Source organism: Psychroserpens algicola (assembly GCF_014526325.1).
Classification (GTDB): Bacteria; Bacteroidota; Bacteroidia; order Flavobacteriales; family Flavobacteriaceae; genus Psychroserpens; species Psychroserpens algicola.
In genome coordinates this window covers 288,358-519,043 of record NZ_JACNMJ010000002.1, presented here as the reverse complement: position 1 = coordinate 519,043, position 230,686 = coordinate 288,358, and the positions used below count along the sequence as shown (strand labels likewise).

At 33.8% G+C, this 230,686-nt stretch carries 217 protein-coding genes, 1 other RNA gene and 1 pseudogene (2 of these 219 running past the window's edge); 119 read left to right on the top strand and 100 right to left on the bottom strand.

The window, feature by feature from the left end; translation table 11 throughout:
* Together H7350_RS08225 and smpB are read right to left on the bottom strand one after the other, a co-directional pair.
* Positions 1 to 1,130 carry the 5' portion of a DUF5686 and carboxypeptidase regulatory-like domain-containing protein gene (locus H7350_RS08225; RefSeq protein ID WP_204345415.1) on the bottom strand. Its footprint begins 1,336 nt before the window's first position, so the window shows 1,130 of its 2,466 coding nt (coding positions 1-1,130); its start codon is at positions 1,128 to 1,130; its stop codon lies beyond the left edge, outside the window.
* Positions 1,131 to 1,298: 168 nt separating this feature from the next.
* Complete coding sequence (gene smpB, locus H7350_RS08220; RefSeq protein ID WP_204345414.1) at positions 1,299 to 1,757, bottom strand: SsrA-binding protein SmpB; 459 nt, start codon at positions 1,755 to 1,757, stop codon at positions 1,299 to 1,301.
* 128 nt (positions 1,758 to 1,885) lie between these two features.
* On the opposite strand from smpB, the gene H7350_RS08215 reads away from it, so the two are divergent.
* Both H7350_RS08215 and H7350_RS08210 read left to right on the top strand, forming a co-directional pair.
* Positions 1,886 to 2,353, top strand: coding sequence for a DUF1572 domain-containing protein (locus H7350_RS08215; protein WP_204345413.1), 468 nt, complete (start codon positions 1,886 to 1,888; stop codon positions 2,351 to 2,353).
* An 82-nt stretch (positions 2,354 to 2,435) separates the two neighbouring features.
* The gene (locus tag H7350_RS08210) at positions 2,436 to 3,182 is read left to right on the top strand and encodes a DUF6503 family protein (protein ID WP_204345412.1); all 747 of its coding nucleotides are present in this window, start codon (positions 2,436 to 2,438) and stop codon (positions 3,180 to 3,182) included.
* Here the strand turns inward: H7350_RS08210 and H7350_RS08205 are convergent.
* From H7350_RS08205 to clpB, 6 genes are all read right to left on the bottom strand, one after another.
* The gene (locus tag H7350_RS08205; RefSeq protein WP_204345411.1) at positions 3,163 to 3,687 is read right to left on the bottom strand and encodes a SixA phosphatase family protein; all 525 of its coding nucleotides are present in this window, start codon (positions 3,685 to 3,687) and stop codon (positions 3,163 to 3,165) included. The genes H7350_RS08210 and H7350_RS08205 overlap by 20 nt on opposite strands.
* A 71-nt stretch (positions 3,688 to 3,758) precedes the next feature.
* On the bottom strand, positions 3,759 to 4,421 hold the full coding sequence (deoC, locus tag H7350_RS08200; RefSeq protein ID WP_204345410.1) for a deoxyribose-phosphate aldolase: 663 nt from the start codon (positions 4,419 to 4,421) through the stop codon (positions 3,759 to 3,761).
* 221 nt (positions 4,422 to 4,642) lie between these two features.
* On the bottom strand, positions 4,643 to 5,503 hold the full coding sequence (locus H7350_RS08195; RefSeq protein WP_204345409.1) for a TraB/GumN family protein: 861 nt from the start codon (positions 5,501 to 5,503) through the stop codon (positions 4,643 to 4,645).
* 48 nt (positions 5,504 to 5,551) lie between these two features.
* Positions 5,552 to 6,043 carry an acyl-CoA thioesterase gene (locus tag H7350_RS08190; RefSeq protein WP_204345408.1) on the bottom strand — a complete coding sequence of 164 codons (492 nt, stop codon included), beginning with the start codon at positions 6,041 to 6,043 and terminating at the stop codon, positions 5,552 to 5,554.
* A 50-nt stretch (positions 6,044 to 6,093) separates the two neighbouring features.
* On the bottom strand, positions 6,094 to 6,690 hold the full coding sequence (locus H7350_RS08185) for a TetR/AcrR family transcriptional regulator (RefSeq protein ID WP_204345407.1): 597 nt from the start codon (positions 6,688 to 6,690) through the stop codon (positions 6,094 to 6,096).
* Positions 6,691 to 6,875: 185 nt separating this feature from the next.
* On the bottom strand, positions 6,876 to 9,485 hold the full coding sequence (gene clpB / locus H7350_RS08180) for an ATP-dependent chaperone ClpB (RefSeq protein ID WP_204345406.1): 2,610 nt from the start codon (positions 9,483 to 9,485) through the stop codon (positions 6,876 to 6,878).
* A 282-nt stretch (positions 9,486 to 9,767) separates the two neighbouring features.
* Between clpB and ytxJ the strand changes: the two genes are divergently transcribed.
* Entirely contained in the window at positions 9,768 to 10,151 is a 384-nt protein-coding gene (gene ytxJ, locus H7350_RS08175; RefSeq protein ID WP_204345405.1) for a bacillithiol system redox-active protein YtxJ, read from the top strand.
* 73 nt (positions 10,152 to 10,224) lie between these two features.
* Positions 10,225 to 10,680, top strand: coding sequence for a DUF4231 domain-containing protein (locus H7350_RS08170; protein ID WP_204345404.1), 456 nt, complete (start codon positions 10,225 to 10,227; stop codon positions 10,678 to 10,680).
* Positions 10,681 to 10,802: 122 nt separating this feature from the next.
* On the opposite strand, the gene H7350_RS08165 is transcribed toward H7350_RS08170, so the two are convergent.
* The gene (locus tag H7350_RS08165; protein WP_235989297.1) at positions 10,803 to 11,987 is read right to left on the bottom strand and encodes a hypothetical protein; all 1,185 of its coding nucleotides are present in this window, start codon (positions 11,985 to 11,987) and stop codon (positions 10,803 to 10,805) included.
* Positions 11,988 to 12,178: 191 nt separating this feature from the next.
* Complete coding sequence (gene fahA / locus H7350_RS08160; RefSeq protein WP_204345403.1) at positions 12,179 to 13,471, bottom strand: fumarylacetoacetase; 1,293 nt, start codon at positions 13,469 to 13,471, stop codon at positions 12,179 to 12,181.
* Between the two features lie 189 nt (positions 13,472 to 13,660).
* Between fahA and H7350_RS08155 the strand changes: the two genes are divergently transcribed.
* Entirely contained in the window at positions 13,661 to 14,932 is a 1,272-nt protein-coding gene (locus H7350_RS08155; RefSeq protein ID WP_204345402.1) for a serine hydroxymethyltransferase, read from the top strand.
* Between the two features lie 68 nt (positions 14,933 to 15,000).
* Here the strand turns inward: H7350_RS08155 and H7350_RS08150 are convergent, their stop codons facing one another.
* The 5 genes from H7350_RS08150 to H7350_RS08130 form a co-directional block, all read right to left on the bottom strand.
* Positions 15,001 to 16,557, bottom strand: a complete 1,557-nt coding sequence (locus tag H7350_RS08150; RefSeq protein ID WP_204345401.1) for a right-handed parallel beta-helix repeat-containing protein — start codon at positions 16,555 to 16,557, stop codon at positions 15,001 to 15,003.
* 110 nt (positions 16,558 to 16,667) lie between these two features.
* Positions 16,668 to 17,399, bottom strand: a complete 732-nt coding sequence (locus tag H7350_RS08145) for a peptidase associated/transthyretin-like domain-containing protein (RefSeq protein ID WP_204345400.1) — start codon at positions 17,397 to 17,399, stop codon at positions 16,668 to 16,670.
* Between the two features lie 92 nt (positions 17,400 to 17,491).
* Positions 17,492 to 17,881, bottom strand: a complete 390-nt coding sequence (locus tag H7350_RS08140; protein ID WP_204345399.1) for an acyl-CoA thioesterase — start codon at positions 17,879 to 17,881, stop codon at positions 17,492 to 17,494.
* 30 nt (positions 17,882 to 17,911) lie between these two features.
* Positions 17,912 to 18,694, bottom strand: a complete 783-nt coding sequence (locus H7350_RS08135) for a carboxypeptidase-like regulatory domain-containing protein (protein ID WP_235989296.1) — start codon at positions 18,692 to 18,694, stop codon at positions 17,912 to 17,914.
* 73 nt (positions 18,695 to 18,767) lie between these two features.
* A complete protein-coding gene (locus H7350_RS08130) occupies positions 18,768 to 19,799 on the bottom strand; it encodes a glutaminyl-peptide cyclotransferase (RefSeq protein WP_204345398.1) in 1,032 nt (343 codons plus the stop codon).
* An 87-nt stretch (positions 19,800 to 19,886) separates the two neighbouring features.
* On the opposite strand from H7350_RS08130, the gene ffs reads away from it, so the two are divergent.
* The 3 genes from ffs (at position 19,887) to fsa (ending at position 21,623) form a co-directional block, all read left to right on the top strand.
* Positions 19,887 to 19,985, top strand: an RNA gene (gene ffs / locus H7350_RS08125) — signal recognition particle sRNA small type.
* A gap of 60 nt (positions 19,986 to 20,045) precedes the next feature.
* Positions 20,046 to 20,849, top strand: a complete 804-nt coding sequence (locus tag H7350_RS08120; RefSeq protein ID WP_204345397.1) for an SDR family oxidoreductase — start codon at positions 20,046 to 20,048, stop codon at positions 20,847 to 20,849.
* 120 nt (positions 20,850 to 20,969) lie between these two features.
* Positions 20,970 to 21,623 carry a fructose-6-phosphate aldolase gene (gene fsa, locus H7350_RS08115; protein WP_204345396.1) on the top strand — a complete coding sequence of 218 codons (654 nt, stop codon included), beginning with the start codon at positions 20,970 to 20,972 and terminating at the stop codon, positions 21,621 to 21,623.
* A gap of 60 nt (positions 21,624 to 21,683) precedes the next feature.
* On the opposite strand, the gene H7350_RS08110 is transcribed toward fsa, so the two are convergent.
* Complete coding sequence (locus tag H7350_RS08110; protein WP_204345395.1) at positions 21,684 to 23,108, bottom strand: TlpA family protein disulfide reductase; 1,425 nt, start codon at positions 23,106 to 23,108, stop codon at positions 21,684 to 21,686.
* Positions 23,109 to 23,353: 245 nt separating this feature from the next.
* On the opposite strand from H7350_RS08110, the gene H7350_RS08105 reads away from it, so the two are divergent.
* Complete coding sequence (locus H7350_RS08105; protein ID WP_204345394.1) at positions 23,354 to 24,979, top strand: ABC-F family ATP-binding cassette domain-containing protein; 1,626 nt, start codon at positions 23,354 to 23,356, stop codon at positions 24,977 to 24,979.
* A 25-nt stretch (positions 24,980 to 25,004) separates the two neighbouring features.
* Here H7350_RS08105 and H7350_RS08100 read toward each other — a convergent pair whose 3' ends face one another.
* Positions 25,005 to 25,247, bottom strand: coding sequence for a putative signal transducing protein (locus H7350_RS08100; protein ID WP_204345393.1), 243 nt, complete (start codon positions 25,245 to 25,247; stop codon positions 25,005 to 25,007).
* A 266-nt stretch (positions 25,248 to 25,513) separates the two neighbouring features.
* Here H7350_RS08100 and katG point away from each other — a divergent pair, with 266 nt between their 5' ends.
* Together katG and H7350_RS08090 are read left to right on the top strand one after the other, a co-directional pair.
* Positions 25,514 to 27,727 carry a catalase/peroxidase HPI gene (katG, locus tag H7350_RS08095; RefSeq protein ID WP_204345392.1) on the top strand — a complete coding sequence of 738 codons (2,214 nt, stop codon included), beginning with the start codon at positions 25,514 to 25,516 and terminating at the stop codon, positions 27,725 to 27,727.
* 75 nt (positions 27,728 to 27,802) lie between these two features.
* The gene (locus H7350_RS08090; RefSeq protein WP_204345391.1) at positions 27,803 to 28,273 is read left to right on the top strand and encodes an ankyrin repeat domain-containing protein; all 471 of its coding nucleotides are present in this window, start codon (positions 27,803 to 27,805) and stop codon (positions 28,271 to 28,273) included.
* A 51-nt stretch (positions 28,274 to 28,324) separates the two neighbouring features.
* Here H7350_RS08090 and H7350_RS08085 read toward each other — a convergent pair whose 3' ends face one another.
* Both H7350_RS08085 and H7350_RS08080 read right to left on the bottom strand, forming a co-directional pair.
* Complete coding sequence (locus tag H7350_RS08085) at positions 28,325 to 28,963, bottom strand: peroxiredoxin (protein WP_204345390.1); 639 nt, start codon at positions 28,961 to 28,963, stop codon at positions 28,325 to 28,327.
* 106 nt (positions 28,964 to 29,069) lie between these two features.
* On the bottom strand, positions 29,070 to 30,545 hold the full coding sequence (locus H7350_RS08080) for a Na+/H+ antiporter NhaC family protein (RefSeq protein ID WP_204345389.1): 1,476 nt from the start codon (positions 30,543 to 30,545) through the stop codon (positions 29,070 to 29,072).
* A gap of 99 nt (positions 30,546 to 30,644) precedes the next feature.
* Here H7350_RS08080 and H7350_RS08075 point away from each other — a divergent pair, with 99 nt between their 5' ends.
* Positions 30,645 to 31,667 carry a metal-dependent hydrolase gene (locus H7350_RS08075; RefSeq protein WP_204345388.1) on the top strand — a complete coding sequence of 341 codons (1,023 nt, stop codon included), beginning with the start codon at positions 30,645 to 30,647 and terminating at the stop codon, positions 31,665 to 31,667.
* 16 nt (positions 31,668 to 31,683) lie between these two features.
* Here the strand turns inward: H7350_RS08075 and H7350_RS08070 are convergent, their stop codons facing one another.
* On the bottom strand, positions 31,684 to 32,928 hold the full coding sequence (locus H7350_RS08070; RefSeq protein ID WP_204345387.1) for a T9SS type A sorting domain-containing protein: 1,245 nt from the start codon (positions 32,926 to 32,928) through the stop codon (positions 31,684 to 31,686).
* Between the two features lie 108 nt (positions 32,929 to 33,036).
* Entirely contained in the window at positions 33,037 to 34,251 is a 1,215-nt protein-coding gene (locus H7350_RS08065) for an aminotransferase class I/II-fold pyridoxal phosphate-dependent enzyme (RefSeq protein ID WP_204345386.1), read from the bottom strand.
* Between the two features lie 191 nt (positions 34,252 to 34,442).
* On the opposite strand from H7350_RS08065, the gene H7350_RS08060 reads away from it, so the two are divergent.
* The 8 genes from H7350_RS08060 to H7350_RS08025 all read left to right on the top strand — a co-directional run bounded on the left by H7350_RS08060 (position 34,443) and on the right by H7350_RS08025 (position 40,799).
* Positions 34,443 to 34,901: an Lrp/AsnC family transcriptional regulator gene (locus tag H7350_RS08060; RefSeq protein WP_420825364.1), complete on the top strand. Its 459-nt coding sequence runs from the start codon at positions 34,443 to 34,445 to the stop codon at positions 34,899 to 34,901.
* A gap of 22 nt (positions 34,902 to 34,923) precedes the next feature.
* Positions 34,924 to 35,550: a CPBP family intramembrane glutamic endopeptidase gene (locus H7350_RS08055; protein WP_204345384.1), complete on the top strand. Its 627-nt coding sequence runs from the start codon at positions 34,924 to 34,926 to the stop codon at positions 35,548 to 35,550.
* Positions 35,551 to 35,597: 47 nt separating this feature from the next.
* Positions 35,598 to 36,368 (top strand): LuxR C-terminal-related transcriptional regulator, encoded by a 771-nt coding sequence (locus H7350_RS08050; protein ID WP_204345383.1) that lies wholly within the window; start codon positions 35,598 to 35,600, stop codon positions 36,366 to 36,368.
* 224 nt (positions 36,369 to 36,592) lie between these two features.
* Positions 36,593 to 37,993 carry a dihydrolipoyl dehydrogenase gene (lpdA, locus tag H7350_RS08045; RefSeq protein WP_204345382.1) on the top strand — a complete coding sequence of 467 codons (1,401 nt, stop codon included), beginning with the start codon at positions 36,593 to 36,595 and terminating at the stop codon, positions 37,991 to 37,993.
* Between the two features lie 154 nt (positions 37,994 to 38,147).
* Positions 38,148 to 38,897: a DUF6090 family protein gene (locus H7350_RS08040; protein WP_204345381.1), complete on the top strand. Its 750-nt coding sequence runs from the start codon at positions 38,148 to 38,150 to the stop codon at positions 38,895 to 38,897.
* Between the two features lie 44 nt (positions 38,898 to 38,941).
* Positions 38,942 to 39,667 carry a DUF6090 family protein gene (locus H7350_RS08035; protein WP_204345503.1) on the top strand — a complete coding sequence of 242 codons (726 nt, stop codon included), beginning with the start codon at positions 38,942 to 38,944 and terminating at the stop codon, positions 39,665 to 39,667.
* 25 nt (positions 39,668 to 39,692) lie between these two features.
* Positions 39,693 to 40,400 (top strand): DUF6090 family protein, encoded by a 708-nt coding sequence (locus H7350_RS08030; protein WP_204345380.1) that lies wholly within the window; start codon positions 39,693 to 39,695, stop codon positions 40,398 to 40,400.
* Between the two features lie 75 nt (positions 40,401 to 40,475).
* Positions 40,476 to 40,799 (top strand): hypothetical protein, encoded by a 324-nt coding sequence (locus tag H7350_RS08025; RefSeq protein WP_204345379.1) that lies wholly within the window; start codon positions 40,476 to 40,478, stop codon positions 40,797 to 40,799.
* Between the two features lies 1 nt (position 40,800).
* Here H7350_RS08025 and H7350_RS08020 read toward each other — a convergent pair whose 3' ends face one another.
* From H7350_RS08020 to H7350_RS08010, 3 genes are all read right to left on the bottom strand, one after another.
* On the bottom strand, positions 40,801 to 41,391 hold the full coding sequence (locus H7350_RS08020) for a hypothetical protein (RefSeq protein WP_204345378.1): 591 nt from the start codon (positions 41,389 to 41,391) through the stop codon (positions 40,801 to 40,803).
* A 70-nt stretch (positions 41,392 to 41,461) separates the two neighbouring features.
* On the bottom strand, positions 41,462 to 42,178 hold the full coding sequence (locus tag H7350_RS08015; protein WP_204345377.1) for a LytR/AlgR family response regulator transcription factor: 717 nt from the start codon (positions 42,176 to 42,178) through the stop codon (positions 41,462 to 41,464).
* A complete protein-coding gene (locus H7350_RS08010; RefSeq protein WP_204345376.1) occupies positions 42,171 to 43,232 on the bottom strand; it encodes a sensor histidine kinase in 1,062 nt (353 codons plus the stop codon). The genes H7350_RS08015 and H7350_RS08010 overlap by 8 nt, the downstream gene beginning before the upstream one ends.
* A 189-nt stretch (positions 43,233 to 43,421) precedes the next feature.
* Between H7350_RS08010 and H7350_RS08005 the strand changes: the two genes are divergently transcribed.
* Positions 43,422 to 43,844 carry a MotA/TolQ/ExbB proton channel family protein gene (locus H7350_RS08005; protein WP_204345375.1) on the top strand — a complete coding sequence of 141 codons (423 nt, stop codon included), beginning with the start codon at positions 43,422 to 43,424 and terminating at the stop codon, positions 43,842 to 43,844.
* Positions 43,845 to 44,077: 233 nt separating this feature from the next.
* Here H7350_RS08005 and H7350_RS08000 read toward each other — a convergent pair whose 3' ends face one another.
* A complete protein-coding gene (locus H7350_RS08000) occupies positions 44,078 to 44,572 on the bottom strand; it encodes a hypothetical protein (RefSeq protein ID WP_204345374.1) in 495 nt (164 codons plus the stop codon).
* A 279-nt stretch (positions 44,573 to 44,851) separates the two neighbouring features.
* Between H7350_RS08000 and H7350_RS07995 the strand changes: the two genes are divergently transcribed.
* The 3 genes from H7350_RS07995 to H7350_RS07985 are packed head-to-tail and all read left to right on the top strand — an operon-like array spanning position 44,852 to position 46,465.
* Positions 44,852 to 45,427 carry an RNA polymerase sigma factor gene (locus tag H7350_RS07995; RefSeq protein WP_204345373.1) on the top strand — a complete coding sequence of 192 codons (576 nt, stop codon included), beginning with the start codon at positions 44,852 to 44,854 and terminating at the stop codon, positions 45,425 to 45,427.
* The gene (locus H7350_RS07990; protein WP_204345372.1) at positions 45,427 to 45,609 is read left to right on the top strand and encodes a hypothetical protein; all 183 of its coding nucleotides are present in this window, start codon (positions 45,427 to 45,429) and stop codon (positions 45,607 to 45,609) included. Before H7350_RS07995 ends, H7350_RS07990 begins: the two co-directional genes overlap by 1 nt.
* Before the next feature lie 25 nt (positions 45,610 to 45,634).
* Positions 45,635 to 46,465 carry a mechanosensitive ion channel family protein gene (locus H7350_RS07985; protein WP_204345371.1) on the top strand — a complete coding sequence of 277 codons (831 nt, stop codon included), beginning with the start codon at positions 45,635 to 45,637 and terminating at the stop codon, positions 46,463 to 46,465.
* A 269-nt stretch (positions 46,466 to 46,734) separates the two neighbouring features.
* Here the strand turns inward: H7350_RS07985 and H7350_RS07980 are convergent, their stop codons facing one another.
* The gene (locus H7350_RS07980; protein WP_204345370.1) at positions 46,735 to 48,099 is read right to left on the bottom strand and encodes a DEAD/DEAH box helicase; all 1,365 of its coding nucleotides are present in this window, start codon (positions 48,097 to 48,099) and stop codon (positions 46,735 to 46,737) included.
* An 85-nt stretch (positions 48,100 to 48,184) separates the two neighbouring features.
* Between H7350_RS07980 and pabB the strand changes: the two genes are divergently transcribed.
* From pabB to H7350_RS07955, 5 genes are read left to right on the top strand one after another with little or no spacing between them, the layout of a single operon-like run.
* Positions 48,185 to 49,501, top strand: a complete 1,317-nt coding sequence (pabB, locus tag H7350_RS07975) for an aminodeoxychorismate synthase component I (RefSeq protein WP_204345369.1) — start codon at positions 48,185 to 48,187, stop codon at positions 49,499 to 49,501.
* Between the two features lie 49 nt (positions 49,502 to 49,550).
* Positions 49,551 to 49,955, top strand: coding sequence for a DUF3592 domain-containing protein (locus H7350_RS07970; protein ID WP_204345368.1), 405 nt, complete (start codon positions 49,551 to 49,553; stop codon positions 49,953 to 49,955).
* Between the two features lie 12 nt (positions 49,956 to 49,967).
* Entirely contained in the window at positions 49,968 to 51,290 is a 1,323-nt protein-coding gene (gene tilS, locus H7350_RS07965) for a tRNA lysidine(34) synthetase TilS (RefSeq protein WP_204345367.1), read from the top strand.
* A gap of 5 nt (positions 51,291 to 51,295) precedes the next feature.
* Complete coding sequence (gene ade / locus H7350_RS07960; protein ID WP_204345366.1) at positions 51,296 to 52,927, top strand: adenine deaminase; 1,632 nt, start codon at positions 51,296 to 51,298, stop codon at positions 52,925 to 52,927.
* A gap of 24 nt (positions 52,928 to 52,951) precedes the next feature.
* Positions 52,952 to 53,914 (top strand): YheT family hydrolase, encoded by a 963-nt coding sequence (locus H7350_RS07955; RefSeq protein ID WP_204345365.1) that lies wholly within the window; start codon positions 52,952 to 52,954, stop codon positions 53,912 to 53,914.
* On the opposite strand, the gene H7350_RS07950 is transcribed toward H7350_RS07955, so the two are convergent.
* The gene (locus tag H7350_RS07950) at positions 53,911 to 55,383 is read right to left on the bottom strand and encodes an SLC13 family permease (protein WP_204345364.1); all 1,473 of its coding nucleotides are present in this window, start codon (positions 55,381 to 55,383) and stop codon (positions 53,911 to 53,913) included. The two genes, H7350_RS07955 and H7350_RS07950, sit on opposite strands and share 4 nt — an antisense overlap.
* A 184-nt stretch (positions 55,384 to 55,567) precedes the next feature.
* On the opposite strand from H7350_RS07950, the gene H7350_RS07945 reads away from it, so the two are divergent.
* The 3 genes from H7350_RS07945 (at position 55,568) to H7350_RS07935 (ending at position 60,631) form a co-directional block, all read left to right on the top strand.
* Complete coding sequence (locus H7350_RS07945; protein ID WP_204345363.1) at positions 55,568 to 58,150, top strand: hypothetical protein; 2,583 nt, start codon at positions 55,568 to 55,570, stop codon at positions 58,148 to 58,150.
* Between the two features lie 3 nt (positions 58,151 to 58,153).
* Complete coding sequence (locus H7350_RS07940; RefSeq protein WP_204345362.1) at positions 58,154 to 58,981, top strand: hypothetical protein; 828 nt, start codon at positions 58,154 to 58,156, stop codon at positions 58,979 to 58,981.
* 111 nt (positions 58,982 to 59,092) lie between these two features.
* Positions 59,093 to 60,631: a YifB family Mg chelatase-like AAA ATPase gene (locus H7350_RS07935; protein ID WP_204345361.1), complete on the top strand. Its 1,539-nt coding sequence runs from the start codon at positions 59,093 to 59,095 to the stop codon at positions 60,629 to 60,631.
* A 180-nt stretch (positions 60,632 to 60,811) separates the two neighbouring features.
* Here the strand turns inward: H7350_RS07935 and H7350_RS07930 are convergent, their stop codons facing one another.
* From H7350_RS07930 to H7350_RS17130, 10 genes are all read right to left on the bottom strand, one after another.
* Positions 60,812 to 61,174: a DCC1-like thiol-disulfide oxidoreductase family protein gene (locus H7350_RS07930; RefSeq protein ID WP_204345360.1), complete on the bottom strand. Its 363-nt coding sequence runs from the start codon at positions 61,172 to 61,174 to the stop codon at positions 60,812 to 60,814.
* Between the two features lie 55 nt (positions 61,175 to 61,229).
* A complete protein-coding gene (locus H7350_RS07925; RefSeq protein WP_204345359.1) occupies positions 61,230 to 63,587 on the bottom strand; it encodes an outer membrane beta-barrel family protein in 2,358 nt (785 codons plus the stop codon).
* A 2-nt stretch (positions 63,588 to 63,589) separates the two neighbouring features.
* Entirely contained in the window at positions 63,590 to 65,095 is a 1,506-nt protein-coding gene (locus tag H7350_RS07920) for a S41 family peptidase (protein WP_204345358.1), read from the bottom strand.
* The gene (locus tag H7350_RS07915; protein WP_204345357.1) at positions 65,096 to 65,971 is read right to left on the bottom strand and encodes a hypothetical protein; all 876 of its coding nucleotides are present in this window, start codon (positions 65,969 to 65,971) and stop codon (positions 65,096 to 65,098) included. It abuts the gene before it with no gap.
* Between the two features lie 13 nt (positions 65,972 to 65,984).
* Complete coding sequence (locus H7350_RS07910) at positions 65,985 to 66,542, bottom strand: hypothetical protein (protein WP_204345356.1); 558 nt, start codon at positions 66,540 to 66,542, stop codon at positions 65,985 to 65,987.
* 67 nt (positions 66,543 to 66,609) lie between these two features.
* Entirely contained in the window at positions 66,610 to 66,822 is a 213-nt protein-coding gene (locus tag H7350_RS07905; RefSeq protein ID WP_204345355.1) for a hypothetical protein, read from the bottom strand.
* A 427-nt stretch (positions 66,823 to 67,249) separates the two neighbouring features.
* The gene (locus tag H7350_RS07900) at positions 67,250 to 67,906 is read right to left on the bottom strand and encodes a response regulator (protein ID WP_338105769.1); all 657 of its coding nucleotides are present in this window, start codon (positions 67,904 to 67,906) and stop codon (positions 67,250 to 67,252) included.
* Between the two features lie 37 nt (positions 67,907 to 67,943).
* Positions 67,944 to 69,914 (bottom strand): tetratricopeptide repeat-containing sensor histidine kinase, encoded by a 1,971-nt coding sequence (locus H7350_RS07895; protein WP_204345354.1) that lies wholly within the window; start codon positions 69,912 to 69,914, stop codon positions 67,944 to 67,946.
* Between the two features lie 136 nt (positions 69,915 to 70,050).
* A complete protein-coding gene (locus H7350_RS07890) occupies positions 70,051 to 70,200 on the bottom strand; it encodes a hypothetical protein (protein ID WP_204345353.1) in 150 nt (49 codons plus the stop codon).
* A 212-nt stretch (positions 70,201 to 70,412) separates the two neighbouring features.
* Positions 70,413 to 71,135 (bottom strand): LytTR family transcriptional regulator DNA-binding domain-containing protein, encoded by a 723-nt coding sequence (locus H7350_RS17130; protein ID WP_204345352.1) that lies wholly within the window; start codon positions 71,133 to 71,135, stop codon positions 70,413 to 70,415.
* A 184-nt stretch (positions 71,136 to 71,319) separates the two neighbouring features.
* Between H7350_RS17130 and H7350_RS07880 the strand changes: the two are divergent.
* The 8 genes and pseudogenes from H7350_RS07880 to H7350_RS07845 form a co-directional block, all read left to right on the top strand.
* A pseudogene (locus H7350_RS07880) lies at positions 71,320 to 71,432 on the top strand (magnesium chelatase subunit ChlI family protein); the annotation flags it as partial.
* Positions 71,433 to 71,494: 62 nt separating this feature from the next.
* The gene (locus H7350_RS07875; RefSeq protein ID WP_204345351.1) at positions 71,495 to 72,613 is read left to right on the top strand and encodes a DUF2891 domain-containing protein; all 1,119 of its coding nucleotides are present in this window, start codon (positions 71,495 to 71,497) and stop codon (positions 72,611 to 72,613) included.
* Positions 72,606 to 73,832 (top strand): Nramp family divalent metal transporter, encoded by a 1,227-nt coding sequence (locus H7350_RS07870; RefSeq protein ID WP_204345350.1) that lies wholly within the window; start codon positions 72,606 to 72,608, stop codon positions 73,830 to 73,832. The genes H7350_RS07875 and H7350_RS07870 overlap by 8 nt, the downstream gene beginning before the upstream one ends.
* Before the next feature lie 5 nt (positions 73,833 to 73,837).
* A complete protein-coding gene (gene pxpA / locus H7350_RS07865) occupies positions 73,838 to 74,572 on the top strand; it encodes a 5-oxoprolinase subunit PxpA (RefSeq protein ID WP_338105768.1) in 735 nt (244 codons plus the stop codon).
* Between the two features lie 8 nt (positions 74,573 to 74,580).
* On the top strand, positions 74,581 to 75,312 hold the full coding sequence (gene pxpB, locus H7350_RS07860; protein WP_204345349.1) for a 5-oxoprolinase subunit PxpB: 732 nt from the start codon (positions 74,581 to 74,583) through the stop codon (positions 75,310 to 75,312).
* The gene (locus H7350_RS07855) at positions 75,305 to 76,153 is read left to right on the top strand and encodes a 5-oxoprolinase subunit C family protein (RefSeq protein ID WP_204345348.1); all 849 of its coding nucleotides are present in this window, start codon (positions 75,305 to 75,307) and stop codon (positions 76,151 to 76,153) included. The genes pxpB and H7350_RS07855 overlap by 8 nt, the downstream gene beginning before the upstream one ends.
* A 91-nt stretch (positions 76,154 to 76,244) precedes the next feature.
* Positions 76,245 to 76,760 carry a hypothetical protein gene (locus H7350_RS07850; RefSeq protein ID WP_235989293.1) on the top strand — a complete coding sequence of 172 codons (516 nt, stop codon included), beginning with the start codon at positions 76,245 to 76,247 and terminating at the stop codon, positions 76,758 to 76,760.
* Positions 76,761 to 77,431: 671 nt separating this feature from the next.
* Positions 77,432 to 78,247, top strand: coding sequence for a sensor histidine kinase (locus tag H7350_RS07845; protein ID WP_204345347.1), 816 nt, complete (start codon positions 77,432 to 77,434; stop codon positions 78,245 to 78,247).
* Here H7350_RS07845 and H7350_RS07840 read toward each other — a convergent pair.
* From H7350_RS07840 to H7350_RS07820, 5 genes are all read right to left on the bottom strand, one after another.
* The gene (locus tag H7350_RS07840; protein WP_204345346.1) at positions 78,244 to 78,948 is read right to left on the bottom strand and encodes an RluA family pseudouridine synthase; all 705 of its coding nucleotides are present in this window, start codon (positions 78,946 to 78,948) and stop codon (positions 78,244 to 78,246) included. The two genes, H7350_RS07845 and H7350_RS07840, sit on opposite strands and share 4 nt — an antisense overlap.
* A 15-nt stretch (positions 78,949 to 78,963) precedes the next feature.
* Positions 78,964 to 79,782, bottom strand: a complete 819-nt coding sequence (gene panB, locus H7350_RS07835; RefSeq protein WP_204345345.1) for a 3-methyl-2-oxobutanoate hydroxymethyltransferase — start codon at positions 79,780 to 79,782, stop codon at positions 78,964 to 78,966.
* Between the two features lie 228 nt (positions 79,783 to 80,010).
* Entirely contained in the window at positions 80,011 to 80,643 is a 633-nt protein-coding gene (locus tag H7350_RS07830; RefSeq protein ID WP_204345344.1) for a hypothetical protein, read from the bottom strand.
* 137 nt (positions 80,644 to 80,780) lie between these two features.
* The gene (locus H7350_RS07825) at positions 80,781 to 82,205 is read right to left on the bottom strand and encodes an L-serine ammonia-lyase (RefSeq protein ID WP_204345343.1); all 1,425 of its coding nucleotides are present in this window, start codon (positions 82,203 to 82,205) and stop codon (positions 80,781 to 80,783) included.
* A 106-nt stretch (positions 82,206 to 82,311) separates the two neighbouring features.
* The gene (locus H7350_RS07820; RefSeq protein ID WP_204345342.1) at positions 82,312 to 82,893 is read right to left on the bottom strand and encodes a Crp/Fnr family transcriptional regulator; all 582 of its coding nucleotides are present in this window, start codon (positions 82,891 to 82,893) and stop codon (positions 82,312 to 82,314) included.
* Between the two features lie 184 nt (positions 82,894 to 83,077).
* On the opposite strand from H7350_RS07820, the gene dnaK reads away from it, so the two are divergent.
* From dnaK to H7350_RS07785, 7 genes are all read left to right on the top strand, one after another.
* Positions 83,078 to 84,994: a molecular chaperone DnaK gene (dnaK, locus tag H7350_RS07815; protein ID WP_204345341.1), complete on the top strand. Its 1,917-nt coding sequence runs from the start codon at positions 83,078 to 83,080 to the stop codon at positions 84,992 to 84,994.
* A 317-nt stretch (positions 84,995 to 85,311) separates the two neighbouring features.
* Positions 85,312 to 85,830, top strand: coding sequence for a lipocalin family protein (locus H7350_RS07810; protein ID WP_204345340.1), 519 nt, complete (start codon positions 85,312 to 85,314; stop codon positions 85,828 to 85,830).
* Between the two features lie 160 nt (positions 85,831 to 85,990).
* Entirely contained in the window at positions 85,991 to 86,995 is a 1,005-nt protein-coding gene (gene ahr, locus H7350_RS07805) for an NADPH-dependent aldehyde reductase Ahr (protein ID WP_204345339.1), read from the top strand.
* Positions 86,996 to 87,103: 108 nt separating this feature from the next.
* Complete coding sequence (locus H7350_RS07800) at positions 87,104 to 88,333, top strand: class I SAM-dependent rRNA methyltransferase (RefSeq protein WP_204345338.1); 1,230 nt, start codon at positions 87,104 to 87,106, stop codon at positions 88,331 to 88,333.
* Between the two features lie 55 nt (positions 88,334 to 88,388).
* Positions 88,389 to 89,336 (top strand): NAD(P)H-dependent flavin oxidoreductase, encoded by a 948-nt coding sequence (locus tag H7350_RS07795; RefSeq protein ID WP_204345337.1) that lies wholly within the window; start codon positions 88,389 to 88,391, stop codon positions 89,334 to 89,336.
* Between the two features lie 78 nt (positions 89,337 to 89,414).
* Positions 89,415 to 90,689 carry a hypothetical protein gene (locus tag H7350_RS07790; protein WP_235989292.1) on the top strand — a complete coding sequence of 425 codons (1,275 nt, stop codon included), beginning with the start codon at positions 89,415 to 89,417 and terminating at the stop codon, positions 90,687 to 90,689.
* A gap of 126 nt (positions 90,690 to 90,815) precedes the next feature.
* A complete protein-coding gene (locus tag H7350_RS07785) occupies positions 90,816 to 91,136 on the top strand; it encodes a YtxH domain-containing protein (protein ID WP_204345336.1) in 321 nt (106 codons plus the stop codon).
* On the opposite strand, the gene H7350_RS07780 is transcribed toward H7350_RS07785, so the two are convergent.
* Positions 91,133 to 91,699 (bottom strand): GNAT family N-acetyltransferase, encoded by a 567-nt coding sequence (locus tag H7350_RS07780; protein ID WP_204345335.1) that lies wholly within the window; start codon positions 91,697 to 91,699, stop codon positions 91,133 to 91,135. The two genes, H7350_RS07785 and H7350_RS07780, sit on opposite strands and share 4 nt — an antisense overlap.
* A gap of 311 nt (positions 91,700 to 92,010) precedes the next feature.
* On the opposite strand from H7350_RS07780, the gene H7350_RS07775 reads away from it, so the two are divergent.
* Entirely contained in the window at positions 92,011 to 97,095 is a 5,085-nt protein-coding gene (locus H7350_RS07775; RefSeq protein ID WP_204345334.1) for a T9SS type A sorting domain-containing protein, read from the top strand.
* A 65-nt stretch (positions 97,096 to 97,160) separates the two neighbouring features.
* Here the strand turns inward: H7350_RS07775 and H7350_RS07770 are convergent, their stop codons facing one another.
* Positions 97,161 to 97,796, bottom strand: a complete 636-nt coding sequence (locus H7350_RS07770; RefSeq protein WP_204345333.1) for an alpha/beta hydrolase — start codon at positions 97,794 to 97,796, stop codon at positions 97,161 to 97,163.
* A gap of 39 nt (positions 97,797 to 97,835) precedes the next feature.
* Here H7350_RS07770 and H7350_RS07765 point away from each other — a divergent pair, with 39 nt between their 5' ends.
* The 5 genes from H7350_RS07765 (at position 97,836) to H7350_RS07745 (ending at position 102,619) form a co-directional block, all read left to right on the top strand.
* Positions 97,836 to 98,261, top strand: coding sequence for a PaaI family thioesterase (locus tag H7350_RS07765; RefSeq protein WP_204345332.1), 426 nt, complete (start codon positions 97,836 to 97,838; stop codon positions 98,259 to 98,261).
* A 3-nt stretch (positions 98,262 to 98,264) separates the two neighbouring features.
* Positions 98,265 to 99,398, top strand: a complete 1,134-nt coding sequence (locus tag H7350_RS07760) for a chorismate-binding protein (protein WP_204345331.1) — start codon at positions 98,265 to 98,267, stop codon at positions 99,396 to 99,398.
* A gap of 107 nt (positions 99,399 to 99,505) precedes the next feature.
* Positions 99,506 to 101,266 carry a 2-succinyl-5-enolpyruvyl-6-hydroxy-3-cyclohexene-1-carboxylic-acid synthase gene (menD, locus tag H7350_RS07755; RefSeq protein ID WP_204345330.1) on the top strand — a complete coding sequence of 587 codons (1,761 nt, stop codon included), beginning with the start codon at positions 99,506 to 99,508 and terminating at the stop codon, positions 101,264 to 101,266.
* An 89-nt stretch (positions 101,267 to 101,355) separates the two neighbouring features.
* Positions 101,356 to 101,694, top strand: a complete 339-nt coding sequence (locus H7350_RS07750) for a DUF2853 family protein (protein WP_204345329.1) — start codon at positions 101,356 to 101,358, stop codon at positions 101,692 to 101,694.
* Positions 101,695 to 101,785: 91 nt separating this feature from the next.
* Positions 101,786 to 102,619 (top strand): CvfB family protein, encoded by an 834-nt coding sequence (locus H7350_RS07745; protein ID WP_204345328.1) that lies wholly within the window; start codon positions 101,786 to 101,788, stop codon positions 102,617 to 102,619.
* On the opposite strand, the gene H7350_RS07740 is transcribed toward H7350_RS07745, so the two are convergent.
* The 3 genes from H7350_RS07740 to H7350_RS07730 all read right to left on the bottom strand — a co-directional run bounded on the left by H7350_RS07740 (position 102,611) and on the right by H7350_RS07730 (position 104,929).
* Positions 102,611 to 103,030, bottom strand: coding sequence for a hypothetical protein (locus H7350_RS07740; RefSeq protein WP_204345327.1), 420 nt, complete (start codon positions 103,028 to 103,030; stop codon positions 102,611 to 102,613). The two genes, H7350_RS07745 and H7350_RS07740, sit on opposite strands and share 9 nt — an antisense overlap.
* A gap of 194 nt (positions 103,031 to 103,224) precedes the next feature.
* A complete protein-coding gene (locus H7350_RS07735) occupies positions 103,225 to 103,653 on the bottom strand; it encodes a hypothetical protein (RefSeq protein WP_204345326.1) in 429 nt (142 codons plus the stop codon).
* 169 nt (positions 103,654 to 103,822) lie between these two features.
* Entirely contained in the window at positions 103,823 to 104,929 is a 1,107-nt protein-coding gene (locus tag H7350_RS07730) for a C1 family peptidase (RefSeq protein WP_204345325.1), read from the bottom strand.
* A gap of 53 nt (positions 104,930 to 104,982) precedes the next feature.
* Between H7350_RS07730 and H7350_RS07725 the strand changes: the two genes are divergently transcribed.
* From H7350_RS07725 to H7350_RS07715, 3 genes are all read left to right on the top strand, one after another.
* Positions 104,983 to 105,822 (top strand): 1,4-dihydroxy-2-naphthoyl-CoA synthase, encoded by an 840-nt coding sequence (locus tag H7350_RS07725; RefSeq protein WP_204345324.1) that lies wholly within the window; start codon positions 104,983 to 104,985, stop codon positions 105,820 to 105,822.
* 15 nt (positions 105,823 to 105,837) lie between these two features.
* Positions 105,838 to 106,743 carry a 1,4-dihydroxy-2-naphthoate octaprenyltransferase gene (menA, locus tag H7350_RS07720; protein WP_204345323.1) on the top strand — a complete coding sequence of 302 codons (906 nt, stop codon included), beginning with the start codon at positions 105,838 to 105,840 and terminating at the stop codon, positions 106,741 to 106,743.
* Positions 106,744 to 106,938: 195 nt separating this feature from the next.
* Entirely contained in the window at positions 106,939 to 107,616 is a 678-nt protein-coding gene (locus tag H7350_RS07715) for a metal-dependent hydrolase (RefSeq protein ID WP_204345322.1), read from the top strand.
* Between the two features lie 2 nt (positions 107,617 to 107,618).
* On the opposite strand, the gene H7350_RS07710 is transcribed toward H7350_RS07715, so the two are convergent.
* Both H7350_RS07710 and H7350_RS07705 read right to left on the bottom strand, forming a co-directional pair.
* A complete protein-coding gene (locus tag H7350_RS07710) occupies positions 107,619 to 108,410 on the bottom strand; it encodes an SDR family oxidoreductase (protein WP_204345321.1) in 792 nt (263 codons plus the stop codon).
* Positions 108,400 to 109,308 carry a sterol desaturase family protein gene (locus H7350_RS07705; protein WP_204345320.1) on the bottom strand — a complete coding sequence of 303 codons (909 nt, stop codon included), beginning with the start codon at positions 109,306 to 109,308 and terminating at the stop codon, positions 108,400 to 108,402. The genes H7350_RS07710 and H7350_RS07705 overlap by 11 nt, the downstream gene beginning before the upstream one ends.
* A 56-nt stretch (positions 109,309 to 109,364) precedes the next feature.
* On the opposite strand from H7350_RS07705, the gene menC reads away from it, so the two are divergent.
* Entirely contained in the window at positions 109,365 to 110,414 is a 1,050-nt protein-coding gene (menC, locus tag H7350_RS07700; RefSeq protein WP_204345494.1) for an o-succinylbenzoate synthase, read from the top strand.
* 14 nt (positions 110,415 to 110,428) lie between these two features.
* Entirely contained in the window at positions 110,429 to 111,595 is a 1,167-nt protein-coding gene (locus H7350_RS17015; RefSeq protein ID WP_235989291.1) for a CPBP family intramembrane glutamic endopeptidase, read from the top strand.
* A gap of 48 nt (positions 111,596 to 111,643) precedes the next feature.
* On the opposite strand, the gene H7350_RS07690 is transcribed toward H7350_RS17015, so the two are convergent.
* Together H7350_RS07690 and H7350_RS07685 are read right to left on the bottom strand one after the other, a co-directional pair.
* Positions 111,644 to 113,578 carry a DUF3857 domain-containing protein gene (locus H7350_RS07690; RefSeq protein WP_204345319.1) on the bottom strand — a complete coding sequence of 645 codons (1,935 nt, stop codon included), beginning with the start codon at positions 113,576 to 113,578 and terminating at the stop codon, positions 111,644 to 111,646.
* Positions 113,575 to 115,461, bottom strand: a complete 1,887-nt coding sequence (locus H7350_RS07685) for a DUF3857 domain-containing protein (protein WP_204345318.1) — start codon at positions 115,459 to 115,461, stop codon at positions 113,575 to 113,577. Before H7350_RS07685 ends, H7350_RS07690 begins: the two co-directional genes overlap by 4 nt.
* A 100-nt stretch (positions 115,462 to 115,561) precedes the next feature.
* Here H7350_RS07685 and H7350_RS07680 point away from each other — a divergent pair, with 100 nt between their 5' ends.
* On the top strand, positions 115,562 to 116,629 hold the full coding sequence (locus H7350_RS07680) for an AMP-binding protein (RefSeq protein ID WP_204345317.1): 1,068 nt from the start codon (positions 115,562 to 115,564) through the stop codon (positions 116,627 to 116,629).
* Here H7350_RS07680 and H7350_RS07675 read toward each other — a convergent pair.
* Positions 116,619 to 117,884 carry an MFS transporter gene (locus H7350_RS07675; protein WP_204345316.1) on the bottom strand — a complete coding sequence of 422 codons (1,266 nt, stop codon included), beginning with the start codon at positions 117,882 to 117,884 and terminating at the stop codon, positions 116,619 to 116,621. The genes H7350_RS07680 and H7350_RS07675 overlap by 11 nt on opposite strands.
* A 1-nt stretch (position 117,885) precedes the next feature.
* Entirely contained in the window at positions 117,886 to 119,514 is a 1,629-nt protein-coding gene (locus H7350_RS07670; protein WP_204345315.1) for an acyl-CoA carboxylase subunit beta, read from the bottom strand.
* A 143-nt stretch (positions 119,515 to 119,657) separates the two neighbouring features.
* On the opposite strand from H7350_RS07670, the gene H7350_RS07665 reads away from it, so the two are divergent.
* The 8 genes from H7350_RS07665 (at position 119,658) to ettA (ending at position 124,930) form a co-directional block, all read left to right on the top strand.
* On the top strand, positions 119,658 to 120,014 hold the full coding sequence (locus H7350_RS07665) for a DoxX family protein (protein WP_204345314.1): 357 nt from the start codon (positions 119,658 to 119,660) through the stop codon (positions 120,012 to 120,014).
* A 5-nt stretch (positions 120,015 to 120,019) separates the two neighbouring features.
* Complete coding sequence (locus tag H7350_RS07660; protein ID WP_204345313.1) at positions 120,020 to 120,550, top strand: NADPH-dependent FMN reductase; 531 nt, start codon at positions 120,020 to 120,022, stop codon at positions 120,548 to 120,550.
* 2 nt (positions 120,551 to 120,552) lie between these two features.
* Positions 120,553 to 120,834, top strand: a complete 282-nt coding sequence (locus tag H7350_RS07655) for a GNAT family N-acetyltransferase (RefSeq protein WP_204345312.1) — start codon at positions 120,553 to 120,555, stop codon at positions 120,832 to 120,834.
* 13 nt (positions 120,835 to 120,847) lie between these two features.
* Complete coding sequence (locus H7350_RS07650; protein WP_204345311.1) at positions 120,848 to 121,285, top strand: MarR family winged helix-turn-helix transcriptional regulator; 438 nt, start codon at positions 120,848 to 120,850, stop codon at positions 121,283 to 121,285.
* A gap of 57 nt (positions 121,286 to 121,342) precedes the next feature.
* Positions 121,343 to 122,215 carry a pirin family protein gene (locus tag H7350_RS07645; protein ID WP_204345310.1) on the top strand — a complete coding sequence of 291 codons (873 nt, stop codon included), beginning with the start codon at positions 121,343 to 121,345 and terminating at the stop codon, positions 122,213 to 122,215.
* Between the two features lie 11 nt (positions 122,216 to 122,226).
* Positions 122,227 to 122,943 (top strand): pirin family protein, encoded by a 717-nt coding sequence (locus tag H7350_RS07640; protein WP_204345309.1) that lies wholly within the window; start codon positions 122,227 to 122,229, stop codon positions 122,941 to 122,943.
* A 113-nt stretch (positions 122,944 to 123,056) separates the two neighbouring features.
* Positions 123,057 to 123,239 (top strand): CAL67264 family membrane protein, encoded by a 183-nt coding sequence (locus H7350_RS07635; protein ID WP_040249340.1) that lies wholly within the window; start codon positions 123,057 to 123,059, stop codon positions 123,237 to 123,239.
* Entirely contained in the window at positions 123,239 to 124,930 is a 1,692-nt protein-coding gene (gene ettA / locus H7350_RS07630) for an energy-dependent translational throttle protein EttA (protein WP_204345308.1), read from the top strand. Before H7350_RS07635 ends, ettA begins: the two co-directional genes overlap by 1 nt.
* Before the next feature lie 193 nt (positions 124,931 to 125,123).
* On the opposite strand, the gene H7350_RS07625 is transcribed toward ettA, so the two are convergent.
* Together H7350_RS07625 and H7350_RS07620 are read right to left on the bottom strand one after the other, a co-directional pair.
* Positions 125,124 to 125,357, bottom strand: coding sequence for a hypothetical protein (locus H7350_RS07625; RefSeq protein ID WP_204345307.1), 234 nt, complete (start codon positions 125,355 to 125,357; stop codon positions 125,124 to 125,126).
* A gap of 100 nt (positions 125,358 to 125,457) precedes the next feature.
* Positions 125,458 to 126,258 (bottom strand): MBL fold metallo-hydrolase, encoded by an 801-nt coding sequence (locus tag H7350_RS07620; RefSeq protein ID WP_204345306.1) that lies wholly within the window; start codon positions 126,256 to 126,258, stop codon positions 125,458 to 125,460.
* 171 nt (positions 126,259 to 126,429) lie between these two features.
* On the opposite strand from H7350_RS07620, the gene H7350_RS07615 reads away from it, so the two are divergent.
* From H7350_RS07615 to H7350_RS07580, 8 genes are all read left to right on the top strand, one after another.
* Positions 126,430 to 127,773, top strand: coding sequence for a coiled-coil domain-containing protein (locus H7350_RS07615; protein ID WP_204345305.1), 1,344 nt, complete (start codon positions 126,430 to 126,432; stop codon positions 127,771 to 127,773).
* Between the two features lie 126 nt (positions 127,774 to 127,899).
* Positions 127,900 to 128,445 (top strand): hypothetical protein, encoded by a 546-nt coding sequence (locus H7350_RS07610; RefSeq protein WP_204345304.1) that lies wholly within the window; start codon positions 127,900 to 127,902, stop codon positions 128,443 to 128,445.
* A gap of 16 nt (positions 128,446 to 128,461) precedes the next feature.
* On the top strand, positions 128,462 to 129,508 hold the full coding sequence (locus H7350_RS07605) for a hypothetical protein (RefSeq protein WP_204345303.1): 1,047 nt from the start codon (positions 128,462 to 128,464) through the stop codon (positions 129,506 to 129,508).
* Positions 129,509 to 129,576: 68 nt separating this feature from the next.
* Positions 129,577 to 131,538: an AAA family ATPase gene (locus H7350_RS07600; RefSeq protein WP_204345302.1), complete on the top strand. Its 1,962-nt coding sequence runs from the start codon at positions 129,577 to 129,579 to the stop codon at positions 131,536 to 131,538.
* Positions 131,522 to 132,112 carry an NUDIX domain-containing protein gene (locus H7350_RS07595; protein WP_204345301.1) on the top strand — a complete coding sequence of 197 codons (591 nt, stop codon included), beginning with the start codon at positions 131,522 to 131,524 and terminating at the stop codon, positions 132,110 to 132,112. The genes H7350_RS07600 and H7350_RS07595 overlap by 17 nt, the downstream gene beginning before the upstream one ends.
* 1 nt (position 132,113) lies before the next feature.
* The gene (locus H7350_RS07590) at positions 132,114 to 133,349 is read left to right on the top strand and encodes a DUF6638 family protein (RefSeq protein WP_204345300.1); all 1,236 of its coding nucleotides are present in this window, start codon (positions 132,114 to 132,116) and stop codon (positions 133,347 to 133,349) included.
* A 73-nt stretch (positions 133,350 to 133,422) separates the two neighbouring features.
* On the top strand, positions 133,423 to 133,959 hold the full coding sequence (locus H7350_RS07585; RefSeq protein WP_204345299.1) for a hypothetical protein: 537 nt from the start codon (positions 133,423 to 133,425) through the stop codon (positions 133,957 to 133,959).
* A 97-nt stretch (positions 133,960 to 134,056) separates the two neighbouring features.
* The gene (locus tag H7350_RS07580) at positions 134,057 to 135,760 is read left to right on the top strand and encodes an energy-coupling factor transporter transmembrane component T family protein (RefSeq protein ID WP_204345298.1); all 1,704 of its coding nucleotides are present in this window, start codon (positions 134,057 to 134,059) and stop codon (positions 135,758 to 135,760) included.
* Between the two features lie 15 nt (positions 135,761 to 135,775).
* Here H7350_RS07580 and H7350_RS07575 read toward each other — a convergent pair whose 3' ends face one another.
* Positions 135,776 to 137,242, bottom strand: a complete 1,467-nt coding sequence (locus H7350_RS07575) for a hypothetical protein (RefSeq protein ID WP_204345297.1) — start codon at positions 137,240 to 137,242, stop codon at positions 135,776 to 135,778.
* A 128-nt stretch (positions 137,243 to 137,370) separates the two neighbouring features.
* Here H7350_RS07575 and H7350_RS07570 point away from each other — a divergent pair, with 128 nt between their 5' ends.
* Positions 137,371 to 137,865: a hypothetical protein gene (locus tag H7350_RS07570; RefSeq protein WP_204345296.1), complete on the top strand. Its 495-nt coding sequence runs from the start codon at positions 137,371 to 137,373 to the stop codon at positions 137,863 to 137,865.
* On the opposite strand, the gene H7350_RS07565 is transcribed toward H7350_RS07570, so the two are convergent.
* Together H7350_RS07565 and H7350_RS07560 are read right to left on the bottom strand one after the other, a co-directional pair.
* Positions 137,860 to 138,327, bottom strand: a complete 468-nt coding sequence (locus tag H7350_RS07565) for a GNAT family N-acetyltransferase (RefSeq protein ID WP_204345295.1) — start codon at positions 138,325 to 138,327, stop codon at positions 137,860 to 137,862. The genes H7350_RS07570 and H7350_RS07565 overlap by 6 nt on opposite strands.
* A complete protein-coding gene (locus H7350_RS07560) occupies positions 138,314 to 139,336 on the bottom strand; it encodes a formimidoylglutamase (protein WP_204345294.1) in 1,023 nt (340 codons plus the stop codon). Before H7350_RS07560 ends, H7350_RS07565 begins: the two co-directional genes overlap by 14 nt.
* 119 nt (positions 139,337 to 139,455) lie before the next feature.
* Between H7350_RS07560 and H7350_RS07555 the strand changes: the two genes are divergently transcribed.
* A complete protein-coding gene (locus H7350_RS07555; protein ID WP_204345293.1) occupies positions 139,456 to 140,337 on the top strand; it encodes a chromosome partitioning protein ParA in 882 nt (293 codons plus the stop codon).
* A 107-nt stretch (positions 140,338 to 140,444) separates the two neighbouring features.
* Here H7350_RS07555 and hutI read toward each other — a convergent pair whose 3' ends face one another.
* The 3 genes from hutI to fumC all read right to left on the bottom strand — a co-directional run bounded on the left by hutI (position 140,445) and on the right by fumC (position 144,660).
* The gene (hutI, locus tag H7350_RS07550; RefSeq protein ID WP_204345292.1) at positions 140,445 to 141,680 is read right to left on the bottom strand and encodes an imidazolonepropionase; all 1,236 of its coding nucleotides are present in this window, start codon (positions 141,678 to 141,680) and stop codon (positions 140,445 to 140,447) included.
* A 104-nt stretch (positions 141,681 to 141,784) separates the two neighbouring features.
* The gene (locus H7350_RS07545; RefSeq protein WP_204345291.1) at positions 141,785 to 143,185 is read right to left on the bottom strand and encodes a T9SS type A sorting domain-containing protein; all 1,401 of its coding nucleotides are present in this window, start codon (positions 143,183 to 143,185) and stop codon (positions 141,785 to 141,787) included.
* 77 nt (positions 143,186 to 143,262) lie between these two features.
* The gene (gene fumC, locus H7350_RS07540; RefSeq protein ID WP_204345492.1) at positions 143,263 to 144,660 is read right to left on the bottom strand and encodes a class II fumarate hydratase; all 1,398 of its coding nucleotides are present in this window, start codon (positions 144,658 to 144,660) and stop codon (positions 143,263 to 143,265) included.
* Between the two features lie 56 nt (positions 144,661 to 144,716).
* Between fumC and H7350_RS07535 the strand changes: the two genes are divergently transcribed.
* On the top strand, positions 144,717 to 146,216 hold the full coding sequence (locus H7350_RS07535; protein WP_204345290.1) for a metallophosphoesterase: 1,500 nt from the start codon (positions 144,717 to 144,719) through the stop codon (positions 146,214 to 146,216).
* Positions 146,217 to 146,351: 135 nt separating this feature from the next.
* A complete protein-coding gene (locus H7350_RS07530) occupies positions 146,352 to 146,531 on the top strand; it encodes a hypothetical protein (RefSeq protein WP_204345289.1) in 180 nt (59 codons plus the stop codon).
* 81 nt (positions 146,532 to 146,612) lie between these two features.
* On the opposite strand, the gene H7350_RS07525 is transcribed toward H7350_RS07530, so the two are convergent.
* The 5 genes from H7350_RS07525 to H7350_RS07505 form a co-directional block, all read right to left on the bottom strand.
* Complete coding sequence (locus H7350_RS07525; RefSeq protein ID WP_204345288.1) at positions 146,613 to 149,039, bottom strand: TonB-dependent receptor; 2,427 nt, start codon at positions 149,037 to 149,039, stop codon at positions 146,613 to 146,615.
* A gap of 93 nt (positions 149,040 to 149,132) precedes the next feature.
* Positions 149,133 to 149,546 carry a hypothetical protein gene (locus H7350_RS07520; protein WP_204345287.1) on the bottom strand — a complete coding sequence of 138 codons (414 nt, stop codon included), beginning with the start codon at positions 149,544 to 149,546 and terminating at the stop codon, positions 149,133 to 149,135.
* 14 nt (positions 149,547 to 149,560) lie between these two features.
* Entirely contained in the window at positions 149,561 to 149,902 is a 342-nt protein-coding gene (gene arsC / locus H7350_RS07515; RefSeq protein WP_204345286.1) for an arsenate reductase (glutaredoxin), read from the bottom strand.
* Between the two features lie 8 nt (positions 149,903 to 149,910).
* Positions 149,911 to 151,021 (bottom strand): peptide chain release factor 2 gene (prfB, locus tag H7350_RS07510; protein WP_204345285.1). Its coding sequence is split into 2 segments (ribosomal slippage): positions 149,911 to 150,957 and positions 150,959 to 151,021, totalling 1,110 coding nucleotides; the frame shifts between segments, so codons are not numbered across the junction.
* A 71-nt stretch (positions 151,022 to 151,092) separates the two neighbouring features.
* A complete protein-coding gene (locus tag H7350_RS07505) occupies positions 151,093 to 151,725 on the bottom strand; it encodes a GNAT family N-acetyltransferase (RefSeq protein WP_204345284.1) in 633 nt (210 codons plus the stop codon).
* Between the two features lie 163 nt (positions 151,726 to 151,888).
* Between H7350_RS07505 and H7350_RS07500 the strand changes: the two genes are divergently transcribed.
* From H7350_RS07500 to H7350_RS07490, 3 genes are read left to right on the top strand one after another with little or no spacing between them, the layout of a single operon-like run.
* Positions 151,889 to 154,297: a zinc-dependent metalloprotease gene (locus H7350_RS07500; RefSeq protein WP_204345283.1), complete on the top strand. Its 2,409-nt coding sequence runs from the start codon at positions 151,889 to 151,891 to the stop codon at positions 154,295 to 154,297.
* A gap of 1 nt (position 154,298) precedes the next feature.
* Complete coding sequence (locus H7350_RS07495; protein WP_204345282.1) at positions 154,299 to 155,318, top strand: threonine aldolase family protein; 1,020 nt, start codon at positions 154,299 to 154,301, stop codon at positions 155,316 to 155,318.
* Positions 155,319 to 155,358: 40 nt separating this feature from the next.
* A complete protein-coding gene (locus H7350_RS07490; RefSeq protein WP_204345281.1) occupies positions 155,359 to 155,841 on the top strand; it encodes a DUF5004 domain-containing protein in 483 nt (160 codons plus the stop codon).
* A 3-nt stretch (positions 155,842 to 155,844) separates the two neighbouring features.
* Here H7350_RS07490 and H7350_RS07485 read toward each other — a convergent pair whose 3' ends face one another.
* On the bottom strand, positions 155,845 to 156,168 hold the full coding sequence (locus H7350_RS07485; RefSeq protein ID WP_204345280.1) for a YbaB/EbfC family nucleoid-associated protein: 324 nt from the start codon (positions 156,166 to 156,168) through the stop codon (positions 155,845 to 155,847).
* Positions 156,169 to 156,242: 74 nt separating this feature from the next.
* Here H7350_RS07485 and H7350_RS07480 point away from each other — a divergent pair, with 74 nt between their 5' ends.
* The 3 genes from H7350_RS07480 to capB all read left to right on the top strand — a co-directional run bounded on the left by H7350_RS07480 (position 156,243) and on the right by capB (position 160,830).
* Complete coding sequence (locus H7350_RS07480) at positions 156,243 to 158,303, top strand: S9 family peptidase (RefSeq protein ID WP_204345279.1); 2,061 nt, start codon at positions 156,243 to 156,245, stop codon at positions 158,301 to 158,303.
* Between the two features lie 72 nt (positions 158,304 to 158,375).
* On the top strand, positions 158,376 to 159,413 hold the full coding sequence (gene capA, locus H7350_RS07475; RefSeq protein WP_204345278.1) for a cysteate synthase: 1,038 nt from the start codon (positions 158,376 to 158,378) through the stop codon (positions 159,411 to 159,413).
* Between the two features lie 157 nt (positions 159,414 to 159,570).
* Positions 159,571 to 160,830 carry a cysteate-C-fatty acyltransferase gene (capB, locus tag H7350_RS07470; RefSeq protein ID WP_204345277.1) on the top strand — a complete coding sequence of 420 codons (1,260 nt, stop codon included), beginning with the start codon at positions 159,571 to 159,573 and terminating at the stop codon, positions 160,828 to 160,830.
* 57 nt (positions 160,831 to 160,887) lie between these two features.
* On the opposite strand, the gene H7350_RS07465 is transcribed toward capB, so the two are convergent.
* Complete coding sequence (locus tag H7350_RS07465) at positions 160,888 to 162,009, bottom strand: GTP cyclohydrolase (protein WP_204345276.1); 1,122 nt, start codon at positions 162,007 to 162,009, stop codon at positions 160,888 to 160,890.
* 12 nt (positions 162,010 to 162,021) lie between these two features.
* Complete coding sequence (locus H7350_RS07460; protein ID WP_204345275.1) at positions 162,022 to 163,005, bottom strand: transporter; 984 nt, start codon at positions 163,003 to 163,005, stop codon at positions 162,022 to 162,024.
* 103 nt (positions 163,006 to 163,108) lie between these two features.
* Here H7350_RS07460 and H7350_RS07455 point away from each other — a divergent pair, with 103 nt between their 5' ends.
* The 4 genes from H7350_RS07455 to H7350_RS07440 are packed head-to-tail and all read left to right on the top strand — an operon-like array spanning position 163,109 to position 168,667.
* Positions 163,109 to 163,387 (top strand): DUF4834 family protein, encoded by a 279-nt coding sequence (locus H7350_RS07455; RefSeq protein WP_204345274.1) that lies wholly within the window; start codon positions 163,109 to 163,111, stop codon positions 163,385 to 163,387.
* 30 nt (positions 163,388 to 163,417) lie between these two features.
* Entirely contained in the window at positions 163,418 to 165,877 is a 2,460-nt protein-coding gene (locus H7350_RS07450; protein ID WP_204345273.1) for a YfhO family protein, read from the top strand.
* 52 nt (positions 165,878 to 165,929) lie between these two features.
* Positions 165,930 to 167,210 carry a glycosyltransferase family 4 protein gene (locus H7350_RS07445; protein WP_204345272.1) on the top strand — a complete coding sequence of 427 codons (1,281 nt, stop codon included), beginning with the start codon at positions 165,930 to 165,932 and terminating at the stop codon, positions 167,208 to 167,210.
* Complete coding sequence (locus H7350_RS07440; protein WP_204345271.1) at positions 167,210 to 168,667, top strand: oligosaccharide flippase family protein; 1,458 nt, start codon at positions 167,210 to 167,212, stop codon at positions 168,665 to 168,667. The genes H7350_RS07445 and H7350_RS07440 overlap by 1 nt, the downstream gene beginning before the upstream one ends.
* A 142-nt stretch (positions 168,668 to 168,809) precedes the next feature.
* On the opposite strand, the gene H7350_RS07435 is transcribed toward H7350_RS07440, so the two are convergent.
* Positions 168,810 to 170,009 (bottom strand): hypothetical protein, encoded by a 1,200-nt coding sequence (locus tag H7350_RS07435; RefSeq protein ID WP_204345270.1) that lies wholly within the window; start codon positions 170,007 to 170,009, stop codon positions 168,810 to 168,812.
* A 165-nt stretch (positions 170,010 to 170,174) separates the two neighbouring features.
* Here H7350_RS07435 and H7350_RS07430 point away from each other — a divergent pair, with 165 nt between their 5' ends.
* Entirely contained in the window at positions 170,175 to 170,786 is a 612-nt protein-coding gene (locus H7350_RS07430; RefSeq protein WP_204345269.1) for an aspartyl/asparaginyl beta-hydroxylase domain-containing protein, read from the top strand.
* Positions 170,787 to 170,879: 93 nt separating this feature from the next.
* Here the strand turns inward: H7350_RS07430 and H7350_RS07425 are convergent, their stop codons facing one another.
* Positions 170,880 to 171,563 (bottom strand): hypothetical protein, encoded by a 684-nt coding sequence (locus tag H7350_RS07425; protein ID WP_204345268.1) that lies wholly within the window; start codon positions 171,561 to 171,563, stop codon positions 170,880 to 170,882.
* A gap of 225 nt (positions 171,564 to 171,788) precedes the next feature.
* Between H7350_RS07425 and H7350_RS07420 the strand changes: the two genes are divergently transcribed.
* Complete coding sequence (locus H7350_RS07420; protein WP_204345267.1) at positions 171,789 to 172,889, top strand: DUF3667 domain-containing protein; 1,101 nt, start codon at positions 171,789 to 171,791, stop codon at positions 172,887 to 172,889.
* Between the two features lie 19 nt (positions 172,890 to 172,908).
* Here the strand turns inward: H7350_RS07420 and uvrA are convergent, their stop codons facing one another.
* Positions 172,909 to 175,692, bottom strand: a complete 2,784-nt coding sequence (uvrA, locus tag H7350_RS07415) for an excinuclease ABC subunit UvrA (RefSeq protein ID WP_204345266.1) — start codon at positions 175,690 to 175,692, stop codon at positions 172,909 to 172,911.
* Between the two features lie 230 nt (positions 175,693 to 175,922).
* On the opposite strand from uvrA, the gene H7350_RS07410 reads away from it, so the two are divergent.
* Together H7350_RS07410 and H7350_RS07405 are read left to right on the top strand one after the other, a co-directional pair.
* Entirely contained in the window at positions 175,923 to 176,507 is a 585-nt protein-coding gene (locus H7350_RS07410) for an RNA polymerase sigma factor (protein WP_204345265.1), read from the top strand.
* Positions 176,508 to 176,564: 57 nt separating this feature from the next.
* Positions 176,565 to 176,708, top strand: coding sequence for a hypothetical protein (locus H7350_RS07405; protein WP_204345264.1), 144 nt, complete (start codon positions 176,565 to 176,567; stop codon positions 176,706 to 176,708).
* Between the two features lie 58 nt (positions 176,709 to 176,766).
* Here the strand turns inward: H7350_RS07405 and H7350_RS07400 are convergent, their stop codons facing one another.
* On the bottom strand, positions 176,767 to 177,423 hold the full coding sequence (locus H7350_RS07400) for an endonuclease III domain-containing protein (RefSeq protein WP_204345263.1): 657 nt from the start codon (positions 177,421 to 177,423) through the stop codon (positions 176,767 to 176,769).
* A gap of 45 nt (positions 177,424 to 177,468) precedes the next feature.
* Between H7350_RS07400 and bcp the strand changes: the two genes are divergently transcribed.
* Entirely contained in the window at positions 177,469 to 177,924 is a 456-nt protein-coding gene (gene bcp, locus H7350_RS07395) for a thioredoxin-dependent thiol peroxidase (RefSeq protein WP_204345262.1), read from the top strand.
* 147 nt (positions 177,925 to 178,071) lie between these two features.
* On the opposite strand, the gene H7350_RS07390 is transcribed toward bcp, so the two are convergent.
* Positions 178,072 to 179,523, bottom strand: a complete 1,452-nt coding sequence (locus tag H7350_RS07390) for a TonB-dependent receptor (protein WP_204345261.1) — start codon at positions 179,521 to 179,523, stop codon at positions 178,072 to 178,074.
* A 95-nt stretch (positions 179,524 to 179,618) separates the two neighbouring features.
* Between H7350_RS07390 and H7350_RS07385 the strand changes: the two genes are divergently transcribed.
* Complete coding sequence (locus H7350_RS07385) at positions 179,619 to 180,380, top strand: MBL fold metallo-hydrolase (protein ID WP_204345260.1); 762 nt, start codon at positions 179,619 to 179,621, stop codon at positions 180,378 to 180,380.
* Positions 180,381 to 180,391: 11 nt separating this feature from the next.
* Positions 180,392 to 180,895 carry a hydrolase gene (locus H7350_RS07380; RefSeq protein ID WP_204345259.1) on the top strand — a complete coding sequence of 168 codons (504 nt, stop codon included), beginning with the start codon at positions 180,392 to 180,394 and terminating at the stop codon, positions 180,893 to 180,895.
* 1 nt (position 180,896) lies between these two features.
* On the opposite strand, the gene H7350_RS07375 is transcribed toward H7350_RS07380, so the two are convergent.
* The 7 genes from H7350_RS07375 to H7350_RS07345 all read right to left on the bottom strand — a co-directional run bounded on the left by H7350_RS07375 (position 180,897) and on the right by H7350_RS07345 (position 187,232).
* Positions 180,897 to 181,430: a GNAT family N-acetyltransferase gene (locus tag H7350_RS07375; RefSeq protein WP_204345258.1), complete on the bottom strand. Its 534-nt coding sequence runs from the start codon at positions 181,428 to 181,430 to the stop codon at positions 180,897 to 180,899.
* Positions 181,431 to 181,432: 2 nt separating this feature from the next.
* Complete coding sequence (locus tag H7350_RS07370) at positions 181,433 to 181,981, bottom strand: hypothetical protein (protein ID WP_204345257.1); 549 nt, start codon at positions 181,979 to 181,981, stop codon at positions 181,433 to 181,435.
* Positions 181,982 to 181,985: 4 nt separating this feature from the next.
* Positions 181,986 to 182,627 carry an alpha/beta hydrolase gene (locus tag H7350_RS07365; RefSeq protein ID WP_204345256.1) on the bottom strand — a complete coding sequence of 214 codons (642 nt, stop codon included), beginning with the start codon at positions 182,625 to 182,627 and terminating at the stop codon, positions 181,986 to 181,988.
* A 6-nt stretch (positions 182,628 to 182,633) separates the two neighbouring features.
* A complete protein-coding gene (locus H7350_RS07360) occupies positions 182,634 to 182,966 on the bottom strand; it encodes a hypothetical protein (protein ID WP_204345255.1) in 333 nt (110 codons plus the stop codon).
* 3 nt (positions 182,967 to 182,969) lie between these two features.
* Positions 182,970 to 184,223 (bottom strand): dihydroorotase, encoded by a 1,254-nt coding sequence (locus tag H7350_RS07355; protein ID WP_204345254.1) that lies wholly within the window; start codon positions 184,221 to 184,223, stop codon positions 182,970 to 182,972.
* Positions 184,220 to 186,145 carry a BatA domain-containing protein gene (locus tag H7350_RS07350; RefSeq protein ID WP_204345253.1) on the bottom strand — a complete coding sequence of 642 codons (1,926 nt, stop codon included), beginning with the start codon at positions 186,143 to 186,145 and terminating at the stop codon, positions 184,220 to 184,222. Before H7350_RS07350 ends, H7350_RS07355 begins: the two co-directional genes overlap by 4 nt.
* 79 nt (positions 186,146 to 186,224) lie before the next feature.
* Positions 186,225 to 187,232: a glycosyltransferase family 2 protein gene (locus tag H7350_RS07345; RefSeq protein WP_204345252.1), complete on the bottom strand. Its 1,008-nt coding sequence runs from the start codon at positions 187,230 to 187,232 to the stop codon at positions 186,225 to 186,227.
* A gap of 102 nt (positions 187,233 to 187,334) precedes the next feature.
* Between H7350_RS07345 and H7350_RS07340 the strand changes: the two genes are divergently transcribed.
* Positions 187,335 to 189,227 (top strand): M61 family metallopeptidase, encoded by a 1,893-nt coding sequence (locus H7350_RS07340; RefSeq protein WP_204345251.1) that lies wholly within the window; start codon positions 187,335 to 187,337, stop codon positions 189,225 to 189,227.
* Between the two features lie 35 nt (positions 189,228 to 189,262).
* Here H7350_RS07340 and H7350_RS07335 read toward each other — a convergent pair whose 3' ends face one another.
* Positions 189,263 to 190,027, bottom strand: coding sequence for a TIGR02757 family protein (locus tag H7350_RS07335; RefSeq protein ID WP_204345250.1), 765 nt, complete (start codon positions 190,025 to 190,027; stop codon positions 189,263 to 189,265).
* A gap of 92 nt (positions 190,028 to 190,119) precedes the next feature.
* Here H7350_RS07335 and H7350_RS07330 point away from each other — a divergent pair, with 92 nt between their 5' ends.
* Positions 190,120 to 190,569, top strand: coding sequence for a hypothetical protein (locus tag H7350_RS07330; protein WP_204345249.1), 450 nt, complete (start codon positions 190,120 to 190,122; stop codon positions 190,567 to 190,569).
* Between the two features lie 10 nt (positions 190,570 to 190,579).
* Here the strand turns inward: H7350_RS07330 and H7350_RS07325 are convergent, their stop codons facing one another.
* The 3 genes from H7350_RS07325 to H7350_RS07315 are packed head-to-tail and all read right to left on the bottom strand — an operon-like array spanning position 190,580 to position 194,902.
* Complete coding sequence (locus H7350_RS07325; RefSeq protein ID WP_204345248.1) at positions 190,580 to 191,605, bottom strand: hypothetical protein; 1,026 nt, start codon at positions 191,603 to 191,605, stop codon at positions 190,580 to 190,582.
* 60 nt (positions 191,606 to 191,665) lie between these two features.
* On the bottom strand, positions 191,666 to 192,328 hold the full coding sequence (locus H7350_RS07320; protein WP_204345247.1) for an ABC transporter ATP-binding protein: 663 nt from the start codon (positions 192,326 to 192,328) through the stop codon (positions 191,666 to 191,668).
* A 48-nt stretch (positions 192,329 to 192,376) separates the two neighbouring features.
* Positions 192,377 to 194,902: a DUF5916 domain-containing protein gene (locus H7350_RS07315; protein WP_204345246.1), complete on the bottom strand. Its 2,526-nt coding sequence runs from the start codon at positions 194,900 to 194,902 to the stop codon at positions 192,377 to 192,379.
* 213 nt (positions 194,903 to 195,115) lie between these two features.
* Between H7350_RS07315 and folE the strand changes: the two genes are divergently transcribed.
* Both folE and H7350_RS07305 read left to right on the top strand, forming a co-directional pair.
* The gene (gene folE, locus H7350_RS07310) at positions 195,116 to 195,712 is read left to right on the top strand and encodes a GTP cyclohydrolase I FolE (protein ID WP_204345245.1); all 597 of its coding nucleotides are present in this window, start codon (positions 195,116 to 195,118) and stop codon (positions 195,710 to 195,712) included.
* A 50-nt stretch (positions 195,713 to 195,762) separates the two neighbouring features.
* The gene (locus H7350_RS07305) at positions 195,763 to 196,047 is read left to right on the top strand and encodes a hypothetical protein (RefSeq protein WP_204345244.1); all 285 of its coding nucleotides are present in this window, start codon (positions 195,763 to 195,765) and stop codon (positions 196,045 to 196,047) included.
* A gap of 53 nt (positions 196,048 to 196,100) precedes the next feature.
* Here H7350_RS07305 and H7350_RS07300 read toward each other — a convergent pair whose 3' ends face one another.
* The 9 genes from H7350_RS07300 to H7350_RS07260 all read right to left on the bottom strand — a co-directional run bounded on the left by H7350_RS07300 (position 196,101) and on the right by H7350_RS07260 (position 204,638).
* Positions 196,101 to 196,676: a type 1 periplasmic binding fold superfamily protein gene (locus H7350_RS07300; RefSeq protein ID WP_204345243.1), complete on the bottom strand. Its 576-nt coding sequence runs from the start codon at positions 196,674 to 196,676 to the stop codon at positions 196,101 to 196,103.
* A 62-nt stretch (positions 196,677 to 196,738) separates the two neighbouring features.
* Positions 196,739 to 199,147 (bottom strand): TonB-dependent receptor, encoded by a 2,409-nt coding sequence (locus tag H7350_RS07295; protein ID WP_204345242.1) that lies wholly within the window; start codon positions 199,145 to 199,147, stop codon positions 196,739 to 196,741.
* Between the two features lie 40 nt (positions 199,148 to 199,187).
* Entirely contained in the window at positions 199,188 to 199,523 is a 336-nt protein-coding gene (locus tag H7350_RS07290) for a hypothetical protein (RefSeq protein WP_204345241.1), read from the bottom strand.
* Positions 199,523 to 200,020, bottom strand: a complete 498-nt coding sequence (locus H7350_RS07285; RefSeq protein ID WP_204345240.1) for a DUF6787 family protein — start codon at positions 200,018 to 200,020, stop codon at positions 199,523 to 199,525. Before H7350_RS07285 ends, H7350_RS07290 begins: the two co-directional genes overlap by 1 nt.
* Before the next feature lie 27 nt (positions 200,021 to 200,047).
* Positions 200,048 to 200,479 carry a DUF6146 family protein gene (locus H7350_RS07280; protein ID WP_204345239.1) on the bottom strand — a complete coding sequence of 144 codons (432 nt, stop codon included), beginning with the start codon at positions 200,477 to 200,479 and terminating at the stop codon, positions 200,048 to 200,050.
* 196 nt (positions 200,480 to 200,675) lie between these two features.
* Positions 200,676 to 201,314, bottom strand: coding sequence for a DUF937 domain-containing protein (locus tag H7350_RS07275; RefSeq protein WP_204345238.1), 639 nt, complete (start codon positions 201,312 to 201,314; stop codon positions 200,676 to 200,678).
* Positions 201,315 to 201,422: 108 nt separating this feature from the next.
* Complete coding sequence (locus H7350_RS07270; RefSeq protein WP_204345237.1) at positions 201,423 to 202,373, bottom strand: D-2-hydroxyacid dehydrogenase; 951 nt, start codon at positions 202,371 to 202,373, stop codon at positions 201,423 to 201,425.
* 11 nt (positions 202,374 to 202,384) lie between these two features.
* On the bottom strand, positions 202,385 to 203,446 hold the full coding sequence (gene serC, locus H7350_RS07265) for a 3-phosphoserine/phosphohydroxythreonine transaminase (protein WP_204345236.1): 1,062 nt from the start codon (positions 203,444 to 203,446) through the stop codon (positions 202,385 to 202,387).
* 130 nt (positions 203,447 to 203,576) lie between these two features.
* Positions 203,577 to 204,638: an acyl-CoA reductase gene (locus H7350_RS07260; protein WP_204345235.1), complete on the bottom strand. Its 1,062-nt coding sequence runs from the start codon at positions 204,636 to 204,638 to the stop codon at positions 203,577 to 203,579.
* Between the two features lie 76 nt (positions 204,639 to 204,714).
* Between H7350_RS07260 and H7350_RS07255 the strand changes: the two genes are divergently transcribed.
* The 7 genes from H7350_RS07255 (at position 204,715) to H7350_RS07225 (ending at position 212,747) form a co-directional block, all read left to right on the top strand.
* Positions 204,715 to 205,068, top strand: a complete 354-nt coding sequence (locus tag H7350_RS07255; RefSeq protein WP_204345234.1) for a 4Fe-4S dicluster domain-containing protein — start codon at positions 204,715 to 204,717, stop codon at positions 205,066 to 205,068.
* A 108-nt stretch (positions 205,069 to 205,176) separates the two neighbouring features.
* The gene (gene ychF, locus H7350_RS07250) at positions 205,177 to 206,271 is read left to right on the top strand and encodes a redox-regulated ATPase YchF (protein ID WP_204345233.1); all 1,095 of its coding nucleotides are present in this window, start codon (positions 205,177 to 205,179) and stop codon (positions 206,269 to 206,271) included.
* Positions 206,271 to 206,735, top strand: a complete 465-nt coding sequence (locus H7350_RS07245) for an SRPBCC family protein (protein ID WP_204345232.1) — start codon at positions 206,271 to 206,273, stop codon at positions 206,733 to 206,735. Before ychF ends, H7350_RS07245 begins: the two co-directional genes overlap by 1 nt.
* Positions 206,736 to 206,853: 118 nt before the next feature.
* Positions 206,854 to 208,719 carry a DNA topoisomerase IV subunit B gene (locus tag H7350_RS07240; RefSeq protein ID WP_204345231.1) on the top strand — a complete coding sequence of 622 codons (1,866 nt, stop codon included), beginning with the start codon at positions 206,854 to 206,856 and terminating at the stop codon, positions 208,717 to 208,719.
* Entirely contained in the window at positions 208,716 to 209,597 is an 882-nt protein-coding gene (locus H7350_RS07235; RefSeq protein WP_204345230.1) for a hypothetical protein, read from the top strand. The genes H7350_RS07240 and H7350_RS07235 overlap by 4 nt, the downstream gene beginning before the upstream one ends.
* A 2-nt stretch (positions 209,598 to 209,599) precedes the next feature.
* A complete protein-coding gene (locus tag H7350_RS07230; protein ID WP_204345229.1) occupies positions 209,600 to 210,091 on the top strand; it encodes a hypothetical protein in 492 nt (163 codons plus the stop codon).
* On the top strand, positions 210,084 to 212,747 hold the full coding sequence (locus H7350_RS07225) for a DNA gyrase/topoisomerase IV subunit A (protein WP_204345228.1): 2,664 nt from the start codon (positions 210,084 to 210,086) through the stop codon (positions 212,745 to 212,747). The genes H7350_RS07230 and H7350_RS07225 overlap by 8 nt, the downstream gene beginning before the upstream one ends.
* A 20-nt stretch (positions 212,748 to 212,767) precedes the next feature.
* Here H7350_RS07225 and H7350_RS07220 read toward each other — a convergent pair whose 3' ends face one another.
* The 3 genes from H7350_RS07220 to H7350_RS07210 form a co-directional block, all read right to left on the bottom strand.
* Complete coding sequence (locus H7350_RS07220; protein ID WP_204345227.1) at positions 212,768 to 213,562, bottom strand: TerC family protein; 795 nt, start codon at positions 213,560 to 213,562, stop codon at positions 212,768 to 212,770.
* A 1-nt stretch (position 213,563) separates the two neighbouring features.
* Positions 213,564 to 213,950 carry a hypothetical protein gene (locus tag H7350_RS07215; RefSeq protein WP_204345226.1) on the bottom strand — a complete coding sequence of 129 codons (387 nt, stop codon included), beginning with the start codon at positions 213,948 to 213,950 and terminating at the stop codon, positions 213,564 to 213,566.
* A gap of 77 nt (positions 213,951 to 214,027) precedes the next feature.
* The gene (locus H7350_RS07210; RefSeq protein WP_204345225.1) at positions 214,028 to 214,405 is read right to left on the bottom strand and encodes a helix-turn-helix domain-containing protein; all 378 of its coding nucleotides are present in this window, start codon (positions 214,403 to 214,405) and stop codon (positions 214,028 to 214,030) included.
* A gap of 305 nt (positions 214,406 to 214,710) precedes the next feature.
* Between H7350_RS07210 and H7350_RS07205 the strand changes: the two genes are divergently transcribed.
* The 3 genes from H7350_RS07205 to H7350_RS07195 all read left to right on the top strand — a co-directional run bounded on the left by H7350_RS07205 (position 214,711) and on the right by H7350_RS07195 (position 216,994).
* Positions 214,711 to 215,841, top strand: coding sequence for a M14 family zinc carboxypeptidase (locus H7350_RS07205; protein WP_204345224.1), 1,131 nt, complete (start codon positions 214,711 to 214,713; stop codon positions 215,839 to 215,841).
* A gap of 75 nt (positions 215,842 to 215,916) precedes the next feature.
* Positions 215,917 to 216,396, top strand: coding sequence for an Lrp/AsnC family transcriptional regulator (locus H7350_RS07200; protein WP_204345223.1), 480 nt, complete (start codon positions 215,917 to 215,919; stop codon positions 216,394 to 216,396).
* Between the two features lie 82 nt (positions 216,397 to 216,478).
* Positions 216,479 to 216,994 carry a DinB family protein gene (locus tag H7350_RS07195; RefSeq protein ID WP_204345222.1) on the top strand — a complete coding sequence of 172 codons (516 nt, stop codon included), beginning with the start codon at positions 216,479 to 216,481 and terminating at the stop codon, positions 216,992 to 216,994.
* Between the two features lie 56 nt (positions 216,995 to 217,050).
* On the opposite strand, the gene H7350_RS07190 is transcribed toward H7350_RS07195, so the two are convergent.
* Positions 217,051 to 217,533: a hypothetical protein gene (locus H7350_RS07190; protein WP_204345221.1), complete on the bottom strand. Its 483-nt coding sequence runs from the start codon at positions 217,531 to 217,533 to the stop codon at positions 217,051 to 217,053.
* 145 nt (positions 217,534 to 217,678) lie between these two features.
* On the opposite strand from H7350_RS07190, the gene H7350_RS07185 reads away from it, so the two are divergent.
* Entirely contained in the window at positions 217,679 to 220,591 is a 2,913-nt protein-coding gene (locus H7350_RS07185) for an FAD-binding and (Fe-S)-binding domain-containing protein (protein ID WP_204345220.1), read from the top strand.
* On the opposite strand, the gene H7350_RS07180 is transcribed toward H7350_RS07185, so the two are convergent.
* Positions 220,588 to 221,433, bottom strand: a complete 846-nt coding sequence (locus H7350_RS07180) for a UDP-2,3-diacylglucosamine diphosphatase (RefSeq protein WP_204345219.1) — start codon at positions 221,431 to 221,433, stop codon at positions 220,588 to 220,590. The two genes, H7350_RS07185 and H7350_RS07180, sit on opposite strands and share 4 nt — an antisense overlap.
* Before the next feature lie 188 nt (positions 221,434 to 221,621).
* On the opposite strand from H7350_RS07180, the gene aroC reads away from it, so the two are divergent.
* Genes aroC through H7350_RS07140 form a run of 8 tightly spaced genes read left to right on the top strand, consistent with a single transcriptional unit; the run spans position 221,622 to position 228,537 of the window.
* Complete coding sequence (gene aroC, locus H7350_RS07175) at positions 221,622 to 222,683, top strand: chorismate synthase (protein ID WP_204345218.1); 1,062 nt, start codon at positions 221,622 to 221,624, stop codon at positions 222,681 to 222,683.
* Between the two features lie 50 nt (positions 222,684 to 222,733).
* Positions 222,734 to 222,949, top strand: a complete 216-nt coding sequence (locus H7350_RS07170) for a hypothetical protein (RefSeq protein WP_235989290.1) — start codon at positions 222,734 to 222,736, stop codon at positions 222,947 to 222,949.
* 33 nt (positions 222,950 to 222,982) lie between these two features.
* Entirely contained in the window at positions 222,983 to 224,305 is a 1,323-nt protein-coding gene (locus tag H7350_RS07165) for a dicarboxylate/amino acid:cation symporter (RefSeq protein ID WP_204345216.1), read from the top strand.
* Between the two features lie 49 nt (positions 224,306 to 224,354).
* Entirely contained in the window at positions 224,355 to 225,392 is a 1,038-nt protein-coding gene (gene gshB / locus H7350_RS07160; protein WP_204345215.1) for a glutathione synthase, read from the top strand.
* Positions 225,385 to 226,209, top strand: a complete 825-nt coding sequence (locus H7350_RS07155) for a sulfurtransferase (protein WP_204345214.1) — start codon at positions 225,385 to 225,387, stop codon at positions 226,207 to 226,209. The genes gshB and H7350_RS07155 overlap by 8 nt, the downstream gene beginning before the upstream one ends.
* Positions 226,210 to 226,211: 2 nt before the next feature.
* On the top strand, positions 226,212 to 226,541 hold the full coding sequence (locus tag H7350_RS07150; protein ID WP_204345213.1) for a hypothetical protein: 330 nt from the start codon (positions 226,212 to 226,214) through the stop codon (positions 226,539 to 226,541).
* A gap of 5 nt (positions 226,542 to 226,546) precedes the next feature.
* Positions 226,547 to 227,377 carry an N-formylglutamate amidohydrolase gene (locus tag H7350_RS07145; RefSeq protein ID WP_204345212.1) on the top strand — a complete coding sequence of 277 codons (831 nt, stop codon included), beginning with the start codon at positions 226,547 to 226,549 and terminating at the stop codon, positions 227,375 to 227,377.
* Complete coding sequence (locus tag H7350_RS07140; RefSeq protein WP_204345211.1) at positions 227,377 to 228,537, top strand: peptidase MATCAP family protein; 1,161 nt, start codon at positions 227,377 to 227,379, stop codon at positions 228,535 to 228,537. Before H7350_RS07145 ends, H7350_RS07140 begins: the two co-directional genes overlap by 1 nt.
* A 153-nt stretch (positions 228,538 to 228,690) precedes the next feature.
* Here H7350_RS07140 and H7350_RS07135 read toward each other — a convergent pair whose 3' ends face one another.
* Positions 228,691 to 230,686 carry the 3' portion of a mucoidy inhibitor MuiA family protein gene (locus tag H7350_RS07135; RefSeq protein ID WP_204345210.1) on the bottom strand. 122 nt of this gene lie beyond the right edge of the window, so the window shows 1,996 of its 2,118 coding nt (coding positions 123-2,118); its start codon lies off the right edge, out of view — the gene reads right to left on this strand; its stop codon occupies positions 228,691 to 228,693.

The following is a 230,686-nucleotide window of genomic DNA, read 5'->3' as shown; positions in this document are numbered from 1 at the left end:
ATGGAATCCTTCTTATTGGCTTCTTCGGCAAATGAAACAATCTCTCTTGAAAAATCGTTTTGTGTTAAACCAACGTTAAACTCATAATTACTATAAACAGCAGTAAAACGACCATCGCCTTTAATTCCGAAAAGTCCATATTTAAAATCGATATTTTGAGAAATTTTAGCCCAGATGTTGTTGTTTTCAGAGAAAGAAAAACTTTGGGTTATGGTCACTTTGTCAACAGCAGGAAGCTTTGCCTGAACTCCAGTGACGTCAAGCTCAGCAGCGTAGATGGTCCATTGATCTTCGACAATATAAATATAGCCTTCAAAAACAGGATCGTTTTCACGACGTGGTGTCGCTTTAATTTTATTGATAAGATGTCCTTTGTCATCATAAAAGACACCTTCTAAGTTATACCTATAATAACCAAAAGCATTGTTGGCAATTGGTGTGATAATTTGATTGCCTATGGCGACTGTATTGTTGTATAAATCAAAATCAACATCAATGGCATTATTAAAGCTAAAGCCTTTGCTGTCTCCGCTAACTTTTGAAGCTAATATCTTTTCTTTTAGTTTGTTTGGCCTGAGATATTCTAGTTTCGATATGGTTTCTGATAGATAAATAACACCACTTCTCGTAGAGTCTAAGCCACCTCCAAGATCTCCAATTTCGTTACCCATTATTTTTTCTGGAGCATCTTTAATTCTTATGAGTCCGCGAGAATAGAAATCGGACTTATAGCTTTGAATTTTGTTTTGGTTTTCTTTACGCTTAGCAATGGCTTTACGCATGATATTATTTGCAGGATTGTCATCGGTAGAAATAACAACCTCATTGAGAGAGATTTCTTCATCTACTAAAACCGCATCCAAAGTATATGGAAAGGATTGTATCTCTATGGTTTTCTTAACGGTTTTATAGCCTAAAAACTGAAATACTACAGTATAGGTTTTAGCTTCAGTAACGTTGAGTTCATAATTGCCATCTTCATTGCTAGTGGTTCCTTTATAGGTGTTTTCAATATAAATATTTACAAAAGGGAGTGGTTCATTTTTAGTATCTGTTACAGTGCCTTTAACTTGAGAAAAGGATGGAAACATGCATAAAAATGAAAAAATAGCGAGTAATTTTAATTTCATAAGAGTTGATTGATGATCTTTATTGTATAGACGTATGTTTTTATAAAAAGGTTGCCTGACATTTGTCAAACATAGACATTTTTATATTTTAAGTCTGTTAATTAGTCATAATTCTAACGTACTTAAATGTTAAATATTTTGACGAAAATGATGATAAAACAAGAAGTGTTACTTGTAGATTTTTTTGATACGATCCAGGTTACGCTTATTGTCACGATCTTTAATTGTGTCGCGTTTATCGTAGAGTTTTTTACCTTTTCCTAAAGCAATATCTAGTTTGGCTAATCCTTTTTCATTTATAAATAAGCGCAAAGGAATGATGGCATTCCCTTTAATATTAACTTCCTTTTCTAGCTTTTTTAATTCACGCTTGTTTAATAAAAGCTTGCGTTCTGCTTTTGGTTTATGGTTGTAGTAATTACCGAAGACATATTCTTGAATCGTCATATTAATGACAAATAATTCGCCACGATCATTAAACTCGCAAAAGCTTTCTGCTATTGATGCCTTACTGTCTCTTATAGATTTAATTTCGGTTCCGGTTAAAACAATACCAGCCGTATACGTATCGAGAATCTCGTATTCAAACTTAGCTTTTTTATTCTTTATGTTTACCGGTTTCTGCATCGTTGGCAAAGGTATATAATTTAAATTTATATGATGTTCTATACATTATAATATTAATGATTTTAAGTCTATGTTTTTTATGTGATACTAATTACCTTTATACATCTTATTTCTAATTTTTTTTAAGCATGCAAAACACAGAGACATTAGCTAACCGTCTTAAGGAAGTTTTACTAGACGGATTATGGATTGCCAATACTAATTTCAAAGCACAGTTAACAGATTTAGATTGGAGTGTAGCGACGACTCAGAGGGACAATTTGAATACGATTGCTCTTTTAGCACAGCATGTGCATTATTATGTCAATGGCGTAAAAAATGTATTTGAAGGTGGCACATTAGACATAAAGGATAAGTTTAGCTTTGATTTCCCGCCAATTGAATCTCAAACGGCATGGACTACATTTTTGAAACGATTTTGGGAAGATTCTGAAGCACTTGTTGAATTAATTATGAAATTGCCAGAACAGCAGCTTTATCAGCCATTTGTTGATATCAAATATGGATCTTATGAGCGTAATATTGAAGGTTTGATAGAGCATGCTTACTATCACCTTGGCCAAATTAGTTTGCTGAAAAAGATGTTGTTAAAGTAATAGTAGAAACCTTAAACTTTTTTATATCCTTTAGTGTTATTAAATGATTCGTTTTTCGACTTAGACTTGAAATGTACTACATATGAAATATTTGGTTTTAATAGTTTTATCTGTTTTTTTTCTGAATTGTAAACAAGAAAAAACGGAAGAATTATCTGCGCAATCCATCATTGATTCATCCATTGAAGTATCAGGAGGAAAGCAAATTGCGGCTTCTGAAATTGGTTTTACATTTCGTGATATACACTATAAAGCAAAACGTTTAAACGGAGCATATGCTCTCATAAGAAAGCAAAATAAAGGTAAGGACTGGATTATTGATTCGTTAACTAATACAGATTTTAAACGAAGTGTAAATAATACTTCGGTAGAGGTTCCAGATTCTATGGTAACCAGATATTCAGCTTCAGTGAACTCTGTGCATTACTTTTCGGTATTGCCTTATGGATTAAATGATCAAGCAGTTAATAAAAAACGTTTGGAAGATTTTTCAATTAAAGGTAAAAACTATTATGCCATTCAAGTGACATTTGACCCAAATGGTGGTGGTGAAGACTTTGAAGATGTATTTATTTACTGGATTAACAAAGCTACAGAAAAGGTTGATTATTTAGCCTATTCATATAATGAAGATGAAGGTAAAGGTCTTCGGTTTAGAGAAGCTTTTAACGAACGTTATGTGAATGGCATTCGATTTGTAGATTATAACAATTATAAACCTGAAGATGCCACAGTATCATTGGCAATACTGCCTCAATTATTTGAAGGAGGAAAACTACAATTACTCTCTAAAATAGAATTGGAAAACCTTAGTGTTTCACTTCATTAATTGTGAGTACAGTATCAGTAATTTGTCCTTCGGAAATTGTTACGATATAAAGATTACCATTGTTTTTATCGTCAATATCGTCATACTTTTTGTTTTGAAGTACCATGTTCACAAAGGCAGGTGTTGTGTTACTATGTCCAACTACCAAAACAGTTTGTCCTTTAGTGGCTTCAGCAAAAGTATCAGAATATAAAGTTCTTGGATCATAGAATGTGACTTCTAAACCATTTTTTTTAGCTGTAGGTGTTGCTGTTTGTATTGTGCGATTATATTTGGTTGAATACACAGCGTCAAATTTCACATGCTGAAGAATCACACTCCAGTGATTAGCTCTTTTTTTACCTTTTTTTGTTAGCTCAGGATCCCTATTAGTTTTATCACTCCTGTCTTTTTCTGCATGACGTATAAAGTAATACGTCGTCGTTTCAGACGCAACATCTTTGTTTTGCGCTATAGAAGGTAAACTAATTGTAATAATAAGAATTAGAGTGATGAGAGATTTCATTGAATACGTGTTTGAGTGTACTCAAATATAAAAACTCTTTTTATAGAAAATTGGTAAAGTAAGGTTAAAAGTTAATAATCTGCATCAGAAAGTTCTCCATTAGAAATATTAACGCCTTTAGATGTTCCTATACGTTCTACACCAATGTCAATATATTTTCGTGCTGTTTCGTAATCGCCAATTCCTCCAGAAGCTTTTATTTTACAATTGTTTCTAACTGTTTTTCTAATGATTTTAGCAGCTGTTAGTGTCGCGCCACTTTTAGTGAATCCCGTTGAGGTCTTTATAAAGTCTACTTTTGCGTCTAAGCAAATTTCCGAAGCTTTTACAATGCCGTTTTTTGAAAGTTCACTAATTTCAATAATAACTTTTAAAGGGATACGACCAATAGCCGTTTTTACGTCTTTAATGTCTTTAAAAACTTCAACATAATTTTTGCTTTTAAAAACTCCAAGGTTCATAACCATATCTATTTCATGGGCACCATCATTAATAGCTTGTTTGGCTTCAAATATTTTAGCCTCAGTTGAAGTCGCTCCCAAAGGAAACCCAACAACAGTACAAATTTTTACGTTAGAATCCTTAAGTAATTGTTTTGCTAATGGCACATAGCAACTATTGACGCAAACCGAATAAAATTTGTGTTGTTTAGCCTGATTACAATGATCTATGATGTCACGTTCGGTGGCAGATGCACTTAAAAGTGTATGGTCAATATATGAGTTTATGTTCATATTTAAGTAGGTAAATTATTCACTAATTCTTGATTTGAAAAAGAATTAGCTTGCTTTAACTTATGTAAATTTGGGAATTAATAGCAATTCAAAGTTAGCAATTAAATCTAATAATCATAACCTAAAATGATAAAGTTTTATTGTATAAACAAAGAGTTTTAAACAGGTTTTAAACAAATAAACCTCTTTTACAGAGGCTTATTGTCTAATTTATATAATTACTAGTGTACGGCTTTTACGGTATAACCTGCTTCTCTAAGTAGTTTTATAACGCCTTGATCTCCTGCTAGATGTGCAGCGCCTACGCCATAAAATGTTGGTTGTTTTTTAGAAAATTCACTAATCTTAGCTATCCAATTTTTATTTCTATTGTCTAGCATTTTATCACTGTGTTTTGCTGTAGAAAGTTCTTTGTCTTCTTCCATCATTTTAATCATTCCTTCAATATCTTCGTCGCTGTAGTATTTCAGAAGCTTTTCAAAAGAAGCTTTATCCTTCACTAATTTGTCTTTAGCAGAACGTAATAAATCAGCAGCCTGATCTTCATAAGGAATTTCGTCAAATACGAGAAGCTGCTCTTCAACAGTTTCTAAACCTAACACTTCTTCCTCTTGTTTATGAGCAACTTCCATAAGAGATGCTTCAATAGATTTTACAGGACAACCTAGTAATTTAGGATAAAACATCGCGGAAATTAAAAACGGCTTCATATGTCCGATCATTTCAATAGGCATGCCCATTTCAGATTTAACAAATTCTGAAATAGTTTGATAATCGTCTTCTTCAACCAAGTCTTTTAAATGTTTCCCTTCTTTCATGTAAAGTCCTTTCATCATTTTCATTTGCATTGAAGGGTCGTCCATATCTAGTTCCAAAACCAAAAGCGAAGTATCGTCTAAGGCTTTTATGACATCTTCATCTAAAGTTGCATCACAGGTCATGTGAATGGTGCCGTAGAGGTAGGAAGATGCTGTTAATCCGTTACCGGAGATTTCCCAAAGGAGTGATTTTTCAAGTTCTTGAGCATTTACAGTACTAAAGCAAGTAAGACTTATTGCCAAAGTAAATATCAGTTTTTTCATAATTGTAATTTTCATATATGTAGCGTTTAATACTTAAACGTTACAATTTTATAACGTTTTACTTTTTGTAGGTTTAAATGCCAGTAAACGTTCTTCAAAATTTGTAGCATCTACAGGAGTAACGATACTTTTAAACAATCTGACCATATCTTCAGAATGATGTGCTCTTGCTTGTTCTAATAAGTTGAAATGAACAAAACTACACCAGATTAATGCTTTTAAATGTGTTTTATCTTCGTTGTACATGCGCATTTCTACTTTTAATAGTGAACTGTCATGGTAAATTAACTGAGACTCTATAGTGACAACTTCCATTAAGAATGCAGGTTTTAAATAGGCAATTTGATTGCTGCTAGATACCCAGCTAATCCCTTTTGTTTGTGCCATTTTATAAATGTCGATATCATAATGTTTCAATAATTGATCCTCTCGGTGATTCATAAAATAGTCAATATAACTCCCATTGTTTAAATGATTAAAAGGATCACAATGTTGAAATCTGATTTTTGTTTGGCTACTTACAATTTTTGGTAAATTCATTTAGATAGATGTTTAAAATATACCAAATGGTATATTATTAGTTAAAAAAATTATGCTTTAAGGTCGTTATGTATCATTTGGTCAATTTGTTTCATGGTGTCTTTGATGTAAAATTCATCATCCATTGTATAAGTCATAAATACAGCGCCTTGAATCATTGTATCTATTCGTTTAGCATACTGCATGGCATTAATTTCGGTTGAAATTTCACCTGCTTCAATACCGTTTTCAATAATAGTAGCTATTTGATCTTGAATTTTTTCAATAACAATTTTCACATGCTCCAGTAAAAGTGTGTTTTGATTATTGGCATCAACACCTATATTTAAAACTGGACAGCCGCCTAATTGCTTGCTGTAATCATAGTAATTTCTATAAAAATCTGAAATTAAGAAGAGTTTCTGAATAGGTGAATCGCTAAGCTCTAAATGTTTGGCAATACGTTTCAATAAAGCTTTAACAGTAAACTTAAATGCAGCTATGGCAAGGGTTTCTTTATTTTTAAAATTTCCATAGATTGCACCTTTAGTTAAACCAGTGGCTTCAGTAAGGTCACTCATACTTGTTGCGGCGTAACCATTTTTATTAAAAATTGGCGCAACGGTTTCGAGTATAAACTGTTTTGTGAGTTCTGATTTTGTTTGCATAAAACAAATATACACAAAATATACTGATTGGTATATTTTGTTTTTTGAAAATTCGATCAAGATTAATATAAGCATAGGGTTTAAAACGGAAAAGCAACGCTTGTTTTATCTCTAAAACTTACGTTGCTTTTCAACTAACCAACCACTTAAAAGACTGTTATATAATCATTTTGTTACAGTGTATATTAAATTTCTTCTGAAACAAAACTTGCTTCATTTCTAAAAACCAGCTTGTCATCAAAGGCATCGAGTAGGATGATACTATCTGTTGTTACTTTACCAGATAAAATTTCTTTACTCAATTCATTTAATACTTCTTTCTGTATTACTCGTTTTACTGGTCTGGCACCATACTCAGGATTAAATCCTTTTTCAGCTAAATAGGCAATAGACTCAGGCGTAGCATCGAACGTAATACCTTGTTTTGCTAACATTTTCTGAACACCTTTTAATTGTAAACCAACAATATCCTTGATGTTTCCTTTTGTTAAAGGTGTAAACATAATGGTATCGTCTATTCGGTTTAGAAATTCAGGACGTACGCTTTGTTTTAACAATCCTAACACATCCACTTTTGCAGCTTCAATGGCAGAATCTATATCTTTTGTCGCTTCAAAACGCTCTTGAATAATATGACTTCCAATATTAGAGGTCATGATAATAATCGTGTTTTTGAAATCGGCCACACGACCTTTATTGTCTGTTAATCGACCTTCATCAAGAACCTGTAAAAGGATATTAAATGTATCAGGATGTGCTTTTTCGATTTCGTCAAGTAGCACTACCGAATAAGGCTTACGTCTCACAGCTTCGGTTAATTGACCACCTTCATCATAACCAACATATCCTGGAGGTGCACCAACCAAACGGCTTACACTGTGACGCTCTTGATATTCACTCATATCAATCCTTGTCATAGCATTTTCATCGTCAAAGAGATATTCGGCAAGCGCTTTAGCTAACTCGGTTTTACCAACACCTGTAGTTCCTAAAAATAAGAAGGTACCGACAGGTTTTTGCGGATTTTGCAATCCTGCTCTGGAGCGTCTAACCGCATCACTCACTGCAACAATGGCTTCTTCTTGACCGACTACACGCTTGTGTAATTCGTCTTCTAACTTCAAGAGTTTATCGCGTTCGCTTTGTAGCATTTTTGTTACCGGAATACCAGTCCATTTAGCCACGACTTCGGCAATATCATCGTAAGTGACTTCCTCTTTGATAAGGGAACTTCCAGATTGATTTTCCAGTAATTCATTCTGGTATTTTTCAAGAGCTTCTTGAGCTTCTTTTATTTTTCCATAGCGAATTTCAGCTACTTTTCCGTAGTCGCCTTCACGCTCAGCACGTTCGGCTTCGAGTTTATAATTTTCAATATCAGATTTTGTTGTTTGAATATTGTCGACAACTTCTTTTTCGCTTTTCCACTTCGCATTAATCTCATTGCGTTCTTCTTTGAGGTTAGCCAAATCTGATCGTAATGATTTTAATTTCGTTTCATCTTTTTCACGTTTAATAGCCTCAATTTCAATTTCGAGTTGCATAATTTTACGATCTAAAACATCTAACTCTTCAGGTTTAGAATTGATTTCCATACGCAGTTTAGAAGCCGCTTCATCCATTAAGTCAATTGCTTTATCAGGTAGAAAACGGTTGGTGATATAACGTTCTGAAAGTTCCACAGCACCAATAATCGCTTCATCTTTGATACGGACTTTGTGATGTGTTTCATATTTTTCTTTGATACCACGAAGTATGGAAATGGCGCTTTCAGTATCAGGTTCATCAACCATCACTTTTTGAAAACGACGCTCCAGTGCTTTGTCTTTCTCGAAGTATTTTTGATATTCATCTAAAGTTGTTGCTCCAATAGCACGTAATTCGCCACGGGCTAGAGCAGGTTTTAAGATGTTTGCGGCATCCATAGCACCTTGTCCGCCACCAGCACCAACCAGAGTATGGATTTCGTCAATAAATAAAACGATATCACCATCACTCGTGGTCACTTCTTTGATGACTGCTTTGAGGCGTTCTTCAAATTCACCTTTAAATTTGGCTCCAGCAATAAGTGCTCCCATGTCTAAAGCATAAATTTGCTTATCGATTAAGTTTTCTGGGATATCACCATCAATGATACGGTGTGCTAAACCTTCGGCAATGGCAGTTTTACCAGTACCAGGTTCACCAACTAAAATAGGATTGTTTTTAGTACGACGTGATAAAATTTGTAGAATTCGTCTAATTTCTTCATCACGACCAATCACAGGATCTAATTTGCCATCTTTTGCTAACTGGTTTAAGTTTTTAGCATATTTATTGAGCGAATTGTAAGTGTCTTCCTGACTTTGAGACGTCACTCGGTCACCTTTTCGGAGTTCTTCAATAGCAGCGTTTAGACCTTTTTCGGTAACACCTTGATCTTTTAGCATTTGTGCAATTTTACTATTAGATTTAAAAATGGCTAATATTAAGTGTTCTACGGAAACGAAATCATCCTTCATTTTTTTAGCAATAATTGATGCTTCGTTAAGAGCCTTGCTGGCTTCTCTTGAAATGCTTAATTCGCCTCCAGAGACTTTTGGAAAACTTTCTATTTGCTTATCTAAAGCTAATTTTAAGACATCGATATTGACGTTTAACTTTTTAAGAATAAACGGCAATACATTTTCATCAACTTCAAAAATCGCTTTAATGATATGTTCATTTTCGATTTGTTGATGCCCTAAGCTTTGAGCGAGCTGTTGAGCTTGCTGAATCGCTTCTTGAGATTTTATGGTATAATTATTAAAATTCATAGTTATTTATAGTATTTTTAAGTGTATCATTCTAAATGTAATTTTTAGTCTTAACTATATATCTAAGCTTAAATTTATTCAGATTGATAATTCTGTTTTGTGTTATTTACAATCACGATAAGACAATAACCTTACCAATTGCAAAACACTAAAATTAAACGACAAAATGTCTGATTTAGTGTGTGATAACGTGACTTTTAGTCAGTTTGTAAGTTTAGACTTAAGATACGACTTATCGTTAGAAATGAATTTCATTATTACAAATTTTATACAAACTTAACTATGGGGTTTTTAAAAAATATATTCGGTTCGTCTGAACCAAAAGAGGAAAAAGTATTGCCATGGCAAGCATTAACAGACGTATCTCAATTGAGTGAGATTGAAGAACGTTCAAAAACCAAAACACAAATCATTTTTAAACATTCGACGCGTTGTGGTATTAGCAGTATGGTCATGAACCAATTTGTGTCTGCTTATGATCTTGATACTGATTTAGATTTATACTACTTAGACTTATTGAGCTATAGAGATGTCTCTAATGAAGTAGGTTATAAATTTCAGGTCATACACCAATCGCCACAGCTTTTAATCATTAAAAATGGTGTGACAGTTGCTCATGCGTCTCATGGAGCGATTAATGAGATTGATTTAATGACGTTTGTATAAATTACGTAGAACTACGTATTGACTTTTATTACTAAAAGAGCTAATTTTCTTTCTATAATTTAATTCAAAAATTATGGAAGAACAGATTAATTTTCTAGAAAATGCTCTAAAGCAAAACAGAGCTAAATATTCGGTTCAGCGTAGGTATATGTTTCGATTGATTAAATTATATAAATATCCTTTAGTTGTATTATCTGCAATTTCTACCATTGTATTAGGATTGCAATTGGGTGAGAATATAGAATTAATTCAATGGCAAAAAAATATAGCACTTGTCATAACTGCAGCCATTACACTTCTAACGACTTTAATGACATTTTGGAATATTGAAGAATACTGGATACAGAATAAAGTTATAGAACAACAACTTGAAATTCTACAGCAAAAATTTGAATATGAAAAATCAAAAGGTTTTAGTCAGGATATGTTAAAAGCTATATTTTCTGAACTTCAAAACGTTATTGGGCAACATCATACGTATTGGAAAAATGCATTGGGAGAACGAGATAATGACACTAAAACAGAGTAGCTTCGTTTCAGATATGATGGGTTTGAAAGTTATGTCTTTACAGCGTCGTTTTGTTAAAAAAACAAACTCCTACATATTGACAATTTTAATGTAGGAGTTTTATTATTTGAAAGTATGATAGATCAACTTCTTCTCATGCTGTATGAACTAATGATATGTTTCAATTTCAGTTTTAAATCTTCTCCTGTATCATATACCATTTGAGCATCGCTAGGGAAGTGGAGGCTTCTATTTCTGGTTAAATCGTATTCTTGTCTGTTTAGGGCTCTTACATCACCTCTAAATGTTGCATAAAAATGCTCAAATACAAACTCACTGTCTATTGTAAATGCATCCATAGTTTGTTGCGTTCTTAAATTTGTGTACACCACATCAGCAATGACTTGTGTAGATTTAAACTGTTGAACTTCAAACAATCGTGCTTTGACGTTAATAATTTTATCAACTTTGATTTTATTGCCAAGACTATCAAGGACGACATTTCCGTTTCCGTCTCTTTGATATTCCCAACCATCAACAATGTTTTTTTGCCTTAACTTCTGAATTCTGCTGACTTGCTCTGGCGATACATTAATTTGCTTTAATTGTAATTGCATGGCAAAATCATAATCGATATCTGTTACAGTGTTCGTATGATAAACGGTCCAAAATTGATTCAATCCATAGGCGTCGAAATTAAGTAAATCGGCTTCCAGTTGCTGTGGAATGATTTGACGTGTATGATTTTCAATAGATACCATAACATAGTCGGTTCCTTTTTGATGCGCCTCATCCATCAAACTTCTGGTTTCTTCAAAATTTGGATTGATACTTTCTATATAACTGAAAAGTTTATAAGCTTCTCTAGCCTTATATTTATCTTCAGCATCTAACAATGCAATCCCTTGGTCTATAAGATAATCAGACGTCTTATATCTGTAGTCGACGATTTCCGAAGTATAATCGTTAAATTTTAAATTTAAGTTTTTACCGTTGATTTGTAATGGCAACACGCGTTTGATTGCATTTTGCCTTGCTTCCAAATCTAAATAGATTTCATAAATCGTTTTATATTGCTCTGGATTTCCGTCCTTTTTTAAATGTGCAACATCCTGTAAATCTTCCTCCAGAACTTTATAATACGCATCTTCAAGCATTACAATGTAATCTTGCTTACGCTTTTTGTCTTTGTTGTTTTCGAGTTTTCGTAACGCGTCAGTAATCGCCTGGTCATAGTTACCATGACTGATTGCTTTTTCAATTTGTTTTCTTCCGCTACATGATGTTAGTACCAGAAGAAGTACTGTTGTGAGTAGTAATTGCTTCATAATTCTGGATTTTAGTGAAACTCTATTTTGCAAATCTATAATATGATAAAGCAAATTAGATAGTTGAACTAATCCCGAACTCGTTTCGGGATCTCATTTTTTATATAGAATCCAAATATGATGCCAAACAAAAAACTCGAAGCAGAATGTATAGTATCTCACTTCGAGTTTTACTTATAAAGTCTTATGATTTATTTCTTTTTCTTCGGATTAAAAACAGGCAACAATTGGGTTTTTACAGAACCAAATCCAATTCTTGTTCCATCATTTTCACAATAACCTCTCATAATTACAGTATCGTAATCATTAATGAATTTACGCTCAGTGCCATCCTTCATTTTAAGTGGTTTTGTGCCTTTCCAGGATAATTCTAACATCGAACCGTATGAATCTTCGGTTGGACCAGAAATGGTACCACTTCCCATCATGTCTCCAGAGTTTACTGGGCAACCGTTTACGGTGTGATGAGCCAATTGTTGAGCCATGTTCCAGTACATGTATTTAAAGTTTGATTTACAAACGGTTGTTTCCTTAGCTCCTTTTGGTTGAATACCAACTTCTAAATTGATGTCGAAACTCTTTTTCCCTTTGGTTTGTAGGTATTCAAGAGGCTTAGGGTCTTGTTTCGGACTTTCTACTCTAAATGGTTCCAGCGCATCAAGCGTAACAATCCATGGCGACATTGAAGACGCAAAGTTTTTTCCTAGAAATGGTCCTAATGGTACATATTCCCATTTTTGAATATCACGAGCAGACCAATCATTGAATAATACCAATCCGAAGATGTATTCTTCAGCTTCAGCAATAGGAATAGGTTCTCCCAAATCGTTAGCATCTGTTGTGATAAACGCCATTTCTAATTCAAAATCTACTAATTTAGAAGGACCAAATACGGGTGTTTTTGCACCTTCTGGCATGGTTTGCCCTTGCGGACGATGCACAGGGATTCCAGACGGAATAATTGAAGAACTTCGTCCATGATACCCAACAGGCATATGTACCCAGTTTGGTAGCAATGCATTATCAGGATCTCTAAACATCGTGCCTACATTGGTAGCGTGCTCTTTACTGGCGTAAAAATCGGTATAATCACCAACCTGAATTGGTAATTGCATTTCAATTTCATCTAAACGAAATAAAACGATTTCTTTATGCGGATTGTTATTTTTTAAAGTGTCATTGTCTGCATCAAAAATCTGAGCGATACGATTACGAACTAGACGCCATGTTTTTCTACCATCTGCAATGAAATCATTTAAGGTATCTTGAAGGAAAATATCATCAGTTAACGGAATACCATCAAAGTAACCTAGCTGATGCAAAGCTCCAAGGTCAATAGCAGTATCACCAATTCGGGTACCAATAGTAATGATATCATCACGTGTTAGAAATACACCAAAAGGGATGTTTTGAATCGGGAAATCAGAGTTTTTTCCAACATGTAACCATGAAGAACGATCAGGATTATTTGCAGATAAAGGCATATTATAGAGGATTTTGTTGTTTTGTTTTTATAGTCAAACCTACATATTTAATTGCATAAAACCATAAAAATTTAAATGAATTTTACTTGTTAATAACCTGCTCATAAAAGTTAAGGTTTAACTTAATTTTTAAATCCTTTTAATACGAGGATTTCTTATTTTTGATAAAATTTAATTTAAACTTTATATATGCAACGCGATTCACAGATTTTTGAGCTTATAAATGCTGAAAATGACAGACAAATAAACGGTTTAGAACTTATTGCCTCTGAAAACTTTGTTAGTGACCAAGTTATGGAAGCTGCCGGTTCAGTTTTAACTAATAAATATGCTGAAGGTTACCCTGGAAAGCGGTATTATGGAGGCTGTGAAGTCGTTGATGAAGTTGAACAGATTGCCCTCGATAGAGCTAAAACATTGTTTGGTGCTGCTTATGCTAATGTACAACCTCACTCAGGAAGCCAAGCTAATACTGCTGTATTCGCTGCTTGCTTAAAGCCTGGTGATACAATATTAGGTTTTGATTTATCTCATGGTGGACATTTAACTCATGGGTCTCCTGTAAATTTTTCGGGGAAATTATACCGACCAACATTTTATGGTGTAAAGAAAGATACAGGACGTATTGATTATGATATGTTATCTGATGTTGCTGAAAAAGAAAGACCAAAACTAATTATTGCAGGCGCATCAGCTTATTCCAGAGATATGGATTTTGCTAAATTTAGAGAAGTTGCTGATAATGTAGGAGCAATTTTAATGGCTGATATTTCGCATCCTGCAGGATTAATAGCTAAAGGTATTTTAAGTGATCCCTTACCGCATTGTCATATTGTAACGACAACCACTCATAAAACCTTGCGTGGACCACGAGGCGGATTAATTATGATGGGAGAAAATTTTGAGAACCCTTTTGGACTAACACTTAAGAACGGAAATTTAAGAAAAATGTCAGGATTATTAGATTCTGGAGTTTTTCCTGGAAATCAAGGCGGACCATTAGAACATATCATCGCAGCCAAAGCGATTGCTTTTGGAGAAGCCCTTTCTGATGATTTTATGCATTATATGTTACAAGTAAAACATAATGCTGCTGCGATGGCTAAGGCGTTTGTAGATAAAGGATACGATATTATTTCTGGAGGAACAGATAATCATATGATGCTTATCGATTTAAGAAATAAAGACATTACTGGTAAAGATGCAGAAGAAGCCTTAGGGAAAGCAGATATCACAGTGAATAAAAACATGGTGCCTTTCGATGATAAGAGTCCGTTTGTGACTTCAGGTATTAGAGTAGGTACAGCTGCTGTAACCACCAGAGGTTTAAAAGAAAACGATATGGAAACTATTGTCGGTTATATTGATGAAGCGCTTATGAACTCTGGTGATGAGGATAAATTAAGTGCTATTGCAGAACAGGTTAATTCTATGATGAACGGCAAACCATTGTTTGCTTAAGATACAAGTCAAATAAAAAAAGACCTTTCGTTTTGAAAGGTCTTTTTTTATGTTTAGATATATTGGTTTTAATCTTCATCAAAAGTTTCATGTTGATAGGCACCTAAATCTGGAGGTGTTGTTCTAGTAGTTCCTAAGATATCCTGTGGAATTAAAAAAGCAGTACTACCTGCTGCATTAGCTGCAGAGTCATCACCTATCATCAGTTTATTCTCAAATGGTAATTTAAAGTTAGGATCACTATTAAAGATACAACTGTCATATAAGTCCGTATTACTCAAATTGTAATTTTCTCCAGTGAAATTGTTATTAGTATCTTGAAAACGAATCAAACAATTGGTGAATTTAAACCCAAAGGCAGCACTTCCATTGGAAATTTCATCTAGAATAATTTCAGGATTATCGTTTCCGAAGATGATACAATTATTAAAATTAGCTTCGGTTAAGTCGTTTGGAATATCAACATCGTCTTCATTAGTAACGTAATTATTTAATAAAACAGAAGGAAATTGTCTAAAGCTGTTATTCCAGTAATTGGCAATAGTACAGTGTGTGAAATTATAACGTCCTCCAATAGTTCCTGCAAAAGAAGATTGTCCAGAATTATTAATCACCACATTTTGAGCCGTTATTGAACTCGCTCGAGCCCATATCCCGTAATTACTCGAATTATAAATTTGTGAATTGCTGATGTTTAGCTTATCATCATTTTGATTGCCATCTACTAGCAAACCAACAGTTCCGTTTTTAATTGTTGCATGGTTGATATCGATGTCTTGACTGCCATCAAAAAGCCAGATTGTTCCCCATTGACCTGGTACGTCTTCAAATAATGGTTCTAATCTGTCGCCTTCGAAAATTACTTCATTTTCTAATAGTTCGGGATCTGTGCTCAACGCACCATTTACTTGAAGTGAAGCCGAATTGGTCACAAGTAAGCCTGAATTGGCATGAAAATGTACACGAGCACCAGCTTCAATAGTTAAAACATCACCTTGATTGACTGCTGCATAACCGTAAATTACATAAGGCTTTTCGTTAGTAAATGTGAGTTCGTCATCTTCAAGAAATCGTCCTTGTATTGACGTTTCATCTGGTGTTCCGTCGCCATCAATATCAAACGATAATGTTTCTATAATACCAGTGGTTTCATCTCGATCAGGATAAATAAATACGGCATCTTTAATAAGGGTTACCAATTCAACTTTTTGGAGATTGTTACCACTGTCAAATTCGATGGCATCTGTATATAAAAATTCTAAGCTATTTTGGGCAAGTGTTTGGATATCTGCAGTCGTTTCAACAAAAATGAATAGACTGTCTTTAGCTAAAAGTTCAATATTTTCAAACTGTTTACCAGGTAAACCGTCTACATTTAATCTGTAATTAGAAGCTTCCCCTTGACTTAATCTAACTGTTGGAATTGAAATATCTTCGTTACTTCTGTTATATACCTTTAAGTTATAAGTACTCGACCCAATATTGGTAAATACAGTATCTAAATAAATAGTATCCTTAGAAAATGTTAGATTACCTGTGCTTGGTGAAAAATCAAAATCTTTGCGACAAGAACTCCATGCGAGTAATATAAAAATGGCAAGAATAAAGTATAATATGCGTTTCATAATCGTGTTTTAACGGCTTAGCTTTATAGCAAACTACAATATTGCTAAGGCACTAAAATATAACTTTTGAAGTCATTTTTTAGTATATCAACCGATAATTTAATGAGATATTATTTTTTATGTTCCAAGAGTAACTTCTGAAATTCTTCATTGCTAACAATTAACAGATCTAACAATTCCATGTCTCGATTTTCAGTAATAATTTTTTTATCTATGTTTTTTGCGCTACACAATTCAAAGAATAAATGCTGAAGGTCTTTAGGTATTTTTAATTCTGAAACCAAGAATGATTTGTTAAAGAGCTTATGGTCTTTAAACAGCGTTACTAAATCTTCAGTTTTGATATAGTCTATCGCTTCTGCCTTCTCTTTTTTAAATAGCTTTCCTATAAGTTTTCCAATGGCTATAAAATCCATGTTGCCAGAGGCTTGCGGACTGTAGAGGTGAGGTCTGTTTTTAATGTCATTTGCTATTTGATTGTTCGTTTTAACACTCAGAACTATAGAGTCAAAAACTTTTTCATTGACTTTAGTAATTTCAACTTCATCTAATGTATTTGTAATTTTTTTAAGCTCGATAACAAGGTCTTCATTGAAATGATTTTCAGCGATGATTAGGGTTTGTGTAGTGTGAAAATAAGAACTAATTGTAAGTGTGTCATTGACTTTTGCTTCGATTTCAAAATAGCCTTTGTCGTTGGTAAACGTGACAGATTTTTGTGTAGTGTTTAAGAGTTTGGCGCCTTTAATAGTAGCTTCGGCATCGTAAACAAACCCTTTTACACTTTGTGCTCCAGATAAAAAAGGAATGATGATAAACAGAAAAAAAGGAAAAGGCTTCAAAATATCTGAGATGGTTGATATCTCAAATAAAAGCAATTATGTAAATAGTTGTATTGTTGTTAAGATATTTTAACGTGTATTTTAGCTTTACTTTAACTAAATAGTGCTTTGACTTCTGAAGGAATTCTAGCTGGTCGATTGGTGATGAAATCTATAAAACACCAGATAGTTTCTGATGTAGTAAGCAATTTTTGAGTATCTAAATTATAGATCTCAACCATTCGAGTAGATTTTACGCCTTCAGATTTGATTACAAATGTTTTAAGTACTAAGCGATCACCAAGAACGGCTTCGGCTTTATATTGTATATGATGACTAATCATTACCCAGTAGTACTGTTGTCTTATGCTTTCAGAAGATTTTAAAACCCAATGGGCTTCAGCAATGTCTTGAACCCATTTGACATATCTAACATTGTTGACATGATTTCTGGCATCTAAATCGGCTTGTGTTACCTTAAGCTCTTGCTCGTGAATTTGCATACATCTTCAATTGAAGACTAAAAGTAAATATTATTTTTTCCTCCTGAAAATATTAGTGATGTTATAAAGAAATTGTCCGACGTTCGTGCGTTCTATATGACCATTTCTGATGTTTTTTCGGTGTCCATTTCGTTTTTCTTTTTCACAATCTCTGTAATCTTTAGCCGTTGGAAATCCAACAAAAGTACATTCAAGTTGAGTAAAATCTTCTTTCATTCTAATATCGACTGTACTTTTATTCGTTATTACATGCGCTTCAGTAATATTTCCAACATAAGTAAATACTAAGGTGTCACCAACATCAACTTTAATTTTATAGTGACCATCAAAATCGGTTTGTACGCCTTTATTTGTACCTTTAATTCTTATAGAAGCGCCAGGTAAAGGAAGTCCGTCTGCATCACTTACAACAGTGCCCACAATTACTTTCTTTTTTAAAACAGAGATACCAACTTTTCCTCTAATGCTAGACTGTATACTATCAATTTTTACCACTTTGGGTTTGCCTTGTGCTTCTAGCTCTTGAGTGCCAAAACTTAAAAACGCGAATAGGGTAGAAGCTACAAAAGATATATAATTGCGTTTTTCTTTTCGACTTAATACAAGTTCTCTATTGAGTTGAGAAGATTTAAATCGTCCGCAAAGCTTAGGTTCAGATTGAAATGCTTTAACAATAGTTTCGTCGGTAGCATTTGTAAAATCAAATACTGTTTTTTGGCAAGAGTTGCAATGACGTCCTTTATCTTGAGGTGTCATTTGATTCCAGTCTTCCTGACATGGCTTCGGAATGTTGATGTGTAGTGATGTTCTCATGGTTCAAAGAACCAAAAGAACCTCAAATTTTAAAAGTAATAATGAGTAAAGTGGCCGTTTGAATGAGTAAAACCTATTTCTCGAAAACTTCAACCTCAAATAATTTATCCCAGCGTTTCCCTGTCACAAAAATAGTTTTAGTATCAGGATTATAAGCAATGCCATTAATGACGTCTAAGCCTTGATGCTGGGTAACAAGTTTATGGAGTGGTGAGAAATCAATAACACCTTCAATGGCTCCATTATTAGGGTTAATAATAGCGACACCATTTTTTTGGTAACGGTTGGCATAGATTTTTCCATTGATGTATTCCAGCTCATTAAGTCCTATAATTTTACCTTTGTTGGTATAGACTTGCAACTTACTTTCTTCGGCTAGAGTTTCAGGATTTAATAACCAGATTTGTTCGGTGCCATCAGACTTGTATATGTGTTTACCATCATTACAAATTCCCCAGCCTTCTTTACTTTTTCCGTATTTAAAACTACTTGTTTTTTCAAATGTGTTGACATCATAGATAAAACCAATGTTTTCTTGCCACGTGAGTTGATATATACGATCATTAAATACCGTTAGACCTTCAGCAAAATACTGCCTTGATAAATTGATATTTTGTAAAACCTCGCCTGATTTATAATCTACTTTTCTCAGTTTTGATTCGCCATATTGTCCGGTACTTTCATACAACTCACCTTTATAAAACTCTAAACCTTGAGTATACGACGTGATATCATGGGGATAGGTATTTATTATTTTGTATCCGTATATTTTAGGTACTTCATTGTTAAGAATCGTAATCTTTGTTGTAATATCTTCAGAAGACTCACCAAATTTTACAGTTGCTGAAATGTTATGTACCCCTAATTTCTCGTCATCAAGTTGAACTGTGTCATCTATGACTTCTCCATTCATCTTATAAGTTACAGAAGAAATATCTAATCCCTTAGGGTTTTCTATAGAAAGCTTGGCGGTTTCCCCTAGAGCAAACACGTTCGTCTTGGCATTGGTTGTAATAGATAAGTTTGTTTTCTCTTTGTCGTCGTTTCCACAAGACATTATAGTGAAGCCTAAAAGGGTGATTATTAAAGCTTTAATTGTATGCATTATTGATTAAATTTTGATGCAAGTTATTTAATAAAATTCAGTTTAAAAAATCGTTGCAAAAGTATTAAAAGATTGTATCTTTGCAGTCGGCAAGTCCTACACAACCAGCTCCTGCTTAATCCTCCAGGTCGGGAACGAAGCAAAGGTACGCGGTCGTAGCGGTGTGATGTAGGTAGCTTGCCTTTTTTTGTACCCAATACTTTCCTATTTATATCGTATTTTTGAATTGCAATTCGTCACTATATTATGTCTAAAGTTGTCTTAATCACAGGAGGATCCTCAGGAATTGGAAAATCCATTGGAGAATTTTTATCTGAAAAAGGATATGTTGTTTATGGAACCAGTAGGTCACCTAAACGTTATCCGGATTCTAAAATTAAGTTAGTCGCTTTAGATGTTGCAGACGTTAAAAGCATTCAAGATGCTGTAACATTAGTTATAGATGCAGAAGGACGATTAGATGTGCTCATTAATAATGCTGGTGCAGGAATCACTGGACCTATTGAAGAAATTCCTGATGCAGAAATCAAACGAAATTTTGAAACCAATCTTTTCGGACCAATAGCTGTAATTAAAGCTGTTTTACCACATATGCGAAAGCAAAATTCAGGTCTAATAATCAACATTACATCTATTGCTGGATATATGGGTTTACCTTATCGAGGCATATACAGCGCAAGTAAAGGTGCATTAGAATTGATTACCGAAGCGTTCAGAATGGAGCTTAAAGATTTTAATATCAATATGACTAATCTTGCACCTGGTGATTTTGCTACTAATATAGCTGCAGGGCGTTACCATGCTCCTGTTGTTAAAGGGTCGCCTTATGAAGATAAATATGGTTCGGTTTTAAATGCTATAGATGACGATGTAGACAGTGGTGATAATCCAATTATGGTATCGCATATGATCTATAAAATCATCAATACTTCAAGTCCTAAAATACATTATAAGGTTGGTGCGTTTATGCAAAAATTTTCTATAGTTTTAAAGCGCATACTTCCAGATAAAGTATATGAAAAACTCCTATTAAATCATTACAAGTTATAAGGCGATTAGCTCATACATTTTTAGCTTGTTAATATCATTTGATAATATGTTCTTCGGAAGGTCTTATAAAATTGTAAATTCGTGCTCATAATTTAAAAACACAACTATAAATAACTACACATGAAATTTTTTATTGATACAGCCAATCTAGATCAAATTAAAGAGGCTCAAGATCTTGGTATTTTAGATGGAGTAACTACAAATCCATCATTAATGGCTAAAGAAGGCATTACTGGCCATGACAACATTATGAAGCATTACGTCAATATTTGTAATATTGTTGATGGTGATGTATCTGCTGAAGTCATATCTACAGATTTTGATGGTATGGTTAGAGAAGGAGAAGCTCTTGCCGATTTACATGATCAGATTGTGATTAAACTACCTATGATTAAAGATGGTATTAAAGCTTGTAAATATTTTAGTGATAAAGGTATAAAGACCAATGTTACACTTGTATTTTCACCTGGTCAGGCTTTGTTAGCAGCTAAAGCTGGAGCAACTTATGTATCGCCTTTTATTGGTCGTTTGGATGATATTTCTACTGATGGCTTAAATCTTATAGCTGAAATTAGAATGATCTATGATAACTATGGTTTTGATACCGAAATATTAGCAGCTTCAGTTCGTCATACCATGCATGTTATTGATTGCGCTAAATTAGGAGCAGATGTGATGACCGGACCTTTAAGTTCTATTGTAGGATTGTTAAAGCATCCTCTAACTGATATCGGATTAGAGAAGTTTCTTGCCGATTATAAAAAAGGTAACTAAGCCAATTTCAGATATACAATACTTAAAAACTCTTGAATACATATTATTCAGGAGTTTTTTTTATCGCTGATTAGAAGCTAGAGCTGTTTCAATTTGATAGCTGATGTCATTGCTAAATAAATCTGCATTAGACTTTACAATTTTTCCATTTTCGTCAACGATAATCACTTTTTGAGAATAGGCAATAGCAAAAGTTTTTATAGCTTCATTTGGGTTTTTAAACATGTACTCATTTTCAGTAGGATATTTAAGAAAGTTTAAAGTCTCTTTCCAAGAATGTGAGTTCATATCGTTGATATTGATAGCTATAAAATTCATGTCAGGATATCTGGACTTTAAACTTTTCATCATGTAATGACTGTTCCTATAGCTCCTTTTGAAATTAGAAGACCAACAATAAATTACCGTTGGTTTATTGATTACCGAATGTAAATCGACCACATTATTATTAAAATCTACAATTTTTATTCCTGGGATTGTATTGCCAGGAAAAAGATTTATGGTAGCAGAAACCAAATTGGTGAGGTAATCATTATGTTCTTTGTCTGTGCTTTTATCTAAAAAAGCATCCAGCATACTTTTCGATTTTTCAGCATTATCACTATTAAATATAAACTCACGAGTGACGTACATAAGCACATAGTTTTTAATAGTTTTATTCTCGATAATACTATCGATTAAATTTATTTTTTCGAGATTGTAGTCCAGAGCATGTCTGTCAAAGGCATAATGCGATCCGTCTTCATAATATTTTTGAAGTCCGATATTTTGAAAATGCCAAAGCAGGAATCTATTATAAGCATATAAACCACTTAAAGCTTCATCATTAAAATCGACATCAGTTCTGTAGGCATAAAAGTCTTCAGGTAAATCTTTAACATGAATTAATTTATTATTTCCAAAGTATCCAAAAGGATACATTTCCTTATAGGTGTAGTAGCTGTAATTTATTCCTGCTAAAGCTATCTTCTTAAATAAATCGGAAGTCTCATGAACACTATTAAAATGATTTAAACCATCAATCTTTTGCTCTCTCAAAGCTTTGATAACCGTTTCAAACTGATCAGGCTCCAAATGCTGCTTTTTAGAAAATTTCTTGCTTTCAACTTCATCATTGAGATAGGCTTTGATGAAATAATTATTCTTTTTCGAACCTTGACCTGTGTACACTAGTGATTCGTCAAAATCAGTTGTATTAAGTCTAAATAAAATACTATCGTTTGGTTCTATTAGTAAGGTTTGGTATTCACCTCCATGAGTAAAAGAATATAAACCTGTTTTTAGGTTTTCAATTTTATGGATAAAACGATTGTTGTGATCTAAATAAATCGTGTCTCTTTCAGTTTCACTGCAATAGAGCGTCACATAATTATTATTGGGGTTAATAATTTCACCACCAAAATAAGCAACTTCTCCATGTTCAGAACTAGAGTTACAACCCAAAAAGAGTGAGGTGATAAAAAAAGTAACTAAAAAAAATTTCATAGTATAACTATAATGTAGGCTGTTCTATTTGTAACAAAAATAAAGCTTGGAAGTAGGAACTCTTGTTAATACGTTGTTAAATGTTGATTTTACTGTTGTTATGCCATAAAAACACCTGTAAATTTTAAGGTGTTTAGTTGCATACAATCGTTAGATTTTTCTACTTTTGCAATCTGAAACTTTTCGCAATGTTTTTTCTTTGGAAATTAGAATAATTGTAAAGTTGTAACTTAAATAAAAACAGCATGTTAACAGTATCAAATCTTTCAGTTCAATTTGGAAAACGAGTGCTTTTTGATGAAGTAAATACTACCTTTAATAATGGGAATTGCTACGGAATCATTGGAGCCAATGGCGCAGGGAAATCTACATTTTTAAAGATTATTGCTGGGAAACAAGACCCTACTTCAGGCCATGTTCATTTAGAACCTGGAAAACGTATGTCTGTATTAGAACAAGATCATAATTTATATGACGAGCATACCGTTCTTGAAACCATCATCATGGGAAACAAGCCGTTGTTTAAGTTAAAGTCTGAAATTGATGCACTATATGCCGATTACACAGATGAAAACGCTGAAAAAATAGGAGAGTTACAAGTTCAGTTTGAAGAAATGAATGGCTGGAACGCTGATAGCGATGCCGCTGCAATGTTATCAAATCTGGGAATTAAAGAAGAGTTTCATTACACGCTAATGAAAGACCTGGATGGAAAACAGAAAGTTCGTGTCTTACTCGCACAAGCCTTGTTTGGAAATCCAGATGTTTTAATTATGGATGAGCCTACCAATGATTTGGATTATGAAACCATTTCTTGGTTAGAGAATTTCTTAGCAAATTATGATAACTGTGTTATTGTAGTATCACACGACAGACACTTCTTAGACGCAGTTTGTACGCATATTTCTGATATCGACTTCGGAAAAATTAATCATTTTTCTGGAAACTATACCTTTTGGTATGAATCATCTCAGTTAGCAGCAAGACAGCATGCACAGCAAAATAAAAAGGCTGAAGAAAAGAAAAAAGAATTAGAAGAGTTTATCAGACGTTTTTCTGCTAACGTAGCTAAATCTAAACAAGCAACGAGTAGAAAGAAAATGATTGAGAAATTAAATATCGCAGATATTAAACGCTCAAGCCGTCGTTATCCTGCTATCATTTTTGAACGTGATCGCGAAGCTGGAGATCAAATTTTAAATATTGATGGATTAGCAGCTTCCATTGAAGGTGATATCTTATTTAGAAATATTGATATCAATCTTAACAAAGGCGATAAAGTTGTATTGTTTTCTAAAGATTCTAGAGCAACTACCGCTTTTTATCAAATTATTAATGATAAACAAAAAGCAGACTCCGGAAAATTTGCTTGGGGTGTTACAACTACCCAGTCTTATTTACCACTGGATAATAGCGAATATTTTGATAATAACTTAACTCTTGTAGATTGGTTGCGTCAATGGGCAACGACCGAAGAGGAACGTGAAGAAGTACATATTCGTGGGTTCCTTGGCAAGATGATTTTTAGCGGCGAGGAAGCTTTGAAAACAGCAAACGTACTTTCTGGAGGAGAAAAAGTACGTTGTATGCTAAGTCGTATGATGATGGTACGTGCTAATGTATTGATGTTAGACGAACCAACAAATCATTTGGATTTAGAGAGTATCACTGCATTTAATAACTCTCTCAAAAATTTTAAAGGCACAGTTATATTTACAACTCATGATCATGAGTTTGCGCAAACGGTTGCTAATAGAGTTATAGAGCTAACTCCTAACGGAATTATTGATCGTTATACTACGTTTGATGAATATATGAGTGATAAAAAAATAAAAGAATTACGTGAGAAAATGTATGCTGTAACAGCATAACTCATTTCCTTATTGTTTTATGTTTCTATTCTTGAGATTCTAGTTCTTCTTTTACACTGGATATAATGGCTTGTGCCTGTTCTAATTCTTCATCGCTAACAAATAACTCCTGATAGCCTTGAATAGCAGCGCCAAAACCTCCCAAACGACCAGATTCAGATTCGTCTTTAATAATGGCATTAATTCCTGCGCCATTAAGTCTGTCCATCGCCAATTGTACAATAATGAAGTTTCCCGAAAATATTTTTGTATAAGTTGTATCTGACATAAGAATAAATTTTAAGATTAATAATTGGACGTATAACTCTTTTATAAGTTACAAAAAAAGTGCCACATATTTTATTTTTTTGTCAACTATAGCTATCTGTATAAAAAATAATAGAAACACTTACTTAATTTGTTTTAACTATTGACTTTTTTATTTTAATAAATTTTATCAATTATGATATAATTTATAAATATGTTTCAGTTCGGGATTAGCGCTATTTTTTTCTAACTTTATATGCACATTAATTTAAATCATTTAAAAGAATTATGGAAAATAAGAATACAGACACTTTTGAAATTAATGAAAGTGACGCTAGTCAATGTCCTTTTTTAAGCGGTACCAATAAAAAAACTGCAGGAGGAGGCGTCAAGAACAGAGATTGGTGGCCTAATGAACTTAAACTAAATATCTTGCGTCAGCATGCATCAAAATCTAACCCTATGGGAGAAGATTTTGACTACGCAAAAGAATTCAACAGCATCAATTTTTCTGAACTTAAACAAGACCTAATACATTTAATGACCGATTCTCAAGATTGGTGGCCAGCTGATTACGGACACTATGGCGGATTTATGATACGAATGGCGTGGCATAGTGCTGGTACGTACAGAGTTGGAGATGGAAGAGGAGGAGCAGGTACAGGAAACCAGCGTTTTGCACCAATTAATAGTTGGCCTGATAATGGAAACCTAGATAAGGCGCGTTTATTATTGTGGCCAATAAAAAAGAAATACGGAAGAAAAATTTCATGGGCAGATTTAATGATTTTAGCTGGTAATTGTGCTTTAGAGTCTATGGGATTCCCAACGTTTGGTTTTGCTGGAGGTCGTGAAGATATTTGGGAACCAGAGCAAGATGTATATTGGGGAAGTGAAACCGAATGGGGCGCAAATGAAGAACGCTATGAAGATGGCGATTTAGAAGATCCGTTGGCTGCTGTTATGATGGGATGGATTTATGTTAACCCAGAAGGCCCAAATGGAAACCCTGATCCTTTAGGTTCAGCTCATGATGTTAGAGAAACTTTCGGTAGAATGGCAATGAATGATGAAGAGACTGTTGCTTTAGTTGCTGGAGGACATACTTTTGGTAAAGCACATGGCGCTGCTGATCCGAATAAATATGTAGGTGCAGAACCTCATGGTGCTCCTATCGAAGAAATGAGCATGGGATGGAAGAATACCTATAAAAGTGGTGTTTTAGATGATGTCATTACAAGTGGTATTGAAGGTGCCTGGACTCCAAACCCAACAAAGTGGGATGCTGATTATTTTGATGTGCTTTTAAACTACGAATGGGAATTGACTACAAGTCCCGCAGGTGCTCATCAATGGGTTCCTACAGCAGAATCAAATGCAAGAATGGCTCCTAAAGCAGGAGATCTCAATGGTAAACAGGCATTGATGATGACAACTGCTGATATTGCGCTTAAAACAGATCCTAAATATTTAGAGATTTCTAAGCGATTCCACAAAGATCATAAAGCTTTTGAAGATGCATTTGCACGTGCTTGGTATAAATTAACGCATCGTGATATGGGACCCAAAGACCGTTACTTAGGACCTGAAGTTCCTAGCGAAGAATTGTTATGGCAAGACCCGATTCCGAAAGTAGATTATAAACTTAGCGATTCTGATATTGATCAATTAAAAGCTATGATTTCATCATCTGGTCTTAGTGTATCTGAAATGGTGAAAACAGCTTGGGCTTCAGCGTCTACATATCGAGACACAGATAAAAGAGGTGGTGCTAATGGAGCAAGAATTAGATTAGAGCCTCAACGTAGTTGGAAAGTAAATAATCCTCAAGAATTGAATAAAGTATTAAAGGTTCTTGAAGGCATACAAGATAAGTTTAATGGAACAGTTTCTATAGCAGATTTGATTGTCTTAGCTGGAGTCGTAGGTGTAGAAAAAGCTGCTGAAAAAGCTGGACATAATGTGTCTGTTCCTTTTTCTCAAGGGAGAGGCGATGCTACTCAAGAACAAACAGATATTGAACAATTTAATTATTTAAAACCATTAGGAGACGGGTTTAGGAATTATGTTAATGCTAATCTAGATATTGCAGCAGAAGACCTTTTGGTTGATAAAGCGAATTTAATGGGACTTTCAATTCCGGAAATGACTGTTCTAGTTGGTGGTATGCGAGTGTTAGGAGCAAATTATGATAACTCTAATTATGGTGTTTTCACAGACAACGTTGGAAGTTTGACAAATGATTTCTTCAAGAACCTTGTAGATATGACTTATACTTGGAGAGCTACTTCTGAAGATGATACACTTTTTGAAGGACGCGATCGTCGCACTGGAGATGTTAAGTTTAAAGGCACACGAGCAGATTTGATTTTTGGTTCTAATACCGAATTGCGAGCTGTATGTGAAGTATATGGAGCAAATGATGGTGAAGAACGATTCGTTAAAGATTTTGTTGCCGCTTGGACTAAAGTGATGAATTTAGATCGTTTCGATTTAAAATAATCTGAAATTTATAACAGTTTAAAGGAATGGGTGCTATACAACACTCATTCCTTTTTTAATTTAAAAATTCAATTAATGAATACCATAGAACTTTTTTTTGAAGCGATACGAAATAAAGACCAGTCAACAATAGAAACGATGTTAGCTCAACATCCAGATTTGGTAAATGCTAAAGATGGTAGAGGATTTACACCTCTGATTTTTGCTACGTATTTTGATAATGAAGAAGCTGCAAAAACGTTAATTGCACATCATGCCGAACTGGATGCTAAAGATGCTACTGGAAATACGGCATTGATTGGTTTATGTTTTAAAGGCAATGAAAAACTGGCCACATTACTGATAGATAATGGTGCAAATATTAATGCAAAAAACACAATGGGAACAACACCATTGATTTTTGCAACCATGTATAATAAGGAAGCTATCATTAAACTACTTTTGAGTAAAGGCGCTGATAAATCCATTAAGGATAATGAAGGGAAATCTGCTTATGATCATGCTTTAGAAAAACAATTTAATACTCTGTTTGAATTATTGAAATAAAAAAAAGCCACTCAAATCGAGTGGCTTTTTTTATTTTTTCATGAAACTGAATTAGTTCACGTGCTTTTCTAAAAATTCTGCAACACCTTCATGTGTAGCTTCCATTCCAGATTTTCCTTTATTCCAGTTAGCCGGACAAACTTCTCCGTTCTCTTCAACAAACTGTAAGGCATCAACCATACGTAATGCTTCATCTACATTTCTACCTAGTGGTAAATCGTTTACGATTTGATGACGAACAATACCTTCTTTATCAATTAAAAATAAGCCACGGTAAGCAACTAATTCTCCATCAGCTTGTAGCATGTCATTTTCGTCATAAAAATAATCACCTGCTAAAACGTCGTAGTTTTTAGAGATTGTTTTATTAGTATCAGCAACCAATGGATAAGTGATACCTTTAATACCACCTTGATTTTTTTCCATTTGTAACCAACCAAAGTGAGATTGTTCAGTATCTGTAGATACAGCAATAACTTCAGTATTTCTTGATTTAAATTCTTCTAATTTTTCTTGAAATGCGTGTAATTCTGTCGGACAAACAAAAGTGAAATCTTTTGGGTAAAAGAATAACACAACATGTTTCTCTCCTACAAATTGATCCAAAGAAAAATTGTTTACGAATTCACGACCATTTACAACCGCTTGTGCATTAAATTGAGGTGCTTTTTTTCCTACTAATACAGCCATTTTTTAATTTATTTTTTTGAGTTAAAATTTAAATTTGGCTGCAAAGATATGTATTGCTAAACGATTAACAATGAAGAACTATTTTAAATAATTATTTCCTTATAGTCTATGCCAATTTACCTGAAATTTGCTTGATTTTTATTCGGAAAGCAGCAAACAGTAAAGTTGTAAACGGACTTAGCCAATTAAAAATAGCATAGATGAAATATTCGCCTACACCAACACCTAAAACTCCAGATTGGTAAGCACCACAGGTGTTCCATGGAATAAGCACCGATGTTACTGTACCAGAATCTTCAAGTGTTCTACTTAAGTTTTCGGGAGCGAGACCTCTGTCTTCATAGGCTTTCTTAAACATTTTCCCAGGAATAACTATGGCGAGATATTGATCTGAAGCAATGATATTTAAACCTAAGCAACTTGCGACTGTAGCAGCAAATAAACCTAAAATTGATGTGGCAATAGATAGTAATGCTTTAGTAATTCTTGATAGCGCACCAATACCATCCATTATGCCACCAAAAATCATAGCGCAAATAATGAGAAAGATAGTCCAAAGCATACCTTTCATTCCGCCAGAAGAGAACAAGTCATTTAATTTGTCGTTATCTGTAACTATAGATGTATCGGTAAAAATGGCATTAATTAGTGCTCCAGTTTTAGACTCAGATACGGTTGTTAAAATTTCAGATTGAAAAATATATGCAAAAACACCTGCAAGAACGACGCCAACACCTAAAGCTATCAAGGGTTTTGTTTTCATTAAAATAAGAGCAATTACAGCACCTGGAACTAAGAATAACCAGGGAGAAATATTAAAAGTTTCATCTATAGAGCCTAATAAATCACTAATATCAGCATTACCTGAGGTTTCAATTGTCGCACTTAAAATTGCAAAGACAATAATGGTTATAATTATGGTCGGTACAGTAGTTAACGCCATATATCTAATATGCGTAAATAAATCGGTTCCAGCCATAGCAGGCGCAAGGTTGGTTGTGTCGCTTAGAGGCGACATTTTATCTCCAAAATAAGCACCAGAAATTACCGCTCCAGCAATCATTCCAGGATGAACACCAAGGGCTGTTCCAATACCAACAAGTGCAATACCTACCGTTGCTGATGTGGTCCATGAACTGCCTGTTGCAATCGAAATTATGGCGGCAATAATAACAGAAGCTGGTAAAAATATCTCAGGACTTAACACTTGCAACCCATAGTAGACCATTGCAGGAATTACACCACTCACAAGCCATGTGCCAGCTAGTGCTCCAACTAATAGTAAAATCACAATAGGAATAAAAACGCTTTTTAAATTTTCTAGAACTTCAGTTAGCATTCTTCCTAAAGTTACCTTATTGAAAATGCCAACAATAGCCGCAACTAAACCTCCAAGAAGTAAAATGATTTGATTGGTGTAGGTGCCAAACCATTCCTGACCTTCAACAAAAAAGATGTTATAGGCAAGCATACCCATAAGAATTATGACTGGAATCAAGGCTTCTAAGAAGTTAAGTTCCTTATTATCAACTATATTTTGATCTTTAGCTTTAAATTCTGAAATATTGTTGTCGTCGCTCATTTGATTTAATCATAGTTAGTCTTGTAATGTTACAATAATGTTGGCTATTCTGCAAATCATAATTGTTACGTACTTTAGCACTTCAATAGTCAAAATTTAATGGATTCATTAACTCAGATTGTTTTAGGTGCAGCTTGTGGCGAAGCTGTTTTAGGTCGTAAAATTGGCAATAAGGCTCTATTATTCGGTGCTATTGGTGGTACAATTCCAGACCTAGATGTGTTTATAGGACGGCTTTTCTATACCAATGAAATTGATGTCATGCTCTTTCACAGAGGTTTTATGCACTCAATATTGTTTTCGGTTTTAGCCGCTTTTTTATTAGGTTGGCTGGTACACAAATTCTATGATACAGGTAAACGATTAGAATCAACCACCCGAAAAGATTGGATATTACTATTTTTTTTGGCACTATTTACACATCCAATTCTGGATTGCTTTACACCTTACGGCACTCAATTATTTGCGCCATTTTCAAATTATCGCGTTGCATTTAACACCATTGCGGTAGCCGATCCTTTATATACACTTCCTTTTTTAATTTGCATCATTGTTTTGATGTGTTATAAGCGGCAAAGTGATAAGCGTCGCTTTTGGTTAAAATGTGGTATAGGGATAAGTTCGGTTTATATGATGCTGACTGTTTTTAATAAGATTTATGTTGATAATGTGTTTCAACAATCACTAGCTGAAAAGGGAATTTCTTATGACCGTTTTAGTGTTCAACCTTCCATATTGAATAATATTTTGTGGTATGGTATTGCTGAAACAGACGCAAACTATCACATTGCTTTTTATTCACTATTTGATACAGCTGATACATTTTCAGAATGGAAAACACTTCCGAAGGAAAGAGCTTTAACACCCGAAACATATCAGGATATTAAAGACTTAGCATGGTTTAGTAACGGATATTATAGCGTTGAAAAATTAGATAAAAATGACTATATCTATAAAGACTTAAGGTATCCATTAGTTAAAAACAAAGAAGACTATGTGTCGGTTTTCAATTTAAAACTGTTTAAAATCGATAATCGACTTGATATGAGGCCTTTTGAACCTCAAATTGATGATTTTAGCGACACGATGTCAACGCTTTGGGAACGGTTAAAAGGGCTTTAGTTAGCTACAGCTGAAATTAAGACTTTGTAATTCGTTTCGTTGCAGTATGCCCACCGTAAAAAACAACTTTTACCAAATATAATCCAGACCTTAAGTGCGTAAGATCTATAGTATTATTGTTATGATTTCCTGACATATGTTTAATGAGTTTACCATTTATATCAATAAGTTGAATAGTTTCAATATCATTATTGACATCAATAGTGACCACATTTGATGTTGGGTTAGGGTAAAGTTTAAATGTGTTATCTACTGTAAAATCTGTTACACTTAAATTAGTATCTCTAATAATCACCACTTTATTATTTTCAGAATTGAAGGCATAACAGCCATTTCCACAAGTTATCATACTTTTAGATTCTCCTGTAGCTTCGTTGACAACTAAGTCATCTTCGATTAAGAAATTATTCGGATTGTATCTTTGAAAACGGATAGCACTAGAACCGCTAAATGTTGCATAGCAAACTTTATCGAGGAATTCATCATAGGCAACCGGACCGGAAGCACCTGTAAACTGACCAGCGCTAAAAGGTGTGGTAGTCACATCTAGAATTTGTCCGTTTGTCGCATAAACTCTATTGTTATTGTAAATAAAATCTACTCCAAACCCAGATAAGATGTTATTTGTAACCGTGTTTTCTGAGATTCCAGAAGCGTTTACAGATAAGGTTCTGATACCAAATTCTGTTGTTTCGTTATTATATCCTAGCAAACTGTTAGTTCCTGTAAATTCAATTTTATTACTTCCTGTATGGTCTTGTGTGGTGTTAGTTCGCATTATATTGTTGTCATAAATTGCAACACCTTCATGGCGAGGCGTAAACCCAATATTTTTTCTAGATATAGCTATAGTTGTAGGGTTGTTAGGCATGACTTCAATATCTTCAGCAAAAAAACTTCCAGTAGAAGAATCACTTCCTAGCGGAAATTGTATATCGGCAGTGAGGTTAGTAACATCAAAACGTCTAACAGTTGCAGAACCTTCAAATCCGGAATATATATATTGTCCGTTATCAGAGATTGCTAAAACAGAAGGTTCACTTCCTATAAAAACAGTGCTTTCTAATTCGTAAGTATCTAAGTTTATAATACCAATACTATTTCCGTTAGTACCATTAGAACTAGGTATACTTGCATAAATTTTATCAGTAACAGCATCATAAACCAAATCGTTTGTATTTAAGTCAATAATATTAACTTCAAATTGAGCAAAACAATGCAACGTGGAACATAAGGCTAAAAGCAGAGTAAAATTTTTCATAGTATTAGATTTAGGGTTTTAAAATAGTAAAATTTCTATAGTTGCGTACTATTTAGTATTAGAAAAAAATAGATGCTTTTATTTTTTTCTAATATTAATAAAAGTGATTTATGCCATCACACTTTCTAAAATATTAAGTGCTTCCATGCATTCTCGCATCATTTGATACGTACGTTCAATATCGGCATCTAAACCAATTGAAAAACGAATTAAACCATCGCTTAATCCCATTTCAGCTTGTTCGTCTTCAGGAATTTCAGAAGAGGTTGAACTTCCAGGCGCAGAGAATAAGGTTTTATAAAACCCTAGACTAACTGCAAGATAGCCCAAGTTTTTTTCTTGCATCATTTCCATTAATGCATTGGCTTTATCTAATGAACCAACATCAATTGTCAGCATACCTCCAAAACCGTATTTTTCATTCATCATCGATTTGAATAAATCATGAGATGGATGCGATGCCAATCCTGGATACACTGTTTTTAAGCCGTCTTGTTCAAACTTTTCAGCTAAAAAAGCAGCGTTTAAACTGTGTTGCTGCATACGAATATGTAAAGTTCTCAAGTTTTTTAATACAGAAGCCGAACGCAAACTGTCCATAGTTGAACCCAATAACATCGAAGCACCATCATTAACATTTCTTAGATCGTTAATAAATTCTTGTGTTCCGCATACAACACCTCCAACAGTATCACTAGAACCATTGATAAATTTGGTTAAACTGTGAATCACCACATCAGCACCTAATTTTGCAGGCGAAATAGATAAAGGCGAAAAGGTATTATCAACAACTAATTTTAGGTTATGACGTTTAGCGATTTCAGATAAACCTTTGATATCAGCAACTTCTAATAACGGGTTGCTCACCGATTCACAATATAAAACTTTGGTGTTTTTGGTGATGGCAGCTTCAACCACATCCAGTTTTGTAATATCAACAAATGAGGTTTCAATATTAAAGCGCGGCGTGAAGTTTTTTAAGAAAGCATAAGTGCCACCATAAATTGTTCGGCTTGAAACTATATGATCTCCAGCGCCACAAAGCTGCATCAAAACAGGAGTAATAGCTCCCATTCCAGAGGCCGACACATTGGCTGTTTCGGTACCTTCCATGGCAGCTAACGCTTCTCCAAGATATAAGTTTGAAGGGGAGGAGTGACGTGAATATAGGTAGCAGCCATCTGCATTACCTTCAAAGGTGTCAAACATGGTTTTTGCCGAAAGAAACGTATAGGTTGATGAATCAGAAATAGAAGGGTTAACACCTCCAAATTCTCCGAAATATTGTAAATCTTGAATGTTATTAGCTGGTTTAAAAGCCATTAGGTTGTAATTTAAGCGGCTAACTAATTAGTGAGCCTGGTTTTTATCACTTCAAATGTCGCTTTAATTAGATTATATATCAATCATATAGTGTTTATTTAGAAAATAAAACTAATAAAGTTGATTTTTATAGGTATTTTTGTGATATTCATTAGCTTTCAAAAATATAATCTGAAAAATTTTCAATCATGATACAGCTAGACACAATTGATAAAACATTGTTGGGTTTACTTCAAAAGGATAGCAAGCAAACCAATAAAGAATTGTCACATAAACTCAATCTTTCTGTGACTGCAGTTTATGAACGCATTAAAAAATTAGAGCGCGAAGGTGTTATTTCACACTATGTAGCACTTATCGATAAAAAGTCTGTAGATAAAGCATTTGTTACGTTTTGTAGTATTAAGTTATTGCAGCACACTAAGGATTATGTGGTGAAGTTTGAAAAGGAAGTGACCAAACTAGATGAGGTCTTAGAGTGTTATCATATTAGTGGTGATTATGATTATTTGCTTAAAGTTATTGTTGCAGATATGGATGAATTTAGAGAGTTTATGGTAAAAAAGCTCACAACGATAAGCCATATAGGTAGTACGCACAGTGCTTTTATGATTAATGAAGTGAAGCATACAACAGCCATAAGTATTTGATACTAATTAGCTACCTTTAGATATGAAATCTGTATCGTATAAACTTTCCGAATTTTTTATCATTTTTATTTTGGTACCAGTCAGTTTTGCTATTGAGTATCCAGTTGTAATTAAGATGATTATTGGGTTGTTAGGATTTTTTTATGTGGTATTTGTACTATTACGTATTGAAAAAAATAAATTTAAAATCGCTCAAAATCTCAATTGGAAGCAGTTTTTTAAGCAAACCTTAATTCAGCTTTCAGCCATTGCGATACTGACATCGCTTTATATGTGGTTTGTCGATCCACCAAATTTTTATACTGTGGTCGTAAATAAACCGCTATTATGGTTGATGATTTTATTGATTTATAGCATTTTTTCAGTGTATCCACAAGAATTGATTTACAGGACATTCTTTTTTCAGCGGTATCAATCCTTATTTAAAAGCAAAACAGTATTCATTATTTTAAATGCAGCTTTGTTTTCATTGGCACATTTGTTTTTTAGAAATGGGCTGGTCATGGTATTGACTTTTATTGGCGGAATTTTATTCGCACTAACCTTTCAGAAAACTAAATCGACACTTCTTGTATCTATTGAACACGCCATCTATGGTTGTTGGTTGTTTACAGTAGGTATGGGAAGCATGTTAGGTTTTCCTAGTTAGAAAAAATCCATTACATTTATATAATTCTATTAATTAGATGCCTCATAATGAAATACAACCAGATTAAAGACCTGTATAAAACTATATTTAAGTCTTACGATAAGCCTTCACTAAAAGAACATATTAATAAAATTTTAGAGCTTGATAATTTTTTGCCTTACAGTTCTACGTTTTTTTGTGTAACTAATACTCAAGATTTAACCTTTGAGTTTATAAGTAAGAATTTTAATGCTTGTTTGGGTTTAGATCCTATTGAGATGAAAACTAAAGGCATGCGTTATTTTTGGAGTAGAATTCATCCTGATGATATCGAAGGTTGGTTAACAGCACTAAACAAACTTATGGAATTTACATTGGGAGAAATTTCAGAAGATTTGAGGGAACGCGCTAATTATACTTGGAATTTTAGGTTTAAAAATGCCGATGGTGTCTATGTAAATATCATTCAAAATACAACTCCATTAGCTTTTGATACTGATGGGAAGCCTATTATCGGACTAGCACATTACACTATTTTGCATCCAAATATTAATATGGAAATTACAGCTTCAGCAAAATTATTAAATGACCAAAACGAATATGAAACTATCTATTTTAATAACTTTTCTCAAAAACTATTAAGTGAAGGAATTAGTAATAGGGAACGTGATGTTATCAGGTTGTTACTCTTAGACTATTCAAGTAAAATCATTTCAGAAAAATTAAATATTAGTCCGCATACAGTTGATACCCATAGAAGAAATATTCTCAAAAAATTGAAAGTATCTTCTACTGGTGAACTTATTGGGATGTTAAAAAGAAATCAGCACTTCCTGTAAACTTATAAAATTACTCAAATTGAGTATTGTAAAACCCTTCAAAAACATTCAATTTTGAATGTTATTAATTTACATAGGGATAAAACGCTCATTCGACTTAGGTTATATAATCTGAAGGAATGAGCTTTTTTTATAATTACATCTTAAACCCTCAAAATAATAGTAATTAATTAATCAAAATTGTACTTTTGTAGATGTATACAAATTAGATAAAAATATAGTTTATGAAATCATACGATGTAGCAGTAATAGGTTCGGGTCCTGGTGGATATGTAGCAGCAATTCGTTGCGCACAATTAGGCATGAAAACAGCAATAATCGAAAAATATTCTACACTTGGAGGGACTTGTTTAAATGTGGGTTGTATTCCAAGTAAAGCCTTATTGGATTCATCTCACCATTACGAAGATGCTATTAAGCATTTTGAAGAGCATGGTATCGAAATTCCTGGAGAAGTTAAGGTGAATTTAGAGCAAATGATTGCGCGTAAGCAGTCTGTTGTAGATCAAACTACTAGTGGAATTGATTTCTTAATGAAGAAAAATAAAATTGATGTGTATGAAGGTATGGGAAGTTTTAAAGATGCGACTCATATTAAAATTGATGGTAAAGAAACTACTGAAATTGAAGCTAAAAACAGCATCATTGCAACAGGTTCAAAACCGTCTAATCTTCCATTTATAAAGTTAGATAAAGAACGTATTATCACATCTACTGAAGCTTTAAAACTTAAGGAAATTCCGAAGCACTTAATCGTAATTGGTGGAGGTGTTATTGGTTTAGAATTAGGTCAGGTGTACCGTCGTTTAGGTGCCGAAGTTACTGTAGTTGAATTTATGGATCGTATCATTGCTGGTATGGATGCAGGCTTATCTAAAGAACTCAATAAAGTGTTTAAAAAGGCTAAATTTAGCATGAACGTATCCCATAAAGTTACTTCTGTTGAACGCAAAGGTGATGAAGTCATTGTTAAAGCTGAAAATAAAAAAGGGGATATCGTTGAGTTTAAAGGCGATTATTGCCTTGTAGCTGTTGGACGTAAACCTTATACTGAAGGTTTAAATGCTGAAGCTGCTGGTGTCAAATTAAATGATAGAGGACAAATTGAAGTCAACGATCATTTACAAACCACTGCAAAAAATATTTATGCCATTGGAGATGTCGTTAAAGGCGCTATGTTGGCTCATAAAGCTTCAGAAGAAGGTGTTTTGGTAGCCGAACAGTTAGCAGGTCAGAAACCGCATATCAATTATAATCTAATTCCTGGTGTGGTTTATACATGGCCAGAAGTTGCTGCAGTTGGTAAAACTGAAGAAGAATTGAAAGCAGCAGGTGTAGCCTACAAAACAGGACAATTTCCAATGCGTGCTTTAGGTCGAAGTAGAGCGAGTATGGATATCGACGGATTTGTAAAAGTTCTAGCCGATAAAAACACGGATGAAATTTTAGGAGTGCATATGATTGGAGCTCGTGCTGCCGATATGATTGCCGAAGCAGTTGTAGCTATGGAATATAGAGCTTCTGCCGAAGATGTGTCACGTATGTCTCACGCACATCCTACGTTTACCGAAGCAATTAAAGAAGCGGCTTTAGCTGCAACCGATGATATTGCGTTGCATGTTTAAGAGCTTATAATATTTTTATAAATTAAAGCGGACTTATTTGTCCGCTTTTTTTATATAAAGTCATTTAATTTGTAACAATTTAATATCTTTAAACACAAATCGTTATTCAGCCTTAACTATACCATCAACTTAATTTGCTTTCAACCGAAAGTGAATGATTAAATTTTTCCGTCGCATTAGACAATCGCTGTTATCTGAGAATAAGTTTTCGAAGTATCTTATTTACGCGGTTGGTGAAATTATCCTAGTGGTTATTGGGATTCTTATTGCGCTTCAAATCAATAATTGGAATAACGATAAAGCCAATAAAAAGGAAGAAGAATTTATTCTGAAAAACCTAAACTTCGAATTCAGAAAAAACAAAACAGACCTTGAAAGCATTAAGCTAGATTATCAGCAATTCTTAAAATCGACCAAGTCTGTTTTAAATCTTATTGGAGAAACCGAAGATATTATAAAAGCTCAAAATACCGATAGTCTTATATCAGAAAGTATCAATAGTTATGATTATAGGCCAACTCAAAATGTGTTTTCTGATCTTATATCTTCTGGAAACTTGAAATTGATTTCTTCAGATTCGCTTCGCTTGTATTTGTTTCAGTGGTCTAGCTTTCTTAACGAAAAGGAAGAGGCTTGGGATACCTTAGACGATTTTTCACAAAATATGATGTTGCCGTACCTTACCAAAAATGCATCGCTTAAAAATATTGATAGTTACGGATTATTAGACTGGAACCAGAAATCTAAACTGAAACCTGATACGTTCGAAATGTTTCAAGATTTAGAATTTGAAAATAATATAGATAATCATGCATGGAGTATAACCAATTACCTTAGGGCATTGGAAAATCTTGAAATAATAATCAACAAAATCATTGCCGAAACATCAAAAGTAAACAAGTAAAACCAATGATTAAATTTTTCCGTCACATACGTCAAAACCTTATTATGAAAAATCAAACTTCCAAGTACTTTAAATATGCCGTAGGTGAAATTATCCTTGTGGTGATTGGTATTCTCATTGCATTGCAGATTAATAACTGGAATGAAAATAGAAAATTGAATCTACAAGAGCAAACCGCTTTAAACAATATTCATCGCGACTTTTTGAAAAACAAAGCCATTTTAGAAGATATTAAGACGAGTACGGAATTAATAATGAAGCATGGAGTGCAAATCCTTAATCATACCGGAAGCAAAACAAAACCTGACACAGAAGACATATTTAACAGCTGGTTAAATGAGTTGTATAATAGCACTCCTTATTATCCGCAAAATGGCTTTTTGGATGATTTATTGAGTTCAGGAAAACTAAGCATATTTAAAAATGCAGAATTAAGAAACTTGTTATCGTCTTGGAAGCCAGAAGTTGAAATTTTAGAAGAACGATTTAGCACTGTAGATAAGAACGAAGATATCTTAAACACTTACATCATTGAACATGGAAGTTGGTTAAATGCCGATCAGGTATCAGAAAATACAAATGTTACCTTCCCAGTTTCGGGTTTTACAGTTGATAACAGGGATTTATTAAAGGTATTACAATTCGAAAATTTGGTTGAAAATTTGGTCATAGCCGCAGGTAATTACTATTCGACACAAAAGAAGACAGAAAAACTACTCGATGACATAAATACATTGTTAGAAACTGAAATTCAAAACAGCAATGATTAAATTTTTCCGTCATATCCGAAAACACATGATCAATCAAAATCGTACAAAAAAGTATGTGCTCTATGCAATTGGTGAAATCATTCTTGTGGTGATAGGGATTTTGATTGCGCTTCAGATTAATAATGCCAATGAGAAACGAAAAACGAACAACCAACTTCATGGGTATTTAAAAACGATTCGTAAAAATGTTCAATTTGATACCACCGAAATCAATCAGATTAAAAGGCTTAGAATGCGACAAAATCAAGCAGCAAAAGAATACATGACTTGTATGATGATAGATTCTATGCCATTAGAATTAATTGGTAGAATTGTACCTATCGTTGGTGAGCAGTATTTAAATGTGAACCAGGCAGGATTTGATGCGCTAAAAAGTTCGGGCTTTATTACTAATTTACAAGGTTCGGTCATTGAAGATGCCGTCTTTGAGTATTATGCGTTTTATGATGAAATTCACGAAAGTGAAACGAGTTTAAATACTTTTATCGAAAGTATGGAGGTGGGTTTATTTGATGATGATTTCAACAAGATTTCCAGGTTTTTTAAAATGAGATCTCATGCAAATTCCAGGGAAGAGCTAAACAAAACCTTAGAGTTAATTTATAAAAATTCCAGAATACTTGGGATTATGCAACGGGTGGCCGATGAAGAGCATTTTTGGGTGTATGACAGTTTAAGGTCAAAAGGGGATAAGATTGTGAAATTAATTGACAAAGAAATTGAGGACTATTAAATACGTCTGAAGCATGAGCCAAATTAAGAATATTGATTTTCATTTTTGTACATTTATAGTTCTATATTTCTAATTATGTGGGAAGACCAACTCAAATTTTATGACAGTATTGTAGCGCAATGCCAAGATTTTGAACGCAAAGGCAAGAAGATGATTTACACCTCTGCCAATGGTTACATGTTTACCTTATTAAATAAAGATGCCGAAATTGGCATTCGATTATCCAAGGCGTCTCAAAAGGCGTTTAAGGAAAAATATAATGCAATCGAATATCGGTCGTATGGTGCAGTGATGCGTGATTATGTGAAAGTTCCTGAGGCTTTATATAGTGAAACACAACTGTTGGTTGACTATTTTAACGAGAGTTATAATTATGTGATGAGCCTAAAACCTAAGTGATTTATAATTCTTTAATTAAATCATAAATACGCAACCGATTACTGTAATCGTAAGCGTTGACATCGCGTACAAAGCAATACATACTGATATCTTCGTTTTTTACTTTTTCAGAGAGTTCTTCAACTGTAAATGGCCCAAATTCTTCAGATTTTTCGATATAGTAAAATTGATGTTCATAAATTAAGCTGCTGACTTTTTTCTTATACTTTTCTCTTAAAAACACTTTGACATCGTCAATTGTATTTAAGTTATCGTCATAGTTAGACGTGTTGATGAATAAGGCAAATTCTTTCTTATTTTGATGATTTAAAACTAAGATATCATCATCTTTAAAGTAGGCTTTTACTGTTATGATACCGTCTTCTGTTTCTATCTCAAATATATTATTAAAATGAAGTGTCCAGGAGGTTTCAATCACCGACGATTTCCGCGAAATTTCAAGAATATGGTCTTCTTTAAACGTATAAACCGATTTCTTTTTTGAAATGCCATTAACCAAAACCCATTGTTGATTGATGAACAACGAATCGTGATGCAATTCATAATCAAAAGGCTGTAAATTGGGTATAGCGTCGTGTAGATATTCTTTCATTAAGCAGACAATTTTTCGAAATAGTAGTTAATAAGGCAACGTCTAAGATACGTTTTTATTGAATAAAACTTTAAAATTTTTCCAAATGCTTTAAAACCGCCTTCTTATAACTTCGGCTAATTGGTAATGCTTTGTTTTGAATGGTAACATGTTCATTTGTAAACGATTGTATAGATTTAATAGCGATAATATAGGATCTGTGAATTCTAAAAAATTGCTGATTTGGAAGTTTTGCTTCAATAGCGCTTATCGTTTCTCGGGTAACAATAGTATGGTTTTCTAAATGAATTTTTAGATAGTCACTGTAGCTTTCTATATAGATAATGGCATCATAATCTATCTTAATCATTTTGCGCTCAGAACGTACAAACATAAAATCTGAAGTCTCATAAGTTAGCAGTTTGCTGTGTTGCGTATTTCTGTAGATTTCAAAGTAATTTTGAACCGATTTTTGCAAGCTTTCAAATGAAATGGGTTTTAGTAAATAGTCAACAGCTTTTAATTCAAAACCTTCTACTGCATAGTCTCTGTATGCGGTTGTAAAAATAACTTTAATAGCACTGTTAATCGATTTAGCAAATGATATTCCGGAAATCTCAGGCATATTAATATCTAAAAACACCAAGTCAATGGCATGTTTGTTTATATAGCTAAAGGCTTCAATGGCATTACTACAACTTGCAACAATAGTTACGTTTTTTATATGAGAAAGATGGGTTTCAATGATTTCTCTGGCAATTGCCTCGTCATCTACAATTAAACAAGAAATAGAATCTGTACTAGGCATGAGTTGTTATTTTTAGTTGTAATTCCACATCAAAAGTTTTTGCCTTATCGCCTATGGTTAATTGATAGGCATTGGGATATAATAATTCTAACCGTTTTTTAATATTTTCTAATCCAATACCACCTTGAGCATCGCCATTTTCAGAATGGGTGTTTGTTATGCGGAAGTAAATATGCTCCAGACTTGAGGTTAGTTCAATACTTATATGTAAAACACCGTTTTGAATACTACCATGTTTAAAGCTGTTTTCTATAAACGGAATTAATAACATTGGCGCAATAGTGATAGTATCGGAAGTTAGCGAAATGTTCATATCAACATTCAATGTGTTGTGAAAGCGCATCTTTTCAAGCTCGATATAATCTTTAATATGGGCAATTTCTTCTGATAATAATACAAAAGGTTTTTCAGCTTGATACAGTAAATAATCGAGTAAATTAGATAATTTCAAAATCATTTCAGGGGTTTCATCTGCTTTTTTTAAGGCAAATCCGTACATCGTATTAAGCGTATTAAATAGGAAATGTGGGTGAATTTGCATCTTCAAATAATTGAGTTCCTGTTCTTTTAGTTTTAGTTGTGTATCCAGTATTTTGGTTTCTAATGCTTTGGTTTTTGAAACTTGCTCCAAATTGAGTTTAAGCAGTTTAAATGCACTTACGACAAACACAACCAAATACACAGCAGTTATGATAAAGATGATATTTTTTGTAGCTGGATTCATTTCAGCATATTCAAAATTTGAAAGGTAAATCAAACTAAAAAAGATAGAAACCATTAAAAGATAGACCGAAATAATTAAGGTGTACACACCATAAAGCGCAAAACGCCAATAGCGTTTGGTGATGAGGTATTCAGGGATTAATTTATAGGTAGATACATAAGTTGTGGCAATAGTAGTTGGCATTAAAAATAAAGAGAATAGTAGCGTGTCTTTAAAAGGAGTTTGTGAAGTCCCAAAGAAATACGTGAAAAAAAACAGTACAGCAACCCAAAAGAGTAGGTGCAATATACCTTGACCTGTTTTTTTTAAAATAAATGATCTCGTAAACATATACTATTCTATCCTTACAATATTACTATATTTTTTTTCCGAATCACTCCATTTATAGACGAACAACCAAATTAGCAAGGGTTTTGACATTGTGGTTAAATCCGTTACCTAAATGGTCATTGGTCGCATAAATAAAATGTAAGCCTTTCAAATTTTTAAGTTTGAGCATGTTTAACTAAATTTAAAATTATGTATACACTTACTATTGCATTTAAAAACGTATTCAGTCAAGTCATTGCGGCAAACATTTTTATGGAAGGCGGACCATTATTTATGTCCTTAATCTTAATATGTCTTCTGGCATCATTGGCTTTCATTGTTGTAGGATTTATGAGGTCAAAATCAGCAACCTTAAAAGCACGTAAATTTTTAAAACTCGCTGTTGACGCCAGTTTGTTAGGATTAGTTTTAGGCTTTTTAGGTTCGGTAATTGGGTTGATTTCTGCATTTGATTCTGTTGAAGCTATGGGGAATCCTAATCCTGCAATATTTGCAGGCGGACTCAAAGTGTCGTTGTTGACGGCAACTTTCGGGCTTTTTTCTTTTGTCGTTGGAAGAATAGGAATTATGGTATTACGACTTGTATTGCCTTCAGAAGATAGTTTAGAATAAAACGATTAGATAAAAATCTATAGGGTATTGCGAGTAAATACAGAAGAAGTATTAACTATACGCATTGTTGTGAGCAGTTTAGTTCTTATTTGGTTTTGTGAACAATTAAATCAATGCGCTATTTAATTCTTGATGAGAAAAAGATGTGTTTTATTATTTCTATACATTATCTATATTGATGAAGCATTATTAAATTACATTACTTAATATAAATGCGTTTTTATAATTTTCAATTAACTCAGCCAACCATTTTTAGTTGCTTTTTTACTGTAGAGATAGAGAAATCCAGCTATTGTAATAACGACAATTGGTATTATAATAGAAATTACAACTGAAATGTTTTTAACATCGAAATAAAACAGCCAGTAAAACTCTATTAAAAGTAAAGTAATCAATGAAATTGCAAAAAATAAAGTCGCAATTTTTTTCCTCATAAGAAGCATTAAACTGCCTAAAAACTCAGAGAATAATGCCGCAAGAAAAACAACAGCATACCATATTGGTATTGACTGAATAGATCGAAACTCTTCAACTGTTGAGTTTTTTTCAAGAAAATCGAATTCAAATGAACTAAAATATAATTCAAGAATATTCCACACAAGAGAGAAAATTGCCACAGCCCAGAAGGAATTTGGTGGTTTAGTTTTTGTACTCATTTTAGAAATATGATTTACATTTATATAAAGATAGCTAAATTTTGATGCATACTCTAAAATTTTAGTTTTCAATCAATTAGAATTGTGAGATAAGTAGAAATTAGCTCTCAACTAAAAAATAATATTCCAATGATAATATATTTAAACTGTTGCATTTGCTTTGTTTAGTTGCTCACAACATGGTATAAAATACTTTAAAGCGAATTCATTAGAGTTCGCTTTTTTTATTTGTGATTTTATAGGTATTCGAATGTTAAATTTCATAATTTTAACATTTCAGTTTATAAGGCATGTGACTTTATTATAAATGGAGTGTCTTAATATAAACCTTAATAAACCAATCTGACATAATTGGAACCCTCTAATAATATTGACATATTAACAGACGAAGAGCTGGTTAGCGCTATTGTTAAAACGAATGATACACTTCTGTTTGGAGTATTGTATGATCGTTTTTCACATTTAGTGTACAATAAATGTTATGGATTTGCCAAAGACGAAGATGAAGCAAAAGATTTAACACAAGATGTGTTTTTAAAGCTCTTTGTGAAATTAGCCAGTTTTAAAGGAAAATCTAAATTTTCAACCTGGCTGTATGCATTTACATATAACCATTGTGTTAATTATGTAACGAGAAATACAGCTAAAAAATTTGAAAAACAGTCTGTTGATTATGCAGACATCGAAAATATTTCTGAAGATTATGATGAAACTTCAGACTTTAGTGATTTAAGAGTTGATAAACTCAAAAAAGCATTAGAACTTGTATCGCCTGATGAAAAGATGATACTATTACTAAAATACCAGGATAACCTTTCAATAAAGGAAATCGAAAGTGTTTTAGGTGTTGGACAAAGCGCAGTTAAGATGAGAATTAAGCGCGCTAAGGATAAATTGTTAACTGTATATGAAAATAACCTTAAGTGATGGAAAATCCGTTTAAAGACATAGATAAGCCATTGAAGTCAGTTCCTCAGGAATTGAAATCTAAGGTGATGAATGATATAGCCATTGCAAAATTGCTTATGGAATTAGCCGAACTATTCTCTTATAACTTAGGAGATGTCATAGAAACAGTTATGAGTAAAAGGGAAAAAAATAAATCGTAAATAGCTATTTAAATTAATAATAATCATGGATAAACTCGTAGAATATAAAAACAATGCATTTGGATCTTTATCTGATATGTGGCCAGAAATTTCTAGAATAGGAATGAACATTGTTGGCGCTTTAGTTGTACTATTTATTGGTTGGATAATTACAAAAATAGTGGTTAAACTGATCAAGAAGGCTTTAAAACTTGCCAATGCTAACAAATTAGATGATAAGCTTAACGAGATAGAAATAGTAGAAGGCAAGAAGCTCAATTTTAACACGATAAAGATTGTCTCAACATTTGTGAAATGGTTAATTTATATCATGTTGATGATTATCGTTTCTGATATTTTAAATCTTAAAGTGATTTCAGAACAAATCAGTAATTTCTTAGCTTACTTACCACAATTATTTGTTGCACTAGTATTGTTTACAGTGGGATTATTATTTGCAAACTTTGTTAAAAAAGGGCTAAAGTCATTTTTTGAATCTATGGATTTGTCTGGCGCCAAAATGATAAGCCAAATCGTATTTTTCTTACTACTGATCTTTATATCTATTACAGCATTAAATCAAGCTGGTGTAGATACCGAAATCATAACAAGTAACTTCACTATGATTCTTGCGGCTTTCCTGGTTGCATTTGCTTTGGCTTTTGGATTGGGAGCAAAGGAAGTTGTCGGTGATTTACTAAAAACGTTTTATACTAGAAAAACGTTTGAAATTGGAAAGAAAATAGAATTTCAAGATGAAGTTTATGAAATAGATGCTATTAATAATATATCTGTTGTTCTTAAAAACCTAAATGGCAAAAAGGTAATTGTACCTGTTAAAGACATTGTAGAAAGTCATATTAAGGTTGTAGACTAGATTAATCTAGGGTTATAGATTATAATTATGTCAAATTACTAAATCTAGCCTACCGACTTTCTATAGTCCCTTTTCATTAATTTGAAAAGGGATTTTTTAGGAGAATACCTTAATACTTTTAACTAAATAAATTCTAGATATTAATATTCAAAAGTTGTGCCAATCTTAGGCAGTTTTCTTGAATTTATTATCTCATTAATGCTAAATATAAATAGAGGTGTTTTTGAGTTTATAACTCCCTCTATTGATATGAATATTTACCATTTGTTTTATTTGCGTTTATTGCGCTTGTTGTAATTTTTATCGCCTCTGGTTTTTGGCTTTTTATATTTTGCAGCAATTTTGAACTTGTATGATCCGCCTAAATTCTCTTTCTTATTTTTGTCCTTTTTTTCATGATAGGCAGGTCCTGGAGCATCTTCGTCACTTCGCTTAGTTGGGTTGTTACGCTCTCTAATTTGCGGACGCTCTTCTTCAATTAATTGCTTAGAGACCTCAACTTCAGATGGAAAGTCTAACAAAGGAACTTTCATATCCATATAAGACTCAATCGTTTGGATGGCTTCAAACTCTTTCTCTTTTGAAAAAGTAAGTGCATGTCCTTGTTGCTCTGCTCGACCTGTTCGACCAATTCTATGCATATAATTTTCAGGATATTTTGGTGTGTCAAAATTAATGACATGACTAATATTTTCAATGTCCAAACCACGAGCCATCACATCTGTTGCGATTAATATTCTGTTCTCACCTGCTCTAAATTGTTCAATACTTCGCAATCTGTAGTTTTGAGTTTTATTCGAATGAATAACACAAGCTTGCCCGGGAAATCGTTCTTCTAATTGGTCAAATAATAAATCAGCAAGTTTTTTAAAGGCAACAAAAATGAGTACCTTATTATACGTTTCAGTGTCGTTTAACAGGTGCTCTAATAAATTAACTTTGGTATAAAAGTTTGCAACTTCATAACGACTTTGTTCAATATTATGCAAGGGTGTTCCAGAAACTGCAACCGTTATTCGTTGTGGCGTTATGAAAAAATCTGAAATTAAATCATCAACATCTTCTGTCATCGTTGCCGAAAACATAATGTTTTGTCGACGCTCTGGAAGAATATCAAAAATATTTAATAATTGATGTCTAAAACCCAAATCGAGCATGACATCTACTTCATCGATAACTAATTTTTGAATCGATTTTAATTGCAATACATGACTTAGGGCCAAATCAAATAAACGACCTGGAGTCGCAACAATAATATCCTGACCTTCAGCTACAGCTTGTTTTTGAGTATTGATATTAGTGCCACCATAAACCCCTAAAACTCTTACATTGATATAGGCTGCAAGTTTTTCAATTTCCTCTACAACCTGAACCACCAATTCGCGTGTTGGAACTAGAATCAAAACTCTTGGATTGTCTTGTCTCGAATATTTTAAATGTCTTAAAATCGGTAGCATATAGGCAAAGGTTTTTCCTGTACCTGTTTGGGCGATACCTACGACATCTTTTCCAGAGGCAACCACATTAAAAGCTTGTGACTGAATAGGTGTTGGATATTCAAAACCTAGGTCGTCTAGTGCATTGTATAATGGTGTATTTAAATTTAAATCCTGAAAAGTAACTTGTTGCTCCATGCTGCAAAGGTAATTTTTTTACTTCGGAAAAACAGACTTGTTATTGACAGCTTTAATTCGGTACTTTGTTGTTTAGTAAATTACTTTGAGAAAAACGGTTACCCAACATATTTCTAATCCTGAAAAGTTCAAGCAACAACTCTTAAACTGGAGTCAGCAATTTGATGAAGTCGTTTGGTTAGACAGCAACCATTATGACGATAAATTTGCATCTTATGATGCGGTTTTGGCAGTAGAAGCCTTTACTGTATTTCAAACCGATTATTACAATGCATTTCTTCAGCTAAAAGAATACCAGTCTACAACAAACGACTGGATTTTTGGCTATTTATCTTATGATTTAAAAAATGATGTAGAGGCGTTATATTCAGAAAATTTTGATGGTTTGAACTTTCCGGATATCTTCTTTTTCCAGCCTAAAAAACTATTTTTTTTAAAAGGACATGTGCTGGAAACTCAGTACTTGAATTTTGTTTCCGATACTTTGGAAGACGATCTAAAATCAATAACCTTAAACACTGCTTCAGATCTTGTTGGAGAACCTCAAAGTAACGATACAACTGAAGATTCTAAAATCAGAATTAAACTTCGCACACACAAAGACGACTACTTTAAAAAGGTTAATGATATGTTGGCTCATATTCATAGAGGTGATATTTATGAAGCTAATTTTTGTCAAGAATTTTATGCTGAAAACACCACTATTAATCCGTTAGAGACGTATAAGCAACTCAATGCGATTTCAAAACCGCCTTTTGCTACATTTTTAAGAGTGTATGATAAGTATTTGTTGTCTGCTTCTCCAGAACGTTACATCAAAAAAGAAGGCCAGAAAATCACATCTCAACCTATTAAAGGAACGGCGAAGCGCTCTCTTAATGTGGAAGAAGACGAACGACTTAAACAGGAACTTTCCGAAGATATAAAAGAGCGTAGTGAAAATGTGATGATTGTAGATTTAGTGAGAAACGACTTATCTAAAACCGCTACAAAAGGGAGTGTAAAGGTTGAAGAGCTCTGTAAGGTCTACACATTTAATCAGGTGCATCAAATGATTTCCACCGTAACATCACAGGTTGCTAAAGACACCCATCCTGTTGATATTATAAAAACAACATTTCCTATGGGAAGCATGACTGGAGCACCTAAAATTTCGGCTATGCAAATTATTGAAACACTAGAAGATGCAAAGCGTGGCTTGTATTCTGGTGCTGTGGGCTATTTTTCACCTGATAATGATTTCGACTTTAACGTAGTCATCAGAAGTATTCTGTACAACGCTACGAATGCGTATGTGTCGTATTCGGTAGGTGGCGCTATTACAGCTAAAAGTGAACCGTTAAAAGAATATGAAGAATGTCTTATAAAAGCTAAAGCCATGCGAGAGGTTTTAGAAAACTAAAGTTTTACATTAAACTTTCAGTTGGTATATTTGAATATATTATTGTGATATGATTGATTATTTATATGCAGCTTTGGCTATTATTGGTTTTGTGCTTTTGTTTTTTGCGATTAGAAGTTATCAGAACACCAAAGAGTTACTGAATTTTGGTCGTAAAACTAAAGCTGTAGTCATTAAATATATTGAAGTATATGACGATGATGGAACCACTTACAAACCGGTTTTTGAATACTACGATAATAACAAACAAGCCTTTGTGTTTGAAAGTGAAGTAAGCTCTAGTCCTAAACCTTATGAGATCGGACAAAGAGTAGAGGTGATTTACGATAAACACCATGAAAATGTTAAGGTTATTTCATTTTGGGGACTTTACCGATGGTCTGTGATTTTACTCATGATTGCGTCTCCTTTATTAGTATTAGGAACAGCCTATTTTTTATACAAATACAATTAATCTCATATTTAAATGAATTTAGCCTTTGGCTCACATATTAAAAGTAAGTTTGAGTTTTTGCTTAAAAGCAGAATTCTAATCGCTGTTTCTGGTGGTTTAGACAGTGTGGTCTTGACCCATTTATGTCATAATTTAAAACTGGATATTGCATTAGCGCATTGTAATTTTAATTTACGAGGAAACGAAAGCGATGACGATGAACGCTTTGTTACAAACCTGGCTGAAACTCTAGGTTTAGAAGTGTTTGTAGAAAGTTTTGATACCAAACACTACGCCACGCAACATAAGCTGTCGATTCAGATGGCGGCCAGAGAATTGCGTTACCATTGGTTTTATCGATTATCAGAAGATTTAAAGTTTGATTATATATTAACAGCTCATCATGCAGATGATAATTTAGAAACCGTTTTAATCAACTTGACCAGAGGAACAGGCTTAAGTGGTTTAACCGGAATTCCTGAGGTTAATGAAACTATTGTAAGACCCTTGTTGCCATTTTCTCGAGATGACTTAGAAAGTTATGCCAAGGCAAACAGTTATAAATGGCGAGAGGATAGCAGTAATACTTCTGATAAATACCTTCGGAATAAACTCAGGCATCACGTGATTCCTGTATTAAAAGAAGCGAATCCAGAGTTGCTTTCAAATTTCAAAACCACAATAGACAATTTAAATGATACTTCAGAGATGATTAGTGATTGTATTGAAGCATTCACGAAACGAGCTCTTGTGTCTGTAGATGAAACTCAACTTAAATTTAAAATTTCAGAATTTAAAAGCCTTAAAAATCCTAAGTCATATCTGTATGAATTGTTTCATGATTATGGGTTTACGCAATGGGATGATGTTACGAATTTGTTAGATGCGCAATCAGGAAAACAGATATTCTCTAACACCCATCGATTACTAAAAGATAGAGAGCATTTAATTCTTACCGAAGTATCACACTCAAGTTTAAATAAAGTATCATATAACATACAGAAAGAGGACGCTAAGGTTGAAACACCTGCTGGTTTCTTGTTTTTTGACGAAGCAGATGCAATCTTTGGAAAGCGAACCAATGTGGTTTTTGTAGATAAAGACAAGCTCACATTTCCATTAACACTCCGAAAATGGCAAGAAGGCGATTATTTTTATCCTTCAGGAATGACAGGAAAAAAGAAGCTAAGCAAATACTTTAAAGATGAAAAACTATCCTTAGTAGATAAAGAGAATATATGGCTGCTTAGTTCTAACGATGCTATTGTCTGGGTTTTGGGTATGCGAAACGATGATCGTTTTAAGGTCACTCAGAAGACAAAAACGATTTTAAAAATAACACTCAATAAGGTGTAACACTTATGCAAATAAAACAATTACAAGGTCAAATAGTTGACATTAAGAATAAACGAATCTTTAAGGGAGAACTTAGAATTTCCGAAGGAAAAATTATCGCGATAGAAGAGAAGGCGCATCAAGAAGAACAGTATATTCTTCCTGGTTTTGTCGATGCGCACATTCATATTGAAAGTTCTATGTTGGTGCCAAGCGAATTTGCTAGACTGGCTGTTAATCACGGAACAGTCGCTACAGTTTCTGATCCGCACGAAATTGCCAATGTTCTCGGAATTGAAGGTGTGCATTTTATGATTAATAACGGAAAGAAAACACCTTTTAAATTTAATTTTGGAGCACCTTCTTGTGTGCCTGCAACATCATATGAATCGGCTGGAGCTGTTATAGATGCTGAAGGAATTAAACAACTCATGGCAAACCCTGACATCAAGTATTTAGCTGAAATGATGAATTATCCAGGTGTGCTTTTTGATGATGAAGAGGTGCTCAAAAAATTAGCTTGGGCAAAGCATTATCAAAAACCTATTGATGGTCATGCTCCAGGTGTTGTTGGTGATGATATTACAAAATATATCAATGCAGGAATTTCTACAGATCATGAGTGCTTTACCTATGAGGAAGGTTTAGAAAAACTTCAAAAAGGAATGAAAGTACTTATAAGAGAAGGGAGTGCTGCTAAGAATTTTGAAGCTTTAATCGATTTACTTCCTGAGCATTTTGAACACATGATGTTTTGTAGTGATGATAAGCATCCTGATGATTTAATTCTCGACCATATCAATAAATTATGCGCCAGAGCCGTTGCTAAAGGTATTGATGTATTTAAAATTTTACAGGCAGCTTGTATCAATCCTGTAGAACATTATAATCTGGACGTTGGGTTGCTGAGAGTTGGTGATCCTGCCGATTGTATTATTGTCAATGATTTAAAAGATTTTAAAGTACTTCAAACATATATCGATGGTGAATTGGTTAGTGAAGACGGACATTCTAAACTAGAAGCTGTTGCTTTTGAGAATCTCAATAATTTTAATGTTTCAGAAAAAGAAGTTTCAGATTTCAAAGTGGCTTCAGAAGCGACTACGATAAGAGTAATTGAAGCTCTTGAAGGTCAGTTGATAACAAACGAAATAACCGAAGAAGCAACTATAATTGATGGTAATTTGGTTTCAAATACTGAGAAGGATATTCTGAAAATGACGGTTGTTAATCGCTATAACAATGATCAGCCTGCATTAGCATTTATAAAAAACTTCGGATTAAAAGAAGGCGCTATAGCTTCTTCCGTAGGTCACGACTCTCATAATATTATTGCGGTTGGTGTATCTGATGAAATGATTTGTAAAGCTGTTAATCTTATTATAGAAAACAAAGGTGGTATTTGCGCTGTGTCTCCATCTGAAGCGCATGTTGTGCCTCTCCCTGTAGCTGGAATTATGAGTGATCAAGATGGTGAAACGATTGGTAAGCAGTATGCTGTTTTAGATCAAAAAGCAAAAGCCTTAGGAAGCACTTTAAATGCGCCATATATGACCTTGTCTTTTATGGCTCTGTTAGTGATTCCGTCATTAAAGTTAAGTGATAAAGGCTTATTTAATGGTAAAGATTTTAAATTTACATCTCTTGAAATATCCTAACCTTAAACATCTAGCTTAAACCCAATGCCAGTATTAGAATCTACTTATTTACCTCCTTTTCAATTTAGAAATGGGTTTGTTGCAACTGTATATTCTGGACTCTTCAGAAAAGTGAAAGGTTTGATACAAAAACGTGAGCGAATTGAAACCAGAGATGCCGATTTCTTAGATTTAGACTGGAGTTTTGCTAAACGTAAATCGGATGCTGTAATAATATTACTTCACGGACTTGAAGGTCATGCGCAACGTCCTTATATTACTGGAACAGCAAAACTATTTAATGACCATGGTATTGATGCTGTAAGTGTCAATTTTAGAGGTTGTAGTGGCGAAGGAAATCGATTTTTTCATAGTTATCATTCGGGAGCTACTGATGATTTAGACGATGTGATTCAACATTGTATTCAGAAACATAATTATGCAAAGGTTTATATTAAAGGAATCAGCTTAGGTGGAAATATCACACTCAAATATTTGGGAGAAGATAGAATTATTCCTTCAGAAATTAAATCGGCAATCGCCATTTCTGTGCCTGTAGATTTAGCAGGTTCTGCTCGTGAATTACACACATTCAAAAATAAGGCTTTTGCGATTCGTTTTCGTAAACACCTGGTCAATAAACTTAAACTCAAAATATCGCAATTTCCTGATAAAGTGACTATTGAAGATGTGAATTCAATAAAAACGTTAAGAGATTTTGATGAAGTATATACATCTAAAGCTCATGGTTTTAAGGATGCTATGGCGTATTATGAAAAGTCGAGTAGTCTTCAATTTTTAAATACAATTACAGTTCCGACATTAATCATCAACGCCTTAAATGATTCGTTTTTATCACCTGAATGCTTTCCGGTAAAAGAGGCAAAAACTAACGATTGTTTATTTTTAGAAATGCCCAAATATGGAGGGCATGTTGGGTTCATTCAAAACGATAATATCTATTATAACGAAAAGCGAGCTTTAGAATTTGTTAAGCAATTTACTTAGTCTGACCTCAAAGCGTCAGGAAACCCTTCTACGGTTATAGACCAAAGTTCTGGTAATACAAAATAGACAAAGAGGCTTAAAATAATTATGGATATGATGTTCATGACAATACCTTTATTGACCATATCGGGAATTCTCAGATAACCAGATCCAAAAACCACAGCGTTTGGTGGAGTCGCTACAGGAAGCATAAAAGCACAAGAGGCTGCAACAGCAGCACCAACCATTAATACAAATGGATGAATATCAATAGTTATCGCCATTGGCGCTAAAACAGGTAGCAGCATTGCAGTTGTTGCTAAGTTAGAAGTGATTTCAGTTAAGAAATTTACTGCTGCAATTAGTAGCACAATTAAAAGTAAGGTCGTAATGCCTTGTAAGGCTGTCATCTGGTTTCCAATCCATTGTGCAAGTCCGCTAATCTCAAAACCTTTTGCTAATGCCATACCACCTCCAAAAAGTAATATAATTCCCCAAGGCAATTTGACGGCTTCTTCCCAGTTAATGAGACGTTCCTTTTTATGTTTCGCAGGGATTAAAAACAAGACTATGGCAAAGAATACCGCAATAATCGTGTCGTCTAGTTCAGGAAGTAAGTCTTTAAGCAAAAAAGACCTCGTAATCCAGCAAAATGCTGTGAGTCCAAAGATAAACGTTACAATTTTTTCCTCATAACTTATCCTACCTAGTGTGTTTAAGAGGCGTTTTATTTCTCGTTTTCCTCCGGGAAATTCGGTTTGTTTAAATGTGAAAGCAAATCGGGTAAGATATTTCCAGCAAATAAAAAGTAATACTAATGCGATGGGAAACCCAAACATAAACCATTGTAAAAATGTAATTTCATAACCATAAATATCAGATACAACACCAGCTAAAACGAGATTTGGAGGCGTTCCGATTAAAGTTCCTATACCTCCAATTGAAGCACTGTAGGCAATAGCTAGCATAAGGGCCTTTCCGAAGATTAAATTTTCATTTTCTATAGTGTCAGGATTGTCTTTAAGTTGCTTTATAATCGCAATGCCAATAGGTAGCATCATTACAGAGGTTGCTGTATTGGAAATCCACATCGATAAAAACGCTGTAGCAATCATAAAACCCAGAATGATTTTTCTAATATCACTTCCGATAATATTAATGATATGAAGCGCTATGCGCTTATGAAGGTTCCATTTTTCAATGGTGATGGCAATGATAAATCCGCCTAGATATAGAAATACATATTTATGTCCGAAAGCCGCAGTTGTTATAGAGAGGTCTAATCCGCCAGAGAGCGGAAAGAGGACTATTGGAAGTAATGCTGTTATCGCTATGGGAATAGCTTCTGTGATCCACCAAACTGCAATCCATACTGTGCATGCTAATATAGCATTGGCTTGAGGAGATAGACCTTGAGGTTTAAAGAATAAAACAACTAGAGTAAAAAGTAAGGGACCTAAAATTAGTCCCATGCGTTTGGTTAGACTCATAAAATGTGCATTAGCGCAACTAAGATATAAATTTATAGTAGTCTTTTTTTAACAATTAAGATCTTTAAATGTTTAAAATCGCAGTTTACTCATTATTTTTTTGTAGCTTAGAGACATATATCTCCCTATAGATACTTAAAATTAATTCTTGTTGACACTAGAGTACTAATTTTAAATTTGTGTTATGCTATTCAAAAATATAGGGAATTTAGCCCTTCGCTTTCTTAATTTCGTTGATAATATTGTTTCTGCATTTGGGAAATTTGGAAAATCCTCTTATTTAAGTCTTTTGTTTCTCGGAATTATTTTACTTATGGTTCAAGGATTGGACCAGGCAAATACGCTTTTGGTAGATATGATTGAAGACGATAAAATCTCATTGATGTTATGCTTTGTCGTGATTTCAGTTTTTGCTTCAGTCTTATCGCATTACCCAAGGTATATATACTATGCAGAGGATATCAATAAAAGTCGTGATGACCATCAATGGTACGTCTATAAGTGGTTAGGATATCCCATTTTTACATTTTCAAAAATTGACAAGACATACAAACAGGATTTTAAAGCTAAGTTTTTTCGTCATTGTCTAGGCTTAGTAATTTTTATTATTTGGCACTATTATATTTATCAAACATTTTATCCAAAGCTTGTTTTTAGTCATTTAAATGCCGATTTAATTAAAGGCATTACATTATTGTTATCAGTAATTCCTGCATTAGTACTGATAGTCTTGTTAGACAAACTCGATGTTTATCAGGATAAAATTGTAGGTGCTACAGATGAGGTTATCATCAAACAAGTTAAAGCCGAAAAACATAAATTTTATGCTCTAGGAGTTACAGCATTACTTCTGGTTATAGGCTTGGTTTTAATCACTGCAATAATTCTTGTTTCTTCTCTAAAGTTTAGTTTGGTTGGGTATTGGTTACTTCAGATTTTTACCTTCTTATTGGCGCTCATGTATATTCTTTTTAGAGTATTTAGAGTATATGTTAGAAATGTCTACTTTAGTTTAAACTTCGTTAGCGATAGTATTGCTTATTTAAGATATTATTTTGTGTTTGCCATCTTGGTGATTCTGTTTTTAATATACAGTAACGTTGCTGTGCATTACAGCTGGAATCTTTTAAATGCAATGCTGATACTGCTTTGTTATTTCTTTATATTCTATTATAGTATTGCCTGTCTTGTTAAGTATTTCTTCATGCTGACTATATTTAAATCCCAAAAGAAAGACTTAGATAAAAACCCATTGGTTACTAAAAAGAGTTATTTGTATAACTCTGGAGTTCCAGCCGATAAAAGAGACAAGCTTTTGCCTTTGGATGAGCAAAAAAGTTTTGCCGCACGACGACGACTTATAGCTTCGGCAATTACTTTTTTTATTATTGTCCTCGGAATAATATCTTATAACTCTGAAAGTGTTATCCACGAATTAGAGATTTACGAAAATTCTGCTGATGAAGATGTTTTAGATATGGAAGCGTTTAAACTAAAATTAAGAGAGCGTACTAATAAGCCCTTGTTTTTTGTGGCTGCTCATGGAGGAGGTTTAAAGGCTAATATCTGGACCATGAAAGTTTTAAATGAAATTCAGCATAAATCTAACGGAGATTTTTTAAATCAAACCATATCATTTTCAGGAGCTTCAGGTGGAATGATGGGATTGTCTTTATATTCGGTTCTTGGAGGCAAGTACGCTAATGATTTTACTGCTATAGGTAATAAAATTGACGAGGTGGCTTTTGAGAATTTTGCATCCAAAGATCTGTCATTGATGTTTGGCTATGATTTTGTAAGAAAGCTGTATCCGTTTAGCAAAATAGGGAAGTATAGAGATCGGTCTTATTATTCTATGGTGACGTATAGAAACATTCTTGAGAATGAAACGTCTATGACTCTGGATTCTATGTCATTTAATGCCTATTGGAAAAAACATATTTTTGACGAGCGTGATTATTTTCCGTCTTTAATCATTAACACGGCTAAAACGAACGGAAAACGAGGTGTGTTTTATTCTGTAAAATATCCTAATGATTCAACGATATTTCATAATTCAGACAATTTATCTCAGTTATACAATGGTTCTATAGCGTATTATGAATCGGTGTCTTCAACCAATAGGTTTCCAGCGTTGAGTCCAGCAGCAAAAATTAGTAGTCACGGACATTATATTGATGCTGGAGCAATAGATAATAGTGGTTTATTAAGTTCATATGATTTGCATAATTATCTCCTAAAAGATTCTACACTAAATAAAACACCTAAAGTGTTTGTCGAAATTGTCAATGGCAGAAATAATTATATCTGGTACCTTATTCAGAAGTTCAAAAAAGAGCATAAATTTTCACAGTTTGAAATTGATGAAATAGAACAGGATAATATCGTAGCCGATTTAAAAACAGGCTTGAATCTTGATAAAATACCGAATTACTTGAGTGACTTTTTTGTCGATATCAGTAAAGATCCTAAAATTACTTATATCCCGATTTATTTGCCATTTCAAATTGAACTTAAAGAAGTTGAACGTTTCTTAGGAGGCGAATTAACCAACACCAATCAGGTTATTGAACTCGAATATTTTCTAAATCGTGAAAATGCTAAAGTTAAAAAGGAAATCAATGATAATGCTGATATATGGGAAACCTATGAGCCAACATTAGCAAGACATTTAAGCGCAAGTACAATAAAATACTACGATCGTGTTATTCAAAGTCAATTGATAACCGAACAAATAAACGCAATAAACATATTATTGGAAGAATAAATTATGGAGCAAATAAATTCAATTAACGGGATTCCGCTACATTATGCGAGGCTAACGAGTCATCCCTATGGGACACGAGGAATGCAACGTGATTTTTTAGTAGATTCTAATTTTTTAAAGGTCTTAAAAAAAGCGCTTAAAGAAGTCTTTGATCACTGCCCTTTGGGTAAACCTGAAGTTATTACAACTGCAGGTATTTTTGTAAATAAACCGGGTCATCATGGAAGTGGTAAAGCATTTGACTTGGATGCAGTGTTCTGGAAAGACACATCGTTAATCACGTTAAATTTTGTTCATCAAAAGGAATTATATCTGGGCATTGAATCATTTCTTAGAAAGCACTTCGGTATCGTTTTAAACTACTATTATACCAATCATGAAGACCATTGGCATGTTGATACAAGTGTGAATGTAGATTACCATGAATCTTCAAAATCTGAAACGCTATATCTGCAAATGGTACTTAAATTTATCTACGGAAAAGATATTATTGTTGATGGTATTTCTGGACCTCAAACCAGAGCAGTAACACGAGAAGTGTTTGATTTACTTCATATAAATACGCCAATCACAACTAAAGTCAATTATCTAGAATTTCTAGATAAAACGGGTAAAATTGCATTCAAATTAAGTGAAGAAAAAAATTCGCCACTTCAACTCTTTGATAACCTTTCTGATGTTATTGAAGCATTGCCTATTCAGCATAAAACTGATGTCATGCAAGCACTTAATAGTTTCTCCGATCATTCGGCTACCTCACAATGGCTCACAGCTTTTGAAGATAAACACCACGATTTGGGTGCAGTGATTACTGAGGTTTTAAACTCATAATCACGTTTATTTGACGAATTACAATAAAAGCTTTAGTGCTCATTTTAGAATTAGGCATATACTTTTGGTAATCTTACTTTTTAAATTATATTTATAGAAAATATTCTATAAATGTTGAAAAAAGTTTTTGGTAGTGCTGTTTTCGGTGTAGAAGCTACAACGATTACTGTTGAAGTTAATGTTGATAATGGTATTGGTTATCACTTAGTCGGACTTCCCGATAATGCCATTAAAGAAAGTAATTTCCGTATTGCTGCTGCACTTCAAAACAATGGTTATAAAATTCCAGGAAAGAAAATCATTATTAATATGTCTCCAGCCGATTTGCGCAAAGAAGGCTCTGCTTACGATTTAACATTGGCTATCGGAATCCTCGTGGCGACCAATCAAATCAAAGCCGAACATATTGAGCGTTATCTCATTATGGGTGAATTATCTCTCGACGGAAATTTGCAACCTATAAAAGGAGCGCTTCCCATTGCAGTTAAAGCCAGAGAGGAAGGGTTTAAAGGCTTTATTCTTCCGAAGCAAAACGCAAAAGAAGCGGCTATAGTTGATGGACTCGAAGTGTATGGTGTCGATAATATCAAACAAGTCATTCGTTATTTTGATACCAATGAAGCTTTAGAGCCAACTATAATTAATACACGCGAAGAATTTAATAAAAGTCTTAATTTCCCAGAATTTGATTTTTCAGATGTTAAAGGTCAGGAGAGTATCAAGCGCTGTATGGAAATAGCAGCTGCAGGAGGCCATAATATTATTTTAATCGGTCCTCCAGGCTCAGGGAAAACCATGCTGGCTAAACGTTTACCTAGTATTTTGCCACCAATGACTTTGCATGAAGCTTTGGAAACAACTAAGATTCATTCGGTTGTAGGACGGGTTAAAGCGCATACGGGTTTGATGGCGCAACGCCCTTTTCGAAGTCCGCATCATACCATTTCAAATGTCGCCTTAGTTGGAGGTGGAAGTTATCCGCAGCCAGGAGAAATTTCACTGTCACACAATGGTGTATTGTTTTTAGATGAATTACCAGAATTTAAACGTGAAGTTTTAGAAGTCATGCGTCAGCCTCTCGAAGATCGGGAAGTGACAATTTCAAGAGCTAAGTTTACCGTAACCTATCCATCGTCCTTTATGCTGGTGGCGAGTATGAATCCGAGTCCTGGCGGTTATTTTAACGACCCAAACGCACCTGTAACGTCTTCGCCTGCGGAAATGCAACGGTATTTGAGTAAGATTTCGGGACCATTACTAGATCGCATTGATATACATATAGAAGTCACGCCAGTGCCATTTGATAAGTTGTCTGACGAACGTAAAGGCGAATCTTCAGTAGCTATTAGAAACAGAGTAACTACAGCCAGAGCATTGCAAACAGAGCGCTTTAAATCTTCAGATAGTGTACATTATAATGCACAAATGAATACAAAACAAATCCGAAAACATTGTAAGTTAGATGACGCATCGATGGGATTATTAAAGACAGCTATGGAACAATTAAATTTATCTGCAAGGGCTTATGATCGTATTTTGAAAGTATCGAGAACAATTGCCGATTTAGAAGGTACAGAATCAATTAAAGGAAGTCACATTTCCGAAGCCATTCAATACCGCAGTATGGATCGTGAGGGTTGGTTGGGATAACCAAATGAATTAGCTAATGTGTTTTTATACCAAATGGATTTGAATTTGATTAAGCATGAAACTAAAAAAAAACTTTACCTGAATGCGTTTTTTATCTTAGGTGATTTTTTTTTAGAATTAGTTGTCAATAATTATTTTTTTGAAAGTTTATCATAATTTTCAATTCCATAAAAACCTTGATTAGATTTCACAGTGTTCATCGCAGTGTATTGGAATTATCTTTCGTTTTAAAGCTAGCTCATTATATAAAAAATCACCAGCTTTAGTGAATTTCAAAATAAAAAGGATTGGAATGAAAAACCAAAACAAAGGAACTCTTTTAAATATTTCATAAATAGATTTATAGCCATAATAGTACATATCACCATTAATAGTTGAGGCCATCTTTTTCTCTGCTTCTTTTAAATCAATTCCGTCTGAGGGACTTGAACTTCTAAGTTTTTTAAAAACGATTAAGCTTAAAACATCTATTTTATTTATAAACTTCATAAACTTAGTACAATTTGGACACCAGTCATCATAGTAAACTTTGAGTTTTTTCATATTATCTTAGATTTATATCCTGTCTAAAAAAATAGCGTTTCGATTTGAATTTACACTATTGTAATATTCCCTTTTCCTTCACTTGTTTGTCTGTATTTCTAAATCTACTTTTAACACTAAAACGCCAAAAGAGACTTAGAAAAACTCTTCTCTGATTTGGTCTTATAACGCTTCTGTAGTCAAAGTTTTGTCCATCAATATTTTGAATAATTCTTGCAGAATTAAAGGGGTCTAAAACAGATAAAACTAAATTCCCTCTATTTTTTAAAACCCTTCTACTTAAGCCAAGTTTGAAATATTGGTTAGAACTCTGAAACGTTTGAAAATTAATTTTGTTTTTTGGACTGAAGAACCAGCTGAGTTCAAGTTTATAAGATTTCAGCCTCACAATATTTGTAATAGAACTGTTGAGTCTGTAAAAATCATCATCAATTGTCCCTCCAGATATATTGCCATATCTACCATTTAATTTTACAATAGTATTTAGCCATTTTGGTGAATTTAAACTATAAGAGAAATCAATTCCGAAAGTCGTTGATTTTCCTATGTTTTCTGGTCTAGTTACTGTTATATTATTTTCAGTATCAAAAACAGAAACATTTTGAATTATATCTTTTACAAAATTTGTAGAAAAGGTTGTACTGATAGAAGAATTTTCAAATTCATTAAATAATTCTAGTTCTATGGTCTGAGAAGACTGAGGTTTAAGTTCTGAATTACCAACTCTAATTCTTTGTAAATCAACACTAGTATTGAAACTATTTAAATAATTCAGACGTGGTTGACGCAAAAGGCTATAATAATTCAAACTAATTTCATTACTATCTCCATATTCATACTCTAAATTTATTTGAGGTAATAGGTTTGAAAAACTTTTTTTTGAAGATTCATTTGTATCCTCATCAATTAATTTACGTTCAGTATTAACAAATCTAAATCCGATATTATAGTATATTTTTTTATAGACATTAGAATAATCGGCATAAATTGTATTGTCGGTTTGAGTAAAATCAATATTGTTTTCAGCAGATATATTATTTACATCGCTAGAAAAAAACTGCTCTTGATTTAAGGTGCTTAAATCAAATCGATAGCCAAGCGAAAAATATCCTTCATTATTAAGTGTCCAGTCATAGCGTGTTTTAAGTTCAATTTCGTTAGATCTTAATCTATCAAAAGAGTTGGTGTTTAAATCACCATCTGACAAGGAACTTTCTAAAAACATTTCTGAATTTTTTCTTGATTCAAATTCATATTCTAATTCTATTTTCAATTGTTCTTTTTCGGAGTTAAATTGATGTTCAAATTCGGTTTCTGTAGAAATTGAGAAGAGTTTATTTTCAGTATCGTTTAATTGATCTATTTGTTCAAAGTTTTCTGAAAACATATTTCGTTCCCCTTTAATAGACAGCATATTATTTGAATTAAATACGGAAACATTTCCAGCAAGTTCACTCTTATCGTTTGGAACGTACTCATATTGGAGTTCCCCAAATTGATTTGTTGATGATGTATTATTGTCGTTTGTTTCAGTCTCAACGGTTTCAACATTATTGTCTACTGTTCTTATAGACTCCTCTTTTGAACTAGGAATATTATTCTGATTATTAATTCCATACAATCCATAACCGTTAATCTTTTCTTTATTTAAAGCTAAATGAAGACCACCTTTGATAGTTGAAGGTAAACCAATGGCAAAGTTGACACCTCCAATGGTTCCTCTGCGTTTTCGGTCAGTAATAATGTTTATTATCGGTTCTGTTTCTCCTTCTTTTACTGAAGGTCGAGTAATGACTTCAATTCTTTTTATCATATCACTTGGTAGCATTTGGAGCGCTTCAGATTTTGAGAGGTTTGAATTTCTACCATTGATTTGTACTATTGGTTCTTTCCCTCTTAATTGGACAGTACCATCAATATCAACAGAAACTGAAGGTATATAGCTTAACAGATTAGACATTGAACCAGCAACGTCCTTAAGTGTGTTTCCGATATGATAAATCCGTTTATTATTTCGATTTTCTATTCTGAAATCTTTTGAAACTATTACAACTTCATCTAATTCATTAATTTTTATGGGCTCCAGAAATATGTCATTTAAATTAAGTGAATTGTTTTTAAATTTTGAAAAGTCTATTGGCATTAATGTAACTTCATAGTCAACATGACCAATTGAGATATTATAATTTCCTTTATCTAAGGATATTTGAAAATTTCCAGCGCTATCAGATTTGGTTTTATGAACAACCAGGTTCTTCTTTAAATTGATAATAAATATATTAGCTCCTTCAATTGATGTATTGTTATTCACATCGATTACCTTACCAATTATTTCATATTTATTGTCTTGAGAAGACATAATGGTCACACATAAAAAGAACAAAGAGAAAAAAAATATTTTTTTATAATCCATAGTTAATTATGGTTTTGGGGTATCTTAGTTAATAAGGCGTTTAGTTGATGATCGTCATGGCCTAAAATTTGGTCAATTGATCTTGTAATTTTCAAATCGGGCTCTGTGCCAATTCCGTCAAATAAATCACCGTTTTTTTGAAACGATAACATGTGAGAAAATTTTAATTCAAATCCGTTTAATTCATAAGATTGTGCTAAACCACTTGAGCCATCAGTTTTAACTCCTGCTATGGTGATGTTATCTAATCCTTTAAAAGATGAAGCAAATACACTAGCAGCACTAAATGTTTTTTCATTAATGAGAATGTATACAGGCTTATTGTAGAAATAGTAGTTGTCAAAAGCATCATTGTGTTTTAATACCATATAATACAAATCGCTATATCCTAAATCATTTGAATAATCTTTTAATTTTGAGGGTGTTTTCTGTTCTATTGATTTTTGAAGATGAATGTCAAAATGATTGAGTTGATAAAGGCTTCGTTTATTTAAACTTTCTTGAATTATAGGTGTAAGTTCTGGTTTATATGTTGCATAATTAGCAATACTATAGTTATCGGGTTTTATAAAATAATTGGAAAAAAAATTAATTAAATCTCTTTTTCCACCTGAGTTATTTCTAATATCGATTATAAGTCCATTAGAATTTTTGATAGTGTTCATGTACTCTGACAGCCACTTAAAAAAGAGTTTGTTGTTTGACACGTCAAACATTTCTGGAATTTTTATATATGCAATATCGTTATCATAAGTTGTTTGAAGAGAATTGTACGATTCTTTAGTTTTTTCTTGTATAGGAAAATGAATATTTAATTCCCTCCATTTAGTTTTATAATCAATAAGACTAATATATAATATGGTGTCTTTTACTTTGTCTTTATCTGAAAATGTAAGTTTAATGCTGTCTCCCAAGTTAAAATCGTGGTTAATTTGATAAAACTCATTCATTTTTTCGACGCCCAAAGACAATCTAGATGAACTAGGAGCATATTTATTACTTACATCTTGTCTATATATAAATTTGACGATATCTTCTCCTTCAATAGCTGTAAGAAAAGGATAGTTTTTTAAATAAAAGGAATATTTTAATTTTGGAAGTTGTTGTAAAGCAATTACACGATTTTTTTGCAATGGTGCTAAAGCAAACGGCAAATAATAACGTTTCTTATCCTTCGGAGGATTCAGCGTTTTTACCAAAGCATGTCTGTCACCTAATTCTGAAATTATGTGCTCAATGGTATTGAATAATTCAGTTTCAGTATGTGTTTTTTTTGAATCTATTAGTGTGATTACAGAATCTATTTTTCTAACTACACGATCCTTATTCATATCAAAATACGGCGATTTTTCAGAAAGAAGTTTGGTAAGCGCATTGATGGTTGTCAATGCATTTTTAGAGCTATTACCATTTGCTTGAGTTTTTTGTTTAGAATAAATTGTGAAAAGCGTAATAATAATGACAACAATAATGCCTGGAATTAATAATTTATTTATCAAGTTTTTCATCTACAATGAATTATTTAGATAGAAAATTATTTGTTGCCATGGAACCTTAATAAACTGGATAAGGATAAAAGTGATGATATAGAATTTGCGCATCTTTTTTGTGCTTTGCGCTATTCCTAAAATCAATAGAATTGAACTAAATCCTATCACTGGAAAAATAAAATACGTTCCAATACAAAAGGCTAAAAGAGCTATATCTTTTGCGATAGTATTTTTTTTAGAGAAAAGAAAAAGAAAAGCAACAAGTGCTTCAAATACTAAACCAAAAAGTTGAAATGCATATAAAACACGCCCCATAAAAGGTGTTGAAGTTAAGCTTACGAAGCTATTATCATTTGGTAATGTTTTTAAAATTGCTATTGAATTTTGATTATTTGCAAGCACTTCATAGGGTGTGTCAATCATGAAGTGTGTAACAAGCATAAACCGAGAATCAAATAAGAAACGTCCATGCAGAAATCCAGGGGAACCAAACCCATTAATTAATTTTTGAAAGACTGCGAAAAACATCACAAGTCCAATTAAAATTTTTGCGTTTGATTTAAGATAATTAGAATCTTTATCTGTCCATAAATAAAAGGTTATGAGTAGTACCCAGTAAACAAACAGTATTTTATGATTATCTAGAATGTAAAACTGTAAACTGTTAAAGAATAAAAGTAATAATGATATGATAAGCCATAAAACTCTATTTTTACTAAAGCTATCAAAAGCGAGCATCAACGCACAAGTTATCCTCATAAATATGTCCAAACCCCAACCTGTACTGCCATCAAGGACTAACAAAACAAGAGAAAATTTAAAAATTAACTCTTCAGGAAAAGATTCAAAACCTTTATTATTTTTTTCTAAGAAAGCAAGTACTGAATATGCCATATTATTTAAAACTTTAATAATTTATTTCAATTTCTTTGATGAATTTCTTTTTTACAATTAGTTCATTCTCAAAAAAATCGGTTTCGAATACTCTTATCTTTAAGCTCTGAATTTTTATTGCATCCTCAGCATGTGCAGTATCGTCATTCTCATAATATTTTGGCTCATACACTAGTTTATAAAATCTTTCATTTTTATTGATGTGATCTAATGTGTTTTTATCAATATTAGCAGGAATTTCTACTGTCGTAGGTTTTAAATACGAATGTATTATTTGCATTCCTAACTTTCTTAAATTCTCCTTTTTAGGATAATTTTTAGTAGATGTCAAAAAGGTATTTGATATAGGTACATTAAATTTACTGCCTATGACTTTTATAAGTATTGAATCACCGTTACTTTTGTATCCTACAGCAGTAATATTAGTAGTTTTGTTTGTTGAGAACATTCCAAATCCACCACCTTTCCAAGGTGTGAGGGAATCAAATTGGGAATTGTATAATTGTACAACTGCGACTATTACTAAAATATAACAAATCAAATAGTTATCTATGTGTTTTAAAAATTTCATATAAATAAAAAAAGCAAACTGCAAATGCATAAAGAATTTACAGTGTGCTTTTTATCCTTTTAAAAAATTATTGAATGGTTGCAGCTGGTTCATTATATTCACCAATAGCTTCAAGTGCTTCAAGTCCTTCCTCTCTTTTTTCATTTTTTTCATCGTTTAGAGATTGAGATGAAGATACTGTTGCTACTTCAGCAACTTTCTGTGTTTCCATTCCTGTTAATCCAACAGAACCAACGAACGCTAGGGCAAATAACCCGTAAAAAAATGCTTGTTTTTTCATAATTAAATAATTTTTAATACTACCTACTTTCAGTTTTTTAAGTCGCTGTTTCGGCTATTCCGACTGTATGGTCTTAACTATTTTATTGATAGAATCAACTGTAGATTTTTTTTAGCATAACTCACATTCCATACATTTATCTTCACTCAATACATGTATTAATTTTGAATCTTCAATTAGAATTTGTGTTTGATCTAATCTATATTAATCTGGTTGATATGTAATCAGATTATCTTTCTGTTTATTCAATTATTGCATAAGATTGAACATGAAAAAGGTCAAAAGATTTTATGCGCAATTCAATTTTAATTTAATGATAATGAGGTGTTTATGTGATTTTGTTATAGTGCTAAATTAGAGTTTAAATTCTGAGCACATTGATTTTCAATCATAAAAAAAGTAAGGCTAAACCTTACTTTTTTATGTTTTATATAAACCCTTTTTCTTTTGCTTTTAATAAGAGTTCTTTATCATCAGTGCTATGGGTATTAAAAACGGTTTTGAGATGTCGTTTTCTTTTTTCGATTCCAGCAATAGAAAGGGGAATCACATCAGGTAGATCTTTCATTCTTGTACCGATTGATAGTTCATAAAGAATTTGTCTATCGATACTATCTAATAAGAAATCGTTCGCAACTTGTTTACTTAATAATTTGACAATGGTTTTGGTATAATAGGGTGGATCATTGATAACGACATCAATAGCCTCAATGAGCTTTTTGGGAGTGATATCATTTTTAATTAAAAAACCATCTGGATACAAGCTTTTAAAAATACTATGAATTCTATAGTTGTCATTGAACGTAGTAGAAACGATAATTTTTGTACTAGGTAAAAGTTTTTTTATTTTCAATCCTAAATCTTCACCCGATAAAATTTTTCCATCACTGGATGGAGGTAATTGAATATCCAAAAAGACTATATCGGGATATTTCTTTTTTTTATAGAAGTCATTTATCAACTCATATCCACTGTCACAGTCATTAGCAGTATGTACCAAAAATAAAATAGAATCATTTTCTTTACCGTAATACTTAAGAGCTGTTTTATAAGATTCAATAATCAAGGGATGGTCATCGACTATCAGTACTTAATATTTTATATTTTCCATTTTAAATCATTTAAATAGGAATTAGAATTTTGATTGTTGTACCATTTCCATATTCAGAATAAATATTAAATGACCCGTTTAATTTCTTTATTCTAGATTTCATGTTTTTTAAACCAATCCCTTTTTTCTTTTGCTTAATGTTAAAACCTATACCATCATCTTGTATTGTTATTTCTAAGTCTTCATCATCAGAAGTGAAAAATATAACACTTACATGTTTAGCAGATGCATATTTTATGATATTTTGTAGAGCCTCTTGTAAAATCTTATAGAGATTTACTTTAATTTGTTCATTAATTTTTCTCCAATCAATGTTTTCATCAAAACTAAGCTCATATTCAAAACTTCCTATTTTACTGTTATTTATAATAAGTTGATTAACAATTTTTGTAAAGCTAATTTGTGTACTGTCGATATTATCGCTTAATCTATGAGAAACTTCCCGTATTTCTTTTTCTATATCTTGTAGTTCATCTAAAAATAATTGATACTGCTCCTTAATCTCATTATTAGCTTCAATATCTAAAAAACCTAAACCAATTCTGGTCCCGAATAATTTACCTAGAATACCATCATGTAATTCTTCGGCTATTCTATTACGCTCTTTAATTTTTTCTACTTCTAACTTTTCTTGTTGTTTCAGCGCAATCAAATAAATTTGTTCATTGGCTTTTTGTTCATTGTTTTCAAAAAGTAATTTCTCATTCTTTGATTTTTCAACTTTAATAAAATATAATAATGAAAGTATAGAAATTAATCCAAAGCTGCTTAATAATATCCATATTTTTTGCCTAGATAAACGCTTAGTCTCCTGAATATATTCATCGGTCTCGTAGGCAATTCGTGTAAATTTATTTTGAATTTTTCGATCGACAATTTGGATACTATCACTATATCTAATATGATTTTTCAAATACTCTGAAGTGTGTTGAGTATCTAATTTTGCTAATAAATTTAAGCTCTCTAAGTAATCTCTGCTATTTTTAAGTTCTTTAGCAAGAGCATTTGCTGCTTTGGCAGAGTTGATGGCAGCAATCGTATCTCGTTTATATGCAAAAAAATGTGCTAAATGAATTTTACTAATTATAATACCACCTTTGTTATTTAAACTATCTCTTATGTGCAAAGCTTCATGAAGCTCTTTCTCAATATTAAGAGTATCTTTCTTTAAAAGTTTTGCATATGCTTTATTGCTCAAGACTCTAGCATAATGAATTGTATTTGTAGATTTTAAATTTTTAATATTCAAAACATTATTGAAGTGATCTATAGCTTTTGCATAATCCCCTTTTTTTAAATAGGTGTTACCTATGTTATTTTCAATTGCTGCATATTGGGTTTTGTTTTCTTTGTACTCCAAGGCTTTATTGTAATAAAATAAAGATTTGTCATATTCGTATATATCATTTTGCAACGTCCCTAAGTGGTTATAACAAGAAAATAAAGATTTAGGGCTGTTTATTTTTTCAAATTTATCTATGGCTTTGAAAATCAAAACTTCACTCCCAGAATAATCTTTGTAACGTCCTTTGATAAAGGCCATTCCATATTGGGTTTTTGCAGCTTCGAAGATAAATCCGCTTTTATCAAAATAATTATAGGATAAATCAAAATGATAATAAGCGCTATCGTACTCTTGAAGTTTATTGTAGTAACTTGCATAATTCCAATAAATATCTCCTAAAGCATAAGAATCTTTAGCTTTACTAGCAATTAATAAGGCTTCTTGGTTTCTTTTTTTGAATAAAATTGTGTCACCAAGTTTTAAATATTGATATGCTAAAACACTTAAACTTCTTGGTAGTAAGGTGTCAATTTCTGATGATTTAATGTTCTGATAACACTTATTAAGAAGCTCTTTTCTTTTTTCTAAAGAATAACTATCATCTTTTGATTGCTTAAGCCACGTATTTATACTATCATTTTGAATTTTGAATTTAATAAGATCAGCCTCTTTTTCATTTTTAGTGCAGGATTGCAAAATAAAAACTAAGGTTGTTATTATAATTAGTGTTCTTATATAATTGAAGTTCAAAATGATGTCAAATTAAAACAAAGCTATAAAAAAGCCTTTAATAAAAACATTAAAGACTTTTTAATTGTATAATTAAGATTTGCTAATCTTTGCTTCCATCATCAACGGCATCGTCTTCTCCAGTTGCTTGGACGTTTTCTATAGTATCATCTAGTGCTGGTGGTGTGCAAGACAATGCCATTAATGAAATTAGTAATAAAGAAAATAGAAATAAAAGTTTTAATCTTTTCATGTTACAAAATTTTAAAATTAGTTAATGGTTATGTAGGCTGTAAATACAGCTCTGTTTTTTAAAATTGTGCACAGTTATGCGTTAATAATGTTACGCATGTGAATATTCACTAGCTAAAATAGTAAGCTTCTTCTAAGCTAGCTAAGAAACATAAGTAATTATAGTGAATACTACACGTCTGTGAGTGAAATGCCACTTTTTCATAGGGAAAATTAATTGAGTGTAATCATAGTGTTCTTTGATAGCTCACTATTAATCAGATCTACATTATCAATAAATGTTTTGGTAAAAGGTATTTCATGTTCATTGTCAATAATGCAAATGGATTTGCCGTAATGAATTCTTGAAATGCATTTTTTATTTATGATGTAGCTTTTGTGTATTCTTAAAAAGGTTTTTGGTAAAGAGTTTTCAAATACTTTTAAAGTTTTGTATGCTCCGATAAGCCTGCCGTCAGACATATAAAAATCTGTAGTATTATTATCAGCTTTCAAGTATAGTATATCATCAATATTGAGGTATTGATAATCTTTATATGATTTCAAACATATAGTTTCAATTTTACTGTTAGGATGTTTTTTTTGATATTTTAAGAGGCTCTTTCTTGTTGATAGTTCAGTTAGAGGTTTCAATATAAAATCTACACAGTCGTATTTGTAAGAATCAAAAGCTTTAAGTTTTGAATTAGAAATTGCAATAAAGTTTGGTCTGTTTTCACTGTATAAACCGATTTCAAATAGAAATTCTATAAAATTAATATATTTTGTTTCAATATTAATAATGACAAGTTCTGGTTTGTGTTTTAAAATAAAATTTAATGCAGCTTCCTGATCTTCATGTATTTCTGTAAAAGAGATTTCATCGAAGTCATTGCCTACTGTCTTTATGATCTCAACAGTATCAGTATCATTTTCTATTATTACACAATTTGTCACATTACATTTTTAGGCAATGTAATTATATAAAGAGAAATTTGGGTATGGTTTTGTATTACAAAATATAAGGCTAAAACTTACTTTTAAGAATCTAAATGTAGCTGTAAGGTCTTCATCTACGGAAATGTAAGGGTGTTTGAGTAAGATTTCCGTACCATTACTTAATCGCATTGATATATTAAGGTTAAAAGTATACAGAACAATTGCCGATTTTGAAGGTACAGAATCAATCAAAGGAAGTCACATTTCCGAAGCCATTCAATACCTAGTATGAATCGTGAGGATTGGTTAGGTTGAATAATTCTAGAAAAGCAAAATTCTCTTAATCATGTTATGCTTTAAAATCTTAAATTTATAACATGAAAAACTATTACATCCTTTGTATTGCACTTATGATTTTAGCTTGCAATACTTCCGAAGAACAAAAAATTAAAACACCAGAGGTTAAAACAAAAATTGAGCAAGTAAAAATACCGACAATCGATTTAGAGCAAGCTAATCGTTTGGCGCAATTGCCCATTCATTGTATCCAAACCGAATATCCCAATAAGCTTAATCAAATCATAGGGAGTGATACCGATTTGCAGTCGCCTCAGCAGTTGCATCCTGCATTCTATGGGTGTTTTGATTGGCACTCGGCAGTTCATGGGCATTGGAGTTTAGTGCGTTTATTGAAGCAGTATCCTAATCTTCAAAATGCTGAGGATGCCAAAAGAATGCTTCGAGAAAATATGTCAAAAGCCAATATAGAAGCTGAAGTCACTTATTTTTTCGGACAATATAATAAAAGTTATGAGCGCACCTATGGCTGGGCCTGGTTGCTTAAGCTTGCTGAAGAATTACACACTTGGGACGCTCCTATAGCACGCGAGCTGGAAGTTAATTTACAACCGCTTACCGATTTGATTGTTGAAATGTATTTGGAGTTTCTGCCAAAATTGAATTACCCAATTCGGGTAGGAGAACATACAAATACAGCGTTCGGATTATCATTTGCTTATGATTATACAAAAACTGTTGGGAATGAGCAACTTCAATCTTTAATTGAGCAACGTGCTAAAGATTTTTATGCAACTGATGCTAATTGCCCTTTAACATGGGAGCCAGGCGGATTTGATTTTTTGTCGCCTTGTTTTGAAGAAGCTGCATTGATGAAGCGCGTCATGCCTAAAGAAGATTTTAAAATCTGGCTCAATGATTTTCTTCCACAGTTAATTGATGATAGCTTCAATTTAGAACCTGGAAAAGTTAATGATAGAACCGATGGTAAACTTGTGCATTTAGATGGTGTTAATTTTTCAAGAGCATGGAGTTTATATGAAATTGCTCGAGATTTACCAGAATATAACCATCTTAAAACTATTGCAAATCAGCATATTAATTATTCCTTGCCTAATATTGTAGGAGATAGCTACGAAGGAGGTCATTGGCTGGGAAGCTTTGCTATTTATGCATTAAACGCTGTAGAACGTGATTAAAAACTGGTTTAAACATATTGGTCCTGGACCATTAGTGGCTGCGGCATTCATTGGTCCGGGAACTGTTACAGTTTGTACTTTGGCTGGTGTGAATTTTGGATTTTCATTGCTTTGGGCAATGCTGTTATCTATTGTAGCCACTGTTGTTTTACAGGAGATGTCAGCAAGGTTGGGTATAATTTCTCAAAAAGGTTTATCAGAAATAATTACTTCTGAGATCTCTAATCCAATAGTTAAAATGTTAGCTATTATATTGATTCTTTCAGCAATCGTTATTGGTAATGCTGCATACGAAGCAGGAAATATCAGTGGTAGTGTTTTAGGCCTAGAAGCTGTTTTTGGAGAGTCAAAGTTATTGGTTTTTGGTCATTCTGTGAATGTATTTCCATTACTCATTGGTGGAGTTGCCTTTATTTTGTTGTTTATAGGAAATTATAAAATTTTAGAGAAAGCCCTGGTTTCACTAGTGATTCTTATGAGTCTTGCTTTTTTAACTACAGCTATTTTAACCAAACCAAACCTGTCTGAGGTAATTAAAGGATTGTTTGTGCCTAAGTTTTCTAATGATAATATTCTTACTGTTATCGCTTTAGTGGGAACTACTGTTGTACCTTATAATTTGTTTCTGCATGCGTCTTTGGTTAAGGAAAAATGGAAACATAAAGCAGATTTGAAACATGCTAGAAAAGATACTATTATAGCCGTGGTTTTAGGAGGAATTGTCTCTATGTGTATTATTATTTCTGCAGCTGCAATAAAAACCGCTGAAGTTACTAATGCCGCAGATTTAGCAAAAGGCCTAGAGCCACTATTTGGTCATTATTCATCTTACTTTTTGTCTTTAGGTTTGTTTGCAGCCGGAATTACTAGTGCAATTACTGCTCCACTGGCAGCTGCTTATGTGGCATCAGGATGTTTAGGGTGGAGTTCTAGTATGAAAACTAAACGATTTAGAATGGTTTGGATGTTTATTCTGGGATTGGGAGTATTATTTTCCTCTATTGGCTTTAAGTCTATTGAAATAATAAAATTTGCTCAAGTTGCTAATGGACTGCTATTACCTGTAATTGCTGGGTTTTTACTGTGGATTATGAACAAAACATCAATCTTAGGAACATATAAAAACACATTGATTCAAAATATACTTGGATTTGTGATTTTCGGAATCGCTATATTTTTAGGAGTGAAAAGTATTTTAAAAGTATTCAACCTATTGTAAAAAGTGTGATAAAAATAGATATTAATTGTGATTTAGGAGAAGGTGTTGATAATGAGGCGTTATTAATGCCGCTAATCTCGTCTTGTAATATTGCTTGTGGTGGTCATGCTGGAAATGAAACTATCATGCGCGAGGTCGTTGAGTTAGCAAAAAAGCACGATGTTAAAATTGGTGCACATCCGTCGTTTCCAGATCAAAAGAATTTTGGGCGAAAAATCATGAAGATGTCTCCTGAGGACTTACACGACAGTATTTATAAACAAGTACAGCGTTTAAAAATTATTCTTGATCAACAAGATTTACCGTTGCACCACATTAAACCTCATGGCGCTTTGTATAATCTTGCTGCTATAGATGAAGAAACTGCGACTGTCATTGTTGATGTGGTTAAACGATTTGAACCTCTTGTATTATTGTATGCTCCATTTCAATCGGTTGTTTCTCAAATAGCAACTAATGCAGGTTTAAAAGTAAGGCATGAAGCGTTTGCTGATCGAAATTATAATACTGATTTGACCTTGGTGTCTAGAACAAATCCTAAGGCATTAATACAGGATTCTGAACAGATGTTTGAACAGATTTATCACATAATTTCTGAGCAAAAAGTAACAGCTATTGATGGAGTAGAAGTGGAGTTAAAAGCGGATACATTTTGTGTGCATGGTGACGGTAAAAATGTTACCAATAACCTGAAAGATTTAATCTTGAAATTAGAGCAAAACTCTATTGGAATTTTTTAGAAGTATGTATGGGTTATAATCTCACATATCGACACTTTTCAGAACGATCAATTTTGGTAGAATGGCCTTCAGATATCAATGAAAATATACTTCGTGATGTGTTGGGTTTTAAAAATCGATTAGAACATTCTAATATTAAAGATATAGTTCAGATAAATAGTGCATATAGTTCGTTATTAGTAATTTATGTGTCTACTATAGATAATGTCTATGATGAAATAAAGAGGCTTAAAGTAGAATATTCTAGTCGTGATTGCTTAGACAGACTCGTTTTTAAGCTTTGGGAAATTCCTGTATGTTATGACAAAGAGTTTGGAATAGATTTAGAAGAAATTTCCGAAGAAAAAAACTGCTCAATATCTCAAATAATTCAGCTGCATTCGCAACCAATTTATACGGTTTATTTTGTTGGGTTTTTACCTGGTTTTTTATATCTGGGCGGATTGGATAAAGGATTGCATTTTCCGCGTAAAGTAAGTCCGAGATTACAGATAAAAAAAGGAGCTGTTGCAATTGGTGGCGCACAGGCAGGCATTTATCCAAATGCGAGTCCGGGAGGCTGGAATATCATTGGTAATTCACCTTTAGAATTTTTTAATCCAAATCATGATATCCCATGTTTTGCCAAAGCAGGTGATAACATAAAATTTATACCTGTAGATAGAGATGTCTATAATCAGATATTAATGGATGTACAAAATGGTAGGTATCATATAAAAAGTCAAGATGTATATGATTGAAGTGCTAACATCAGGTGTATTCGATACGATTCAGGATAAAGGCCGTTTTGGAGTACAAAACTTTGGTGTTCCCTATTCTGGAGTAATGGATTCATATGCTTCAAACTTAGCAAATTCAATACTTGGTAATGCTCAAGAAGCAGCTTTGATAGAATCAACTTTTACGGGACCTAAACTGAAATTTCATATCAATACCATGATATCTATTACTGGTGCGCAAATGCAACCTGCTTTAAATGGAATAGCCATTAAAAACAACACAGCAATTTCGGTTAATTCGAATGATATATTGAGCTTTGGGAAATTGCAGTATGGTTTACGTATGTATATCGCAGTTTTAGGAGGTTTTCTAACTGAAGAAAAACTTTTCAGCAGAAGCATGTATACTAATATTACATCTAAATTTAGGCTTCAAAGAGGTGATATGTTGCCTATACATTCTTCTGATGCGCGAAGATCGATCACGTTTTCAGCAATTAAAATAGATAGTGATCACTTTCATAATCCGCTAATTGATGTTTTAAAAGGTCCCGAATTTGATAAATTAAGTCCGCTTCAGCAAGAGGCACTTTATGATATCGAGTTAACGGTTTCGAATGAGAGCAATCGTATGGCATATCAGTTTAACGAACGCTTTAAAAATGATTTAGCTCCTATAATTACATCGCTAGTATTACCAGGAACTGTACAACTAACACCTTCGGGTCAATTGATTATTTTGATGAAAGATTGCCAAACTACAGGCGGTTATCCGAGAATTTTTCAATTGACAAGCGCGAGTTTAAACAGACTCTCTCAGAAGATTTTTGGTGATAAGACTCGGTTGAAATGCAAAAAATAGTAAGAAAAAACCTTGATTTTAACAAAATTAATGGTTTTGTATTGAGATTTTCAATACATTACAACGCAATTAATTCAAAACCAAACAAATTATGAAAAAATTAGTACCAATTATTTTAGGATTTATTTTAGGGGCTATAGCCATGTATTTTTATTTTCATAATATAAAAAATGAAGAAGACATGAGTAACACGCCAACACCTAAAGGAATTATTAACCCTTCACAAATTCAAGCTTTGACTGAAGCTTACAATCCAAGATATGATACTATAAGTAATAAATTTTTTGCAGGAGTAAAGGGAGGAGATAACAGATCGTCATGGTATAGCCTTGAAGATTTGAGGAACTTTCTTACCATTGCAGAGGATTCAGCAAAAGCTTCGGGATATACAATGACAGGTGTGAGACTTTATTTAGGAGCACATCCACAAGTTGGTGATGTTCCAGGTTATACAACAATGTTATTTGTACCAACAGGATATGAGCATACAGCTGAAGGCAATATGCTAAATATGTCTTTGCAGCCTACAAATCACGATTTGCCTGGTGCAAATGGTTTAGATATGGGTGGAGAAGGAGATCCTCCTGGTGCTAATTATCCGCAATAATATAAAATTTTGAATGCTTTTCTATACGAACATAGGTCTGTAATTACCAAGTTTTTTGAGGTGCTTTGTGCTGTCTCAGGGACTTGGTATTTAAGAAAAACTAAAAATGAAAAGCTGAAAATTTTCGTTTATTATCTATGGCTTACCGTAATTGTTGAAACACTTGGCGTTTATAAAACGTTTTTACAAGATAACTATGATTATTCATGGTTTATAGCTTGGAAGAATAGCGTATTTTGTCAAAATACGTGGCTCTATAATATCTATTCTTTTTTAGGAGTTGGTCTGTTAGGAATATTTTATTCAGACTTATTACATAGCAAAACTTATAAACTCATCATTAGAAGTATTGTCATTATATATGCAGTATTTTCAATGATTTATTATACATATACGGATGCTTTTTTTGTTATGGGCTTACCTTTTGACAATATTTTGGCATCAGTCATAGTATCGATATACGTGATTTTATATTTTGTTGAGCTGATGAATAGTGATTTTATATTACAATACTACAAGCTCCCGTCGTTTTATATTAGTGTAGCATTATTATTATGGAATTTATGCACCACACCATTATTTATTTACAATAGTTATTTTACGCCGTTCAATACAGAATTTGTAAATTTCAGACTATTACTATTACTGTATATTAACATTTTTACATATTCATGTATTTCATTCGGTTTTTGGTATTCGCTCAAGAAGAGCAAGAAATAATTAAAGAACAAATAGCTTTAATTGGCTATATGGTTTTTGCCGTGCTGCTACTTGCAGTAATGGTCATATTGTTTTTTGTGACTTTTCAGAAAAGAAAAAACAAACTTTTAATAGAACGTGTTGAGCAACAAAAGGCTTTCGATGACGAAATATCTCGTACGCAATCTGAAATACAAGAGCAGACCTTAAAGCATATTGGATGGGAGCTACACGATAATGTAGGACAATTATTAGCCTATGCAAGTATGCAACTTAATATGTTAGAGTCTAGTGTTTCAGAAGATATAAAAGGAAAGCTTACCGAAACATCAGATATAGTAAAGGAAAGTTTAAAAGAAGTTCGTTCCTTATCAAAATCTTTAAATAATGATGTGATTTTAAACATAGGTTTTGAAGAATCTATTACTAATGAGCTCAATCGTTTAAAGCGTATGAAGTTTACTTCTGCTCAATTAGAAATTAGAGGCGATAAACGAGCATTGAATGACAGAAAACATGAAATTATTATTTTTAGAATTTTGCAAGAGTTCTTTTCTAATGCTGTAAAGTATTCGGAAGCTGATAATCTGAAAGTGATTTTAGATTACCAGCCTAAGCAACTTATCATTCAAGCCTCTGATGATGGTATTGGTTTTGATGTCGCTTCCGCAGAAAAAGGGTCGGGACTTATAAATATGAAAAGCCGTGCAGAACTTATCGATGCGAAGTTTACATTAGTATCCAAGCCTGATGAAGGTGTATTGCTAACTATTAGCTATCCGTTTTAATCATCACATGCCTTCCAAATAGGATCATTTGGTAGTGGAGCAGTTACGTTAATGATTTCTTTTGATACGGGATGAATAAATTCAAGTCGCCTAGCATGTAAACTTATACCAGCATCTTTATTACTTCTTTCAAAACCATACTTTAAATCACCTTTAATTGGTGAACCGATACTTGATAACTGACTCCTGATTTGATGGTGTCTGCCAGTTTCTAATTCGACCTCTAACAGAACATAATTATCTAGAGACTTTATTGTTTTGTAGTGCAGTATAGCTTTTTTACTATCCTTAACCTCATTAGTATAAGCAGTTGATTTGTTATTTTTAGGATTTTTTTTCAGCCAATGAATTAATGTGTTTTGAACTGGTTCTGGTGGCTGTTTGACAATAGCCCAATAGGTTTTTTTTGCTTTCTTTTCAGCAAATAGTTTATTCAGTCTTGGTAACGCCTTACTGGTTTTCGAAAACAAAACAATACCTGTAGTTGGTCTGTCTAATCGATGCACAACCCCTAAATAAACATTTCCGGGTTTATTGTATTTATCTTTAATATAACCTTTAACTACATCGCTTAAAGGCTTATCTCCAGTTTTATCGCCTTGTACTATATCACCAGCACGCTTATTTACGATGATGATATGATTGTCTTCGTAAATGACCTGAAGATTATTTTTATGAGATATAATTTTATCTTTTGACAAGTTTATCAACCTTAATTAATACTGCTCATTGTCATTTGGAAAGTCTATCGCTTTGACATCATCAACATATTGACCTATCGCTTTGGTCATGTCTTCGTATAGATTCATGTAACGACGTAAAAATCGCGGATTGAATTCGTGAGTCATTCCAATCATATCGTGTAAAACCAAAACTTGCCCGTCAACACCAGCTCCAGCGCCAATACCAATTACAGGGATGGATACACTTTTTGCAACCTCTTCAGCTAATTTTGCAGGAATTTTTTCTAGTACAATACCAAAACATCCAGCTTTTTCAAGCATAATGGCATCTTCTTTTAATTGTTGTGCCTCTTGCTCTTCTTTAGCACGAACGGTATAAGTTCCAAATTTATAGATAGATTGTGGTGTTAATCCTAAATGTCCCATTACAGGAATTCCTGCATTAAGAATTCGTTTAATTGATTCTTTGACCTCTTTTCCGCCTTCCATTTTAACCGCATGACCACCAGATTCTTTCATGATTCTAATTGCAGAACGCAACGCTTCTTTAGGGTCACTCTGATAACTTCCAAAAGGCAAATCGACTACTACCAAAGCTCTGTCGATAGCTCTAACTACAGAAGAGGCATGATATATCATTTGATCTAAAGTAATTGGTAAAGTCGTTTCATGTCCAGCCATTACATTACTTGCCGAATCTCCAACTAGTATAACATCAACACCTGCTTCATCAACAATTTTAGCCATTGTATAATCATACGCTGTAAGCATTGATATTTTCTCTTTATGTTGTTTCATCTCAATGAGAGACTTTACTGTAATTCTTTTATAATCTTTTTTTGCTACAGACATATTCTAAAAATTAATTATTCGTAAAAATACAGAGATTTGTTATACTTTATTTATTCTAAGACTTAAAAACTAATAATTTTATAGTTTATCATAAGTTTTCTGAAAAGTAACAATATGTTTTAAGCGATCTCTTGTGTAAGATTTATACTAATTTCTTTAAAATAATATGTATGATTAACCTAAAGGAAAACAGTTGTTGTAAATGATGCTGAAGTTGTTACCCGATAATTATGTTTTGATTAATTGATTGCCCAAGCGGCGTTTTTTTTTCTGAAGTCTGTAATTGTTAAAATCATTAAGCGCCTCGATGAGATTATTTTTAGTAGCGCTTTTATCACCTTGGAAATTGGCCTGATAGGTATGTTTAGGATATATGATTGCTGTATGACCTGCTGTAAGTTTGGTATTGATTAGGGTTCCGAACTCTAGGGCATCATTTGAAACAGCAGCAATAAAGGTTGATGGTTGCTTAGGACTTTCACCAACATAAGCAAAAATGGCATCACCATTTGCATTAAGACGCAATTCACCAATTGAAAATCCATAATTTGTTGTTGGTGATGTTTTGATGTTTTTAAACTGAATTTCTGTATTTGATGGAATCGTCTGGTCTCCTGAACTCCAAACGAGATTTCCTTCACCTAAATTAAAATGATTTCCATTCCATTCAGCATCTGTGAAGTAAATTACAGTATGAGGTTGAAGTTGCTTTAAAGTGATAATAGAAAAATAATCATCACCTTTACTGTTATAAGATACAAATGCAATATCTCCACGATGTAACTTATCAGCTTTTTTGTTATAAACAAGTAATGATATTACAATTACTGATAATAGGATTAAAATTTTAAACTCTTTCATCTTTAAATATTTAATGATTAAATATCTAAAAGACGTATAAGCCTAAAATGACTTAAGTTTTAATAAACTGTAAATTTGAATATAGCAACTTTATTATTGCGTTAAGCAGAAGTTAAGGGTGTTAACTGCATATTAAATTAACAATCACTTAAATGCACACCTACAGCTAAACCACCTTCACTGGTTTCTTTGTATTTAGTGTTCATGTCTTTAGCGGTTTCCCACATGGTGTTAACTACTTTGTCTAATGGTACTTTAACGTTGCTAGGATCGGTGTCTAATGCCAACTCACAAGCATTGATGGCTTTTATGGCACCCATGGCATTACGTTCTATACATGGTATTTGAACTAATCCTCCAATAGGATCACAGGTCAACCCTAAATGGTGTTCCATGGCAATTTCGGCAGCAATTAAAACCTGTTCTGGTGTGCCTCCAGACAATTCACATAAGGCACCAGCAGCCATTGCAGAAGACACGCCAATTTCAGCTTGACAACCTCCCATAGCAGCACTTATGGTTGCTCCCTTTTTGAAAATACTTCCTATTTCACCTGCTACCAATAAAAAACGTTTGATGTCTTCAAAATTACCATCATGATTTTCTATCACCAGATAATACATTAAAACTGCAGGAATCACTCCAGCACTACCATTTGTAGGTGCGGTTACAACACGACCTAATGACGCATTAACCTCGTTAACAGCTAATGCAAAACAGCTCACCCATTTAAGGATTTGTCTAAATTTTACTTCAGTATTTCTAATGGCGTACAGCCATTCAACAGGAGTGGTGTAGGTTGCAGAACCTTTTAAGCTTTGGTGCATGTCGTATGCACGTCGCCTTACATTGAGTCCGCCAGGTAAATTACCTTCCGTATGACAGCCTGTGTACATACATTCTAGCATGGTATCCCAAATACGCTGGAGTTCGGCATCTATAGTTTCAATAGGGCGAATGGACTTTTCATTTTCTAAAACGACTCCAGAAATAGGGAGTTTTAAATCTTCACAAAACTTTAAAAGTTCCGTTCCTGTAGATATCGGATATGGGAATGTGCAGTAAAAAATTATTTTATTGGCTTTTGATACTTTTCGTTCTTCTTGAACCACAAATCCACCACCAATGGAGTAGTAGGTCGATCGGTAGCGTCGTCCATTAATATGTGCCGAAAATGTTAATGCATTGGCATGAAATGGTAAGAATTTTCTATTGAATATAATGTCTGTTTTAATATCAAAATTTATAGGGATTTCATTATTAAACAAAAGCGTATTTGTGTTTTTGATAGCTGCTATAATGACATCAATGGTTTCAACAGGAACGTACTCTGGATCAGTACCGCTTAAACCTAAAAGTACGGCATAATCTGTGGCATGACCTTTACCTGTTAACGATAGTGATCCATAAAGATCAACGGTGATTTTCTCAACCTTATCAAATTTCTTCGTGTCTTTGAGTTCTTTAATCCAACGTTCGGCAGCACGCCAAGGTCCTAAGGTATGAGAACTTGAAGGACCAACGCCTATTTTTAGCATGTCAAATACAGAAATACACTCCATTAACTAAAGGTTTTGATGGGTCAAATATATAGTAATTCTATTGAATTTTATATGCTTAATTTGGGTATTAAAGCCGTATTGTTTTACAAAATGTTATCAAATCCTATTAATAGAGTTTTGAGCGTATGCGACTTAACTGTACAGGCGTAATATTGAGGTAAGACGCAATTTGATATTGAGGAATAAGATTCTCAATATTTGGAATACGTTCTTTTAGTTTTAAATACCGTTGTTTCGCATTCATAGATGAAATGGCGATGAAAGCACTTTCGCCTTCAATGAACAAAAACTCCAGATAGCGAGAATAGAATTTAAGGACCTCTGTATTTGTATTGCATAACTCGACAAAAGCTTCATAATTAATTTCATAAATATGACAATCGGTTAAGGTTTCATATGTAAACTCTGAAGGTGTATTTGTAAGCATAGAGGTAAACGATGCAAAAAACTCAATAGGAGTAAATAAGGTTTTAGTGATTTCTTTACCATTTTCCATCATCAGATAGGAGCGAAGTACACCTTTATTAATTAGAAAGAGTTTTTTGCTTACTTCACCTATACTAACCAATTTGGTGCCTGCTTTAATCTCTTTCAATTCAGCTATAGCAAAAAGCTTATCATACACTTTTCTAGACAGAGGATAAAAAGAGCACATTAAATCATAATTAACTTCATAATAGTCAATCATAAGTGCAATGGGTTTTATTATAATTATGTCAATATAAAGATATACAATTAAACTCAATTTGAATATACTGTGACATCATGTCATATTTTTTGTCATGGCATAATCATTGTCATATAGATTACGAATAAAAAATAAACATAACATTTCCGAAGTAAAGGAAATAGATAACACTAAATATAAAATTATGAGTAAGATTATTGGAATCGATTTAGGAACTACAAACTCTTGCGTTTCTGTAATGGAAGGAAATGAGCCAGTAGTAATCCCAAACGCTGAAGGTAAAAGAACAACGCCTTCGGTTATCGCCTTTGTAGAAGGTGGTGAAATTAAAGTTGGAGATCCAGCAAAAAGACAAGCAGTAACAAACCCTACAAAAACAGTTTATTCAATTAAACGTTTTATGGGGAATAAATATTCTGAATCTAAAAAAGAGGCAGAGCGTGTACCATATAAAGTGGTAAAAGGTGACAACGATACACCAAGAGTTGATATCGACGGTCGTTTATATACACCACAAGAATTATCAGCAATGATTCTTCAAAAAATGAAAAAAACTGCTGAAGACTATTTAGGTCAAGATGTAAGTGAAGCTGTAATTACAGTACCAGCTTACTTTAACGATTCACAACGTCAGGCAACTAAAGAAGCAGGTGAAATTGCAGGTTTAAAAGTTCGAAGAATTATCAACGAACCAACTGCAGCTGCTTTAGCTTACGGAATGGATAAAAAAGGAACTGACCAGAAAATCGTCGTTTTCGATTTTGGAGGTGGAACACATGATGTTTCTATCTTAGAGTTAGGTGACGGTGTTTTTGAAGTATTAGCTACAGATGGTGACACACACTTAGGTGGTGATGATGTTGATGAGAAAATCATCAACTGGTTAGCTGACGAGTTTAATTCTGAAGAAGGGATTGATTTACGTAAAGACCCAATGGCGTTACAACGTTTAAAAGAAGCGTCTGAAAAAGCAAAGATTGAATTATCATCTTCTGCACAAACTGAAATCAATTTACCATATGTAACGGCTACAGCTAGTGGACCAAAGCACTTGGTACGTACATTAACACGTTCTAAATTTGAACAGTTAATCGACGACTTAGTAAAGCGTACTATTGAGCCTTGCGAATCTGCTTTAAAAGCTGCAGGTTTATCTAAGAGTGATATTGACGAAGTGATTTTAGTTGGAGGTTCAACACGTATCCCAGCAGTTCAGGCTGCGGTAGAGAAATTCTTCGGAAAAGCGCCTAGTAAAGGGGTGAATCCTGATGAAGTTGTATCTCTAGGAGCAGGAATCCAAGGTGGTGTATTAACTGGTGATGTAAAAGATGTTTTATTATTAGACGTAACACCATTATCTCTTGGTATTGAAACGATGGGGAACGTTATGACTAAATTAATTGAGGCTAATACTACGATTCCTACTAAGAAATCACAAGTATTCTCAACAGCTGCAGATAATCAGCCATCGGTTGAAATCCACGTATTACAAGGAGAGCGTCCTATGGCAGCAGATAATAAAACAATTGGTCGTTTTCACTTAGACGGAATTCCACCAGCACAACGAGGTGTTCCTCAAATTGAAGTCACTTTCGATATTGATGCTAATGGTATAATTAAAGTGTCTGCAACTGATAAAGCTACTGGAAAATCTCAGGATATTCGTATCGAAGCTTCTTCTGGTTTAACTGAAGAAGAAATTGCTAAAATGAAGCAAGAAGCTGAAGCGAATGCTGATGCCGATGCTAAAGCAAAAGAAACAGCTGATAAATTAAATCAGGCAGATGCAATGATTTTCCAAACTGAAAACCAGTTGAAAGAATTTGGTGATAAATTATCTGATGATAAGAAAAAGCCAATTGAAGAAGCGCTTGAAGAATTGAAGAAAGCTTACGAAACTAAAGACATAGCTGTCATTGAGCCTGCTTTAGAAAAAATCAACGAAGCTTGGAAAGTGGCTTCAGAAGAAATGTACAAAGCACAAGCCGATGCTCAAGGCGCTCCTGAAGGAGGACCAACTGATGCTGGAGCTGGTGCTAAAGGACAAGCTGCAGACGAAAGCAGTGATGTTGAAGATGTAGATTTCGAAGAAGTAAAGTAAGTAGTGAACCAAGTTTTGCCTGAGGGCAAAACTTGTGCGAATCACTTATCCCGAACTCGTTTCGGGATCTCACAAAACAAAGCGTCATGCTGAACTTGTTTCAGCATCTCACACAATTGTCATTCCGAGCGAAGTCGAGGAATCACACAAGAATAATTACTTAACCTTTAAAAAGCGCAACTAGAAATGGTTGCGTTTTTTTTGCTTTTAATAAAAAATATATGCAATTGTATCTCTGAAAATATATAATTTATGATTTTTACACGCTAAAATTTAATTATAAGTTTAAGTTTGTAATTACAAAAACTCTATTTATTATGAAAAAATTAAATCTATTATTCATAGCGCTTGCTATGGTACTAACAGCTTGTTCCAGTGATGACACTAATCCTCCAAACACTGAAGGTGATCTTTTAGGAACATGGATTGGACAAGATGTGCAGTACACAGGAACATCTGCTACAGAAGTTCAAGGGCAATCCATTACTGCCGATTTTGTCGGTGACGCTTACGACGTGAATTACACGTTGACATTTACTGAAAACCCAAATGAGGTTGTTGCAGATGGGTCTTACAGTATTGAACTCACAACAACAGCACTTGGTCAATCACAAACTCAAAATGTGGAAGATTTAGAATTCTTAAATAGCGGTACCTGGAGTAGATCAGGCAACCAACTAAGCATTACTGATAATGGGGAAACAACAGTGGGCACTATTGTTGAACTTACAGTTAACACTTTAAAAATTGCAGTTACCGAAACCGAAGATGTAGTAGAGCAAGGCATTAGTGCTTCAAGCAATATAGATATTGAAATGACTTATACAAGAATGTAATATTATCTTATTATAGATTATTAAACGCAATTCGAAAGGGTTGCGTTTTTTTGTCTAGGTCTATTAAAAATATAAATCTTAACAAGCTATTAGTAGCGAATTAAAACTTTGGTTTGTATCTTACAGCTATTAGAAAAAACTATTAAAAAGAAGAAAATATATGAAAGTAAACGCATACGCAGCAAAAGAAGCTAAAGCACAATTAGAACCATTTGAATATGAATTTCCAGAAATTAGTAACGAGCAAGTGGATATTAAAGTGCATTATTGCGGACTTTGTCATAGTGACTTGAGTATGATTAATAATGATTGGGGAAATTCGCAATACCCATTAGTACCTGGTCATGAAATTGTTGGTGAGGTCATTAAATTAGGTAGTGAAGTTAAAGGCTTGAAAGTGGGTGACAAAGTAGGCATGGGCTGGTACTCAGCATCTTGCATGCATTGTAATCAATGTATGGATGGAAAACAACATCTATGCAGTGATGCTGAATCTACAATCGTTGGTCGTCATGGCGGATTTGCAGATCATGTTCGTGGTCATTGGTCCTGGGTGACCAAACTTCCACAAGGAATTGATATGTCTAAAGCCGGACCATTATTTTGTGGTGGCATTACTGTATTTAATCCTATAGTGCTTTCCGGAGTGCAACCTACAGATAAGGTTGGTGTGATTGGTATTGGTGGTTTAGGTCATATGGCACTTAAGTTTTTAAAGGCTTGGGGTTGCGAAGTCACAGCCTTTACCTCTAATAAAGATAAAGCCGACGCGCTTAAAAAAATGGGTGCACACCATGTTGTAGATTCAACAGATTCTGATGCTCTCGAAAGTATTGCCGGAAGCTTAGATTTTATTCTAAATACAACGAATGTAAAATTAGACTGGAATTCCTTTTTAACCACATTAGCACCACAAGGAAAATTGCATACGGTTGGAGCGGTTTTAGAACCAATGGAAATTCCTGCATTTAGTATGATCGCTGGTGAGAAATCGGTTGGAGGTAGCCCATTAGGAAGTATCGCTTTAACCAGAAAAATGCTGGAGTTTTGTGTTCGTCATGATATATACCCAATAGTTGAAGAATTTAAATTGGAAAACGTCAATGAGGCGATTCAACATTTAGAAGACGGAAAAGCACGCTTTAGAGTTGTACTTAAAGCATAAAAAAAGGTATTAACTGAATGTATAGATAATTAAAACGCAACTTTACGGAGTTGCGTTTTTTTATATAAGAGACCTAAGGTTATAGATAATTACTGTTAATTTGCACTTATGAAATTTTCTAAAAGCACTCAGTCATTATATCAACCTAAACGTCTAGCCGTAAAACTCACTGCTAAAGGTGAAAATTATGTGCAGCAAGGCCATCCTTGGGTGTTTTCAGATAGCATTGTGAAAATTAATGATGATGCGAAAACTGGAGATTTGGCTATTATCTTCGGAAAACGAAAAAATGCCATGATAGGTATCGGATTGTACGATGAAAATTCGCCTATACGTATCAAAATGATTTATAATTCTGGTCAGCCTGTACAAATAAACGAAGCTTTTTTTCTTCGGAAAATTAAACAGGCGTATGAAAAGCGTATTCCGTTATTGAAAACAGATACGACAAGTTATCGACTCCTTTTTGGTGAAAATGACGGATTTCCTTCTTTAATTGCCGATGTTTACGCTTCAGTTTTAGTCGTCAAACTCTATTCTGAAATATGGCTGCCTTATCTCAATACCATTTTAGAAAGCGTAATAGAAACATCACATTGTCAAACGGTTGTTATCAGATTAAGTCGTGGTTTACAGCAGTCTAATTCGCATCAGTTAAACGATGGTGATGTCGTTTATGGGATTTTAGATAACGAGGTTGTTGAATTTGTAGAACATGGTGTTCACTTTTCGGCAAATGTGATTAAAGGCCATAAAACAGGTTACTTTTTAGATCATAGAGAAAACAGACGTCAGGTAGGTATTTTAAGTCAGAATAAAACCGTTTTAGATGTGTTTTCTTATGCTGGCGGATTTTCAGTGCATGCCTTAGCTAATGGCGCTAAAGAGGTGACCAGTTTAGATATTAGTGCTCAGGCTCTAGAAATTGCTGTTCAAAATGGAACATTAAATGATTATCCAGGCGTACATAAAACATTGGCAGGTGATGCCTTTGATATTTTAGAACAGCTCATTTCAGAAAAGAAACGTTTTGATGTGGTCGTTATTGATCCGCCAAGCTTTGCAAAGCAACAATCCGAAATTCAATTGGCCAAAAAAAAATATGCACAACTGGCAAGGCTAGGTGAGCAATTAACTGCAAGAGAAGGCTTGTTAGTCTTAGCTTCATGTTCTTCTCGTGTTACAGCAACAGCATTTTATGACATCAACGAACACGTTTTAAAATCTACAAAACGCTCATTTTTAGTGGAACAAAAAACACAACATGATAGTGATCATCCCATAGGTTTTTCTGAAGGTGCCTATCTTAAATGTGGCTATTATAGATTTCTGGATTGACAAACTGTTATGCGTGCATAATATTTATTATATTTGTTCATTCAATACATAATCTATGGACACCAAACTCACACAACTTCTAAATATTACTTATCCTATTATTCAGGCACCAATGTTTTTGGTGTCAAACGTTGCCATGGTAACCGAAGCGATGAATGCTGGAATTGCAGGATGTATTCCTGCTTTGAATTATAGAACTTTAGATGAGCTACGTGCTGCCATACGTCAATTAAAGGCAAATAAAGTGGAAGGTGGATCATTTGGATTTAACTTAATCGTTAATAAATCAAATGTGAAGTACAAAGGGCAGTTAGAAGTGATTTGTGAAGAAGGTTGTGATTTTATTATCACCTCATTGGGAAGTCCGGAAGAAACCATCAATCAAGCTCACGCTGTTGGGATTAAAGTGTTTTGTGATGTGACCGATTTGCGATTTGCAAAAAAGGTAGAAAGCTTAGGTGCTGACGCAGCAATTGCAGTAAATAATGAAGCTGGAGGGCATCGTGGAAATTTATCTCCAGAAGTGTTAATCAAACAACTCAATGACAACTTATCAATTCCTGTGATTTCAGCAGGTGGAGTAGGCTGCAAAGCAGATATTGATAAAATGCTAAGTTATGGCGCAGCTGGTGTTTCGGTTGGTAGTCCGTTTATCGCCTCTGTAGAAGCTGGTGTGACCGACGAATATAAGCAGGCTTGTGTTGATTATGGAGCTGAAGACATTATCATGACCGAACGTATTTCGGGAACACCTTGTACCGTTATTAATACTCCTTACGTTCAAAAAATAGGAACCAAAGCGACCTGGTTAGAAAATCTTCTTAATAAAAATCGTAAACTCAAAAAATGGGTGAAAATGGTTCGTTTTTCTATAGGCATGAAAGCTACAGAAAATGCTGCAAAAAAAGCAACTTATAAAACCGTTTGGGTTGCTGGACCAAGTATAGAACATACTAAGGAAATTCTTCCCGTTAAGACTATTGTTGCTAATTTGGTGCGTTAGGATTAAATAATTTGCCTTTAGAGTTCTCTTTCTTCATTAAATAAGATTAAATTTAATCCTTAACTTTTATCTTTTGATTTGAAAAAACTATTCATAGGGCTTCTCGTTATTATCGTTGTATTTGTGTTGCTGTTGTATTGGTCCTTATCTAGTACAGATAAGCAATTTAAACGAAACGAACTCATTAATATTGACTCTGTAGAATCTATTAATTTCAAGGATTATGATTCTGTCATGGTGGCTGCTAGTACGCTATATGACGCTGATGAGATTAAGCGTTTAATGCAGGGAGAGCACTATAGAAAGGTTTGGGCAGCTCCTGTAAAAGTTCCTGTGGTATTTTTAGATACTTTGTTTGGAGGTGTAACTATTATTGAAGAAGGTGGTGGAAAACAAACACATTCTCTAAAATTAAAAGCTGATAATGGAGTCCTTTATACTTTACGAAGTATTAATAAGGATCCACAACCACTCATTCCAGAATTTGCTAAAACTCTAGGAATAGAGAATATTATTGTCGACGGAATTTCGGCACAGCATCCTTACGGAGCACTGTTGGCGGCTAAACTTTCTGAAGCTATTGATGTGTTGCACACCAATCCTAAAGTCGTATTTCTTCCGAAGCAAGAGCAATTAAAAAGCTTCAACGCCAAATTTGGCAACCGTATATTTTTATTAGAATATGAAACAGAAAGTGATGTAAATTGGACAGATTACACTAACATTATCAAAATTGTTGATTCAGAAGACCTACAACAATTAAAACTCGAACATGGAACTAATTTAAACATCGATAAACAGCTTTTAATACGTGCACGATTATTTGATTTTCTGATAGGTGACTGGGATCGACATTCTAAACAATGGGGCTGGGCAGTGCAACAAAGAGCAGACAAATATTTAGCATTACCAATTGCTGGAGATAGAGATAATGCCTTTTTTGATACCGATGGTATTATCCCATCGATACTTTCTAACAAGAATGTAGTACCTGAGCTAAGACCCTTTGAAGATGATATTGATTTTTTAGAAGGTTTAGTATACCCGTTTGATCGTTACTTTCTTTTAAATAGTCCTGAAGAATTATTTGTAACCGAAGCATTACATCTTCAAATGGTATTAACTGACGACGTTATAGATGAAGCGCTTTCTGTATGGCCAACAAATATTGTAGATTTAAGTGGTAAAGAGATTACAGCTAAAATAAAAAGCAGACGAGATAAACTTTTGGAATACGCTAAGGGTTTTAAACAAGAAATAGATAGACAAGGTCAGCTAGATGATCATTTAAAAGGTTCTGAAGATTTGAATTTACCAGCACATTTAAAACAGTGTTTTGATTGTGAACCATAAATACTAATGAATGTAGTTATGTAAATAATTAGCAGTGTAAGTATTTGATTTGTAGTTTGTTTGTAACAAAACTTTATCTTTTGCTACTTATAAGTAAAACAAGTTTAATTAAAAATAAAATAAGTTATGATTCATAAAGGAGCACTAGTATTAGGCGTATTAATTGGAGCAGCAGCAGGTGTATTATTAGCACCAGAAAAGGGGAGTGTAACGAGAGATCATCTAAAGAAAGAAGGAAAAGACATTAAAAATCAACTATCAAGTGATTTTAATGAAGTTAAAGATGATCTGTCTAAAGCCGCTAAGTCTGGAAAAGAAAAGCTTAGAGAAGAACTAAAAGATCTGGCATCTAAGACAAGTTATGAAACAGAAAAAGCTATTACATTCTTAGAAAAACAACTTGCTATTTTAAAAGAAAAAAATAAAACTCTACAAAAGACAAGTTAAAACCCCTTGAAAATGGTAGTTTTTATGTCAGGCCATTCATTTTTTAGAATGCCATAGCAACAGGTACTACGTCTAAAGCCGTCATTCATAAGTGTATCTTTTCGTAATATACCTTCTAAGGTTGCACCAAGTTTTTCTACAGCTTTTCTAGATTTTTGATTACGTTCATCAATTCTGAATTCTACTTTTTCAAATTCTAAAATTTCAAAAGCATATTGGAGCTTTAAAAATTTCATATGTGTGTTAAGTCCAGTACCTTGAAATGCATGTCCAATCCATGTCCAGCCTATATGAAGGACTTTGTTTTTCCAATGGATTAATCCAAAACGAGTACTACCTGCGTATTGTGCTTTTCGTTTGTCATAAATGATAAAAGGTAGAGTCGTTTTATGGTCGACACCACCTAAAGCAAGTTTTACATAATCTAATAACTTATCAGGGGAAGAAATGTCACTAGGTGAATAGGCTATGAGGTCTTTTTCTTGAGCAATTTCTAATAGATACGTATAATTTTCAAGAGATAAAGGCTCTAGACGTACGTAGTTATTTTCTAATACAATCATCTTAAATTTAAATATTGAATACTAGTCTAAAGTATTCAAAATTTTAATGGGAAATAAATTTTTATAAAAATTAGTACAAGTTTTTTTAGTAAATGCAATTCCTCCTTAAATCTTTGTATTTCAACGAATTAATTGTGCTTCGAAAAATAATTACATCTATATTTATTAAAACTCCCCTAAGTTGTTTATTTATAATTCAAACAACAAATTAATAATAGCATTTGATAAAGGTTGATTAATAGCAACTATGTCAGCCAATCTACGTTACAACTTATCCATAATGTAATGGTATAATTTTAAACCAATACACTATGAAATTCTTTGCTATTAACTTAATTAAGTATTTGTTTTTAAAAAAAAGACTGTTAATTATTGTTCTTTTTCTTGGAACTAATTCATTATTTGCTCAAACAGATACACCTTGTGAAGGTGCTCAGCGTTGGACACAAGGATCAACTTGGCTACCTGACGGTTCAATAGACGATGCACCAAATGCTAGTTTTCCTAATGGTATAATCAGGTGTGGTAGTTCTGCTGAGACACAATCTCAAGTAATGCCTTATAATAATTCAATATATAATTCATCGCAATTTGAGATCGATATTTCTGGAATTCCTTGTGTTGATCCTAGTACTCAAACTGTAGTATATCCTGATAATCCAACCAATGGAGAACCTATGATATGGTTAAATTTTGATGTTAGAGCATTTGCTGGAAGTTTTGAAATTCAAATTAACGATAACTCTGGGGATAATATAGCTTGGGTATTGTATTCGTCAAATGTTCACCAGGCAGGTACAACTTTAGCTTCCAATGGGCAACAACTAAGTGGTGATTGTGGTGATTTAAAACGGATTGCTTGTGGTGTTGAAAGTTCAAGTACTTGGAATACAATTCCTATTGAAGGAGAAGATTTTTTAGAGCCTGCAAATATGTATTTGGCAATTTGGGATCAAGATGCTGATGGAGATTTAGCAGTAAACAATTTTAAAGCAAGGTTCGGATGTGGAGATAGTGATGTAATAATTTGCTCACTAAGCATTGATGAACCTGTGGTATCTTGTGCAATTGATGGAGAATATACTGTAACTCTACCGATTAATGGCGCTAACGGTCAATTTACTGCTAGTGATCCTAATGCTTTAACAATATCTGATGACATATGTCTTGGAAACTTAGGTGGTGGTGCTATTTCAGGTTCTTTCATTTTGACATATAGTCAAGGAACGGATTTCAACATTGATATAAACCCCGTAGATCCTTCGACCAATGGATGTGTTGTGCCTCTAAATCCTTCCCAATGTACAGGAAATGTTTCAGGGTTAAGTCCTCCGCCTGCAACAGATAATATTGAAGATAATGTAACAGTTTGTTTTGGTGCTTCATATTTATGGCCGCAAAATAACACTGTTTATACTGCGTCACAAACACCTGTTACTTTAAATCTTACAGATGAGAATGGTTGTTCCTATACTGCTACTTTAATTATAGACGAATACCCTATTACATCAGATGATACAGCATCAGGAGAGGTTTGTGAAGGCAATACTTATAATTATGAAGGTACTGAATACGCAGTTGGAAGTCATGATATCCCAAGAATTGATGCTAATGGTTGTCCGTACAAAACCGTATTAACAGTTACAGCATATCCAGTAACACCAGATGATGCTGCTTTGGGTGAGGTTTGTGAAGGCAATACTTATAATTATGAAGGCACTGAATACGCAGTTGGAAGTCATGATATCCCAAGAATTGATGCTAATGGCTGTCCGTACAAAACCGTATTAACAGTTACAGCATATCCAGTGACACCAGACGATACAGCTTCAGGTGAAGTTTGTGAAGGCAATACTTATAATTACGAAGGAACAGAATACGCAGTAGGAAGTCATGATATCCCAAGAATTGATGCTAATGGTTGTCCGTACAAAACCGTATTAACAGTTACCGCTTATCCAGTGACACCAGATGATACAGCTTCAGGCGAAGTTTGCGAGGGTAATACCTATAATTACGAAGGAACAGAATACGCTGTAGGATCACATGACATTCCAAGAATTGATGCTAATGGTTGTCCGTATAAAACCGTGTTAACAGTTACGGCATATCCTGTAACACCAGATGATACAGCTTCAGGAGAGGTATGTGAAGGAGACAAATTTACATATGAAGGCACAGAATACGAAGTAGGAAGCTATGATATTCCAAGAATCGATGGTAATGGTTGTCCGTACAAAACCCTATTAACAGTTACAGCTTATCCAGTAACTCCAGATGATGCAGATTCAGGTGAAGTTTGCGAAGGTGATACCTATAATTACGAAGGAACAGAATACGCAGTTGGAAGTCATGACATTCCAAGAATTGATGCTAATGGTTGTCCGTATAAAACCGTATTAACAGTTACAGCATATCCTGTAACTCCAGATGACACAGATTCAGGTGAAGTTTGTGAAGGTAATACTTATAATTATGAAGGCATAGAATACGCAGTAGGAAGTCATGATATCCCAAGAATTGATGCTAATGGTTGTCCGTATAAAACCGTATTAACAGTAACAGCATATCCAGTAACACCAGACGATACAGCTTTAGGTGAAGTTTGCGAAGGTGATACCTATAATTACGAAGGGACTGAATACGCAGTTGGAAGTCATGACATTCCAAGAATTGATGCTAATGGTTGTCCGTACAAAACCGTATTAACAGTTACCGCTTATCCAGTAACACCAGATGATACAGCTTCAGGTGAGGTTTGCGAAGGCGATACCTATAATTACGAAGGAACAGAATACGCAATAGGAAGCCATGATATTTCAAAAACAGATGCTAATGGTTGTCCATACACCACAGTATTAACCGTAACAGCTTATCCTGTAACAGAAGATGTCGTCAACGATGTTACGATTTGTGAAGGTGATTCGTATGAGTGGTCAGTGACAGGTTTAACTTATACAGTGTTAGATTCTCCAGTAGAAGTGAGCTTAACAGATGCTAATGGCTGTCCATACAATGCGACACTAACGATAACAGAAGATGATGCACCAGATGCAGGACTTAATGGAAGCCTAACAGTTTGTGAAGGTGTAATTCCAACCAACGAAGCATTGTTTGAAGCTTTAGAGGGCAATCCAGATGAAGGAGGTGTTTGGAGCGGACCAGAATCGGATGTATATACTTATACATTTGCAGCTTCAGGTTCATGTCCAGAAGTGTCAGCAACAGTAACAGTACTGTATTATGATGTGACACCAGACGATACAGCTTCAGGTGAAGTTTGTGAGGGCAATACCTATAATTACGAAGGAACAGAATACGCAGTTGGATCACATGACATTCCAAGAATCGATGCTAATGGCTGTCCGTATAAAACCGTATTAACAGTAACGGCATATCCAGTGACACCAGATGATACAGCTTCAGGTGAAGTTTGCGAAGGCGCTACTTATAATTATGAAGGAACAGAATACGCAGTTGGAAGCTATGACATTCCAAGAATTGATGGTAATGGTTGTCCGTATAAAACTGTATTAACAGTGACGTCTTATGAGGTGACACCAGACATTGAAGACATTGTCACAATTTGTAAAGAAGATTTTTACACATGGCCTATTACCAATGAATCCTATACAGCTACCGATTCTCCTGTTATTGTTGAGTTGATAGATGATAACGGTTGTACTTATACAGCTACATTAATAATCAATGAAAATGCTGGTTTAGATGCAGGTGAAAACGGTACGCTTACCGTATGTGCGGGAGAAACTCCAACCGAAGAAGAATTATTTGGTGCCTTACAAGGATCACCTGACGAAGGAGGTATTTGGACTGGACCAATAAATGGTCAATACACTTACACTTTTGAGTCAAATGCTGGTTGTATCGGGTCATCTGCAATAGTTAAAGTTTACGAGTACGATAAAACTATAAATGTCAAAGAAGAAGTTTTTGTCTGCCAAGGTTCACCATATGTTTGGGACCTTACAGGTAACAAGTATTCCGCTGATGATTCTCCTATAATATTGGACCTATTGGATGACAATGGTTGTCCTTACAATGCGACCTTGATAATTTATGAGTATCCTCAAACGGAAAACGTTATAGAAACTGTTATGCTTTGTGAAACTCAAACGTATACTTGGGATTTAGATGGAAATACGTATTCGATAGATGAATCTCCTATAACAATAAAAGCATTAGATGACAATGGGTGTTCTTATGCGGCAACCTTAATTTTAGAAGATTTATTAGATGAAACAATTGATTTTAATGCTCCAGACTTTATTTGTGTTGAAGATGGAATAATACATTTAACTGGTGGCGAGCCTGAAGGTGGTGTTTATTCCGGAATTGGAGTCATAGATAATTTGGATGGCACTTATAGCTTAGATACCAATGAATTAGGTGTAGGAAAACATGTCTTATCATATACTATTGGAAGTAAGACGAAATGCGAACAGAGTAAAAAGGTTAAAATAGATATTGTTGAATGTTGTGAGGATGAAAAAGCATATGCATATGCGCCTAGTGCAGGAATTGGTTATGAGTCATGCTTTTTAGAGTCTGAAATGTTAACCGAATTAGATTGGGGTTGGACTAACGGCAACTTAGATTTACAATCTACAAATGAACTGGGATACTATAATGTTTATACGTTTGATTTATATGCTGCTGGTGATGATGGAGCGTGTAATCCATCAGGTCAAGGTACTTCAGCAATTTTAGTAGGCTCGGTAACCTTAGAACGTGAAGGAAATAATGCTTTAGTGACCTACTCAATTAATGACGAAGATTCAGCGTTTGATTATACATTAGGTAATGTAAACGTATATATTGGTTGTAATCCATATCCTTGTCAATCACTTAATGATGATGATGGTAGTTCAAATCGAAGATTGTGTGCCTCAACAATAGATGTTGATGAGTATCCGTATTCAGGGTATTCTGAAGATGGAGATACAGTAACTTTAACGATTCCAATTTCAGATTTAAACAACTTTGTTAATTGCTTAGATAGTTTCTATATGATAGCCTATGCTGAGGTTGAAATATGCGAAGTTTACGAAGAGGACAAAGATGATGACAATCAAGAATCTCTAAGTTTTTCAGATAAAAGAGAGGCTTTAGGTATCGATTTTAAAGCTTATCCTGTACCTTATAAAGATGTAGTGAATCTGGCTTATGAGTTTAATTTTAAAACCAATGTAGCTATTGAAATTATGGATATCAGAGGGACATCAATAATGCGTATTACAAATAATGACTATGTAAAAGGAAGTGAAGGTAAAACAACTATTGATTTGTCTGATGTAAAAGATCAAATTTTATTTGTTCGAATGACAACGAGTCAAGGTAGTGTCATTAAAAAAATTGTGTCCTCCAATAAAAAATGATGTCATTGTAACATCAAAAGTTACATAAATAATAAAAAGTAGTTGTGTTAAAGCAGCTACTTTTTTTATACCAGAGAATGAATCAATTTGACATTAACTTCGTGCACACCTTCAAATGGAATAACATCTAGGCGATTGTCAAATAAAGCTTTTGCTTTAGTGTGTTCTAAAAGCATACGTTTATCATTAAGATACTCATCATTGGTTCCATAAATAAGTTTGGCTTTACCTTTGAAAAAATTAAAATCCTGAGGAGTTAATTCTTCTGGTATTCCACCAGAATGTAACACCAATTGTGAGCATTCAATACGTCGTTTTGCAACATATCGCATAGCAACACTTACGCCTTGAGAATAACCTAGAACAATTAATTGTTTTGCTTCGGAAATTTTCTCGCGTTCAAATATAGCGTCAAAATAAGTCATCACATTTTGGGTGTCTATTTGAGTGTTTTCGCGTGTAAGCCAACCAGCGCCAACATGTGTAAATTTTGGCGTGATATAGTATTTGCTTTGGGCTTGAGGAGCAATAATATAATTGTCTTTAGCTGATAACTCCTTAAAATATTTTAGAAAATAACGGCTCAGATATCCCATGCCGTGACATACAAACCACACATGTTTTGTGTCTGCTGTAAATGTGTTTAAGGTAGAATAACTGTTTGTAATGGTATAAGAAATTTCCTGTTCTGTAGAATTCATTTTGTACTTTTGTTTCGACTTTAAAAATACAGTATTTCTATGCAATTATCTAAAGAAGCCGTATTAGCTAAGGCTAATCAAGTGAGTAAAAACACCTTAATGGAAACCTTAAACATTGAGATGGTTGATTATGGCGAAGGTTTTTTAGTTGCCAGAATGCCAGTGAATTCAAGAGTGTACCAACCTGATGGTGTTTTGCATGGTGGAGCCACAGCTGCTTTAGCAGAAAGCGTAGGTAGTTTTGCTTCGTTTATATTTATGGATTTGGATGACGTATTTGTTCGTGGTTTAGAAATAACAGCTAACCATTTAAAAAGTGTGTCTGAAGGCTATGTATACGCAAAAGCTACATTTTTGCACAAGGGACGAACGACTCAATTGCTAGATATAAGAATAACCGATGATCATGATAATTTGATATCAATTTGTCGTCTTTCTACAATTTCGCTTCCTAAAAAAAAGTAAGATATGCATCAAAAGGATGTCTTAGGGCGTATTGAAAATCAATTCATATCAGGTTTACCTTTTGTAGCTTACAGGAAGCCTAATGCATCAACGATACATGCAATGCTGCAAAAGAATGATGATGTTCACATTGTTGTAGATTTTACGGAAAGCGGATTTGTTTTTTCTCCATTTGATTCAGAACTTGAAACTATTATTTTTCCTGAAAAATTATGCGAAACAATACAATCTGAATTAGATGAAAAGACTGAAAAAAGCACTAATTTATCACCCAATCCAGTTACGCAGATTTCACAAGATAATGATGATTTACGTTATCAGCATATTGAACTTATTCAAAAAGGAATCGATACTATCTCAAATAGCGATTTAAAAAAAATAGTAGTTTCCAGAATTGAAACTGTGCCCATTTCCGAAGATAATCCCATTCGATTATTTAAATCTTTATTAGAGGCTTACCCTACAGCATTTGTTTACATTTGGTATCATCCAAAGGTTGGATTGTGGCTTGGAGCTTCTCCTGAAACTTTATTACACATAGAAGGTTTACGCTTTAAAACAATGGCGCTAGCTGGAACACAGTTATATCAAAACTCTATGGAAGTTGAATGGGATTCAAAAAACATAGAAGAACAACACCTGGTCACACAATATATAGAACACAAATTAATGCCACATGTATCGCAAATAAGTGCCGTACCTGCTCAAACGATTAAGGCTGGGCAATTACTACATTTACAATCTAAAATTTCAGGAATTTTAAAAAGCGAGCATTTAAAGGAGGTGATTTTTAGCTTACATCCAACACCAGCTGTTTGTGGTTTACCTGAACATGAAGCAAAGCAATTCATTTTATCAAATGAAAATTATGATCGTGAGTTTTACACAGGTTTTCTGGGTGAATTAAATCTTACCAGTTTAAAAACCAGAAATAGTAACAGACGAAATGTTGAAAATAATGCTTACGGAACAGTAAAAAAAAGCAGTCATTTATTTGTGAACTTGCGTTGTATGCAAATTAAAAACCAAAAGGCATTAGTTTATGTAGGTGGAGGGATTACTAAAGATTCGAAACCTCAAAACGAGTGGGAAGAGACGGTTAATAAATCGTATACGATGAAAAGTGTTATCTCATAACAAAAGCTTTGTCAATTTGTATTGGTATTTACATGGACTTTCATAATATGCTATTTATAAAAAGGAAGCTTTTTTTTAATTCACATTTTGAATAACTTTGCCATTAGATGATACACCCTAAAATTCCGCTTGCGCAAACTGTTGTTCAGTTGTGTAAACTCAAAAATATAAAGCATATTGTTATTTCTCCAGGAAGTAGAAATGCGCCATTAACATTAGGTTTTACTAATGATGATTTCTTTAATTGCTATAGCATTGTTGATGAGCGTTGTGCTGCTTTTTTTGCCTTAGGAATCGCGCAGCAAATTCATGAGCCAGTAGCAGTGTTATGTACATCAGGAAGTGCATTGCTTAACTATTATCCCGCTGTTTCAGAAGCTTTTTATAGCGATATTCCACTAGTCGTACTATCAGCCGACCGACCTAAACATTTAATTGGTATTGGTGATGGACAGACTATAAATCAGAAAGATGTTTTTGAAAACCACATCATATATTCGGCTAATTTGAAACTAGATTTAAAAGATGAAAACCGTATTCCAGAAAGAGAAGAACTTCCAATATTTAAAAGTATTGAAAACAGATTAGAACGGTTTTTAGGTTTGCAACAAGGTATTCAATCCTATAATGAAGACGAGCTTAATAAAGCCCTAGAACTCTCACGTTTTAAAAAGGGACCTGTTCATGTTAACATTCCGTTTGATGAACCACTTTATGAAACTGTTGATACATTATCTGTAAACCCTAAAGTGCAGACGATCGATTTAAAGCAACAGAAAATTGATCAGGACGAATTAAAAGATTGTATTGACGAATGGTATGTAGCCACTAAGAAAATGATTTTAGTAGGAGTGTTACCTCCAAACCAAATAGAACAGCAATGGTTAGATGAGCTAGCTAACGATGATAGTGTTTTAGTATTCACCGAAACGACATCTAATTTGCATCATCCCAATTTTTTTCCAAGTATTGATAAAATTATAGCGCCTTTAGACAGTGAATCTTTTGAAGCATTACAGCCTGATATACTTGTAACATTAGGAGGTTTGGTCGTCTCTAAAAAAATTAAAGCCTTTTTAAGGACATATAAACCAAAACACCATTGGCATATTGATGCTAAAAAAGCAAATGACACTTTTTTTTGTTTAGACAAACATATCGAAGCAACGCCTAATGATTTTTTCTCTCAGTTCTTGCCTAAAATTTCACACGTCACTAAAAGTAATTATTTTAACATTTGGGATTTAGTTAAGCAACAACGTCATAAAAAGCATTTGGCTTATGTAAAGCAAATTGCATTTAGCGACTTTAAAGCCTTTAGTATTTTGCTTAAGTCATTACCTAATGCAACGATACTACAACTCGGAAATAGTTCTGCTGTTCGATATGCACAATTATTTAATCTCAATCCAACACTAGATGTGTTTTGTAACCGAGGAACAAGTGGAATAGATGGGAGTACTTCAACAGCTATAGGATGTGCCGTTGCAAAGACCAAGCAAACAACATTAATTACTGGTGATTTGAGTTTTTTCTATGATAGTAATGCTTTGTGGAATAATTATATCCCGAAGAATTTCAGAATCATCCTGATAAATAATCAGGGAGGAGGTATTTTCCGCATTTTACCTGGACATAAAAACACTGAAAACTTTGATTATTTCTTTGAGACCAAACATCAGTTGACAGCAAAGCAATTGTGTGAGATGTTTCAGTTTGAATATACAACAGCACATGATGAAGAACAACTGGAAACCTCACTAAAGACCTTCTATAAGAAATCAAAACACCCGAGACTATTAGAAGTGTTTACACCTCGAACTATAAATGACGAGGTTTTATTAGACTACTTCAACGTTATCAAATAGATAAATGTGACATTTCGGCTTTTGATGTGTCTTATAATTGGCTATATTTATAGACCAAATAATTTATTAACCCGTAAAATATAATTAAGATGAGTAAAAGAGATGATTTGATAGCAAAATATGCTTCTGATTTAAAGGACAAATGTGGAGTAAATCCTGATATGGATTTATTAACTAAAGTAACTATTGGTTGTGGGCCATCAATTTATAATGCTGATGCTGCAACAGTTTCAGGATCTGATGATTCAGAATTAGCGACAGTAAAAAACAACTTTTTAATCAAGAAATTAGGATTAAAAGATAGCGCCGATTTAGATAAAGGAATTGCTAAAGTTATGGAAACTTACGGAAAATCTAACAGAAACAAATACAGAGCTGTTGTATATTACTTATTGACAAAACACTTCAAAAAAGAATCAGTATATTAATCTGATATTTTTATATATATTAAGCGTTATAATTCATTAGAATTGTAACGCTTTTTTTAGTTCTCATAACTAATATCTGTATCTTTGACCCATGATAAGAATTGGAGACTTTAATACATTAGAAATCCTTCGGGAAACCGATCAGGGATTATACTTAGCCGACAAAGAGGGAAACGAAGTATTACTACCCAATCGCTACGTTCCTGAATCGTTTAAGGTTTGGGATGAAATTGAGGTGTTTGTTTATTTAGACAACGAAGAGCGTCCTGTAGCTGTAACCGATGAGCCATATATTGTTCGCGATGACTTTGCACTTTTACGTTGCAATCAAGTGACCGAACATGGTGCTTTTTTAGATTGGGGTCTGGTAAAAGAATTGTTTTGTCCGTTTAGAGAGCAGGCGTTTAAAATGAAAGCTGGTGGCTGGTATTTGGTCTATTGTTATCTTGATGAAATCACTGATAGGTTAGTGGCTTCGAGTAAAACAAACCGTTTCTTAGACAATAAAGAACTTACTGTACAGCAATTTGATGAAGTGGATTTAATTGTGTCTCACCCTTCAGAATTAGGGATGAATGTGATTGTTAATAATCAACATTTGGGTTTAATATTTTCAGAAGATATTTTTAAAGATATTAGTGTTGGAGACCGTCTAAAAGGTTATGTTAAAAAAGTTCGTCACGATAATAAATTAGACATTATCTTAGGAAAAATCGGGTATCGCAAAATAGAACCTAATGCTGATTTAATTATGCAACACCTTGAAGATTCTCGTGATGGCTTTCTTTCACTTAATGATAAATCTAATCCTGATGATATCAAGCGAGAACTGCAAATGAGCAAAAAAACGTTTAAAAAAGCCATTGGCACATTGTACAAGCAAAAACTCATTACCATCAAGGACGACGGCATTTATTTAAACTAAAGCAGACGCATCTTTAAAGTGGCTTTCAACCCATTGGATAGCATCATCTAATTCGTTAAAATTTTGTCGATTAAATTTAAAGAAATGATTTTCCATTTCAAATACTTTACTTGCAAAGTTTGAGTAGGTTACTGTTGCATATGCTTTTAAGTTTTTAAAGGTTTCATTAAAAAAAGGCGCATCGGTAATCAAAATTGAATATGATTTTTTTCTGTTAGCGATGAAGCCAAAACTCGTATTACCATAGTATTTCTGAATTGCAGTTTTTGCATCATCAAAATTTTCGTAGGTAATATTAATGCCTTCATTAAACTCTGCAACAAGATAATTTTTGAAAAAGTACAGGTCACCTATGGCAACTGTCTCTTGATGTATCAATTTATCGTAATGTTTAGATTCAATTAATAACATGTCATCTATTTAATTAATTAGGGAGCACAAATATATTGTGACTAAGTATAATTTTCAAGACGATAATGAGATAATAATCATTATTATTCATTCCCACTTTTTAAAGTGTTATAAGTGAATACAATGAATATTTTAGTGAGAATTATTGCATATAAATTCTCAAATGTAAAGTATCAATGAAAGAAATTTAAAGCTTAGTTGATCGAAATACTCATTTTTTTTATGACTTGTTTATAGACAGAATCTAAGCCTTCATATAAATTGTCAAAGCTAATATTTTGAGACGCACAATACTGACTCTCAATTTCAGCATTCATACGTCCTGCATGATTATGACTTACAATGCCGTAAGCAACTAAATTTGGAAATATGGAGCGAACTTCAGCGGTTTCTAGTAAAGCTATTGAGTACGAATTAACTCGATTGGCAACGAGACCAAATGGTTTAATATTTCCGAAGTACTGGATTAAATCGTTTATCATTTTTCGCCCAGAGTGTAAATCGGCATGTACACCTTCATTAAACTCAACAACAGCAATGTGATTAAAGAAATGAAGTGTTCCCGCTTCAGATTGTTCCTGTTTCACAATTTGTGACGCAACATTTGAATTTATAATTGTCATATCCCTTAATATATCTTATAAACTAATTTTTATAGCATGTTATCCTGATGCCTATATTTAGACACAACTATTTTAAATTAGTCACATAAATAATTTATAATGAGAATATTGTACGAATGGAATAAAGCTATGGATCTTTTTTAAGATTTAAATGGGATATAATTAACATTTAATTATTAAATAACTTGGCTTTAATTGCGTCTGGAAGAGCATCTTTATGAATCATAATTGAAATGGTTTTTAGCTTAAAATACGCTTCGCTCATGTAGATATAACCATCATTACCGAGTCCTTTTGTGCCCCAAGAATTTTTTACTTTATAATATGTTGTTCCATTTTGATCCTTAAGCATTCCAGTAATATGCATTAAGTGATCATCTGTAGTATTGAAATTTTCAAACTCCTGCTGTCTGTAATCTGCAGTAATATGTTTTTCTTTACTTACATTTATCAGAGCATTGTTATTGTCTTCTTCAGGGATTATAGCTAGTCCATGTTTTGATGAAAACGTTTTTTCACTTACATCACAATCTAATTCGATACTAAACCCATTTTTTAAAGCATGATTAGCAATGGAAACTAAATCCTCTAGAGTAACGTTATAAAAATCACCATTCGAAAAGTTATCAGGAATATTTAACACAAAACTCGAATAATATGGCTCATGTGTAAACGAAGTGATGGTAACATAGTCTCTAGGATTAATCGTTGTCATTTCTAAAAATGACTGAGGCGAGTATTGTTTATCTTCATATGTAAATGTAGTAATGTCTTTACCTAAATAGTAGTCTAAAGTTTCCTCCACATCAGTTTTCCAGTTTGAAGAATAAGCTTTAGTGTTATCTAAATAAGTGTTTAAAATGATTTTTAAAGAATCGGCCAGTTTAGAATGGTTGTGTCGTGTTTCATCATCAGATAGTCCCGAATATACCACATTTGGTACAACACCATATTCAGAAATACTGTTGATAACATCATGAGCTAAACCTCCTTGGCTAAATTGTGCTTTACCTTGACGCATTACATAATTCCATGCTTTTTTAGAGTAAGTATGTCTTACGTTATACATTTCAGATAAATCAATTTGTTTACCAGTAAGTCGTGTAATTTCGCTTTCAAGAAAAGAGGATGTTGAAAAACTCCAGCAGGTTCCTGTGCTTCCCTGACTTATAACATCGGTAGCCTCCAAATCTATAGTGGTTTCAAATTCATAGGTTTGGGAAAAACTAAAAAAACTGGTAAAAACTAAAAGGATAAGTAAGTTATTATTTTTCATGGGAAGTCTATTCGTTTCTTTAAAATAATTTATTTTTGACTAAAATACTAAAAATGGATAAAGCACACTGGGTAACTGCTAAAGAATATGAAGACATTACCTATAAAAAATGTAATGGGGTTGCAAGAATTGCATTTAATCGACCAAATGTAAGAAATGCATTCCGACCAAAAACAACAAGTGAACTTTACGATGCATTTTATGATGCAGGAGAAGATGTAAATATTGGAGTGGTATTATTGTCAGCCGAAGGCCCTTCAACAAAAGACGGAATTTGGAGTTTCTGCTCTGGAGGCGACCAAAAAGCCAGAGGTCATCAAGGATATGTTGGTGAAGATGGTTATCATCGTTTAAATATTCTTGAAGTTCAGCGTTTAATTCGGTTCATGCCAAAAGCTGTGATTGCAGTCGTTCCTGGATGGGCTGTTGGAGGCGGACATAGTCTTCACGTGGTTTGCGATTTAACTTTAGCGAGTAAAGAACACGCTATTTTTAAGCAAACTGATGCCGATGTAACGAGTTTTGATGGTGGTTATGGTTCGGCTTATCTTGCTAAAATGGTCGGACAAAAGAAAGCGCGTGAAATCTTTTTTCTCGGAAGAAATTATTCGGCACAAGAGGCTTATGAAATGGGAATGGTCAATGCTGTGATTTCTCACGATGATTTAGAAGATACTGCTTATGAATGGGCACAAGAAATACTTGCAAAATCTCCAACATCGATTAAAATGTTGAAGTTCGCAATGAACTTAACCGATGACGGCATGGTTGGACAGCAAGTATTTGCGGGTGAAGCAACCCGACTGGCTTATATGACCGATGAAGCTAAAGAAGGCCGTGATGCATTTTTAGAAAAACGTAAGCCTAACTTCGATAAAAAATGGATTCCGTAAATCTAAAGGACACATATGTTTAAAAAAATAAAGCCTTGGATTTCTGCTTTTAGATTGCGTACGTTGCCTCTGTCTGTTTCGGGTATAATTATTGGTGCTTGTTTTGCTCATTACAACGGACGATATGATAGTACAATCATGACATTTGCTATTTTATTAACTATTGCTTTACAAGTGCTTTCAAATTTGGCAAACGATTATGGTGATGGGGTAAAAGGTACTGATAATGATGCTAGAATAGGACCAGAACGAGCTATTCAGAGTGGCGCCATTACACCTGATGAAATGTTTGAAGGTATTAAAATGAATATTCTGGTGGTTATAATTCTTACCGTAGGTTTAATTTTTGTGTCTTTCGGAAGCAAATACTTCATGTATGCCATGTTATTTTTTTTATTGTCGGGATTATCGGTGTATGCTGCAATTAACTATACTGTAGGAAGTTCACCTTATGGCTACAGAGGGTTAGGCGACGTATTTGTTTTTATTTTTTTCGGATTAATAAGTGTTATAGGAAGTTACTTTTTGTTTACAAAGCAGGTAGATCATCATGTGGTTCTACCAGCAATTTCTTTAGGTCTGTTAAGTATGGGAGTTTTAAACCTCAATAATATGAGAGATATTGATTCTGATGCTGCTTCGGGTAAAATAACATTGGCAGTGAAACTCGGAGCAAAAAAAGCAAAAAGATATCATATGACACTCATCATATTAGCTATTATAATCTCATGTGTGTTTTCAGTTTTATACTATTCTGAGCCGACTATTTTTGTATTCTATATTGCATATATTCCATTGATACTTCACCTTATTAAAGTGAGAAAAATCACAACTCCTAAGGACTATGATCCGCAATTAAAAGTACTTGCATTGAGCACATTTTTGTTTTCAGTACTTTTAGGTGTAAGTTATATTTTATAATAATTTTAACATAAAAGTTTGTAAATCAAATAATTAATACTTATATTTATTCTTGAAATTTTGTAGGTCGGCATTTATTTGCTATTATGTTGGCAATAAAATTTGGGGCTTTAAAACTCAGACAATTTCTTCAAATCTGTCTGAGTTTTTTCGTATTTTAGACCTTCAAACTAATTTGTATAAAACCAACTTCTGATGCAAATCACTTTTTACGGCCATGCGAGTTTAGGAATTAAAATTGCTGACACAACGATTCTTGTTGATCCTTTTATCTCCGGAAATCCAAAAGCTTCAAATATCAACATCGAAACTTTAGAAGCAGATTATATATTAGTAACCCATGCACATCAAGATCATATTCTTGATGTAGAAGCTATTGCTAAACGCACAGGAGCTGTTATTGTATCTAATTTTGAAGTGGCTACACATTTTGATAAGATGGGCTTAGAAAGTCATCCTATGAATCATGGAGGGCAATGGGATTTTGAATTTGGAAACGTTAAATACGTCAATGCTATTCATACATCATCATTTCCTGATGGAAGCTATGGAGGGCAACCTGGAGGCTTTGTCATTGAAGGTGAACACAAAAACATCTATATCGCAGGAGATACTGCCTTAACTATGGATATGAAACTCATTCCTTTATTTACAAAATTAGATTTAGCCATTCTTCCTATAGGAGATAACTTCACAATGGGTATTGATGAAGCTATTCTTGCCAGTGATTTTGTAGAATGTGATAAAGTATTAGGCTACCACTTTGATACTTTTGGATATATTGAAATCGACCATGAAGCTGCTAAGCGTAAATTTTTTGATAAGAATAAAGATTTAATGCTTTTGGATATTGGTGAGAGTATAGAGTTATAACACTATCTTACCTTACTCCGCATAACCAGTTTATGAATGAGACGAGGTGATAACCGTTTGACATACACTCCAAATTTTTCGAATTTCCCGATGTAAGCTTCAAATTTTTCTTTGCGAATGGCTTTAATCATTTTTTGAACAAATACATCGACATCTAATCCGTTTTCGGTCATATCATCTTGATAGCCTTGCTTACTACCATCACCTATTAAAGCATTTCTGGCCACGTTGGTATTTACAAAGCCTGGACAAATCATAGTTACTTTAATCTGGTCTTTATCATGCTCTAACCGTAAGGCATCAAAAAAACCATGTAAGGCGTGTTTGGCACCACAATATGCTGAGCGGTAATGCGAGCTAAATTTTCCCATAAGACTCGATACAACAACATAATGTCCTGATTGCCTAGATACAAAATGTGGGAGTAATGCTTTAGAGAGAGCAACAGTACCTAGATAGTCAACCTCCATAAGTTTGCGATCAACTTCTATAGACGTTTCTAGAATAGGAGACCGCTGACTAATACCACCATTATTTACTAAAATATCAATAGTTCCAAATGCTGAAATGGCTTTTTCTGTTAGTTGAGGTAAACTTTCAGTATCTGCTAAGTCTAGTGCTAAAACATAAACCGATTCGGGATTACGACAAAGCTGTTTCACTTGTTCTAAAGCTTCAGTTCGTCTGGAAGAAATGATGAGCTTGCAATCGTAGTTTGATAAAGCAATAGCCAAACTTTTACCAATACCACTTGAAGCACCAGTAATCCAAATTGTTTTCTTGTCAAATGTCATTGTTTTGAGCTTTTTTTAACCAGTCTTGTCGCAAGTCGTCAGATATTTGTCCGCTACCATCATGCTTCCATCCTGGAGGCTTAATGAGATAAAGGATTCTGTCTTTTAACGATTTCCGACCAGAAAAAGCATCTTTAAACATATGAATCCATTCAATAAATGCAATTTTAACAGGGTTGTAAGTATCGATGTTTTTAACCAGTCCGTAAACCACTTTTTCATTCTCTAATTCGGGCTGAAATGTCCCAAATAATTTATCCCATATAATTAAAATGCCAGCATGATTTCTGTCTAAATATATCGGATTACTACCATGATGAACACGATGGTGAGAGGGTGTATTGAAAATGGCTTCAAACCATTTAGGCATTTTATGAATAGCTTCAGTATGAATCCAAAACTGATAGAGTAAACTGATTGACATTTGCAATAAGATCATTCCTGGATGAAAGCCTAATAAGGGTAACCAAAGCCAAAATACGAAGGAGTAAAAGCCTCCAGACCAGGTTTGACGTAAGGCAGTACTCAAATTATAATGTTTAGAGGAATGATGTACCACATGCGATGCCCAAAATAGCCGACATTCATGCGATATACGATGAAACCAGTAATAGGCAAAGTCATCAGCAAAAAAAATGAATATAAAACTCCACCAGGCTATTGGAATTGTAAATAATCTAAAATTCTCATATATAAAATAGAACGCTAATAACACTATAGCTTTACTAAAAAAACCTAGAAATACATTACCTAATCCCATTGCAATAGAAGAAAAGGCATCTTTAGGTTCGTAGGTTTTGATGCCATGTTTAATGGTTACATATAATTCTAAACCCATGGCCATGATAAAAAATGGAATGGCAAATAAAATAATATTTGGGAAGTTCGGGTCTTGCATTACACCAGATTTATATGCGACAAATTACAAAAAATAATACCTATTTTTGTGCTGAAATGAAAGCAATTTTTAAACATTACACGCTCCAGTTTAAATCACCCAGTGGTACCTCTCGTGGCATCTTAAAAACAAAAGAGACCTGGTTTATTATTCTTAATGATGGTGAAAAATTTGGTATTGGTGAATGTGGTATGTTTAAAGGATTGAGTACTGATGACCGACCAGAATTTGAAGCAAAATTGAAATGGACCTGCGATAATATCCATCTCAGATTAGAAGTGTTATTGCTTGATTTAATGGAGTTTCCAAGCATTCAGTTTGGTGTTGAGATGGCTTTTAAATCTTTTGAAAGTCAAGATAGCTTTAACCTGTTTCCTTCAGAATTTACTCAAAGTAACGCTTCAATTGCCATTAATGGATTGATTTGGATGGGGAGCAAATCGTTTATGAAGCAACAAATTAGAGAAAAAATTGAAGCAGGATTTACCTGTATAAAGATGAAAATCGGAGCTATAGATTTTCAAACAGAATTAGAACTCTTACACGCTATACGACAGGAGTTTTCGGTTAATGATATCGAATTGCGTGTCGATGCAAATGGTGCATTTTTACCCGATGAGGCCTTAGAAAAATTAAAACGACTATCTGACTGTCAGTTGCATTCTATAGAGCAACCCATCAAACAGAAGCAATGGGATGATATGGCAAGATTATGTCATGAAACCCCTTTGCCTATAGCTCTAGACGAAGAACTTATAGGTGTTTTTAGTAGTAATGAAAAACAAGAATTGCTACAGACGATTAATCCGCAATATATCATCTTAAAACCTACTTTAGTTGGAGGTATTAGTGGAAGTGAGTCGTGGATACAAATTGCAGAGGACAAAGGCATCAATTGGTGGATTACGAGTGCCCTTGAAAGTAATATAGGCTTAAACGCTATAGCGCAATGGACTTATACGCTTAACAGTAAAATGCCGCAAGGTTTGGGTACCGGAAGTTTATTTACTAATAATTTTGATTCGCCTTTACTCGTAAAAAATGGTACATTGCGCTACGAAAAAACGGATAATTGGAATTTATCGTACCTTAATTTAAATATTTAAAAAAAAAAGAATATATGTTTATAGCACAAGCATTTAAAGTCAGACATGAGTTTTGGAGATACCTTATTGGCTCTCTTATTATTTTTGTTGCAGCCTTAATCGGACAATTTCCACTACTCGGTGCTGTTATTTTTAAAGCTATTGAAGATGGAACTGGTATTGGAAATATTTCTGAAACAAGCATGTATCAAATGCTGGACCCCAACTTGTTTTTGTTTTTAGCTTTGTTGTCGTTTGCAGTTGGGTTTATAGGACTGTATATCGCTGTAAAAGCGCTTCACGGTCAAAAATTAACGTCTGTTGCAACATCGAGAAAAAAGCTGGACTGGAAACGTATTTGGTTCGCATTTATATTTTGGGGCGTTATTTCATCAGGATTGGTATTAATCGATTATTTTTTCCTATCTCCTGAGAGCTATGAGTATAATTTTGAAATGAAACGCTTTTTAATCCTAGCAGTAATTGCGATTGTATTAATCCCTATTCAAACGAGTTTAGAAGAATATATTTTTAGAGGGTATTTGATGCAAGGTTTTGGTACAGCTACTACTGAGAAAAGCTTCCCATTTGCATTTTTGATTTCAATTATAACAATCCCATTGTTTATCATATTAAATATTAAATATTCTATGGGGTATATGCAAAATGGATTATTATTAGTAATAGTGATTGTTTTGGGTATAATTTTATTTCAAATTATCAAAAAAACTAATGGACTTGAATCTAATAGCTACAAAAAACTTAGAGCTTTGTGTCAGAGAAATTGGACACCTTTATTAATAACCTCTGCAATCTTTGGCTTATTACATATCGCCAATCCTGAAATTGATAAACTAGGTTATAGTTTGCTTATTTACTATATCGGAACTGGTTTATTTCTCGGAATTATGACTTTAATGGATGAAGGGACAGAGCTCGCTTTAGGCTTTCACGCCGCCAATAATTTATTTACTGCTTTATTAGTAACGGCAAATTGGACAGCTTTTCAAACACATTCCATATTAAAAGACGTTGCAGAACCAAAACTGGAATTTATCGATATGGTTTTACCTGTATTTATTATTTTCCCGATTATTCTATTTATTTTTTCAAAAGTCTACAAATGGAATAACTGGAAAGACAAGTTATTTGGTAAGATTCATGAGCCTCCAAAAGAGGATTATAAAATTATAGAAGAATAAAAAAAAAGCGACTGTGAAGTCGCTTTTTTATTTATAAGAAATTCATGTTTATTCAGTTGCTTTAAACAATATAGCAGCTTTATTAAAATCGGATGCAGCATTAATGACACCTCTAAAGTCTTCATATTTACTAACACTAAATTCATGAGTTTTATAAAACTCTTCTATAGTGATGATGATTTTATCGCCTTCTTTTTTATAAGAAGATTCAAACTTAGCAAGTTTTTCGCCAGTTCTGCCAATATAACTTTTATCAATATTTAAAGAGCTAAGACCTTCAACAGAATACCCTTCAGGAATATGTACGATAATCTCATAATTGTAACGATTAGGATAAGTCATTTCAATGGGGTTGATACGTTCCGTTTCTTGATACAACTCACTTTGTGTACCAATAACTAATCCTACCTGAAAGATATAACTGTCACCAGCATCTTCAAGTAAAGATTCAGAAGAAATCGTAGATTTAACCTTAAATGGTAAGTTGTAGCCCACCTGATTGATATCAGCATTGGCTTCACTATAGCTTAGTATTTCTTTGTCTTCAATACCTGCACCAGTTAAATAGTCTTTGTATTCTTTAATATTTTCTTCCGAAGATAAATTTAAAACAGCTCTGCTGGTTTCTGCCCAATGGCCATAGTATTCCTGATCTTCAATGATTGTGACTTTTTCAAAATCATCATCGATAGAAATATCCATATCTCTTTTTATTCTACTAAAATCAGGATCTTCTTCGACAATTTTTGAAAAGTAGTAGTCAAAATCTGATGGAATAAACAATCCGTAATTTCCAAGAATATTAAATGGTGCTTCACCAACTCTGGCTTCAATTCTATCTGGTGCAATGTATTTTTTTTCTGAAGGCAAATAAATTAAGAAGTCTCTTAACATGCCTGGAATAAAAAACTCAGGGTCAAATTTATTTAGAAAACGATTTGCTGTCACGACAATTTCGTAGTCGACATCTAAGGCTTTTAAATATTGTCCGTAAACCTTCATAATTCCAAAATCACTCGATGAGCGATTCTCAAGAATATAGTCTAAATCTGATAGTTCTTCATTATTATTTTTAACAATAGTGAAGTTCGTTTTTACAAAATTATCAATCAGCATCGCTTTTTTGAAATCGCTTAAATCACTCTGACCTTCGATAATTTTATCAACATCAGTTTGGGCTTTTTTTACGACGTTTTCAGCAAAGAAACGATTGCCGACATTATTTGCGACATTGTTCCAAAACATTTGTTGTGTGATATTTTGACCATTTGGAAAACATTGGTACACCACAGCAATTTTATTCGCTTTTGGTGTCGAATACTCTTCATCAATCATGGCAGGAACATCAGTAATAGTCAAGAGTTTCTCATCTTTTCCATTTACCTTAATGTACTCAAAGTTTGATGTCGTTCTATACGCTTTTATATTTGAGTTTAGAGCACCTGCGATAAATAAAAACTGAGATTTTTTAATTTTGTAATCGGTTTGAAGGGTTTCAGATCCATACATGTCAAACTCTTTTTCGACTGTGTATAAGACTTCAATTTCAGAGTTTTTTTCAACGCCTTCAATAGCAAATATTTTAAAATCTCCATACTCATCAACATTTTTAACCTCTTTGATATTATCTTGGTTTAAAAGAGTTATTTTTCCTTTAGAGTTGATGGTTCTGGCTTTGATATCAACAACAGTTTTTACATCATACATAGGAATATAAACCGTATTGTGCTGGGCAATACCTTTATCATCATTGACTCGTGCAATCGTATGTTCGGTCTCAAAACGCCTCGGTATTTGATCTGAATCACCCGATGCATACTCAACAATATGCTTTTTAAGAATACCAATTGAAGATTCGTTAGCGTCTTCAGCTGAAATCTCATGTATTGTTGGGTTTTCTGCCCAATCGTAGGTTTTATAGTATTGTGCGAAACTAGATGTTGTCGTCACTAATAGGCATAAAAATGCAATGTTCTTTATCATTGTTTTTGTTCTAAAATTATACTTTTTTTATAGGCTTTAATTAAGCTTTTTATAAAGCCATTCCATTGGTCAAAGCCTTCATTTTTAATACTTAAGGTGTTGACGTAAATAGTTTTGGTTTGTGTGATAATATCGTCCTTGACTTGATAAGATATATCAAAACCGTATTGTGGATCTTCAAATGAAGCCTCTTTCGGAATATAGCTTGCTGTGTAACCTTCAGGAATTTTGAAAGTTGTGGTAAATGCTTTCTGAAATTTGTAATCTATTTTCTTACTGTATTTTCGGTCCTTAGTATCGATATTGCTTTTTGAAAGTGTGCGGTCAATATTTAAATTGATGTATATCTTATCTCCAATAGATTTGGCATAACTATCGATATCTAAGTCATAGGCTAGTTCTAAAGGTGTATTTTTATTATCAAAATTTGACTTAGTGATATTGTTATATTTCGTTTTATTATTACCAAGAGCTAATGTTGTATTGAGATATTCTTCTTCCGTTTTAGTGTCCTTATTATAGGTGTATTCTGAAATAAATTCAACTTTGTCATAACCTGTCAAGGCTCGTTTTTCAGATACTTTAACACGCCTATCATCCAATTGCATATGAGTAGTTACAGTCGTTAGATTTTTCTCAGGTTCTTGCGCAGGAACTTTAACAACTTTAAAATTGTCATTATCGATACCTAATAAAGCTTCTTTGGTTTGTGTAAAGGCACTAGGCATTCCAAACGGCACATAGCTATCTGTTGCATCGAGAAAAATAGTGTCATTTTCAACAATTGTAGTAGTAATCATATGGTTGTCTACCATAGGCGTCGGAACTTCAAAATAAGAATAGTTTCTATTTCTAGTGCCAATCCATGTTCTGTAGGATGTAATACCAACATGATTTAGCATTTCATAAAGCAAGTTTGCCATGTCTTTACAATCACCATAGCGTTTATCACAAACACTGGCAGCACCACGCGGAACAAAGCCACCGAGACCATCCTCAAATGCGACATACGTTATGTTATTTTGAACCCAATTGAAAATAGCTTCTGCCTTTTCTCTATCGGTTTCTAATGGCGCAACAATGTCGTCAGCTATTTTATAAACGCGATCCAATGCATCGTCATCAATTTGATCAACTAAAGAGGTATACCATTTATAAAGGTCACTAACATCATTGAGAACATTAATGGTTTTGCCATTTTTCTCATAACTTTTAATATAGACAATGATATGCGGTAAATAGTACAATACAGCTTCACTGTCTTCTTCGCCCTGATATCCGTCAATATTATTAACTGTCCATGTATAAGTTGTCTTTTTTCCTTTGGTTTCTTTTTTAAAATCGAGATCGATATGTTGTGTGTTAAAATCGATATGCCCAATAGTAACATTAGAAGGAAACTCAATAGACAATTGCGCACTTTTAGTAGGTACAAACGTTCCAAAGCGGAATAAGCCCAAAAAATGAGGATCTTTAATAATTTCTTTATAATTAAGTTGTGTAACAGCTCCTTTGGTTACCGCTGGAAATGTAAAAATTTTTGATTCCTGATCACTGTAAAAGACACCATTGTCAAACTCGCGTTTGGTTTCAATATAATCGACTTTTATTTTTTTATTAGTCTCAGGAATTAAGGTAAACGCTTCAATATCTTCAATAGATCTAAAACTATCAAAATGCATCGCTTCGTTAGCAAAATATAATTTTCTGGCTGTTAAGTATTCAGCTTGCTCAGACACATTTTTAGTAATGTCAAATTGGTCTTTGTTCAGTTTTATTTCAATGTGCTCATAACGTTTCAGATAAATATAATCTTCATCAGAAAAGTCTTGCGACCAATTCAAAATTGGAACCAGCAACAATAGGATGAATAACTTCTTCATTTAATAATAGGTTAATTTCAAATATAGAATTATTTTAATATTTATATTAACTTTGATTAGTTAAAAATAATATAATAACTCAGCTAATATCATACCAAAAATGACGCCAAAGTTTGATAAAATACATTTACGATTTAAACTCAATGGAATAAACTTTGACCATGAGGATTTAAAAGAGGTCGCTTATAGTTTAGTAAAAGAGGGAGAAGCTTATGAGCAGATTATTGGAAATTTTTTATTAGACTGGTTAGATGATAAAGATTATGTGTTAACTAAAACATCAGGATCTACAGGGCTTCCAAAACTTATCAAAATAAAAAAGCAGCAAATGGTAAATTCTTCGGTTATGACTGGAGATTTCTTTGGTTTAGCACCTGGTGATAAAGCGTTACATTGTTTGCCATGCCAATATATTGCTGGGAAAATGATGCTGGTTAGAGCAATGATTTTAGGCTTAGAATTAGATATGGCTCCACCGACATCTATACCATCTTATGATGATTTAAAGGAATATGATTTTTGCGCCATGATTCCGTTGCAACTGCAAAACTCATTAGACCGAATACAACATATAAAAACAATCATTGTAGGAGGAGCTCGCGTATCTGGTACGTTAATGGCTGCTATACAAAATTGTAAAGCTACTGTTTATGAAACCTACGGAATGACCGAAACCGTAAGTCATATTGCAATAAGGCAACTCAATAATACTTCTGAAACAGCGCCTAATTTTAAAACCCTTCGTGATATTTCAATCTCAAAAGATGATAGAGACTGTTTAATTATTGATGCTCCAGCTCTTGCAGATCATACTATAATTACTAACGATGTGGTAGAGATGTTATCTGATAACCAATTCAAGATTATAGGTCGTTATGATAATATGATCAATTCTGGAGGCGTTAAATTATTTCCCGAAGTCATAGAAGCTAAGCTTCAGGATAAAATTGAAAACCGTTTTTTTATTTCCTCGGAAACGGATAAAGATTTGGGGCAAAAGGTGATTTTGGTAGTAGAAGGAGATTCTAATACTATAGATACTTCGTTATTTGAAGATTTAGATAAATTTGAAGTCCCAAAAGTTGTTTACAATACCAATAAGTTTATCGAAACTCCTAATAGAAAAATCCAAAGGCAAAAGACATTAGATTTGGTCTTTAAGGGGTAGCTTGTTTAGTATGTCTGTAAAATATATAAGATGCAATTAGTCCGACACAACTAAATAGAGCCAATACCATAAAAGCGTTTTGAAGTCCTAGTATTTTATTTTCATTATCTAATAATATTCCAAACATCGGACCCGAAAAAATATCGGGAGTATAGCCTATAATAGAAACAAGTCCGACTGTAGTTCCTGTAAGCGTTAAAGGTATGTTGGCTTCTTCTAAAGTTGCAAAATACAAAACACGGCAAGAATAGACTCCTATAGCTATGGCTATGATATTTATAAAAAACAAGATAGTATCTCCGTCATTAATAATTCCAGAAGCAAAAATTAAGCTCGATAAAATTGCCAGTATAAATCCGATAATAAGCCATAGCGAAGCTTTGGTTCTGTCGGCTAAAAATCCAATAGTTACTCCAATTATTGGTCTGAGGTATAATAATGATGTACCAACTTTTGCTGATGCTATATCATCATAATTCATAACATTTTTGGTATATAATGTAAAAATATCTGTGGCTTTATATCCTGTGTAGGCACATAAAATTATAAGCATTAATAACCAGACAGTCTTATATTTCAATACATTTTTAACATCGGAAATCGTAATGGTGTTTTTTTCTGTCTCTTCATCAGATTGTAGTGAACCCAGAAAAAAGTAGACCGAAACTCCTATAAGCGCCACAAGTCCAGAGGATATTAATATAACATATTTGAATGCATGCTGACGCTCGATTAAGGTGGCTTCTGAAATATCGGTTTCAATAAAAAAAGAAAACACAAACACACCTAGAGAACCAAATAAGGCAGCTACTAATCCGCGTCCTCCATCTAAAAAACCAAATGCGATGCCTTGTTTTTCTTTTCCTCCCCAAATCCTGGTAGCTTTTATCATGGCTGCCCAAAACAGAAAAATGGTCGTAAATCCCCAATATCCATAAAGTACTTTTAAATAAGTATATTCGGGATAAGTTGCATAATACAAACCGCCTAAAGCTGTTAAAATTAAGGCAGCTGCCATTAAGTTTTTAGGCTTGAATCTATCTGCTAAAGGCCCACCGAATAGATATGAAAAAAAGGCTACAAGGCCATAAACGGAAAAGCAATAGCCGATATCTTCATTGTTAATATTGAATACATCTAAAAATGTAGGTCTGAATATACGTTGTAATACAAAAGGTAATATAAACACAGCCTCACCAGCCAATATGAGTAATAAAATTATGTAAGCTGGCGATCTGCGTTTGTGTTGTTTCATATTACACTTGTAAAACACCCATATTGAATGGCTTTTCGATAGGAGCGTGGTTGGCAGCTTCAATACCCATGCTAATCCATGTTCTAGTATCCAACGGATCAATAACAGCATCTGTCCATATGCGAGCAGCTGCATAGTATGGAGACACCTGATTATCGTATCTGTTTTTTATCTTGTCAAACAGTTCCTTTTCTTTGTCTTCGGTAATGTTTTCCCCTTTTTTAAGAAGTGATGCTTTTTCGATTTGTAACAAAACTTTCGCCGCCGAATTTCCACTCATCACTGCTAATTCAGCACTTGGCCACGCCACTATAAGTCTTGGGTCGTAAGCTTTTCCACACATGGCATAATTACCTGCACCATAACTGTTTCCGATAACAATCGTAAATTTTGGAACCACCGAATTACTCACTGCATTTACCATTTTTGCACCATCCTTAATAATGCCGCCATGTTCAGATTTGCTTCCCACCATAAATCCGGTGACATCTTGTAAAAAGACTAACGGAATTTTTTTCTGGTTGCAATTAGCAATAAAACGTGTGGCTTTATCAGCACTGTCATTATAAATAACACCACCAAATTGCATTTCACCCTTTTTCGTTTTTACAAGCTTACGTTGATTAGCTACAATACCAACGGCCCAGCCATCAATTCGTGCATAGGCTGTAATAATGGTTTTTCCGTAGCCTTCTTTGTATTCATCAAATTCAGAATTATCAACAAGACGTTTGATAATCTCTTTCATATCGTATTGATCGGCTCTGGATCTTGGTAAAATTCCGAAAACATCTTGCGGATTTTCTTTTGGTTTTTTTGCAGCAACGCGATTAAAACCAGCGGTGTCATAATCACCAATTTTATCTATTAATCGCTGAATGGTTTCTAGAGCATCTTTGTCATCTTTTGCTTTGTAATCGGTAACACCAGAGATTTCACAATGCGTTGTTGCACCACCTAAGGTTTCATTATCAATGGTTTCTCCAATAGCCGCTTTTACTAAATAGCTTCCAGCTAGAAATATACTTCCGGTTTTATCTACAATTAAAGCCTCATCACTCATAATAGGGAGGTAAGCTCCACCAGCAACACAACTTCCCATAACAGCAGCGATTTGTGTTATGCCCATGCTACTCATTACAGCATTATTTCTAAATATGCGTCCGAAATGTTCTTTGTCAGGAAAAATTTCATCCTGCATTGGCAGATATACACCTGCTGAATCTACCAGATATATTATAGGTAAACGATTTTCGATGGCAATCTCCTGTGCGCGTAAATTCTTTTTTCCAGTAATAGGAAACCATGCTCCAGCTTTTACAGTAGCATCATTAGCAACAACGATACATTGCTTGCCTTTAACATATCCTATCTTAACAACAACGCCACCAGATGGACAACCACCATGGTCTTCATACATATTATCTCCAGCAAAAGCTCCAATTTCTACCGATGGTTTTTTAGAGTCTAAAAGATAATCGATACGCTCTCTAGCGGTCATTTTTCCTTTTGAATGGTGCTTCGCTATTCGTTTTTCGCCGCCACCGAGTTTAACTTGGGCTAAGCGTTTTTTTAAGTCGGAAAGGAGTAATTTATTGTGATCTTCGTTCTTATTGAAGTTTAAATCCATAATCTATTTTATTTCCCACGAATTTACAAAACCCTTAACGGATTAAAAAGCGAATATTTTGTTAAAATATATAACATGGAAATATATTCCTTGGAATATAAATTTTTTTATGCTATATTTGTACCAACAAAAACCATAATTACATGAAACGAGATAAAATTATTTTTTATGTAGCCACAGGATTATTGACTCTATTGATGTTATTTTCAGTGAGCATGTATTTTTTTAAACATGATGACGTATCAGTTATGTTTACAAATTTTGGATATCCAACTTACATTATTTATCCCTATGCAGTTGCTAAACTTTTAGGTTTAGTGGCATTGTGGAATCCAAATTTTAAAGTGATTAAAGAGTGGGCTTATGCAGGATTCTTTTTTGCATTTATATTAGCTTTCTTTGCGCACTATATGATTGGAGACGGAGAACAAACAGGTGCATTATTGGCATTAGTGCTATTAATCGTATCGTATATATTTAACAAAAGAATTAGCAAGTAATACTTATGAAACATATCATCACATTCGCAGGTAGTAATAGTAAAAACTCAATAAATAAAGAATTAGCAGTTTATGCTTCATCTCTGGTTGAAGACGTTGAAGTCACAGTTTTAGATTTGAATGATTTTGAATTGCCTATTTACGGCATCGATCACGAAGTTGCTCATGGTATACCAGAAAACGTTTACAAATTTTTAGAGCATATCAAATCTTCTGATGGAATTATTATTTCATTAGCTGAACACAACGGAGCTTACACCACAGCGTTTAAAAATCTTTTCGATTGGTTGTCCAGAGCAGAACAAAAAACATTTCTTGGGAAACCTATGTTACTAATGGCAACATCTCCTGGAGGTAGAGGAGGACAATCTGTTTTAGACATTGCTGGAGACAGGTTTCCGAGACACGATGCATCAATTGTCGCTAAATTTTCGTTACCTTCATTTGGGACAAATTTTCAAGACGGAAGTATTGTTAATGAAGATTTGAAAGCCCAATTGTTAAACGAAATAGAAGCGTTTAAAACATCTTTATAATTATGGAAATCAAACACGAATCTAACGGACAAAAAGGACGTTTTTATTACGAGGTTGATGGCGTAGAAAAAGCCCTAATGACTTACAGCTATGCTGGATCTGATAAAATTATTATCAATCATACCGAAGTTGACGCGTCTTTAAAAGGGCAAGGTATTGGCTATAAATTAGTAGAGGCATCAGTAGAATATGCCAGAGATAAACACATCAAAATATTACCTTTATGTCCTTTTGCAGCTGCTGTATTTAAGAAAAAACAGGAGTATAACGATACGTTATTTTAAATAAAAACAACTCATGGGAGATCTTTCTAAAGATATAAATTCAAGCTTTCCAAATAGTAAGGTTAAAGCATTATTGAACATCATTTATACGGCTAATTGGATAAATAGTCATCAAAATGCCTTTTTTAAACCTTTTGGAATTTCACCACAGCAATTTAATATTTTAAGGATTTTGCGAGGAGCAGGTGAGCCTATTAAAGTGCAAACCATTAAAGAACGTATGTTAGAACGTGCGCCTAATGCAACACGTTTAATGGATAAACTTTGTGATAAACACTTAATAGAGCGTTTGCCATGCCCAGACGATAGAAGAGTTGTACATATTAATATTACAACTAAGGGACTCGGATTATTAGATGAAATTGATAAAGATTTTAAAGACGATATCTTAAAGAATTTAACTGAAAAGGAAGCTGGTCAATTAAGTGATCTGCTCGATAAAATACGTTAGCGTATTTTTTTAACTAAATAGTTTCCATGGAAAATATTGAAATAAAACTATAATAAAATGAAACTAAATACAATACAAACAATAGGACGAAGTGATTTCGTAAATATGGGACCAATTAGATTGCGTCAACCTTTACCAACTTCAGAAATTGAAATGGTTGATCCATTTATTTTATTGCATCATTACGGACCATATCAAATCAGTGAAAAGAACAATCCGTTTGATTTAGGACCGCATCCACATAGAGGATTTGAACCTGTAACATTTTTAGTTCAAGGTGAGCAATTACATCGCGATTCATTAGGAAACGAAAGCGTGGTGAAAGCAGGTGATGTGAAATGGACAACTGCTGGTCGTGGTATAATTCATGCTGAAGGTCCGAATAAAACATTTGTAAAAAAAGGAGGGACTATTGAAGGCATTCAGTTGTGGCTAAATCTTCCTGCTGAAAAAAAGATGATTCAGCCTAATTATCAGCATGCAAAGCACGAGGAATTCAATGTGCTCATTTCCGAAGATAACAAAGTGGAAACCCGTATTATAGCTGGAGAATTTCAAAATACCTACGGAAAAATAGCAACACAAACGCCTGTAAATGCATTTATGATTACGGCTAAGTCAGGTGGAATTGAACAGATAAGGTTTAGTAATTCGCATAAAGGAATGCTATATCTTATAAAAGGAAAGGTTAGTGTTAACGACACCGAAATCTTAGAATTGAATGAACATCAACTCCTACAATTTCATCAGGATGGAGAAGGGTTTAAAATTGAAGCGCAAACGGATAGTACATTGCTGTTTCTGTCTGGAGAACCGTTTCATGAACCCGTTGCTACTTACGGACCTTATGTAATGAATACACAAACTGAATTGTTGGAAGCAATGCGAGATTACCAAATGGGTAAGATGGGATTTCTACCAGCACATTAATAATAAATGTTATGAAAACAATACTTCACAAATCAGATACCAGAGGGTATGTAAATCATGGATGGCTAAAATCTTACCATTCATTTAGTTTTGCTAGCTATCACAACGAAAAGCGTATGAATTTTGGAGCGCTTCGTGTGTTAAACGACGATGTTGTTCAACCTAAAATGGGATTTGGAACGCATCCTCATCAAAATATGGAAATTATTTCTATTCCGTTAAAAGGTGCTTTATCTCATAAAGATAGTATGGGAAATAAACGAGCGATTGAGGTTGGAGAAATTCAGGCGATGAGTGCTGGCACAGGGATTACACATTCTGAATTTAACGATAGTAAAACGGATGCTGTAAATTTTCTGCAGTTATGGATAATTCCTGAACAGAACAATGTTGCTCCAAACTATGAACAACGTGCATTTGCACCCGAAGGGAAACACAATAAACTGCAAACAGTTGTAGCTCCAAATGACAAGTTAGTGGGTGACGCTTTACCTATTCATCAGCAAGCTTATATGTATAGAAGTTATCTGGAGCAGGATAAAAGTATCGCTGTTAAATTGAAATCTAAAACTAACGGATTGTATATTTTTGTTGTTGAAGGCGCCGTAGAAGTTGGAGCAAACCAATTGGAAGCTAGAGACGCTATGGGTGTTTATGACACGGAGAATGTTGAAATTAAAGCAATTAATAATGCAGAATTAATTATTGTTGAAGTTCCAATGGATTAATATCACCTCAATCGATTAATAGCTAAAAAAAAGCATCTGATATAGGATGCTTTTTTTAGTTTAAAATCACGATATTTGTCTTTAGACTAACTATCTAAAATTAAGAAAAGAATATGGCAATGAATAAAAATACAGTGTTAGCTTGGGCTACCACGATAATGATAATTGTAGGATTAGGTTTAATAGCTCTTGGTGCATTTCGGTATGATGATGTTGCAGGTTGGGGATTTGCAGCAGTAGGTATTGGCTTTTTCGCTATAGCTTGGGTGTTTAATGCATTAAAAGGACGTGTGTGATGAGTGATGATAAAAAAGTAATTTTCTCAATGTCTGGTGTAACAAAGACATTTCAATCGGCTAATACACCAGTACTTAAAAACATTTATTTAAGCTTTTTTTACGGAGCAAAAATCGGAATCTTAGGTCTTAATGGTTCTGGTAAATCGACACTTCTTAAAATCATAGCAGGTGTTGATAAAAATTTTCAGGGTGATGTGGTCTTTTCACAAGATTATTCTGTTGGTTATTTAGAACAAGAGCCTCAATTGGATGATGAAAAAACGGTTATGGAAGTTGTTCGTGAAGGCGCTGCTGAAACTGTAGCTATTTTGGATGAATACAATAGTATCAATGACCAGTTTGGTTTAGAAGAAGTGTACAGCGATCCTGATAAAATGGAAAAGCTTATGAACCGACAAGCCGTACTTCAAGATCAGATTGACGCTGCGAATGCCTGGGAATTAGATACAAAATTAGAAATCGCCATGGATGCTCTGCGCACACCAGATGGCGACAAAAAAATTGGTGTATTATCTGGAGGTGAACGACGTCGTGTGGCACTTTGTCGTTTATTACTACAAGAGCCTGATGTATTACTGTTAGATGAGCCTACCAACCATTTAGATGCCGAATCGGTACATTGGTTAGAACATCATTTAGCCCAATATAAAGGAACAGTCATTGCAGTAACGCACGATAGGTATTTCTTAGATAATGTAGCGGGATGGATATTAGAGCTTGATCGCGGAGAAGGCATCCCTTGGAAAGGAAACTATTCGTCCTGGTTAGATCAAAAATCTAAGCGAATGGCACAAGAAAGCAAAACGGCTTCAAAACGTCAAAAAACTTTAGAACGAGAGTTAGAATGGGTACGTCAAGGTGCAAAAGGCAGACAAACCAAACAAAAAGCACGTTTAAAAAACTATGACAAACTCATGAGTCAGGATCAAAAACAGCTTGACGAAAAACTTGAAATTTATATTCCTAATGGTCCGCGTTTAGGAACCAATGTTATAGAAGCGAAAGGCGTGAGCAAAGGCTATGGCGATAAGTTACTCTATGAAGATTTAAACTTTAATCTTCCTCAAGCTGGAATTGTTGGTGTTATCGGACCAAATGGTGCTGGTAAAACGACCATTTTTAGAATGATTATGGGAGAAGAAACTCCAGATAAAGGTGAGTTTATTGTAGGTGAGACTGCAAAAATTGCCTATGTCGATCAAAAGCACGCCAATATAGATCCAGAAAAATCCATTTGGCAAAACTTTAGTGACGAGCAAGAATTAGTCATGATGGGAGGAAAGCAGGTGAACTCTAGAGCGTATTTAAGTCGCTTTAACTTTTCAGGAAGTGAGCAAAATAAGAAAGTAAATTTACTCTCAGGAGGTGAGCGTAACCGTTTGCATCTGGCAATGACTCTCAAGGAAGAGGGCAACGTGCTACTTTTGGATGAGCCTACAAATGATCTTGATGTGAATACATTACGAGCCTTAGAAGAAGGTCTGGAAAATTTTGCAGGTTGTGCTGTGGTTATTTCTCACGACAGATGGTTTTTAGATCGTATCTGTACACATATTTTAGCCTTTGAAGGAGATAGTCAGGTGTATTTCTTTGAAGGAAGTTTTTCAGACTATGAAGAAAATAAGAAAAAACGTCTGGGAGGTGATCTCATGCCAAAGCGTATTAAATATAAAAAGCTGGTTCGTTAAACCATTAAATTATAATAAAAAAGCCAGCAATCGCTGGTTTTTTTATTGTTTTTCTATTTGTTTGTGTAGTTTTTTGTTGTCTTTCTTTAAAGTACGAATTTTTATCAAATTCAAAACCAGTAATGCTAAAATGGTAATTAATGCTATTGACAATACACGTATTAGTCTTTCATTATCAGCAACATCTAACATATTAATTGTTATTGTTATCATATAAATGACCATCGGTAAAATCCTGGTAGCTTTTATCTATTTCAGATTTATAGAAGCTATTATCGGTTAATCGTTTGTTTTCTGCCTTTAACTTATACATCTTAATAATGGCTATCGCAATAAAAATTAAGAATATAGAAGCTGTTACGATGAGAACTATGGTAAGTTGCATCGTGCTTACAAGCGAAATATTTGAAGTATAAGTAGTTAGCATTACACTAGGTTTAATTTGATTTGGTCTTCAAATATACGATAATATTTAAAAAACAAGCTATTTATCTATAAAAAGTTACACTTAATCGATAAAATAGTTGTTATTCCTTATACCACTCCAATTGAATCACTTCAATTGTTTCGTCTCCTTGATTGATAAGTGTCTTAAATTTTTCTACATCACTATAGCCATCCGTTCCTCTATAATGATAAGGGTAAACCGTTTTTGGTTTAAATTCTAATACAGCTTCTGCAGCCTTATCAACAGTCATTGTATACGGTAAGTTCATACAAACGAAGGCCTTATCAATAGCTTCCAGTGCTCTCATTTCAGGAATATCTTCAGTATCACCTGAAATATAAATACGCTCACCAGCTACAGTAATAACATAGCCATTACCACGTCCTTTAGGATGAAACTTTAAGGCTTCTTCTCGTAAGTTATACATTGGTATGGCCTCAAATGTAAAATGATCAATTGTAGCCATTTCTCCATTATCTAAAACAACGTTTCGTTTCGTCTTTAAATCTTCAGGAAAAAGGTCGATTACAGCTTTTGGTGCAATAATCGTAGAAGCAGATAAATCTAAGGTCTTTAAGGTTTCAATACTGTAATGGTCTCCATGAATATCAGTAATCAGTACAATTTTAGGATTGGTATGTCCTTCAAAAGCTTCAGCGCCTCCTGTTGGATCAACATATAGTACATCTGTGCCATAAGTTAGTACCATTGTAGCGTGCGAAATGGGATGAATATTTAGTTGTTGTTCTTCAGAAACGGTTTCGGCAACCACATCCTTAGAGTTGGTTTCCATCGCATTGGTCGTTTCATTCTTGCTATCCGATTTACAAGACACAACAGCTAAGCATAATATAAGCAATACAAGATTTAAATGTTTCATAGTCGTAAAATTTTAAAACCTAAAGATAACGACAAATGGTTTCAGAATAAAGTTTGTAACAAAATATTATATTTTGATACTCATATTTTAAGCGTATTAAGTTTTTAAAATCATATTTTTTAACGAAATTGCTTGTCCTAAATATTGTTCAACTTTAATACACAACATAATATGTCTGATGATTTTGATTTATTAGAAACGAATTCCAACGAAAAAACTGAGAAAGTAGATGTAAATTGGGGAAAAGCTATAGACCAGATGAAGTCGAAGCTCGCCCAAGAGGATGATCCAGAAAGTCGTCAGAAAATCTTAAATGCCACCTTAGATAATGTTGTAGATATGGCCGAAAAAGACCGTTCTACGTTATTAGACGCTATTAAAGATTTAACCGATTATCAAGATGAGGTCGGAATTATGTTTGAAGGCTTTTCTGCACTAAATCCTGCTGAACAGAAAATCATCGATGATGCGATTAAGCGTCTCGAACGTGCTAAAATCGAATTAGAAGATGCCAATGCCAAACCTGATACATTCTGGAATAACCTTTTTGGAAGAAAAGGAAAAATCAAAAAGGCTGAAGAAGAATTAAAAGCAGCTCAAAAAGAACGAGATGCTTCCGATAATAAAGCTAAAGCCATGTTTCAGCAGCGTATCGAAAGTGCCGACGTACAAACTTTATTAAACGAACTTTCGTTTAAAAGTCAGGCAGCTATCAAGCGTCTTAAAGATCGGGAACTCGAAATCAAAGAAGTTGAAGAAAGCCTGAAAACAGCGATTGTTGAAGCGAGTAATAATCATACCAAAGCTTTAGAGAAAAAGAAGCAAGTTGAAGCGCAACTCGAAGAGCAATATGCTTTACTTAAGCAAGCACGTCAAGCTCTTGAGGAAGTTGCCGATAAGCAATCTACAGAGTATTCAGATGCTTTGGCTAAAGTGACTCAACTCGAGCAAAAAGTAGAAGAACTCGAAGGACTTAAAAACGCTTACACCACCTTAGCGGCTTCAAAAGATAGTTTCGTGCACAAGCATAATTTAACCATCAAAGTATTAACCTCTTTGCGTAGTAATTTACAAACGCATCGTGCTAAACTTAAAAGTGATACCGACGAGCGTTTAAAATATTATGACGGTTATGTTGTGGCTTTAAAGGCGCGTACAGACCAGGAATTTGCTGCAATTTTAGAACATTTAGGTGTTAAAACCGATGAACATATTGGAGAAACTCTAGCGGCTATGCATACAGCAAGTGCTAAAGCGCGTCAGGAAATGATGGACAATATTCCTGTTCATGAAAAAGTTATGCAAGGCGTTTATGGCAGTTATGCTGAAGCTTTAAAAGAAATTAGAACAAAGGATTCTGAAATTCAGAAAAATTTTGCAGACCGCTATGGTATTGATATGAAAGAGATTTTTGATGAATATTACAGTGCCGATCCAAATGCACCATCAGATGGAGGAGGTGAGCCAGAAGGTGAGCCAAAACCAGAATCTAACGACGACGATTTATTGTCTTAATATAATGATGGCGTTCCCAAACCATCCCGTATTCTCGCGATGGTTTGGGCAGGCTTTCCACTATATCTTTTTTCTAAAAAACGAAAAAAGGATGCCGTATCAATCCTTAACGCAAAGGCGCAGATAATGGAAAACTTTCTAAGAAACATAAAACTAATAGACGACTTTACAACAGAAATGAATATTTCTAAATCAGAATTTATTTCAAGATTAAAACGTCAAGTTGATGAGTCTTCTCTTGGTGTGTTCTCAGATTTTGGAGATGTATTTTCATCGAGCAAAAATGAATATAAAGGCGTGGTTAATTACGATGGATTTAAGTTCAAAAGAAAACGACGTTTCTTTGATACAAAAATGAATGTAGCTACAGTGTCTGGTAACTACAGGCAGGTTTCTGATACATTGATAATTGAAAGCCAGATTACCGGATTTACAGGAATCATCATGTTTTTTTTCATTTTCGCAATGCTGATTTATACTGTTTTTATCATGACTTTTATCTTTGGAACTGCAGGAGGTGATAAACCGTTTTATATGATTCCTTTTATTGCATTACATGCCTTGTTGATGTTTGGGATTCCCTATTTCATTATAAGACGAAGTGTCAAACGATTTAAATATGATTTAGAACGTGAGTTTCATTACATCGCATCAAAACCCTTAAATTCTTAATATTCAAGATTAATAAATGATTGTAACACCATTAGATTCAGCTGTATTAGACTCTAAAGAGCAATATGTTTTCTATCATAAAATGATAGACTTTGCGCTTAAAGAACTAATCGTTGCTGTTCAACAACAACACATCCTTAATGAGAAAGAAGTCCTTTTATTTAAGCAGTATTGTGATTTGTTGTTGTATTCTATCGAAGCCATGCGTGTCAAATATATGTATGACGAAGAGGAGAATATGAAGGTCGATTTAACCGATTCGGGATTTCCTAATTATCTGGAGTTTCGCTATTTGTTTAACGACTTGGGATTACGTGAAGATTATTTAGGTAAACTAACCAATGTTGATGCTTTAAAAGAAGAGTTTTTAGATACATTGTTACGTAAAAAAGAACCAATTGCTAAGCGAAAATTGTTTCAGGCAGCCTCTATAGTTTATTACAAGTCGGCCAAAAAAGAATACATTTTTAATCGGTTTGTTCAGGGTAAAATTATTGACGCACCTCAAGGCGCTCCCGGACAATATTTAGTAAGCTGGAGTTTTTATGAGGTCTCACACAACCGACCGTTTATTTGCTATATGTACTTTAACTACGATGGTAGTCATCCGCATAAAGAACGGGAAGATATCTATTATGCATTAAAAACAGTTGCCGATAGAGAATTAGCATTAGATATGATGGCCTATGCCATCGATAAGCGTTTACCTAAAGTATTTCCTAAGTTAATAAAACGTGTGGATTTAGGACCCATTCATAACGTATTTGCTAAAGATGAAAATAAAGTGACTCATGCTATTTTAGAAGGTATTGCTAAAAAAACAATTCCTTTAGAATCCTATGCTATTTCATTCAAAATAGATGAAGTAAGCTCAAGTAGCGAATTTAAAGAAGGTAGCTTTTTTAGTAAACAAACATTTCAAAAATGGGATACTGTCTTTAAACAACGCTATGTGTTTGCACCACATAGAATCATACAATTGCTATATAACAAAACTCCTGAAATCATGAATAAACTCGCTAAAGCGCCTATTCAGATTGCAGATTTAATAAATAATAAATAATAAAATAACAGTCTCAGTTCTAGTATATCATACTGGAAAACTCTGACAGTCTATTGAAGATTCAACATATGGAACACAACTCAACATTTCCTATAAAACAAAACGAACTCGATATGCTTCGTGATGAAGCTACATCATATATTAAAAGCATCCAATGGGAGCAAGGACAACGAGCAAAAAATAAAGACAAAGATGCCAATGATGAATCCATTTTATTGTACTTGTCTCGCGCAAAAGGAAATGGTGGGACAAGTGTGACATCTGTCTCAAAAACAATTCTCGAATTAAAGAAGCGTTTATTGCCAGAGTCTATCGCTATTCCAATTCACTTAAATCAGACGCTTTATGCTGTTCAGGAAGGAATCACTTTAGGGATTTGGATTAAAGACAGCTACTATGATGCCTCAGGATTATCGAGTTTGTCCGAAAACAAATCGGCTTTAGATAATTCTGGAAAGCGTGAATATGAAAGTAAAATGCAAACCGGAACCGCATTTATGTTGTTTGCAACAGCCTATAAAATTTTACACGATCTAAAACCTATTGCTTCTGATGATTTAAGCGTTATGAAAAATAAGTTTGCAGGTATTCCTGAGGTGTCACTTATGACACCTTTAAAAGGGATTTCTTGTGCCTTGTTCTATTATGATAAGTATTTAGGACATCCTGAAATTATCAAATCTGATAAAGATGTTATTGATTTTACTGTGGTGTATTTTGAAGCTTTAATTGCTGAAATCCAAATGCGAAAAAGTAGTTTGGAATATACCGAAACAGTTGTCGATAGAACTTACAAACTCGAAAAATCAGATTTTGCTGTATCTGGTTGGGATAATGTATTTCAAGGTGCAGCAAAAAGCGTTGAGTTTAATAAAATTCAGTTTGAGCAAATCGTTGGAAACAGAGATGCAAAACACTTTGCGCGTCGTTTAACCGAACGTATGCTGAGTTATGATTTTGATGCTAAGAAAAATCCGTTTCAGGAGTTAGGCGGATTTATGCCTGTATTTATGGGTTATGGAATTCCGGGAACTGGAAAAAGTATGTTGATTGCTGCTATTGCAACTCGTCTTAAAGAACATTGTGACAACTTAGACATTCCGTTTTTGTTTCACCCAATGCCAGATACTTTAATTTCTACGTTTCAAGGTGGTTCGGCCGAAAAAATGGTCGAGTGGATGAAACCCTTACAGGATCCTTCAAAACTAATATTTGCGCCTATTGATGATGCTGAAAACAACTTACAGGAACGTACAGCTCAGGGCGTTTCCGCAGGTGTTAAAGAAGTAATTGGAGTGTTTTTGAGATACACCGAAGGTGCTTATGCAGTGAACTACGGAAATAGTTCTATAGGATTATTTACGAATCTTCCCGAAATGCTAGATAAAGCGGTCATCTCTCGTGTACAGGGACGTTTTAAAATTGATGGTGCGCGTACAGAACATGACTTTTTAGATCAGGATCATTTATGGTGGCGTAAACTGGATACAACAATGCCAGACTTTGTAAATATGCAAGGCCCAGAAAATTATAGCTATTTGCAAGATCAAGGCTTGGCAAAAAATATGGGAGAAATCTTAAACGTGTCTGATAAACCTACAGAAGAGCGTGTATTAGAAGCTTATGATAAAACCGAAAAGCATTTTAAAACCAATCAACACTTGTTTTATGCACATCTGTATAAGGAAATTCAGAAGCTGTTTCCATTTTTCTCGTCTCGTGACGTACGAAATATCCAAAGTGCTGTGTCCTTGCGTTTAACAGATTTTGATTTGGAAGAAGACTGGTTTGAGAATCCGGATTTCTATTTCAAAAAAGATTATGAAACCAAGTTTAATATGTTGCAGGAATTAATGCGAGCGAATATGAAAGGCTTAGATTTTTCTGAAATCCGCCGACAAGAAGTGGTGCGTTATCTCGATAATGTTGCTACCATTGCCGATACCGATTTTAAACGAAAAGTCGATGCCAGAGTTAATCAGTTAAATATCGATTTGGAAGCTAGAGCGCAATTTGGAAAACAAGATTAATCATATTAAACACATAAAAGAAACCGTACTTTCTGATCAGCATTACATCCTTAAAAAGTTGTCTTTTGATTATATGACAAGCGATGGCAAATGGGAGAGACAGCATCGGGAGGTTTATAATAGAGGAGATGGTGCTGGTATACTCTTGTATAACCGTAAGAAGAAAACGGTACTATTGATAAAACAATTTAGAATGCCAGCATATTTGAATGGTGCTAAAGATGGTTTTATAAATGAAATTTGTGGTGGTTTATTAGATGATGATGATCCCGAAACCTGTATTATGAGAGAAGTTAGGGAAGAACTAGGTTTTGAAATTAGTACAGTGAAAAAAGTTTATGAAGGGTTTTCTTCTCCTGGTGTGCTGACTGAAAAAATGCATTTTTTTATCGCTGAATACACAGATGAAATGAAAGTAGATTCTGGAGGCGGATTAGCAACCGAACAAGAAGATATTGAGGTTTTAGAAATCCCGTATTCTGAAGCGATAGATATGCTAAATAATGGAAAAATTATAGATACCAGAACAATTGTATTATTACAATATTTACAAATTCATAAGGTGTTAGACTAAAATGGACAAACTAAAATTAGCCAATTTATATAGAAGCGAATTAATTCCCGTTAGCGGAAAGCTAGTTGAGCGTTATAATAAATGCCTTAAAAAATTGGGATTTGCCGAAACAAAACTGACGCATTTTTCAATAGACGGCATAGGTTGGAGCCCTGAAATAGCTGAAGAAAAAAACGATGAGAACTACTTGTGTAATGGCGAATCTAATCCGCATGGAATTATAATATCTCCTTTGCAAAATAAAAAGCCAGTTTATTTACCATATCATACATTTGACAGGGAAATGATGCAATTGGTTTTTAAAACGCATGGAGAAAAAATCAACGATATCACGCGTGATTCTGCGATTTGTATTGATTTTGATCAGAATATCGATACATTTTATGAGCCTTTAGACGTACTTAGATATCAGATAGTAACTATTAAATTTCATCTTATTGATAATTTAGATCATGTGAGAGATGAGCAATTAGTGCTTATCGAGAAATTTAAAGCAGGTAATAATTTTATCGATGAAGAAATTCACAATAAACTACTGGAGTCGGCTTCAAAATATGGTGATTTAAGAGAGCGAGATTTAAGTTTGAGATCTGTTAATTATGTCACCGATTCATTTTATACAAAATCTTTTGGAGGTGTCTTTGTACTTCGTGATTTTATCACGCCAATTGTTGTTTTTGAAGATATGAAGTGGTACAAAGAAGCCATTAAAGATACATTGCATGAAGTGATGATTTTTCACATTTCGCAACCAGAACTTATGGAAAAACTTCGCGATCATATTATTATTGCCTATGATTTGGAGGAGATTGTAAAAACGAAGCGTTACGAACGGATTAAGAAATTTGAGTTTGCCAGACATTTAAAAGATACGCAGCATCCTATAAGTGATATTCTAAATGATCCCTTATTATTTAAAAGTTATTTAAACAAAGTGGATATCGATACACGAAAAAAGATCATGAGTGTAGAGCGCTACTTAGAAAAATTAGAAACCAGTAACCAATATAAAATTGTAGATATTGTAGATGACGATTTGTTCGAGGCTATGCACGAACCGCATTCGAGCTTGCATCCAACACATCAGGATTTAATTTGGAAACTACTGGTAAATATTGCTCCTAAAGATGTATTATTTATGTATTGGTATGATAAACAGGAGTTTTATAAACAATATAAAACTTGGGATGCGTCGTTACAGGATTGGGTTATTCAAACAATTCGTAACAATATATAATAAAATTAGACTAATTTAGTAGAACGTTTTGCTCAATACTTCTTTAAGTATTTTGCAGACTAAATCAAAAACTATGGGACTAGAGTTAATTATATTTATTTCAGCTATTCTCTTCGGAATCTTTTTATACTGGAGAGAATCTAATGGCAATGGTGTTTACCGTTTTGTTAATAAAATAGTAAATAGTAAAGAATTGCAAATGGCACCCGAAAGTAAAAAAGGGTTTATCTATCAACAAGCATTTTTACCTCGTCTTATTTTTGTTGTAACTTTAGTTTTAGTGGCTGCATTAATTGTTGAGTTTTTGACGCCAATTTCAGTCTTTGGTAGTTATCAGGGCATTTCTTCTTTTGCATCATTTGCTGTAGGAACACTTTTAGGAACTTATGTAGCTAATTTCGTTCTAAAGTCTAGCGCTGTACTCGAAGAGCAAAGTGAATCCTTAGAGGATAAATTAGAAAATGTTGTTGAAAAAGGTAAAGACTTTATAGAAGATTTAAAAACAAAAGACGCTAAGGTTGTCGAAGAAGCAAAAGCAGAGATTAAAACAGAACCTAAAGCTGATGGTAAATCTGCACGTGACCGACTAAAAGATAAGGGTCTTATGTAATGGAGGTTCATTCTGAACTCGTTTCAGAATCTCATCATTTATATTTTTAAACTAACATATGTTCTGTTTGCATAGAACTAATTAATTCAAGTTTTCAATGATTAAATCATACTGGAACAAAGGAAAAAAACAAAAATTCATCACCATTTTTGTAAGCCTCATACTAATTATTGCGCTATTTATGTTTCGCGATGATTACCAACCTGCCTTATTATTTCTTCGGAAATATATATTCGTCATTATTTTAAGTCTGTTGGTTTTGTTTTTCGGACTTCGAAAATTCCGTAGTTCTGAAAGTACAGGAAAACGCTTAGGAATTCTTGCTCTACTCATTGGGTTTTTTGCACTTATTTATGTGGTAGGATGGCATTTAAAGCTCTATGATTATATGAAAACCTATAATGTTTTCAATGATTTAAATAAAGTTGAAATCAATGACTTGCCTTTAACTCAAAATGAGCGTATTCAGCCGTTGCGAAATATCTTTTCGATGGCTAACGAAAGTGTTGGAGAAACAAAAGACGTGTCCTTACCACATCTAGTCCGTGTTGATAATGAAAACAAATGGACTATGGCCATTCAGCCTAGTGAAAAATACGTCATGCAGCAAATTAGTGATAATACTGAAGAAGTGTTTGCTGTGAGTAGTACAACACCTTTTCCAAGGTTTTCTAATGAAAATCGAATTCCTGTAACCTTTTCTATTGGTGAATCATTAAAGTTTAGTAGGAATACATATAACGCTGTAGTGCAGCGTTTTAATCCATGGATGTTATTTAACTACGAGCCGAGCGATACCTTTTATATGAAAAATGATTCTGGTGATTGGGTACAAGTTGTGAGTTTAATTAAATGGAAAGGTTTCTTTTTTCCTTATCCAAGCTTTGGAGGTGTGATGATTATCGATAGCGGCGAACACGATTTTAATGATTATATGGAGCGTATTACCATAGGTAAAGGCACTTTTGTTAGTCCAGATGAGATTAAAAATTATCCGTTTTTAAATAAACAAAATACGTTAGCTGAAAAAGTATCTCAATTACAAGCTGAATCTCTAAAATTCTTAGGCGGATTTAGCGATCCTTTACCCTGGAATATGGAGACTGCAGTTAAAATTCCGTTGATGCCAAAAGATCAGAACCAGCAGCCTTATGTGACAGATTTTGATTTTGCTGGTAGCAATTCTGATGCTTATAGCGGATTGTATCACTGGTTTGGTTTAGAACCAGTAGGCGATGAACGTACGAGTTTAAGCTACAGTGTATTTATTCCTGCCGATGGTACAGATAAAATGTATTATTATGATCATGCGACTAAAAAGCAAGGCTATGCTGGAGTTTCTGCAATGCCTTTAAAAGTAAAAGAGTCTCGTAAAGAATACGACTGGAATGCAAGTACACCAGTAGAGTTTAGACCATATATTAAAGATATTGCAGGAAGAAAACGTATGTTTTTCCTCGGAACTATTTCTTCTATAAGTGATACAGATGCCAAACAATTTGATGGCTCAGCTACACCTGATTTAGTATTGATAGATAGTGAATATCGTGACGTTATCTGGATTGACGTAAAACATCCTAGTACTTGGGACAAGGAAGTTTACGATCAATTAAGTGAAGCCTGGAGAGCGAGCGAAGGTATAGGCTATTTTTATCAAGATGATCTTATGGATGAAGACTTAATGATACAGCAGGCTGTAGATTCGATTATGGCGATACCACAAGTCAATCAAAATAAAGATGAAATCGAACGCCTAAAAAGAAAGCTAGATTCTTTACAGGCTATAGAAGACCAAGACTAAAATATTTTAAGGCCTCTATTGTGCATATCCAAACGTAAAACTAAAATCAGTAGTGATCGTAGTATCAATACTTTTGGTAACGTACTTAACCGTTGCAAATGTATGGCAACTGATACATGATGATCCCTCTTGCATATAAGTTTCAGCAGTTGTATTAGCTAGCAATGAAGGTGCATTAATCTTTATCGCTGGAGGCGCTCCATCTGTTGGCACCATCCATTGGGTTCCAATAAGTTTATAATTGGCAAACACCGAACCTGATTCAGATAATTTAGACTGCCATAAATCATTAAGTTGTTCTGTGCAATAATAAACAGGATATACACGTGTCACTTGAGTTCCAAATGTTTTATGATCTGCTTCTCCAGCAATTGAAACACCATAAGGTTTAGCATAAGGCGCAGTTGTATTCCATTTGTAAACAGTATCATTTGACGCTGTAATATCTCTGGGAAAAATATGACTAGGAGGTTGGTTAACCGGACAGTTTAAACATTCTGAATTGTAAAATGACCAGTTAGTCTCCTGATTGGTTTGCGCCTGCTGAATATTATCTGGAACGTTATCAACATGCTCGAATGTGGTCCATATCCAGTTCTGAAATTTTTCAGTTTTCCTTAATATATGTAACCCAACCAGACCTATAGTTGCTTTAAATGTAAAGGATTGTCCAGATACACTATTTTCTGAAGACACATATATTGTTGCGTCCTGCGTATAGTATTTACTTAAATCATCACCTTTGGTCGCATCCAGTATTCTCCAGCTTGCTTTTATTTCTATAGCACCTTCTTTTGTTGTGGTATTAACAGGAAGCTCAATAGATGTTTTAGAGTCATGAACATAATTGTAAATATCTTCTTTTGTTGTCAAATTATTTGATGCGATATAGGCTTCTTCTACAGCATTCATTTTGACTTCATATACCACAAAATTTAAGTTTTTGTCTATCAATGGAAAATCGTCAGCTTCTAAAAATCCGTTGACATTTAATGCATTTGAAACTTTAGAGTTTTGAGATATGACCTTAGCCATTGGATGGCTTGATTTTAGATTTTTTAATTCGGAATGGTCTGCACTAAATACTTTAGAGGCATCCGTAAAACGTTCCCAAACTCTTAACGAATCTTGGTAATCTGTTATACTTGAGCCTATTGCATTTCCTGAAGCATCAGAAGCCCAGTTGAGTGCGACAAAACTCTGCCATGAGAAATTATCAAATGATGGCTGAATGTCTGGAGTTAATACAGACGAATATCCATTTTCGAAATTTCCGTTGTTTCCTCCTAAAAAATAGACATCTAATGGTATATTCGAACAAAAACTATCGGTTTTGTCTTTACAAAAATGAATAGAATCCATTGTAGGGCAAGTGTTATCAACTACTGGCCCCGAACTAGCTATATATTCAGATGGCTTGGTTGATGTATTACAAGAGAAGATAAAACCTACAAAAAGTATTATAATAAATAAGTGTTTCATGATGAATTTTAGAGTGTTGATTAGTGTATATAAACTTAGTAAGACATGCACAGATATTTATGCGTATAAATACCTGAATATTTGAGTAACAAATAGTACAAAATTCAGACCTATAAATAAAGTCTACTATGGCAGGTTATATGGGTTTTGGTATGGCGAGCTGGATTTACAAACAGCGCCCAAAAAAAGCTTTTTCTAAGCGAAAAAGGAAACCGACATGCAATACACTTCCTACTTATAATAGAACTTTTAAATTGCAGCCATCCAAGACTTCAGGTAATTTATATATCCTTATCAGTTTATTGCTTATTGGATTGCTCTTTGTTGCTGTTTATACTAAAGTTCCTGATTTTATGGAGCATTCTAAAACCATTGAAATTCAAAAACAAAAACGTATTGAATATTCGAATAATTCGGCATTTGAATTTTTAATGTCTTCTGGATGGAGACGCTTAAGGTCAAACAACCTGGCTGGTGCTTACTCTGAGTTTAAACTAGCGTATGATATCTATCCCGATCATGAAGGACTTTATGAGCTTTTAGTTGAAACTCTGGGAGCCTTGTGTGTTGACGAAAACAGTTATTGTAAAGCTTTAGATGACCTACTTGATAGTTCGTTATAATCGTAATTCCATCTTCATATCACTACGTTTATAAGGACTATTAGGTTCTACTGGCAATTCTTTAAAGCCATATTTTCTATAAATATAAATGGCATTTTCTAATTTTCGGGCAGAGTAGAGCATTAGTGCTTTAAATTGATGTGCTTTAGCAAAATCAATACAGTGTTGCATGAGGTGCTGACCGATATGTTGTCCGCGTTGATTAGGCAATACAGCCATTTTAGTAAGTTCAAAAACTAAAGGATTGCTTGTCGGCATTAAAGCGACAGTGCCTAAAATAAGATCTTCCTTTTTTGCAAAAAATATATGACCGCCTTTATCAATAATATAAGTTTTCGGTTGACTTAATACCTCCTCGTCAAAAGGTTCTACATAGAAAAAAGTTTTGAGCCATTCGATATTCAAATCATAAAAATGCGTTGCATATGTTTCATCAAAGGGTATAATTTCAAATGTTTTCATGAGCTCTTATAAAATCGGTGATAAGATATGTGATGAGTTTGCCAACTTGTGTTTCCGTTTCTGGAGTAGGAGCAGCTTCGCATATATGTAAATAAGCTACGTTGTCTTGCTTTCCGAAGTGATTTACAAAGGCTCTGGCTTTATTTACTGAAAATCCACTAGGCGTCATCGCGCTACTAGGTATACTTTGAATGGCATCACAGTCTATTTCCAATCCGAAAGGTTTAGAGGAGATATGATGCAAAGCGGTATCCATTTCAGTATTAAAATTTGTGTCTTGCCTTACCATCATACTCTCGAAAGTACTATATTGAATAGCTTTAAGCTTATTTAAAGTTTTAAAAATGGTGTCGGACGTATAATTTTCATGCAAACCAAAAATGAAATAATTTTTTAGAAAACCTTCTGCAAACGCATAGCTAAAACCATTGCCACTATGTCTCCCTTCTTCAGCTCTAAAATCGTGATGTGCATCAAAATTAATTGCATTGACAGGACTTTTAAGTGCTAATGATGTGCCTTTAATATTACCGTAAGCGTTGTTATGTCCGCCTCCAATGACTATCGGTATTTTACCAGCACTTACAATTTGAGATATTAAAAAAGAGACAGAAGCATCAATTTTTGATGTTAATTTACGAGCTTTTAAAATGTCTTTTTTCTTATTTTGATTTAACGATGATACCTTGTTTTGATAAGATTCAAACTCTAAATGCCCCAAAATCAATACTTTTTTAGGATGTGTAAACGCATTACTTTGCACATTTAACAAATTTTTAATGGTAGCATCCCATGCGCTGTAAGTTCCTGAATTTCCGTAATTTGCGAACACGCCAACATCTTCTTTTATACCAAAAATTACATAGGTAACGTCTAATTTTAACATTTGCTCGTATATATCGTTGAAGTCAGGAAGTAACAATATATGTTCTCCGAATTTAGTTTCTTTAGGACGTTTTTTTAGTAACGATTTTAAATCAGAAGTTGTGAAAGGTTTTAAATGTTCCATGAAGAAAATTGATTAATTTTGGTGTATTAAAAGTACAGTTTTTTTATTTTCAACTTCAACTAACAACAATTAAAATTGAAAACCACGTTTTAATTAATTAAAACTTAAAAAGTAAACTTATGGAAAACTCAAACAGTAAGAGCACAGGATTAAAAATAGCATTAGGAATCCTATTAGCACTATTTTTAGGTACTGGATTTTACACCTCTAAACTTTACAATGAGAAGAAAGAAAATGAAGCAGCTCTAACCAGAGAGAAGGAGCAAGTGATGGCAGATTTAAGCACTATGGCTAAACAATATGACGTTGCTATTGGTGAAAATGAAGAAGCTAATCAAAATTTAGTAGAAGCAAGAGGTCGTATTGAAGGTTTAATGGATTCTTTAAAAATTTCTCAGAACAGCGTAAACAGCTTGTGGAGATATAAAAAGAAGTTTTTAGCCTTGCAAGAAGAAATGGACGTATTAATGGCCGAAAATGATAAGCTTAAAGTAGAAAATTCACTTTTGGCAACATCATTAGACAGTACTACAGTTCAATTGGCTGAACGTACAGTATTTACTGACTCTCTTTTAGTTCAAAACACGCAATTAGCAGAGGTTGTTGAAAATGCTGCGGTATTGCAAACTACAGGTTTAAAAGGATTTGGTGTCATTGAAAGAAGTTCAGGAAAATTGATTCCGACAGAGCGTGCAAGACGAAGCGATAAAATTAGAGTGTGTTACACTGTTGCTAAAAACACTTTAGTTGGTGCAGGTGATAAAGAATTATACGTACAAGTCTTAGACCCTAAAAATAATGTATTAGGCGCTAATGAGCAGATTCAGTTTGAAGACACTGTTTTAAACTATAGCTTAATTAGCAAGTTTAACTACGAAAACAGAAACTTAAATATTTGTGAGTTTGTCGCTCCAAATGATGAGTTTGAAAAGGGACGTTATGTTGTTAACGTATTTAATAAAAAAGAATTAATATCTTCTTCAGAGTTTACTTTGCAATAAGAATATATTATTAATAGGTTAGGTTAAAATCCGGAAGCGTATATCAATGCTTTCGGATTTTTTTATTCTGAAATTAAAGATATAGGTTGCTCTAATCGCTTATCAGATTAAAAAACGTCTCCATTTATGATAACCGTTTCGATAAGATTATTCCCAAAGGCATATGGTAAATGATAATAGCCAGGAATGGCCTTCGTAATAATAATGTTGGCTTTTTTACCTCTGCAAATGCTTCCGTAACGATTGGATAATCCCATCGCATAAGCCCCATTTATGGTTGCTGCATTAATAGCTTCTTCAGGAGTTAATTTCATTTTAATACATGCCGACGATACTACAAAGTTCATATTTCCGCTAGGTGTAGATCCAGGATTGTAATCGGTTGCTAATGCTAAAGGTAATCCAGCATCAATAATTGCGCGTCCAGGTGTATACGGAATACTTAAAAAATAGGAACAAGAGGGTAAGGCTACAGGCATTGTATTTGAACCTTGTAGAGCTGAAATATCTTCTGGGTTGAGTTCTTCCAAATGATCCACAGAAAGCGCATCGTATTCAACACCAAGTGCCACACCTCCAAAGGCATTAAACTGATTGACATGTATTTTTGGAATGAGTCGGTGAGCTTTAGCAGCTTCCAGAATGCGTTGCGTGTCTTCGAGATCAAAATAGCCTTTCTCACAAAACACATCAATATATTCGGCAAGATGGGCTTCAGCGGCCTTTGGAATCAATTCGTTTACAACGATATCTATAAACGCTTTTTTATTGCCTTTGTAGGCTTTAGGAATAGCGTGAGCAGCTAGTAGAGTAGGTTTAACAGGAATAGGGAAATCATGTTTTAAGCGCTTGATAACCCGTAGCATTTTTAACTCGGCTTCAACAGTTAAACCATAACCAGACTTGATTTCAATAGCGCCAGTTCCTAATTTGATAACTTCAGTCAAACGTTTAGAGGCCTGATTGTACAATTCATCTTCTGACGTATTTTGAAGTTGTTCGGCAGAATTTAAAATACCTCCACCACGATTAGCAATATCTTCATAAGACAATCCATTGATTCTGTCCACAAACTCTTGAGTTCGATCACCAGCATAGACAATATGTGTATGAGAATCACACCAAGTTGGTAATACAACTTTACCCGTAGCATCAATAGTCTGATCGGCTTCAATATTAAGGCATTCTTCCATAGGTCCAAACTCAACAATGGTATCATGCTCTATTAAGAGATAAGCATTTTTGAGTATGGGTAAGACCTTCATATCTTCTCCTTTAACAATAGTGACATTTGTGTCTCTTACCTGTAGTAATTCTTTGATGTTTTTTATAAGTAAAGTCATTTACAACCGATGATTAATTATGATATAAAGATATAAATCTTTGCTATAAAAAAAGCTGCCTTGTATCATGAAAAGGCAGCTTTAAATTTAATTAGGGATTTGATTTATTCTTTAACAAATTTGAATGTCGCATCTGAAGTTTCAAACTTTAGAATATACATTCCGTTTTTTAATTCGGAAATATCTAAACTTCCATTTTGTTCAATTGATGTTTGGATAACGACTTTTCCAAGGATGTCATAAACTTCAAGATTTAAAGTTTCCGAAGTCATTCCTTTGAAAAATAAGACATCTTTAGCCGGATTCGGATATATCGTAGCGACTTCTAAGTTCGTGTCGTCTGTGCTTAAAACGATAAAATTGTTTTTAAAAAGGTTGAGATTGTCCTGATTATATTCACAGCTGGCAATATCTAAATCTCCGTCATTATCATAGTCTGCAATATTATATACAAAGGCTTGGCTTGAAGTATCATCAATAACTTGTTCGCTACCATAAGTACCACCATTGTTTTTATACCAAACGATATCGTTTCCAGCATTAGATGTACCACTACTTAAGATGATATCTTTGAGGTTATCGCCATCTAAATCTCTGTGTTGCGCAACAGAAGGGTTCATAATAGAGGTCACAAAAGCGGTTTCAGTAAAACCAGCACCATTGTCCTCATACCAGTAAAAATTACCAGTCATTGCTCCAAACTTTATTTCTGTTGCTAGTATATCAAGGTTAGCATCACCATCCAGATCTTCAAAAGTGGCATTAAAAAAACCAATTTTACCTGTCGCGACAGAAGTTGCATCCTTAATAAAATCAACAGTACCACCAGGAACTAAATCATTTCTAAAAATTTCTAAAACATCACCACTATAAGCGGCTGTAGCTACAAGTGCATCTAAATCGCCATCACCATCAATATCACTCATATTTACAGCTCCAGGCGCTACTAATGTATTATCGATTAGAGACGTTGCTGGTGTTGTGAAGTTTCCAGCACCATCATTTGAAAACCATAACACTTGATTGTCATCATAAGATGTGACCACGACATCTGGAGTTAGGTTGCCATCAACATCACCTACAAATAATCCACTAGCTCCATTTACTGTGGCGATAGATTGTTCTACACCGAAGTTACCAGATCCATCATTAGCGTACCAGGTGACCGAATCTGATGTATATGCTGTTACTAACAGGTCTAGAAATGTGTCGTTGTTCAAATCAACAAGTTTTAAACCTCCAACAGCCGATATAGTATTAGGAATATTAGGTTGCTTTGTAAATGTAGCATCTCCGTTATTTAAATAAACTAACAGCTCATTATCGGTATCAGTTCCTACAACGATGTCTAAAAAAGCATCATTATTTATATGACCTGTAGCGATAGTATACGGATTGTCACCAGTATCAGCGTCAATTGTAATTTTGGGAGAAAATGTAGTTTGAGCAAAAGCAATTGAAGATGCTCCTATTAAAGTAATTAAGCTAAGTAATTTTATTTTCATAGTATTAGATTTATGTGCTAATATAGTTAAAAACACTGATAAATAAGCGTTTTGTCGAATTTTATAGCACTTTATCGTTATTTTAGTTCGCCAACCATATCTTCAGGTTTTACCCAAGCATCATAATCTTCGGCAGTAACATATCCTAAATTAATAGCTTCTTCTTTTAATGTTGTACCATTTTTATGTGCTGTATTAGCAATTTCAGCAGCTTTATAATACCCAATTTTGGTATTTAATGCTGTGACAAGCATCAGTGAATTGTTTAATAATTGTTTTATCACCTCATGGTTGGGTTCAATACCAGAAGCACAATGTGCTTCAAAGCTCACACAAGCATCACCAATTAACTGTGCCGATTGTAGCACGTTAGCTGCCATCATAGGTTTAAAAACATTGAGTTCGTAATGGCCTTGAGTACCACCAACTGTAACAGCAACATCATTACCCATCACTTGAGCACAAACCATAGTTAACGCTTCACATTGAGTCGGATTAACTTTTCCTGGCATGATAGAACTTCCAGGTTCGTTAGCAGGAATGATAATCTCACCAATTCCACTTCGTGGACCAGAAGCCATCATACGTATGTCATTAGCTATTTTATTCAAAGACACAGCAATTTGTTTGAGCGCACCATGAGTTTCAACAAGCGCATCATGAGCCGCAAGGGCTTCAAATTTATTGTCGGCCGTTACAAATGGTAACTCAGTAAACTTAGCGATATACTCTGCTACTAATTCACTATACCCTTTAGGTGTATTGAGTCCGGTTCCTACAGCTGTTCCTCCAAGCGCTAGTTCGGATAGGTGAGGTAAGGTGTTTTCTAAGGCTTTCAAACCGTGATCAAGTTGCGACACATATCCTGAAAACTCCTGACCAAGAGTTAAAGGCGTTGCATCCATTAAATGTGTACGTCCAATTTTTACGACATCTTTAAAAGCAATTGATTTTTCGTGTAGTGTATTTCTAAGTGCGATAACTCCAGATATCGTAGTTTCAACAACTTTTTTATAAATAGCGATATGCATTCCTGTTGGAAATGTATCATTTGAAGATTGCGATTTATTAACATCATCATTTGGCTGAATCGTTTTATCTCCTTCACCAATAACCTTACCAGCAATTTGATGAGCTCTGTTTGCAATTACTTCGTTAACGTTCATGTTACTTTGAGTCCCAGAACCTGTTTGCCAGATAACTAAAGGGAACTGATCATCGTGTTTTCCATCTAAAATTTCATCACAAACTTGAGCAATTAAATCACGTTTGTCAGCATCTAAAACACCTAATTCGGCATTAGTATAGGCTGCGGCTTTTTTAAGATAGGCAAAACCATATACTATTTCTAAAGGCATGGATGCAGGAGCACCAATTTTAAAGTTATTACGAGAACGTTCAGTTTGCGCTCCCCAAAGTTTATCGGCAGGTACTTTTACCTTACCCATGGTGTCTTTTTCTATTCTGAAATTCATAATAAGTGATGTGTTTTTATCGTATGACAAAGTTAGGGTTTTTGTAATTTATTTCTATGAGATTTTGGTTTTATTCCTTCGGAAATTCAATTTTATCAAGATTGCAAATCAGGTGTTTATACGCTAAAATTTTTGGAGCGATACCTTTAGCTTTACAAGCTATTAATTCTAATACTTTGAGTATGAAATCGTTTTATTTATTTGGACTTTGTATGTTCTGTTTAATTAGTTTCAATTGTAAAGAAGGAAATGAGTCTAACGTAATGGTCAATACGTTTGATGAAACTGTTGCTGTAGATTCGGTTAACCCTTCAATATCTTCAAGCACCTTTTTGGCGCTATCTGATGTGCATTTAGAAAGTGGAGTTGGAAATGTTACTTTTGGAAGGCATAATGATACAGGAGACTCTCTCTGGGCCAGAACAAAACGTAAATTAGAAGCAGTTATAAAAGCAGAGCAGCCAAAATTCATGGTGTATTTAGGAGACTTACCACATCACGAAGATGCGTCAAGAGTAAAGAATGTAACTTTGATGTTAGAGCATTTGAGAGCTTTAAATATTAACATTCCTTTATTGTATTTGCCAGGAAATAACGATTCTCTTGCAGGCGATTATTATTCGTTTCAGGATAGTGAAGGTAAAACTCCTTTTTCTGTAGATGATAGTGCTGCCGATCCTTGGCCTATTTTGCATGATAAAAGCGGGGTCGCTAAAATTTCAAACACAGATTTTCAGAAACAATTTGGATATTATGCAACCGATATATCTGTAGGAACAGATACCTTAAAAATTATAGCACTCAATTCGGTTATCATGACGCGAAGTTATTATTTCGATAAAGATGATGTATCACAACAAGCAGCAGCTCAGAAACAATTTATTTGGCTAGAGAAAACTTTAGATAGCATAAAAACAAATAAGCCAATATTGATAATGATGCATATTCCGCCTGGTATTGATAATTATGCTAATTTTGATTCAACACTGCCAAACAACTGTGACAATGTTCCAGGACCAATGTGGAATTCCAGTTATCGCATAACGAACTTAAAAGGCGATGTGTTGTCTTTTCAAAACGCATTTCTCAATTTAGTTGCAGGTAAAAAAGATCAAATAAAAGGGATATTAACAAGTCATACACATTTTGATGGTATACGACGCTTATACTCAAGTAAAAAAGTAGATAGTGATAGTTTAATTGGCATTAGTATGTCAACTCCTGGTATCACTATTGGTCATGGTAATAATCCAGGTTTTAAATTGTATGAATACAACGATAAGACTTTTGATATTTTAGATTTTAAAACCCATTACGCCATACCAACAGCACACAATTATGGCACATTTAAATTTATAGGAGATTCATCATATACATTTAAGGAAACCTATAAAATATCTGATTCTAATCTTAGTATATTGGAGAGTATTGCTAAAATGAATGATACTGATCTTAAGCATTATATGAGTGAAATTTTAGCAGTTAAAAGTCATAAAACTTCAGGTATTATAAAATGTTATGAGTTTGATGATGTCATGAATGTCTTAAAAGATTAGGCCTGATATACTATTAATTTAGAATAAACTATTATTCAATTCATTTGTTTTTTGACAACCTGTTAATAAATCTCAAATTTCTTATTGCAAAACAAAACGCTTTATTATATCTTTGCAGTAACAAAAAAAAACCACATGTTTGAATTTGACCAATATTTAGGATTTTTAGCATTTTTAACCATATTGACCATTGGATTCTGGTTAATGATTTTTTTATTAACATTTGTAATCCCTTATTGGATTGGTGGTTCGCTTATTGAGCGATTAAATGAAATTAAAGAAGAAAGAAAAGCAAAACGAGAAGCATCTCATTAATTGCTAATCAAATAATAAAAAAAGGAAACCAAATTTGGTTTCCTTTTTTTATGTATTCTATCAAAATATATGGTCTGTATATTATCCTTCAAAATCTAAATCATCTCCGCCACCATTATCGCCACGACCTTCACGCTGGCGTTCTTTCTGTTGATTGAAACGGTAGGTGAACGTAAAATTAAAACTGCGTTGTCTCCATTGAAATTCACTTTCGTTTTCAAAGGTTTCAGTTGTAGCAGTCGATTGACGCTTCCTTGAGTTAAATACATCATTGACATTAACAGCTAAAGAAGCTTTACCATCAAACAAATCCTTGCTAAAAGCGAGATCGGTTGAAAAGATGCCTTTATTTTTATTTTGAGCATCTTCACTCGGTCCGCGATAAAACAAACGCGTTTGCCAATCGACATCTCCTGGTAAGGTGTACTTGTTGTTTATTCGAGCAAACCAACTTAAGTTATCAGCGCCAAAATCGGTTCCTTCAAAAACACCTTCGGTAATCGATTTAAATAAGTTAAGGTTTCCGTTGAGATTCCATTTTTTCGTAGGTCTGTAAGTTAGTGTAAATTCAAACCCATAACGATCATTTGTTGCCAGGTTGATAGGAGTACGTTTGATAATTGGGACTTCTGTGCCTCCTACAATAGTAGTTTCTCCAGTGTCTAAACTTACAAATGTAAATACGTCGGTAGCTCGCTGAAAATAAATAGATGAATTTAAGGTCAACTTCCCAAAGCGGTTTAAGTAACCAAAATCGACAGTATTAGAGTAACTTGGATCTAAATCTGGATTTCCTTGAAATAGGTTAGTGGCACTACTTCTTGAAGGGAATGGGTTGATGAAGCGTGAACGCGGACGTCTAATTCGGCGATTATAACCAAATGTTAAGCTCTGTTTTTCGGTAATTTCATAACCTAAATTTAAAGTAGGAAAAAGATTAGTGTAGGTTTTACGATCAAAATCACCACTTGTAATTTGATTGATAGTAATACGAGAATTCTCCATTCTTAAACCTAACAAAAACGAGAATTTTTCTTTTACTTTACTTCCAAACTGTGAGTAAACAGCATTAACATATTGACGGTAAATTAGGTTATTACTAACATCATTATCTATTTCAAAGGTGCCATTTTCATTAAATTCGAGAGTGTAATCGGTGTCTAATTCTTCGAACGTTCCACGATAACCAAATTCAAAATTACTATTTTCACCAATTGGTCTGGTATAATCTAAAACCAATAAAGCTTCATTTTCATTTTCTAATGTTCTTACACGTTCTGCTGCATCACCATCTTCTGCAATAATAGATTTTTCTTCTTCACTATTATTTTCATACTGAAAATCCATAGTCAATCGGTGTTGGCTATCATCACCAAATTGCTTATCATAATTGACAGAATACTGAATATTACTATCTGTTTCTTCTTCAGGATCGAGTCTTAATGATTGATTAATGAGGTTTCCATTAGCATCAAGTTCATTAATTGTATTTGAACTGTCATTATTTTCATCACTGTTTCTATATAAAAAAGATGCTGTAATAGATGAGGTTTCATTAACATACCATTCTACACCAAAGTTTGTGTTTATGCCTTTACTTTTTCTGTCAAATTTTCTGAATTCATCAAAGAATGTATTAGGGTCATCACCATTAAAATACTCGGTTTTGGTCGTTGCATTTCCAGGTGATTCACGGTAGCGATAACCTGTAGTATTAAAGAAGTTAAAATCTCCAGTTCTATAATTGATATTTCCAGATATACCTGCTTGAGTAGGATTTCCTGCATTTAAAGTTACAGCGCCATTTAAGCCTAGTAATTTACTTCGTCTTAAAATGATATTGAGTATTCCTGCCGTACCCTCAGCATCATAACGTGCCGAAGGCGAGGTGATGACTTCAACACGCTCAATAGATTCAGCAGGTAGTTGTCTTAGCGCATCTGTTGAATTTAATCCGACTAATCCTGAAGGTTTTCCGTTGATTAAAATGGTTACGTTATCGTTTCCTCTCAGAGCTACATTACCTTCAACGTCAACAGAAACAGAAGGTACATTATCTAAAACATCACTTACAGTACCACCTCTTACAGTTAAATCCCGACCAACGTTATAGATTTTTTTATCAAGTTTGATTTCTACGGTTGTCTTTTCAGCAATGACCTCTACAGCATCAAGTGCTTCTAAATTTAAAGCAAGTGATACAGTACCTAAATCAATATCTTTATCAATGGTTTTATTTTCGTAGGTTTTCGTTTTGTAGGACAAATATTCTACTTTAACATCAAATGTCCCAGCAGGTACCTCAATTTTAAAGTTTCCATTTTCATCGGTTATACCACCAGTAACAACTTTGTTTTGAGCACGACTAAAAAAAGAAATGGTAGCATACTCTAAAGGTGCTTTGTCATCAACATCAATTACTTTTCCAGTTACTGTTATTTCTTGTTGAGCAAAACCTAATGCGGAAGTCATTAGAGTAAAAAGAAGTAAGTACCATTTTAATTTCATAAGAGTTGTTTATGTTTAGCGTTTAGAAGGCGTAAAAATAAAGCTCTTATGCTATTTTTCGGTTAATTATTTGTTAAACCAAAATGTAAAATACTAATTTTTCTTCTTTCGTTTCTTCTTACCAGATTTTTTGTCCAATTTACCTTTAACGGCATCCATGATTTGAGACATAACATCTTCAGAAACAATTGCTTGAACATCCTTGAAGTGGCTCTTGTCTAAACGTTCAATATGAGTTTCGCGCTCATAAGACTTTAAACCCAATTTATTAATTTTAACCAATTCATCAAAGTAATCATAAAGCGATTGAGTTATGATTTCTTTTTGAAAATCATCAACGTCTAAGGTAGACATAAAATTAGTGATATACTCTTCTTTTCTACGGTCAGATTCTTCTTTATAACGCTCAATTTGCTTTTGCTCACTTGCAGTGGGTTTATTTTGTTGTGAGAATGACATACTTATAAAAGCTAAGCAACAAAACAGGGTAATGTATAAAGTCTTCATAATATTAGTTCTGTTTATATAATGTTTAATATGTTTTCAGATGGTCTGCCAATTACAGCTTGCTTACCATGAACAACAATTGGACGTTCAATGAGTTTTGGATGTGTCACCATCGCCTTAATAATTTGACTATCGGTAAGGTCTTTTCCTTTGTAATCCGACTTCCATATGTCCTCATTTTTACGAACTAACTCCAAAGGTTGTAGTCCTAATAGTTTTACAATTGTTTTTAATTTTTCTTCTGAAATTGGCTCGTCCAGATATTTGATAACTTCAAAAGTCTTGCCAGAATTTTCTAACAGTAATAAGCCTTCTCTAGACTTACGGCATCTTGGATTGTGGTATATGGTAATCATTTTAATAGTTATAATTCGTTAGGATTTTCTTCTTTTTGCCCCATCATCATTAAATACGATTTTAAAAAAGGCTCTATATCTCCATCCATAACATTATCGACATTTCCTGTTTCATGACCTGAGCGCACATCTTTAACCAATTTATAAGGATGCATGACATAATTTCTAATTTGGCTTCCCCATTCAATCTTCATTTTGCCAGCTTCAATATCGTCGCGTTGTGCCATCTGTTTTTGTAATTCAATCTCATAGAGTTGAGATTTTAGCATTTGCATAGCACGAGATCTGTTATCATGTTGCGATCGTGTTTCAGAACATGAAATCTGGATTCCTGTTGGTTTATGAGTCAGCTGAACTTTTGTTTCAACTTTATTTACATTTTGCCCACCAGCACCACTTGAACGCGCTGTTGTGATTTCAATATCAGCTGGATTAATATCTATTTCAATAGTGTCATCGACTAAAGGATACACATATACGGAAGCAAAACTTGTATGACGCTTAGCGTTACTGTCAAAGGGAGAAATACGTACCAGTCGATGTACACCATTTTCACCTTTAAGCCAGCCAAAAGCATAATCACCTTCAATTTCTAATGTCACAGTTTTTATACCTGCAACATCTCCTTCTTGAAAGTTAAGCTCTTTGACTTTAAATCCACTCTTTTCAGCATACATTAAATACATACGCATTAGCATGCTTGCCCAGTCGCAAGACTCCGTTCCTCCAGCACCAGCAGTAATTTGTAGTACAGCACTAAGAGCGTCACCTTCATCAGAAAGCATATTTTTAAATTCAAGTTTTTCAATAAGCAAAACAGCTTTGTCATATCTGCTTTGCACGTCTTCTGCTGAAGCTTCTTCTTCCTTGAAAAATTCGTAAATAACTTCTAAGTCTTCGACTAAAGTTTTTGAAGTGTTATAATCTTGAACCCAGCTTTTTTTTTCTCGAAGCGACTTCATAACTAATTCGGCTTGTTTTGAGTCGTTCCAGAAATTTGGATCAAATGTTTGTTCTTCTTCGTTGGAAATTTCTATGAGTTTAGCATCTATGTCAAAGATAGTGCCTTAGTTTGTCAAGGCGTGTATTGAGATCTTTTATTTGATCTGATGTAATCATAATCTGTAAATTTTCAGCGAAATTAAGGTTTCTATCCTTTAGAAAAAACAAAAACAGCGTTATGTTTAATTCTAAATATTTGATATCAAATTTAGATAACTTTTTTCTACTTCCGAATGTAAAGGAATAAAAGATACTTTTCTTTTAAAAAACAACCATTGTTCTTTTCTGATAATATATGGTTCAAAACCTACACGATAAAATCCTTTAAGGCTGGCAATATTTTGCTCATCAACAAAAGCGATTACTCGTTTTAAGTGCGAGTAGTGTGCTTGGTTTAATATTTCATAAACTGCTTTAGGCATTATTCGTAAACCTCTGTAATCGGTATGAGTAAACACCCCTTCTATAATAGCTTCGTCTTTTTTTAACTTTGGAAAAATGGGACCAAAATATGTGGCAATACGTTCATTTTGATGGTGTTTAAATACCCATTGTCTGTATACTGTATCGTTTGTATTAATCTGAGCAACATAGCAATTAGGGATGTTTTCATCTACTAAACGTCTGTGTCTTAACTCTTCATTAAGAGCATTGATGTCTGAATTCTTAAATGGTCGAATGGAGATATTCAACTTGGCATCACAATTTTTGAGATTTTCGGTATGGAGCTCTACACCAATAAAATTTGTTGAGGAGTAAAATCGCGTTAATAAGCCGTTAAAAATGGGCTTTAAATTTCCATTCTTAATGAGGATAATCACTAAATTTAATCTGTGTATTAGGGCTTTCAGAGTATCTAATTCATACTACAGAAACAAACTTACATCTGCAACTATAAGATTATATATATTATGACACATTTAATTTTTACTGGTCACATTTCATTAACTCAAAAATAAGTAAATTTATGGCTTAAAGAAGACTATGAGACAATACATATTTAACACAATCACGTTTTTTCTTATCGTAAATGCGTTCTCACAAAGTTTGAGTACAAAAACATTAAAAGATTATAAGGGCTTTTTTGATTTTCATTATGAAGCTTCTACAGATAAAATTTATTTAAAGGTCGAAGATTTAAATAAAGAATTTCTTTATGTTAATTCGTTAGCCTCTGGAGTTGGTTCTAATGATATCGGATTAGATAGAGGCCAGTTAGGTCAAGAACGTCTGGTTAAATTTGAAAAGGCAGGTCATAAGCTATTGTTAGTACAACCAAATTTAAGTTATAGAGCAATTACAGATAATGCTCTTGAAAAGAAAAGTATTGAACAGGCTTTTGCAAAATCGGTTTTGTACGGATTTAAAATTATTGAAGAAACGAATGGAACTTACGTGATAGACCTGACACCATTTTTAATGTTAGATGCTCATGGCGTCGCAAATCGTTTAAAGTCTGAAGGCAGTTATAGTATCGATACAAGTAAAAGTGCACTTTCTTTGGATAGAACCAAGGCCTTCCCTAAAAATGTTGAGTTTGAAGCCTTATTAACATTTAAAGGTCAGCCCAAAGGACGAAACATCAGAAGCGTAACTCCAACAGCGTCTTTAGTAAGTGTCATTCAACATCATAGTTTTATAGAACTACCTGATGATGGTTATAAAAAACGAGAGTTTGATGTGCGTAGCGGAGCTATCTCTATGTCGTTTTTAGATTATGCAACTCCAATTCAAGAATCAATTCGGAAACGATATATCATTCGCCATCGCTTAGAAAAGAAACATCCAGAACAAGCCATTAGCGAAGCTAAAGAACCGATTATTTACTATTTAGATCCAGGAACACCTGAACCAGTTCGTTCTGCTTTATTAGAAGGAGCCAGCTGGTGGAATCAAGCCTATGAAGCTATCGGATTTAAAGATGCTTTTCAGGTGAAAATGCTGCCTGAAGATGCAGATCCAATGGACTGTCGATACAATGTGATACAATGGGTGCATCGTTCTACTCGAGGTTGGAGTTATGGTGGAAGTGTGGTTGATCCCAGAACAGGAGAAATTATTAAAGGACATGTAAGTTTAGGAAGCCTGCGAATTCGTCAGGATTTTATGATTGCACAGGCCTTAATGAATAAACCTTTTGCAGAGCGTGATGATAATTATCAGCCTATGTTAGAAATGGCTTTAGCACGAATACGACAATTAAGCGCTCATGAAGTAGGGCATACGATAGGATTTGCTCATAATTTTGCAGCAAGTACCAATGGTAGAGCCTCGGTTATGGATTATCCGCATCCAACGATTACAATGACCAACGGAGTTATAGATTTTAGTGATGCATATGCTGTTGGTATTGGAGATTGGGATAAAGTGACAGTGGCTTATAGTTATTCTGAATTTGATGAAAGCATCAACGAGAAACAAGCTTTAAATTCTATTTTAAACGCAGCGAGCAATAACGGATTGCGATTTATAACAGATGCTGATGCAAGACCTCAAAGTGGCGCTCATGCGCTGGCTCACCTATGGGATAACGGAACAAACGCTTCCGAAGAATTAAATAATGTTTTGAAGGTGAGAGCAAAAGCCATCGCTAATTTTTCTAAAGATAATATACGTAGTGGTGAGCCTTATTCAGTATTAGAAGATGTTTTTGTGCCACTTTATTTTTTCCATCGTTATCAAACTGAAGCTGCGACGAAAGTGGTTGGAGGTCTGGATTATAACTATGCAGTAAAAGGAGATGGTCAATTTATTGTGAAACCTGTAAGTGCTGATGACCAAAAAGCGGCTTTACATGAAATTTTAAATACCATTTCAGCTGAAACGTTAGCGATACCAAAAGATAAGTTAGCACTATTTCCACCTCGAGCATTTGGATATAATCGAGATAGAGAATCATTTTCAAGTAACACAGGAGTTGCCTTCGATCCTATGGGAGCTGCAGTTACAGCAAGTGATATGACTTTAAAGTTGTTGTTAAACCCTCAACGTGCTAATAGAATCATTCAACAAAAGAGTTTAGATGCTAAGCAATTAGGGTTAGATGATATGTTAAAGCAGGTATTAGATAGTTCCTTCGGAAAACATCACAACGATGCTTATACAAATGAAATACAACAACTAATCAATGAAAGAGTGCTAATGTACATGATGAATTTAGCGGTAAGTGATGCCTCTATTTTTCAGGTGAAAGCAAAAGCTAATACTGCAATTAATTCATTGCTTAGTGATTATTTGTCTGATAAAAAGAAATCATCATTGTACAGATCTCAATTTGGAATGATGATAAATGAATTTAGAAAACATGCGGAAAAATTTAAAATTGATAGTGTTCCTAAAATACCAGATGGTTCTCCAATAGGAAGTGATTATTGTAATTATACCAAAAACTAGAATGATAATAGATTTAAGAAGTGATACGGTAACCAAACCAACCAAAGGCATGCTAGAAGCCATGATGATGGCAGATGTTGGTGATGATGTTTATAAGGAAGATCCTACTGTAAATGCCTTAGAAAAACGATTAGCAGAAATGTTTGGTAAAGATCAGGCCTTGTTTTTTCCAACGGGAAGTATGGCCAATCAAACCGCTTTAAAATTGCATACCAATCCTGGAGAGCAAGTCATATGTGATAAATATGCACATATTTACAATTATGAAGGTGGTGGAGCCTCGTTTAATAGTGGAATATCCTGCAAACTTATTGACGGCAATCGTGGAATGTTCACTGCGCAACAAGTCGTAGAATCTATCAATCCACCAGACTTTTATCACAGTCCGTTGACGACCTTAGTCGAGGTTGAAAACACCACAAATAAAGGTGGAGGTGCATGTTGGGATTTTGAAGAGTTAAAAAAAATTAAGGCGGTTTGTGATAAACATAATTTAGGCTACCATTTAGATGGTGCACGACTATGGAATGCATTAGCAACATCTCAAATAAAAGCTGAAGATTATGGTAAACTTTTTGACACCATATCTGTCTGCCTGAGTAAAGGATTAGGCTGTCCGATGGGTTCTGTATTAATAGGAGATGAGGCGTTGATGAAAGGCGCCATTCGTGTTCGCAAGATATTAGGAGGAGGAATGCGTCAAGTTGGTTATGTAGCTGCAGCTGGAATGTATGCCTTAGACCATCATTTGGATAGGTTAACTGAAGACCACAAAAAAGCTAAGGAACTCGGCCGTGTTCTGGAGCAACTGTCAATTATAAAAACTGTAGAACCGATAGAAACCAATATCGTAATTTTTGAATTAGAAGCTCATGTTGATGAAAGTGAGTTTTTAAATCAACTTTCTGATAAAGGCATACACATTATTGGTATGGGAAGCAATAAACTCCGTATGGTTACACATTTAGATTATACAGACAAGATGCATGAAAAAGTATTAGATATACTTAATGAATTTTAGATAATATTTTATATTTGTTTCTCTAATTAAACTCAATTATATGTTCTCAAAAGCACTTAGATTATTTGTACTAGTAACTCTTGTATTTACGTTTGGATGTAGTAGTGATGATGATAGTAGTACAGGAGGCTCAATAGAAGAAGCCGACTTAATTGGCACATGGAATATTGTGACGCTTGTAAGCGAACTGCCTCTTGATGTTGATGAAGATGGAACAGCTTCTGAAAATTTGCATACAGAATCTGACTGTGTTGTTGAGCAACTCATTTTCAATGCTGATGGAACATGGAGTGGCGATAGTGAATATGCTCTTGAATTTTTAACTGAACTTCAAGGCGTTTTATGTTTTGATAATTCTAGAAATGGCACATGGACCTTAGATGGAAATGCACTATCACTTGTAGCCTCAGGAGTTGACAGAACAGTCTCTATCTCACTATCGGCAGATACCTTGAGTTTTAACCTTCTAGGCGGTTTAGGTTTTGATACTACTGTGGTGATTGGTTCTTACTCAAAACAGTAAGGATTATTTAAATAAATCCATTCCTGGAATATTTGGCATGCCTTCTTTTGCCACTGCAGCGACCTCAGTTTCATGAACAGTTGTTGCACGAGCAATAGCCTTATTAATTGTAAGAATTAAATAATCTTCTAACATGTCTTTATCTTGAAGAAGTTCATCGTCAATTGTAATTGATTTTAAAGTACGATTAGCAGTGATTGTCACTTTTAATTTATCATCATGACTATTCATGTCAATTAAAACTCCATGAAGTCGCTCTTTTGTCGCTTCAACTTTTTTCTGGGCTTCTTTTAGTTTACCCATCATTCCCATCATATCTCCAAACATATTGTTAAGTATTAATTAAGTATTAATATTATAAGTTGTAAAATTACTAAATTGCCTGACTTTTAAAAATAAAAATGAAGACGATCCTTGAAGCTCCTGTCGCTAGACAAATTCCGAAGGAATTACACATCCATAACGAAACAAGAATAGACAATTACTTTTGGTTGAACAATAGAGAAGATCAAAATGTATTAGATTATTTGATAGCCGAAAATGATTATTATAATCAAGAAACAGCCCATACCAAAAACTTTGAAGTGTCACTTTTTGAAGAAATGAAAGCACGTATCAAAGAAGATGATGCCTCGGTGCCTTATAAATATAATGGATATTGGTATATAGTTCGTTATGAAAAGGGTAAAGATTACCCCATTTATACACGGAAAAAGGAAACCTTAGAGGCCAAAGAAGAATTGCTATTTGATTGCAATAAAATGGCTGAAGGTCATGCTTATTTTAGACTAGTAGGTTTGAGTGTAAGTCCAGACAATACTATGATTGCTTTTGGTTTGGATACAGTTGGGAGACGACAATACACGCTTCAGATTAAAAGTTTGATAACAGATGAAATTTTTTCAGATGCGATTAAAAACACTACTGGATCTTCTACTTGGGCTAATGATAATTCTACACTGTTCTACACTAAAAAGGATGAACAAACTTTACGTTCTAGTGAGGTTTTTAAGCATAAAATAGGAGACTCTGAAGATCAAGATTCTTGTATATTCACTGAAGAAGATGATACTTTTGGAGTTGCAGTATATAAGTCTAAGTCACGAAAATATATCATCATTGCCTGTTATAGCACTTTAACGAATGAGTTTCATGTCTTGAGTGCAGATACGCCAAATGAAAATTTTAAACTTTTTCAAAAGCGAATTCGCGGATTAGAATACAGTATATCACACTTTGAAGACGCGTTTTATATATTGACAAATCGTGATAAAGCAACTAACTTTAAACTCATGAATACCCCAGAGGAGGCAACTGAGATAGAACATTGGGTTGAGGTTATTGCACATCGAAATGATGTATTGCTTGAAGATATCGAAATTTTTAAAGATTATCTGGTCGTTAGTGAACGTACTAACGGATTAAATCAAATAAGAATAAAACGTTGGGATGAAACGTTAGATTACTATTTACCTTTCGATAATGAAACCTATACAGCAAATACAGGGACTAATGTTGATTTTGATACCGAAATTTTGCGCTATACTTATAATTCGCTAACGACACCTTCTTCAGTTATTGATTTCAATATGAGGACTAGAACAAAAGAGATTAAAAAGGAACAAGAAGTTCTGGATCCAAATTTTGATAAAAACAATTATACTTCCGAACGTATATGGGCAACAGCTCAAGATGGTTCAAAAATACCAATGTCCCTAGTTAGGCGAAAGGATACTTTATTAGATGGAAATGCGCCACTACTACAATACGCATACGGAAGTTATGGTTCTACTGTAGATCCTTATTTTTCAACCATAAGATTAAGTCTTTTAGATCGAGGGTTTATCTATGTTATTGCACATGTAAGAGGAAGTGAATATTTAGGACGTGATTGGTATGAAAACGGAAAACTCTTAAAAAAGAAAAATACATTTACCGATTTTATTGATTGTTCAAACCATCTGATAGAACATAACTACACGTCATCAAAGCATTTATATGCAATTGGAGGAAGTGCAGGAGGTTTGCTTATGGGCGTTATTCTTAATGAAGCACCGCAATTGTATAATGGAGTCATTGCTGCAGTACCTTTTGTTGATGTGGTCACGACCATGCTTGATGATTCTATTCCTCTAACAACAGGTGAATATGATGAATGGGGAAACCCAAATGATAAAACATATTATGACTATATGATGACTTATTCGCCTTATGATAATGTCAAACAGCAAGCATATCCAAATTTACTGATAACCACAGGTTTACATGATTCTCAAGTCCAATATTGGGAGCCAGCAAAATGGGTGGCTAAACTTAGAACTTACAAGCAAGATACTAATAAATTGTATTTGTTAACTAATATGGATGCAGGTCATGGTGGTGCTTCAGGACGATTTGAAGCTTTAAAAGAAGATGCTCAGGAATTTGCTTTTTTACTAGACTTAGAAGGAATTAGTATCTAATTAAAAAAAAAGTCGTAATTTTGCAAGGTTTTACGTTTCAGATTTAAAATAGGAAACTGATAAATAGCATTTATGAAAAAAGACATACAAGTATTTGATAATGTTTTACAATTAATTGGTAAAACCCCTCTTATCAAATTAAACAAAATGGTCCAGGATTTTGACGGAGACTTTTTTGCTAAAGTTGAAGCGTTCAATCCAGGTCATTCGTCAAAAGACAGAATTGCTCTTCACATCATAGAAGAAGCCGAAAGACAAGGCATTTTAACTCCAGGAGATACAATAATAGAAACGACATCAGGGAATACTGGTTTTAGTATTGCGATGGTGAGTATCATCAAGGGATATGAATGTATTTTAGCGGTAAGTTCTAAGTCATCTGCAGATAAAATTGACATGCTTAAGTCAATGGGTGCGCAAGTTTATGTGTGTCCTGCTAACGTTAGTGCCGACGATTCTCGATCGTATTATCAGGTTGCTAAGCGTTTGCATAATGAAATTAAAGGTTCAATTTATATCAATCAGTATTTTAATGCGCTCAATTTAGATGCTCATTATCATACAACTGGTCCTGAAATATGGGAGCAAACAGAAGGACAAATTACACACCTTGTTGCGTGTAGTGGAACTGGAGGAACAATTTCAGGAATTTCAAAATATTTAAAAGAACAAAACCCAGATGTTAAAGTCATCGGTGTTGACGCTTTTGGTTCTGTATTAAAAAAATACCACGAAACACGTGAGCTAGACGAAAAAGAAATTTATCCTTATCGAATTGAAGGTTTAGGTAAAAATTTAATTCCTACTGCTACCGATTTTGATCTAATCGATAAGTTTATAAAAGTTACCGATGAGGAAAGTGCACATACCGCTCGTGAGATTTCTAAATCCGAAGGTTTATTTGTAGGTTATACTAGTGGTGCAGCGATGCAAGCTTTAAAGCAACTTAATGAAGATGGTGAATTTAAAGCTGGAGATAAAGTTGTCGTTGTTTTTCCTGATCATGGGTCGCGTTATATGAGTAAAGTGTATAGTGACAAATGGATGGAAGACCAAGGATTTTTTGATAGTCAGAGAGAAGTGGCTGAAAAAATTCAGTATATAAAATAAAATATAAAACTAAAGAATAAAAACTCCTACCATGTCTTATCGTGGTAGGTTTTTTATGTTTAAAATGGTTATAAACATTGGTTTATAAAAATATTATGCTATCATAATATTATTAACTAATTTTGTCCCAACTAATAAGACTAAAAAACTCGCTTTAATGAAGGATTTATTTGAGAAGATATACAAAGATAAAGGACCATTGGGAAAATGGGCTTCTCAAGCTGAAGGATATTTTGTGTTTCCAAAGCTAGAAGGAGAGATTTCTAACAGAATGAAGTTTCAAGGAAAAGAAGTGATTACTTGGAGCATTAATGATTACCTGGGATTGGCTAATCATCCTGAAGTACGTAAAGTAGATGCTGAAGCTGCAGCACAATATGGTTCTGCTTACCCAATGGGAGCACGAATGATGTCTGGGCACACAGAACTACACGAACAATTACAAAATGAACTTGCCGAATTTGTAAACAAAGAAGCCGCTTACTTGCTAAATTTTGGTTATCAAGGTATGGTGTCAACTGTTGACGCTTTGGTCTCTAAAGATGATATCATTGTTTATGATGTTGATGCGCATGCTTGTATTATTGATGGTGTTCGTTTACATATGGGGAAACGTTTTACCTATAAGCATAATGATGTTGAAAGTTTAGAGAAAAACTTAGAGCGTGCTACTAAAATGGCTGAGCAAACAGGAGGCGGAATTTTGGTAATTTCTGAAGGTGTCTTCGGAATGCGAGGAGAACAGGGTCGTTTGAAAGAAATCGTTGCACTTAAAAAGAAATTTAACTTCAGATTATTTGTAGATGATGCTCATGGTTTTGGTACCTTAGGAAAAACTGGAGCAGGTGCTGGTGAAGAGCAAGGTGTACAAGATGATATCGATGTGTATTTTGCTACTTTTGCAAAATCTTTAGCTAGTACTGGAGCTTTTATAGCTGCTGATCAGGAGATTATCGACTATTTGAAATATAACTTGCGTTCTCAAATGTTTGCAAAATCGTTACAAATGCAACTCGTTGTTGGTGCTTTAAAACGTTTGGAAATGTTAAGAACAATGCCTGAATTAAAAGAAAATCTTTGGACCATAGTTAACGCCTTACAATCTGGATTAAAAGAGCGTGGTTTTGACATTGGTACGACACAGAGTTGTGTTACTCCAGTATATTTAAAAGGAAGTATTCCTGAAGCTATGGCTTTAGTACGTGATTTACGTGAAAACTATGGTATATTTTGTTCTATTGTTGTGTATCCAGTAATCCCTAAAGGATTAATATTACTTAGAATGATACCAACAGCAACGCATACGTTAAAAGACGTTGAAGAGACTTTAGATGCCTTTGATGCAATTAGAGATCGCTTAGAAAATGGTACCTACAAACGTTTATCTGCTGCAGTTATGGCTGCGATGGGTGAGTAAGTGAACCACATAAAAATGTAATAAAAAATCCGATTCAAATTATGAATCGGATTTTTTTTATACGAGTGATTTCCTAAAAGTTTTACGTCGTTTATACACTGTAGGTGAAAAATGCTTCCATATTTTATGAATCGCTTCATTATCTTCTAGCTCTGGTGTTCTAAAACACGTTTGAATACCTTTTTCGGTGAAAGTTTCATAATATTCATTAAAAATAACAGCATGTACGCCCTTATTTTGATAGCTGGGATGAATACCTATAAGGTAGAAAATAACATCTTTACTATGTTTGCGGGCTTTTAAAATATGACCAATACCAAATGGAAATAATTTACCGTTGGCTTTTTTAAGCGCTTGAGCAAAAGCAGGCATCACTATAGCAAAACCAACTAATTCATCGTCTTTATCGACAACAAACTTAATATACTCTGGATTTACGAAACTTATAAATTTTTTCTTGAAATATTCTTTCTGAATATCTGTAATGGCAACAAATGAGGATAAAGATGCATAACTTTCATTAAATAGGTCAAACATCTTATCTGCATAAGGCATGACTTCAGAAGTTTTCGTGAACTTTAACGCCTTTAGTTGATAACGTCGTTTGATAAGTTCTTGTGCTTTTTTAAAAAATTCAGGTTTTACATTTTTAAACGGAAATTTACTTTCTGAATAATGCTTCTCTACAATATAACCATGCGATTCGTAATGATTAACATAATAAGGATAATTATACCATGTAATCATTGGAGCAATACTATCGAAACCTTCAGTCATAACTCCAACTTTATCTAGATTTGAAAATCCAACCGGACCTTCGGTATATTCTAAATTATGCTCTTTTCCAATATGTTCAACTTTCTCTAAAAGCGCTTTTGAGACATTGAGGTCGTCTATAAAGTCAAACCAGCCAAAACGCATTTTCTTTTGATTTTGGTCTTTTACTTCTAACCAGTTAATAATGGCAGCAACCCGACCTACAATTTCATTATCCTTGTAAGCTAGGAAAAAACGAGCTTCAGCATCTTTAAAAATAGGGTTGTTATCCTTATTAAATGTTTCTAGCTCTTGCTTGATAATTGGAGGCACCCAATTTGCTGAGTCTTTATAAAGTTTGAATGGAAACTTGATAAACTTTTTTAAATCTTTCTTAGAATAGATTTCTTCAACACGAATCATATATAATACAGTTTAAAGATTTCCATCGTCATCAAAATCATCTGTTCTTTTCTTTTTTCCTTTTTTGTTTTTGGGTTTTCTTTTATCGGCTTCATCACGTGAGTTTCCATTATCTATTTCCTTATCAACATGAAAATCAAATCGGTATGACATTCCGAAGTTAACACCAAAAACCGAAGGTGTATCTTTACTGTTAAAGGTCACAGCTGTATCCAGTTGAAAATCTTTACTCCACAAATAAGCACCTCCAAATCTAAATAAATTATCAGCGTAAAAATCACTTTTTATTCCTTGAGTTTCTCCAAAGACGACCCATTGCGGATTAAAAGAATGTGTTAATGTAATGATATATTGAAAGTCTGAAAAATCTGTACCAATTCTATCTTTAATCAAATTCGTTACTAAAACCCATCCACCTGAAAAATTATTTTGAGTGGATACCATAATTTTAGGACTTATACCTTCAACACCAGGAGGTAAAAATGAATTGTTTTTAGAATCTATATTTACACCAGCATATACAGCTACTGCAGGAATTAATGATTTCCACTTAAATGAACGGTTAGCATGATAACTGTACAAGTTTGGTTTATCCTCTTCTTCAGAATTTTTATAAGGATCATAAACCAGATATTTAGCTCCTATAGCAAAATTTTTAAAGTTTGAGCGTTTGTTTTCAGCAGGTATAGTTGAGCGGTTATCTGTAAAAGTATCATTTTGATAGATACCTTCTAAGTTGATTTCTAATTGCTCAAAAAAGAGTCCGTAACGAGCAGTAAAATCGGCACCAAATCCTGATACATCATATTGTAATGGCGTATGCTCTTCATTAACGATATAAGGACCAACTTCAAACTGTAGCACGTTTGTTCCGACAGAAAAAGCACTTTTAGAGACACCTGGTCTGTTAGAATTAATCACTTCAGTATACTGGGCAAAGCTTAACTGAGTGATAAACATTATGGTAAATATCAGTAGTTTTTTGGTGAGGTTCATAGGTTATCGATTTAAGCCAAATATAGAGATTTTATATTTTTTTTATGTAACTAAAGTGGTTTTTTAAATACTTATAGTTGTATTTTTGAAAAAATTTAATTTAATGTTACAAGCAGCATCATTATATGGTTTTGTAAGGACCATTCTTATTATACTTTTGGTTTACTATGGAATAAAAATTCTCTCTCGCTTATTTGCACCTTATCTAATGCGCTACATGTCGAAGAAAATGCAAGAGAAGTTTGAAGGACAATTTAACCAGCAACAGCACCAAAAACAACAACATAAAGAAGGAGAAACGGTCATCGATAAGATGCCTAAAAATAATTCTACCTCAAATAAAAAAGTAGGAGAGTATATAGATTACGAAGAAATTGACTAATTTTCGTGTTTATTGAAAGTCTTACGATATATGTCATTTCCATTTAAAAAAATCTTACCACATCTTTTAGTTTTACTTGGTTTTGTGGTGATTTCATTAGCTTATTTTAGTCCTGTATTACAAGGAAAGCAAATTTTCCAGAGCGATATCAAACATTATATTGGTATGGCGCAGCAGCAAAAAGAGTTTAAAGCTAATACCGGACAAGAGACGTACTGGACCAACAGTGCATTTGGTGGCATGCCCACCTATCAGTTAGGAGCACGTTATCCTCACAATTATATCAAAAAATTAGATTCTGTTTTACGTTTTTTACCTCGTCCAGCAGATTACTTGTTTATTTACTTCATTGGGTTTTATATCTTATTACTATCATTAAAAGTAGACTTTAAACTCGCCGCCTTAGGTGCTTTGGCCTTTGGTTTTTCAACCTATCTCATCATAATTTTGGGAGTAGGTCACAATAGTAAGGCTCATGCAATAGCTTACATGCCTTTAGTTTTAGCAGGAATAGTACTCACGTTTCGAAAACGCTTTATATTAGGTTTTTTACTCACAGCAATTGCCTTGGCCTTAGAGATAGGAGCCAATCATTTTCAAATGACATATTATTTGATGCTATTGGTGCTCGTATTAGGTATTGCTTACTTTGTTGACGCTTATAAAAAGCAAATGTTGCCACATTTTTTTAAAGCAACAGGCATCATGTTTGTCGCTCTAATTTTAGCAATAGGTCTTAATGCAACTAATATTTTAGCTACACAGGAGTATGTAAAAGAAAGTACTCGTGGTCAAAGTGAATTAACCATTACTACTGATGGCTTGTCTAAAGAAGCAACGTCAGGTTTGAGTAAAGATTATATCACCGAATATAGTTATGGTATTGGTGAATCTTTAAACCTTTTTGTACCTAGATTATTTGGAGGCGGAAACTACGAAGATGTAGGCAAAGAGTCTGAAATCTATCAATTTTTCAGAACTATTGGCGCAAGCCCAACTGAAGCCTTAGAACAAGCTCAAAATGCTCCTACATATTGGGGAAGTCAGCCAATAGTAGAAGCTCCCGCTTATGTTGGAGCAGTGGTAATATTCTTAGCTATTTTTGCATTGTTTTTATTAAAAGGGCGACTCAAATGGTGGCTTGTTGGAGGCATTTTAATGTCATGGATTTTATCAATTGGTAAAAACTGGTTTTTTGTCACAAACCCTGATCCAGATAGTAATCCAATAACTAATTTCTTTATAAATTATGTGCCTCTATATGATAAATTTAGAGCCGTAAGTTCTATTCAAGTTCTGTTAGAATTATGTATTCCTGTCCTGGCTATTTTCGGACTGGTAAAACTGTTTAACGATTTTGATAAAGATGAACGCAAACTAAAAGCGCTTAAATTTTCTCTGGCCATTGCAGGCGGATTAGCATTGGTGTTTTTATTATTTAAATCTGTACTCTTTGATTTTGTTGGTGCTAACGATGGGTATTTTAGAAATGCCTATGGTCAGTATGGTCAAGGTTTTGTAGATGCCTTACGTGACGATAGAAAAACCTTTTTTACACAAGATACCTTACGAACACTTGTATTAGTTTTGTTATCAGCTGGAGCAATTTTTATGTTTCTAAAGAAGAAATTATCTGAAACTTTAGTTGTTGGAATTTTTGCCATTTTGATCGTTTTTGATTTAGTCGGTGTAGATCGTCGCTATGTTAATACCGATAATTTTATAGCTGGTATTAAGGTTGAAAAACCTTATCTGGCTAATGCTGCAGATAAAGAAATAATGCAGGACGACAGCTATTTTAGAGTTTGGGATATTTCTACAGAAGGGAGTAGAGCTCCTGCGAAAGCGGCTTATTTTCATAATTCTTTAAATGGGTATCATGCTGCGAAACTGAAGCGTTTTGAAGAATTATATGATTTTCATATTTCAAGAAATAATATGAATGTCCTCAATATGCTAAACACAAAGTATATTATTGCTGAAGAGGAAGGCAAAGTGTTTCCTTTTGTTAATGAGGATGCTAATGGTAATGCCTGGTTTGTAACTGAAATAGAAAAACTTGCTTCTGCAAATGATGAAATTAGAGCATTAGATAGCCTGCAAACCAACCGTAAAGCTGTCACCACAAGTTCCGAATTGTCATCAAAAACGTATGTTGTCGATTCGACCTCAAGAATTAACTTAATTGACTATAAACCTAATTATTTGAAGTACACTTCTACGAATAATAATGATGGTTTTGCTGTGTTTTCTGAAATGTACTATGCGCATGGATGGCAAGCTACAATTGATGGTAATGCTGTTCCAATCCAACGTGTAAATTATGCTTTACGCGGATTACAAGTTCCGGCTGGAAATCATAGTATTGAATTTAAATTTGAACCTAAAGTCGTACAAACTGGAAGTATGATTGCTCTTATGAGTGCTATTATACTTGGGTTGTTATTAGTTGGAGGTTTATGGTTTGGGTTTAAGCATAAAGAAAGTTAGTTGTCATTTCTGCAAATAGCTATAGATTTCTGCTGTAGCAACACTATCAAAGATGAGTAAAACAAAGGTTCTTATTATCACGTACTATTGGCCACCAGCAGGAGGACCAGGAGTACAGCGATGGTTGAAGTTTGTTAAGTATTTGCCCAAATTTGATATAGATCCTATTGTGTATTGCCCTGAAAATCCAAGTTATCCAATTATCGATGAAAGCTTATTAGCTGAACTTCCTGATAACATTAAAGTTATTAAACAGCCTATAAGTGAGCCTTATCGCTTTGCTAATTTGCTATCAAAACGAAACTCTAAACAGATTAGTTCTGGCGTAATTCCGAAGCAAAAAAAACAATCACTTATTCAAAAGTTACTGCTGTATGTGCGTGGAAACTTCTTTATTCCAGATGCACGAAAAAACTGGGTAAAGCCTTCAGTGCATTTTCTTTCTGATTATATTCAAAAGCATGCGATAACTACAATAATTACAACTGGTCCGCCACACAGTTTACATTTGATTGGTTTAGAATTAAAAGCTAAACTAGGTGTAAAATGGCTGGCCGATTTTAGAGACCCTTGGACAACCATTGGTTATCATAAAGCTTTAAAATTGACACAATCGTCTAAAGAGAAGCATCTTCAGTTAGAATCTGAAGTCTTAAATACAGCCGATAGAATTATAGTGACTAGTACCAATACACAGAAAGAGTTTGAATCAAAAACAAAACGGCCTATCTCAGTAATCACTAATGGTTACGATTCACATCATATAAAAAAACCAGCTAAAGATTCGGCGTTCACATTAGCTCATATTGGTTCATTGCTGTCAGAGCGAAACCCGATACAACTTTGGGAAGCTTTACAAGAGCTTATTAATGAGCATGAGGATTTTCGAAGCGCATTTCAGCTAAAACTTATTGGTGTTACAAGTGACGATGTCGTAAGCACTATGGTAAATCATGGTTTAAAACCATACATCCAAAATTTTGGTTATGTCAATCATGAAACTGCTATCAAGCATCAAATGGCCTCGCAATTGTTATTAATGGTTGAGATTGATTCTGAAGAGACTAAAGTCATTATTCCAGGAAAATTGTTTGAGTACATGGCATCAGGAACACCTATTATTGCTGTTGGTCCTGAAGACTCTGATGTTGAGAAAATTTTGAAGACTACCAATACAGGACAGTATTTTTATTACAGCGAAAAAGAACGTATAAAATCACAAATTTTATCGTATTTTGAAGCATACAAATCTGATACCTTAGTTGTAAATGCTATTGGTTTGGAACAGTATAGCAGAAAAGCGCTAACCAAACGTTTGTCTGAAATTATCTAATGGGAATTGTAATTAACCAATCCTTAAAAAACACGGTAACGACGTATTTAGGTTTCGGTATAGGAGCTATAAATGCCTTGTTTTTATATACTAATTTCATTTCAGATGAATATTACGGCTTAGTAGCTTATATTCTCTCAGCTGCTAATATCATGATGCCGTTAATGGCATTTGGTGCACACAATACGATTGTCAAATTCTATTCAACATTTAAGACTAAAAATTCACTTAATAGTTTTATGACACTTATGCTGTTTTTGCCCTTAGTATTGGCAATTCCAGTTGCAGCTATAGGGTATTTTTCTTATGATGCTATTGCCGATATTTTATCACAAAAAAATGACATTGTAAGAGACTATTTATGGTATATTTTCATTACTGCTGTAGCAATGGCTTATTTTGAAGTCTTCTATGCCTGGGTTAAAGTGCAAATGCAAACGGTATTTGGAAATTTCATGAAAGAGGTATTTCATCGGGTAGGCGCAATGATGTTATTACTTTCGGTGTTCTTAAATCATATTACTGTCGATCAATTTTTAATGGGAATTGTTGGTGTTTATGTAATTCGAACTTTTGTAATGATGCTGTATGCCTTCAGTAAACGTCTACCAGTTTTTAAGTTTAACAAAATTGATAAAATCAGATCTATATTAAAATACGCATCATTAATCATTATAGCTGGCTCTATAGCTACCATAATTTTAGATTTAGATAAGTTTATGCTAAATAATTACTTAAGTATAGAGAAAGTTGCCTATTACAGTGTAGCGGTTTTTATAGCGACAGTAATTGCTGTTCCACAGCGAGCGATGCACCAAATTTTATTGCCTTTAACTGCTACGTTTTTAAATGAAAATAAAGCAAAAGAACTTAACGATTTATATCAAAGAAGCTCTTTGACACTCTACGTGATAAGTGGATTTATTTTTTTACTCATTATTGTTAACATCAATCAGCTTTATGAAATCATTCCTTCTGAATTTAGTGGAGGATTAGTTGTTGTGTTTTTGATAAGTTTAGCGAAATTATACGATAATCTTTTAGGGAACAACAATGCTATTTTATTTAATAGTGATTACTATTATATGGTATTGTTTTTTGGTGTGTTTTTAGCTGTTTTGGCTGTAGTACTTAATTTAATTCTCATTCCGCTTTACGGTATAAATGGTTCGGCATTAGCTACATTTACAGCCATAGTAATTTATAACACAATAAAAGTGTATTTTGTAAAGCTGAAATTTAGCATGCTTCCTTTTACTTCGGAAACTTTAAAAGTTACACTTGTATTAATAGTTATGGTATGCGCCTTTTATTTCTGGGATTTTCCTTTCCATCCGATTGTAAACATAGCTCTAAAATCAATGGCTATTGCTATAGTGTATGGATTACTTATTTATAGATTAAACATCTCTGAAGATATTTCTGAAGTTTTGCTGAAGTATTTAAAACGTAAATGATAATTTTTATAGAAACGTATTCAATTAATTTCATAGAGTTCGTTGCAAGTATACAATTTTTAAAATGAGAAAGTCCCATAAGGTGCTTTGAGGCATACGGCTTATGGGACATTCTACTAACCAACCAAAAAATTATATATTGTTATGAACGTGATCTTGATCTAGAAGTTCTTGAACTCTTTGATGAAGTTCTTGAACTTGATGATTTAATCGAAGACTGATTTCTACTTCTAGACTGTGTAGCCTTTGATGAAGATTTACTGCTTCGTTTGTTACTAGATATACGAGAATTTGTTGTGTTTGGTTTTCTTATACTCGTATTTTTTTTATCCGTTCTTGTTGTCGTTCGTTTATTAGACACAGAACTACGTGGTTTGGTCACATTTTTAGTTCTAGAAGTTGTAGTTCTAGGTGTAACTTTAGTTGTTCTGCTTGTTGCTCTAGAATTAGTTATCGTTCTTGAATTACCATGTCTTGAGGTCTCTTTAGTTGCTCTGGTAGACGTTCTTGAGTCAGAATTAGGTCTAGTTAACCCCCTGTTATTTGTCGTTCTAGAAGACGTCATAGCTCTGTTGTTATCTCGTCTTGTAGAATTTGCTACAGTATTATTTCCTCCTCGTCTAGTCGAAGTTGCATCTTGTCGGTAACGATCACTTATTGTAGATCCTCGACGACCTGTTGTAGCTGCCGTTCCACGTCTGCTGTTTGTTCTTACAGGCTGTCTGTAATTATCTCTATAAGGTCTGTAATATGTATGTCTTACAGGTGTGTAAAATTGTCTGTAAGGTCTTGAATATACCACACAGTAATTTACTGGAGGAACTACATAGTAGCTGTGCCAAGGTCTGTATACATAAGCTCTATTATACACATTTATAAACCCTGTACAGTGTGAAAACGTTCTGTATCTATTATAGTGTACATATAATCCGCCTACTCGAGAAATACGTCCCCAGCTATTGTAATGTATGTTTACATTTCCGGCTTGAGATATGCGTCCGTAATAATCATAATAAATAGGAGTGTTTTCAATTTGAATAATTGCACCTAGGTCATCGTACTGCACATAAGGATTATAGTCATATCCTGTATTAAAACTTATAGATACATTAGGAGAACTAAATCCAACGTTAACATTCGGACCATAATTAGGGATATAAAAATCAAATTGCCCATCAGGGAATACTGAAAATTCAATACCGTCTACATTAAATATGAACGAATTGCCATAACCTCTAACGTAGTTGTATGATGTGCTTGATTTTGCTAAGTTGTTGGTTGTTGCGTTTACCGTTGTACCTACCAGGAACAATACAGTAAAAAGTGATAATATTCGTTTCATAATTGTAAGAATTTTTGATTACGTTTATTATAAAACAATTAGCGTGCCAAAAAACGAAATGCTCTGTTAGTGTTGTGATTCAGGTCATTAAAAACGAGTAGTTTTACCCATAAATATGTTTTGTTGACTACTTATATTAGATTACAAATAAATCTTTTTTTAAATATGGAAGTACTGCAAGGTAAACAAGCGATAATTGATCGCGTTAAGCTCCCTTTTAGCTTTGATGCTGATAAGTTGCTGAAAGAATATTTAGAACTCAAACTTAATAATTTTGAATACTATAATGTAATTCAGTTGAGAGCTCCTGCTTATATTGTAGATGCATCAATACCAGTGCCACCACCTGCAGATGATTATGCTGATGGTTCATGGACCGATTGGTTAGATACTAGTGAACTAGAATCTTCTCCATATATCAAAAGTATTGTAGAAGCATTTAAAGAGATTACTTCGGTTACTCTCGTAAGGTTATTAAGACTTGCTCCTCATTCAAATGTAAAAGAACATACAGATCCAACGCTAGGTCTAGAAATAGAACAATCGGTGATACGATTAACAATACCGATTTTGCAAAGTGAGAAAGTAACCTTTTATTTAAATAATCAGCCAGTTCCTATGAAGCGAGGAGAGTGTTGGTATTTAAAATTAACGGATGCCCATCGCGTGGTAAATTCAGGAGATACCGAACGGGTGAATTTGACTATAGATATGATACCAAATGAAAATTTACGCGCTATTATTAAAGAAAGCCAATTGAAACTAGTAGATAACTAAAAATCCCGAAGGTTTGGGGAAACACTCCGGGATTCTATATATGCTCACTACAATAGTGAACAACCAATCAAAGTAGTTAATGCATTGTGTGCATTAGGCTTTTTTATGTTTTTTAATTTTTTTTACTTTTCCATCTTTTCTGTAGTAGTAGAAATTATCATCAAAATCACCATCATACTCGTAGTAATCGTGTTGATTTCCACCATAACCAGAACCTAGACCACAGTTTAAATCTGCATTGTAGCGGTTAACGATACCAGAGACATGAACAATTTCACCCCAACGGTTATAATTTACTTTTAATCCGCCAACCTGACGTAACAGTCCATTTCCACGTTGGTAGCTCATGTAAACAGATCCGGCTCGTTTAATTCGGCCATCTCTATCATAATTGATAAATACGTTACCAATTCGTCTAACTAATCCATTACTGTCGTGTGTTATAATAACTCCAGTAGGTCTTGATGATCTGCTGTAATGAATTCTACTTACAGTACCAGGAGTACCATATTTTGTGTTAACTGAACTCCTTCTAGACTTTGAAGTTCTGTAGTACACATCTGAAATGTTAGTGTTGATTTCTGTGTTAAAATCAAAACTTCCATCTGGAAAAATTAAAAACTCTACACCACGCTCAATGAACACAATAGGTTCTGCAAAACGATAGCGTGCATTATTATAATCTTCCCCATTTAAAGCAACATGTCCTGTTGCTGTCGCTGTAGCTGATGTTAATCCTATTAACACCATCGCCATAAAAAGTACTTGCTTTTTCATAATTTATAGGTTTTTAGATTAGCCTTTGTGTCTAACTCGTTTAGAAACTTTTCGGCTTACGCTATTTGTTTTGAACTAACCAATATGCGTGCCAAAAAATATAAACCATTGAAAATCAAGTGAATATTGTTTTATTTTTGAATGTTTGAAAAAAATCAGAATTGAAGTTAAGAGGATTCTCATAACAATTTTTACTATTTTTATAGAACCAACACCAATCAACTTATGGAAGATCACATTTCTAAATGTTTAAATTGTGAGTCAGAATTAAAAGAGAAGTATGAATTTTGTCCTAACTGCGGACAAAAAACTACAGAAGACCTAACCTTAGGTGTATTATTTTATAATACCATTAGTAATTACTTTTCGTTTGATGCTCGTTTTTTAAAAGGGTTTTTACCTTTAATGTTTAAACCTGGTTTTCTTCCGAAAAAATTTATTGAAGGCAAACGATTATTGTATTTGCATCCTGGACAAATGTATTTATTTGTTGCCTTTGTATTCTTTTTTATATTTTCATTTACAGCACGAAAACACACAGAGTCACTCAATACTCAACTGCGAAAAACATTAAATGACAATACAGTCACACTGGTTGATACTGTCAACATACGTGAGTCAGATTCTATACGAGTAGCTGACTCAATTCAAAAGCGTAAATCAGACTCTATTGCTAAAGTTAAATTAAGAAAAGCCTTAGAAGACAATAAATTCCTTACCGGAATGACAGAAACAGAAATTGACTCTATCGTAGCTACGACAAACTTAAACGACAAGGATCTTAATTTTAGTTTCAATGAAGAAAAAATTGATTCTCTAATTCAAAATAATGCTTCAGATCAAGAGATTTACAAAGCTATGGGAATGGATGAAGATGACGGATGGTTTATGAGAAAAATATATGCTCAGGCTCTTAAATTTTATAAAGCACGTGATGGCGGTAATATTTTACAAGCGTTTTATGATACAATACCTATTGCTTTATTTTTTCTGTTGCCAATTTTTGCGCTAATCCTCAAGGTTTTGTATTACAAAAGAGGTAGATATGCACATCATTTGGTATTTAGCTTTTACTATTTTTCCTTTTTGTTTACTGTGTTCAGTATTATTTTTGGGATCAATATGATTTGGGATATACCAGATGGACTTGATTGGTTAATCGCTTTCTCAACATTTATTTATTTGCTTATAGCGCTAAAACGTTTTTATGGTCAAGGTTGGTTTTTTAGCTTCTTTAAAGGTAGTGTAGCGACATTTACATTCATGCTGCTGGTGATTCCTTTTGCAGCTGTCATTATTGCATTAGTAGCTTTTATGTTTTATTAATCTTTAAATTATAAGAAACTTAAAGTTTTTCTTTTAAAAACTTACCCGTTATAGAGGCGTTGTTTTTTACCAGCTCTTCAGGAGTTCCTTCTGCGATGAGCTGACCTCCGCGAATACCACCTTCAGGACCTAAGTCAATAATATAATCAGCACATTTAATCAATTCGAGATTGTGTTCGATTACGATTATCGAATGCCCTTTTGCTATTAGCGCTTGAAATGATTTTAGTAATTTTTTTATATCATGGAAATGTAACCCTGTGGTAGGTTCGTCAAAAATGAATAGCGCATTATCGCTTTTAGATCCTTTTCCGAGAAAAGAAGCCAACTTAATACGTTGGGCTTCACCACCAGAAAGGGTAGAAGAACTTTGTCCTAAAGCTACATATCCCAAACCAACATCTTGAAGTGGCTGTAACTTATTTTTAATTTTGGTAACCTTGTATTCATCAAAAAAAGCAATGGCATCATCAATAGTCATGCTCAAAATATCATCAATGTTTTTGCCTTCGAAAGTAACTTCTAAAACATCCTTTTTAAAACGTTTACCGTTACAGGTTTCACAGGTTAAATGCACATCGGCCATAAACTGCATCTCAATAGTCACTTCTCCGTCACCTTTACAGGTTTCACAGCGTCCACCATCAACATTGAAACTAAAATGCTTAGCTTGATAATTACGAATTTTACTCAGTTTTTGATTTGCAAAAAGCGCTCTGATATCGTCATACGCTTTAATGTAAGTCACTGGATTTGACCTTGATGATCGCCCAATTGGGTTTTGATCTACAAACTCAATATGTTTTATAGTCTTAAAATTACCTTTCAATTCAGTAAACTGACCAGGTTTATCTCCAAAACCTGTAAGTTGTTTTTGGATAGCAGGAAATAGAATTTTCTTAACTAAAGTACTTTTTCCACTACCAGAGACACCAGTAACAACGGTTAACATTTCCAATGGAAACGTCACATCAATATTTTGAAGATTATGTGCTTTGGCACCAATAATTTCCACTTGGTATTTGGACGTTCGTCTTTGCTTTGGAAGTTCAATTTTTAAAGTTTCGTTTAAATATTGAGCTGTAAGGGATTCTGATTTTAAAATATCTTTGAAGGTCCCTTTAGCCACAACTTCACCACCAAAAGTACCAGCTTCTGGTCCGATATCTATAATTTCATCGGCAGCTTTCATGATATCTTCATCATGTTCGACTACAATAACCGTATTTCCTAAATCACGAAGTGCCTGTAACACTTTAATCAGTTTTTCGGTGTCTTTTGGGTGTAAGCCAATACTAGGTTCATCTAGGATATACATAGAGCCAACAAGACTACTGCCTAACGATGTCGCCAAATTTATACGCTGACTTTCACCACCAGACAAGGTATTTGATTTTCGGTTTAAGGTTAAATAATCTAAACCTACATTGCTTAGAAATGATAAACGACTATTGATTTCTTTGAGTAAACGCTTAGCTATTGTAGTATCATAATCGTCTAACTCTATTTGCTTAAAGAAATTAGCTAAAGCATCCAGAGGCATTTCAACCAGATCTGTAATGGTAACATTATTAATCTTTACATAATTAGCCTCTTCACGAAGACGTTTACCTTTACAAACGTTACACTTGGTTTTCCCACGATAACGCGATAACATGACCCGGTTTTGTATTTTATAGGCTTTAGATTCTAATTCGGCAAAGAATGAATTTAACCCTTCAAAATACTGATTGCCATCCCATACTAATTGTTTCTGCTCTGGAGTTAACTCGAAAAAGGGTTTATGAATAGGAAAATCAAACTTATGAGAATTATTTACCAATTGATCGCGATACCAACTCATACTTTCACCTCGCCATGGAAATATAGCATTTTCATAGACCGAAAGTCCTGTGTTGGGAATTACTAAATCATCATCTATTCCAATTATATCACCATAACCTTCACATTTCGGACAAGCTCCATAAGGATTATTAAAGCTGAATAAATGCGGATTAGGTTCTAAGAAGCTCATGCCATCCAACTCAAAACGATTATTAAACTCTGTACGTTTCTTATCAGATAGTGATTCAATGATGCATGTGCCTTTTCCTTCAAAAAACGCAGTTTCTATGGCGTCAGCAAGCCTGTTAAAGAAATCATCTTCATGTTTTACGATAATTCTATCTACCACTAAAAACACAGATGTCTTTACATTTTTTTCAATAGCATCATCTATTCTTAAAACTTCATTTTTGTATTGAATTCTGGCATAACCTTGCTGTTTTAAAACATTAAGCTTGTCAGACATCGTTCGTCCTTCCTCTAATATAATAGGAGAGAGGAGTAATAATTTCTCACGCTCATCAAATGATTTCACCAAATCCAGCACGTCTTTAGTACGATGTTTTTTGACGAGGTTTCCAGAAATGGGTGAATATGTTTTTCCTATTCGGGCAAATAACAATTTCAGGTAATCATAGATTTCAGTCGTTGTTCCAACAGTAGATCTAGGATTGGTACTATTTACTTTTTGTTCAATTGCTATAGCAGGAGCGATACCTTTTATCACATCAACCTTCGGTTTATTAAGTCGTCCTAAAAACTGACGTGCATAACTAGATAAACTCTCAACATAACGACGTTGTCCTTCAGCATATAAGGTATCAAACGCTAAACTAGACTTACCAGAACCCGATAAACCTGTTATGACAACTAGTTTATTTCGGGGAATGACCACATCAATATTTTTTAGATTGTGCAATTTAGCACCTTTAATGATGATGTTTTCTTTCGGATTTAAGTCTAGAATGTTACTGTTCATAGGAGATATAGCAAATAAGAATGTGCAAAGATAGGTCTTTTATTGAAGCTTAGAAAATGGATTATTGTTCATTAAAATGTTAAAGTTTGTTACTTTTTTTTGGAATTTCGGAATGATTGTTGTTATATTTGAGAACATAAACAGTTAAAACCGAGTTGCCTATATTATAATATTACTTTAAAAATTTAACCCCAAGCTAAGATTAAATTCTTTGCCTTAAAGTAATTATTATGAGACACGAACTTATCACAGACGCTGTTTTAGTTAAGAACTACATGAATGGAGACGAAAGTGCTCTATCGGTCCTTATTCACAGACACAAGCAAAAAATTTACAGTTTTATTTATTCTAAAGTCTTTGACAGAGATATCACTGAAGATATATTTCAAGATGCTTTTATCAAGGTCATTAAAAATTTAAAACTGGGAAAGTATAATGAAGAAGGCAAATTTTTACCTTGGGTTATGCGTATCTCTCACAATCTAGTCATTGATCATTTTAGAAAGAATAACCGAATGCCAAAATTTGATAATTCTGGTGACTTTAATATTTTCTCTGTTTTGGGTGATTCTTCGTTAAACGCTGAAAAGCGATTGATAAAAGATCAGGTAGAATGTGATTTAAGGCGTATCATTGAAGAGCTTCCTGAAGATCAAAAAGAAGTTTTAATTATGCGTATGTATAAGGATATGAGTTTTAAAGAAATCTCAGACCGAACAGGCGTAAGCATTAATACAGCCTTAGGTAGAATGCGTTATGCGCTCATTAACCTGCGAAAGGTGATTGACAAGAACAATATTATTTTAACAAATTGATACAATAAGTTAAGTTTTGTTGCGTTTATGAGATTATAACAAACTAAAAAACGTAAAATGGCAAAACTTTACTCAGAATGTCCCCAAAAACAAAACAACCTCAATCCAAAAGAAGAAACCATAGATTTTCTTCTGAATTATTCAAAGGCTTTAAGTGTTATACATTGTAATAATTTGAAGTTTGAAGCACTTCAAAACTAAATTTGAAAAAATCCTGAATAGTTAGTCTTCAGGATTTTTTTTTATTTAAAGCGATAATCTACTTTCTTTTGGCATGATATTCTTTTAAAACCGAAGCTCTGCCAATAGTGTTTGTGATAATATCTTTCTCTAGGTCCCAACCTCTAGCAGGCGAATATTCTCGACCATACCAAATAATTTGAAGGTGTAAATCATTCCATAATTCTTTTGGAAATAGGCGTTTGGCGTCTTTTTCGGTTTGTACCACATTTTTACCATTTGTTAAATTCCAGCGATACATAAGACGATGAATATGCGTGTCAACAGGAAATGCAGGAATGCCAAATGCTTGCGATAATACCACTGCTGCTGTTTTATGTCCAACCGCAGGAAGCGCTTCTAAATCTTCATAAGTTTGAGGTACTTTTCCATCGTGTTTATCAATTAATATTTGCGATAAGCCATGAATGCCTTTACTTTTCATTGGTGATAAACCAACAGGTCTGATAATATCTCTAATCTCTTCGACTGAGAGTTTTATCATATCATACGGATTATCGGCTTTTTCAAACAGCAAAGGCGTAATTTGATTAACACGAACATCGGTACTTTGAGCAGACATCAATACAGCTATTAGTAATGTGTATGGATCTTTATGATCTAAAGGAATAGGAATCGTTGGATATAATTCGTTTAACGTTCTTATAACAAAATCTACTTTTTCTTGTTTGGTCATTATCGTATATTTGGTAAACTCATTTAAAAAGCAAAAATAAACAATATGCAGACATTAAAAGCAGGAGATACAGTGCCAGATTTTACAGTAAATGATCAAGACGGCAATGCCGTTTCACTTTCAGATTATAAAGGAAAAAAATTAGTCGTCTTTTTTTATCCTAAAGCAAGTACGCCAACATGTACTGTTGAAGCGTGTAACTTGGGAGAAAACTATAAAGCTTTACAAGCGGCTGGTTATGAAATCTTAGGTGTTAGTGCAGATTCTGAAAAACGCCAATCTAATTTTAGAAATAAATTTGATTTTCCTTATCCTTTACTGGCAGATACAGAAAAAGAAGTAATTAACGCTTTTGGTGTTTGGGGACCTAAAAAGTTTATGGGACGTGAATTTGATGGTATACACCGTAAGACTTTCATTATTAATGAGGAAGGTGTTGTTGATCGTGTTATCGATAAAGTAAAAGCGAAAATTCATACCGAACAGATATTATCTGAATAGTTTAAATGTCGTCATTCTGAACAGGTTTCAGAATCCCACAAGAGAATTATGATGAGATGCTGAAATAAATTCAGCATAGCTAATATAAAATACTTCAAAAAAAAACCGCATGATGTCATGCGGTTTTTTTGTTATTAAAATCTAAGATTACTCTTTGATATGAACTTGTTCTGTTTCACAACCAAATAGACTTTTTTCTTTGATAAGATTAGAAACACCTTCTGGTAGCATTGATTCCCATTCATCTTCTCCATTGGCAATCATTTTTAAAACTGTTCTTGAAAATACGGATAGAGTAGATTCGTCATAATCTGTAATGTCAACCACTTTACCATTGTATTTAAAGAACTTATATAATTCTTTCATTCTAGGATGAACCTTAAGGTTTTCACTATCGGTAAGTGTTCCATCTTCATTTTGCATAGGATATAGGTACACTCTTAAATCTTTAAAGAATAGCTTTCCAAAAGCTTCTAGAATTCCACCACTTAAATGACGATAATATTTTTCGTCAAATATGTCAACCAAATTGTTAACTCCCATTGCAAGTCCCATACGCGCTTTCGTATATTGAGAGAAGTACTCAACAAGCTTGTAATACTCTTGAAAATTAGAAATTAATACAGTTTGACCTAGAGAGCATAATAATCGTGCACGATCCATAAAATCCTGCTCATCAATTTCGCCTTCAGCTCTTAGGTTAGATAATGTTATTTCGAAAATAACCTGAGTTTTATCAAGGTCAACTTTATTTTCTTTAATGAACATTTCATAAGATTTCTTATACATGTCCATATTGACTTTAGTTACTGGTCTAAAGCTACCACGTAGTGCTAAAATATTTTTCTTGTATAATACCCTCGCTGGCAAAACATTATTTCCGTCAGGTGCAAACATTACAGCATCAGTCATTCCGTTTTTAACCAATTGTAAACTCATTAAACGGTTGTCAACATCTTCGAAAACTGGTCCAGAAAAGTTAATAGTATCGATTTCTACCTGATCTTTATCCAGGTGATCGTATAAGTATCGCAGTAATTTTTTTGGCTCATTATATTTATAGAATGCACCATAGATTAAGTTTGTACCTAAAACGCCTAATGTTTCTTGTTGTAATCTTGCATCTGTTTCTTTAAATCTCAGGTGAAGTACAATTTCGTTATACCCTTGTTCTGGATCAACCTGATATTTAATTCCTACCCAACCATGGCCTTTATATTTTTTAGCAAAGTCAATAGTGGCTACTGTATTTGCATAAGCAAAGAACATTTTATTAGGATGTGCTTCTCTTTTAATACGCTCTTCTACCAGATTAACTTCATGATCTAACATCTTACGAAGTCTGGCTTCAGTTACATATCGTTTGTCATCTTCTATACCATAAATCGCATCACTAAAGGCTTTATCGTAAGCCGACATGGCTTTTGCAATAGTTCCTGAAGCACCACCAGCTCTAAAGAACTGACGTACAGTTTCTTGGCCTGCGCCAATTTCTGCAAATGTTCCGTAGATATTCTCATTTAAGTTAATGCGTAAACATTTCGTTTTTAATGAAGGAATCTCATCAAACTCTTTATCTCCTTTTAAGGTTATTTCCATCTTATATTTTGGGTTTGTCAACTATACAAAGGTATTAAAATAGCAGGTCAAACTAAAAAAATAAGTTTTATTTTTGCAGCAAAATTAATTAGGAGTTGAAAGTTACTTTTTTAGGTACAGGTACATCGCAAGGTATTCCAGTCATTGGGAGTGATCATCCTGTGTGTTTGAGTAAAAACCCTAAAGACAAGCGTTTACGTGTTTCTGTACTTGTAGAGTGGGATGATTACAGCTATGTTATTGATTGTGGTCCAGATTTCAGACAGCAAATGTTAAGAGCAAATTGTCATAAAATTGACGGAATTGTTTTTACTCACGAGCATGCCGATCATACTGCTGGATTAGATGATATTCGTCCGTTCTATTTCCGTCAAGGCGATATTCCATTCTATGCGCACAGACGTGTTTTAGGAGAGTTAGAAAAGCGTTTCAACTATATTTTTACAACAAAAGATAAATATCCTGGAGTACCGAGTGTCATTCAGAATGAAATTAAAAATGAGCCTTTTCTCCTCGGAAACTTGCAAGTCCTGCCTATAAATGGCTACCACCATAAACTTCAGGTTTTTGGGTTTCGCTTCAAAGATTTTGCCTATCTCACAGATATGAAAACTGTTGCTGATGAGGAGATTGAAAAACTTAAAGGCGTAAAAGTTCTTGTCGTAAATGCGTTACGTGAAAAAGTACACCTGTCTCATTTTAACCTGGATGAAGCATTAGCTTTTATAGAGCGAGTGCAGCCTGAGCGTGCTTATTTAACACATATTAGTCACTATTTAGGATTTCATGATACAGTGCAACAAAGTTTACCAGAAAACGTTTATTTAGCTTACGATAACTTACAACTAGAACTATAAATATTATTAAGATGAAGCAAAGAATTTTTATGTACCTGTTTATTTTTACATTATTACTGGTCATTTTTCAGTTTGTAAACTCAAAAAACATCATCGAAAATTATGATGAACAACTAACGAGTTATAAAGCCACAAATACACAGCTTAAAGATTCGCTTCGTATTATGCAGGACGATAAAGTGGAGGATATGTATACGTTTAGATTTGATACTAATGATGATGCAATGACGTATTGGGAAAAACGAGGATTTCGGATTTCAGAATTTGTTCCACTTATTGAAGACGGATTGATCAGCTTAAATGACTACGATACTGAAGATCACCCATTAGTGCCATTTGCATCTATGTCTGGTGAAAAAATGCGTATAGATCAAATTAGAATGTTAAATCATAAATGGATCATCATTAATTTCACCGATGGTAAATACTCTGGAGAAATGCTTTTAGCTTACGATATGGACGATAAAGGAAATGTCACTTTTAAAGAGTTAGGGTCTTTATTATATCAGCCTTAAGCTATTCTTTTTGGCTTTCCCATTGTGCTTTTGAAATACTAAAGACATAAAAGGATTTTACCTGTTTTTCGAAAGTCATACCATTTCTTCTTGCTACAAGTTCTGAACCTATATTATCGATGTGCATCATCGACATAAGGTTATCTGTAAATTCATGTTCAAAGCAATAGTTCTTACATTTTATAGCCGCCTCTAGAGCGTAGCCCTTTTTCCAGTGTTTGGGACATATAGAATATCCGATTTCCAGGCGTTCTTCCTCATCAACAGTTTGTACTAAGAGTCCGCATTGTCCAATAAATTCACCAGTGTTTTTATCGATAAGTGCATTCATGCCTCCAAGACCATTGTCATATCTATGGAATACTTTATTGAACCAAAATTCACATTGTTCGAAAGGGGATAGATTTTGGTCTATACCAAGAAATTTAGCTACATGTTCTTCTTCAAACAGTGGTAGCCATAGCTCGAAGTCTTCTAAGGTAACTAACCTAAAATTAAGACGCTCGGTGTGTTCACCTGTGAGAAGATATTTCATTTCTACTCGTTAATTATGGTAAAGGAGTCAATAAACGCATCAACTTTGGCATCAGGTATTCCTAAATAGGTAATGGTATACACCCGGTTTGATGTCTTAAACACTTCACCTAATATCATGCCTTTGAGTCCATGTATTGTTGCATTTTCTTTTGGTTGGAGTACAAAGTAAATGCCTTCTAAATCTCCATTACTGACAGGTTCCTTAAAATCTAATTCAAAATTAGCAGACATTTGATAGGTGTAATTAGAGACAGCCTGTTCTAGAAATTCTTGATTAGGCATAGCTTCAATCATGTCTCCTGGATAATCAAAATATTCTACTGAGAAAATCTTATTAGTGCCTAGAGTTGATCTGTACGCATACACTTGAAATTCTTTAAAGCCGATTTTATTCTCATGTACACTTAAAAGTGGTTCAGTTGGAAATTTAGCAACAAATTTTCCTTGTTTAGACGCATAAGCACCTGAGGTGGTTTTGTAAATATCACTGTCATTTTTACAAGATAAAAGTGCTGTAAAACAGAGTAATGCGAGTAGTTTAATCTTCATAATACTATAATCTATCTTCTAACCAACTTCTAAAACCATAGAAGTTTTGTGGTGCTACGCCATGTCCTACAGGAAACTCAGAATACGTGTGTTTGATGTGTAACTGATCCAAAAATTTTGGCGCTTTTCTAGCCCAATCCACTGGAATAACCTGATCTTGACTTCCGTGAGAGCAATAAAAATCCAAATGTGAATAATCCTTATCTGTTAAATTATCAGCAAGCATATCCTCACTTATGTAGCCGCTCAGAGCGATTATGTTTTTTACTTTTTCAGGATAACTAAGTGCCACGGCATAACTCAAAATAGTACCTTGACTAAAGCCCAAAAGTGTCACATTTGTTTTATCTACAGGGTATTCGGCACAGGCTTCGTCAATAAAGGCAGCAATATGATCTCGCGATTCTATAGCTTGTTCTACATCATTCCATTTGTTTTGTTGAGCATCAAAATTTATGGCATACCAGGCATTTCCATAAGGTTGCATTGGATGAGGAGCACGAACTGAAATTATAAATAATTCTTCCTGTAATTCTTGAGCAAATGAAAATAAATCATTTTCATCACTTCCATAGCCATGAAACATAATGAGAAGTGGTGCATTATCCTTTAAACTGGAAGGTCTGGTGATGTGATGTAATGTCATATGTTATTAAGTTCCGATATTAGAAAACCATTTTTGAAATAACGGACCAATAACTGGTACCGTTTGTTGTTTGCCTAAAAATGCCATAAAAAAACCATAGAGAATTAAGGTGCCAAAAATGCCCCAAAGCCATAATCGCAATGTCGAAGAATCGTAATTGCTAACACTTATGGCACAGATGAGATAAAATAAAAAGATACCAAGGGCTTGTCTTACATGAAAGCTAGTAAAAGGGTTTTTCTTGTCTGCATTGAGGTAGTAGGCGATAAGTGTTCCAAAAATTGGAATGTAGCTCACACAGGCTAAGGTTTTACCGTCTTGTATTGTCTTATCTGTCATGACTTATTGTATTACCAATTGATTATTAGCAATAATTCCGTAAACATTACCTTTTAGGTTGTGACCTTCAAACATAGCATTTTTTGACCTTGAAAACATGTGATCTTTTGTAAACGTATAAGTGCTGTTTGGGTTAAACATGGATAAATTTGCTGAATTGCCAACAGCAATAGGAGTGGTGTCCATAGCATAGCGCTCTCTACCATTGGTGAGCAGTTCTACAGTTTTCTTTATCGTGAATATTGAATTTAAGGCACCAAAAGCACTCTCTAATCCGATTGTGCCATATTTTGCATAGTCAAATTCTATTTTTTTGTCTTCGATATCTATAGGATTATGATCGCTCGTAACCATGTCAATAGTACCATCTTTTACTCCTGAAATGAGCGCATCGATGTCTTTTTGCGTTCTTAAAGGCGGTAATACTTTGAAGTTGGTATTGAAGGTCTTTAAATGCTCATCAGTATATATCAGATTATGAATAGCAACACTGCAACTTACATCAAGTTTCTTCTGTTTTGCAGCTCGAATTAATTCTACAGATTTCGCTGTAGAAATGGTTGGAATATGAAGTTTGCCTTCTGTATACTCTAAAATAAATAAATCTCTTGCTACTTGTAACTCTTCTGCTAGTGCTGGATTTCCTTTTAAACCTAGCGAAGTGCTTGTTACATTTTCGTTCATCACACCTAATCCGCTAATTTTTGATTCCTGCGGAAATGAGCATACCAAACCTTTAAAGTTACTTGCATACTGTAGTGCCAACTTCATTAAGTTAGGATTAGCAATCGGATGCTGGTAATCATAAAAGGCTACGGCTCCAGCGGTTTTCATGTCAAACAACTCTGCCAAGTCGGTACCGTCACTGTGTTTCGTTAAAGCGCCAATAGGATAGAGGTTAACGGCATGTTTCTCAGCTTTCGATTTTAAAAATGAAATATCAGCATACGAATCAATGACAGGGTTGGTATTTGCATTGACGGCAACTGCAGTAAATCCTGATTTGGCAGCTGTATCGAGGCCATTTGCGATAGTTTCACGTTCTTCATATCCTGGTTCTCCAAAACTCACGCTACTGTCAAACCAACCTTGAGATACATGAAGATTATCTCGTCTGATTTCTTTATAGTTTTTCGGATTTTGAATGCGTTTTGAAATCTGAGAAATTGTTCCTTTTTCTATTAGAATATCAACGGTTTGATTGTGAAAATCGCTTTTAGGGTCAACTATTGTGGCAGATTTTACAAGTACGTTCATTTTAGAAATTTTAATATGAGCATTTCAATGATTAAGAAAATCACTGCAAAAATAACAAACCATTTCCATAGTTCGTTAACATTAGTTGCACTTTTGATATCACTAATGGCAGAAGCTACCGAATTATTAACAGTTGTATTTACAATATCCTGTGTGTCAAAGTAGTTCAGATTGCTTTCACTTCGGTTAAAATTAAAACTTAGATTTTTAAGAAAAGCATCTTTATTTTTTACCGAAATAATTCCAGCCACATCAGGATAGGTGTTAGTAATGAGCTCTACTTTATTATCATAGGTTTGCTGTAGTGGTATTACCGAGTGTTCGCCATTTACTAAGGTAAGTATATCGTCTTGCTGTAGTTTCGTCGCAATGTCAATTGTATTTTGCTCACCAATAGTATAAAATAAGTTACCAGTTTTTAAACTTTGTTTCCCAATATTGTAAAGAATTGGAACAATAAGTGGCGAATTTTTAAAGTTTGAATTTTTAGTGTCTAATGCTGCGGAAAAGCGATATGCATTTCCAGACTGCGATAAGAATGACATTCCGTCTTCAAAGCTCAAAATTGATCCAACAGAATTTGATGAATTGGCATAAAATGAATTTACTTTCGGATACTGAAAATTGCTAACACGCTTGTCAAATACATTGCTCAGTAAAGGATGCGAAAAGTGTATTGTCGTAATTTTTTTCTCTGCAATATTAGAGGTGCTGAAACTAGAAAACCCGTACAACGTAAATAACTGATTATAATTATCTAATCTTGCATCACTTGAAGGAATAATTAATATGCTTCCGCCGTTGTCTGTAAATGATTTTAAAGTGGTTGTCAATGAATTTGGGATGTCTTTTAATTCATTTAAAACAATTAAATTTTGCTGCTCAAGTACATTGTAATTCAAGGCGTTGAAATTGGTTGACATATACTCAAATTCGTCACTTGTATAGATCTTTTTTAGAAAGTTGTCGTCGGCTTCATTGATAGCTAAAACGTTAATTTTTTCACGTTGATCAATATTAAAATATAAGGTATTGTCATACTGAAGATTGCGATCATCTACAACAATTTTTCCGTTAAATACAGCGTTTGCAGGAATAGTAAAATTTGTAGTGGCTTCATCAGTAATTGATACTGCTGTTTTTGCTATGAGTTTAGTGTCATTAAATAGAGAAACAGGCAATGTTTCTATTGCTTCACCTTGATTTTTAATACGTACAGTGAGTTCTAAATTTTCAACTGTAGTTTTTGAAATATAAACAGAATCTACTGAAATATTATTTTGATTAGAAGGTTTGAGTTGTACCAGTTTTATATTTACTACACTATCATTTAAGTTTGTTAACGTTTCCTTTTTTTGTTGGAAATCTGATACTATGACTAAATTTTTTATAGCACTTTCATCTTTTGAAAACAGCTTTTTTCCTTTTAAAACTACGGCGTCATAAGCCAATTGGTTTGGCGAATGTTGCAATTGTATCAAGTCATTTTTTATAGCTTTTACACTAGTATTATTAAAGTTGGCATTGTTGGTAAAAATCGAAATTTGTTCATTCTCATCAATATTTTCAATAATATCTTGTATGGCCGAATTTAGCAAGCTTCCATTAGAACTCGGCGATTGCATACTAAACGAATTATCCAAATAAATAACCGTTTCACTTTTGGTGTTGAAGCTGTCCGAATTAGATATATAAGGCTGAGCAAAGGCAATGATAATACATGCTAATAATAATAGTCTAGTTAGTAAGGTTAGCCATTTTTTTAGCTGAGAACTTTTACGAGTTTGAATGGTTAGTTCTTTTAAAAACTGAACATTAGTGAAGGGAACACTCTTAAATTTTCGGAGTTGAAATAAATGTATAATAATTGGAATGACGAGCAGAAATAATGCGTAAAGAAGTTCTGGGTGTTTAAACTGCATTCCTAGTATTGGGATTGTTTGTGTTAAAAATCAAATATAGAAAATGATATGCGATTAGTTGCTTTTGCTTTTGAGAATTTTAACAAAAGAAAAAATAATCTTGCATAGCGCTCATTCCTTGATTTTTTAGATATGTTTTTATTTCCAATTGCGATTCGTTATTAGCTACTGTTACAATGGTTTGTGGATTGCTTAAGGTTTTTAAATGCTCGAAACCAAAAAGCTGTTCATCATAAATATGTTTTCCTATTTTTTTTGGGTTATCACAAACCCATATAAAAGGAACTTGTTTTTGCTTTAAAAGTTTGGCTACTCTTTTTCCTTTTTGACCAGCGCCCCAAAGTATTAGTGGCCGAGATGCATTATAATCCAGTTCTAAAAAATAGTCCACTTTAAGTTCTAAAAAATGATTTTCAGTATAGTGTTTATCGGTTCTTGAAGCTCTGGTACTATAATCTCTCCAATAATGCAAGCACTTTTGAGATGGGATGCATTTGATGTTATGTTTATAAAACCGAAATGTCAAATCATAATCTTCAGGATACCGATTGGGAGTAAAGGCATTACAGGCTAATAAATCATCACGATGAAGCATCCAGCAAGGTGAAGGGATCACACACTCTTTGTAGATTTCTGAGTAATTTTTACCTTCACGAGTTAAGGTATTGAGCCAGGCTTCATACTTTGCATAACCTTCTCCGATACCATCTGCGCTAAAGTATTTTACTAGTCCGAGAGCGACAGTTTGCCTACCATGTGATTTCAAGTTCTTGAGCATAGTACCAAGTTTTTGAGGATGCATTATATCATCGCTGTCCATTCGAGTTATATAAGTTCCGGAACTTTCAGAAAAGGCTAAACGTAAGGCTTCAATGATACCATTACCCTTATTTTTAAAGAGTTTGACACGTTTATCTTTTTCCGCGTAAGCGCTAACAAGTGTATAGCTATTATCGGTAGAATGATCGTCAACGATAAGCAGTTCCCAGTTTTGATGCTCTTGTGCTATCACAGAGTCTAGGCACTCTTCTAGATAGTGCTCTGTGTTCTTAAACGGAATTAGAATACTTATGGTGTCTTGATTCATGGCATAAAAATAACCTTTTAACAAAACCTTAGCTATATAAGTTATAACAGATTGTAGTTTTGTGCGACAAAAACTAAGATGTTAATCCCTTTATAATTACTAATGACTCGTATTTTTTTAATTTTCGTTCTTGGAGTTTTGCTAATAGCATGCGGTTCGTCTAAAGTTGTTCAAAATGATTTGGCAACGGCAATTCCTATTTCAACAGCTATTAATTTATCAGAAGTAGTAAACGATAAAGCGCCAGTAATGATTAATCCTGGGCGATTTACACAAGACACTGTGGTATACAGAATGCCAAAGGTTATTCAGGGGTTTTATGAGGTTAGTGATTTCGGAAAGTTTATTGAGGATTTTAAAGCCTATGATTATAATGGCAATGAAATGGCAACAATTAAGCAAGATGTAAATTCATGGACTATAGCTAATGCGACTCAGCTTGATGAGATTAAATACTGGGTTAATGATACGTATGATCAGGAAAAATCAGGTCGTTTTTCTGGTAATGAAATTCCGTTTTCTCCAGGAGGCACAAATATTGAAGCTGATAATTATGTTTTAAACCTACATGGATTTATTGGGTACTTTGACTCGCTAAAAGACGCTCAATATACTTTAAATGTTACTGCGCCTACTCACTTTGAGCGTACATCTGCACTTCAAGAAACAAGTAGTACAATTAGTGTTGATGGCACACAAAAAACGACATCATATTATGCGCCACGCTATTTTGACATTACAGACAATCCTATGATGTATGGCGAATTAGATGTAGAAGAATTTATGGTAGGTGACATAAAGATTGTTTTAAGTGTTTATTCACCAAATAAAGTACATACAGCCACTAGTTTGAAAGAAACGGTGTATAAAATGATGAAAGCTCAAAAATCGTATTTAGGTGATATTGATAGTACTTCGCGTTATGATATCTATTTGTATTTGTCTGATGAAAGTGCTGATGCACCAAGAGGCTTTGGAGCACTAGAGCATCATACATCAACTGTAGTTGTGTTGAGAGAGCGATATAATAAAGAAGAATTGGCAGCATCTGTCATCGATGTTGTGGCTCATGAGTTTTTTCATATTGTAACACCACTTACTGTGCATTCTGAAGATGTGCATTATTTTGATTATAACGATCCAAGCTTTTCAAAACACTTATGGATGTATGAAGGTGTGACCGAATATTTTGCTCAACATTTTCAGGTTTATGAAGGTTTAGTAGATATACAGACCTACTTAACAACCATTGAAAAAGAAATCAATTACGCTAAGTATTATGATGATACTATGAGTTTTACTGAAATGAGCGAAAAAATTATAAGTCAGCCTTATGCTGCAAATTATGCTAATGTGTATCAAAAAGGAGCACTTATAGGCATGTGTTTAGATATTTTATTGCGAGAAGAAAGTCATGGTAATCGAAGTATGTTATCATTAATGAAAGAGTTATCTCATACATATGGCATAGAAAAACCGTTTGAAGATGATACCTTAATTGAAGAAATTACTGCTATGACCTATCCTTCGGTTGGAGTATTTTTAAAAACACACGTCGTTGGTGGAACACCAATAGATTATAATACATTTTTTGATAAAGTAGGTGTTCATAAAGCAGATTTACAGGTTGAGTGTTTGTATATGGAATCTGGTGAAGGTGTGATTTTAGAAGCTGATAAAGACAATAGAACAGTATTTTTTAATGATGCTGTAAAAGGAAATAGTTTTTGGGTGGAGCAAGGCGTTTTGGCTAATGATGTTTTGTTATCTGTCAACCGAATTAAGATAATTCCAGAGAATGCTAATACTATGATACAACATATGTATAACTGGGAGCCAGGCGATGATATTGAAGTTGTTATTGAGCGTAACGGAAAAACTATGGATATTAAAACCAAGCTTACTAAAGCGTTTACAACGGTTAAGGCCTTAACCATAAACAAAAATGCTACAGAGGCACAAGTTAAGTTGCGAAATGCTTGGTTACATAAGTAAACTTAACACAGTTATATTGTGTCTGTGCTAGGACTTTAAAACCCTTCAAAAACACCTAAACCAAATAGAGCAAAATCATATTTTACTGGGTCTTTAGCATCCAGTTTTCGAAGCGCTGTATCTAGTTCGATTAAAGCTTTACCATCATTTTGTTTGCGTTTAAGAAGCTTTAATTTTCTGGCAACATTTCCAGAGTGTACATCTAAAGGACAAGAGAGAAGTGCAGGAGAGATGCTTTTCCAGATACCAAAATCAACACCATTTTGATCTTGCCTTACCATCCAGCGTAAAAACATATTGATACGCTTAGCTGCCGAGTTTTTTAACGGATCGCTCACATGCTTTTTGGAGCGTTCTAAATGTTCTATTTCAAAAAAATAATGTTTAAACTCATGTATCGCATGCTGAAGTGTGTCTTTTTTTGCATGTTTTAAAAACACTGCTTCAAGTCCGTTATGATTGGCGTATAAGTGCTTTAAACTCTTGACAAACTGAATAAAATCGTCACTATTAAAAGTTCGATGTACAAAGCCATGAAACTTATCGAGGTCGTTGGCATTGTGATTCATGATAAAATCATAAGGAGCTTGATCGAGGAGTTGCATCATTTTATGCGCTTTAGTAATAATACTTTTTCGATTTCCCCAGGCAATGGTTGCTGTTAAAAATCCGGCAATTTCAATATCTTCTTTTTTTGAAAATTGATGCGGAATTTGAATAGGGTCACTTTCAATAAATCGAGGATGATTGTATTGTTCTACTTTGGCATCGAGAAACTCTTTCAGGTCTTTTTGGTTCAAAAGGTAGTTTTAAAATGGAAAACAAAGTTAGTGTTCTTTCATTCTAATTACAATGAAACTATTATTTTTGAGGGTAACATCAATATTAGCTTATGAAGTATAAATTGTTAATTGTCGTTCTTATGGTATGTATATTAAGTGCTTGTCAACGTTCGAAAGATAAAACGCAAGACGCCATTAGTGCTGAAGTTGTTGAGAAATCGGAAACCGAATTTGTTGAAGCTATTTCTGAAGATAATAACAAGAATCTGGTGTCTAAAGTTCAGTTATCACAAGAGTTATTAAAAAAAGGGCTTAAACCACTAAAATATACCATTAAGGATAATCCTGCAGGCGGAAACAATAACTTACTAACGTTATCTATCAGTTTTGAAAATGATTTTAATAAGATTCTTTATATTAATATTTTAGATGAAAACGGATTAGAAACAGCTCGTGCTAAACTGGAAGTTAAAGGAGAAAAAGGTCATGCCGATTATTTCGATGTTATGTTCAGGAAGGATGTTGAAATTAAAGCAAAGAGCTCAATTTTAGTGGAGTAAGCTTTGGGTCTTAAAGTTTAATTCCAAATTTAAATCCGAGTGACACATTAAAGTTGGAATTTTTTTGATAAGCCTCTAGATTGCTTTTGCCAAAATAATCATGATGTCCAATATCTAGATAGCTATGTAAGTTTCTATCAAAAAAGATATTTGGATTTTTAATGTCTTTTAATCGTAATCCAAAACCGCTATAAACATCAAAATACAGGCGTTTTCCAACAGGAAAATTAAAGCCATATTTTAAATTAAAAACTGAAACAGCTTTTTGAACAATAAAATCTTCTGTTCGCGTATAGCTGATATCTTCATCGGTTATGAGGTATTGTATATCATCTGTAAATTGATGACTTATAAATCGCGCTTCTAGTCCTAAATATTCGTTTATCCTCGGATTTTGAGTGAGATTAAAACCATTGTAATATTTTATTTCTAAGCGTTGAGAATGTCCTTTGTTTTCAACCAATTCATTAGTAGGATTAACTCTAAAACGTTGTGTGAAAATCGTTCCGTATTCTAAGCTGACACTAAAATCATCTAATATAAAATACTCAACACCAAGTGTGAGCATTGGGTCTGAAGTGATATCAATAGCCCTCAGCGGTGAGGTGTACATAAAAACATCATGTTGACGAAACGGACTAATTTTAGAATTAGAAACAACAAAGTTTTGAGTGGTAGTATCTAATTCAAAATGTATGACATTTTTATAAGTAAATCGCTTATTGCTATTGGCATCGATAAGCATTCCGATACCATAATTAGTAAGTATATTAAGATAGTAATAGGTTGATTTTCTACTTTTAAAACTAAAATCAGATTCAGTTTCGCTGTTAAAAAGACTGAATTTTAAATCGTCTTTTGAGCGTTTCGGAAAAACCGTTAAGTAATTTTTTTCTAAGCTCAATGTGTCATTATCAAAAACTAAGGAGGTGTTTTCTGGCACAAATATTTTAACTTTAGTAGTTTCAGAATTGTACAGGGTTGCACAAGACTGTAGTAAAAGAACACTGATAATAATACGGTAAATATGTTTCAAGAAAAGGTATTTCTATTTAGATAAGAAAAACACAAAAAGGTTGCGTGTTGTGGTTATTAATTAGTCAACAATTTTGCCGTCAACCATGGTGAGTTTACGATCTGCCATATCAGCTAGGTCTTCATTATGTGTAACGATAACAAAGGTTTGACCAAATTCGTCACGTAGCCTGAAAAATAAATTGTGGAGGTTTTCGGCAGATGCACTGTCTAAATTTCCAGAAGGCTCATCGGCAAAAATTAAATCAGGATTATTTACAAGTGCTCTGGCTACAGCGACGCGTTGTTGCTCTCCGCCTGATAGTTCATTAGGTTTATGATTGTAGCGATGAGATAAGCCTAAAAAGTCCAGCAATTCTTTTGCTCTTGCTTCGGCTTGTACTTGCGACTTTCCGAAGATATAAGCAGGAATACACACATTTTCTAAAGCTGTAAACTCAGGTAATAACTGATGAAACTGAAATATAAACCCTATATGCTCATTTCTGAATTTAGCTAAGGCTTTATCTCCCAATTGCGGAATAGATACATCATTAATTTCTAGCTGACTTGAAGATTTGTTTTCTATTTGATCTAAGGTGCCAAGTATTTGAAGTAATGTGGTTTTACCAGCACCAGAAGCACCAACAATAGAAACGACTTCACTTTTTTTAATATCGAGATCTACACCTTTTAATACATGTAAATCACCATAGTATTTATGGATGTTCTTAGCTTTTATCATAACATGAAATGAATTTCGAAAATACTACTTTAAAATGAATAATGGTAATTAAAGAATCGTCATGTTAGGATTCATAAGTTGCGACAACTTACTCACTTTGTCTACCGATTGGTTTTTCTTTTTAAAGATGCTTTTTATGCCTCCATAATCGATAAAGTATTGTAAACGAATAGATAAAATATGTTGCATATCCTGATCTAATAAGTTGTTGAGGCTATCAAAAAAGTTCTCATCTGCGAGCGCATTAGAATTGAATAATTGATTTCTGTAAAGCGCTGTTAAAAAGCTTCCAGGAGCAAACTGCCACGAATAACTTAAATCAACATTCCATGTGCTAAAGTTAATATCTGAAGACTCTAAACCAAGTTGCGAAAAGGTGTTTGGAGATTGAATCAGTCGACCATTGTCTTGTAAAAAGTAAGGGTTGTCTTCATAATTTACTGTTGTCCAATAATTTCTAAACGTTAGGTTTATAGAATTAAAAGGGTCAAAATTGTAGCCGCCAGAGATTCTGTTCACTATGGTTAGCTGATCACGCTGACCAAATATAATTTGATTATCAATACTGTTTGAATTGTTTGCGTAGCCTCTGTCTTTCCATTCATTTTCATAACTGAAAGAGTAGGAGACTAAAAACTTATCGCTAAACTGTATTCTAGGACCAACGCTAAACCATAAAACCTTATAATCTCTTTCTTTTTCAAATAAAGTAGCGCCACCAATATTGGCATCAATTGCGAGAGGCTTGTTATAATTACTAGAAATCCAAACGTTTCCGTTTACTCGATTTTCATAAATAAAAAAGCGTTTGTTTTCAAAATCTCGAGGTTCAAAAAAATCATACTGTTTGCCCATTTGATAATTGATGTTTCCACCAAAATCCATGAGTTCCTTTTTTGTTTTTCCGTTGAGACTAACACCTGCATTCTGACCAGAAAATTTACTAGGACTAAATAGTCTCCTGTAGTTGTACCACGCACCAACGTAGAAATTATTTAACTTTTTTGTAGGTTCAAAGATTTGATACCAGGCGTCTACACCAAAATTATTAAAGTTATTAGTATTGTTTAACCCAAGGTCATTAATGTTAAAATTTTCGTTAGAAAAACTATGATCAAAACTATATCTAAATTTTCCGTGCGCTTTACGTACATAAATAAAAGAGCTTAATCCGGTTTCAATTCCATCTGCGAGGTTTCGGTTGCTCATTTTGACATCACCTCGAATATTATAGGTGTTTCGTTTATTAAAAACATTAGCAACCAATGCGGTGACATTAGCATCTCTAAAATGTCCTTCTCTGGTTACATTTGTATTAACAACTGCTATTGACGAATTGCCATTAAACTGTTGATCCAAAACAAAAATATTATAGTTTGTAAACGGTTCTACAGTTTCGGTTCTTGTTTCACCTGTCTCAGTATTTAAAATTCTGGCATCTGTTTTTTCGGTAATGGCGTTAAAAAAACCTACACCTAATCCTTTTTTAGTACGTCCTGATACTTTTACGGCGTTTAAGACTTTAACTTCCTTAATGTCATTGGTAACTTGTTCGTTATCGGCTAAATTAGGTCTTCTTGAAGGATGACCACCAACACGTCGTGAGAAAAACAAATTCCCTTTATTAAAAAGGTCGACGCCTTCAGTAAAGAATTGTCGCTGATCGCTGAATGTCTGTTCAAAAGGACCAAGGTTTAGACTTAAGTTATCAAAGCCAGCCTGACTGAAATCTGGAATCAATGTGGCGTCTAGAGTAATGTTTTCAGTGATTCCATATTTAACATCCATTCCAATATTAAAATTGGGTTTGTCCATATTGTCAAAAACTGTCGAAGCAAAAGGATATAGGTTAAGCCTTACAGGAGGCTCTATATCTTTGATTCCATTTAATTCACCATGATATAAACCAATATTACCTTTAGTGACATCTAAAGGGTTCCAGGTGTACTGTTCATTGTTTCGTCTAAATCGTCTGTGAAACTGTAATCCCCATGTTTCAACATCTGTTGAAAAACGTAAAGCACGATACGGTATTTTCATTTCTACAGCCCAGCCATCATCATTGATTTGAACTGCGCTATCCCAAACAGCATTCCACCCAAAATCTTCACCATTACTCGGGTTAGCAACTGCATCGGCTTGTGTTCCGGAGGTAAATACAAAAAACTCTGTATCATTTTGTGCATCGTTATTAGGGTTTAAAACGACTAGAAAAAAATCGGATTGTCCAAAATTATCTCGACTTGTAAATTGTTTGGAAATTAGCTTAGGATCATCATACATATAAGCTGCGACATAAATACCTGAGTCATCATAAGCCATTTTTACAACAGTTTTGATGTCTTCTGTAGCAGCTTTACCCATATCAGGTCGAAATTGAATAAAATCTGTAGCGATATCTGCGTTTTCCCAAACGAGGTCATTTAATATACCGTCAATTTTTGGTGCAGTTGTGGTTCTGGATATTTGAAGTTGTTTTTTTTCAATAACTTCTTCTTGTGTAGTGTCTGAGTCTTGCGCATAAGCACAATAGCTTAATGTAAATAAAGCGATAAATACGAAACGAAAGTTCATAATTATTTGATTGATGATTAGTGTTCGATTGTAATAATGACACTAAAAAAATTAGTTTGTTACAGTTAGGTACACAAATCTACCCACGGAACTTGGTCAATTTTCATAATTAAACGTTAAAAAGAAACCTATATTGTTAATGTTTTGGTAAGATACTTTGAAATGAAGTCGTCATATTTTTATTATTTTTAAGCAAAATAATTCCTACAACACATGCCATATCAAAAATTTGAAGAGTATAATATAAAGGTTACCGACGATGTTAAGCAGCGGTATGAACAAATCATAAAAGATCTGGGAGAAGATACGACTCGAGACGGTTTGTTAAAAACGCCAGAGCGCGCTTCAAAAGCCATGCAGTTTTTAACTCAGGGTTATAACCAGGATGCTGCTGAAATTTTAAAAAGCGCCATGTTTAAAGAGTCTTATAATGAAATGGTGATTGTTAAGGATATTGAATTGTATTCGTTATGTGAGCATCATATTTTGCCTTTTTTTGGAAAAGCACATATCGCTTATATTCCTAATGGTCACATAGTTGGATTGAGTAAAATACCTCGAATAGTAGATGTATTTTCGAGACGATTACAAGTTCAGGAACGTTTAACTGAGCAGATACTCGATTGTATTAATGACACATTAAAACCCGAAGGTGTTGCAGTCGTTATTGAAGCCTCACACATGTGTATGATGATGCGAGGTGTTCAAAAACAAAACTCCACAACGACAACATCCGGATTTAGAGGTGCTTTTGAAAAAATGGAAACCAGAACCGAGTTTTTAAAACTCATAAGTGAAAAATTGTCATAGTTTAAATTTTGGAATGTTATTTGCTTTATAATAAGTAAATTACAATATATATGACATTAGAAAATCTTTCAAAAAATAAAAAGTTAATACTAAGTATCTTATTTGATGCTATTGGGATGATTCCATTTATTGATTTGTTATGGGCACCGCTTTCAGGGTACTTGATGACAAAATTATATAAAGGAAATACAGGTAGATTAGCAGGTATTTTTTCCTTTATAGAAGAAATCATTCCTGGTACAGATTTTATTCCTTCATTTACAATTATGTGGTTTTATACGCATGTTTTTTCTTCGGAAAAGAAACCTGAAGATACTGTAGTAGATCTTAATTAAAAAAAAACGCTCAAAATAATTTGAGCGTTTTTTATATCTAAGTTATTCTAAAATTATTGGATACTTACACCTGTAAATGTAACATCAACATCTGAAGAACCTCCAGATTGTGTTCCAAATTCATTGCTATCATCTACAGATTCAGATTCGTGAAATAGTTGTACTCTAATAGTTCCAGTACTTGCAGTATTTGCGACCCAAGAAGTTTCAAAACCTAATTTATTACCATCAGCTCTTTCAACGTCATTTGTAGATCGCGTAAAGTTCATATCTAATCCGTTTACGGTATAAATAAAGAAGTGCTCGTCTGGTTCTACATCTGTAACTTCGATAGTAATATCCTCATTTTCTATAGAATTAAATAAACTTATTGTGGCAGTATATGTTGCACCAGCAGTAAAATGACCAGTTATGGTTTGAACGGGATTTAAAGGTCCGTCTTCGCCGTCTTCATCTACACTTAGTAGTACAACCACATCGTTAGCATCAGCATCATTAGTAAACGATAACGTCACATCTGTGATTACCTCTTCTTCGTTGGGTTGACTTGGTGCATCGTCATCACTTGAACATGACACCAGAACGCTTAAACATAATATTGTACTTAATATAAATTTACTTGTCTTCATAATGTTTGAGTTTAAATAGTTGATTTTCATAGTTTTAATATTTTTATTATTTGAGTTCATAATTAATAATTTAATTTTAATTGTAAGGTTAAGTTTCTTCCTAAATCATCTGCAAAATATCTCAGTCGGTTTAGGTAATTTCTGTAGGATGTATCAAATATGTTATTGATGCCTAGAGCAATATTTAAATTTGTTTTGTTGCTCAAAGCAAAAGTAGCTTCACTTTGAAAGTGAAATAAATGATATCCTGGTGGAGGAGTGCTAATATCTAAAAGCGCTATCTCTCCAGTACTTGGATTCTCTAGTTCAAAATTGAAATCTGGGAATTCATTTTGCTCAAAAACCCATTCGGATTGTATACTGGCTGAAAAATTATGCCATTCATTGTTACTATATTTTATAGTATTAACAGTATTGAATGATGGCATATCAATTAAAGGTTGGCTATCGTCATCATACCCTTTAATAAATGATGATTTATTATGCCAATTAAATCGATTAGCAAAATCATAGCTTAAAGTAATATCAGTACCAAATAATTGGGCATTGGTTTGTTCATATTCCCAAACAGGGAAAGCACCTCTGTTACTTTGGAGCACACCAGTAGGTCTCAAATACATGTAATCGTTTATAGCATTGTAGAACAGTTCGGCTGTAAGGTTGAAATTCGTGTTTTCATAACCATAAGTTGTTGATATTCTATGTGCTATTTCTGGATTCAATCTTAAGTCACCTAATTCTATGCGTGCTGCTGAATGATGTAATCCATCGCTAAATAATTCAGCTGGATTTGGTGGTCTGCTTGATAAACTTAAATTGACTAAAATATAATTCTTATCGTTGAAGTCATATCTAGAACCAATAGATGCCGATATATTGTGAAAATTGAATATAGGATTTGCAAGTAAATCAGATCCGAAATCCTGACCGTCTTCAGGAGGAACTACAAAATGTGCAAAATCCTCATCATAACCACGCTCTGTCCAACGTGAGACCCGATAGAATTTTAGAGCGTCAACGCGATTAAAATCATATCGTAATCCTCCGTCGATTAGAAGGTTATCGTTAAGTTGTAATTCAGACGTTATATATGTACCAAAATCATATTTTTCGTAGTTTGGTATTAAACGTCTAACTCCAGTATTTGGAGCGTAATTGTCTTGATAACGTGTTAAAATTCCAAAATTCACTTTGTGATTCAAATTTGCATCCAGATTAACATCAGCAAGTAAAGTATGTGTTTGCAATGTTAAATCTAAAGCAGCTTCATTATTAAGTTCACCACGTCTAATATCAAATTCTAAACGTCTGTTGTTTTGATAATCATATTGTAAACTTAGTTTACCAAAATTCTTAAATCGTTTAAAATATTTCCCTTTAAGCAGATGATGGGTTATCTCTTGTTTGGGATTATCGATATCATAACTAAAGTCCCTTATAATAGTAGGCTCTTTAGAATTTATTGCATTTATTAAATCATTTACATTACCAATATGTGAAGCGCTTAAAATTGCTATTTCACTATGGATATAACTGTAGAATAGTTCAAAACCAGATTCGAAATTGTTCTTTCCTGACTGAACTGAAATGCTTTGAGATTGCAATCCAGTATTGGTTAAATTATAGTCTGGAGCCTTAAAATCACCATTTTGTTTTAAACTACCTTGAACATTAGCAAACCAACCAGATTTATAACTCTTATGCAATGAAGAAGTTAGGTTGTAACCTCTTCCGTTAGTTTGTCCGCCAATTATTGTCTTACCGTAAAGGCTATCTTTTCTAATAATCCTACTGGGCTTAATTACAACTACGCCACCAATGGCATCACCACCATAAGCCAAAGCACCAGATCCTTTAATGACAGAAATCTGATTTGCACTATTAATATCAATGTTTGGTGCGTGTTCGATGCCCCATTCTTGATCTTGTAAACGTACATCATTATTAAGAATTAACAGTCTACTACTATGCAATCCGTTAATCATTGGTTTTACTATGCTATTTCCGGTGTTTATTGACGACACACCTGAAACCTCTTTTAGAGCATCACCTAAACTAAGATGACTATACTGTTCAATAGTACTTGTTTTTAATACGGTTTCCTGAGCAGTTTTAGTTGTATTTCTATAAGCACTTCCTTTAACAGCAACCTCATTTAATTCTTCGATATGATGCTCTAAAGCAATAGATTTAAAAGCATCACCAGAAATATCGATAGTCGTTGTTTTCGTTTCACAACCAATATGCGATATCACTAAAGTTATCTCACCTTTACACAAGTCTTCAATCTTAAACTTTCCGTCGAAGTCTGAAATAATGTACTTGTCTAATTGTTTAATATAAATGTTAGCTGCTGTAATCGGTGTACCATCATGGAAATCTTTAACTTCTCCTAAAAGGGTAAAATTACAGTTTTGAGCATGATGTAATCCAAAAACGAATAACATCAAACTCATGAAATAATATTTCATCAAAAGTTATTTAATGTAAATGAAAAAAGGGTATGAGTATTTACATTAGATGCGGTGGACCTCGAAGAAAAGAGGTGAGTTGTTTATGACTTTTTAAGTACGTATAATAAGCAGTTTCAGAAGTATTTGTATACGAACTACTTTCAATATTATAATTGGTAAACTCAAAAAATAAATTTTGATTGATTTTAAATTTATAAAACTCGCAGTCAAAATCTACTTTGTGGAAATGCGTTTGGTTTTTTTCAATACACACTTCGTGTTGATGATCATGGGTTATGGCATGAGATAACTTAACCACAGAAGGCAATACCATTATAAACGCTATCAGTAGAGTAGCGATACGAAATGAGATATGATATTCTTTTTTTTCCATTAATCAATAAACTTTCCTAAGCCAAATCGTCGGAGCATTTTTTTTTCAAATTCCCAAAAGAATTTAAATTGTCCGAAAAGCCATCCAAATGCTACTAATAATATTTGGTAGAAAACGAGCCCAATAATAATAAATAAAACCCAATAAAGTATAGGGTTTAAGTTTTCTTTAGTAATTCCTATGAGTTTCATAATAGGACGCCCAACAAACATTGAAGACGATCCAGTAACAGCAAATACGATAAAGATGCGAATCATTTCCCATCGGTGATTTACTATCCATTTGTGTTCTAGTTTTTTAAAAATAAACAAGGTAAGTTTCAGCAGGAAAATAAAAATTATTACAGCTAATACTATAGTTATATATAACGCATAGGCTTTAGTGAATAACAAGGCCAATTTATAAGCACTGTATAATAAACCAATGATGCCTAAAAAAGGAAAGAGAAGCTGCCAATTTTGATGTATATCCCAATTGGATTTAAAGTTCTTTAGCATAGCATAATTTTGCTGTGCAAAGATAATTTAAATTCTAGGAATAAACGTAGAAAGTTTTTGATTATAGGTTAATTGAAAGTAAATGAAATAGTTATATAATTTGTAATTTACTTCATAGCCATAATCTATATTTGGGTTGTAATCGATTTGCATTCCGTATAAGTTGGGATCAAACCTATTAACTTGTAATACTCTAGAGTTCCAAGCTTGAACGTAGATTTGATTTCTAGATTCCATATAGGATTGCGAGTAGTAACCTTCTGGCCTTGCCATAGAGATTAACCACGAATTAAATCCAGGTTCTATAATTATAATTTCATATTCGATATCATCATTTGCAATTCTAACGATGTCTTCTTCAGGAACAGAAGATTGACTATTATCGCTTACAGCAGATTGTGATGCGCCACAACCGCTAAGAAAAAAAGAGAGGACTATTATATATAAAGAATGTTTCATGGCGTTTTTATTTTAAAGTTACGAAAATCATTTTAGGTTCAGTTTTATGTTTTAATATATCTCAAAAATAGAGATCACTAGTAATAGCAAAAACCTATAATGAGTAAACGCTGTTTTTCATTGAGTAAACGTCATTTTGGTGTATAAAAAAAGCCAAACTTATCTGTTTGGCTTTTGTTTTATTTTAAGGAATTATTTATTTCCCGCCAAAAAGACCACCTAGTAAACCACCAAGTCCACCTTTTTTATTAGCATTTCCTAATACCATACCAGCAACATCATCAATAACACTTCCGTCACCATCTGCATCTAATATTTTTTCTAAGAAACTTTGCTCTTGTTTTGCTTCGCTACCACCAAGTAAACCACCAAGTAAGCCACCTAAATCATTAGAAGAACTCACATTGTTTTGTCTGGCTTGCTTTCCTAAAACACCCATAAGTATAGGAGCAGCCACTTTAAGAATGTTTCCAACAGAACCTGCATCTAATCCAGATTTTTCTCCAAGAATTTTTTCAACGCCTTGTTGCTTGCTACCTAATACATGTCCAAGAATTTTACTACCATCTTGTTTCACCTCTTCATCAACGCCTCCGCCAAATAAACCACCTAAATTGTCTAAGATGCTTCCGTCGTGTTTACTGCTAAGGGCTCCCATTAATCCTTCTGCACCTTGAGGTGTTGAAGCATTTCGTTCCATTGCTTTCATTAATACTGGTAAAGCCATTGTTAAAACACTACTGGTTTTGTTTTGATCTGTTCCTGTAGATCCAGAGACTCCACTAATAATTGTTTTACCAAGGTCACTGTTTAATAAGTCTAAAATTCCTGACATAATTTAATTTAAATAAGGTTAATATAATTGGACTTTCAATGTACAAAAAAAAGTCCTAACATAATTAGGACTCATTTTTTTATATAAGGTCACATGTTAAGTGATAAATTATTTTAATATGCTAATAATTTGTTCAGCTAATTCAGTACCAATTCTATCTTGAGCTTCATTTGTTGCAGCTCCAGTATGAGGAGTTAAAGATAATGCAGAATTCATTAATAATTGAATTTCAGGTTTAGGTTCTTTTTCAAACACATCTAATGCCGCTCTAGAAACTTTACCGCTTTCAATAGCTTTAACAAGTGCTACTTCATTTACTACACCACCACGTGCTGCATTAGCAATGATAACACCGTCTTTCATTTGTTTGAATTCAGCTTCATCAATTACATAATCTTTTTGCGCCGGAACATGAAGAGTTAAAAAATCAGCTTGTTTTAAGACCTCTTCTTTAGAAATTGTTTTGATTTCAAAATTAACTTTTTGTCCATCAAAGAAACTCAACTCTAAGTCGGCTTTTTCTAAAAAAGGATCAAAGGCAACAACTTTCATACCTGCTCCAATAGCAACTTTGGCTGTAGCTTGACCAATACGACCAAAACCTAAAACACCTAAAGTTTTTCCTTTTAATTCTGTTCCTTTTGCATAAGCCTTTTTCAAACCTTTGAAGTTAGCATCACCTTCTAAAGGCATATCTCGGTTAGAGTTATGTAAAAAACGAGCCAGACCATAAAAATGCCCAAATACCAACTCGGCAACCGAATGTGATGAAGCGGCCGGAGTATTAATAACGTGTAGCCCTTTACTACGTGCGTAGTCTACATCGATATTATCCATACCAACACCACCACGTCCGATAATTTTTAAACTAGGACAGTTGTCAATTATATCTTTTCTAACTGTTGTAGCACTTCTAACTAATAACACAGAAATTTCATTCTCGTTGATGTAGTTTTCTAATTGCTCTTGAGCTACTGTTGTGGTTAAAACTTCAAAACCTGCTTTTTCTAATGCATCTATTCCGCTTTGAGATACACCGTCATTTGCTAATACTTTCATGTAATTTATATTTATGCTTTTCTTTCTAATTCACTCATAACGTCTACTAAAACACCAACACTTTCTAGTGTTAAAGCGTTATACATTGATGCTCTGTAACCACCAACACTTCTATGACCATTTAAACCATTAATACCGGCTTCTTTTACCATCGTTTCAAAGGTTTCTTTTAAATCTTCGTTTGCAAGTGTAAAAGTTGCATTCATTGTAGAACGATCGGCTTTAGTAGCAAATCCTTTAAACAACGGATTTAAATCTATTTCAGAATAAATCAATTGCGCTTTCTTTTCGTTTTCTTTTTCTATAGCAGAAATACCTCCTAAACCTTTTAGCCATTCTAACGTTAACATAGAGGTGTAAACAGCAAATACAGGTGGCGTGTTGAACATGCTGCTTTTACTGATATGCACTTTGTAATCCATCATTGATGGAATTTTGCGAGACACTTTCCCTAAGACATCTTCTTTAATGACTACAAGCGTCGTACCTGCTGGTCCCATATTTTTTTGAGCACCTGCATAAATAATATCAAATTTTGAAAAATCCAGTTGACGAGAAAAAATATCGCTACTCATATCGCAAACCATTGGAATTGGAGCGTTAGGAAATTCTTTCATCTGTGTACCAAAAATGGTGTTATTTGATGTGCAGTGAAAATAATCGTAGTCACTAGGAATATCATATCCTTTAGGGATGTAATTATAATTAGCATCTTTTGAAGACGCTACTTCGTATATGTCATCATAGATTCTTGCTTCTTTAATAGCCTTATCACTCCAGGTTCCTGTGTTTAAGTAACCAGCACGCTTTTCAAGCATATTAAGTGCTACCATTAAAAACTGTGTGCTTGCACCTCCTTGAAGGAATAGTGCTTTATAGCCTTTGCCTTCTAAACCAAGAAGTTCAAGTGCAAGGGCTCTGGCGTTTTCCATGATATCTACAAAAGGTTTGCTTCTGTGGGAGATTTCTAATAGTGATAATCCGTTGTCAAAATTAATCACGGCTTCAGAAGCTTTTTGAAGAACGCTTCCTGGCAAAACACAAGGTCCTGCACTAAAATTATGTCTTTTCATCTGTTCGATTATTTATATAGTTCTTCTTATCTCAAATTTGGCTTGAGAGTTTACGAAAACTAGTTGAGATTTCAATCTCCACAAAGGTGGTAAATTCTGTAAAAAAATGTGTTATGAATTTGATAAATTATTAACAGATTTTCAACGAAAACGTAATAGTATCAACGTTATCCGCATAATCCCATAAATTTGGTAATTGTGTGTGGCCAAATTTAATTTCCTCATCTAAAATTCCGTTAGAAACCACACATTGAATTTTGTCTTTTTTATCATCGAGTGTTTCTAATAAGGTTTCTGTTGAAGTATAATATTCATAAAACACTGTAGCTATGGGAGATGAAAAGTTGTCATCTTCTTTAATCATTAAAAAGCCATTTTCTAACATTTCAAATTCACTCATTAAATACACTGCTTTATTGTAGTCATAGTTATTTGCGTATTTATTTTGGTGAATAATAGGGTTCCAATGGTACATTGCTTCAAAAAACTGCTGAAAATCATACGCTTTAGGAACAAACAATTTAGAGACATTTCTGCAACCTAAACCGTAATATCTAAAGATGTCTTCGGAAAGTGCTTTCAATTCATCTGTAGTTTCGTTTCCTGTAAGTATGGCAACCGAATTTCGATTTTTTCTAATAATAGAAGGGGTGTCTTTAAAATAGTATTCAAAATATCGTGCAGTATTGTCACTACCAGTAGCAATAATAGCATCGAAATCCGTAAGTTTTTTATCTGTAAATGAAATACGTCCTTTAAATTCGGGTTCTACGTATTCAATATATTTGGCTAAAAACGGAAGGAGGTGTTTGTCGTTTGACGATTGTTTTACTAGAACCTTCTGACCTGAAATCAGTACAGATAAAAAATCATGAAAACCTACTAAAGGGATGTTTCCCGCCATTATTATGGCAATTGTTTTAAGATTTTCATTGTTAAATTGATACTTTGAAAGCCATTTGTTAATAGTGTTTTCTTTCAGTTGGTTAGACCATCCTTGTAATGCAAAACATACATTTTCTTTTGTAAACCAGCCATTAGCTTCCTGAGCTAATTGTAATTGATGGGAAAAACCGTCAAAGAATAATTCATTATGTGGAATATCATCCTTCTTTTGAATGCCTTCATTAGTGAATTGACTTAAAAACTCACCTAATTTAACAAATGCGTTAATTCTTTGTTGTAAATCCATATTGTGTTTGGTTATACGATGTTTTGGCTTTATTTTTGCAACTGCAAATTTACACAAACTAGAAATAAAAATTACTATGGCAATTATAATAACAGACGAATGTATTAACTGTGGCGCATGCGAACCAGAATGCCCAAACACAGCGATATACGAAGGTGCTGATGATTGGAGATATAAAGATGGTACAAGTTTAGAAGGTAGTGTAGTGTTGCCAAACGGAAATGCTGTAGATGCTGATGAAGCTCAAGAACCGATAAGTGACGAGATTTATTATATTGTACCAGACAAATGTACTGAATGTAAAGGTTTTCATGAAGAACCTCAATGTGCTGCTGTTTGTCCTGTAGACTGCTGTGTTCCTGATGATGATCATGTGGAAACAGAAGAAGTACTTCTTGGGAAACAACGTTTTATGCATCCAGACGATTAAATTTTTAATCCTCATCTCAACATATATAAAATCCTGAGCTTTTGCTTGGGATTTTTTGTTAAAACAATAAGATATTTAATTACATTTGCAATCGCAAAATCAGAACTTATGAAAGCAGGAATCGTAGGATTACCAAACGTAGGAAAATCAACATTATTTAACTGTTTGTCTAATGCTAAAGCGCAAAGTGCAAACTTTCCGTTTTGTACTATAGAACCAAATATTGGTGTGGTCAATGTACCAGATCCTAGACTTCAAAAGCTAGAGTCTCTGGTAAATCCAGAACGTGTTATTCCAGCTACAGTTGAAATAGTAGATATAGCAGGATTGGTTAAAGGTGCAAGTAAAGGTGAAGGTTTAGGGAATCAGTTTTTAGGAAACATTCGTGAGACTGATGCAATTCTTCATGTGTTGCGTTGTTTTGATAATGAAAATATTGTGCATGTTGATGGTAGTGTTGATCCTATTCGTGATAAGGAAACTATCGATATGGAGCTGCAGTTAAAAGATTTAGAAACTGTTGAGAAAAAACTTGATAAAGTAAAACGAGCTGCTAAAACAGGAAATAAAGAAGCGCAAAAAGAAGAAGCTGTACTCTTAAAACTGAAAGCCGGATTAGAGGCTGGAACATCGGTAAGAGCTATCGAATTTAGTGATGAAGACCTAGAAGAGTTTGTAAATCCTGCCCAATTAATTACTGCAAAACCTGTAATGTATGTGTGTAATGTGGATGAAGGAAGTGCAGTGACAGGTAATGCTTATGTGGAACAGGTTCGTGAGGCTGTAAAAGATGAAAATGCCGAAGTTTTGGTGTTGGCAGTTGGTACAGAAGCCGATATTAACGAATTAGATGATTATGAAGAGCGTCAAATGTTTCTTCAGGATATTGGGTTAGACGAACCAGGTTCGGCTAAATTAATCCGATCGGCCTATAAGTTGTTAAATCAGCAAACCTATTTTACAGCTGGTGTTAAAGAGGTAAGAGCATGGACAGTTACCGTTGGTGCTACTGGTCCGCAAGCCGCAGGTGTTATTCATACCGATTTTGAAAAAGGATTTATTAGAGCCGAAGTCATTGCGTATGATGACTATATACAGTACGGAAGTGAAGCCAAAGTGAAAGAAGCTGGTAAAATGCGTGTTGAAGGAAAGAATTACATTGTCAAAGATGGTGATGTGATGCATTTCTTATTTAATGTGTAATGCCGCTTATAGACATTGAAACGTTCGTAGAGGCTGATATTTACAGTTGCTTTGATTTAGCGAGAAATATTGACTTTCATCAGGCATCTTTAGAACATTCAAACGAAAAAGCAATCGCAGGTAAAACCGCAGGCTTAATTGAATTGGGTGAATGGGTAACTTGGGAAGCCAAACATTTTGGAATCACGCAACAACTGACTTCAAAAATCACAGAGTTTGATCGTCCAAATTATTTTACAGATGAAATGGTTTCGGGTACGTTCAAATCTTTTAAACATGAACATCGGTTTATTTCCAAAGGTTCAGGAACGCTTATTAGAGATAAATTTTACTTTCAATCACCTTATGGTATCTTCGGAAAGTTAGCCAATATCTTATTTTTAAAGCGTTATATGAAACATCTATTAGAAACCAGAAACGCATTTTTAAAGGAAAAAGCAGAAGAATTATCTCATATCTCATAGATCTTCTATGTTCTCAACATAATTGGAACTTTATTGTTAATTACTTTGTGCTGTCCCTGTTTTATTTTTTATAACGTTATGTTATATTGCATTCTATTCTAATTTTTTTCACTGATATATGTCTCAAGAAACCAAATATACCGAAGATAACATACGCTCGCTTGATTGGAAAGAACACATCCGAATGCGACCAGGAATGTATATTGGTAAATTAGGTGATGGATCTTCACCAGACGATGGGATTTATATTCTACTCAAGGAAGTTTTAGATAATTCTATCGATGAGTATGTGATGGGAGCTGGAAAAACCATCGAAATTTCTATTCATGGAAATAAAGTTATTGTTAGAGATTATGGTCGCGGTATTCCTTTAGGAAAGGTTGTCGATGTGGTTTCAAAAATGAATACTGGTGGAAAATACGATTCCAGAGCTTTTAAAAAATCGGTAGGATTAAATGGTGTTGGTACTAAAGCCGTAAATGCCTTGTCTAACTATTTCCGAGTAGAATCAACCAGAGATGGAAAATCGGCTTCTGCAGAATTTGAGCAAGGTAACTTGACAAATCAAGATATGCTTGAGGATACTTCTCGTCGCAAAGGAACTAAAGTCTCTTTTATTCCAGATGAGACCATTTTTAAAAACTATAAATACCGTAATGAGTATGTTGCAAAAATGCTCAAAAACTACGTATATCTTAATCCTGGATTGACAATTGTTTTTAATGGTGAAAAATATTATAGTGAGCATGGTTTAAAGGATTTGTTATCTGAAAACATCAATGAAACCGATCGGCTTTATGATATCATACATATTAAAGGTGATGATATTGAAGTTGCTTTAACACATAGTAAAACACAGTATAGTGAAGAGTATCATAGTTTTGTTAATGGACAAAATACAACACAAGGTGGTACGCACTTATCGGCTTTTCGTGAAGCCTTAGTGAAAACACTTCGCGAGTTCTACGGAAAAAATTATGAAGCCTCTGATATTCGGAAATCGGTTGTATCTGCAATTTCTATTAAAGTGATGGAACCTGTTTTTGAAAGTCAGACCAAAACCAAACTGGGTTCTACCGATATGGGTGGAGACTTACCAACAGTTAGGACTTATATCAATGACTTTATGAAGCGCTATCTGGATAATTATTTGCATAAAAATCCAGATACAGCAGAAAAGATACAACGCAAAATACTTCAGGCAGAACGCGAGCGTAAGGAGCTTTCAGGAATAAGAAAACTGGCTAAAGACAGAGCTAAAAAGGCAAACCTTCACAATAAAAAGCTAAGAGATTGTCGTGTGCATTTTGGCGATGCTAAAAATCCGCGTAACCTGGAAACAACATTATTTATTACTGAGGGAGATTCGGCTTCTGGTAGTATAACTAAATCCAGAGATGTGAACACACAAGCCGTTTTCAGTTTAAAAGGGAAACCTTTAAATAGTTATGGGTTGAGTAAAAAGATAGTTTATGAAAATGAAGAGTTTAATCTGTTGCAGGCGGCATTAAATATTGAAGAATCTTTAGAAGATTTGCGTTACAATAATATTGTTATTGCTACAGATGCCGATGTTGATGGGATGCACATCAGGTTACTGTTGATTACCTTCTTTTTACAATTCTTTCCTGAAGTGATTAAAGAAGGGCATTTGTATATTTTACAAACCCCTTTGTTTAGGGTTCGTAATAAAAAGGAAACGATTTATTGTTATTCTGATGAAGAACGACGCAGTGCTATAGAGAAGCTAAAACCAAAGCCTGAGATTACCCGATTTAAGGGACTTGGTGAAATCTCACCTGATGAGTTTGTGCATTTTATTGGCGACGATATTCGTTTAGATCCCGTAATGCTGGATAAAGACATGTCTATTGAAGAGTTGTTGTCATTTTACATGGGAAAAAACACGCCATCACGACAAGAGTTTATCATTGATAACCTAAAAGTGGAGTTAGATATAATAGAGGAGGACGTTAATTCATGAAGATTGTCAATTATGTAAGTGTAATCGTTTTGGTGTTACTATGGCAACATAGTAGTGCTCAGTATCCGAAAATAGAATTGTCTTCAATGTCTGAAACTTCTAAAACTTTGGTTAAAGATTTTGTAGCTAAAGCCCTTACTGATTGTAATGCTACTAATACCCTAAAGTTAAGCTCACGAAATGCGACTTCTCGTTTCAGAAAGTTTTTTACTAATGACCAGTTAAAAGAAAGTTGTAACTGGTATGTAGATCGTTACGGTAATCTTGAAGAGGCTACGCTTATTGAAGCCATTAAAGATAATGACTTTACTGTTTACAGGTTTAAAATGAAGCGCTCTTTAGCCGAATGGCATACTGAAATGCGAGTTGTTTTAGATAAAAAAGGAAAGCTGGCAGGAGTACGTACTAAAGATTATTGGACAGATAAATTTTATAGAAGAAAAGACAATCCAGTCTTGCAAAAAATAGATACGTCAAAACTTGATAAGTCGACTTTAGAACTCAATAAATCTTTTGCTCTGAAATCGTATCAAACTTGTGAGTCTTCTGAAATGTTTGTGGTTAACGAAACGAATACCATTCACCGAACATTGAGAAACGACTGGGATAAGAACTTGCTTATTGAATGTGATTCTGTCAAAAGAAAAAATGGTGAATTGTCAGATTTTAAGTTTGTTGAATTTTATTCCGATTCGGTGTCAAGACATGTGTATCGTTATAAGGTTCAATTTGATAAATTAGTGAAGCCTTCAGAAATACGAGTGTATTCAAAGCATAATGATAAATTTATGGGCATTTTTGTAATAGATGTATGGTATGACAGATTTTACGAATTTGATAAAGCCAAATCAAGAGCTTTAAATGATTTAGGACAATAGCTATGAGAACAAATAATTCTAAAGTAAAAAACACGATTATATCTGTATATTTTATGCTGATTGTTTTAGCGATTACGTTTTTATTTGTTTTTAGAACATTTACCTACAACGTCGCTAACCCAATGCTTCTGTTTATCGGTATCGCCTTAGGTTTTGCGTTGCTCTTTTTTCTTGTTCATTTCGTGTCAAAGTTTTTTGAATATGATAGCGATGGGTTAAAAGTAGTAATTACTAACAGAGGCTTATTGTTTTCTGATAAATTCAATTACAGAGAGCATATACTGGAGTTTGATAAAAATGAATTGTATGCCTTTAAGTTCAAAAATTATTTTTTCTATAAAACACTAACGTTTTATCTCAAGAATAGTAAAGGAAAAAAAACTGTTGAAACCTTTAATACGACTTTGGTTAACAGAAGAAAAAGACGATACATTAGACAGTCGTTAAGCAAAATAATTAAAGCAAATAAAAAAGCACTACAAAGTAATGAGTGAAGATAATACTGATATTGTAGATCATCAAGACGAACCTCAGGAAAGCATCACCAGAGTTACTGGTATGTATAAAGATTGGTTTCTTGATTATGCGTCTTATGTAATTTTAGAACGTGCTGTTCCGGCGATTGAAGATGGTTTTAAACCAGTACAGCGACGTATCATGCATTCTATGAAGGATCTTGATGATGGTCGCTATAACAAGGTGGCGAATATTGTTGGTCATACTATGCAGTACCATCCGCATGGTGATGCCAGTATTGCTGATGCCATGGTGCAAATTGGTCAGAAGGATTTATTAATTGATACTCAGGGAAACTGGGGAAATATTTTAACAGGAGATAGTGCAGCGGCTTCACGATATATTGAAGCTCGTATTTCTAAGTTTGGCTTAGACGTCGTATACAATCCGAAAATTACCCAATGGCAAGCTAGTTATGATGGTCGTCGTAAAGAGCCTGTAAATCTTCCTGTAATGTTTCCGCTGTTATTGGCACAAGGAGGTGAAGGGATCGCTGTAGGATTATCTACAAAGATTCTACCACATAATTTTATTGAACTTATTGATGCCTCAGTAAAACACCTTCAAGGAAAGCGATTTACTATTGTTCCTGATTTTCCGACAGCAGGTATTGTTGATGTGTCTAATTATAATGATGGGATGCGTGGCGGAAAGGTGAGAGTGCGCGCAAAAATCTCTCAGTTAGATAAAAACACACTTGTTATTACTGAAATTCCTTATGGAACTAATACATCTTCTTTAATTGATTCTATCCTGAAAGCCAATGATAAGGGTAAAATTAAGATTAAAAAAATAGAAGATAATACAGCTGCAGATGTGGAAATTTTAGTGCATTTGCCTAGCGGAATTTCGCCAGACAAAACCATTGATGCTTTATATGCGTTTACGAGTTGTGAAACTTCAATATCACCTTTAGGTTGTGTTATCGAAGATAATAAACCTCTATTTGTAGGTGTTACTGAAATGCTCAGACGCTCTACAGATCATACCGTTCAGCTCCTGAAAAGTGAATTGGAAATTAAACTCGGTGAATTTGAAGAACAATGGCATTTTGCATCCTTAGAGCGAATTTTTATTGAAAATCGTATCTATCGTGATATCGAAGAGGAAGAAACCTGGGATGGTGTAATCAATGCTATTGATAAAGGACTACAACCACATATAAAGCATTTAAAACGTGCCATAACGGTTGATGATATCACACGTTTAACCGAAATTAGAATTAAGCGTATTTCAAAATTTGATATTGATAAAGCTCAACAGAAAATCGATGCGCTTGAAGATCAAATTGCTGAAGTAAAACACCATCTTGCCAATTTAATCGAATATGCTATTGCATATTTTCAGCGTCTTAAAAAGGAGTATGGAGAAGGTCGAGAGCGTAAAACGGAAATCAGAACTTTTGAGGATGTTGATGCAACTAAAGTAATTATTAGAAACACAAAGCTTTACGTAAACAGAGCCGAAGGTTTCATTGGAACATCATTGCGTAGAGACGAATATGTCTGCGATTGTAGTGATATTGATGATATTATCGTATTCACTAACGATGGAAAAATGATGGTTACCAAAGTGGATAGTAAAACATTTATTGGTAAAGATATTGTTCATGTTGCCGTCTTTAAGAAAAAAGATAAGCGTACCATTTATAATATGATTTATCGTGATGGCTCCAAAGGACCAACTTATGTTAAGCGTTTTGCTGTAACCTCTATTACCAGAGATAAAGAATACGATTTAACCAACGGAACAAAAAGTTCTAAACTTTGGTATTTTTCAGCCAACCCAAATGGAGAAGCTGAGGTGATCACTGTGTATTTGCGTCAGGTTGGTAGTATTAAAAAACTGAAATGGGATTTAGATTTTGCTGACGTTTTAATTAAAGGAAGAGCATCTAAAGGAAATTTAGTTACTAAATATTCCATTAAGAAAATAGAGTTAAAAGAAAAAGGAATCTCTACGTTAAAGCCTCGTAAAATCTGGTTTGATGATACTGTTCAGCGTTTAAATGTGGATGAGCGAGGAGAGCTTATAGGTGAATTTAGAGGTGAAGATCGCTTGTTAATCATTACGCAATCTGGTATTGCCAAAACTATCTTACCAGAGCTGTCAACGCACTTTGATGACGATATGATTGTTTTAGAAAAATGGATTCCTAAAAAGCCTATTTCGGTTATTTATTATAACGGTGAAAAAGAAATGTACTATGTGAAACGGTTCTTAATCGAAAATGAAGGTAAAGAAGAAACCTTTATTTCTGATCATCCAGATTCTCAGCTCGAAATTGTATCTACCGATTGGAAACCAATGGCTGAGATAGAATTTAAAAAGGAACGTGGTAAGGATCGAAAAGACAATGAGTCAATTAATCTGGAAGAATTTATCGCGATAAAAGGTATTAATGCCTTGGGCAATCAATTAACCAAAGAAAAAATTAATCAGGTCAATTTATTAGATCCTTTGCCGTATGAGGCTCCTGAAGAGTTGCCTGCTGAAGATATTGAAGTTGTTGATGAAACTGTTGAGCCTTCTGATGCTGCATCACATTCTGAAGAAAGTTCAGATAAGCCCAAAAATGAAAACGATGATGCATCATCCGATTTAGACGATCAAGGTCAAACCACTTTATTTTAAAGGACGTCTGAGATTGTAAATTATTTTTTGCTTGACTTTTTAGTTGTTTTGTAATTTAAAAACTCAACAAAAAGTGAAAAGGCAATAGCGAAATACAGGTAACCTTTAGGAATTGCACCAACTTTATTTCCGAAGAATTCTGTATGCGATAAATGTGCAGCTTCGGTAATCAGCATAAACCCTATAAGGATTAAAAATGCCAAACCTAACATTTGTACACTAGGGTTCGTGTCGATAAATTTTCGAATTGGGTTAGCAAAACCAATCATAATTCCTATCGAAATCATAACAGCAATAATCATCAAAACTAAGGTGTAATTGTGGTTAGGATGCAGTCCGTTTGTCATTCCAACGGCCGTAAGAATCGAATCAATAGAAAAGATAAAGTCAATAATTAAAATCTGTACCAATGCATTGGATAAAGACTTAATTTTTTTGCCTTTTACTTGATCTTCATCATGACTGGGATGAGATACTTTTTCTCGTATTTCAGAAGTACTTTTGTAAATTAAAAATAAACCTCCAACAAATAAAATTAGTGCTTGCCAGCTGATATGCAGTTGAAACCAACTTGTTTCAAGATTATAAAAGGGTTCAGATAACCCAACAAGAAAGGAGACAAAAAATAAAAGAATTACACGTTGTACTAGAGCAAGTATTAAGCCAATGTTGGTCGCTTTGCTACGTTGATGCTCTGGAAGTTTATTGGCTGCAATAGAAATAAAGACAATATTATCTATGCCTAAGATAATCTCTAAAAAGGTTAAGGTTAGTAATGCCATAAGCGCATCACTGCTCAATAAAAATTCTAACATACTATTTTATTTTTGTTGCAGTTCCCTTTTCTACACGTTGTTTTTTATATGGATCTTTTACAGCTAATTTATATTCAAAAGTATATGAGTCTTTGTCTGTACTTATGATTTTAAAATGAATATCTTTTTGCTCATTCAAATTTTTAGGATGAAGGTCTTTCTGGATAAACTCACAGTCGTTAATCCATCTGATAGAGGCAGAGTCAACCTTGTTATCAAAAAAATCAATATTATAATGTTCTGTTCTTACGAATGTACCTGTTTTTTTAACACCGTCAATAGTATAATTGAAAGTAAACGTCCCTGTTTTAAAATCAGAACACTGACGTTCTGCTTGAAAACAACTTAAATATAATAAAGGAATAAGCAGAATTAAAGCTTTTCGCATAAAATGAGTTTTATACAAAATTACGAAACGAGAACCGATTTGTGAGAATCGTCTATTTGAAAATTATAAGTTTTAATTTATGATTGCTCAAAATTTTTAAAGGTACCGTCTGTATAGAATATTACAATTCGGTCTATAGATTTATTTTCTGATTTAGACATCGCTTCAATTTTTGGAGCTGAGGTATTTTCAGATTCTGAAATCTGCTTTTCAACAATCTTATGTCCTTGAGAAGGAAAATGTCCTTTACCATTCATAAGCCAATACAATTCAACTTCAGGAAAGGAGGAAAGGACCTTTAAAACAAAATCTAAACTAGGCTTATTTCTACCCGATAATATATGTGAAATGCTAGAGCGTTGCACACCAATTTTTTCAGCAAAAGAAGAGGCTGATTCTCCGTAAAAATCAATGACTTTTTGTAGTCGTTTTGTAAATTCCTGATTGTTTATCATTGTAAACTAAGAATGTTTAATATTGTAACGTTACAAATGTAAACATATTATAATTACTATCCTATTAATAATATCCACTGATCAGTAATCATATAATTAATACTTAAGATGGGTTAATTTAAATTACTGAATTACAATAAAATAAAGTCAGAAAATATTTTTCATTGAATTATTTTCAATTCTCAAGCGCAACAGTTCTAAACCTTGTATACATTTGTAAGAGTTTAAGCTAAAATTTTTCAAAATTAATTGTTTACAAATGTAAATTATCAATTGTTTACCTTTGTTTAAATTAATAAAAATACATGCAGCCAGAAACTCTAAAATCAGTCTTTAAAATTCATAAAGAGACCAGTCTTTTTGGTCGCTATATTCATCACGATTCTATAGTACCTCTTCTTGAAAAATTAGATAAAAAATTTGTTGTTGATGTTGTCGGAAAATCTGTAAAGTCATGTCCTATTTTTTCAATAACTTTTGGGCAAGGCGCTAAAAAAATATTAATGTGGTCGCAAATGCATGGCAACGAAAGCACGACAACTAAAGCTGTTTTTGATATGCTTAATGTCTTTTCTGATGATAATCATGACATTCAGCACATTTTAAGTGCTTGTACGATTAAAATTATTCCAATTTTGAATCCTGATGGCGCTAAAGCGTATACCAGAGTAAATGCTAATGAGGTGGATTTAAATAGAGACGCTCAGGATTTGTCGCAACCCGAGAGTAATGTGCTTAGGTCTGTTTTTGATGCCTTTAAACCTCATTATTGTTTCAATTTGCATGGTCAGCGTACTATCTTTAGTGCTGGACGTACTAATAATTCGGCTACAGTTTCTTTTTTAGCTCCTGCTCAGGACGAAGACCGATCTGTTACAGCAACTCGTAAAATAGCAATGGAAATCATCTCTAAGATGAATGATAATCTTCAAAAGCAAATCAAAAACCAAGTTGGTATCTATGATGATGGTTTTAATTTAAATTGTGTTGGTGATACCTTTCAGTCGTTAAGTGTGCCAACTGTATTGTTTGAAGCGGGTCACTATGCTAATGATTATATGAGGGAGCAAACGCGAGAGTATATTTTTCAGTCGTTGATGGTATCGATTGGTTATATCGCAAATACAGTTATTGACGGGAAGCTTTATAAGCCTTATTTTGATATTCCTAAAAACGATAAGTTGTTTTTTGACATTATAATACGGAATGCCAACGGATTAGATGTGGCTATACAATATCATGAGGAATTGGTTGATGGAATTGTGAAATTTATACCAAAAATTGAAAAAATATCCAATTTAGAAAATTATTTTGGTCATAAGGAGGTTAACGCCAATGGTTTTAGTGTGTTAGGGGAGAATAAGAGGTCTATTCAAGAAGGAAACGAAATCGATTTCGTAGTTATAAACAATGAGAAAATATTGATAAATCTTTGAAAAAGTTGCTTTTCGATGTGATATCTTTAAGGAAATTGCATTATTTTTGTATAAAATTTATCAAAAAGTAAAAAAATGGCAAAATTCAAATTAGATGAAATCGATCATCAAATTTTAGACATGTTAATCGATAATACGAGAATTCCTTTTACAGATATCGCAAAAAAATTGGTGATTTCTGCAGGAACAGTTCACGTTAGAGTAAAGAAAATGGAAGAGGCTGGAATTATCAGAGGCTCGTCTTTAACCTTAGATTATCAAAAGTTAGGATATTCATTTATTGCTTACGTTGGTGTGTTTTTAAATAATACATCACAAACTAAATTTGTTTTAGAGCGAATAGCACAAATTCCTTATGTTACTGTAGCTCATATTACTACAGGAAAGTTTAATATTTTCTGTAAAGTGAGAGCCAAAAACACATCGCATGCAAAAGACATCATCTTTATGTTAGATGATATTGAAGGTATATATAGAACCGAGACTATGATTAGCTTAGAGGAGAGTATCAATGATAAAAAACGTTTGATGCACACTATCTTTAACGAATTATAATAGAATCGCATTCATAAAAATGACCCTTTATCTTATATTTGATGAAGGGTTTTTTATTTCCCGTAATTTAAAATATACTATTATGACTAAAGATGATTTGTCAAAAAGCGAATATAATCCTTATTATCAGACTTATATAGAAAAAGCAGGTGCTTTGACTTTGAAAGACGGTTTGAAGCGTAATGGAGATTTAACTGTTGCCTTTTTAGAAACCATTCCAGAGGATAAATTAGAATTTCGGTATGAAGCAAGTAAATGGACTGTTAAAGAGATTGTTCAGCATTTAATTGATACCGAGCGTGTTTTTATGTACAGAGCGCTGTGTATTGCTAGAAAGGATAAAACGCTATTTCCAGGATATGATCAAGATAACTATGCCTTAACCTGTGATGCTAACCGACGTTCAATGCGTAATTTAATTAACGAATTTAAAGCGGTGAGATTATCAAGTGTAATGTTGTTTGAAAGTTTTACAACTGATATGCTGACTGAAATTGGAATAGCCAGTAATAGTAATTTGTCTCCAAGAGCTGTAGCTTTTATTACTATTGGTCACGAAAATCATCATTGTAAAATTATTAAAGAACGTTATCTGTAATTAAAAAAGCCGCTTTATTAGAAGCGGCTTTTTTAATTATGATAAAAATGATGTGTTTAGAATCTATATCGTATTCCTAATGCAATATCAAAATCTAAATCATCTCTAAAATCTCCAAAACCAAACTCAGGTCTTGCGTCTAAAGATAATTGTAAAGGAATATCAAAATTGTACTCAATACCTATGTCTCCTGCAGCAAAAAAGAATGTTTCGCTGTCGTCAAATCCAGCAGGAACATTGTCAAAACTGTAAGATCCAACACCACCACCAACACCAGCATACCAGTTAAAATCTCCATCTAAATGCCATACCCACTGGTATAAACCTGCAAGTTTGAAACCATCATAACCTTTTCCATCTCTTAAACCAAGGTCTATTTCAAGACGATTATTGTCTCCAAGTGCTCTTTGGTAAGAAATCTCCGCTCCAAAACCATCGCTGTCACCAAGTCGTAATCCAATAGCGTTATCTGAAATATCCTGAGCATTTAACGTTGTAAAACCAATTAATGTAAGGGTTAATAAAAATAATTTTTTCATAATTTTGAGTTTAATGTTTAAGTTTTAGAGTAGCGTTTAACAGCTACTGAAATTATAACGACAAATTTATATTAAAATTGAGGGATTAGCTTTAATTTTAGGACAAAATTATATCATTTTTAATCAAATTATTGACTCATATACAATGCAAAACCCTAGAGCTAGTTTGCTTGCTAAGTTAAAAACTCAATTATCTGGGGAGTTGTATTACGATGAATTGATGAAAATAATCTATGCCACAGATGCTTCTGTGTATAGAATGAAGCCATTAGCTGTGGCTTTACCGAAGACTAAATCAGATTTAAAATTACTTATAAAATTCGCTCAAAAGCACAGTGTGTCTCTGATACCTAGAGCTGCGGGAACTTCGTTGGCAGGGCAATGTGTTGGTGACGGAATTGTGGTCGATATTTCAAAATATTTTACTAAAATTTTGAATATTGATGAGGCTAATCAAACGGTAACTGTACAACCAGGTGTCGTAAGGGACGAGTTAAATAATTATCTAAAACCTTTTGGTCTCTTTTTTGGTCCAAATACGTCAACATCAAATCGCTGTATGATTGGTGGTATGGTTGGAAATAATTCATCTGGAACAACATCTATTAAGTATGGTGTGACACGTGATAAGGTACTGGAATTGCATACGATCTTAAGTGATGGGAGCGAGGTTGTCTTCTCTGAGATCAATGAGCAGATGTTTAAAGAAAAAACAACTCATGATACTCTTGAAGGGCATATATATAATACGGTGTATTCTGAATTGTCTTCAGCAAGTGTTCGGCATCAAATAGCGTCTCAATTTCCTAAGTCAGAGATTCATAGAAGAAATACGGGATATGCTATTGATGGATTATGGCCTTCTGAAAATGGTAGTTTTAATATGTGTAAACTACTTTCGGGTAGTGAAGGGACTTTGGCATTTACAACTCAAATCACTTTAAAGCTTGATGTGCTTCCGCCGAATGATAGTATGATGGTAGCAGCACATTTTACGAGTATTCAGAATTGTATGGATGCAGTTGAACTGGTTATGGAACATGATTTGTTTACCTGTGAAATGATGGATAAAACCATTTTAGATTTAACAAAGCATAATAAACAACAACAAAAAAACAGACAGTTTATAAATGGAGATCCTGAAGCTATATTGATGTGTGAAATTCGTGGCGAAAACCGTGAAGATGCAAGCCTTAAGGTTGCTGAATTAATTAAAAGCATTAAAGATTCTAATTTGAGTTTTAGTCTTCCAATCTTGGTTGGTAAAGAAATAAATCAGGCTTTAGAATTAAGAAAAGCCGGATTAGGTTTATTAGGCAATATGATTGGTGATGAAAAAACTGCAGCTTGTATTGAAGATACGGCAGTAGCGCTTTCTGATTTGTCAAATTATATTCGTGATTTTTCTAGTTTAATGGAAACTTATAATCAAAAGCCTGTGTATTACGCGCATGCTGGTGCTGGAGAGTTGCATTTGCGTCCGATTTTAAATTTGAAAAAGAAAGCTGATGTTGTTCTGTTTAGAAAAATCACAACTGATGTTGCGCATTTGGTAAAGCGATATCAAGGCTCTATGAGTGGTGAACATGGAGATGGTATTGTGCGCTCGGAATTTATTCCTCTTATGATTGGTGATGAAAACTATGACATTTTAAGGCGGATTAAAACGGCATTTGATCCTGATAATATCTTTAATCCTGGGAAGATTGTCGACGCCTTACCTATGGATGAATCGTTGCGTTATGAAGCTGATAGAGAAGAGCCTGACATAGAAACGGTTTTAGATTTTTCAGATTCTCTTGGTATTTTACGGGAAGCCGAAAAATGTAATGGTTCTGGAGATTGCAGGAAACTCCCAGAGTTTGGAGGTACGATGTGTCCGAGTTATCGTGCCACCAAAGATGAAAAAGATACGACTCGAGCTCGAGCAAATGCTTTACGTGAGTTTTTAACGCATTCTGATAAAGTGAATAAGTTTAATCATGAAGAGCTGAAAGATGTTTTTGATTTGTGTCTAAGTTGTAAAGCTTGCGCAAGCGAATGTCCGAGTAGTGTGGATGTGGCGAGTTTGAAAGCAGAGTTTCAATATCATTATCAACAGGCAAATGGTGTAAGTTTGAGAACAAAACTATTTGCGTATAACAACCGATTAAATACTTTTGGAAGTCGTTTTGTATGGTTTGCAAATTTTATGTTTTCTAACTCGTTAACGTCTTCGTGGATTAAAAAAAGTTTTAAAATTGCTGAAAAAAGAAGCTTACCATTACTATCAACTAAAAGTTTATATAAAGCACATAAAAGTATTAATAAACAATTAGATAGTGGTAAAAAAATTAAAGTGATTTATTTGTTTAATGACGAGTTTACCAACTACTTAGACACTTCTATTGGTGTTGATGCTATTACACTTTTAGAAGCCTTAAATTACGAGGTTAAGCTCGTTCAACATTTTGAATCCGGACGCTCATTTTTGTCTAAAGGTTTATTGCTTCAGGCAAAATCTGCAGCCAATAAAAATGTTTCTGTTTTTAAGGATTTGGTTTCAAATGAGACACCATTAATCGGGATTGAACCTTCAGCTATTCTAAGTTTTAAAGATGAATATCTTAAACTGGCTGATAATAAAGTTTCTGCAAAAGAAATTGCAAACCACACCTATCTTATTGAGGAGTTTATTCAACATGAAATACAATTAGGGAACATCACATCTGAGCAATTTACTTCCGAAGAAAAAACCATTAAATTTCATGGGCATTGCCATCAAAAAGCATTGCTAAATCAATCGTCAAGCTTTGATGTTTTAAACTTACCCAAAAATTATAAGGTAACTATTATTCCTAGTGGTTGCTGTGGTATGGCTGGAAGTTTTGGATATGAAAAGGAGCATTACGAGCTAAGTATGCAAATAGGAGAGCAGACTTTATTTCCTGCAGTACGTAACGCAAATGAAGATGTCTTAATTTCTGCTAATGGAACCAGTTGTCGTCATCAAATAAAAGACGGAACTGATAGAGAAGCTTTGCATCCTATAACTATTTTAAGACAAGCTTTAATTTAGCTTTTTTTCTTCTTTTGTTCGACAATAGTGATGGCTGCAATTAAATCTTTTACCTCCATGTCTTTAATGTCCTCATCTGCATAAAAAGCTCTGAGTTTATCGTTGTTATAATTGTAGATTTTCCAACGCTTAAATTGATATTCGAGTGCAGTAAAGTTTTCTACCCAATCACCTGAATTTAAATAGGTTGTAGAGCCAAATTTATTTTCTTTGAGTTGCATTTTGGGCTGGTGAATATGACCGCAAATAACATAATCATAACCTTTTTCAATGGCTAAATCTGAAGCGACTTTTTCAAAGTCATTGATGTATTTAATGGCGCTTTTAACACTGTTCTTTATTTTTTTGGAAAGCGAATATTTTTCCCTTCCCATTTGCTCTAAGCACCAATTTATAAACCTGTTTAACAAAATTAGGACATCATATCCGTAACCACCAAGTTTAGCAAGCCATTTTGCATTTTGAATCGAAACATCAAACACGTCACCATGAAAAAACCAAGCCTTTTTGTCATCTAATTCCAATACGATTTTATCGACAATAGAAATATTTCCAATAGTTGTGTCACTAAACTTACGTAGCATTTCATCATGGTTTCCAGTGATATAGATGATTTCTACACCATCAGAAGCCATATCCATAATTTTCTTAATGACTCTGAGATGTGATTTTGGAAAATAACGTTTTTTAAATTGCCAGATGTCAATAATATCACCATTGAGAACCAGTTTCTTTGGCGAAATACTGTTAAGATAGGTCAAGAGTTGCTTGGCGTGACATCCATAAGTTCCTAGATGCACATCTGAAATAACGGCTATTTCAACTTTACGCTTTGTTTTCAATGGCTATTAACAATTTACCCTGCAAAGAAATTAATATGTTTTCAAATAAAATAAATTTCATAATTAACAAACAATCAGCAAATTGTTAACCTATTGTTATGCATTTTTACTTCTGAAAATAGACGCTTTATGGTATTCTGTTTTTGTTTCTCTATTTTTACAAGTACTTTAGCGTAAAATCTTTATATATGGCTGGGAATTCCTTCGGAAAAATTTTCAAACTCACCACTTTTGGTGAATCACATGGTGTTGCAATTGGTGGTATTATAGATGGTTGTCCTCCAGGATTACAACTGGATTTAGATGCTATACAAAATGAATTAAATCGGAGAAAACCTGGTCAATCAGAAATTGTGACGCAACGTAAAGAGCCTGATACTGTTGAATTCCTTTCAGGGATATTTGAAGGACAAACTACAGGAACACCAATTGGTTTTGTCATAAAAAACACCAATCAAAAATCTAAAGACTATTCACATATTAAAGATGTGTACAGGCCAAGTCATGCCGATTATACATATGACAAAAAGTATGGCGTACGCGATTATAGAGGTGGCGGACGAAGTTCGGCGCGTGAAACGGCGTCAAGAGTTGTGGCAGGTGCTATAGCCAAGCAATTACTGAGTTCGATTCAAATACATGCCTATACCTCTTCAGTTGGAGATTTGTTTTTGGAGAAACCTTATCAGGATTTAGATTTTTCAAAAATTGAAACGAATCCGGTTCGTTGTCCAGATGACGCTATAGCAGAACAGATGATAGCTAAAATTAAAGACATCCGTAAAGAAGGAAATACCATAGGTGGAACCATAACTTGTGTACTTCAAAATGTACCTGTAGGTTTAGGTGAACCGGTTTTTGATAAATTGCATGCCGATTTAGGAAAAGCGATGCTGTCAATAAATGCCGTTAAAGGCTTTGAATATGGTAGTGGATTCTGTGGCGCAAAAATGAAAGGGACAGAACATAACGATTTGTTCAATGCTGATGGTACAACACAAACCAATTTGTCAGGTGGCATTCAAGGTGGTATTAGCAACGGGATGGATATTTATTTTAGAGTAGCCTTTAAACCTGTAGCCACAGTAATTCAAAAGCAAGACGCGCTGGATAGCTCAGGAAATATTGTAGAAATGCAAGGCAAGGGACGCCATGATCCTTGCGTGGTTCCCAGAGCAATTCCTATTGTTGAAGCGATGGCAGCATTGGTTTTAGCAGATTTCTATTTGCTGAATAAAATGTATAATTAAGGATATATAGTTTGACTGAAGCCGAAAAAAATGAAGAAAAGCGAAAGCATATGTCTTTGACAAATTCCGAATTTTTGACATTTTTCTTCTTTCCGTATAACGTGAAGCGTTTTGGCATGAACGATTATGAACTCAATAAATCTGAAGATGAGCGCTTTGTGAAGTATGGTTTTGAAACCAAACTAAAAGAAGCCGACTCAGCAAGACTATATGGAACAATTTTTTACATTGGAATAGCCATAATATTAGGTGTCATCTTTAAATAGTACTAATAGAATAGATTAAATCGCAATAGAAATATGAAAAAACTTGCCTTACACTGGAAAATTTTAATAGGAATGTTCCTCGGTTTAATATTTGGTTTTATAATGCTTCAAGTAGGAGGAAGAGCCTTTACCGAAGATTGGATTAAGCCTATAGGCTCCATATTTGTGAAGCTACTGAAGTTGATAGCGATTCCTTTGATATTAGCGTCATTGATAAAAGGAATTTCAGATTTAAAAGATATTTCCAAATTCAAAAATATAGGAATTCGCACTATCGGAATTTACATCGTAACAACAGTTATCGCGATTTCTATTGGATTGGCACTCGTAAATATCATGCAGCCAGGTGATGGTGTTTCTGAAGAAACTATAGCGAAATTAACAGAAACGTATTCTGAAAATAGTAGTGTTAAGGCCAAAATTGCCGAAGCTTCAAAACAAAAAGATTCAGGACCATTACAGTTTTTAGAAGATATGGTTCCTGATAATGCCTTCTCAGCGTTAAGTGATAACAGGCTCATGCTTCAAGTGATATTCTTTGCCATTTTCTTAGGGATTTCACTACTTCTTATAGGCGAAAAAAGAGCGGCTCCATTAAAGAGTTTTTTCGATTCATTAAACGATGTGGTTTTAAAAATGGTCGATTTAATTATGTTAACGGCTCCAGTTGCTGTGTTTGCACTTTTGGCAAACGTTGTGGTTTCTTCTGATGATCCAGATATACTATTCGCCTTATTAAAATATGCAGGCGTAGTTGTTCTAGGCTTGATTTTAATGATTGTCATCTACTGTATTTTTGTAGCAACCTTCACAAAGAAAAATCCGTTATGGTTTCTCAAAGAAATAAGTCCAGCGCAACTATTGGCGTTTTCAACAAGCTCAAGTGCAGCAACACTTCCAGTAACTATGGAGCGTGTTGAGGAGCATATAGGTGTTGATAAAGAAGTTTCTAGTTTTGTACTGCCTGTAGGTGCAACGATAAATATGGATGGCACAAGTTTATACCAAGCAGTAGCGGCTGTGTTTATTTTTCAAGCCCTTGGTTTAGATTTAACGTTTTCTGACCAAATCACTATTGTTTTAACAGCGTTATTAGCGTCTATCGGTAGCGCTGCAGTTCCAGGAGCAGGAATGGTGATGCTTGTTATTGTATTAGAGTCTGTTGGATTGCCTCCAGAATTATTACCGATTGGTTTAGCCTTAATTTTTGCTGTCGATAGACCTTTGGATATGTGTCGTACTGTAGTGAATGTAACTGGTGATGCGACAGTTTCAATGATGGTTGCAAAATCTGTAGGAAAACTTGGTGAGCCGAAGGTTAAGAATTGGGATGATCACTACGAAGAAGTAAAATAAAATTTTTAAATTTAAATACGATTTATTCACTAATAAAAATCAACCTATTATGAATGTTTGTTTTATCATGTATCCTTGGGATCAAATCGACCCAGAAAACGATACAAGTTTAGCATTAATTAAAGAATGTGTAAAGCGAGGCCATGGTGTTGCCATGTGTACACCTGCAAATTTGACCATTAGAGATAGTGTGACCAACGCATTTTGTACTGTGATTAATCGTATGGATAAAGTGCCATCGGGCTTAAAAACATTTTACAATAAGGCAAAATTGAGAGAAGAAATGTTGCCTCTTGCTGGTTTTGATGCTATCTTTTTTAGAGCAAATCCGCCTTTAGATCCTATCATGCTGAATTTTTTAGATTCGGTTAAAGATGATGTCTTTATAGTTAATTCACTTCAAGGGATGCGAGAAGCTAATAATAAGTTGTATACGGCTGCTTTTGGTGATGCGCATAGTAATATTATTCCGAATACGCATGTCTCTAAAAACAAAGAGTATTTGGTAAAACAGATTAAAGAATCTAAGTCTGATAAAATGATTATTAAACCATTGAATGGTTTTGGAGGTTCTGGTGTGATTTTAATTGAAAAATCGGCCATGAGTAATATCAATTCTTTATTGGATTTTTATATCACCAGTGGTGATGGCTCTTCAAATTATGTGATTCTACAAGATTATATAGAAGGTGCCGATCAAGGTGATGTGAGGATTTTATTGCTAAATGGAGAGCCTGTTGGTGCTATGAAACGTGTTCCAGGAACCGATGATCATCGCTCAAATGTATCAGCTGGTGGTTCTGTTCAAAAGCATACACTTACTAAAGCTGAAAAAGCACTTTGTAAGCAAATCGGACCTAAATTGGTAAAAGACGGACTCTATTTTGTAGGTATTGATGTGATTGGTGGAAAACTTGTCGAAGTTAATGTGATGTCGCCTGGAGGTATCACTTACATTAATAAAGTGTATAAATCTAAAACCAAAGTAGAGGAGCGTGTTATTGACTTTTTAGAAAGTAAGGTTGTAGATCAAATGCAAGCTTTTGATAGACGTACGCGATTGCGAAAAACGGTTCAGGATGCTTAAAAATAGTCGATTTATATCGCCTATAGTCAGCTGTAAATGGTTAAACGATAATCGTCATCTAAAAGCTTTAATTATTCTTGATGCGCGTGTTACAACAAATGACTCAACTTCTGAAGAAGCGTATATTCCCAATTCAAGATATTTTGACATCAAAGGAAAGTTTAGCGATTTAAATGCTGATTTTCCTAATACAATACCATCACCTGATCAATTCCAAAGTGAAGCCAGACAATTAGGAATCAATAACGATTCACTAATTGTTGTTTATGATGATAAAGGCCTGTATTGGAGTCCGAGAGTCTGGTGGTTGTTTAAAACCTTTGGTTTTGATAATGTGGCTGTTTTAAATGGCGGACTCCCAGAATGGGTTAAAAATGATTATGAAACGACCACAGATTTGGATACGACTTATTGGATTCCTGGAAATTTTTCAGCAGTATATCAACCTGAAAGGATGTGCTTTTTTGATGATATTTTAAACTTACCTGAAGATGATTCTGTAATGCTATTAGATGCACGTTCTAAAGAGCGTTTTCAATGTGAAGTCCCTGAGCCAAGAGTCGGACTTAGAAGCGGAACGATTCCGAAGTCAAAAAATTTACCATATACCCATTTGTTTGATGACTACTGTTTAAAACCAAAGGCAGATTTAAAAGCTGTTTTTGATACTTTTAAAATAGAAGATAATTCACTAATTTTCTCATGTGGTAGTGGCATCACAGCTTGCATTTTAGCTTTAGCAGCAGAAATTTCAGACTATAAAAACTTGACTGTTTATGATGGTTCATGGACAGAATACGGAACATTAACAACATAATTATGGGACAAACAAGATGGACTAAACAAGAATTAGTAGCCTACATTTTATTATTTGTGGCGCATTCTGATTTAAAAGAAACAAAAGCCGAGCACGATTATATCTTATCTCGTGTTAGTGCCGAAACCTATGAGCATATCAAGTCTGAATTTGATGCCGATAATGACTACCAAAGTATTACAAAAATTGTGGATGCTGTTAATACTGAACCGTCTTACAATAAAAATCCGGATGCGCTTTTTGCAGACATAAAGCTTATGGCATTTGCTGATGGTGAGATGGATCAAATTGAGCATGCCATTTATAATAGTTTAAAAAGGATTTTAAGTTAGGCCCTATGGAACGATTATCAATTGCTGCAATTATTTCTAAAATTAACAACGAAGAATTGTTTCACGCCGTAGCCGATGATTATTCGTTGACTTTAAAAATAGACGATTATGTACATTATGCGTGTGCTGCTATTCATGACGGACATCAATTTAGGAAAGATCTTTGGGATAATTGCATACACACCGAATATGAACGTTGGTATGAAGAAGATCCAGAAACTAAAAACATGGTCATGTCACATCCTATTTTAATTGCAGGTTGTGATTCGCGTTTTGAATACGATCTCAATAGAGATCCTGAAAATGCGGTTTTTGAAACTGCCTGGGGAAAACAATTGTGGCACGAGCCACTTTCCGAAGTTGAAAAAAATAAGAGTTTAGATAAACATGCCAATTTTTATAAAGTGGTTCATGCCTTAGTTTCAAAACTTGAAGCTAAGTTTGGTCTGGCGATTGTCTATGACATGCACAGTTACAACTGGCAACGATGGGATAGGGAAGTGCCTACCTGGAATTTGGGTACTTCTAATGTAGATAACGACCGATTTGGTGATGATATTGAAGCTTGGAGACAAAGTTTGTCGGAGTTTAAGTTTCCGCACGATATCAAATCAACTTCTAAAATTAATGACACGTTTCAAGGGAATGGATATTTCTTGAAATTTATTACGCAAAACTTCCAAAATACCTTAGTTTTGGCAACCGAAATTGCAAAGGTGTATTGTGATGAATACGATTATGTTATGTATCCCGAAGTTGTTGCAGCAGTTGAAGCACAACTAAAAACAAGATTACCTGAGCACGCTTCAAATTTTTATAAAAAGCACAAAAAATAATGCCACAAATTACAAGTACAGAAGAATATCAAGATTTATTTGACATCGATGCCAATTTGAATCGATTAGTGAAAAAAATCGAAGTACTTAACTATATCAATCCTTTAAACATTGCTAGTGAGAGAAAGCAATTTTTTTCTTCTAAATTTAATTATGATCCTGTTTTTAAATATCCGAAGATCAAATTTAATGGATATAAACTCCATCGTTTATTTTTTTCTCAGCGCTTAGAACGTATAGAAGACGATGATATCAGACAGCTTTATGAAGATGTGATTTATGAGTATTCTGGATTAATTGAATGTATTGAAACAATCAATCAAGGACGTAAATTTTATTTCAATAGCTTAAAGAGTTTTGGAACGCCTACCGAAAAAGAAATCGATAACGCGAAATTTATTTTGCGTTTTGATGATAGTGACTTCGACGAAGAAATGTTGCCTATATATTCTGCTAATGATGCTGTAGATTATTTTAAGGCCTATTCAGAACGTTATGATTTTGATTATAACATCAAGTTGTCTACGAATCTTTCAGCTGCAGCAATGGTTCTTAATAACACACAAACATTAGTGTTACATAAGAATCATAAGTTCAGTAAAAATCAGTTAAAAGTTTTGACAAATCACGAAATTGGTGTTCACATGGTCACGACATTTAACGGCTTAGCGCAACCCTTGAAAATATTTTCTAATGGTTTTCCTAATAATGTAGAAACACAGGAAGGCTTAGCGGTGTATTCAGAATATATGTCTGGATGCTTAACTATGAAACGCTTAAAAGAACTCGCTTTTCGTGTCGTTGCGGTTGATACTTTAAATAAAGGCTATAGTTTTGCTGATACTTTTGATTTGCTGTATAGTCAGTATAAACTCAATCGGGATGCAGCTTTTGCGATTACATTACGTGTACATCGAGGAGGAGGTTTTACGAAAGATCATCAGTATTTATGTGGTATTAATCGAGTGTATAACTATGCTAAAGCAGGCGGAGACTTAGATGTTTTATTGACAGGAAAGGTGACTTTAGATTATGTTGATACTATTAAAAAGCTACAAGAAAGGGGTCTGGCGATACCTTCAAAGTATTATACAGATTCATATCTAACGAATGATAACTCAAATAAAAATTTAGACTTCATTTTAAAGAGTTTAAAATAATAAGCCTTAAAGCGCAACAGTTCTTTCAGTTTTTATGCTGAAACTTCCTTAGTGTTAGACTTGCACTAAGTTAGAACTTGATTCATTCCTAACTAACAGAAGCTAGGCTCAAGATGAATGTTTGGCTTTAAGGCTTTGATATTTCTTATAGTATTACAAGTTAACTCGTTTATACTTAGGATATTTTACTGTGTATGAAAACTTATGAACCTCTTTATCATTAGCAGGTAAATTTAGTTTCCAGGTCAAAATCCCCTTCTTATCATCATAATCTGATGATCCGGTTTCTATATCATCAATTTTAATGCCTTTGTTTTGACTTATCGGAATTCTATCATATAACACTACATCTATTGCTGAGGACTTGTTGTTTTTTAGCTCAATGTCATACTGTTTAGCAATGACTTTATTACTTCCAATAAATGCATTTCTTTTATAGTCTTTAGGTTGTGTACGCTTTACAACGACGTTTGGGTCAACACCTAATGAAATGGTAAGCTCGTTAGTTGTGCTATACGGATTTATATGTGTTTTTCCAGAATAGCTGCCTTCAAAATAGACATTAGCTTCCGCTGGTAAAAGGTTGTATTGTTCCCAGTTTTTAATTTTGGTTGTTAAAAACACATTTTCATTTAAAACAGGAGCAGCAAAATAAGAATACGTAGCTGGTACCGTATAATTTTCTATTTCGATTACAGTAACATCTCCATTATTTGGAATAGAATATGCCTTTTTTATTTCAAAGCGCGTATTAGTAATGCCGTCTTCTATAAGATCGCCTTTAGAAGTGAAATTATCTGTTTTGGTTTCTATAAGAACAACGCCATATCGACCTCTGTTTCCATAAATTGCTGTAGATTCTAAATCTTTTAACACTTCAACAGATGCAATCATTTCTTCATTTAAATAGCGATAGTCCTCTTCATCTGCGATTATACCATCTATGATAAATAAAGGTGGTTGATTTCCTGACAGTGTACTAACACCTCTGAGATTAATATTACTGCTTCCGTTCGCAGATGCTATCTTTAAGCCTGCAACCTGTCCTTTTAAAGTTTGTGTGAAGCTAGCATTGGGTCGCTTAGCTGTGCCCTGTGCAGTAACAACAACCTGATCTAAAACAGAAGCGTCTTCTAATAATTCGACATTCATAATGCTAGAATGGATAGGTAGTGTTTCGGAAGTCATTCCAACATATGAAAACACTAGTTCTTGTCCGCCAGTAGTCTGAAGCGTATAATGACCATCAAAATCAGTTGATGTTCCGTTAGTTCTTCCTTTTTCAACAATATTAACACCTGGTAGCGGTAAACCATCAATGGAGGAAGTTACAATTCCTGATATCGTTTTGACAGATGGGTTGTACTTATAATTATATCGTTTCGTTGCATTTTTAGACCTGTAATTACTATATGAACTTATAAAATTGAGATATTTTGGTTTGACTTCAGGTTTTACATTGTTGGTATTTGGGTCGCTTGTAGATAATGTTAATTTTATATCGTCCCAATCATTTCCTGTATTTTGGTAGACATGAGCTTTATAAGAAAGTTCTAAAGGTTGGTTTATTTTGTCAGCTTTAATGTCATAAATAGGAAACCAGCCAGCATTGTATACATTATACTTAATATTCAGGTTTAAGTCTGTTGCACGATTAGTATTCAGTTTGATTTTAATTTCTCCTGTTTGAACTTTTTCAGTAACATTAAGTTCTCTGAGTTGCTTTTCTAAATCTGAAATATCAGAATTAAAGCCAGATATGGCCTTACTAGATTGGTGTATCAGTGATTTAATTTCGGTTATTCTAGTTCTGTAATAGGAAGAAAACTTTTTAAGTTCTTCTAAGTTAACAACTTTAGCTGTTGTTCCTAAAGCTCTGTTTTGAGTGATAAGATAAGATTCTTCTTCATAGCCTGAAATTAGATGTCTTTCAGTTTGTATAAGATCATTTAAAGTGTTGATTTGCTTTTGAATGGTCTCAACATCTTCTGAAGTGTCTTGCTTTAACAAGTAATTGATACCATAGTTAATAGATAGAATCGTAGCATTTTCTAAGCCCGATATCTGTATGCTGCTTTCTTGAATGTTGGGTGATAATTTATCAAAAACAAATTCACTGGTTCCAGCAGGAAGCTTAATTTCTGCAGTT

What these genes read in the sequence shown, in the direction of transcription:
- smpB (WP_204345414.1), bottom strand. Translation starts at nt 1,757, where the DNA reads ATGCAGAAACCGGTAAACATAAAGAATAAAAAAGCTAAGTTTGAATAC.
- H7350_RS08215 (WP_204345413.1), top strand. Translation starts at nt 1,886, where the DNA reads ATGCAAAACACAGAGACATTAGCTAACCGTCTTAAGGAAGTTTTACTA.
- H7350_RS08210 (WP_204345412.1), top strand. Translation starts at nt 2,436, where the DNA reads ATGAAATATTTGGTTTTAATAGTTTTATCTGTTTTTTTTCTGAATTGT.
- H7350_RS08205 (WP_204345411.1), bottom strand. Translation starts at nt 3,687, where the DNA reads ATGAAATCTCTCATCACTCTAATTCTTATTATTACAATTAGTTTACCT.
- deoC (WP_204345410.1), bottom strand. Translation starts at nt 4,421, where the DNA reads ATGAACATAAACTCATATATTGACCATACACTTTTAAGTGCATCTGCC.
- H7350_RS08195 (WP_204345409.1), bottom strand. Translation starts at nt 5,503, where the DNA reads ATGAAAAAACTGATATTTACTTTGGCAATAAGTCTTACTTGCTTTAGT.
- H7350_RS08190 (WP_204345408.1), bottom strand. Translation starts at nt 6,043, where the DNA reads ATGAATTTACCAAAAATTGTAAGTAGCCAAACAAAAATCAGATTTCAA.
- H7350_RS08185 (WP_204345407.1), bottom strand. Translation starts at nt 6,690, where the DNA reads ATGCAAACAAAATCAGAACTCACAAAACAGTTTATACTCGAAACCGTT.
- clpB (WP_204345406.1), bottom strand. Translation starts at nt 9,485, where the DNA reads ATGAATTTTAATAATTATACCATAAAATCTCAAGAAGCGATTCAGCAA.
- ytxJ (WP_204345405.1), top strand. Translation starts at nt 9,768, where the DNA reads ATGGGGTTTTTAAAAAATATATTCGGTTCGTCTGAACCAAAAGAGGAA.
- H7350_RS08170 (WP_204345404.1), top strand. Translation starts at nt 10,225, where the DNA reads ATGGAAGAACAGATTAATTTTCTAGAAAATGCTCTAAAGCAAAACAGA.
- H7350_RS08165 (WP_235989297.1), bottom strand. Translation starts at nt 11,987, where the DNA reads ATGAAGCAATTACTACTCACAACAGTACTTCTTCTGGTACTAACATCA.
- fahA (WP_204345403.1), bottom strand. Translation starts at nt 13,471, where the DNA reads ATGCCTTTATCTGCAAATAATCCTGATCGTTCTTCATGGTTACATGTT.
- H7350_RS08155 (WP_204345402.1), top strand. Translation starts at nt 13,661, where the DNA reads ATGCAACGCGATTCACAGATTTTTGAGCTTATAAATGCTGAAAATGAC.
- H7350_RS08150 (WP_204345401.1), bottom strand. Translation starts at nt 16,557, where the DNA reads ATGAAACGCATATTATACTTTATTCTTGCCATTTTTATATTACTCGCA.
- H7350_RS08140 (WP_204345399.1), bottom strand. Translation starts at nt 17,881, where the DNA reads ATGCAAATTCACGAGCAAGAGCTTAAGGTAACACAAGCCGATTTAGAT.
- H7350_RS08135 (WP_235989296.1), bottom strand. Translation starts at nt 18,694, where the DNA reads ATGAGAACATCACTACACATCAACATTCCGAAGCCATGTCAGGAAGAC.
- H7350_RS08130 (WP_204345398.1), bottom strand. Translation starts at nt 19,799, where the DNA reads ATGCATACAATTAAAGCTTTAATAATCACCCTTTTAGGCTTCACTATA.
- H7350_RS08120 (WP_204345397.1), top strand. Translation starts at nt 20,046, where the DNA reads ATGTCTAAAGTTGTCTTAATCACAGGAGGATCCTCAGGAATTGGAAAA.
- fsa (WP_204345396.1), top strand. Translation starts at nt 20,970, where the DNA reads ATGAAATTTTTTATTGATACAGCCAATCTAGATCAAATTAAAGAGGCT.
- H7350_RS08110 (WP_204345395.1), bottom strand. Translation starts at nt 23,108, where the DNA reads ATGAAATTTTTTTTAGTTACTTTTTTTATCACCTCACTCTTTTTGGGT.
- H7350_RS08105 (WP_204345394.1), top strand. Translation starts at nt 23,354, where the DNA reads ATGTTAACAGTATCAAATCTTTCAGTTCAATTTGGAAAACGAGTGCTT.
- H7350_RS08100 (WP_204345393.1), bottom strand. Translation starts at nt 25,247, where the DNA reads ATGTCAGATACAACTTATACAAAAATATTTTCGGGAAACTTCATTATT.
- katG (WP_204345392.1), top strand. Translation starts at nt 25,514, where the DNA reads ATGGAAAATAAGAATACAGACACTTTTGAAATTAATGAAAGTGACGCT.
- H7350_RS08090 (WP_204345391.1), top strand. Translation starts at nt 27,803, where the DNA reads ATGAATACCATAGAACTTTTTTTTGAAGCGATACGAAATAAAGACCAG.
- H7350_RS08085 (WP_204345390.1), bottom strand. Translation starts at nt 28,963, where the DNA reads ATGGCTGTATTAGTAGGAAAAAAAGCACCTCAATTTAATGCACAAGCG.
- H7350_RS08080 (WP_204345389.1), bottom strand. Translation starts at nt 30,545, where the DNA reads ATGAGCGACGACAACAATATTTCAGAATTTAAAGCTAAAGATCAAAAT.
- H7350_RS08075 (WP_204345388.1), top strand. Translation starts at nt 30,645, where the DNA reads ATGGATTCATTAACTCAGATTGTTTTAGGTGCAGCTTGTGGCGAAGCT.
- H7350_RS08070 (WP_204345387.1), bottom strand. Translation starts at nt 32,928, where the DNA reads ATGAAAAATTTTACTCTGCTTTTAGCCTTATGTTCCACGTTGCATTGT.
- H7350_RS08065 (WP_204345386.1), bottom strand. Translation starts at nt 34,251, where the DNA reads ATGGCTTTTAAACCAGCTAATAACATTCAAGATTTACAATATTTCGGA.
- H7350_RS08055 (WP_204345384.1), top strand. Translation starts at nt 34,924, where the DNA reads ATGAAATCTGTATCGTATAAACTTTCCGAATTTTTTATCATTTTTATT.
- H7350_RS08050 (WP_204345383.1), top strand. Translation starts at nt 35,598, where the DNA reads ATGAAATACAACCAGATTAAAGACCTGTATAAAACTATATTTAAGTCT.
- lpdA (WP_204345382.1), top strand. Translation starts at nt 36,593, where the DNA reads ATGAAATCATACGATGTAGCAGTAATAGGTTCGGGTCCTGGTGGATAT.
- H7350_RS08040 (WP_204345381.1), top strand. Translation starts at nt 38,148, where the DNA reads ATGATTAAATTTTTCCGTCGCATTAGACAATCGCTGTTATCTGAGAAT.
- H7350_RS08035 (WP_204345503.1), top strand. Translation starts at nt 38,942, where the DNA reads ATGAAAAATCAAACTTCCAAGTACTTTAAATATGCCGTAGGTGAAATT.
- H7350_RS08030 (WP_204345380.1), top strand. Translation starts at nt 39,693, where the DNA reads ATGATCAATCAAAATCGTACAAAAAAGTATGTGCTCTATGCAATTGGT.
- H7350_RS08025 (WP_204345379.1), top strand. Translation starts at nt 40,476, where the DNA reads ATGTGGGAAGACCAACTCAAATTTTATGACAGTATTGTAGCGCAATGC.
- H7350_RS08020 (WP_204345378.1), bottom strand. Translation starts at nt 41,391, where the DNA reads ATGAAAGAATATCTACACGACGCTATACCCAATTTACAGCCTTTTGAT.
- H7350_RS08015 (WP_204345377.1), bottom strand. Translation starts at nt 42,178, where the DNA reads ATGCCTAGTACAGATTCTATTTCTTGTTTAATTGTAGATGACGAGGCA.
- H7350_RS08010 (WP_204345376.1), bottom strand. Translation starts at nt 43,232, where the DNA reads ATGTTTACGAGATCATTTATTTTAAAAAAAACAGGTCAAGGTATATTG.
- H7350_RS08005 (WP_204345375.1), top strand. Translation starts at nt 43,422, where the DNA reads ATGTATACACTTACTATTGCATTTAAAAACGTATTCAGTCAAGTCATT.
- H7350_RS07990 (WP_204345372.1), top strand. Translation starts at nt 45,427, where the DNA reads ATGGAAAATCCGTTTAAAGACATAGATAAGCCATTGAAGTCAGTTCCT.
- H7350_RS07985 (WP_204345371.1), top strand. Translation starts at nt 45,635, where the DNA reads ATGGATAAACTCGTAGAATATAAAAACAATGCATTTGGATCTTTATCT.
- H7350_RS07980 (WP_204345370.1), bottom strand. Translation starts at nt 48,099, where the DNA reads ATGGAGCAACAAGTTACTTTTCAGGATTTAAATTTAAATACACCATTA.
- H7350_RS07970 (WP_204345368.1), top strand. Translation starts at nt 49,551, where the DNA reads ATGATTGATTATTTATATGCAGCTTTGGCTATTATTGGTTTTGTGCTT.
- tilS (WP_204345367.1), top strand. Translation starts at nt 49,968, where the DNA reads ATGAATTTAGCCTTTGGCTCACATATTAAAAGTAAGTTTGAGTTTTTG.
- ade (WP_204345366.1), top strand. Translation starts at nt 51,296, where the DNA reads ATGCAAATAAAACAATTACAAGGTCAAATAGTTGACATTAAGAATAAA.
- H7350_RS07955 (WP_204345365.1), top strand. Translation starts at nt 52,952, where the DNA reads ATGCCAGTATTAGAATCTACTTATTTACCTCCTTTTCAATTTAGAAAT.
- H7350_RS07950 (WP_204345364.1), bottom strand. Translation starts at nt 55,383, where the DNA reads ATGAGTCTAACCAAACGCATGGGACTAATTTTAGGTCCCTTACTTTTT.
- H7350_RS07945 (WP_204345363.1), top strand. Translation starts at nt 55,568, where the DNA reads ATGCTATTCAAAAATATAGGGAATTTAGCCCTTCGCTTTCTTAATTTC.
- H7350_RS07940 (WP_204345362.1), top strand. Translation starts at nt 58,154, where the DNA reads ATGGAGCAAATAAATTCAATTAACGGGATTCCGCTACATTATGCGAGG.
- H7350_RS07935 (WP_204345361.1), top strand. Translation starts at nt 59,093, where the DNA reads ATGTTGAAAAAAGTTTTTGGTAGTGCTGTTTTCGGTGTAGAAGCTACA.
- H7350_RS07930 (WP_204345360.1), bottom strand. Translation starts at nt 61,174, where the DNA reads ATGAAAAAACTCAAAGTTTACTATGATGACTGGTGTCCAAATTGTACT.
- H7350_RS07925 (WP_204345359.1), bottom strand. Translation starts at nt 63,587, where the DNA reads ATGGATTATAAAAAAATATTTTTTTTCTCTTTGTTCTTTTTATGTGTG.
- H7350_RS07920 (WP_204345358.1), bottom strand. Translation starts at nt 65,095, where the DNA reads ATGAAAAACTTGATAAATAAATTATTAATTCCAGGCATTATTGTTGTC.
- H7350_RS07915 (WP_204345357.1), bottom strand. Translation starts at nt 65,971, where the DNA reads ATGGCATATTCAGTACTTGCTTTCTTAGAAAAAAATAATAAAGGTTTT.
- H7350_RS07910 (WP_204345356.1), bottom strand. Translation starts at nt 66,542, where the DNA reads ATGAAATTTTTAAAACACATAGATAACTATTTGATTTGTTATATTTTA.
- H7350_RS07905 (WP_204345355.1), bottom strand. Translation starts at nt 66,822, where the DNA reads ATGAAAAAACAAGCATTTTTTTACGGGTTATTTGCCCTAGCGTTCGTT.
- H7350_RS07890 (WP_204345353.1), bottom strand. Translation starts at nt 70,200, where the DNA reads ATGAAAAGATTAAAACTTTTATTTCTATTTTCTTTATTACTAATTTCA.
- H7350_RS07875 (WP_204345351.1), top strand. Translation starts at nt 71,495, where the DNA reads ATGAAAAACTATTACATCCTTTGTATTGCACTTATGATTTTAGCTTGC.
- pxpB (WP_204345349.1), top strand. Translation starts at nt 74,581, where the DNA reads ATGGGTTATAATCTCACATATCGACACTTTTCAGAACGATCAATTTTG.
- H7350_RS07855 (WP_204345348.1), top strand. Translation starts at nt 75,305, where the DNA reads ATGATTGAAGTGCTAACATCAGGTGTATTCGATACGATTCAGGATAAA.
- H7350_RS07850 (WP_235989293.1), top strand. Translation starts at nt 76,245, where the DNA reads ATGAAAAAATTAGTACCAATTATTTTAGGATTTATTTTAGGGGCTATA.
- H7350_RS07845 (WP_204345347.1), top strand. Translation starts at nt 77,432, where the DNA reads ATGTATTTCATTCGGTTTTTGGTATTCGCTCAAGAAGAGCAAGAAATA.
- panB (WP_204345345.1), bottom strand. Translation starts at nt 79,782, where the DNA reads ATGTCTGTAGCAAAAAAAGATTATAAAAGAATTACAGTAAAGTCTCTC.
- H7350_RS07830 (WP_204345344.1), bottom strand. Translation starts at nt 80,643, where the DNA reads ATGAAAGAGTTTAAAATTTTAATCCTATTATCAGTAATTGTAATATCA.
- H7350_RS07825 (WP_204345343.1), bottom strand. Translation starts at nt 82,205, where the DNA reads ATGGAGTGTATTTCTGTATTTGACATGCTAAAAATAGGCGTTGGTCCT.
- H7350_RS07820 (WP_204345342.1), bottom strand. Translation starts at nt 82,893, where the DNA reads ATGATTGACTATTATGAAGTTAATTATGATTTAATGTGCTCTTTTTAT.
- dnaK (WP_204345341.1), top strand. Translation starts at nt 83,078, where the DNA reads ATGAGTAAGATTATTGGAATCGATTTAGGAACTACAAACTCTTGCGTT.
- H7350_RS07810 (WP_204345340.1), top strand. Translation starts at nt 85,312, where the DNA reads ATGAAAAAATTAAATCTATTATTCATAGCGCTTGCTATGGTACTAACA.
- ahr (WP_204345339.1), top strand. Translation starts at nt 85,991, where the DNA reads ATGAAAGTAAACGCATACGCAGCAAAAGAAGCTAAAGCACAATTAGAA.
- H7350_RS07800 (WP_204345338.1), top strand. Translation starts at nt 87,104, where the DNA reads ATGAAATTTTCTAAAAGCACTCAGTCATTATATCAACCTAAACGTCTA.
- H7350_RS07795 (WP_204345337.1), top strand. Translation starts at nt 88,389, where the DNA reads ATGGACACCAAACTCACACAACTTCTAAATATTACTTATCCTATTATT.
- H7350_RS07785 (WP_204345336.1), top strand. Translation starts at nt 90,816, where the DNA reads ATGATTCATAAAGGAGCACTAGTATTAGGCGTATTAATTGGAGCAGCA.
- H7350_RS07780 (WP_204345335.1), bottom strand. Translation starts at nt 91,699, where the DNA reads ATGATTGTATTAGAAAATAACTACGTACGTCTAGAGCCTTTATCTCTT.
- H7350_RS07775 (WP_204345334.1), top strand. Translation starts at nt 92,011, where the DNA reads ATGAAATTCTTTGCTATTAACTTAATTAAGTATTTGTTTTTAAAAAAA.
- H7350_RS07770 (WP_204345333.1), bottom strand. Translation starts at nt 97,796, where the DNA reads ATGAATTCTACAGAACAGGAAATTTCTTATACCATTACAAACAGTTAT.
- H7350_RS07765 (WP_204345332.1), top strand. Translation starts at nt 97,836, where the DNA reads ATGCAATTATCTAAAGAAGCCGTATTAGCTAAGGCTAATCAAGTGAGT.
- H7350_RS07760 (WP_204345331.1), top strand. Translation starts at nt 98,265, where the DNA reads ATGCATCAAAAGGATGTCTTAGGGCGTATTGAAAATCAATTCATATCA.
- menD (WP_204345330.1), top strand. Translation starts at nt 99,506, where the DNA reads ATGATACACCCTAAAATTCCGCTTGCGCAAACTGTTGTTCAGTTGTGT.
- H7350_RS07750 (WP_204345329.1), top strand. Translation starts at nt 101,356, where the DNA reads ATGAGTAAAAGAGATGATTTGATAGCAAAATATGCTTCTGATTTAAAG.
- H7350_RS07745 (WP_204345328.1), top strand. Translation starts at nt 101,786, where the DNA reads ATGATAAGAATTGGAGACTTTAATACATTAGAAATCCTTCGGGAAACC.
- H7350_RS07740 (WP_204345327.1), bottom strand. Translation starts at nt 103,030, where the DNA reads ATGTTATTAATTGAATCTAAACATTACGATAAATTGATACATCAAGAG.
- H7350_RS07735 (WP_204345326.1), bottom strand. Translation starts at nt 103,653, where the DNA reads ATGACAATTATAAATTCAAATGTTGCGTCACAAATTGTGAAACAGGAA.
- H7350_RS07730 (WP_204345325.1), bottom strand. Translation starts at nt 104,929, where the DNA reads ATGAAAAATAATAACTTACTTATCCTTTTAGTTTTTACCAGTTTTTTT.
- H7350_RS07725 (WP_204345324.1), top strand. Translation starts at nt 104,983, where the DNA reads ATGGATAAAGCACACTGGGTAACTGCTAAAGAATATGAAGACATTACC.
- menA (WP_204345323.1), top strand. Translation starts at nt 105,838, where the DNA reads ATGTTTAAAAAAATAAAGCCTTGGATTTCTGCTTTTAGATTGCGTACG.
- H7350_RS07715 (WP_204345322.1), top strand. Translation starts at nt 106,939, where the DNA reads ATGCAAATCACTTTTTACGGCCATGCGAGTTTAGGAATTAAAATTGCT.
- H7350_RS07710 (WP_204345321.1), bottom strand. Translation starts at nt 108,410, where the DNA reads ATGACATTTGACAAGAAAACAATTTGGATTACTGGTGCTTCAAGTGGT.
- H7350_RS07705 (WP_204345320.1), bottom strand. Translation starts at nt 109,308, where the DNA reads ATGCAAGACCCGAACTTCCCAAATATTATTTTATTTGCCATTCCATTT.
- menC (WP_204345494.1), top strand. Translation starts at nt 109,365, where the DNA reads ATGAAAGCAATTTTTAAACATTACACGCTCCAGTTTAAATCACCCAGT.
- H7350_RS17015 (WP_235989291.1), top strand. Translation starts at nt 110,429, where the DNA reads ATGTTTATAGCACAAGCATTTAAAGTCAGACATGAGTTTTGGAGATAC.
- H7350_RS07690 (WP_204345319.1), bottom strand. Translation starts at nt 113,578, where the DNA reads ATGATAAAGAACATTGCATTTTTATGCCTATTAGTGACGACAACATCT.
- H7350_RS07685 (WP_204345318.1), bottom strand. Translation starts at nt 115,461, where the DNA reads ATGAAGAAGTTATTCATCCTATTGTTGCTGGTTCCAATTTTGAATTGG.
- H7350_RS07680 (WP_204345317.1), top strand. Translation starts at nt 115,562, where the DNA reads ATGACGCCAAAGTTTGATAAAATACATTTACGATTTAAACTCAATGGA.
- H7350_RS07675 (WP_204345316.1), bottom strand. Translation starts at nt 117,884, where the DNA reads ATGAAACAACACAAACGCAGATCGCCAGCTTACATAATTTTATTACTC.
- H7350_RS07670 (WP_204345315.1), bottom strand. Translation starts at nt 119,514, where the DNA reads ATGGATTTAAACTTCAATAAGAACGAAGATCACAATAAATTACTCCTT.
- H7350_RS07665 (WP_204345314.1), top strand. Translation starts at nt 119,658, where the DNA reads ATGAAACGAGATAAAATTATTTTTTATGTAGCCACAGGATTATTGACT.
- H7350_RS07660 (WP_204345313.1), top strand. Translation starts at nt 120,020, where the DNA reads ATGAAACATATCATCACATTCGCAGGTAGTAATAGTAAAAACTCAATA.
- H7350_RS07655 (WP_204345312.1), top strand. Translation starts at nt 120,553, where the DNA reads ATGGAAATCAAACACGAATCTAACGGACAAAAAGGACGTTTTTATTAC.
- H7350_RS07650 (WP_204345311.1), top strand. Translation starts at nt 120,848, where the DNA reads ATGGGAGATCTTTCTAAAGATATAAATTCAAGCTTTCCAAATAGTAAG.
- H7350_RS07645 (WP_204345310.1), top strand. Translation starts at nt 121,343, where the DNA reads ATGAAACTAAATACAATACAAACAATAGGACGAAGTGATTTCGTAAAT.
- H7350_RS07640 (WP_204345309.1), top strand. Translation starts at nt 122,227, where the DNA reads ATGAAAACAATACTTCACAAATCAGATACCAGAGGGTATGTAAATCAT.
- H7350_RS07635 (WP_040249340.1), top strand. Translation starts at nt 123,057, where the DNA reads ATGGCAATGAATAAAAATACAGTGTTAGCTTGGGCTACCACGATAATG.
- ettA (WP_204345308.1), top strand. Translation starts at nt 123,239, where the DNA reads ATGAGTGATGATAAAAAAGTAATTTTCTCAATGTCTGGTGTAACAAAG.
- H7350_RS07625 (WP_204345307.1), bottom strand. Translation starts at nt 125,357, where the DNA reads ATGCTAACTACTTATACTTCAAATATTTCGCTTGTAAGCACGATGCAA.
- H7350_RS07620 (WP_204345306.1), bottom strand. Translation starts at nt 126,258, where the DNA reads ATGAAACATTTAAATCTTGTATTGCTTATATTATGCTTAGCTGTTGTG.
- H7350_RS07615 (WP_204345305.1), top strand. Translation starts at nt 126,430, where the DNA reads ATGTCTGATGATTTTGATTTATTAGAAACGAATTCCAACGAAAAAACT.
- H7350_RS07610 (WP_204345304.1), top strand. Translation starts at nt 127,900, where the DNA reads ATGGAAAACTTTCTAAGAAACATAAAACTAATAGACGACTTTACAACA.
- H7350_RS07605 (WP_204345303.1), top strand. Translation starts at nt 128,462, where the DNA reads ATGATTGTAACACCATTAGATTCAGCTGTATTAGACTCTAAAGAGCAA.
- H7350_RS07600 (WP_204345302.1), top strand. Translation starts at nt 129,577, where the DNA reads ATGGAACACAACTCAACATTTCCTATAAAACAAAACGAACTCGATATG.
- H7350_RS07590 (WP_204345300.1), top strand. Translation starts at nt 132,114, where the DNA reads ATGGACAAACTAAAATTAGCCAATTTATATAGAAGCGAATTAATTCCC.
- H7350_RS07585 (WP_204345299.1), top strand. Translation starts at nt 133,423, where the DNA reads ATGGGACTAGAGTTAATTATATTTATTTCAGCTATTCTCTTCGGAATC.
- H7350_RS07580 (WP_204345298.1), top strand. Translation starts at nt 134,057, where the DNA reads ATGATTAAATCATACTGGAACAAAGGAAAAAAACAAAAATTCATCACC.
- H7350_RS07575 (WP_204345297.1), bottom strand. Translation starts at nt 137,242, where the DNA reads ATGAAACACTTATTTATTATAATACTTTTTGTAGGTTTTATCTTCTCT.
- H7350_RS07570 (WP_204345296.1), top strand. Translation starts at nt 137,371, where the DNA reads ATGGCAGGTTATATGGGTTTTGGTATGGCGAGCTGGATTTACAAACAG.
- H7350_RS07565 (WP_204345295.1), bottom strand. Translation starts at nt 138,327, where the DNA reads ATGAAAACATTTGAAATTATACCCTTTGATGAAACATATGCAACGCAT.
- H7350_RS07560 (WP_204345294.1), bottom strand. Translation starts at nt 139,336, where the DNA reads ATGGAACATTTAAAACCTTTCACAACTTCTGATTTAAAATCGTTACTA.
- H7350_RS07555 (WP_204345293.1), top strand. Translation starts at nt 139,456, where the DNA reads ATGGAAAACTCAAACAGTAAGAGCACAGGATTAAAAATAGCATTAGGA.
- hutI (WP_204345292.1), bottom strand. Translation starts at nt 141,680, where the DNA reads ATGACTTTACTTATAAAAAACATCAAAGAATTACTACAGGTAAGAGAC.
- H7350_RS07545 (WP_204345291.1), bottom strand. Translation starts at nt 143,185, where the DNA reads ATGAAAATAAAATTACTTAGCTTAATTACTTTAATAGGAGCATCTTCA.
- fumC (WP_204345492.1), bottom strand. Translation starts at nt 144,660, where the DNA reads ATGAATTTCAGAATAGAAAAAGACACCATGGGTAAGGTAAAAGTACCT.
- H7350_RS07535 (WP_204345290.1), top strand. Translation starts at nt 144,717, where the DNA reads ATGAGATTTTGGTTTTATTCCTTCGGAAATTCAATTTTATCAAGATTG.
- H7350_RS07530 (WP_204345289.1), top strand. Translation starts at nt 146,352, where the DNA reads ATGTTTGAATTTGACCAATATTTAGGATTTTTAGCATTTTTAACCATA.
- H7350_RS07525 (WP_204345288.1), bottom strand. Translation starts at nt 149,039, where the DNA reads ATGAAATTAAAATGGTACTTACTTCTTTTTACTCTAATGACTTCCGCA.
- H7350_RS07520 (WP_204345287.1), bottom strand. Translation starts at nt 149,546, where the DNA reads ATGAAGACTTTATACATTACCCTGTTTTGTTGCTTAGCTTTTATAAGT.
- arsC (WP_204345286.1), bottom strand. Translation starts at nt 149,902, where the DNA reads ATGATTACCATATACCACAATCCAAGATGCCGTAAGTCTAGAGAAGGC.
- H7350_RS07500 (WP_204345283.1), top strand. Translation starts at nt 151,889, where the DNA reads ATGAGACAATACATATTTAACACAATCACGTTTTTTCTTATCGTAAAT.
- H7350_RS07495 (WP_204345282.1), top strand. Translation starts at nt 154,299, where the DNA reads ATGATAATAGATTTAAGAAGTGATACGGTAACCAAACCAACCAAAGGC.
- H7350_RS07490 (WP_204345281.1), top strand. Translation starts at nt 155,359, where the DNA reads ATGTTCTCAAAAGCACTTAGATTATTTGTACTAGTAACTCTTGTATTT.
- H7350_RS07485 (WP_204345280.1), bottom strand. Translation starts at nt 156,168, where the DNA reads ATGTTTGGAGATATGATGGGAATGATGGGTAAACTAAAAGAAGCCCAG.
- H7350_RS07480 (WP_204345279.1), top strand. Translation starts at nt 156,243, where the DNA reads ATGAAGACGATCCTTGAAGCTCCTGTCGCTAGACAAATTCCGAAGGAA.
- capA (WP_204345278.1), top strand. Translation starts at nt 158,376, where the DNA reads ATGAAAAAAGACATACAAGTATTTGATAATGTTTTACAATTAATTGGT.
- capB (WP_204345277.1), top strand. Translation starts at nt 159,571, where the DNA reads ATGAAGGATTTATTTGAGAAGATATACAAAGATAAAGGACCATTGGGA.
- H7350_RS07465 (WP_204345276.1), bottom strand. Translation starts at nt 162,009, where the DNA reads ATGATTCGTGTTGAAGAAATCTATTCTAAGAAAGATTTAAAAAAGTTT.
- H7350_RS07460 (WP_204345275.1), bottom strand. Translation starts at nt 163,005, where the DNA reads ATGAACCTCACCAAAAAACTACTGATATTTACCATAATGTTTATCACT.
- H7350_RS07455 (WP_204345274.1), top strand. Translation starts at nt 163,109, where the DNA reads ATGTTACAAGCAGCATCATTATATGGTTTTGTAAGGACCATTCTTATT.
- H7350_RS07450 (WP_204345273.1), top strand. Translation starts at nt 163,418, where the DNA reads ATGTCATTTCCATTTAAAAAAATCTTACCACATCTTTTAGTTTTACTT.
- H7350_RS07445 (WP_204345272.1), top strand. Translation starts at nt 165,930, where the DNA reads ATGAGTAAAACAAAGGTTCTTATTATCACGTACTATTGGCCACCAGCA.
- H7350_RS07440 (WP_204345271.1), top strand. Translation starts at nt 167,210, where the DNA reads ATGGGAATTGTAATTAACCAATCCTTAAAAAACACGGTAACGACGTAT.
- H7350_RS07435 (WP_204345270.1), bottom strand. Translation starts at nt 170,009, where the DNA reads ATGAAACGAATATTATCACTTTTTACTGTATTGTTCCTGGTAGGTACA.
- H7350_RS07430 (WP_204345269.1), top strand. Translation starts at nt 170,175, where the DNA reads ATGGAAGTACTGCAAGGTAAACAAGCGATAATTGATCGCGTTAAGCTC.
- H7350_RS07425 (WP_204345268.1), bottom strand. Translation starts at nt 171,563, where the DNA reads ATGAAAAAGCAAGTACTTTTTATGGCGATGGTGTTAATAGGATTAACA.
- H7350_RS07420 (WP_204345267.1), top strand. Translation starts at nt 171,789, where the DNA reads ATGGAAGATCACATTTCTAAATGTTTAAATTGTGAGTCAGAATTAAAA.
- uvrA (WP_204345266.1), bottom strand. Translation starts at nt 175,692, where the DNA reads ATGAACAGTAACATTCTAGACTTAAATCCGAAAGAAAACATCATCATT.
- H7350_RS07410 (WP_204345265.1), top strand. Translation starts at nt 175,923, where the DNA reads ATGAGACACGAACTTATCACAGACGCTGTTTTAGTTAAGAACTACATG.
- H7350_RS07405 (WP_204345264.1), top strand. Translation starts at nt 176,565, where the DNA reads ATGGCAAAACTTTACTCAGAATGTCCCCAAAAACAAAACAACCTCAAT.
- H7350_RS07400 (WP_204345263.1), bottom strand. Translation starts at nt 177,423, where the DNA reads ATGACCAAACAAGAAAAAGTAGATTTTGTTATAAGAACGTTAAACGAA.
- bcp (WP_204345262.1), top strand. Translation starts at nt 177,469, where the DNA reads ATGCAGACATTAAAAGCAGGAGATACAGTGCCAGATTTTACAGTAAAT.
- H7350_RS07390 (WP_204345261.1), bottom strand. Translation starts at nt 179,523, where the DNA reads ATGGAAATAACCTTAAAAGGAGATAAAGAGTTTGATGAGATTCCTTCA.
- H7350_RS07380 (WP_204345259.1), top strand. Translation starts at nt 180,392, where the DNA reads ATGAAGCAAAGAATTTTTATGTACCTGTTTATTTTTACATTATTACTG.
- H7350_RS07375 (WP_204345258.1), bottom strand. Translation starts at nt 181,430, where the DNA reads ATGAAATATCTTCTCACAGGTGAACACACCGAGCGTCTTAATTTTAGG.
- H7350_RS07370 (WP_204345257.1), bottom strand. Translation starts at nt 181,981, where the DNA reads ATGAAGATTAAACTACTCGCATTACTCTGTTTTACAGCACTTTTATCT.
- H7350_RS07365 (WP_204345256.1), bottom strand. Translation starts at nt 182,627, where the DNA reads ATGACATTACATCACATCACCAGACCTTCCAGTTTAAAGGATAATGCA.
- H7350_RS07360 (WP_204345255.1), bottom strand. Translation starts at nt 182,966, where the DNA reads ATGACAGATAAGACAATACAAGACGGTAAAACCTTAGCCTGTGTGAGC.
- H7350_RS07355 (WP_204345254.1), bottom strand. Translation starts at nt 184,223, where the DNA reads ATGAACGTACTTGTAAAATCTGCCACAATAGTTGACCCTAAAAGCGAT.
- H7350_RS07350 (WP_204345253.1), bottom strand. Translation starts at nt 186,145, where the DNA reads ATGCAGTTTAAACACCCAGAACTTCTTTACGCATTATTTCTGCTCGTC.
- H7350_RS07345 (WP_204345252.1), bottom strand. Translation starts at nt 187,232, where the DNA reads ATGAATCAAGACACCATAAGTATTCTAATTCCGTTTAAGAACACAGAG.
- H7350_RS07340 (WP_204345251.1), top strand. Translation starts at nt 187,335, where the DNA reads ATGACTCGTATTTTTTTAATTTTCGTTCTTGGAGTTTTGCTAATAGCA.
- H7350_RS07330 (WP_204345249.1), top strand. Translation starts at nt 190,120, where the DNA reads ATGAAGTATAAATTGTTAATTGTCGTTCTTATGGTATGTATATTAAGT.
- H7350_RS07320 (WP_204345247.1), bottom strand. Translation starts at nt 192,328, where the DNA reads ATGATAAAAGCTAAGAACATCCATAAATACTATGGTGATTTACATGTA.
- H7350_RS07315 (WP_204345246.1), bottom strand. Translation starts at nt 194,902, where the DNA reads ATGAACTTTCGTTTCGTATTTATCGCTTTATTTACATTAAGCTATTGT.
- folE (WP_204345245.1), top strand. Translation starts at nt 195,116, where the DNA reads ATGCCATATCAAAAATTTGAAGAGTATAATATAAAGGTTACCGACGAT.
- H7350_RS07305 (WP_204345244.1), top strand. Translation starts at nt 195,763, where the DNA reads ATGACATTAGAAAATCTTTCAAAAAATAAAAAGTTAATACTAAGTATC.
- H7350_RS07300 (WP_204345243.1), bottom strand. Translation starts at nt 196,676, where the DNA reads ATGAAGACAAGTAAATTTATATTAAGTACAATATTATGTTTAAGCGTT.
- H7350_RS07295 (WP_204345242.1), bottom strand. Translation starts at nt 199,147, where the DNA reads ATGAAATATTATTTCATGAGTTTGATGTTATTCGTTTTTGGATTACAT.
- H7350_RS07290 (WP_204345241.1), bottom strand. Translation starts at nt 199,523, where the DNA reads ATGGAAAAAAAAGAATATCATATCTCATTTCGTATCGCTACTCTACTG.
- H7350_RS07285 (WP_204345240.1), bottom strand. Translation starts at nt 200,020, where the DNA reads ATGCTAAAGAACTTTAAATCCAATTGGGATATACATCAAAATTGGCAG.
- H7350_RS07280 (WP_204345239.1), bottom strand. Translation starts at nt 200,479, where the DNA reads ATGAAACATTCTTTATATATAATAGTCCTCTCTTTTTTTCTTAGCGGT.
- H7350_RS07275 (WP_204345238.1), bottom strand. Translation starts at nt 201,314, where the DNA reads ATGTCAGGAATTTTAGACTTATTAAACAGTGACCTTGGTAAAACAATT.
- H7350_RS07270 (WP_204345237.1), bottom strand. Translation starts at nt 202,373, where the DNA reads ATGAAAGTATTAGCAAATGACGGTGTATCTCAAAGCGGAATAGATGCA.
- serC (WP_204345236.1), bottom strand. Translation starts at nt 203,446, where the DNA reads ATGAAAAGACATAATTTTAGTGCAGGACCTTGTGTTTTGCCAGGAAGC.
- H7350_RS07260 (WP_204345235.1), bottom strand. Translation starts at nt 204,638, where the DNA reads ATGGATTTACAACAAAGAATTAACGCATTTGTTAAATTAGGTGAGTTT.
- H7350_RS07255 (WP_204345234.1), top strand. Translation starts at nt 204,715, where the DNA reads ATGGCAATTATAATAACAGACGAATGTATTAACTGTGGCGCATGCGAA.
- ychF (WP_204345233.1), top strand. Translation starts at nt 205,177, where the DNA reads ATGAAAGCAGGAATCGTAGGATTACCAAACGTAGGAAAATCAACATTA.
- H7350_RS07245 (WP_204345232.1), top strand. Translation starts at nt 206,271, where the DNA reads ATGCCGCTTATAGACATTGAAACGTTCGTAGAGGCTGATATTTACAGT.
- H7350_RS07240 (WP_204345231.1), top strand. Translation starts at nt 206,854, where the DNA reads ATGTCTCAAGAAACCAAATATACCGAAGATAACATACGCTCGCTTGAT.
- H7350_RS07235 (WP_204345230.1), top strand. Translation starts at nt 208,716, where the DNA reads ATGAAGATTGTCAATTATGTAAGTGTAATCGTTTTGGTGTTACTATGG.
- H7350_RS07230 (WP_204345229.1), top strand. Translation starts at nt 209,600, where the DNA reads ATGAGAACAAATAATTCTAAAGTAAAAAACACGATTATATCTGTATAT.
- H7350_RS07225 (WP_204345228.1), top strand. Translation starts at nt 210,084, where the DNA reads ATGAGTGAAGATAATACTGATATTGTAGATCATCAAGACGAACCTCAG.
- H7350_RS07220 (WP_204345227.1), bottom strand. Translation starts at nt 213,562, where the DNA reads ATGTTAGAATTTTTATTGAGCAGTGATGCGCTTATGGCATTACTAACC.
- H7350_RS07215 (WP_204345226.1), bottom strand. Translation starts at nt 213,950, where the DNA reads ATGCGAAAAGCTTTAATTCTGCTTATTCCTTTATTATATTTAAGTTGT.
- H7350_RS07210 (WP_204345225.1), bottom strand. Translation starts at nt 214,405, where the DNA reads ATGATAAACAATCAGGAATTTACAAAACGACTACAAAAAGTCATTGAT.
- H7350_RS07205 (WP_204345224.1), top strand. Translation starts at nt 214,711, where the DNA reads ATGCAGCCAGAAACTCTAAAATCAGTCTTTAAAATTCATAAAGAGACC.
- H7350_RS07200 (WP_204345223.1), top strand. Translation starts at nt 215,917, where the DNA reads ATGGCAAAATTCAAATTAGATGAAATCGATCATCAAATTTTAGACATG.
- H7350_RS07195 (WP_204345222.1), top strand. Translation starts at nt 216,479, where the DNA reads ATGACTAAAGATGATTTGTCAAAAAGCGAATATAATCCTTATTATCAG.
- H7350_RS07190 (WP_204345221.1), bottom strand. Translation starts at nt 217,533, where the DNA reads ATGAAAAAATTATTTTTATTAACCCTTACATTAATTGGTTTTACAACG.
- H7350_RS07185 (WP_204345220.1), top strand. Translation starts at nt 217,679, where the DNA reads ATGCAAAACCCTAGAGCTAGTTTGCTTGCTAAGTTAAAAACTCAATTA.
- aroC (WP_204345218.1), top strand. Translation starts at nt 221,622, where the DNA reads ATGGCTGGGAATTCCTTCGGAAAAATTTTCAAACTCACCACTTTTGGT.
- H7350_RS07170 (WP_235989290.1), top strand. Translation starts at nt 222,734, where the DNA reads ATGTCTTTGACAAATTCCGAATTTTTGACATTTTTCTTCTTTCCGTAT.
- H7350_RS07165 (WP_204345216.1), top strand. Translation starts at nt 222,983, where the DNA reads ATGAAAAAACTTGCCTTACACTGGAAAATTTTAATAGGAATGTTCCTC.
- gshB (WP_204345215.1), top strand. Translation starts at nt 224,355, where the DNA reads ATGAATGTTTGTTTTATCATGTATCCTTGGGATCAAATCGACCCAGAA.
- H7350_RS07155 (WP_204345214.1), top strand. Translation starts at nt 225,385, where the DNA reads ATGCTTAAAAATAGTCGATTTATATCGCCTATAGTCAGCTGTAAATGG.
- H7350_RS07150 (WP_204345213.1), top strand. Translation starts at nt 226,212, where the DNA reads ATGGGACAAACAAGATGGACTAAACAAGAATTAGTAGCCTACATTTTA.
- H7350_RS07145 (WP_204345212.1), top strand. Translation starts at nt 226,547, where the DNA reads ATGGAACGATTATCAATTGCTGCAATTATTTCTAAAATTAACAACGAA.
- H7350_RS07140 (WP_204345211.1), top strand. Translation starts at nt 227,377, where the DNA reads ATGCCACAAATTACAAGTACAGAAGAATATCAAGATTTATTTGACATC.